Source organism: Pseudomonas sp. S2_A05 (genome assembly GCF_054668485.1).
Genome location: NZ_CP162775.1, coordinates 5,221,029 through 5,451,714, shown reverse-complemented (window position 1 = coordinate 5,451,714; position 230,686 = coordinate 5,221,029). Strand labels below are relative to the sequence as shown.

The following is a 230,686-nucleotide window of genomic DNA, read 5'->3' as shown; positions in this document are numbered from 1 at the left end:
AGCTCACTGCAATCATGAGCATCGCCCTGGCCAGTTTTACTGTCGGAGTGGTGCTGTATCTGTCCAATCGCATCGAGCGGATTCTCGGCGATCAGGGCTTGCAGATTGTCAGCCGCTTGATGGGATTGTTTGTTTGCGCACTGGCCGCGCAGATCATTTTTACCGGCGTGAAAGGTTATCTGGTGCCTTGAGTGTTGTTGCAGCGCAACCGCCACAACGAAACGCCGCGTACGGTCACCGTTCGCGGCGTTTTGCTATGCGGAGCGACCTCAGCGCAGCGCTGCGATCACCGCTGTCAGGCTGACCGTGGCCTCTGCGCCGCGCACAGTGGCAAACGCTTCCAGCCCTTGAGCCAGCGTGAACGTGTGTGGCCGCCCGGCAATGGGCAGCATCAGTAGCAGTGGGCGTTGTCGGTCGAAATTACGCAAGATCAGACTGTGCCCGGAGTCCGGATCGGTCAGTACCACACCGTCATCGACCCGTGACATCCACCAATGCCCGCACTCGTCCAGATCCAGATCCAGCAGGCAAGGTTCTGCCGTTTCAGCATCCGAAGCGTGTCGTCCATCGACCACGATGCAGTCCAACCGCTGGAAGGACGCTTGCGCCAGCCGATAACCCGAGGTCTGCGCACCGAAAGTCAGCAGCAGCCCGGTGACGCCATCGGGCAACAATGTTTCGATCTCTGTGATGTCATCACCTACCTCAAGCACCATGACCTCGGCGTCGCGATGGGCATAACTGTCGGGCAGCCAGACGCCGTCGTTCGGGCCGGCGCTGAAAATCAGTTGGTCGAGCGGGTCGAACAGCATCGGCTGCTTCGACCCGCGCGTACCGAGGAATGCCGACCACTGTCCGTCACTGCGCCCGGCCAGATCAAACAGCCGGTCAAGTTGCGGCAGGTAATACAGATAGCGTCCGGTTGCACTTGCCACTTGTATGACAGGCGCGTGGGCATGCCCTTGCAACAATGCTCGCAGGCGTGCACGTAACTGTTCATCGCTCTGCCCCGGCACATGAGACCAGCGATTTTCCACGCCAACGATCATTGCCGGCTGGTTATCCAGCAATTGCAGATGCACCCCGTCGAGGGTCTGCGCCTCCAGCCCTTCACCCTGGCGCCGCACCTCAGCAAAGTCCATGACGTCCAGACCTTTTCAGGCCGGTCGAGCACCTCCGGTTTCAGCAAACGATGGTCAGCGGCAAACACTCCCCGCAGTGCTTCGATCGCCATCAGCGGCTGGCGATAAAGTTGTCCGGCGCTGACCTCAAGCAACCAGACAGCGCTTTGATCCGGGGTCAGACCGAGCAGCGCCAGCTCCTTGCCCTGACCGATATCGGCCACAGCGACTTTGCCATCGACACACCACACAGTCAGGAACGCCTGACCTGCCCCATCTCGTAAACCGAAGACCGGGAACGGCAGCAACGCTGCGACCGTGGCCAGCGAGGGCAATGCGCTCAACCAATCGGGATTTCGCTGCAGCCAGCGCTGCCCAACGCCGGCGAACCGGAGAATCGAGGGTTTATCGGCCTGATCGAGCCATGCCTCATCGCTTCTGTGCGCAAGGGAAGGTACCCCGTACTGAAACACAATCACGTCGTCGATCGCTGCCGCTGCCGGCGCGTCGACGATATCGACCTCGAACAGACGGCCGTCATCCTTGGTCGCAAGGTAGCGCTGGTCCGCCAGGTTGATTTCGACCACATCGTGTTCGATCACCACATTCTGCCAATGACCGACACGGGGTTCGATGCCGCGGCTGATCGTCCGCTCCTGCTGGCTATAGAACAGCACCGCGTTGTTTTCAGGGCTGGACGGCATCAGCATCAACAAGTCTTCGGGCCAGGACAGGTCTTGCCTGGCCTGAATGCACTTGCCCGTCGTCTTGTTCAGCCAAGCCCTGTCGCGCAACTGCGACCCGGCATAGCCCTCGACAACAATGAACGGAGCACAAGACCAATCACTGCTGCTGGCGGCCATGTCTGACGAGACGCTCATGTCCGGGGCATCGGTTTGTCGAAGCGCTTCACGCGGCTCGAACCGATAGTCCTCGGCGGCAAAAGCGATCTGGCAAGCGGTCAGTTCTACATGCTGCCCGCTAATCCGGTACTCGACCGTGGTGGTGCCATGCAACGCTTCTGCCGTCAGCTTCTGCGCAATCCGCAGCGCTCCATCGGCTTGTTGTCGGCAGCCGATGATGGTCGAACCTGTACGTGGATTTTTCAGACGGTAGCGATGCTGGACAGTGCCGGTCAGCACATCGACCCGCCATACCGATGGATGATCGGGATGGTAGAACCACGCATGGCCGGCGTTGACGCCTGCCAGAACCACACCCTCGTTCACCTCCAGCGGCAGGTTACGCGCGAACAGCACCCGATCCCGCGCAGTGTCGTAATAGCCGGTAGTCACCACTGGCCGGTTCGGCGAATCGAACGGCACTCTGAAGTTACGCAACGGCAAATAGGCTGCGGTCAGTTGCCCGCTTGCGACCTGAGCGCGCAAATAACGCTGCACCGGCGCCGGGATGCCGCTGGCGGTCATGGTTGCGCTACGCAGTTGAGTCGCAGCGTTGTTTTCGTAGTCGAGGACAACGGCGATCAGATGCAGGCTGCGGCCCGTCCAGTCGATCCGGAACAGCCCCTCGGCCAGCTCGATGACGCCGTCAAAACGATTCAACACGAGGCCATCGACCAGCATGTCAGGTGCGCTGTCGATGCTGTCCCGTGGTTTTGCACGAAAGCTGACCTGTTCGACCCGGGCCCAGGACGCTTGCACCGTCCAGGTCACCCGTTCCCAGCCCTGTGCTTGTTCGAAATTCACCGCCAGCAGGCCTGGCACCAACCGAATCCGGAATTGCCCCTGCGGTGCGGTGATCCGGTAGGCAATCTTCTCGCGCCACTCTGGCGGCAGGTCCGGAACCAACAGCTGACTGACCTCTGCGCTCAACTGCAGCTTGATCGTCGTGGCCATGAATACCGGATGCAGCTTGTAGAGTATGTGCGGCGCTAATGGCGTACTGAACAGGTAAAACACCCGGTTACCGAGCGCGTCATATTCCAGCTGATGTGCCAGGCGGTCGTGCAACCGCGGGTAGCGGGTTGTTGAAAAGGGCACGGTCCCGGCGCTGCCGAGTTGATATTCATAGCCGTAGTAACAGATTGGCGAACAAGGCAGCACCACCATCGTGGGCAAAGTACCCCAGACGCTGCCGACAGCAGGACGTTGAAAGGCTATGGGGATGTTGATCGCAGCATGCCGCGTGGCAGGATCATCGTCGTATTGCGGCAATTCCAGTGCACTGCCCTTCCAGGGGTAAAACTTCTGCCCTTCGAACGCCACCCTTCTGCTGTGCAGATCCACCTCAGTAATCACTGCCAGTGCGGGGAACTGCAAGACCGCACCAACGCTTTCGTAAGACTGCTGATAAGCGTCGTGAATCTGCGAGAGGTGCTCGCCGATGGCCGCAGCCTTGTCCATGATCTGCCCGAGATTGCTGGCAATCGCGGTCACCCCGATACCGACGCCCAGTAGCGGCACGGACAGCGCTGCGGCGAACGCGCCCACCGTTCCGCCCGCCGCCAGGGCGACAATATCCAGACCCAGGGCCGCCGTATTGAACGCCAGGGACGTGGAGAATCGCGCTCGCTGCTCATGATTCTCTGCCTGCGTCAGGTTGTAGATGTCGAAGCCGATATTGGCCACGGAAAATGCCACCCCGACGCCCGTGGCGGCCTGCCCGGCCAGACGTGCGGAGAACGAGGCCTGCTGCAACGCCCGCTCGGCCACCGCTAAATGGCGCACCAACTGGATGACCTGCACTGCATCGCTGGCCACACCAAAGCCCAGCTGTGCATAACTGACGTACACCTGAAGTTGCAGGGCGACGGTCAGTGTCGGCGCTGTATCGCCAGCGCGGTACTCGCGCTGGCGCATTTCACTGATCAGCGTCTGGATCGCAAAGGCGAAACTGAGTCGGCTGCCACCGTCGTGATCAGCCGTCTGCCCGGGCCTGGCCGCACCGCCCTGCACGAGTCGTTCGACGTATTGCCTGATTTTCTGAAAGCGCGAATCCCGGGTGCTGACCGTCCGGGCATTTTGCGCATTGCGCAGATCCATCAGCGTAATGCTGTGGCCGCCGTCGGCGTTTTTGCTGTGGGTATCGAGCAACGGCACGTAATCACGCGCCAGGTTGTGCTCACGGCGCAAACGCTCGGTCGCCTGCTCGAGCTCGCTGGCCCAGTAGCGTGCGTCCAGTTGCGCGAGACCGACGCCCAGTCGAGCGTTTTCCCCAAGAGATCGGGTACGGGCCAGCGCTTGCTTGTGCCAGATCGAGGCTCCCTGCGGATCGGCCAGCGCAACGTTGTGCAAAAAACTGTCCACGCGCAGATCCGATGACAGCCTGCGTTCGGCGATCGCCGCAGTGTCCAGCTCAGTGACGGTGAACTGCGCCGTGGCCATCTCACCCAGACCATAAAGCTTCGCCAGCGCGTTATCGTCCGCGCTCAGATAACGCTCTACGCCACGTTGCAACTGCGCGCCATCGGCAAATCCGTAGAGGGCGAAGTTGGGATCGTAGAAGCGATAGGCCGCGTGCTCACCGGTTCGCACTTTGGCCAGCAGCAGGGCGTGGTCGCCAGTGTCGAGCAGCAGCACCGCAGGCGCCGCACTGGCGTCCAGCGCGGCGATGATGCTGTCCAGGCGTTGCACGCCGCGAACGCTGCCGACCTCGCCGGTGGGCAAGGCGCGCAGTTCGTCCAGCGCACTGCGCAACGCCCGCGATCCAAGTTCGTCGGGACTCGCGCTGGCGCTGGCGACATGCCCGACCAACGCCCGTTCCGCCGGCTCGCCGGCTGCCACTGCGGCGCCCATCAGCAGCGCCAGCGGATAACAGCGGCGCCCCGGGTCGCCCGCGTTGTGCTGCAACAGATCCTGCGGCAACTGCTTGACCGACACCGCGCCGGCCTTGAAAAAGATGTCACGCACTTGTCCGCTGCGCTGCAGGATCTGCGTGCGAAACTCCCGCTGCGCGCTGTGCTTGATCTGGCCGATACGTTCGCCCCACTGGCGCAGCGTCAGCGGCTCGGACATGGCTTGAACCTTGAGCTCGCGGGTCGTCGATGTGGCCGTCGGCAGGTCGCGTCCCAGCCCGTTCTCGAACGCCGCCGAGCGGCGCTGGCGCACGGCTTTTTCAATCGCATCGTAGCGCGCGAAAGTGCCGTCACGGTCGGTGGCGATGGCCAGGTCGCGCACCTGTTGCCAGGTATCGGCGAACCCGACATCGTCCACGCTCGTTGCGCCGAAAATCCCCCCGAGCACGACTCGCATCGCGGGGCTCAGTTGTTCCAGCGGCAGCGTACCGTGGGCGATCCGGCTGAACAGTTCGTTGAGATGGCTGACCGATTCCGCACCATGGGAGGTCGGCACAACCACAGGTCCTTGCGCCAGCACTTGCTGACGGGCGTCGAAGTCGATGACCACGGCTTGAGCGAAATTGACCTCCCCGCTCAACTTGTCTCGCATCGCTCGAATGAACGGCTCGCCCAGATCATCCATCAAGCGTTGCAGCACTGAGGTCAACAGCACCGGTTTGCCCTCGACAACGGGCCAGCCGCGCTCGAAGGTCAGGCTTCGATCGCTGAGCAGGTTGGACAAGCGTCCGGCATAACGAGACTTGAGCTTTCCCTCGGCCCACCGGGCGTGTTCCTTCTCCAGCCAGTCTTTTTCCGTGCCCCTGACGATCCAGCCGGAAATGGTTTCCTCTTCGGTATTGACGTTGTAGCCCTCGCGCAGACGCTGTTGCGCCAGCACCTGACGAGTGAAAAACGGATCGCAATTGGCTTCGATATATTCATGTAATCCGGCGAGTGCCGCGCCCGGGCCGGTGAGCGTTACCGTACCCGCCGCGTCATTGCGGATACCGTCCCGATAATAGGTGACAACCGCTTTAAGCAATTGGTAGGCATAAGCTTCATTCCAGCTGGTGAAGTTCGACCTGACCAACATCTCTTCAATGACTGTCGCCGCGACCGTGGTCAGGGTCTCACCGTCGGCCCATCCAGTTGCCGAGTTGGCCATGCGCTTTTCAACTTCAGCGAGCACGTCGTAATTAAGCCGAATGACTTGCATGATCGACATCGTCATGCCGCTGCCCGGCTGGGCGATGAAATGAGCGTTCATTTCTTCATTGATTTGCAGCCCCATGCGAAAGCCGTTCTCCGCAGCCTCCACGACTTTTGGCGCTATGAACAGTTCAAGGACGTCGGGTTTGCTGCGAGCAAAATCCTCGAGAAGTTGTTTATGTTGCTCTGGAAGACTGTCGGTCCTGTCAGGGTAATGCTGCGGATCGCGCCCCGGCATCAACTGCGGATTGTTGTTCAACAGAAGTTGCAGGACTGCGATTTTCTGCGTCTGACTGTAATCAGTGATATCGACACCGCCCAACTTGTCGAGCAGTGGCGGCAGATAATCCATGTCGGTATAACGCCCGCCTTCACGAAATTCCGCCTGCAAGCGCACCACATCGCTCGCTGCGGCGAAGTTGCCGCGCATCGACACTTCGCGCTGGTAAACGTCCGCCAACAAGTCATCGGCAAAGGCGTGAGTGACATCGCGTAATTGCAGATCCGGACCCACCATCGCCAGATGGCTGTCGAGGCAGCGCTGACGAAAAGCCTGCAGCGACGCGCGGTCCTTGCCATAAGCACGCACCATCAGATCGATGCGTGCTTCATCGGTCCGCCCCTTCCACCTCGGCTGGCTGAGGTAGTCGAACATCTGCTGTTTCAACACCCGTGCACGCTCTTCAATCATCGTCGCCAATTGCGCGGCATGGTTGAGCTGGTCGCCACCGGTCGTCATGACATCAGCCCCGGCACTGTCGAGGATGACCCGGTTCATCTCGAAAGCCAGCAACGCATCGCTGTCGTACCAGAGATTGAAGCGGTAACCCTCCGCCGCCATCACCTGGCGCCAGATATTCATGTAATCGCGCTGATTGACCCCGACTTCGCTTCCGCCAACCCAGACGAAATGGATGACTTTCGGCACCGGCCGGGTCGGCCCCGACAACATTTCCACGGTCGTCGAAAGCCGTGACAGATAACGTTGCAGCCCTCGCGCAATGTCATCGACAACCACCGGAACAGGGTTTTTTTTGCGTTTCAACAGCACTGCAAGTTGCTCTTGAAACAGGCTCGCCAGGGTCAACAACGACACCGGGTCGGTCGTTTGACCGGCTTGCTGGTAATAGTCGTTCAGCGCTTGATATTGGGGGGTGGCAGAAAGCTCCCGCAATGCTTTTGAGAGTACGGAATACTCTTGCGCAGAAATGAATGCTCGCCCGAACGAGTAATCGTTTTTTAAAGCCATCACACACTCCTTGTTTACTTAATGGCCCATTGACGCGCGCACTTTCGCGCCGCTGCAGAGCGGTAAATTGATTTGAACGACACTCGACAAGTGCTATGAACACAGCACCCTAGTGGGCGAATACGCGCCACACAAACAACAAGGAATACAAAGCTTGTCCCCGGCAATATCTGATAACACCGAAGCACTATGCTGTAACGGCTGCGAAATAATTAGCGGACCGGCGCGACCGTCGGGCAAAAAAAATGGCCCTGCCCTGTGGGGCATGACCATTGTTTATTGCTGGTGGAAAACAATTGAAACTTCAATCGGACTTACAACCGCTCAAACTTTCCCAAAGCTGAATATTGAATGAGCGGAGGGCTTTTCAGGAAAGCGGTTTTTCACCATACCAACGCGGCGTATAAACCCATTCACCGCCCCCGGCACGGGCGAAGGTGCAGGTGGTCGAAGAGCCGATCAGCACCATGGTGCGCATGTCCACCTGTTCCGGTGTCAATGCGCCCAGGGTCGTGGTGCGCAGCGTCTGCCCCGGCCGGCCGATGTCCCGACCGAGCACCACCGGTGTTTCAGGCGAGCGGTGCTGCGCAACGATCTCCAGTGCGCGGCCCAGTTGCCACGGGCGCGCCCGGGAAATCGGGTTGTAGAACGCCAGGGCCAGATCCGCTTCGGCGGCCAGATCCAGACGTTTCTCGATGATCGCCCAGGGCTTGAGGTTGTCCGACAGCGACATCACACAGAAGTCGTGGCCCAGCGGCGCACCGGCCTGAGCCGCAGTGGCCAGCGAGGCGGAGACGCCGGGGAGGATTTCCAGATCAACGCTGTGCCACGCCAGATCGTCCGATTCGTGCAGGGCTTCGAGCACCGCAGCGGCCATGGCGAATACGCCCGGGTCGCCCGAGGAAACCACGATCACCGAGCGGCCTTCGGCGGCGAGCCTGAAGGCATGGCGGGCACGCTGCATTTCTTCACGATTGTCGGTGCAGTGCTGCACCTGATCGTCGCGGAACGGGCCGGCCATGCGCACGTAGGTTTCATAGCCCAGCACATCGGTGGCGCGGGCCAGTTCGGCTTTCACCGCTGGCACCATCAGTTCGGCGGCGCCGGGGCCAAGACCAATGACCGCGAGGCGACCGCGCGGGCGGCCGATCTGCGCGACGTCCAGCGGTTGCTCGGCAATCGCGATCGCCAGATGTTCTGCGCTGATCACGGTCGCCGCTGGCACTGCCACGCGGGCCAACGTCTGAAGATCGCTTTGCGCCGCGACGAAGCGCAGTGGCACGCCCAACTCGAGCGCAGCTTCGCGCAAAGTCGATGCGGCCATTTCAGCGTCTGCTGCCACCAGACACGCCAGTGCCGGCACGGCGACACTGGCCTGTTGCAACGCAGCGCGAACGGCGTTCGGCAGATCCGCCACGTCAGCGCTCACTGCCACCGCCACACTGCGCGGGTAAATCAGCAATTCATCGGCGCTGGCCACCCGCTGCACACTGCTCACATGAATCGACCGCTGCGCCTGCGGATCCTGCGGCAACTGCGCCTGATCGAGCCATGGCGCCGCGCCTTCGATGCGCACGCTGTGCCCGGCGAGCAGGTCGGAAACGAAGCGTTTGCCCGATTCCAGATCCGCCAGTGCGTAGCCGCTTGGCGGATTGAGCAGGCAGGTACCAAAGCGCAATTCGCCGCTGGTGGTGATCGCCGGCGCCACTTGCAACGCCGCCGCGATGTCCCGGGCCATGACGTTGACCCCACCGAGTCCACCCAGCAATGGCACCACCGCGCTGCCGTCTTCGGCCACCGCCAGCACCGCTGGTTCGGCGCCTTTCTCCAGCAACAGCGGCGCCAAGGTGCGAATGACAATGCCGGCCGCGCACAGGGCAATGATCGGCGTGTCCTGTTGATACAACGCGCGCAGGGTCGCGCCGAATTCCTGATAGCTGCTGTCGGCGCCTTCAACCCGTCCGGCAAGGCCATGGATTTGCGCCGCCGGGTAGACCTGCTGAATGCGCCGCGCCGTCGCGAGGCTGCCCTGGCCGAGAATGACGATGGCGGGAGTCGCTTGGCTCATCAACCTTGCCACCGTTCGCCCGGGACGATGATCAGCGAGAAGTACGGCGAGGACATCGGCTCGACCTGATCCATCGGCACGATCTTCTGGTTGGCCATGGTCGCGCGCTCGACATACAACGCACGCTCGGCGAGGCCGAGTTCTTCCAGCACCTGACGGACCTTGGGAAAGTTGCGCCCCAGTTTCATGATCACCGCCGCATCGGCATCGGCCAGACGCCGTTTCAGTTCTTCGTGGGGCAGCACGCCGGAAAGCACCGACAGGCTCTGATTGCGATACACCAGCGGCGCGCCGAGCACCGAAGCGCCGCCGAGCATCGAGCACACGCCGGGCACCACTTCGGCCTCGTAACGGCTGGCGAGACGATCATGCAAATACATGTAGGAGCCGTAGAAGAACGGGTCGCCTTCGCAGATCACCGCTACGTCGCGGCCGGCGTCCAGATGCTCGGCGACCGCCACAGCGGCTTCGTCGTAGAAATCACTGATCACCTGCTCATACGACAGCGGCGCCGGCAACGCCTCGGTGGTCACCGGATAGACCAGCGGCAGCAGGTTCTGCGCCTCGACCAGATGCGCCTCGATGATCCCGAACGCATTGCCCTTCTTGCCCTTGGCCACGAAATACGCGACCACCGGCGATTCGCGCAGCAGGCGCAAGGCTTTGACAGTGATCAGTTCCGGATCACCGGGGCCGACACCGAGGCCGATCAGACGTCCTTTGGCCTGCATCATTCGATCTCCGTGGCGAGGGCATTGACGGCGGCCGCGGCCATGGCGCTGCCGCCCAGCCGACCCTGCATGATCACGAACGGCACGCCGCGACTGTCGGCGGCCAGCGCCGCTTTCGATTCGGCAGCGCCGACGAAGCCGACCGGGAAGCCAAGGATCAGTGCCGGTTTCGGCGCGCCGGCGTCGAGCATTTCCAGCAAGTAGAACAGCGCGGTCGGTGCGTTGCCGATCACCACCACACTGCCTTCGAGGTGCGGGCGCCACAGTTCCAGCGCGGCAGCCGAGCGGGTGTTGCCCAACTCGCGGGCGAGCTCCGGCACGCTGTCGTCGCGCAAAGTGCAGATCACTTGGTTATTGGCCGGCAGGCGCGTGCGGGTCACGCCTTCGGAGACCATCCGCGCGTCGCAGAGAATCGGCGCACCGGCCGCCAGTGCATCGCGCCCGGCCTTGCCCGCGCCCTCGGAGAATTGCAGACCGTCGATGGCCTCGACCATGCCGCAGGCGTGGATCACTCGCACCGCAAGTTTTTCCAGATCGGCGGGAATGCGCGCCAGATTGGCCTCGCGGCGAATGATCGCGAAGGAGTTGCGATAGATCTCCTGACCGTCGCGGATGTAATCAAGCATCAAGGGGGCTCCGGGAGCGGGCGTCGAGCAGGGTCGCGGCCGCTTCAATAGTAAGATTGCAGGCGTGCAGCGTGCCGAATCCGGGCTGTGCTGCATCGCGAAAATAGAGGTCGTAATGACCGGGGGCAACGGCCAGCAGCGTCGCTGGCGCGCAGTGGGCGGCGGCGCAGGAGCGCGAGCAACCCGACAGGTGCACGCTGAGGCCTGCGGGCAGCAGAGGTGCAAGTTGCCGGGCATCCTGTTTGGTGTCGGCAAGGCCTTTGCCGCAGCCATCGGCGCCGGTGCAGGCGATCAGGCGAGCCAGTGGCTCGGCCTCGGTCGTCAACAGGCCCAACGCCCGCAACTGCTCAAGCACGTTGTCGGTATCAGTGGCTTTCACGTTCGGCAGCAGCAGGCTCTGCCACGGCGTGAAGCGCAGACTGCCATCGCCAAATTGACGGGCCAGTTGTGCCGCGCCCCGCAGCATCGCCGGATCAAGTCGGCCCAGTGGCGGCACCGCGCCGACGTAGCAGCGACCTTGCGTGTTTTGCTGATGAGCGCCGATGTGCAGCGCGTCTGCCGACGTCGGGCGCTGCCAATTGCTGATCGCCTTGAGCGATACGCGCTCGCGCAACGACTCAAGGAACGCGAGCCCGGGCAACTCGTCGAGCAGATGGCGCATCCGTGTTTGCTCTGGCCGGGCCAGGTCGAGGAACAACTCCAGCGCGGCGACCACCAGTGCGTGAGCATTGTCCAGGCTCACAGCGCCGAGAGGGCGATCGGTCGGGCAACCGGCCAGACCGAATGCCCAGAGGATTTCCCCGTCACGTTCGAACGCTGACAGCCACAGATCATGCGGATGTTCGAGCATCGCCAGCGCTTCGCCGCCATCGAGTTGCACGGCGAACTTGGCGCTCAACTTATGGAAACGTGGATGGCATTGCAGCGTGTCGAGGATTTGCCCGGCGAGCGGGCGTGTATCGATACGCATCTGCCGATCGACTCCGGCGGCCGGGCTGAGCATCAGATTGCGCACATCGTCGCCGGCAGCGTTCTTTGGCCCGAGGCCAGCGGCCAGCAAGCGCTCGATCAGCGCCGCCGATTGCGCACCGATACCACGAATCTGCAGGTTGCCGCGATTGGTCGCTTCGATCGCACCGCTCGCAAACGCTTCGGCGGCAGCGGCCACCGCATCGGCCTGATCGGCACTGATCGAACCGCCATCAAGCTTGATCCGGCAGATACCGCCGTCCAGTGCCTGGACGATACGCAGCAACCCCGGGCAGGCCGAGGGGCGTAAGGCAGTGGACATCGGGCGTTCGTTCAAGGGGCTGACCGGTTGTGTGGCAGAAGCGCTTCGCGGGCGAAGGCGCAGTATTATGCCTGCTTTGCCCACCGGTATGAAAAGTCTGCCCTCTGTCTCGACCGGTGGGGCAGGCAGGCGTCAGTTGTTGCCTCTGCCGCGCTCAGGTCAGGGCGATAATCTGCTTTTCGCGCCGCTCACCCAATAACGCAATAATCCTGGCTCTCGAGAAACAGTAATCATCGGCATCTATAAGAGCCTTGTAGCAATCAACAGCAACGTTGCCCACTATCTGCTCGGCATTGAAGCGTCGCTCAAGCACATTGCCCGGAACAGGCTCTTTGACGGCAAACGAAATGACGACCATCGTAATTGTTGATCCCTTGGATACGCTGCCAAGCATGAAGCGAATCGACTTGCCCTCTTGCAGAGTATTTCGCTGAAGCAACTCAAGGGCCGCACCGTTGCTCTCCAGTTGCGAGGTCAGATTGGCAATTACCTGTTGGTTCAAAACTGCCGGCGCCCAACCTTGCAAGAGTTCTTGAGCCAACTCCAGCAGAGTAAAAGTATCGGGCGTAGTGACCGGCGCGCTGATAACCGGATCGTCGAAAAACAAAGCACCGGTGACTTTCAAAGCCGTTTTATTGGCGTCATTCCATGCCTCGTATTCAACAGCACCGGGAACTTTATGCGAGGCGACCGTTTGTGAATAAAGCAGCGCATCGAGACTGTCGTTAATGTCAGATGCCGACAGCTCTTTACTCACCAGCACTAATGCCCCTGCGCATACGAAAACCTTCGAAATCGCGAACATTTGCATCTCCCACAAAAAAACCAGAGGCTTGCGCCTCTGGCATTAATCACTTTCAGACCGATTGGCCAAATTCGTAGCTGAGCGCTTTCTCACGCTGCTCAGTCAGAGCCTTGACAATCAACGGTTCAACCATTGCATAGTCTTCCTCATCCATATACATAGTGGCGCCAGCGTTATAAATCTCCACAGCAGATGTTGCCCATTCTACAAACAGTACTTTGGTAGGTTGAGCCGAAGCCAGATATTGCACAGCGGCGATTGCCAGGGTGATACCACCCTCATCATCCTGCGAAGCCGCACTCATGCAAAAGTTGCCACCTTCGGCTTTCTTCGAGTTGTTCTCGAACAGCGTCAGGGCCTGTGGTTCATTTTTCAGTGCATCCATGGTCGCATCTGCCACAGAGGACAATACTTTAAGGGCTGCCTGGCCCTGTCCTACTGCTGCACCAACAGCGGTATGCAGAACAGAAAGGACAACATTATCCATGGTCAATTTTTGCGAAGTAGCGGTATATCGATTATAAGGCTGGCTGAAAGCAAACCAGCCAGCCAGTTTCATCAATCGCATAAACTCGTTATAGCGCTGTTCCTTTTGGTTGGACGCCGGATATTTGAGCAAGGCAACCAGATCGGCATACATGTAGGTGTTTTTAACGATTCGCTTGCTGCGTTTGGACATGCTTGCATCAAAGCCTGCAATACCCGAGCCCATGATTGCAGCATTCAGTTCATCTTTATCAATCGGCAAGCTACTGCCAACACTTGCCGAACGCGAGCGCAGCACTGGCTGCGCAGCGATAAACTCATTGGTTTGTGCAATCAAACTAAACCGCTCAACAGCGGAGATTACATCTTTATTCAGCTCAGTCATAAATGAATTCCTTTCATGATTAAAACACCGACTTGGTGTGGAAAACAAACTAACCACAGCACCGGAGTTAATCAAATCGAAAATCCATGCATTTAATTTCAGACCGTCATACAAACCATCAAACAAAGCTGTACAACTAATATCAAGCGCCCCGAGCCAACTCAATTTCACGCGTGCGCATATCAAGCACTGCAGCAGCCAACTGAAGCCGATTTTCATTTATCGCGGCAGACCTGATCAAAAAGCGCCTGGAGCGGATATCAAGCTCCGAACCCGTATGCTGAATAGTCCAGAACAAATAGGTAGAGGACCACTTCGCATCAAGCAAGCGAACATTACTGACGACAATCTCCAACTCCCTATTGAAATTGTACTGAGCAGGAGAAAAACGAAAATCGCTCCATTCCCGAGCGCTGCCTCTAAATACGTCTATGGCGTCCGAATGTGTCTCAAGCATATGGAACGCTTCCTTCATTAGCGCGACTTTCTCCCGACTTAGTTGTTGCGACAAGGATCGCGCCCAGACGTCCAGCGCATTGCCGGTAAAGTTCTTGTCAACATGGATTACCGGAGCTTGCTCCAGGCTCCAGCCGACAGACCAAAGCACCCCGGAATAATATTCGAACCAAGCAGCTGGCTCACTGTTTCTGTTATGACGCAAATCGGCTCTGTATTCTGCCCAGCGCATACTGTCTTTGACGAATCGTTTGTCTTCCGCAGTCAACCCGGAAAAGTAGGACAACAGATTATTCCCCATCACCGTCGCACTGCCTTGGTCGGGCAGTGCTGAGATACTGTTCAAAACATCGCTCATTTCAATTATCCATTCGATTATTCAATTTACTAAAAAAGTACCTTCCGGATAGCCACAAGCACTTCCAGCGGAACGCCAATTCAATACTTGCGAAGAACTCGAAAAATCACAAAAGACAATGTAAACATTCAATGTCGGCGCTCCTCAAAAAAGGACAGCAGCCAGTTATCGATTGTCGCGTTATCATGTCGCCCGCTTCGCTGGACGCAGGATCTGGAGTATGAAATGGGCGATTGGCTGACCGTTGTGGGTATTGGTGAAGACGGCTTCAAAGGCCTGGGCAAGAACGCCCGGCGTGCTCTGATGGGCGCCTCGCGGATCGTCGGCGGCCAGCGTCAGCTGGATCTGCTGCCGCCGTGCATCGGCGGCGAGCGGCAATTGTGGCCGAGTCCGTTTTCCCTCGCGCCGGTGCTCGAGTCGCGTGGCGAGCCGGTCTGCGTGCTGGCCAGCGGTGATCCGATGTTCTACGGCGTCGGTGCCAGCCTGGCGCGTCAGGTGCCGAGCGCCGAGATGGCGATCATTCCCGCTCCTTCGTCCTGCGCACTGGCGGCGGCGCGCCTGGGCTGGCCGTTGCAGGAGGTGACGATTGTGTCGCTGGTGGCGCGTCCGCTGGCGGCGCTCAATGCGCATCTGTTCAGCGGCGTGCGTCTGTTGTTGCTGAGCAATGACGGCAGCAGCCCGGCCGCCGTTGCGCAATTGCTCTGCGAACGTGGTTTCGGCCCAAGTCGCATGACTGTTCTGGAGCATTTGGGCGGCGACGCCGAGCGACGTATCGAACGCAGCGCCAGCAAATGGAGCGATGCGGCGGTCGCCGACCTCAACGTCGTCGCTGTCGAGTGCCTGGCCGACCCCGGTGTTACCGGCCTGTCACGCCTCGCCGGTCTGCCCGATTCGGCGTTCCGTCACGACGGCCAGCTGACCAAGCGCGACGTGCGCGCCATCACCCTCGCCCGCCTGGCGCCGAAGCCCGGCGAACTGCTCTGGGATGTCGGCGCCGGCAGCGGTTCGATCGGCATCGAGTGGATGCGTGCGCACCCGAGCTGTCGCGCCATCGCGGTCGAGGCCGACGAGGGCCGTCAGCAATTGATCGAACACAACCGCGATGCGCTGGGCGTACCCGGCTTGCACCTGATTCGCGGCAAGGCGCCGCAAGCGCTCAATGGCCTTGAACGTCCAGACGCTGTTTTCATCGGCGGCGGCGTCACCCGTGAGGGTGTATTCGAGACCTGCTGGGACCAGCTCAAGCCCGGCGCCCGTCTGGTGGCCAACGCCGTGACCCTGCAAAGCGAAGTCACCCTGATGCACTGGCGCGAACAATACGGCGGTGAGCTGACGCGCATTCATGTCGCCCAGGCGCAACCGCTCGGCGAGTTCGACACCTGGCGTCAGGCATTGCCGATCACCCTGCTGGAACTGGTCAAACCCCTCGATGCGTGACGAAACCGCCGAACAACCCGCGCCCCTGCGCAGCGGCCTCACCACCGGCAGCTGCGCCACCGCCACCAGCCTCGCCGCCGCGCGCCTGTTGCTCACCGGCATCAGCGCCGACGCGGTGCACATCACGCTGCCCAAGGGCAAACAGGTGCAGATGCGCCTGGAGTTCTGCCGCTTGAGCGAGGGCGGCGCCGAGGCCGGTACGATCAAGGATGCTGGCGATGACCCTGACGTCACTCACGGCGCCCTGCTCTATTCACAGGTGCGCCTGTCCGCCGAACCGGGAATCCACTTCAACGCCGGTGTCGGCGTCGGCACGGTGACCCGACCCGGCCTGGTATTGGCCGTCGGCGAGCCGGCGATCAATCCGGTGCCGCGCAAAATGATCAGCGATCACCTCGCCTTGCTCGCCGCCGAAACCGGTTATGGCGGCGGCTTCGAAGTCACAGTCAATGTCGAGGGCGGCGCAGAACTGGCGCTGAAAACCATGAATCCACGGCTGGGCATTCTTGGCGGCCTGTCGATCCTCGGCACCAGCGGCATCGTCCGGCCATTTTCCTGCGCCGCTTACATCGCCTCGATTCATCAGGGCATCGACGTAGCGAAAACCAATGGTTATCTGCACATCGCCGCGTGCACCGGCAACGCCAGCGAAGACACCATGCGCCGGGTCTATGACCTGCCGGAAATCGCCCTGATCGAGATGGGTGATTTCGTCGGTGCGGTGCTCAAGCATCTGCGCAAAGTACCTGTGGATAAACTCAGCCTGTGCGGCGGCTTCGGCAAGATCAGCAAACTCGCCGCCGGGCATATGGATCTGCACTCACGGCATTCGAGCATCGATTTGCCGCAACTGGCCGAGTGGGCGGCGGCGATTGGCGCGGATGCGGCATTGCAACAAGGCATTCGCGAAGCCAATACCAGCCAACAAGCCTTGGCCATGGCCAGCGCGGCGGGCATCGCTTTAGGGGATGAGGTGTGTCGCCACGCATTGAATTTCGCCCGCAGCGTGGTACCGGCACAGGTCCAGGTCGAGGTGTTTGCCATTGATCGTCAGGGCGGGATTGTCGGGCATGCCGGAGGTTTTGTATGAAGCGGATCTTGTTGCTCGGCGGCGTGACTGAAGCGCTGGCGATTGCCCGCACGCTCGGCCCGCAACATATCTACAGCCTCGCCGGCGTTGGCCGGGTGCCGAGCGATTTGCGCTGCCAGGTTCGGGTCGGCGGCTATGGTGGCGCTGAGGGTCTGGCGCAGTTCATCGCCGATGAACGCGTCGATCTGCTGCTCGACGCTACACACCCGTACGCCGCACAAATCAGCGCCAACGCCGCCCGGGCGGCACAGCTTGCCGGCATTCCCTGCTGGGCCTTGCGCCGCCCCGCCTGGCAGCCGCAAGCAGGCGATGACTGGCGCGAGGTCAGTGACTGGGCCGAACTGATCACAGCGCTGCAACCGTTCCACCGCCCGCTGTTCACCCTCGGCCGCGAACCGCTGCAACACCTCGACGAAATCCCCGCCCACCAGTTCTGGACTCTGCGCGCTCTCGACGTTTATCCCGGCAACACGCGCTGCGAAGTGATCGGCGCCCGTGGGCCGTTTCTGCTGGAAGACGAGCGAGCGCTGTTCGAGCGCCGGCAGATCGATGTATTGATCAGCAAGAACAGCGGCAGCAGCGCCACCGAGCCGAAGCTTGAAGTGGCGCGCGAGCGTGGCGTTCCGGTGCTGGTGTTGAAGCGCCCGGGGTTGCCGGGGGTTGATCGGGAGTTTGAATCAGTCGCTGAAGTCCTCGCTGCCCTTTCCCACTGAATCGGCACGGCCCTTTGTGGGAGCGAGCCTGCTCGCGAAGACGTCCGCACCGGCAGCCCATCAGTGCCTGACAAATCGCTTTCGCGAGCAGGCTCGCTCCCACAGGAACCGTGGATGTTGCTGATATCTGTGCACACTCACAAAATTTGTGGGAGCGGGCTTGCCCGCGAAGGCGTCAGGTCTGGCACTGCAAATTCAAGTAGCTACACTCCTTTAACAGCTCAATGCGACACCAAACCGCACGACGCTTTTTTACTTATCGGCCCTGATCAGGCTAAATGGGCCGCGCCTGATCGCCCACCCAACGGACCTGTCCCATGAACCGACGCCGGTTAGCATTTGCCTGGATCGCCTGCTTTGCAGTGCTGTTCAACATGCTCGCCATGCCGCTGAGCGGGGCGATGGCGCAGGCGGCCAGTTCACCGGCCGAGCAGATACTCTGGAGCAGTTTCTGCACCGGCAGCGGCATGAAGATGGTGGCGATCGACATCGGTGCCACGGATCAGAAGGCCCCGCAAAACGACAACCATTCGAACATGCAGCACTGCTGGTGTTGCTCAGGCGGGGCGCCATTGCTGGCGCTGCCGGGGCATTCGCCGCAGCTGTATTTCGCGCAATTTGAAAGCAACCGCAGCGTTGCGCCCGTCTCCCTGAAAGCTCCGACGCCGCGCCAGCAATGGCCGAGTCTCAATCCCCGTGCCTCCCCTCTGGTCTGATTGGTTCGCGCCCTGAATCCGCGTTTCAAATCGTTCTGGAGAACTGCCATGTTGAAGAAACTCTTCGTCCTCGCTGCGCTGTTGTTGCCGGCGTGCTTTGCCCATGCCCACGAATACAAGGTGGGTGCGCTGGAAATCGCCCATCCGTGGTCGCAGGAACTGCCGCCGAATGCGCCGACCGTCGCCGCCTATTTCATCATTCACAACACCGGCAAAAGCGCCGATCGCCTGCTCAGCGTCGACTCGCCCATCGCTGCACAAGCGCAGTTGCACGAGCACGTGATGCAGGGCGATCTGATGAAGATGCAGCAAGTGCCAAGCGTGGAAATCCCCGCCGGCGGCACCGTGACCTTCGCGCCGATGGCTTACCACGTGATGCTGCTCAACCCGAGCGATCGCAGCCTGCTCAGCGACGGCAAGCGTTTCCCGATGACCCTGCATTTCGAAAAGGCAGGTGACGTCAGCGTTGAAGTAGCCGTGCAGAAGAAACCGCCGGAATCGGCCCAGGGCCACGTGCACGCTCAGTAACTGTTTCGGCTGACTTCGCCCATGCGTCCGTTGCGCGCCAGGCCCGTCCCGCATCACCGTCAGACTCAAGCGCTGACGCGTGGCAGCTGGATCGCCCTGTTCGCCATGTTGATGATCTTCATCGGTCCACTGATTTCTCAGTCGATGCCGATGGATCAGCACGCGTCGACATCGATGCCAATGAGCATGGACATGTCGATGGACATGTCCGGCATGGATCACAGCGGCCATGACGCCCAGCCTGCGGCCGAGCATTGCCCGCCGCAATCTTCGCATCACGTGCTGTGGGAAAAATGCGGCTATTGCAGCCTGCTGTTCAATTGCCCGGCACTGACCGGCGGCGGCGATTTCGTCGCTTTCAACATCCCGCCACCCAACACCTTCACCCCACCCTCGCCGCGTCTGGGCCATGCCCGCCAACCCTTCTTCCCCGGCGCCCGCACCCGCGCCCCCCCATCGCCGCGTAAACACGCACCTCTGATTGCACACGGTTGAGAAGACAGCTTCACGCTGCCGGCCGTGGTGTTTACGACTGTTCGATGGAAATTGTCATGTCCAGGTTTACTGCTGTCCCCTGCGCGGAATCTGCCCGCGCGCACTTTGCCCTGAATGAATCGCGGATTCGTTGCAGGCACGCTATTGCCGTCCTTTGCGGCGTACTGCTGACTCCGCTGGCGCTGGCCGACGATCACGCTGGCCAAGAAAATGAATTGAGCCCGACGGTGATCACTGCCATCGCTCCAAGCTCACCACTGACGATCGTCACCAACCCCAAGGATCCGCGCCAACCGGTGCCGGCCAGTGACGGCGGCGATTACCTGAAGACCATTCCCGGCTTCGCTCTGGTGCGCAATGGCGGCACCAACGGCGATCCGGTGCTGCGCGGCATGTTCGGTTCGCGGCTGAACATCCTCACCAACGGCAGCATGATGCTCGGCGCTTGCCCTGGCCGGATGGACGCGCCGACTTCGTACATATCGCCGGAAACCTACGACAAGCTCACGGTGATCAAAGGTCCGCAGACTGTCCTGTGGGGGCCGGGCGCATCGGCCGGTACGGTGCTGTTCGACCGAGAGCCGGAGAACTTCGGCGAACTCGGCACGCGCGTCAACGCCAGCCTCCTGGCGGGCTCGCATGGGCGTTTCGACAAGGTTGTCGACGCCGCTGCCGGCGGTCCTCTGGGTTACGTGCGAGTCATCGGCAACACCGCGCATTCGGATGATTACCGCGATGGCAACAACGACATCGTCGCCTCGCGCTACGACAAGTGGAACGGCGATGTCGCACTGGGCTGGACGCCGGATGCTGACACCCTGATCGAGCTCACCGCCGGCAAGGGCGATGGCGAGGCACGGTATGCCGGGCGCGGCATGGACGGTTCGCAATTCCTGCGTGAAAGCCTCGGCCTGCGTTTCGAGAAATCCAACATCAGCGAGGTGCTGGAAAAACTCGAGGCACAGGTCTACTACAACTACGCCGACCATGTGATGGACAACTACACCCTGCGCACGCCCTCCGGCACCGGCATGATGGCGGGACCCATGGCGTCAAACGTCGACCGTCGGACCCTCGGCGCGCGGCTCAAGGCGACCTGGCGCTGGGCTGATGTTCAGCTGATCACCGGCCTCGACGCACAGACCAACGAGCACCGTCAGCGCAGCTCAATGGGCATCGATACCTACAAGGACCTGCCGTACAGCAAGGACGCCGATTTCCACAATTACGGCGTGTTCAGCGAAATGACCTGGTACGCCGCCGAGCGTGATCGCTTGATCACTGGCGCACGGGTGGATCGCGCCTCGGCCAAGGATTACCGGCAGACCACCGGGTCGGGGATGATGTCCCGCCCCAACCCGACCGCCGACGACACCCGCGCCGACACCCTGCCCAGCGGCTTCATCCGTTACGAGCATGACCTCGCCGACAGCCCGACCACGCTCTACGCCGGCCTCGGCCATGCGCAACGCTTCCCGGATTACTGGGAGTTGTTTTCGCCCAAGTCCGGCCCGGCAGGATCGGTCAACGCGTTCGACTCGATCAAACCGGAAAAGACCACGCAGTTCGACTTCGGCGTGAACTACAAGAGCGCCGACCTCGAAGCCTGGGCCTCGGGTTACATCGGTGTGGTACGCGATTACATCCTGTTCGACTACACGCCGGGAATGATGGGCATGAGCACCTCGCGCGCCGAAAACATCGACGCGCGGATCATGGGTGGCGAACTCGGTGCTGCCTACAACCTGACCGACAACTGGAAAGCCGATGCGACCCTGGCCTACGCCTGGGGCAAGAACAGCAGTGACGGCTCGGCATTACCGCAGATGCCGCCGCTGGATGCGCGCTTCGGCCTGACCTACAGCGAGGCCAAGTGGAGCGCCGGCGCACTCTGGCGAGTGGTCGCCGCGCAGCACCGCATCGACGCGAACAAGGGCAACGTGGTCGGCAAGGATTACGCCCAGAGCTCCGGCTTCGGCGTGTTCTCGCTCAACGGCGCGTACCGCATCAACCAGCACTGGAAGGTCAGCAGCGGCGTCGACAACCTGTTCGGCAAAGCCTACGCCGAGCACCTGAATCTGGCCGGCAATGCCGGGTTCGGCTATCCGGCCAACGACCCGCAAGCAATCAATGAACCGGGGCGCACGCTCTGGACCAAAGTGGATATGAGTTTCTGACACCAACACCTACCCATGCGGGAGCGAGCCTGCTCGCGAAGACGGCGCCACGGTCGGCATTGATATCGACTGAACAACCGCTTCGCGAGCAGGCTCGCTCCCACAGGTAAACAGACAACGAAAAGAACCAAGCCAAGCGGAGCACACGTGATGCAAAAGCCTCAACCCAATTTCTACAACCTGGCCTGGCGCTGGCATTTCTATGCCGGGCTGTTCGTCGCGCCGTTCATGGTGATGCTGGCCCTGACCGGGATCATTTATCTGTTCAAACCGCAGCTCGATTTGCTGATGTACAGCAGCCTGCTCCAAGTACCGGCCGGGCACCACACAGTGCCGGCCGATGACTTGCTGCAACGGGTGAAAGCTGCCTATCCGCAAGGCCAGGTCACTCAGTACCTGCCGCCGGTGAATGCCGAGCGCAGCGCGCAATTCGTGGTGAAAAATGCAGGTCACGAACTCAACGTGTTCGTCGATCCGTATCACGGCGACATCCTCGGCGAGCAGGATGCCAAGCAGAATCTGCAAGCCATCGCCCGTGCGATCCACGGCGAATTGATGATTGGTACGGTCGGCGATCGGCTGATCGAAATGGCCGCTGGCTGGGGCGTGGTGCTGGTGGTCTCGGGGCTGTTTCTGTGGTGGCCGCGCGGTCAGGCGGCGGGGATTCTATGGCCGCGCCTGAGCAGTCGCGGTCGGGTGTTGTGGCGCGACCTGCATGCGGTCACCGGGTTCTGGGGCGCAACATTGCTGCTGGTGATGTTGCTCAGCGGCATGACCTGGACCGGTTTCTGGGGCAAGCAATACGCGCAGGTGTGGAACGTGTTTCCAGCCGCCATGTGGGACAACGTGCCGACCTCCGACATCGAGGCACGCAGCCTCAACAGCGCGACTCGCCAGACCGTGCCGTGGGCGATGGAAAACACACCGATGCCGATGTCCGGCGACCACGCCGAACACATGAATCACGGCAATGCCCATGCCGGTCCCGCAGCACCCGAAGTCAGCCTGCAGGATGTGCAGAACATCGCCAGCGAACGCAAGGTCGAGCCCGGCTACAGCATCACCCTGCCGACCACCGCCACCGGCGTGTTCACCATTGCCGTGTTCGCCGATGACCCGCGCAACGACGCCACCCTGCACGTCGATCAGTACACCGGCAAGGTCCTCGCCGATGTGCGTTTCGAGCACTACGGCACCGTTGCTCGCGCCACCGAAATCGGCGTGATGCTGCACGAAGGCAAGATGTTCGGCACCTTCAACCAGATCGTCGTGCTGCTGATCTGCCTGATGATTCTGCTCAGCGCCGTCAGCGGTGTGGTGATCTGGTGGAAGCGTCGGCCTGAAGGCAAATTCGGTGTGCCGCCGCTGCGCCATGACCTGCCGAAGTGGAAAACCGGCGTGGCGATCATGCTGGTGCTGGCGGTGGTGTTTCCACTGGTGGGGGCGTCGCTGGTGGTGGTCTGGTTGCTCGACCGGTTTCTCGTGCCCCGACTTGGCCAGCACGCCGCGCAGGTGCAGCGTTGATGTGACGGGCGCGGGCCGTTTCGGCGGCCCGCGCCTGTTCATTCATTTCATTTACAACTCGTCGCGCAAGCGCACGGTTCCGGGTGTCGGGGACTGCTGACGACGGCTTCGCCAGGTAGTGTTCATGCGGCCGGTCTGGCGCCAGTAATAACCGCCGATCAGCACCCGAAACTCACCCAGCGCCATAAGCCGCGAAAGAAACTCTCCAGGGCTCAGCCGGCTGACCCAGCGTCCACCCTCGAAAGTGGCTGAGCGGGTCAGCAACAGATCTCTTTCCGCCCTTGAATACACAGGTGTGTACTTGAGCAGCACATCGTGCGGTGTTGAATAGTAGTAATGCAGGATATGCAGGCCTTTTTCCGTGGGTGCATGGGTGTGCGCATGCACCAGCGAAGGCGCAGCGTAATTGGCATAGACCTGATCCACGTCCGCCGCCAGCGTGGTGTTGCCCGAGACATGCAATTGATGGGTGGCCATCACCGAGTAACCCTCGGGGTAACGCGGCGCCGGATCGCGCCAACTGACAGCCGGATCCGCAGCGGTACGCAGTATGCGCAACAGCGGATTGTCCTCGTTGGCCAGATACACGATCGGCTCAAGCGGAACGAATCGAAGGCTGGACGGGTTCGCCAGAATCGCACTCTCATAACCGGTGCCTATTACCGCCTGGCTGGCTACCCGCCCATGAACATGGCAGGCGGCATCATCGGGATGATGAAAGACCGGTCCCAGCGCTGGCGCCGGATGCTCGCGCCAGCGTTGCTCACTGGACACCTCGGTCAGCCGTGGCTGCCAGCGTTCATCCACCAGACCATGCCGCGACCAGTATTCACTGGTTTCAATCACCTCAAGTCGGCCGGCATGAGCCATCCGTTGGACATAGTCGACAAATCTGAACTTACCGCTGGCAATGCCCCGCTCATCGACCGCCGCTTCCACCTTCGACACAAAGGCATTGGGGCGCAGTTGCACTTGCCCGAACTCATCGTAGAAAGTGCCGGGCTCGAATGCATGCAGTTGCAATTTCAACAACGCGCCATCGGCGCAGGAGAAGTAGATCGGCCGGTAACCCTGGGGCGTGTTGGCCCAGGCGCAGGCTGCCTGGACATCGTTGGGCAGCAGAAACCAGTGCCGTACGTCGTCCGGCCGCGCGCCCAGCGGTGGCAGCGCTGCTCGCAAGTAAATGGCGTTCAGACTGAAACCTGACGGCAGCTTGCCCTGCTCGAAAACCCGATCCAGCGCCAACCCCGAACGCTGCACCGCAACTGGCAAAGTGGACACGAACAGGCCCTCGGGGCCGTTCAAGAGGTAACCGAAGGTCTGCGTCCCCCTGCTCAAGGAGAGTTGATGAGCGTAACGCGCGGCAGCGTCTGCCTGGATGAACAGCGGGCTGCAGACCGGGCTGCTCAACGCCTTGTCATAATCTGCGGCCGGCAACAGATCCCCGGTGTACGGTGCCCACTGGATTATCTGGCGCGGTTGCCCCCAGATCTCGCTGGCGGCGACCACCCACAGACGTCCGGCCCTGGCCAGATCGTTCACCCATTCGACGGGTTTCAATTGCCGATCGCGCAGGCGCTGTCTTATCGCTTTTGCATCGACGACGGACAGCCGCTCGCCCTGATCAAGCAGCTGCGAAAGCAGTTCGGCTTGCGGCCGATAGCCAATCACCGCGCCATCCGGACAGAACAGGTATTCATCCCGTGGGGCGGGTGTATAGCGAACCAGCGAACCGTCCGCCGCCACCCGGTATTCCTCTTTGATGCCGCGTTTGTTGAACGCCGACTCCAGCACCTCGACCGAAAACACGTTCTGGTACACCTGCTTTTGCACAGGCGCCAAGACCAACGACACCTCTTGGGCGACGCGCGAGCGGTACCGCGCCACGATGCGACAACCCGCAGGAAACAATCCGGCGGCGCGACTTTCCTCAGGGCAGATATCGGTGAAATCGAAATCCTCATGGCTGACTTCAACGGGCACTGTGGCGACGTAGCGCTTATCGACCGTCTCCAGAATCAGCCCGCCATGCACCCTGTCGGTCACCAGAGGCACGAGTGTCCCGGCGTGGACGGCCGCGTCGTCAGCCGTCAGAAAAACCGGACCGAGCCGGCGCCGTTCGAGATTTGCGTACGGTTGCCAGGTGGCTGGCACCAGCCCCGCTCGGTCCCAGCACAGACCGGTGCGCATGACGGACAGCTCGCCGCTGCTGGCGACCTCATGGATAAAGTCGGTCGGTAGACGGTTGCCAGCGGCCAGATCGCTTTTGATCTGTTCAAGCGTGCGCTGGGACGAGGCGTCATGAAACAGCTTGCTGGACTTGCTCCACGCATATTTGAGCAACGCACCATCGCGCACGGCGATATAAAGCGCTGCGGGAACGTCCGGCACCATGACCGGGCGCCGGCCACCGTAATACATCGAGGCTGTCAGGTGGTCCGGCGAGATGAAGTAATGCGCCAGCCATTCATCCGGGCTTTTCGTCGGATCACCGGCTCGTTGCGACGCATAAAAATTGCCGTGCAGTTCGAAGCCCTCGGGCAACGCATGCCAGGGCTCTGAGGGCAGGTCGGCGAAAACCGAATCGAGCCTGAACAGATTTTTGCCTTGATCACTGACGGGCACCAACTCGGTAGCCACATACTCTGGCCGGCTCTTGTGCCTGAGAATGAAGCCGAAGTATGCGCGCGTTTCGCCCTGTAGACGAAAGTCCCCCATGCATCGATCCCGTGCAGCCTCATCCGCCGAGGGAAAAATCGCGCCGAATGCCACACCTTCCAGGCGTTTCCAGGGCAACGGCAACGTCAGCGGCGGCAACGGTATTTGCGGCTGCGGGAGTGGCGTGGGTTTGGGCAGGATCGGCTTGTCTCTGTCCGGCTGGGGATACAGAAGCGGCGGCAGTTGCACCACCGGCAACTGCGGCACGGGCAAAGGCGCGGGCGTGGTGCGCAGCGACCAGGTAGCCGGCACCCGCCCGCGATAGCCCCACAGTTCATTATCGATCAGAACCGTTAAACGTCCGGCCGCTGCCTGTTCACGTATGAAGTCCTGCGGGCGTTTACGGCCGCTGTCCAGTTCCAGCGCCAGGGCGCCCGGATGCTGGCGCGTGCCCAGGCGCCGAGCCAATTCCGTGGAGCCCGCAGATCCGATGACCTCATACCTGACGAGACTGTCCGGCGCCGCGCTGACATACAAGGCAATCTCGTCGAGCAGGACTTGCCTGACCTCCGCCACACTCAACATCTGCAAGCTCACAGCCGCTTCCTGATACGCCCAGCCAAAAAGCTCTGCATCCACCGGCAAAAGTTGCGACATGGCAATGTGAGAGACGTAACGGGCGTGCAGCGCATGGTCTTGGGGAAAGACCGGACGCCCATGATTGTCCATCGGATAAAGCCTGCCCTGACTGAGCGTGTCGATATCTCCCGGCAACGGTTCGGTCACCACGAAACGCTTGTCGCTGCGCTGAAAAACATACCCGGCGTACGGTTTGTCACGGCGCAGGCCGGCGAGTTCATGGGCATGGCGCACGGCATCATCGGCGCACAGAAAAGCGCCGCTCAATCGCGGCCAGGGAAATTGGCGAAGGGTTGCCATTGCAGATCCACCGGCCCCAGATGCGCCCACAGCGCACTGCCGCGCACGACCTCCAGGGTGCCAGCCAGTACCAGCATCGAGACAAATGCGCGGGTATCCAGTGTGCCGGCCAACAGCCTTGCCTGCAGACCATTGTCACCGACCGTGCCGTCCGACTGCGTAACGCTCAGTGCCGCTTCGATCGAATCGCCGCTGAAGCGGTACTTCAACATCGCATGATCCTGCGCCCGCATGTATAGCGACAACGCATGCCCTGCTTTCGCCAGATGTTTGCTGCGGGCATTCGCTTCGATAGCGACGGCGATCTCCCGGGGCGTGAAGAAGTTCTCGTAGAGCCACGGCTGAGCGGGTGGAAACTGCGCAGGGTCGGGCCGCGAGGCGAAGTAGAAACCCTCCAGCAAATAACCCCTCGGCAGCTGCAATTGCCCTTGGGCATCAACCGGAAATATTCGCTCAGGATCCCATGCAGCCAGTCCGGCCGGGCGCGCATGGGTGGCGACATACTCCTCGCCAATCAATTTTTTCAATATCAGGCCCGTCGTCTGTGCGCCTCTGGATTTCAAGGCGGCAAGCACGGCGCGTTCGGCATTGACGCATACCCGGGTCATCAGCGGCAGTTCGGTGACCGCACCCTTTGAAAACGACGCCCCGGCCTTCCAGTCCGCAGGTACGCGCCCCACCGAGTAGCTCCAATCGGCATTCGAAACAATGACTTTGAGTTCACCCACGGTCGCCAGCTTGTTGATCACCGCCATCACGTCATAGGCCCCCGCCGGATGGCCCGACGGCCCGCCGGACTGCTGCCAGAGGAAGTAGTCGCGTTCCTCGGGCGAGCCGCTCGAGACGTATTTGAGCAAGCTGCCATCCGGGCCTGAAAGGTAAGCGCTGCGGAAAAAATCCCGCGCCGACACATCGCCAATGAAATCGCCGCCTGAATAGAAGCTCATGAACAGCCTGAGCAGGGTTTCATCCTGACGCCGATTGCCATTGCGGAACTGGTCATGTATCGGCGGATGGCTGTGTACGCTGGCGATACATCGGTAGCCCAGCGGATGGAGCATGCCGCCAAGGGCATCGGTCTGCACGATCGTGCCGAAGTCGAAGTGGGTGGCTTCACCTGCGATGGGAGAGGTGGCGAGGAATTTCCCGTCTGGACGCAGCAGGACCACGCTGCCGTATTCTTTTTCCGGGTTGAGTGGAATTCGTGTGTGCACCCAATAGGCGGCGTCTTCTTCAGTCAGAAAAGCCGGGCTCAGTGGGGGCAGCTTGAACGTTGCTGAAGAACTTGCGGTACGACCGGATCGGCCTGAGACATGACTCATAAAAACCTGCGCTGAGAATCGGATGAGCAACTGAGTGTGGCCCGTCGGTTTTCTCGAGCTGTGGTACAGGGTTATCGCTTTTGTATCCGCATCTAAGCGCCAGCGGGCGCCCCAATCTGGCGCAACTCGACGCACCATCGCCCGCCTGCCGTCCCCTCCTGGTGCACGGTTTCAGCGCGCAAGCGCTCTGGCACGACATTTTCTTGCCTGAACGCGACCGGGCACAGCCTTTGCAAAACACACCTTCAGTCGTCCGCATCTGCCAACCAGAAAAAATCGAATGTTCATGGAGATCGCACAATGAAGCGTCGCAGTTTGATCAAGGCTTTCACACTCACGGCATCCATTGCCGCGATGGGCATGACCTGGACTGTCCAGGCCGCCGAGACCATCAAGGTCGGGATTCTGCATTCGTTGTCCGGGACCATGGCGATCTCCGAAACGTCGCTCAAGGACATGGCGCTGATGACCATCGACGAGATCAACGCCAAGGGCGGTGTGAACGGCAAGATGCTCGAGCCGGTGGTGGTCGACCCCGCTTCCAACTGGCCGCTGTTCGCCGAAAAGGGCCGACAGCTGCTGACCCAGGACAAGGTCGCGGTGGTGTTCGGCTGCTGGACCTCGGTATCGCGTAAATCGGTATTGCCGGTGTTCGAAGAGCTCAACGGTCTGCTGTTCTACCCGGTGCAGTACGAAGGCGAAGAGATGTCGCCGAACGTCTTCTACACCGGCGCCGCGCCGAACCAGCAAGCGATCCCCGCCGTTGAATACCTGATGAGCGAAGAAGGCGGCAGCGCCAAGCGCTACTTCCTGCTCGGCACCGACTACGTCTACCCGCGCACCACCAACAAGATCCTGCGCGCGTTCCTGCATTCCAAAGGCGTGGCCGACAAAGACATCGAAGAGGTCTACACGCCGTTCGGTCACAGCGATTACCAGACCATCGTTGCCAACATCAAAAAATTCTCCGCCGGCGGCAAGACTGCCGTCATTTCCACCGTCAACGGCGACTCCAACGTGCCGTTCTATAAAGAGCTGGCCAACCAGGGCCTGAAAGCCACCGACGTACCGGTGGTGGCGTTCTCGGTCGGCGAAGAAGAACTGCGCGGCATCGACACCAAACCGCTGGTGGGCAACCTCGCGGCGTGGAACTACTTCGAGTCGGTGGAGAATCCTGCGAACAAGAAATTCGTCGCGGACTGGAAAGCCTATGCGAAGAAACACAACCTGCCGGGTGCCGATAAAGCCGTGACCAACGACCCGATGGAAGCCACCTACGTCGGCATCCACATGTGGGCGCAGGCGGTCGAGAAAGCCAAATCCACTGACGTCGACAAGGTTCGTGAAGCACTGGCCGGGCAGACCTTTGCTGCGCCGTCCGGTTACACGTTGACCATGGACAAGACCAATCACCACCTGCACAAGCCCGTGATGATCGGCGAAATCCAGAGCGACGGGCAGTTCAACGTCGTGTGGCAGACCGAAGGCCCGATCCGCGCGCGACCATGGAGCCCGTTCATTCAGGGCAACGACAAGAAGCCGGATTATGCGGTGAAGAGCAACTGAGGCGAATTCAGTTTTTGAGGCGAGCATGAGACTTCCCCCTCACCCCAGCCCTCTCCCTCAGGGAGAGGGGGAAGGGAGCCGATCTTCATGCTCTTCAGACCCTGAGTTCGACTCGAGTTCGCAGGTCGCAGCACATCGTCCAGACACCTCGGTCAGTCCCCTCTCCCTCCGGGAGAGGGTCAGGGTGAGGGGGCGGTTGAACAGGACACCACTAATGCCCACTGCCATACACCGCGTACTTCTCGCCATAGCACTGTTGCTGCCACTCCTGGCCCACGCCGGCGACGCCGAAGACTTCGTCGCGGCCAACCCGATGCAACAGGCCAAACTGCTGGAAGCCTGGGCCGCGCAGCCCGATCCGGCGCGTATCGAGTTGCTCAACGCCCTGCAACAAGGCGAACTGACGATCGACGGCCAAGCGAAAACCCTGCGCCTGAACAATCGCCTGCGGGGTCTGATCGACACCGCAATGGCCAGCCATCAATTGCTCGCCGCTGACAGCAAGATCCGTCTGGGCGCCGCGCAGCAATTGCAGAAAAGCGCGAAACCCGCGCAGCTGAAATTTCTCGACCGGCAACTCGCTGGGGAAAAAGATCAAAGCGTGCATGCCGCCTTGAGCCTGGCGCTGGCCAATCTGCAACTGGTCGACAGCGACCCGGCGGTGCGCCTCGCGGCGGTACGTCTGCTCGGTGAAACCGGCGACCCGCTGGCACGCACGCGTCTTGAAGGCCTGCTGGAACCTGGAGTGGAAAGCGATGCCGGCGTGCGTACCGCCGCTGAAACCAGCCTCGCTCAGGTCAAGCGCAAGCTGCTGATCGGCGAAGTGCTCGGCCAGGCCTTCAGCGGCATGTCGCTGGGCTCGATTCTGCTGCTCGCGGCCCTCGGCCTGGCGATCACCTTCGGCCTGCTCGGGGTGATCAACATGGCCCACGGCGAGATGCTGATGCTCGGCGCCTACTCGACCTACGTCGTGCAGTTGATGTTCCAGCGTTACGCGCCGCAAGCCATCGAGTTCTATCCGCTGATCGCGCTGCCGGTGGCGTTTTTCGTCACCGCCGCCATCGGCATTGCGCTGGAGCGCACGGTCATCCGCCACCTTTACGGTCGGCCACTGGAAACCCTGCTCGCGACCTGGGGCATCAGCCTGATGCTGATCCAGCTTGTGCGTTTGTTGTTCGGCGCGCAGAACGTTGAAGTCGCCAACCCGGCGTGGCTGTCCGGCGGTATACAAGTGCTGCCCAATCTGGTGCTGCCGTACAACCGCATCGTCATCATCGCTTTCGCCCTGTTTGTGGTGGTACTGACTTGGCTGCTGCTGAACAAAACGCGTCTGGGCCTCAACGTCCGCGCCGTCACCCAGAACCGCAACATGGCCGCCTGCTGCGGCGTGCCGACCGGGCGCGTGGACATGCTCGCCTTTGGTCTCGGCTCGGGCATCGCCGGACTGGGAGGCGTGGCGCTGAGCCAGATCGGCAACGTCGGTCCCGACCTTGGCCAGAGCTACATCATCGACTCGTTCCTGGTGGTGGTGCTCGGCGGCGTCGGCCAACTGGCCGGTAGCGTGCTCGCCGCATTTGGCTTAGGCATCGCCAACAAGATTCTCGAACCGCAGATCGGTGCGGTGCTCGGCAAGATCCTGATCCTCGCGCTGATCATTCTGTTCATTCAGAAACGTCCGCAAGGCCTCTTCGCACTGAAAGGACGGGTGATCGACTGATGAACCAGCCTCTGTTAGTCACGGCCACACAAAAGGCCGGGCCGAAAGTCACGCTCGCGGTCGGCGGGGTGATCCTCGCGCTGCTGATCGTTCTGCCGCTGCTGTCACTGCTCGCGCCAGACAATGCCCTGCACGTCTCGGCCTACACGCTGACCTTGGTCGGCAAAATCCTCTGCTACGCCATCGTCGCTCTGGCGCTGGATCTGGTCTGGGGCTATGCCGGCCTGCTGTCGCTGGGCCACGGCCTGTTCTTCGCCCTCGGCGGTTATGCGATGGGCATGTACCTGATGCGTCAGGCCGCCGGCGATGGCTTGCCAGCGTTCATGACTTTCCTGTCGTGGAGCGAATTGCCGTGGTACTGGACCGGCACCAGCAGCTTCCTCTGGGCCATGTGTCTGGTGGTGCTGGCGCCGGGGTTGCTGGCGCTGGTGTTCGGCTTCTTCGCCTTCCGTTCGCGGATCAAAGGCGTGTATTTCTCGATCATGACCCAGGCCCTGACCTTCGCCGGCATGCTCCTGTTTTTCCGCAACGAGACCGGTTTCGGAGGCAATAACGGCTTCACCAATTTCCGCACGATCCTCGGCTTCGGCATCACCGAACCGGGCACCCGCGCGGTGCTGTTTCTGGCCACGGTGTTGCTGCTGGTGGCGAGCCTGTTCATCGGCTGGCGCCTGGCGCAAAGCAAGTTCGGTCGGGTGCTGACGGCGTTGCGTGATGCGGAAAACCGTTTGATGTTCTGCGGCTACGACCCGCGCGGTTTCAAGCTGTTCGTCTGGGTGCTGAGTGCGGTGCTGTGCGGTCTGGCCGGAGCGCTGTACGTGCCACAAGTCGGCATCATCAACCCCAGCGAAATGTCGCCGACCAACTCGATCGAAGCGGCGGTGTGGGTCGCCCTTGGCGGGCGCGGCACGCTGATCGGGCCGCTGCTCGGCGCCGGCGTGGTCAACGGCATGAAGAGCTGGTTCACCGTGGCCTTCCCGGAATACTGGCTGTTCTTCCTCGGTGCGCTGTTCATCGTCGTGACGTTGTACCTGCCCAAGGGCGTGATCGGTCTGCTGAAGAAACGAGGTGAACAATGAGAGTCACAGCGAGTGCTGAATTCATGCTGGAGCCGGCGTTTTTCCCCGTGGAACCGAACAAGGACGAAGGCACCAGCCGCGACTCGATCGGCCTCGGCCAGCGCGTCGGCCCGGGCCTCGATACGCGTCACGGCACGATCCTCACCCTGGAGGACATCAGCGTCAGCTTCGACGGCTTCCGTGCGTTGAACAATCTCAACCTGTACATCGGCGTCGGCGAACTGCGCTGCATCATCGGCCCCAACGGCGCGGGCAAAACCACGCTGATGGACGTGATCACCGGCAAGACCCGGCCCAGCCATGGCAAGGCCTGGTTCGGCGAAACCCTGGACCTGACGCAGATGAGCGAAGTGCAGATTGCCCAGTCCGGCATCGGCCGCAAGTTTCAGAAGCCAACGGTGTTCGAAGCCTTGAGCGTGTTCGAAAACCTTGAGCTGGCGCAGAAGACCGACAAGTCGGTGTGGGCCAGTTTGCGTGCACGCCTGAGCGGCGAACAGAAGGACCGCATCAGCGAAGTGCTCGAGACGATTCGCCTGACCACCTCGGTCAATCGCCAGGCCGGCCTACTGTCCCACGGCCAGAAGCAGTTTCTCGAGATCGGCATGTTGCTGATGCAGGACCCACAACTGCTCCTGCTCGACGAACCGGTGGCGGGCATGACCGACGCCGAAACCGAGTTCACCGCCGAGCTGTTCAAATCGCTGGCGGGCAAGCATTCGTTGATGGTGGTCGAGCACGACATGGGTTTCGTCGGCTCGATTGCCGACCACGTCACGGTGCTGCATCAGGGCAGCGTTCTGGCGGAAGGCTCGCTTGAGCAAGTGCAGGAAAACGAGCGCGTGATCGAGGTCTACCTCGGCCGCTGAACATTGCGAATACAAAACCTGTGGGAGCGAGCCTGCTCGCGAAAGCGGTGCATCAGGCGATGAACATGCTGAATGTCACACCGCATTCGCGAGCAGGCTCGCTCCCACAGGGTTCTGTGTGCAACAGAAGGAATTCGAACATGCTGCAAGTCGACAAGCTGCATCAGTACTACGGCGGTAGCCACATCCTGCGTGGCCTGAGCTTTGACGTGAAGGTCGGCGAAGTGACCTGCCTGCTCGGCCGTAACGGCGTGGGCAAGACCACCCTGCTCAAATGCCTGATGGGCCTGCTGCCGGCCAAGGAAGGTGCGGTGAACTGGGAAGGCAAACCGATCACCACGTTCAAACCGCATCAGCGTGTGCATGCCGGTATCGCCTACGTGCCGCAGGGCCGTGAGATCTTCGGGCGCCTGACGGTAGAAGAAAATCTGCTGATGGGCCTGTCACGGTTTCCAGGCTCAGAAGCCAAAGAAGTTCCAGGTTTCATCTACGAACTGTTCCCGGTGCTGCTACAAATGAAGCAGCGCCGTGGCGGCGATCTGTCCGGTGGTCAGCAACAGCAACTGGCGATCGGCCGCGCATTGGCCAGCCGCCCGCGCCTGCTGATTCTTGATGAGCCGACCGAAGGCATTCAACCGTCGGTGATCAAGGAAATCGGCGCGGTGATCAAGCAGCTCGCGGCGCGCGGTGACATGGCGATTCTGCTGGTCGAGCAGTTCTACGATTTCGCCGCCGAACTGGCCGATCAATACCTGGTGATGTCGCGGGGCGAGATCGTCCAGCAGGGTCGCGGTGAAAATATGGAGGCCGAGGGTGTACGCGGGCTGGTCACGATCTAACGCGCCGGTCTAATCTGTAGCTTCCTAACGATAATCACAAAACCATGAATTCGATTGTTGCACCTGCCCTGTTTACCCCGAGCTGGCACGCCGAGCTGGAACTGGCCTACGCGCGTTTCGGCGACTGCACGCGCCCGGTCATGCGCCGCCACCTCGGCCCGCTGCGCGTGCAAAAGCATCTGTACGCCGAAGGCCCCGAGGTCTGCCAGCACATCATCGTCCACCCACCGGGCGGAATTGCCGGTGGTGATCGGCTCGATATCAGCGCGCGCGTCGAGCACAACGCCTGGGCACAGATCACCAGCCCCGGCGCCGCCAAGTGGTATCGCGCGGGCGGGCCGGCGTATCAGCAGCTCGACTTGCAAGTCGCTGCCGGCGCGACCCTGGAATGGCTGCCGCAGGAAACCATCGTCTACAGCGCCGCGCAGGCCGAGTTGGCCACAACGATCGAGCTTGAAGGCGATGCGCGGCTGTTCTACTGGGACGTGGTGGCGCTCGGTCGTCCGGCCAGCGGCGAGCGTTTTGACCTCGGGCATTTTCAGGCGCACCTGGATATCCGCCGCGATGGTCAGTTGCTCTGGCACGAACGGCAGCGCATTGTCGGTGCGGACGGTTTACTCGACTCGCCCATCGGTCTGGATGGCAATCCGGTGTTCGCAACGATGCTGGTCACCGGTGAGATAGACGGCGGGTTGCTGGAGCGCTGCCGCTCGCTGGGGCACGAAGTGCGTGGAGACTTGACGCAGTTGCCGGGGTTGCTGGTGGCGCGGTGTCTGGCCGGTGAGGCGTTGCTCGCCCGCGCCTGGCTGATTGATTTATGGCGACTGCTAAGGCCTGCGCTGCTGGGCCGCGAAGCTATCGCGCCAAGAATATGGAGCACCTGAAACCCCGACCCTCACCCCCCGCCCTCTCCCGGAGGGAGAGGGAGCCTGACCGAGTCGTCTGAAATGAATTTATCTGCCTGAACGAATATTGCTGACTGAATTGGCCATTGAAAACAACCAAGATCAGTCCCCTCTCCCTCGGGAGAGGGCTAGGGTGAGGGGCTGCTCCAACTGGCACCCCACACTTCTCGAGAGCCACCCGAATCTGCCCTGATGGAACCCGAACCATGGACCTGACCCCACGCGAAAAAGACAAGCTGCTGATCTTCACCGCCGGCCTCGTCGCCGAGCGGCGGCTGGCCCGTGGCGTGAAACTCAATTACCCGGAAGCCATGGCCTACATCTCCGCCGCGCTGCTCGAAGGCGCCCGCGACGGCCAGACCGTGGCCGAGCTGATGCATTACGGCACCACCCTGCTCAGCCGCGAACAAGTGATGGAAGGCATCCCGGAAATGATCCCGGAAATCCAGGTCGAGGCGACGTTCCCCGACGGCACCAAACTGGTCACCGTTCACCAGCCGATCGTCTGAGGCCGCGCCATGACTTACAGCATTCGCGATGCGAGACGGGCCGACCTGCCGGCGATCCGCGACATCTACAACGACGCCGTGCTCAACACCACGGCGATCTGGAACGAACAAGCGGTCGACCTCGGCAATCGCCGGGCATGGTTCGACGCGCGGCAGTTGCAGGCGTATCCGATTCTGGTGATCGTCGACAGCCACAACGCGGTGCTGGGTTACGCCTCGTTCGGCGACTGGCGGCCGTTCGACGGTTTCCGCCACACCGTCGAGCACTCGGTGTACGTGCGCAGCGATCAACGCGGCAACGGCCTCGGCCCGCAACTGATGACCGCGTTGATCGAACGCGCCCGCGCCTGCGGTAAACACGTCATGGTCGCTGCCATCGAGAGTGGCAACGCCGCGTCGATTCGCCTGCACGAGCGCGCCGGTTTCAGCATCACCGGGCAGATGCCGCAAGTGGGCACCAAGTTCGGCCGCTGGCTCGATCTGACCTTCATGCAGTTGACCCTCAATCCCGGCGCACAGCCGCCGGATACTCACAAGGAGTGATGTCGATGAACGCCGCCCAGTTGCGCCGCGTCAACGCTGAAAGCTTTGCCCACTATCGCCAGGGCCTGATCGATCTGCTGCTCGACGCCGTCGGTTACGGCGCCAGCGTCGGTTTTATGGCCGACCTCGATGAGGTGCAGGCGCGCGCATATTTCGATGAGGTGCAGGACAACATCAACAAGGGCAGCACGCTGCTTTGGGTGGTGGTCAAGGACGAGCAGGTGCTGGCCAGCGTGCAACTGGGCCTGTGCCAGAAGGCCAATGGTCTGAACCGCGCCGAAGTGCAGAAACTGCTGGTGCGCGAACACGCGCGGCGCCGTGGCCTCGGCCAGCAACTGATGCAGGCGCTGGAACTCGAAGCGCCCAAGCACAAGCGCGGCATGCTCTATCTCGACACCGAGGCCGGCTCGCCGGCGGAAGATTTCTACAAGGCGCTGGGCTACGTGCGCGCCGGCGAAATCCCTGATTACGCCTGCGACCCCAACGGCACCTATCGCCCGACCGCGCTCTATTACAAAGTCCTGCAAGGAGCCCAGCGATGATTCCTGGCCAATACCAGATCAAGCCCGGCGACATCGAACTCAACGTCGGCCGTCGCACCCTCAGCCTGAAAGTCGCCAACAGCGGCGACCGGCCGATTCAGGTCGGCTCGCATTTCCACTTTTTTGAAACCAACGACGCGCTGACCTTCGATCGCGCCGCCAGTCGCGGCATGCGCCTGAATATTCCGGCGGGCACGGCGGTGCGCTTCGAGCCAGGGCAAAGCCGTGAAGTCGAGCTGGTCGATTACGCCGGGCATCGCCGGGTGTTCGGCTTTGCCGGCCGCATCATGGGTGATCTCTAAACAACACGGTGCCCGCTCTGGCCCCTTCGCGAGCAGGCTCGCTCCCACATGAGAACGCGATCAAATGTGGGAGCGAGCCTGCTCGCGAAAGCGAGTAATGCGAGCGATTTCAGACCCAATTGAATCTCAAGGCATGCCCATGAAAATCTCCAGACAAGCCTACGCCGACATGTTCGGCCCCACCGTCGGCGACAAGGTGCGCCTGGCCGACACCGAGCTGTGGATCGAAGTCGAAAAAGACTTCACCACCTACGGCGAAGAAGTGAAATTCGGTGGCGGCAAAGTCATCCGCGACGGCCAGGGCCAGAGCCAATTGCTCGCCGCCGAAGTGGTCGACACGCTGATCACCAACGCGCTGATCATCGACCACTGGGGCATCGTCAAGGCCGACGTCGGCCTCAAGGACGGGCGCATCGCCGCGATCGGCAAGGCCGGCAACCCTGACGTGCAGCCCAATGTGACCATCGCCATCGGCGCCGGCACCGAAGTGATTGCCGGCGAAGGCATGATCCTCACCGCTGGCGGCATCGACACGCATATCCACTTCATCTGCCCGCAGCAGATCGAAGAAGCGCTGATGAGCGGCGTCACCACCATGATCGGCGGCGGCACCGGGCCTGCCACCGGCACCAACGCCACCACCTGCACCTCCGGCCCGTGGCATCTGGCGCGCATGCTCCAGGCCGCCGATGCTTTCCCGATGAACATCGGCCTGACCGGCAAGGGCAACGCCAGCCTGCCGGAGCCGTTGATCGAACAGGTCAAGGCCGGTGCCATCGGTCTCAAGCTGCACGAGGACTGGGGCACCACTCCGGCGAGCATCGACAACTGCCTCAACGTCGCCGACCAGTACGATGTGCAGGTGGCGATCCACACCGATACCCTCAACGAATCCGGCTTCGTCGAAACCACCCTTGGCGCGTTCAAGGGCCGCACCATCCACACCTATCACACCGAAGGTGCCGGTGGCGGCCACGCGCCAGACATCATCAAGGCCTGCGGCTTTGCCAACGTGCTGCCAAGCTCGACCAACCCGACCCGGCCGTTCACCCGCAACACCATCGACGAACACCTCGACATGCTGATGGTCTGCCATCACCTCGACCCGAGCATTGCCGAAGACGTCGCCTTCGCCGAAAGCCGGATCCGCCGCGAAACCATTGCCGCCGAAGACATCCTCCACGACCTCGGCGCGTTCTCGATGATCAGCTCCGACAGTCAGGCCATGGGCCGTGTCGGCGAAGTCATCACGCGCACCTGGCAGACCGCCGACAAGATGAAAAAACAGCGCGGCCCGCTGCCACAGGACGGCGCAAACAACGACAACTTCCGCGCCAAACGCTACATCGCCAAGTACACGATCAACCCGGCAATCACCCATGGCATCAGCCATGAAGTCGGCTCGATCGAAGTCGGCAAGTGGGCCGATCTGGTGCTCTGGCGCCCGGCGTTCTTTGGTGTGAAGCCGACGCTGATTCTCAAGGGCGGCGCGATTGCCGCCAGCCTGATGGGCGACGCCAACGCTTCGATTCCAACACCGCAACCGGTGCATTACCGCCCGATGTTCGCCAGCTACGGCGGCTCGCTGCACGCCACCAGCCTGACCTTTATCAGCCAGGCGGCGCAGGAGGCCGGATTGCCGGAAGCCTTGGGATTGAAGAAGCAGATCGCTGTGGTGAAGGGCTGCCGAGACGTGCAGAAAACCGACCTGATCCACAACGACTATCTGCCGAACATCGATGTCGATCCACAGACCTATCAGGTCAAGGCCGATGGCGTGTTGCTGTGGTGCGAACCGGCGGAAACGCTGCCGATGGCGCAGCGCTATTTTCTGTTCTGATGAAGGCGTGCGCTGAATACGGACGCGCAGGTCCGTATTCAGTCGCGATCGCTCAGGCAATCACGGGAACAGTTTCGCGATGTCCGCATCGCTGTAGTTGTAATCGATGCGTAACTCGGTTCCCGCCGGAATGTCTTCGGTAGCGAAGATGGCGTTGAGAATGAAGTCTCGGGTGACCAGTTCCTTGCCTATCCACTGTTGCGCTTCGACATCGAACGGGACGAACTCGACGTTGTAACCCTCCGTAGCCTGACGAACTGGTTTGCCCGTGGCGTCATACCAAAAGCGCGTGTTGATCCGGGAAATAATCGTGTCACCGACCAGCGCGAATTCGTCGGGGATCAAATATCCAGGCCCTGGTTGATAACGGACGCCGACCTTCATGGTGTATGACTGCTGGGGCAGCGGCACAAGACGTCCCGGCATGATCGCGCCAGCATAGACACCGACCACCTCGCCTCGGGTGATGCGCCGGTTGGCGACCACCATTGACTGGCCGACCAGGGCCCGCTCTCCGGGCACCGTCATGTCGGCCTCGGTGAACAATCGCCATTGCAGCTTTTCTTCATACAACCGCGCGACATGCTCGTAGGCGCCAAACTTGATGTAAGGCTTGATCTGCTCGGAGGTATAACGGCTGCCGTCTTCGAAACGCGCAAGGGTCTGGAGCTTCTTTATCCTGACAGGCCGGCCGGCCATGTCCCGGAAAGGGTATTTGCCGTTATTGGCACGGTCGTAGACCCCGGGCCGATTGGTGAGGAACGAAAACCGTGTTTCGCTGCGCATTGCACGCAATTCCTCAGCGGTGAAGGGTTTGACGGGCATCGACTCGGACGCCAGATAAAAATGTTCCTGCGTTACACCGCCATCGTCGGGCAGCTCCTCAACGGCAGACTCATAGTCTTCATCGCTCTGGCGCGCCACCCTGCGGCTTTTACCCGGGACAGCGGCAGCGTCCGGCGACGCGCCGGACTCTTCAAGCGCGTACCAGTGCTTGGTCAACGGATCGTAGGCAAGCACAGGGCCGGACGGCTGCAGCTCGCTGGACAATCTGGCCCGATGCAGACCGGTCTCGGCATCGACGCCGATCAGCACCGTACCACCGCCCTGCAGGTCCGCGTATTGGCGTCCTTTGAATACGCGAAACCCGTCAACGTCCGCTTGCGGTAGAGGGGCTGTCGAGGCAATCAGGTAACGCTCCAGAGCCGAGGTTTTAAGCTTCGGGACGGGACCAGATGTAGACGGCGTCGGGTCGACGTACACGCTGTGCGGGGCAACTGCAGTTTCCATTTGCTGCGTGTTGCTGCCGGGCTCACTGGCATCGGGCGGGGTCTTGCGAATGAACGGACCGGGGGTCAGGTGCGACGACTCGATCCCGTGCGCGGCGGGATCCCGGGATGTGCGCCCGAGGGTGGTGATATCGACTGCGCCCGGCTTGGGCGGCTTGGGTCTGACTGGCATTGACAGGCTTCCTTGCAAAGATTGCGCAGCGCTGGCCAGTCTGGCTGGCGCTACGACCGTCGGCATCCATTGCCAACATGTGCCCGGAAAACTATCAGACCATCCTGCCGGTTCATACCGGACGAAACACCCGCAAACATTAATCAGGCGGGAGCGGGCCGGCACGCGATGAGGCCAGCTAGGACCTCACGGCCTCAAACAATTCATTCGACCACCAACCGCCCCAAACGCTGGCGCAACATGCGGTTCTCGGCACGCAACTGCTTCACCTCGTCCAGCAGATCCAGCGCCAGCGCCACGCCTTCCCACTCCAGTTCCAGATCACGGCGCAGCTTCGCCGCACGCTTGGCCAAGGCCAATTCGTAATCGGTGAAGCGCCATTCCCGGGGCTGTGCGCCCTGAGGTTCGAGGATGCCGTGCTCGACGATTTCGATCACGTAGACGTCCGACAAATCGGCCGCCTCACAGAATTCTGCCAGGTCCAGTTGAACGATCAGGGGGCTGCTCATGATGGGCTACTCCGTCGTCGGGTTCAGAAGTTCTCTCGCGGATTGAAGGCGGCTTTCTTCGCCAGTTCCTGCCACAGCGCCTTGACCTCATCGTCGGAGGCTTTGGGCATCACGGCCTTGAGCTGCACGAACAGATAACCGCGTTCGCCGGCCTTGTTCAGCAGGCCATGGCCCTTGGCGCGCATGCGCTGGCCATTCTGGCTGCCGGCCGGGACCTTGAGGTTGATCTTGCCGGTCAGGGTCGGCACGGCGACTTCGGTGCCCAATGCCAATTCCCACGGAGCCAGGGGCAAGGTGATGATCAGGTTTTCGCCTTCGACATCGAATTTCGGGTGCGGCGCAAAACGAATGGTCAGGTACAGGTCGCCATTCGCCCCGCCACCGATGCCCGGTGCGCCCTGGCCCTTCAGGCGAATTCGCTCGCCATCGGTCACGCCGGCCGGAATCTTCACGTTCAGGCTCTTGCTGGTGTTGCTGACATGCTGGCCGTGCGCGTTGTATTGCGGCACCTGAAAGGTGACTTTCTTCGATTCGTTCGACAGGGTTTCTTCGAGGAAGATCGGCAGTTCCATTTCCACGTCTTGCCCTCGACGTCCGCGTGATTGGCGGCTCTCGGCGCCACCGAAACCGGGGCCGCGATTGCCGAAGATCGAACTGAAGAAGTCCGAGAAGTCGCCCGTGTCGCCACCGCCGCCACCGAAGCCGCCACGGCTCTGCCAGCCCGGTGGGCCCTGAAACGGCTGACCGTGCTGGCCATAACGGCGCAGTTCGTCGTATTCGGCGCGCTTGTCGGCGCTTTTCAGCGCTTCATAGGCTTCCGAGGCATCCTTGAACTTGGCCTCGGCGTCTTTTTCCTTGCTGACGTCGGGGTGGTATTTGCGCGCCAGCTTGCGATAGGCCGCCTTGATGGCCTTGTCGTCGGCTGTCGGCTCCACGCCGAGTATCTTGTAATAGTCTTTGAAGTCCATGGAAGGATCACCATCCGTTATCGATTTCGCGCCGAGACCAGCATGCGCCGATTGGCACGTGCCGGGTTGACCGATCTCAAGTTTGTGACCGGGTGGCGCCGCAGAAGTTTATCGGCAGTGGACGACGGTTCTTGCGACCGCCGGTGTGTCTGCCGGCCCATGCCAGCAAGTTTGGGGCGATGCGGTGGTTTTCAACTGTCTGGGGGCGAAATAGCGGATGACCGGCCTTCGAATCTGCCGCGCACTGACATACACTGCGCGGCCGTTTTTTTGACCGGAAACCGAAAGACATGAAAGACGCCTCTCCAGCCCGTGCCTGCGGCATCGACTTCGGCACGTCCAACTCCACCGTCGGCTGGCTGCGCCCCGGCATGGACACCATGATTGCGCTGGAAGACGACAAGATCACCCTGCCGTCGGTGGTCTTCTTCAACATCGAGGAACGTCGCCCGGTCTACGGTCGCCTGGCCCTGCACGAGTATCTGGAAGGCTACGAAGGCCGGCTGATGCGCTCGTTGAAAAGCCTGCTCGGCTCCAAGCTGATCAAGCACGACACCAGCGTCCTCGGCACGGCGATGCCGTTCAAGGACCTGCTCGGGCTGTTCATCGGCCAGCTCAAGAGCCGCGCCGAAACCGCCGCCGGTCGGGAGTTCGAGCAAGTGGTGCTGGGCCGTCCGGTGTTCTTCGTCGATGACGATCCGCTGGCTGACCAGGAAGCCGAAGACACCCTGGTCGAGGTGGCGCGCAAAATCGGTTTCAAGGACGTGTCGTTCCAGTACGAGCCGATTGCGGCAGCGTTCGACTACGAGTCGACCATCGAGAAAGAAGAGCTGGTACTGATCGTCGACATCGGCGGTGGTACCTCCGACTTCTCGCTGGTGCGCCTGTCGCCCGAGCGTCGCGGTGTCGACAACCGTCACGATGACATCCTGGCCACCGGCGGTGTGCACATCGGTGGTACCGACTTCGACAAACAGCTGAGTCTGCAAGGCCTGATGCCGCTGTTCGGCTACGGCAGCCGCATGAAGAGCGGCGCCTACATGCCAACCAGCCACCACATGAACCTGGCGACCTGGCACACGATCAACTCGGTGTACTCGCAGAAATCCACGCTGGCGCTGGGCAGCATGCGTTACGACATCGAAGACACCGGCGGCATCGATCGCCTGTTCAAGCTGATCGAACAGCGCGCCGGGCACTGGCTGGCGATGGAAGTGGAAGAAACCAAGATCCAGCTGACCCACGCCGACAGCCGTCACGTGCCGCTGGACCGCATCGAAGCCGGGCTGAGCGTCGAGCTGAGCCGCGCGCTGTTCGAATCGGCGATCGAAGCCTTGCTCGAGCGCGTGCGCGGCAGCGTTACGCAATTGCTCAATGATGCCGGCGTGGCGGTCGATCAGGTCGACACGGTGTTCTTCACTGGTGGTTCGAGCGGCATCCCGGCCCTGCGCAACAGCGTCTCGGCAATGCTGCCGAACGCCCGGCATGTCGAAGGCAACATCTTTGGCAGCATTGGTAGCGGTTTGGCGATTGAAGCGATGAAGCGTTACGGTTCGATGGCCTGATCACAATCTGTGGCGAAGAGCCTTTGTGGCGAGGGGATTTATCCCCGTTGGGCCGCGAAGCGGCCCCGCTCCTGAGCTTGAAAGCAGGGGCCTGCTGCGCAGGCCAACGGGGATAAATCCCCTCGCCACAGATGCATTCAATTCAGTTGCCTGGCCTTAGACCATCCCGCCCAGCTTCAACTCACTCTTCAGATACGCGTAATAAATCGGCCCCGCCACCACTCCCGGCAAACCGAACGCGGCTTCGAACACCAGCATCGCCAGGAGCAACTCCCACGACTTGGCACTGATCTGCCCGCCGACGATGCGCGCGTTGAGGAAGTATTCGAGCTTGTGGATAACGATCAGATAGCCCAGCGCGGCGATCGCCACCCAGATCGACAGCGACAGACCGACGATGGTGATCAGCGTGTTCGACATCAGGTTGCCGATCACCGGCAGCAGGCCGAGCAGGAAGGTCAGCACGATCAGGGTTTTGGTCAGCGGCAGCTTGATGCCGAACATCGGCAGGATCACCGCGAGGAAGATCCCGGTGAACACGGTGTTGAGCAGGGAAATCTTGATCTGCGCGAAGACGATATTGCGGAACGCCTGCACCAGCAGATGCAAACGGTCGAACAAAGCGGCGGCCAGCGGCTTGCGCTTGGTCACGTCGGGGATGCGCTGCAGGGCGATGATCGCGCCGAGCACCATGCCGATCAGCAGGGTGACGAACATGTGCGCGGCGTCCTTGCCGACCAGTTGCAGGTCGGCCAGATGCTTGCTCGCCCACTCGCCGATCGCCACGCGAAATTCCGCTGCACTCGCCGGCAGGTAGGCATCGATGAACGGCGGCAACTGCCCGCGCGCGCGATCGACTACGCCCATGAATTTGTCGAGAGAAGCGCCGGGGTTTTCCGCTTCATGCAGGAGGAAACTGATAGCCCCGGCGAAAATCAGCGCCAGCGCACTTACTACCAGCGTGCCGAGCAGCGCCACCGCCAACCAGCGCGCACGCCGCCCTTCGATCAGCCGTTGCAGTTGCGGGGTGAGCATGTTGACCAGCTCGAACACCAGCAACCCGGCCAGCAGGCTCGGCAACAGGCGCAGCGGCAGCACCAGCAGCAAACCGCCAAAAATGATGATGCAGCTGACCCAGAACACAACATGACGCTGAGAAAACGTTGGCATACAGCCTCAAAACGAACGGCGTGAAAGGATGGGCAGTCTGCCAGCGATCCGGGGTTAGCACTAGGGATATGCGGGGTTTCGGATTTTCGTGCAAGGCTTGCGAATTTCCCCCTCACCCTAGCCCTCTCCCAGAGGGAGAGGGGACCGATTGGGGGTTGCTCGAAAAATTTTCCGACCTGAACGTGCAGTGCCGAATCCGCAATCGACCCGGTATTTCAGACCCCAGTTCCTGTCGGCATCAATGCGGTCGGTCCCCTCTCCCTCCGGGAGAGGGTTAGGGTGAGGGCAAATCTCAAGCCGACCGAATCAATCGGACACCCATGGCGCCCCCTTATTTTTTCTTCAGACACTCACTCATGAACGCCTTGCGCGCATCGCCGGTCAGCGCCTTGGTTTTCGCATCGGCATTGCAGGTGGTCATCTTCTGCTGCTGCGGGGTCAGCTCCTTGCCATCGTTGGCCGCTGGCGCCGCTTTCAGGCAGGTGCTCATGAACGCCTTGCGCTCATCGCCCTTCAAACTCTTGGCGGTCGCATCGGCATTGCAGGTGGTCATCTTGTTCTGTTGCGCCGTGGCGGCGAAACCTTGGGAACACACAAGCAGCCCGATCATCAACAACGGCACACGCAACATCTTCATGGAGTTTTCTCCTTGTTGCCGCACCGATGGATGCGGCCTCTATCGCAGTGTAGTCAAAGCTTGTTACACCTTCCTGCCCTCGAGGTGGCTGCGCCGATACTGCTCCGGCGTGCACCCGGCCTGGCGGGCGAACATGGCGATGAATGCCGAGCCGCTGCTGTAGCCGAGGTCGAAAGCGATTTCCTGCACCGAACGCGAGGTCTCAAGCGCCTCGATCGCCGCCAGATAACGCAAGCGCTGACGCCACTCGCCAAAACTCATGCCCAGCTCACGAACAAACTGCCGCGCCAGAGTGCGCTCGCTGACATGCACTTGCGCGGCCCAATGCGCCAACGGTTGGTTGTCGCCCGGCGCGGCCTGCAAGGCGTCAAGAATCGTCAGCAAGCCCGGGCTGCTCGCGTACGGCAGATAACATTCCTGCACCGGTGCCTGTTGCAGTTGATCGACCAATACCTGGGCCAGACGCTGATCGGCTTCATGCTCGGGGATCTTCACATCGCGGGCGGCGAAGTCTTTGAGGATGGCCTTGAGAATGTCGCTGATTGCCAGCGTGCAGGCCCGCGCCGGCAATCGCGCGCAGACGTCGGGATCAAGACACACCGCGCGGTAGTTGACCGGCTGGTGGCTGTAGAAACTGTGCTCGACCTCGGGCGGCACCCACACCGCGTATTGCGGCGGCGACATGAAGCGACTGCCGTCGACATCCATGTGCAGCACGCCATGGGCCGCGTATTCCAGCGTGCCCCAAGGATGCCGGTGTGGCGCGGCATATTCGTGGGCATTGAAATCGGCGTAGCGGAAATACACCGCTGACGGCAGTTCGCTGAAATCGAGCAGATCGATGTGTTTGCTGTTCATGCTGTCCGGATGCAGAGGCAGGTTGTCTGGATCGCAGTATAGGCCTGCATCCAGACAGGCGATAATCGCCCTTCATCAACGTTCTGGTTTTGTCCCATGCAATACGCATTTCCCCTGCTGGCGATTTTCATCTGGGCCGGCAACACCGTGATCAACAAACTGGCGGTCGGCGCGATCTTCCCGGCCGAGATCGGTTTCTATCGCTGGCTGCTGGCTGGCGTGCTGTTCACGCCATTCATGCTCTCGAAAGTGATCGCACACTGGCCGCAGATTCGGCCGAATCTGGGGCGGATTTTCGTCCTCGGCGTGCTCGGCATGGCGGTGTATCAGAGCCTCGCCTATTTCGCTGCAACACTGACCACCGCGACCAACATGGGCATCATCCTGTCGCTGATGCCATTGATGTCGCTGGCCATGGCGATCATCAGCCTCGGCCAGCGCCTGACCGCTGGTGCGCTGGTCGGTGCGGTGCTGTCGTTCGCTGGCGTGCTGGTGGTGGTGTCATCCGGCAGCCTCGGAGCGCTGCTGCAACACGGGGTCAATCTGGGCGATGCGATGATGCTGATCGCCACGCTGGCCTACGCGGTTTACAGCACGCTGCTGAAAAAGTGGCAACTGCGCCTGCCGCCGCTGGTCCTGCTGTACTTGCAGGTGCTGGTGGCGATTGTGGTGTTGTTTCCGTTGTTCGCGATGTCGCCGAAGACCGGTTTGAATCTGCAGAACGTGCCGCTGGTGCTCTATGCATGCCTGCTGGCTTCGATGGTCGCGCCGCTGGCGTGGATGCAGGCGGTGCAGCGACTGGGGCCGAGCCGGACGACGTTGTTCTTCAATCTGCTGCCGCTGATTACCGCGTTGATCGCAGCGCTGGTGCTGAAGGAACAGTTAGCGATGTATCACCTGGTGGGCGGTTTGCTGACCTTGGGTGGGGTGGTTTTGTCGGAGCGCTGGACCACCGTGTTGGGCCGCCGGGTCAGCGTTGCCTGATAAGGCCCCTTCGCGAGCAGGCTCACTCCCACATTGAAATGCAGACACCTGTGGGAGCGAGCCTGCTCGCGAAGAACGATGACGCGGTCTGTTTGGCTATAACCCTGCAGCCTCCAGCCGCGCCGCATGCTCGACAAACAGCCTTACCGGATCCGCGCCCTTGCCCACCAGTCCCAGCGACTGATTGACGATGTCGAAATGATCCAGCGGATAGTCATCACCGATCACCGTGCCCAGATGCGAGCTGTAACGGCCGACCATGCCATCGCACTGCCCCGGCTCGCGGACGAAGGTCTTGGCAAACAAGCGACAACTGCGGTTGGTGCCGTCAAAAAGATTGCCGCCACGATCGGTCTTGCCCGGTTGCAGCGTCCCTGACCAGGAGTAATAACGAACACCGTTGACCTCTTCCGGCCCCTGGCCGCCCCAGACTTCCGGCAGCCCTTGTGGATAACGCTGATTGAATAATGCGACGCCCGCCGTCGTCAGCGATTGGTGAGAAGCGTGGATATCCACCGGCAGTTTCGGCCCGTGGTAACCCGTGTCGAGCAATGCCATGACCCAGCCGATCAAGCGCAGCAACGCTTCGAGCAAGCGGCCCTTGGCACTGCTACCGGGGTAGTGCTTTTCCAGATAATCGGCCAGTTCGGAGCCGTGATTCGGCCCGGCCACCGAAGTCACCGAGGCGACCAGATCCGGACGCTTCGCCGCCGCATACCGTGCGGTCAACGCGCCTTGGCTGTGGCCGAACAGATTGACCTTTTGCGCCCCGCTCTCGCGCAGGATTTCCTCGATCCGCGCCAGCAACTGCTCGCCGCGCACTTCAGTAGAGTTGAGCGGCGAGACCTGCACCGCGACCACCGTCGCACCACCACGGCGCAAGGCCTTGATGATGCCGAACCAATACGGGTAAAGCACCAGCCGGATAAAGCCGAGCATGCCCGGCACCAGCACCAATGGATAACGTGTCGACATGGGTTACATCCTTGTGCGCGGTGAGTGGATGCCAGACCTGCAAGACGCCCGCCAAGCATCCACCTCGGCGATGACAACTCAACGATAAGCCTATTCCAGTCCGCCAGCACCCGCTCCACCGAAACCGGTCTGACTCTCCCGACATAGCAGTCTTCAGCAGTTCCTGCAGCGCGTCCGGCGTAAATCGCATAAAACTTTTCGCTTCGCTCAAGACTCACAACCTGGGTAGCGACCGCGTCTTCAGAACGTGGCGCCTATCGGATTAGCCTCCAGGAGAATGAAATGAGTGACGTGCATTTGTCTGATGTTCAAACCCTGCGCGAGCGCGCGCGGCAACACGTGGAAAACGGCGCGGTCACCGAGGGTTACAACGCCAACCGTGAAGAAATACTGCGTTTGCTCAACGAGTCGCTGGCCACCGAACTGGTGTGCACCTTGCGCTACAAGCGCCACTACTTCATGGCCAGCGGCCTGAAAGCCAACGTCGCCGCCGACGAATTCCTCGAACACGCCAACCAGGAAGCCGAGCACGCCGATCGCCTCGCCGAGCGGATCGTGCAACTGGGCGGTGAGCCTGAGTTCAACCCTGACCTGCTGAGCAAGATGTCCCACGCGCAATATGTGGCTGGCAACACGCTCAAGGAAATGGTTTACGAAGATCTGGTGGCCGAGCGCATTGCTATCGACAGCTATCGCGAAATCATCCAGTACATCGGTGACAAAGACCCGACCACCCGCCGCATCTTCGAAGACATCCTCGCCCAGGAAGAAGAACACGCCGACGACATGGCGGATATCCTCAACGATCTGTAATCCCGTCACACCGCTTTCGCGAGCAGGCTCGCTCCCACACTGGAACGTATTTCGATTGAAGAAACGCGTTCGAATGTGGGAGCGAGCCTGCTCGCGAAGGCGCCCTCAGAGACGCCGCATTACTTGCTGGGTTTAACGGTCACCGGTGCCTTGCCCTGCTTCATCTGCTCGAGCAACGGTGCACATTGATTCGGCTCGCCCCCGCTCGGCGCCACCAGCGCCAGCAATCCCGCCGCCGGTGCGGCAATCACGCCCAGCGCAACCATCCCCGCCCCGCGCAGCATCAACGGTACGGCTTTGACGCCGGCATCCGGTTTGATGAACTTGCCGCGCACATACAGCGGCGAGCGCAGCGAGATCAGACGCCAGCCCTTGGATTCCGGGGTCACGGTCAGATCGAGTTGTTCGGTGGCCATGTTCGCCGTGCCATCGATGTAGATGATTGCGTTCTCGGTATCGAAGACAAACAGCCGTGTCGTGGCCAGGCCGGTCTTGATGTCGAAGTCCGCCGCCGCGCAATTGATCTTCACTTCCTTGTCGCCAAAGATCTTGCCGACCACGTAGTTACCGACGTTGAGCCCGGCCAGCTCCATCAACTCACGGCTGATTGCACCGTCGTTGATCAGCATCTTCAGATTGCCGTTGGCGCCGCCGAGCAGCTTGGCCACGGAGTTGCCCCGGCCACTGATGTCGGCATCGCCATTGAGCTCACCGAAACTGGTCTTCATCGGCTCGAAGGTCGGGAACAACTCTTTGAGTTTGAATTTGCGTGCGGTCAAACGCGCGCGGCCTTCCAGCGGCTCGGTGCGGCCATTGAGGCGAATCAGCGCATCCAGCGTGCCGCCGGCGACACCAAAGCGCAGCGGTTCCAGGCTGAGCTCGCCGTCGTTGAGTTTCAGATGGGTATAGAGGTCGTTGAACGGCAGCTTCTCGCTGTGGACGATGCGTTTGCCGGTGAACTCGACATCGGCGTCCATGGCCCGCCAGCGATCGGTTTTGAATTCTTCGACCGGCAGGACTTTGTCCGCCGGTTGCTTGCTCGCGCCGCCACGGGCCTTTTGCTCGGTGTTGGAGTCGGCGCCGATCAGTGGCGCGAGGTCGGCAAACAGCAGTTGATTGGAGAGCAGCGCACCGCTGAGTTTCGGCCGTGGCTGGCTGGCCACGTAGGTGAGGTCGCCGTGGATGTCGCTGTCGCCGATCTTGCCGTTGAATTTCTCGTAAGTGAATCTCGCCCCGGCCTCGTCATGCAGCTTGGCGATAAGGTGACCGTCGGTGGAATACGGTGGCGTGTCCGGCAGGGTCACGCCGGTCAGCGGGTAAAGATTGCCGAGGCTGTCGCCAGCGAGCTTCAGGCGCAGATCAAGGGCGCCGAGATTCAGCGGGTCAGTCAAGGTGCCGGCCAGTTCGATACGGGTGTCGCCGATCTTCGCCTGGGCCTGCAACGGGAACGGCTTGCTCGCGTCCTGCAACGCCAGCAACCCGCCGATCTTGCCCTGCCCGGTGAGGTTCTGCGCGTGGTACTGGCCTTTGACCTTGAGCGCAAAGGCGTAATCCTGCGGTGCGCCGCCCTTGTCCTGAGCAGTTTTCGCCGCTTTGTCGCCGACGATCTCGCTGAATGGAATCGGCTTGCCGAGCGGGTCGATCAACACATCGAGATTGGTTTTCAGGGTCTGATCGTCGAGGGTCACGTGGCCCTTGTCGAAACCGATCGCGCCGATGTCGACCACCCAGCTCGAAGGCTCGGCGTTCGGGTCCTTGGGATCGAATTTGAACGTCCAGTTGGCGCGGCCATCGGCCAGACGATGCAGCTCGGCATTCGGCTCGGTCAGGTCGATGCGCGGAATCACCACGCGCTGGGCCAGCAGGGCCAGCGGCGAAATGCGCAGTTCAACGCGTTTGAGCGTGACCATCTGCGGCTGCTTCGACCAGTCAGGATTACCCAGGCTCAGATCCTCGGCGACCACGTGCGGCCAAGGCACCCAAGAGCGCCAGCCGCCCTCTTCCGGCTCGCGCTGCCAGATCACCGCGAGGTTGCCATTGATGGCAAACGCCCGGTGCAGTTCTTCCGAGACTTTGGCATTGATGGTCGGTTTGATCCGGTTCCAGTCGAAGAACACGATGATCAGAATCAAGGCTGCCAGCAGCAGCACGAGGATGGCGAAGATCCAGCTGAAGATTTTTCCAGTGCGCGTCATGCACAAAGCTCCTGATCACGACCGCACGCCGATTACCCGACGCACAGCTGAAACGGCAGACCTAAGCGGCCCCTATGCAGTCTGTGACTGGCGAAAGGCCCGCAGGTTTAATCGAAAGGCAGTTTAAGCCATAAAAAGCGCAGCAAAACTGACCGATCGGTCGAGCAGTGTTACCGCGACCCGCACTTTTGCGAGGCACGAGTGAGTCGAAAATACCCACGACGGTGCAAAACCGTCGCCCGCAAAGGCCCGATCTAGAGCCTTCGCGCCGAACAATCAATTCTGTTGATTATTACCATTGCGTTTATGAACTTTTATATCGACATATCGAGAGTAGCATTGCCCTCGTACCCACTTTATCGCCCTCCCAAGGAGCCACTATCATGAAACGCCAATTACTGCTCAGCCTTACCCTGTCGATGCTAGCCAGCACTGCTTTTGCCCTGCCCGCTGCCGATCAGGCCACTCCGCAAGTCAAAGACAGCCACTCGGTGTTCAGCCAGACGCTCGCTGAAGACGGCTACGACAAAACCCCACAAGGCCAGACTCTGGCTGAAGACGGCTATGACAAGACCCCTCAAGGCCAGACTCTGGCTGAAGACGGCTATGACAAGACCCCTCAAGGTCAGACTCTGGCTGAAGACGGCTATGACAAAACCCCACAGGGCCAGACCCTGGCTGAAAACGGCCGCAATCGTCTCGAAGAAAAAGGTCTGGTGGAAGACGGCTACGACAAGACTCCCCAAGGTCAAGCCCTCGCCGAAGGTGGTGGTGATCGTGTAATCGAACGCAACAGCGCCGTGAGCTGAGCCTATGACGGCCCAGCGAAAAAGCCCAATCAGCGGATTGGGCTTTTGACTTTTCAGCTTCTGTGAATCCCTCGCTGCATGACTCCCCGTTCGACGCCGACAAAGCCGATTTGCTAGAGTGCGGCGCTTGTCCTGCCGAAGAATACACCCTGCGATGCTGCCCCGCGCCGAACAGAAACAACAGACCCGCAACGCCCTGATGGACGCTGCCCGCCACCTGATGGAAAGCGGCCGAGGATTCGGCAGCCTGAGCCTGCGCGAAGTGAGCAAGACCGCCGGCATCGTGCCCACCGGTTTCTACCGGCACTTTGCCGATATGGACGAGTTGGGTCTGGTACTGGTCAGCGAAGTCGGCCAGACCTTCCGCGAAACCATCCGCCTGGTGCGGCACAACGAATTCGTCATGGGCGGCATCATCGACGCTTCGGTGCGCATCTTCCTTGATGTGGTCAACGCCAACCGCTCGCAATTCCTGTTTCTCGCCCGCGAACAATACGGCGGCTCGCTGCCGGTACGCCAGGCGATCGGACGCCTGCGGGAGAACATCAGCGCCGACCTCGCGGCGGACCTGGCGCTGATGCCCAAGCTGCAACATCTGGACATCGCCGGTCTGAGCGTGATCGCCGACCTGATCGTCAAATCGGTGTTCGCCACCCTCCCCGACATCATCGACCCGCCCGCCGAGGCCTTGCCGGAGCATCTGACGCCGCAGGCGAAGATCACCCAGCAACTGCGCTTCATCTTTATCGGCCTCAAGCACTGGCAAGGGCTGGGCAGTACCGAGTAATCCCCTTCTCTATCTGACACAGCGCAAAGCCTCTGTGGGAGCGAGCCTGCTCGCGAAAGCGCTGGGTCAGCTGAATACATCTGTCTGACACGGCGCATTCGCAAGCAGGCTCGCTCCCACATTGAACATCCGTCACGGCATCGAATTGGTGCATGACAAATCCTTCATGCACCAAAACCTTCCAGAATCGCCGCGCCTGTTGAAAGATCAGGCAAGCGCCGACAGCTATTTCCTACAGATCACCCGATTGGCGCGGCGCTTGCTCTAGCCCATTCAACGTTCATTGCTGGAAGCTTTCCGATGCTGGTGATTCATCGCAGAATCGACCCTCAACCCGTCTGGGCCGCCGAGCTGCACCTGACCTTCGAAGCGCGCAGCAAAAGCCGTTTGCGCTGTTTCAGTGCCGAAGGCGAAGACGTCGGGTTGTTTTTGGAGCGCGGCCAGCCACCGCTGTATGACGGCGAATGCCTGCAGGCTGAAGACGGCCGTGTCGTGCGCGTCTGCGCCCGCCCTGAACAACTGCTCCATGTCACTTGCGCCAATGCGTTCGAACTGACCCGCGCGGCCTATCACCTCGGCAACCGCCATGTCGCCCTGCAAGTCGGCGATGGCTGGCTGCGCCTGCTCGACGATTACGTGCTCAAGGCGATGCTCGAACAGCTCGGCGCGCAGGTCGAGGCTATCGAAGCGCCGTTCCAGCCGGAACACGGCGCTTACGGCGGCGGCCATCATCATTCCCGCCACGGCGACGAAGACTTCAACTACGCGCCGAAACTCCACCAGTTCGGCGTGCGCCTGTGAATCCGGCCTGGGCGCTGCTGCGTCTGGCCAGTCCGCAATTGCCGATTGGCGGCTACAGCTATTCCCAGGGTCTGGAAATGGCGGTGGATAATGGCCGGGTCCACAACCCGGACGGCGCCCGCCGCTGGATCAGCGATCAACTGCTGCTCAACCTCGCGCGCTTCGAAGCGCCGCTGCTGTTGGCGCATTGCCAGGCCGCAGCAGATGAAAACTGGGCCGAATTACGACAACTCTGCGAGAGCCACCGCGCCAGTCGCGAAACCCGCGAGTTGCATCTGGAGAGCCGGCAGATGGGCTACTCCCTGCAGCAGTTGTTGAACGGTTTGCCGGAACTCGATGCGCCCGCCCGCGACTTTCTTGAACAGACCACAGAACCGCATCTGGCCCTGTGCTGGGCACTGGCGGCACGCGCCTGGGGCATCACCCCGCAGGACGCTCTTGCCGCGTGGCTGTGGAGCTGGCTGGAAAACCAGCTCGCCGTGTTGATGAAAACCCTGCCGCTGGGCCAGCAAGCCGCCCAGCGCCTGACCAGCGAACTGCTGCCGCTGCTGCAACAGGCGCAGCACGACGCGACCCACCTCAACCCCGAACACATCGGCAGCGCCGCGTTTGGCCTGTCTCTGGCGTGCATGGCCCACGAGCGCCAGTACAGCCGTCTCTTCCGCTCTTAGGGCTGTTTATTTTGGAGAATGAAATGGATACACAACCTCTGCGCGTCGGCATCGGCGGCCCGGTCGGTTCCGGCAAAACCGCACTGACCCTGGCCCTGTGCCTGGCCCTGCGCGAGCGCTACAACCTCGCCGTGGTCACCAACGATATCTACACCCGCGAAGACGCCGATTTCCTGGTGCGCAACGAAGCCCTCGCGCCGGAGCGGATCATCGGCGTGGAAACCGGCGGCTGCCCGCACACGGCGATCCGCGAAGACGCCTCGATCAACCTCGAGGCGGTCGATCAACTGAACCGGCGTTTTCCCGGGCTGGATCTGATTCTGGTGGAATCCGGCGGCGACAACCTCTCGGCGACCTTCAGCCCGGAGCTGTCGGACCTGACCATCTACGTGATCGACGTCTCCGCCGGCGACAAGCTGCCGCGCAAGGGCGGCCCGGGGATCTGCAAGTCCGACCTGCTGGTGATCAACAAGATCGACCTCGCGCCACTGGTGGGCGCCTCGCTGGAAATGATGGACAGCGACACCAAACGCATGCGCAACGGCAAGCCGTTCGTGTTCAGCAACCAGAAAACCGGTCAGGGCCTTGAAGAAATCATCGCCTTCATCGAACGCCAGGGCCTGCTGACCGCCGCCTGATCCACTTATCAACAAGGAAGCTTATCCATGACACTCAAACGCATTCTTGGCGCCGTGGCGCTGCTGCTGACACCGGCACTGGCCTTCGCGCACCCTGGGCATGGCGACAGCGGCCTCGTCGCGGGCATCAGCCACCCGATCGGCGGGCTCGACCACTTGCTGGCAATGCTCGCCGTCGGTTTGTGGGCGGCGCAGCAACAAGGCGCGGCGCGCTGGGCGCTGCCGTGCACCTTTGTCGGCACCATGCTGCTGGGCGGCCTGCTCGGTTTTGAAGGGCTGGAGTTGCCGGCGCTGGAAAGCGGGATTGCCGCCTCGGTATTGGCGCTGGGCCTGGCCGTGGCACTGGCGGTGCGCCCGCCGCTGGTGATGGCGGTGGCAGCGACGGCGCTGTTTGCGCTGTTCCATGGCGTGGCGCATGGGCTGGAGCTGCCGGAAATGAGCAGCCCGTGGGCGTATGCGGCCGGGTTTGTCGCGGCGACAGCGGTTTTGCATGCGCTCGGTTATGGCGTGGTGCGAGTTCTTCCGCAGGCAGCGGCGCCGCTGGTGCGGTTGGCGGGTGCGGCTTCGGCGGCGACTGGGGTCTGGTTGCTCGCAGGCTAATCTCTATCGCCTGAGCCGGCCTCATCGCTGGCAAGCCAGCTCCCACAGGTTATTGGGTAAGTCCACAATTGTGTGAACACTCAATTTCCTTGTGGGAGCTGGCTTGCCAGCGATGACGGCCGATCAGACACCAAACCTTTAAAGGCTGCCTCTCTGCTACCATGTCGCGCAATCGCCCCAGCCCGTGACGCCCGCCCATGCCCCACGCTTCCCGCTCCACCGCCCTGTCCGAATTGACCGCCCTGTTTGGCCAAGTGCAGCAGCACTTCCTCGACGTGATCGTGCCGCTGTGGCAAGGCCCGGGCTGGAATGCCGACATGGCGTTGCCGTACGAGGCGCTGGACGCCGCGCATCAACCGCTTCCAGTGCAGCGCTATCGGGCGATGGCCTGCGCACGGCAGCTGTATCTGTTCTCCAGCCTGATCGGGATTGTGGCTAACGCCGAAGTCCGCGCCGCCGCGCTGTTCCGTTCCCTGCAACGGCATTTCCATGATGCCGAGCACGGCGGCTGGTTCTACAGCATCGATGCGCAAGGCAAGCCGCTGGACCAGCGCAAGGATCTCTACACCCACGCCTTCATCCTGTTCGCCTGCGCGCATTACTGGGACAAGTCCCGGGATTCGCTGGCCGAGTCGACATTGAACGCCGCGCTGGAAATCATCGGCCGCCGATTCGCCACCGGCGACGGTTTGTACGAAGCCTGCCTTGAGCGTGACTGGCTCACCCTGCAAACCGGGCCACTGCAAAATCCACTGATGCATCTGGCCGAAGCTTTTCTGGCCACCCTCGCCGTGCGTGAAGACCTGCAGACGCACAACGCCCTGCTTGAGTTATGCACAGCCATGCACAAGCAGTTCGTCGATCCGCAATATGGCGTGTTGATGGAGAAGCCGCTGGGCGCTGTGGATAACTGGTACGAGCCGGGGCACCAGTTCGAATGGTATTTCCTGCTCGAATCGTCGGCGCTGTTGCGCGATTCGAAACTGCACCGGGCGCTGGATCGGGCGTTTGCCTTTACCGAGCAGTATGGCGTGCTGGAGTCCTGCGGCGCGGTGCGGGCGATGCTTGATCTGGAAAGCAATGGACGGCCAAGGGATTCGACCCAACGGATCTGGGCTCAAGCCGAATACCTGCGCGCGCTGACCTTGCGGGCGGACAGCGAAGCGGTGGTACTGCGCCAGTTGCAGGCGTTGCAGCAGCGGTTTCTGCATGCCGGCGGCTGGCATGAGTGTCGCGATGAGAATGGAGAGGTCAGTCGCAAGGACATGCCTTCGACCACGCCTTATCATTTGGCGACTTGCTATCACGGTTTGGCTGCGTATCTTCGCTGACCGACCAATTGCTATCGCGAGCAGGCTCGCTCCCACATCTTGGAATGCATTCCCCTGTGGGAGCGAGCCTGCTCGCGAATGGCCTCAGCGCGGTATCAAGCCTTGTTACGCTCGATGGCAAACCCGGCCCAGGTCTGGCTCACCGGCATCAGTTCGAGGCTATTGATGTTGATGTGCGCGGGGGTGTTCATCACCCAGAAAATCGTCTCGGCGATGTCCTGCGGCTGGATCGGCTCGGCGCCGGCGTAAGTGGCGTTGTAGCGTTCCTGATCACCGGCAAAACGTACCAGCGAGAACTCGCTTTCGCACAGGCCGGGTTCGATGTTGCTGACCCGCACGCCAGTGCCCTGCAGGTCGCAACGCAGGTTCAGCGAGAACTGTTTGACGAAGGCTTTGCTCGCGCCGTACACGTGGCTGCCCGGGTACGGGTAGTTACCGGCTATGGAGCCGAGGTTGACGATACCGGCGCCACGGCCGTGGGCAATCAGCCGTGGCAGCAGCAGGCGAGTGGCGTACATCAGGCCTTTGACGTTGGTGTCGACCATGGTGTCCCAGTCATCCAGATCGCACTTGGGCGCCGGATCGACGCCGAGCGCCAGGCCGGCGTTGTTGATCAGGCCACGGAGTTTGGCGAAGGACGGCGGCAGGTTGGCGATCGCCTCCTCCATCGCCTTGCGATCACGCACATCGAGGACCAGACCATGCACTTCGGTCTGCTTCGACAGTTCGGCGCACAGGGCATTGAGGCGTTCTTCACGACGGCCGGTCAGTACCAGCTTCCAGCCAGCCTCGGCAAAACGCCGGGCACAGGCTTCACCAAAACCGGACGTCGCGCCGGTGATAAACAGGGTGTCGGACATCGTGTTCTCCTTGCTTCGGCCGCCACGGCAGCCCTTGGAATAGAAAATCAGCAGGCAGCATGCCCGCCCTCGCGAATACGGGCAACACTTGCCAGCTGTACAAAAATCAACCAAGTGCGCCAAGACCTTAGCCTGCGTGGCCTGCAGCCATGTGCACGCATGTTATCCACAATCTGCTCCACAGTTTCCGGGGGCAAGTGCCAACGTGCAAAGCCGCGCCACACAAGGCTTTGCGGGCGAAATGGAAAGTTTTTTGCTTGACCGTGAGGCGGGGGATGTGCGGGACAGGGCATTTTGCACGACGGACGGTGTCACCGGGTGATTGCGCGAGGCCAGCAATTACGGCGCTCCGCGAGGTCTTTCCAGAGTTTAGTCACAGACTTATCCACAGGCTTGCGCACAGGGAATTGCCATGTCTCTGCCCCCCAGAAAAAGGTTGACAACGACGCCGCGCGCTCCAGCAAAAATGCCTGATCAAAAAACAATCACAAGCCTGGAGGCCCCGGATTACAAGGCATGCAACCATATACACCCACGTTATTCACAGCCAGTTCCACAGTAACCGGGGACAAGTCAAAACTGTGGAAAAACAGCCATTTGCAGCGTCTATATGTCGCGCTTTGGCAGCTTGGGGAATTTGTTTTCCACAATTTCGGGAATTAGCCAATTTACCTGTGGTGGATTCCAAAAAATAAAAAAGCCCCGGGACTCTCGTCGCCGGGGCTGTGTGCAACCGCGAGAAGAATCAGTGCCCGCCCAGATAGGCGTTACGCACCTCCTCATTCACCAAAAGCTCTTTGCCGGTGCCGGTCAGACGGATTTCGCCGTTGACCATCACATATGCCCGGTCCGACAGCTTCAGCGCATGGTTGGCGTTCTGCTCGACGAGGAAAATCGTCATCCCGGTTTTTGCCAACTCACGCAGCGTGGCGAAGATCTGCTTCACCACGATCGGCGCCAGACCCAGGCTCGGTTCATCGAGCAGCAACAGCTTCGGCCGGCTCATCAGCGCACGGGCGATGGCGAGCATCTGCTGTTCACCGCCAGACATGGTCATCGCCCGCTGATTGCGTCGCTCTTCAAGCCGTGGAAACAGCTCGAACATGCGCTGCATGTCCTCTTTGGCGTACTTGTCGCCAATCGGGATGGTGCCCATCAGCAGGTTTTCCTCGACGGTCATGTCGGGGAAAACCCGCCGCCCTTCCGGCGACTGCGCGATACCGTTGGAGGCGATGTAGTGCGAGGACTTCTGCGTGATGTCGACGCCCTGATAGAGAATCTGCCCGCCCGCCGCTCTCGGCTGGCCGAAGATCGACATCAGCAAGGTCGACTTGCCGGCGCCGTTTGAGCCGATCAGGCTGACGGTCTCGCCTTCGTTGATTTGCAGAGAAACGCCTTTGAGCGCCTGAATCGGGCCGTAGAACACGTCCAGATTGCGCAGTTCGAGGATCGGTTGGCTCATACCAGCTCCTCTTCATCGGCGCCCAGGTAGGCCGCGATCACTTTTGGATCGTTACGGATCGCTTCAGGCCCGCCCTCAGCGATGACGATGCCGTGGTCCAGCACCACGATGTGGTCGGAAATGCTCATAACCATGCCCATGTCGTGTTCGATCAGCACCACGGTCAGATCGTGCTCGTCGCGCAGCAGCCGGATCATCGCGCTGAGCGCTTCGGTTTCCTGAGGATTGAGGCCGGCGGCCGGTTCGTCGAGGCAGATGATCTGCGGCCGCGTGCACATGGCCCGGGCAATTTCCAGACGCCGTTGTTGGCCGTAGGACAGCTCACCGGCCAGACGGTTGGCGCAGTCCACCAGATCGACCACTTCGAGCCAGTAGAACGCGACATCCAGCGCATCGCTCTCGGCCTTGCGATAGCCCTTGGTGTTGAGGATGCCGGCGAGCATGTTGCGGTTGACCCACATGTGCTGCGCCACCAGCAGGTTTTCCAGCACCGACATTTCCTTGAACAGGCGAATGTTCTGGAACGTACGGGCGAGACCGGCACGGTTCACCAGGTGAGTACCGCCGAACATTTTGTAGTACATGCGGCTGAGGAAGGATTTCGGCGAGACGAAATCGGTCGGTTTGAACGACTCGCCCAGCAACTGGATGACGTTGGTCTGCTGGCCGCGCACATTGAGTTCGATCTTGCCGCCCGTGGCCTTGTAGAAACCGGTCAGGCAGTTGAACACCGTGGTCTTGCCGGCGCCATTGGGGCCGATCAGGGCGAAGATCGAATTGCGTTTGACCTTCAGGCTGACATCGCTCAAAGCCTTGATGCCACCGAAATGCATCATCAGTTTTTCAACAGAGAGTACGACTTCACTCATGGCGCAGTCCTCTCGTAGTGAATGGCACCTTTGCGTGGTTTGACCCCGGTGCGGCTGATGCGGATCAACCCGCGTGGTCGCCAGATCATCATCAACACCATCAGGATGCCGAACAGCAGCACGCGGTATTCAGCGAAGCCACGCAGCAGTTCCGGGGCGACGGTGAGCACGAATGCGGCGATGACCACGCCGATGGTCGAACCCATGCCGCCAAGCACGACGATGGCGAGGATCAGCGCCGACTCGAAGAAGGTGAACGAGGTCGGGTTGACGAAGCCTTGATAGGTGGCGAAGAACACCCCGGCCAGACCCGCCGTCGACGCACCGATGGTGAACGCCGAGAGCTTGACCAGTACGTGGTTGAGGCCCATCGAACGGCAGGCGATTTCATCTTCACGCAGGGCTTCCCAGGCGCGACCGACCGGCATCTTCACCAGCCGATGCTTGACGTACAACACCGCCAGCACCACCAGGAACAGCACCGCGTAGATGAAGTAATACTTCACGTCCGGGTTGTAGGTCAGGCCGAAGAACTCATGAAACGGCACCCCGCCATCCTTCGCCCGCTTGCCGAACTCCAGACCGAAGAACGTCGGCAATGGCGCCGGCATGCCGTTCGGGCCGCCGGTCAGGGACAGCCAGTTGTTCAGCACCAGACGAATGATTTCACCAAAACCCAGGGTCACGATCGCCAGATAGTCGCCGTGCAGACGCAACACCGGGAAACCGAGAATGCAGCCAGCCAGGCCTGCGGTGATTGCCGCCAGCGGCAGCACCGTCCAGAAACCCAGACCCAGATATTGATAACCCAATGCCAGACCGTAGGCGCCGATGGCGTAGAACGCCACGTAACCGAGATCCAGCAGCCCGGCCAGACCGACCACAATGTTCAGCCCCAGCCCCAGCAGCACGTAGATCAAACCAAGGATGACCACCCCCAGCAGATAGGAGTTGGAGACAAACGGCACGATGATCGCCAGCACGATAATCAGCGGGATGATCCAGCGCAGCCGTGATTTGTAATCCGCCGGCAGCACGTGCACACCGGAACCGCTGCTCTCGAACCCGTCGAGGATCTTCAGGCCCTTGGGGGTTTGCAGGAACAGGCTCAGGGCAAAGCGACCGGCCATGACGATGGCAATGATCCACGCCACGCGGGTTGCTTCGAGGTTGAAGCTGTAGCCGTCGAGGACCACGCCGACAATCGGCCCGAACACGATCAGCGCAATCAGGCCGGCAAGAATCGCCTCGACCAGACTTTTTTTGATATCGATGGATTTTTCAGTGGTTGCAGACATCGCTTACACCTTCGACACAAGAGGACGGCCCAACAGGCCCTGCGGCCGGAAGACCAGTACGAGGACGAGCAGCGAGAAACTGAACACGTCTTTGTAGTCGGAGTTGACCAGACCGGAGAACAGCGACTCGGAGATGCCGAGGATGATCCCGCCGAGCATCGCGCCGGGCAGTGAACCGATGCCGCCCAGAACCGCTGCGGTGAACGCCTTGATGCCGATGATGAAGCCGGCATAGAAGTCGAACGTGCCGTAGTTCATTGTGATCAGCACACCGGCCAGTGCCGCCATGGCTGCACCGATGATGAACACGTAGGAAATCACCCGGTCGGTGTTGATCCCCAGGATCGAGGCCATCTTGCGGTCTTGCTGGGTCGCACGGCACATGCGGCCGAGCTTGGTGTATTTGATGATGTAGGTCAGCAGCCCCATGCCGACAAACGCGGCGATCAGGATGAAGACTTTGGTGTAGGTCAGTTGCACGAAGCCGGTGCCGACTTCAACACGCCAGGCACCGGTCAGCAGCGTAGGCACGCCCTGTTGTTTGGCGCCCTGAGCGATCTGTGCGTAGTTCTGCAAAATCAGCGAAATACCGATAGCGCTGATCAGCGGCGCCAGGCGGGTCGAGTTACGCAGGGGTTTGTAGGCAACACGCTCGATGACCCAGCCATATACCGCCGTGACGACGATGGTGAAGATCAGCGTGCCGAGCATCAGCAGCGGGAAGGATTCGATACCGAAGTAAGCCAGCAGAGCCAGACTGATTGCCGCCAGGTAAGCGGAAATCATGTAAACCTCGCCGTGGGCGAAGTTGATCATGCCGATGATGCCGTAGACCATTGTGTAGCCGATGGCGATCAGGCCATAGACCGACCCGAGGGTCAGGCCATTGACCAGTTGCTGCAGGAAAATACCATCCATAACGCAATCTCACGCAGTGAGAACCTGCGCGCCCATGACGCGCGGTTCTTCTAGGAAAAATACAGATGTACGTCGGAGCAATGTCGGAGCGTGATCAGCCCGATCGCCACTGATCCCTCTGTGGGAGCGAGCCTGCTCGCGAAAGCGGTTGAACACTCAACGCAGAGGTTGTTTGTCAGTGCGTCTTCGCGAGCAGGCTCGCTCCCACAGGGGATCGGTGGTGATCAGATGATCGCTTCAGCCCTTACTTCTGCTTTTCCAGCTGGTGGTATTTGCCGTCCTTGTCCCACTGGTAAACCACGTAGTCGGAGACTTTCAGGTCGCCTTTGGCGTCCCAGGTCTTCTCGCCCATCACGGTTTTCACCGGGTTGGCCTTCAGCCACTTGGCAGCGGCTTCGCCGTCGTTTTTCTTCGCGCCATTGAACGCTGCCGCCAGGGTCTGAACCGAGGCGTAGGCGTACAGGGTGTAGCCTTCAGGCTCGGTGCCGGCCTTGCGGAACGCGTCCACTACGGTCTTGCTTTCCGGCAACAGGCGCGGGTCGGCGCCGAAAGTCATCAGTACGCCATCGGTGAATTGCGGGCCGCCAGCGGTGGTCACCAGTTCGTCGGTCACGATACCGTCGTCGGACATGAACTTGACGTCTTTCAGACCTTGTTCACGCAGCTGACGAACCAGCGGACCGGCTTCCGGGTGCAGGCCGCCGAAATAGACGACATCGGCGCCGGCGCCACGGATCTTGGTGACGATGGTGCTGAAGTCTTTCTCGCCACGGGTCAGGCCTTCGTACAGCACAGGCTTGACGCCGCGTTTTTCCAGCTGAGCCTTGGTGGCGTCAGCCAGGCCTTGGCCGTAGGTGTCCTTGTCGTGCAGCACAACGACTTTCTTGCCCTTGAGCATGTCGACGATGTAGTCGCCGGCAACGATGCCTTGCTGGTCGTCACGTCCGCACATACGGAACATGGCGCTGAGGCCGCGTTCGGTCACTTGCGGGTTGGTCGAGCCCGGAGTGATCGCGATGATCCCGGCTTCGTCGTAGATTTCCGACGCTGGAATGGTCGAAGAGGAGCAGAAGTGACCGACCACGCCGGCGACTTTCTGGTTGGTGAGGTCCTTGGCGACCGTCACTGCCTGCTTCGGTTCGCAGGCGTCGTCGCCTTTGACCAGGACGATTTTTTCCCCGTTGACGCCACCCGCCGCGTTGACCGCATCGGCCGCCGCCTGTGCACCCTTCATGTACTGCTCGCCGAATGCCGCGTTGGCACCGGTCATAGGACCCGCTACACCGATCTTGATATCAGCTTGAGCAAACGCAGAAACACCCAGCGCAGTAGCGACTGCGAGGGCCAGAAAGCCTTTCTTGTAAAACGTCTGGGACATGAGGTGGTGCTCCAAGGTTTTTTTAGTTGGCACTGCGACTTCACTTCACTCAAAGCTCAGAGCAAGGCCCGTGCCATCGGTTTTTTATTCTTCAAAAAGTCGCTGCGTTGTTGTTATTTCGACTGTTTCGGTCCCATTTTCATTGGGCGTGCAACCGTCTAAACCGCGGAAGGTGAAACCATTTGTTTTTTCAGGCGCAACCCGCACGCGCCATCATTGCAACCGCAGCGGCAAACGACGTGCAACCAGCCTGTAACAGCCCGCGTCACCGAACTGCACACTGCTGGTGCGGTACTGCTACAACCCGCACCATTACAGGCTAGTCGCTGGATGCTAAAGCGCCGCTTGCGGCAACAAATTTCAACACTCAAATGACGATGCGCAGGCACTGGCCCGCGTGATACAGGGAAAACCCGGCCTCGTACAGGCAACTGCGCAAGCCCACACCGGCCAGGGGCTGCATCGGTGCGAAGGGAATCGGCAGTGCCTGCGGATCGCCGTTGCACAGGTAATCGGCGAAGGCTTTGCCGACGACCGTGCCGGTGGTGACGCCGCGACCGTTATAACCGGTGACGGCCACCAGTCCCGGCGCCGGCTCGAACAGACGCATCAGGTGATCAGGAGTAAACGCAATGCGCCCGGTCCAGGTGCATTGCCACTCGACCGGCTTCAGATTGGGGAAGTAATGCTGCTGCACCCGATCGGCCCAGGCTTTGAGAAACCAGGTCGGTTTCTGGTTGCCATTGCCGAGGCTGCCGAGCAACAGGCGCCCGTCCTTGTCGCGACGGATGCTGCTCAATACCTGACGGGTGTCCCACGAGCCCTGCCCGCCCGGGAGAATTTCTTGCGCAGCGTCTTCGGTAAGTGGCACCGAGGCGACCTGGTAGTAATAACCGGGAAAGAAATTGCGCTTGAGTTCGGTCCAGTCGCCTTCGGTGTAGGCGTTGGAGGCGATGACCACTTGTTCGGCGAGTACCGAACCCTGGGCGGTTTGCACCGACCAGTTCTGCCCGATGCGCTCGAGGCGAGCCACTGGCGAATGATCGAACATCTGCCCGCCGAGCCCGCGCACGGCATTGGCCAGCCCGGTGACATAGGCCATCGGATTGAGCGTGCCGGCGCGGCGGTCAAGCAACGCGGCGGCGATTTTCTGCGTGCCGGTGGCTTGCTCGCAGGCCTTGCCGGTCAGCAGTTCGACCGGCGCGCCACGACGTTTCCATTGCTGCTCGCGACTGCGCAGATCCGCCTCGCCCTTGGCGTTATGTGCCATGTGCAAAGTGCCTTCGCGGCGCAACTGGCAATCGATGTTGTATTTATCCACAAGGCTGAACACCAGCGCCGGCGCTGCACCAAGCATGCGGTTGAGCTGACTGCCGACCGCCTCGCCGAACCCCGCTTCGATCTCGTCCGGAGGAATCCACATGCCGGCGTTGACCAGCCCGACGTTGCGCCCGGAGCCACCGTGCCCTGCGCGATGCGCTTCCAGCACGCAGACGCTTTTGCCTTTTTCCAACAGATGCAGCGCCGCTGACAACCCGGTGAACCCGGCGCCGATCACACAGACATCGACCTTGACCTCGCCACTGAGCGCGGCGTTATCCGGGCGTTGTGGCGTGAGCGTTTCCCACAGACATTCTTCGCGTAACGGCATTGCCAGACTCCAACAGAAACCCAACAAACACACAAACCTGAGTGCCCCCCCTGTGGCGAGGGGATTTAGCGAAACGTCGCACCGCCCCGCTGGGTCGCGGAGCGGCCCCAAAATTTCAAAAGCGACGACTGCTTCGCAGCCGAACGGGGATAAATCCCCTCGCCACAGTGCTCACTCCTACAGAGGATCTCCACCTGTCAGTCGAATGTAATGCCCTGCGCCAACGGCAATTCCAGCGAATAGTTGACGGTGTTGGTCTGCCGGCGCATGTACGCGCGCCAGGCATCGGAGCCGGACTCACGGCCGCCGCCGGTTTCTTTCTCGCCACCAAAGGCGCCGCCGATTTCCGCGCCGCTCGGGCCGATGTTGACGTTGGCGATGCCGCAGTCACTGCCGACCGCCGACATGAACCGCTCGGCCTCACGCACATCGGTGGTGAAAATGCACGATGACAGGCCTTGCGGCACGGCATTGTTCAGGCGCAGCGCTTCCTCGAAATCGCTGTAGCCGACCACGTAGAGAATCGGCGCGAAGGTTTCGCTGCAGACCACATCGCTCTGCTCGGGCATTTCCACGATGGCCGGCGACACGTAATAAGCATTGGGGAATTGCTCTTCCAGTTGGCGCTTGCCACCGAACACCCGGCCGCCTTCGCTCAGTGCCTGTTCCAGCGCATCCTGCATGTTTTCGAAGCTGTGCTTGTCGATCAGCGGGCCGACCAGATTGCCTTCCAGCGGATGGCCGATGCGTACTTTCGAATAGGCCGCCTTGAGGCGGGTGACGATTTCTTCCTTGACCGATTCATGGGCGATCAGACGGCGCAAAGTCGTGCAGCGTTGCCCGGCGGTGCCGACGGCGCTGAACAGAATCGCGCGCACTGCCATGTCCAGATCGGCGCTCGGGCCGAGGATCATCGCGTTGTTGCCACCCAGTTCAAGAATGCTGCGGGCGAAACGCGCGGCGACTTTCGGCGCCACTTCGCGGCCCATGCGCGTGCTGCCGGTGGCGCTGATCAGCGCAACACGCGGATCATCGACCAGCGCTTCGCCGGCATCGCGACCGCCGATCACCACCTGGCACAGGCTCGCCGGGGCATCGCTGAAATTCTTCACTACGCGATCAAACAGCGCCTGACAGGCCAGCGCGGTCAGCGGGGTTTTCTCTGATGGCTTCCACACCACCGGGTTGCCGCAGACCAGCGCCAGGGTGGTGTTCCACGCCCACACTGCGACCGGGAAGTTGAACGCGCTGATGACGCCGACCACGCCGAGCGGATGCCGGGTTTCACGCATATGGTGGCCCGGGCGCTCGGAGGCGATGGTCAGACCGTACAACTGGCGCGACAGGCCGACGGCGAAGTCGCAGATGTCGATCATCTCCTGTACTTCACCCAGGCCTTCCTGAGTGATCTTGCCAGCCTCCCACGACACCAGCTCGCCGAGATCGGCCTTGTACTCGCGCAACACTTCGCCGAACTGACGCACCAGCTCGCCGCGACGCGGTGCCGGCACCTTGCGCCAGTGCTCGAATGCATGATCTGCGCGACTGATGTGCTGCTCGACTTCGGCAGCGCCCTCCCAGTTCACCGAGGCAATTTCACTGCCATCGATGGGCGAATGCACCGGCACCTTGCCGTTCTGGTACAGGGCCGGGTTGACTCCCAGACGATCAAGCAATGCGGCTACCATCGGTCTCTCCTCAAGCAAAAACAGAATGTGTGCGGCCATCCTTTGCATGGCCGGGCAGGCCTTTAGTTGTAGCCTCACTGCGGCGATGCAACAAACGACCTTTACGCCAGATATCATTCCGTTTATTCATGCTGCCTAGCGAAAGACAAGAAAAAGGACTGGCCATGCTGAACAAACGCCACTTGCCCTCGATCACCGCGCTGCAATGCTTCGAGGCCGTGACCCGGCACCTGAGTTTTACCCGCGCCGCCGAAGAGCTGAACCTGACCCAGAGTGCGGTGAGCAAACAGGTCGCACAGCTTGAAGAACTGTTGCAGCATTTGTTGTTCCGCCGCGTGCGTCGGCGCTTGCAGATGACACCGGCCGGGGATTTGTATCTGGTCGAGGTCAGAAAAATCCTCAGCCAAGTGGAGATGTCGACGCATTACCTGCGCTCCTACGGCGGCGAAACCGAAGTCTTGCGTGTCTCCACCCCGTCGACCTTCGGCGCCCGTTGGCTGGTGCCGCGCCTGAAAGGCTGGCGCCTGCGCCATCCGTCGATTCATCTGGATCTGTGCAACGAGCAGGAGGCCGACGATCTATTGCAGGGGCGCAGCGATCTGGCCTTCTATTTCGGCCAGGCTTCGCGACCGGGCACCGAATGCCTGAAATTGTTCGGCGAACAACTGGTGCCGGTCTGCGCCCCGGGCAGCCTGCCGGACAAGCCATTCACTGACCCGACGCAACTCACTGATCTGGTGCTGCTGCAAAATGCCTCGCGACCGCAGGCCTGGCACGACTGGTTCGACAGTCAGGGCTACCACACCGAACACAGCTACCACGGGCCGCGTTTCGAAACCTTTTACATGTGCATCCGCGCCGCCCAGGTCGGCTGTGGCGTGGCGCTGCTGCCACGGTTTCTGGTGGAAGAGGAATTGGCCGAAGGCAAACTGGTCATACCCTGGCAGCATGCGATGCCCAGCAGTGATGCCTATTACCTGGCCTACCCGGAGCACGCGGCGGAAGTGCCGAAGGTGCGGGATTTTGTGAAATGGATGCTTGAACAAATCGATAGCCCGGTGTGAGGTCAACCGGGATCCCTGTGGGAGCGAGCCTGCTCGCGAAAGCGTCGGGTCAGCCACATCATCTTTAACTGACACACCGCATTCGCGAACAGGCTCGCTCCCACAGTGGATCTGCGGCGCTCTGAAAAAATGCTGGCAATCCCCACCGCCGATATGCGCCACTAGCGCCATCGATATAGACCGCGCCAGGCGCGGCGCAACTGGAGACCCGTTTATGAGCGAGAGTGTGTTTGCCGATCGCATCGTGCAGAACCTGCTCGACACCGACTTCTACAAGCTGACGATGATGCAGGCGGTGCTGCACAACTACCCCAACGTCGAAGTCGAATGGGAGTTCCGCTGCCGCAACGCCGAGGATCTGCGTCCGTATCTGGCCGAGATCCGCCACCAGATCGAGCGTCTGGCCGAGCTGAGCCTGAGTGCCGATCAGTTGAGTTTCCTTGAGCGCATCAGTTTTCTGAAACCAGATTTTCTGCGCTTCCTCGGCCTGTTCCGCTTCAACCTGCGCTACCTGCACACCGGCATCGAAAACGGCGAGTTGTTTATCCGCCTGCGCGGACCCTGGCTGCACGTAATCCTCTACGAAGTGCCGCTGCTGGCGATCGTCAGTGAAGTGCGCAATCGCTATCGCTACCGGGAGACTTCGCTGGAGCAGGCACGCGAACAGCTGTATCGCAAGTTCGACTGGCTGACCGCCAATGCTTCGGCCGATGAGCTGTCGCAATTGCAGGTTGCCGATTTCGGCACGCGTCGACGCTTTTCCTTTGGCGTGCAGGCCGAAGTGGTCAACGTGCTCAAGCACGACTTCCCGGGGCGTTTCGTCGGTACCAGCAATGTGCACCTGTCCCGCGAGCTGGACATGAAACCGCTGGGCACCATGGCTCACGAGTGGATCATGGCCCATCAGCAACTCGGCCCGCGCCTGATCGACAGCCAGATCGCCGCGCTCGACTGCTGGGTGCGCGAATACCGTGGCCTGCTCGGTATCGCCCTCACCGACTGCATTACCACCGATGCGTTTCTTGGCGATTTCGATCTGTTCTTTGCCAAGCTCTTCGACGGTCTGCGCCACGATTCCGGGGACCCGGTGGCGTGGGGTGAAAAGTGCATCGCGCACTATCACAAGCTCGGCATCGATCCGATGAGCAAGACCCTGGTGTTTTCCGACAGTCTGACCCTGCCCAAATCGCTGGAGATTTTCCGCGCGCTCCACGGTCGCATCAATGTGAGCTTCGGCATCGGTACCAACCTCACTTGTGATATCCCGGGTGTCGAACCGATGAGCATCGTGCTTAAAATGACCGCCTGCAACGGCCAGCCGGTGGCGAAGATCTCCGACGAGCCTGGCAAGACCCACTGCAAAGATCCGAATTTCGTCGCCTATTTGCGACATGTGTTCAAGGTTCCTGCCGAATCCAGTCTATCTAGCAAGGAGTGAATTCATGCAAGCCGTACAGCGTGAGATTGCTGAGCAGCTCAAGGTGCAACAACCGTTCGCCGACGATCAGGCCCTGCAGGCGGAAATCGCCCGGCGCCTGACGTTCATCCAGGAATGTCTGGTCAATTCCGGGCTCAAGACCCTGGTGCTGGGCATCAGCGGCGGCGTCGACTCACTGACCGCCGGCCTCCTGGCCCAGCGCGCGGTACGTGAACTGCGCGAAAAAACCGGCGACGACCGCTACAAATTCATCGCCGTGCGCCTGCCGTATGAAACCCAGTTCGACGAGCACGACGCCAAGGCTTCGCTCGACTGCATCGCCCCTGACGAAATCCACACCGTGAACATCGGCCCGGCGGTCAAGGCACTGGCGGCTCAGGTGTCAGCGTTCGAAGGCAAACCGGCGGCGTCGGTGGACTTCGTGCTGGGTAATACCAAGGCGCGGATGCGCATGGTGGCGCAGTACACGATTGCCGGGGTGGCGGGCGGTCTGGTGATTGGCACCGACCATGCGGCGGAAGCGGTGATGGGTTTCTTCACCAAATTCGGCGATGGCGCCTGCGACCTCGCCCCGCTCAGTGGCTTGGTGAAAAATCAGGTGCGCGCCATTGCCCGCAGCTTTGGCGCGCCGGAATCGCTGGTCGAAAAAGTCCCGACAGCCGACCTCGAAGATCTTTCGCCAGGCAAGCCGGACGAAGCAGCGCATGGCGTGACCTATGCCGAGATCGATGCATTCCTGCACGGTGAAGCGGTGCGGGAAGAGGCGGCGAAGATCATTGTCGACACGTACAACAAGACCCATCACAAACGCGTGATGCCGTTTGCGCCTTGAGGTATGGAAATGCCTGCACGAGCCTGTAGGAGCCTGTAGGAGCTGACGAGTGCAACGAGGCTGCGATCTTTTGATCTTGCTTTGAAGATCAAGATCAAGAGATCGCAGCCTTCGGCAGCTCCTACACAAAAAAAAGCGTCCCGGGGGGACGCTTTTTTTGTGCCTGGTTTATTTGACGACGATAGTGCCTTTCATCATCGAGATATGGCCAGGGAACGAGCAGAAGAAGCCGTATTTTTCAGCGGCATCCAGCTTCGATACATCAAAGGTCACCGAATCGGTTTCCTTGGCGCCGATGATCTTGGTGTGGGCGATGATGCGGGCGTCGCCATCTTTCAGGTAGTTCTTGTCGATGCCAGCGGCGAGCCCGTCGGTGGCGATTGGCTGCATGTCAGCTTCTTTGCTGATCACCAGGTTATGGCCCATGACGTTCTTCGGCAGGCTGCCGGAGTGGGTCAGTTCGACGGTGAAGGTCTTGCAGCTCTTGTCGATCACGATTTCCTTGGTGTTGAAGGTCATCTGATCGGTGGAATCAACGGTGGTTTTGCACTCGGCAGCCATCAATTGGCTGCTGGCCAGCGCCAGCAGGGATACCGCAACAACTTTGGAAAACATGGTGAATCTCCAAGGCAGGGTTAACAAAAACACTAGTGGTGGAAAGACTGCCTGAAATCATCGCAAGTTCATATGACTTGAGTCAAAAATTGTATACAACTTTCAGGCTATGACACTCATCGACACAATCTAACGGCCATTTTGTACGGCCAACCCTATGATCGGCCCACCTACTGAAACGGAGTGCAAGTCATGTTCTTTAACGGTCTGTTGTGCAGCTTGCTCGCCGCCTACGCCTGTGGCGCCAGCGGTACTTTTGAATCACCTGAACGCGAAGTCTAGTCCTTGGAGCGCAGCGTGCCAGCCGTTACCCTGTGCGCCTGATCGACTCAGGAGTAACGCATGTCGCTGAAATCCGTTTGTGTGTTTTGCGGTGCCAACGCCGGTACCGTACCGGCCTACACTGAAGCTGCCGTGGCCCTTGGCCGGGCATTGGCCGAGCGAAATCTGACGCTGGTCTACGGCGGTGGTGCCGTCGGTTTGATGGGCATTGTGGCTGATGCCGCGCTGGCCGCTGGCGGCGAAGTGATCGGCATCATTCCGCAAAGCCTGATGGACAAGGAGATCGGCCACAAAAGCCTGACGCGCCTGGAAGTGGTAGACGGCATGCATGCGCGCAAGGCGCGGATGGCCGAGCTCAGCGATGCATTCATCGCCCTGCCCGGCGGCCTCGGCACGCTGGAAGAGCTGTTCGAAGTCTGGACCTGGGGCCAGCTCGGCTACCACGGCAAGCCTTTGGGGCTGCTGGAAGTGAACGGTTTCTACAGCAAACTCACGGCTTTTCTCGATCATATCGTCGGCGAAGGCTTCGTTCGCGCGCCACACCGTGACATGCTGCAAGTGAGCGAATCGCCAGATTCCCTGCTCGACGCCCTCGATCAGTGGCAGCCGACCGTCACGCCCAAGTGGGTCGACCAAAAACCCGGTTAACCCCCGGACACCGATACAGGGCAGAATACGCGCCGCTCAACCTCACCTTCGACCCCAGAGGATCGCCCATGGCCAAACCCAATTACTCCTTCGCCAAACGTCAACGAGACCTGGCAAAGGAACAGAAGAAAGAGGAAAAGCTTCAGCGCAAGAAGCAAACCGCTGAAGAAGCGGCACTGAACCCTGACGGTGAAGTGGCGACCGATGATGATGTTGATGCATCCGATGCACCGAAAGATCAGACGCCCGACGCCTGAGCCCCACCGGGTTTGATGATCGAATCAGACCCTGCGGATTTGTGACGGGGCTGGCAGTTCTGCTGCCGGCCCTCACAGCCCTGCTTTCCCTGAAACACCAAAATCCCCTGTGGGAGCGAGCCTGCTCGCGAATGCGATATATCTGTTACAAATCTATTGGCTGACCTGACGCTTTCGCGAGCAGGCTCGCTCCCACATTTGAAGACTCATCAATTCTGAGGCATCACCGTAACCCGCACTTCCGGGTCGTGATTACCGCCACCGAGAATCACCCCCCGCAACGGCGACACATCGGAAAAATCCCTCCCCCACGCCAACGTGATGTGTTCCAGCGCCGGCCGCACATTGTTGGTCGGATCGAAATCCACCCAGCCCGATACCGGACAGAACACCGATACCCACGCATGCGAGGCGTCGGCGCCGATCAGGCGTGGCTGTCCCGGCGGCGGCTGGGTCAGCAGGTAGCCGCTGACATAACGCGCCGCCAGACCGCGCGAGCGCACACAGGCCAGCATCAGATGAGCGAAGTCCTGACACACGCCGCGTCGACGCTCCAGCACTTCCACCAGCGGCGTCGCCACCTGGGTGGCTTCGGCATCGAAGGTGAATTCGCTGAAGATCTTCTGCATCAGCGCCTGCACGCCGAGCAGCAACGGTCGCCCTGGCGGAAAACAGCTTTGCGAGAACTCGACGAAGCTGCGCTTCAAATGCACATAAGGTGACTGGAACCGGTAGCGACAGGCTTCGAGCAAGTCGGCGGACAACGGCTGACTGCTGTAGGTCAGCGCATCGCGGGTCTGCTCCCACGCCGGCGAGTGATTGAAATCCAGCGCCGGGCGCGCCAGCACTTCGACCGCCAGCCGGGCGTTGACCTGCAATTGGTCATGGGGCCGCTCAAAGGCCAACCGCGTCAGCGGATTGCCGAAAACATCCAGCTCATCCCGGCGCATGGTCGGTTCGGGGCTGATCAGCAACTGCTGCTCGGTGCAGCGCTGCCAGCTGCATTCGCGCGGCCACAGGTGCGCCAGTTGCTGCGCGAGGGAAACCGGGCTGTCGTAGTGATAACAGGTGTCGTGGAAGATCTGATATTGAGCGCTCATCACACGGACACCGTTCGCTGGCTGACATCATCGACATGGGCGAAATGGCGCAGGGCCAGACGATCCGATACCTGGCCGCTGGCTTCGGCGATTTCCTGCAACAGATCGGCCAGACCATCCAGCGCGGCACGTACGCTGGATTTGCCGAACAGCGGGTTCTCCAGACAACCGAGATCAAACCGCGACAGACGTTCGACCAACTGTGGCAGCGCAGTTTCGCGAGGTGCGCCGAAGTCGTCGTTCAAGCGTTTCAGCGTGCGGGTAACCAGTTTCAGCTGAAACAGCACCGCGTGGGGGTTCTGCTCATCCAGCAACAGCAGATCGAGCACCGGAATCAGTTGCGCCACCGCCAGATAGCGCGAGCGATAGGTGATGCTGCTGTTACCCAACTCCAGCAACCACTCAAGCCCCGCCTGATCGAACCCACCCGCACCGCGCAGAAACGCCGCCAGACTGCTGCTGAGAAATTGCAGGCGTTCGATGCGCCGGCCAATCATCAGAAAGCGCCAGCCTTCGTCACGGGTCATGTCATCCAGCGCAAACCCCGACAGCGCCGCCAGCGACATCACCAGACGGTTGAGGAAATCCAGCAGTTCGCCGAAGTCCGGTTCATCGACTTCCAGCTCCAGCGCCTCGCGCTGCAATTCGACCAGCGCCTGCCAGTTCTCCCGGGACAGCTTGCCGCGCACTTGCGACGCAGCCCACTGCAAGCGCTGCAAGTTGGAACGCAGGCTGAACGACCAGTCCTCGCCCAGCAGCGCAGCGAGCAGGCGCTCCGGCAGTTCGCCCTCATCCGGCAACAGCGCCAGCCGCTCGCCGAGATCGACCGCTGCTTGCAGCGCCTGCGGATCATCGCCATCGACGTAACGCGTGAGCATGATGCGCAGCAGCCGCGCGCTGTCGTCACAGCGCTCGCAGTAGCGGCCGAACCAGAACAGATTTTCCACCACCCGCGACGGCAGGTACGGATCGCGCCGTACCAGATCGTGCACGCCGACATTGCGCTGCGCCTTCCACTGCTCGCCACTCGGCGCACGGTCGCTGAGCACCCAGGTGTCCTTGCTCGCCCCGCCGCGCTGCATCGACACCACTTCGGCATCAGCCTCGGCCGCCACTCGGGTCAGACCGCCCGGCAACACGCGGTAGCCATCGTGGCTGGCCACCGCATACATGCGCATGCCGATCGCGCGGGGTTGCAGATGACCGTCCTCGGCTTGCCAGACCGGCGCCTGCGACAGTTGCGCAAGCTCTTGCGCGACGTAGGCATAAGGCCGTGCCTGCATACGCTGCGCCAGCTCGAGGCGCTGGCTTTCATTCAAGTCACGGCCGAAAACAGGCGCGAAGCTCTGCGACGGGAACGCCGGTTTGATCAGCAGCTCCGGGAGTTTTTCCAGCGCTTGCGCCAGCACCGGCGCTTCACCGCACCACCAAGTGGCGATCGACGGCAGGATCAGTTCTTCGCCGAACAGGTACTGATTGATCTTCGGCAGAAACCCCAACAGCCCCGGCGATTCCAGCACGCCGCTGCCCAGCGCATTGGCCACCAGCACCCGCCCCTGACGCACCGCCTCAAGCAGACCGGGGACGCCAAGCGCCGAGTCGGTACGCAATTCCAGCGGGTCGCAGAAATCATCGTCGAGGCGGCGCATGATCGCGTGCACCCGGCGCAGGCCACTGAGGGTTTTCAGGTAAACGGTGGCATTGCGCACCGTCAGATCGCCGCCCTCGACCAGCGGATAGCCGAGCTGGCGCGCCAGATACAGATGTTCGAAATAACTTTCATTGAACCGCCCCGGTGTCAGCAGCACCACCAGCGGTGCGTCATCGCCCTCCGGTGCCTGACGGGCCAAAGTTTCCTGCAAGGTGCGGAAGAAACCGGCCAGATGCTGGACCTTAAGATCCCGGTACAAATCGGGAAAGGCGCGGGAGACGATGGTGCGGTTTTCCAGCGCATAGCCGGCCCCGGACGGCGCCTGGGTGCGATCGGCAGTGACCCACCAGCGACCATCCGGTGTGCGCGCCAGATCCACGGCATACAAATGCAAAAAGGCTGATTCGGGCGGGGCAATGCCCTGACAGGGCCAGAGAAAATTGTTGTGTCCGAATACCAGCTCGGCGGGCAGCAGGCCTTCGCTGATCAACCGCTGCGGACCGTACAGATCCGCCAGCACTGCATTGAGCAAGCGCGCACGCTGAGCGATGCCGGCGGACAATTGCTGCCATTCATCTGCCGCGATCACATGGGGCAGCAGATCCAGCTCCCACGGCCGGTCAGCGCCCTTGGGATCGGCATAGACGTTGTAGGTAACGCCGTTTTCCTGAATCTGCCGCGCCAGCAAGGCTTGGCGCTGCACCAGTTGCGCTGGACTGCTGCGCTGCAACTGATCGAACAGGCGCTGCCAATGCGAGCGCACCGCGCCGCTGCCGTCGAGCAGTTCGTGATAGGTGCCCGCGGTCAGCGGGTAGCGGTCTAGCAGGTCAGGCATGGAAAGCTCGGCAGACAGCAGGGAACGGTCAGACTAACGCAGGCACATGACACGCGGATATACGAAAAATCCGCGTGTTGCGTAGGCTCTAGCAACGGCGCAGATCGATGGTCATCGGTAGCTCGTCATTGATTTCTACTTTGGGTACGGGAAGCTTCCCCGGCGTGTGTCCGAGGCGGAAAAACCGCGCCATGCGCCGGCTCTCCGCTTCATTGGCATTGACCGGCAAGGTTTCGTAATTGCGCCCGCCGGGATGGGCCACGTGATACTGGCAACCGCCCAGCGAACGCCCCATCCAGGTATCGAGCAGGTCGAATACCAATGGTGCGTGCACCGCTATGGTCGGATGCAGACAGTTGGCTGGTTGCCAGGCCCGAAAGCGCACCCCGGCGACAAACTCGCCTACTCGTCCGGTCGGGTGCAACGGCACCGCGACGCCATTACAGGTCAGCAGATAGCGCTGTGGCGGCAGGCCGTTGAGCTTGACCTGCAAGCGCTCCAGCGATGAATCGACGTAGCGCACCGTGCCGCCCGCCGAGCCCTCCTCGCCCAGCACATGCCAGGGTTCAAGCGCCTGACGCAGCTCCAGCTCGATGCCATTGACGGCGTAGTCGCCGACCTTGGGAAAACGAAATTCCAGATGCGCCGCGAACCACTCGGCGCGCAACGGGTAGCCAGCGTTGTTGAGTTCGACGATAACGTCGGCGAAATCCTCTTCGATAAAGTGCGGCAGCAGAAAGCGGTCGTGCAGCTCGGTGCCCCAGCGCGCCAGTTTCGCCGGCGCGTAAGGCTCGCGCCAGAACCGCGCGACCAGCGCCCGCAGCAACAACTGCTGAGCCAGACTCATGCGCGCATGGGGCGGCATTTCAAAAGCGCGCAGTTCCAGCAAGCCAAGACGCCCGGTGGCGCCGTCCGGTGAATACAGTTTGTCGATGCAGAATTCGGCGCGATGGGTATTGCCGGTGACGTCGATCAGCAAATTGCGCAGCAGTCGATCGACCAGCCACGGTGCACATTCCTCGCCCGGTTCCGGCATTTGCGCAAAGGCGATTTCCAGTTCGTACAAGGCGTCATTGCGCGCCTCATCAACCCGTGGAGCCTGGGACGTCGGACCAATGAACAGCCCGGAAAACAGGTACGACAGCGAAGGATGGTTGTGCCAGTAACTGATCAGGCTGCGCAGCAGATCCGGCCGCCGCAGAAACGGTGAGTCCGCTGGTGTCGCGCCGCCGAGGACGAAATGATTGCCGCCGCCGGTACCGGTGTGGCGCCCGTCGATCATGAACTTTTCGGTGGTCAGGCGGGTTTGCCGTGCCTGTTCATAGAGAAACTCGGTGCGCTCGACCAACTCGTCCCAGCTTGCCGATGGCTGCACGTTGACCTCGATCACGCCCGGGTCCGGAGTGACACGGAAGTTGCTCAGGCGCGGATCACTTGGTGGTTCATAGCCTTCCAGCAGCACCGGGCAATGCAATTCTTCGGCAGTGGCCTCAATGGCCGAGACCAGTTCCAGATAATCCTCGACCCGCTCCAGCGGCGGCATGAACAGATACAGCCGGCCTTCGCGGGCCTCGGCGCAGAATGCGGTACGGGTCAGCCAGTCGGCGGACTCATCGATTTTCGGCACCCGCTCATCCAGCGCAGCAGGTTCGCCGTGCACACCGAGCTGCGCCGGATCCGGCAGTTCAGCGAAGTCCTGATTCGGATCGTTGGGATGGATGAACGGATATTCCGCCGCTTTCACCCACGGCTGCGAGGCCAGCGGCAAGCGGTAACCCAGCGGCGAATCCCCCGGCACCAAGCGACAGTGCTCATCGCGCAGATACCAGCGCCCGCTCTGCCATTGATCGCCCTTGGCCGTGCGCGCCAGTGGCAGCACCTGGCCGATCACCTTGTTCAGGCCCTGACTGAAGACCTTGCGCAACCGCGCGCGCTCCAATGGCTCTTCCAGACGCGAATCTTCGGCGCTGACGTTGCCGGGCAACGCACCCTCGCGCCACAGGTAGTAGAGATGATCCTCGTAGGCCGGGAACACAAAGCGCGCAGGCAACTTCAGCCGCTCGGCGACGCTGGCGAGAAAGCGTCCGGCCAGTGCGCCGTCGGCGCCATAGCCCTGCTGTTCGTCGGCGATCAATGCGTCGTTGTGCCAGATCGGCTGACCGTCGCGGCGCCAGTAACAATTGAGCGACCAGCGCGGCAACTGCTCGCCGGGATACCACTTGCCCTGGCCGAAATGCACCAGCCCCTGTGGTGCGTATTGCTTGCGCAGGCGCTGAAACAGTTCGGCGGACAGCCGGCGCTTGTCCGGCCCCAGCGCGGCGGTGTTCCATTCGGCGCCGTCCGGATCGTCGATGGAGACGAAGGTCGGCTCGCCGCCCATGGTCAGGCGCACATCGCCTTCGAGCAGGTCGGCATCGATCTGCCGGCCCAGTGCCTGGATCGCCCGCCACTGTTCATCGGTGTAAGGCTTGGTGACGCGCGGCGCTTCCCAGATTCGCTCGACCGACATTTCATGGCTGAACTGTGTCTCGCAAGGTTCGACCAGACCACTGATCGGCGCCGCCGAGGACGGATCGGGACTGCAGGCCAACGGAATATGCCCTTCCCCGGCGAACAGCCCGGACGTCGCATCAAGGCCAATCCAGCCGGCACCCGGCAAATACACCTCGCACCAGGCATGCAGGTCGGTGAAGTCGACTTCAGTGCCGGACGGGCCGTCGAGGCTTTTCACGTCGGCGGTCAGTTGAATCAGGTAACCGGAAACAAACCGTGCCGCCAGACCGAGATTGCGCAACAGCTGCACCAGCAACCATGCCGAATCACGGCAGGAACCGGAGGCGTGTTGCAGTGTGTGCTCAGGAGTCTGCACGCCGGGCTCCATGCGGATCAGGTAGCCGATGTCTTCACTGAGGCGCTGATTGAGCGCCACCAGAAAATCCACCGCAGGCAGCGGCGTGCGGTCGATGCTGTCCAGGTAAGCCTTGAACGTTGGCGTCAGCGGCAGGGTTTCGAGGTACGGCGCCAGCTCCTTGCGTTCATCGGCGGCGTAGCTGAACGGAATTCTCTCGGCGTACGGTTCGAGGAAGAAGTCGAACGGATTGAACACCGCCATTTCCGCGACCAGATCGACTTCGATGCGCAGCTCTGCGGTTTTTTCGGGGAACACCAGACGTGCCAGGTAATTGCCCTGGGGGTCCTGCTGCCAATTGATGAAATGCTGCTCGGGCGAGACTTTCAGCGCATAGGAAAGAATTCGCGTGCGGCTGTGGGGCGCCGGGCGCAGGCGGACGATCTGCGGGCCGAGTTCGACAGCGCGGTCGTAGCGATAATGCGTGACGTGATGCAATGCGACATGAATCGACACGGCGTGCCTCCTGCGAGCCTTGGGCGTATGGGAAAGCGCGCAAGACTTATGCCATGCACAGGCTTGCGCGCTTTCGCGAAATGCTCAAGGCAGTACAGCACCAAAACCGGGCGATGCGAGGAAATGCTTGGACTCAGTTGCACGCAAATGTTGCGGACGCTGATTCTTGCGGTGTTTGATCGGACGCTTTCGCGAGCAGGCTCGCTCCCACATTTGGAATGCGTTCCCCGGTGGGAGCGAGCCTGCTCGCGAAGAGGCCAGAGGCATTCCCACGCGGAGCGTGGGAACGATCAGCAAAACGCCAACCCGAAGGTTGGCGTTCTGTTCAGCTCAAGCAGTGTTTAGCGCGGCACGACCGGCTTGCGTGTCGGCTTCGGTCCTTTGCCTTTGGCCGCATCCTTGCGCTCCTTGGCCGCCTGCTGGTTGCGGGCGAATGCCGCAGCCTTGGCCTGTTCACGCTTGTCCCACGGATTACCGCCATCACTGGCACGCGGCGGCAGACCGGTGTGCTGAGTGAGAATCTTGGTGGTCTTCTCTTTGGCGACCTTGTGGCTGCCGGCCGGCGTCGAGTTCTTGCGACGGGCGCTCTGGTAGCTGTCGGTGGCCGGCTGATGCGCCGGGATCAGTTGATCCTTGCCCGGCCCGATCAGATCGGCGCGGCCCATGCGGATCAGCGCTTCACGCAGCATCGGCCAGCCTTTCGGGTCGTGATAACGCAAGAACGCCTTGTGCAGACGACGCTGATCTTCGCTCTTGACGATGGTCACGCCGTCGCTCTTGTACGTCACCTTGCGCAGCGGGTTCTTGCCCGAGTGGTACATCGCCGTGGCGGTCGCCATCGGCGACGGGTAGAACGCCTGCACCTGGTCGGCGCGGAAGCCGTTGCCCTTGAGCCACAGAGCAAGGTTCATCATGTCTTCGTCGGTGGTGCCCGGGTGGGCAGCGATGAAGTACGGAATCAGGTACTGCTCCTTGCCTGCTTCCTTGGTGTACTTCTCGAACATGCGCTTGAACTTGTCATAGCTGCCGATGCCCGGCTTCATCATCTGGTTGAGCGGACCTTCCTCGGTGTGCTCCGGGGCGATCTTCAGATAACCGCCGACGTGGTGAGTCACCAGCTCCTTGACGTATTCCGGCGACTCGACGGCGAGGTCGTAACGCAAACCGGAGGCGATCAGGATCTTCTTCACACCCGGCAGGGCACGGGCGCTGCGATACAGCTGGATCAGCGACGAGTGGTCGGTGTTCAGGTTCGGGCAGATACCGGGGAACACGCACGACGGCTTGCGGCAGGCGGATTCGATTTCCGGGCTCTTGCAGGCGATGCGGTACATGTTCGCAGTCGGGCCGCCGAGGTCGGAAATCACGCCGGTGAAACCCGGCACCTTGTCGCGGATCTCTTCGATTTCACGAATGATCGACTCTTCGGAACGGTTCTGGATGATGCGGCCTTCGTGCTCGGTGATCGAGCAGAAGGTGCAGCCACCAAAGCAGCCACGCATGATGTTCACCGAGAAACGGATCATGTCGTAGGCCGGGATCTTCTCCTTGCCATACGCCGGGTGCGGCACACGGGCATAAGGCATGCCGAACACGTAGTCCATTTCTTCGGTGGTCATCGGAATCGGCGGCGGGTTGAACCAGACATCGAGCTCGCCATGCTTCTGCACCAGCGCACGGGCGTTGCCCGGGTTGGTTTCCAGGTGCAACACGCGGTTAGCGTGGGCGTACAAAACCGGGTCGTTACGCACCTTCTCCATCGACGGCAGACGAATCACGGTCTTGTCACGGGTCATGCGCGGGCTGGCCAGGATCTGCACGACCTTGGCTTCCTGCGGATCTTCGACCGGGCCTTTTTCCTGCTCGATGGCGCAGGCCTGGGTGTCCTGGGTATTCACGTACGGGTTGATGATCTTGTCGACCTTGCCCGGACGGTCGATGCGCGTGGAGTCGACTTCGTACCAGCCCTGTGGCGTGTCGCGACGGATGAACGCGGTGCCGCGCACATCGGTGATGTCTTCGATCTTGTGGCCCCACGACAGGCGCTGGGCAACTTCGACAATGGCCCGCTCGGCGTTGCCGTACAGCAGAATGTCGGCGCTGGCGTCGATCAGGATCGAGTTGCGCACGCGATCCTGCCAATAGTCGTAGTGGGCGATGCGGCGCAGCGAGGCTTCAATGCCGCCGAGCACGATCGGCACATGCTTGTAGGCTTCCTTGCAGCGCTGGCTGTAGACCAGACTGGCGCGATCCGGACGCTTGCCGGCCATGCCGCCGGGCGTGTACGCGTCATCGGAACGGATTTTCTTGTCCGCGGTGTAACGATTGATCATCGAGTCCATGTTGCCCGCCGCGACGCCGAAGAACAGGTTCGGCTCGCCGAGCTTCATGAAGTCGTCTTTGGACTGCCAGTTCGGCTGCGCGATGATCCCGACGCGGAAGCCTTGCGACTCCAGCAGCCGGCCGATGATCGCCATGCCGAACGACGGATGATCGACGTAGGCATCACCGGTAACAATGATGATGTCGCACGAATCCCAGCCGAGCTGATCCATCTCCTCCCTGCTCATCGGCAGGAATGGCGCTGGCCCGAAACATTCGGCCCAATATTTTGGATAGTCAAATAACGGCTTGGCTGCTTGCATGTCGACGACCGGTGTTGAAGTGAAAAATCGCGGGCGCGGAATATAGCACAAATTTTGACCAATTCCGACGACGGTGGTCGGTTTCTCTGCGAGCTGGTCTCGCGCAGCCAGCCCGCGACACATCACGAGTTTTCGCTGAGCGTACGACGCACCAAAACGGCAAGGAAGCCGCCCGCCCGCAGCACTCCCCCGGGAGTAACGGGGCATTCAACGTAAAGGAAGACAGGCAATGTCACCCAAACCGCCAATCAGAGGTATTACAACCGTCTCGGTCCATAATCCGCGACCCGATTATTCGCTAACCCGGCCTGGTTTCCCCCTGTCCTTCGATGGCACGTCGGGGCTCAGGATTCCCACGCGCCCGACGACAACGATCGCAACAGCGATCGATCACGTGCTCAACCACATTATCCCCATGCCTGCGCGGGCGGCGGTCAGAACGGCAGCGGTAGCGCAATCTGTTGCCTTTGTGCACGACCGCCCTTTGAAGGATTACTGGATCACTTCGCTGATTGTGCTGCCGGCGGCCGATGCCGAAGGCATGTCGACGCTCAATGGACGCCAGTATGTCCAGGTACCGGAGGGTGGCACCGTACAGGTGAGTCTGGACTCGGCCAGCGGTTTCTACCGGGCAAAATTGCCCAGCGAATTGCACGCGTCGGGACCGCTATTGCGCTTCGATACCGACAGCCGTCTCTGGCAGCCCATCGACACCTCGGCGCCCTCCACCTACCCCTTGTCCACGACCCGGCTGGAGGCGTTTCGCACCGATCTGGATTTCAGCACGGTCGAGCCGGACGGCGATGGCCTGTTGCGCTTCAACGGCAAACTCTATGTGCAGATCGAGAGCTACGCCTATCAGGTTCTGCATGATCTCGACGCCTCGACACCGCACAGAGCGGTGATGCGCATCGTTCGCCCTGAAGATCCGATCGCCGCCGATGCGACAAACGTTTACGTCGCATCACGTTTCGGCAGGTCGGAAGCGATTACTTTCAATGCTCAATCCGGCTGGCGCGGAACCTCCTTGACAGGTGTAGCCGGAATGCCGAGAGGCGCAGCGGCGCGACCCTCAGACTTATGGCTGCATCTGGAGGTGACAGTCGCACTCGAGGGTATCAACAAGCGGATCAAGCAGGATCAGGATAAACGTGAACAGCTGATAAACGCCTGGCTGGAGGCGAGTAACGCGCAGGGAGAGCATGCGCAAACCGTTCGACGCGAAACAATGGCGCTGCTTGATCGCGAGGTTCACTGCCACAAAGAACTGAAACACCTTGGAAAGGCGCTGAAATACTACGAGGAGCAAAAATCCTCGATCAAGCGCTTCATGAAGCAGGACGCTTACCTGAACAACATAATCAGGCTGCAAAAAAAACAGATGCTCGCCTATCAGCAACTGATCGAATGCGGCTTGACGCGCCACGCCCTGGAGGGTCCGATGATCGACCTCGACCCGGAGCGGCTTCCGCGAACAGTCAACGTTCTGGGCAGGATGCTGAGTCATCTGAAAGAGCGCCAGCAAATCGCCGACAATCTGGTGAACAAATGGCGGGTCTCTCCAGACGAGTTCAGCGCGGATGTTCTTTCACCAATGGACACCCATAACGTTGTTGCCTCCTGGGTGCTGACCAAAAGTCTGATGCTGGATACCCCACAATCGGCCGGCAACGCCCCTCTGGCATCGGAACTGGCCACCCGCTTTGGTCAGGTGACCTTTGTTTATGGAGCGCTTGGCGCAGTTCCCGAAGTTTCCCACCCTGCCGTATTGAATAACCTGTTCCAGGAATGCACAGCCATCCGCCACTGGTTCGAACGCCTTGATCTGGCACCGGGGGAGCAGCACGCCACTTCACGCAGGGAGATCACTGCGGAAATCGAAATATTCGAGCAGACGCTGGTAGGCCGCTTGAACCAGTTTCTCCATCAGGCTGACCGTCCGGTGCTGACGTTCGACCAGCAGAACATTGATTTCGAGTTCATTCCGGCCCAGGACAGAAGCGGTCTCCAACCGCCGCCCAAGCTCATCTTTCGGGCAAAGAAAAACGGCGTCTACAAGCTCAATGTCGGCGAGTCTCGACGCACCGCGCAAAACGAAGAGGTGATTGAGGTCCGCAACCTCCACAATCCCAGGCAGCCGTCACAGACCTATGACCGAGGACGCGGTGAATGGCGTTCGCCGCGGACAACGCCGCAGAGGAGCTTGCCGTCATTGGTTGCCGAAGCCACTCGGCACCTTGACCGTGTCGACGCGCATGTTCGCGCTGCCCTGCACGAAGAACGGCAAAGAAACCATCCGGACAACATTGTCGAGATGCTCGAAAGCAGCGCCGGGGCAATGGATGACACCGTATTGCAGTTGCAGCGGGCGGAACTGGCCGATGATGAGAGCGCCGCGCTGATTCGGCGCCTGCAGGACGCCAGTGAACGTCTGCGCAATGAGGGCGAAAACATCCGCCTGCGAATCTATAAGGACAAGCATGTTCTGAACGTCGACCGACTGCTGTACCTGATCGACAAGGGCCACGTGAACGCCCGGAAAATCGAGAGCCGATTGAAACGTGGCAAGGGTTCGGACCGGCAATATCTCGACATCTATCTAGTCACCGATGCACATACCCACGATCCCCTCTGGCACGCACATTTTCATTATGCGAGACAGGATTCCCCGGACTTGAATTTCAACGTGCGCGGCGCGCATTTGAAAACCCTTGAACAAAGCAGCAGGGGTATTCAATCGCAGCGCAGGGAAGAACTGGCGCAGCGGCCGCATCAACCTGTCTGGCGCGAATATCTCGATGGACGCACAGCGCAGAAAATCTTCGACCTGGCCGCCGCCTCCGCTCACCCGATGACACAGCCTCAGGCAATGACGCCGAACAGGCCGGCAGCTTCCGCTGAAGAAGCTACCGTGCAACGACTACAAGGAATGTAAGACATGCCAAGCAAACCGCCGTCGAAAGTGACGCTTCCCGGTCATTCACATATTCGACCGGACACATCCATGGATACGCCCCCGCCACGCCTCAACCTGACCCCGCGCCCCGGCCTGGATCCGACCACGTTGAGCGGCCCGTCAATCCGCGCGAACAGGCCCACAGACGGTATCGATCCTGATGCAATCGTTCCTGCTCCCAACGTCACAGTGCAGGCGATTGCTTCAATGCATGACGCCTTCGCTCATGTGGGCCACCCGCCTGAGCATTACCGGCTCAGTGCAACGATCGGCTTGCCCGATGCCGACGCTGAAGGCCTGAGAACATTCAAGGGCCGCCATTACGTGGAAATGATCGATGGTGGCTTCGTGCAGGTGGGCAAGGATGCGCAGAGCGGCCTCTGGCGCGCCAGGCTGGCCAGTGAATCGATCCCCTCCGGACCGCTGATGCTGCACGACCCCGAGAGTGGTCGATGGCATGCGCTGGAATTTTCGCAACCAAGCACCTTCGCTTTATCGGGGGCGCGTCTGCAGGCGTTTCGCACGCCGCTCGACTTCAGCACCAGCTCACCCGACAGCGACGGGCTGCACCGCCATGACGGCAAGCTCTATGCAGTGATCGATAATCACGGCTATCAGGTCCTGTACGATTCCGATGCATCGACGCCTCTGGCCGAAGTGATGCGCATCGTTCGCCCGCAAGATCCTGTCGCCGCCGACATCGACAACATCTACAGCGCTACGCGCCCTGGCAGATCCGAGCCTGTGGTGTTCGATGCCCGTCAGGGCTGGCAAGGCATCTTAGTCGGCGGAGCCGGCGGAATGCAGCGTGGCAGTCCCGACCAACCGGCTTCACCGGGGCTGCGGGAACGGCTCAACACCGCGTTCAACCGACTGCGCACGCCACAATCGCGACTGCGAAAACTTTATCCCTCTCTGGACAGCGAGCAGATCCGCACGCTGCTGAGCCCCCACAGCGACGATGTACAAGGCTTCTTGACCCGCGTCGAGACTGAATACAAGACCTTGAAGCTGGAACTCGCGACGTGGCTGAAGACCAGTACGCTGGCCGGCGGGGCGGCCCATCCTTCGGTGGAGCGCGCCGCGCAAGAGATCAAGCGTTGCTGGAAACGGCAGACGGGAACAACGCTGCAGCTGGATCTTGGCGGCGCTGGCATCGCTGCGCTCTCGGCAGATTTCAGCCATGTACGCACGCTGCACTTGCAGGCGGTGGCATGGTCGGCGGGCTCCGAAACTATTCTCAAGCGGTTCACAGCCCTTGAGCGCTTGAAAATCAACGCTTCGGCGCTCGATACACCGCCGGCGAACCTCACGCAGATGCCCGGCCTGAAGGAACTGGACCTGCGAGCGAACCGCATTGAACTGAGCGAGCAAACCGCCGGCGAGCTGGCTTCGCTCAGCCAACTGGAAAGCCTTGATCTGTCGGACAACCCGCTGGGCAAGACCCTGGACTTCAGCGGCATGCTCCAGCTCAAGACCGTGAGTCTGCGCAACACCGGGCTGGATGAATGGCCAACGGGGCTGCGAGATCAGCTAGCGATAGAGTCAATCGATCTGCGCGACAACCGATTGCGCGAAATTCCACAGACAATCATCAACCCGGCGAGTGATCAGTTGCTCGCCATCGCCAATATCAACCGCGTCACCCTGATCGAAGGCAATCCCTTCGCCAGCGGTTATTGGCGGCGGCTGGAAGTCTATTGGCAGCGGGTTACGGCGCAATACCCGGCACTGATCACCAGCGCACGCACGGCTGCATTCCGGATTGATGGCGACATTCCAGAAGTCGCCATGCTGCTGCAGATGCATCCAGAGAGAACCCCGCAAACTGCCCGGGAATACCTGATCGGTCTGGGGGATGATGCAGAAGCCACGATCAGCCGGCGTTTCGAGGAGTTCAAGGTGCTCGACGCACAGCTGCAGGCTTACGTCGCCGACAGCACGTCGGCAGCATCCAGCGCCGCCGGCCAGGAAAAGCTTCGGGCAGAATACATTGCCCGGACTATCAAGGACTGCTGGCTCCAGGAATCGACGTCGCTCATGCTGCCAGCAGTGAACGGACCGCTACCGTCACTGACGGCCGACTTCAGTCGGTTGAAAATGCTCATCCTCAATAACTTCGTCTGGTCCGACACTGCCGACACGTTCCTGTCGCGGTTGCCTGATCTGGACATTCTGACGATCACCCGCTCCGGCCTGAAAAAATTGCCCGCAGCCATCAGCGGGATGAGCCGGCTCGCCCACCTCAATCTGACTGAAAACCAGATAAAACTCGATGAGCACAGCGCTGGTGCATTGAGTGCATTGCATCAGCTGGTTACCGTCAAGCTCTCTGACAACCCACTGCAGATACCGCCCGATTTCAGCGCGATGTCCGGACTGCAGACACTGGAGCTGAGGAACACCGGAATCAGCGAGTGGCCCCTCGGGCTGGCTGACAAGACCACCTTGACCGGCGTCGACCTCAGCAACAATAAACTGCGCATCGTCCCCGACGCGCATATCAACCCGCCTGCCGATCAATTGGCCGTGGTCGCGCGGATCAACAACCGCACGCTGATTGAGGGCAACGACTTCCCTTCGCCTTACTGGAGAAAGTTCGATGGCTACTGGCGAAGACTCAATGAACTGCATCCCGAGTTGATGACTCCAGCCCACCCCGCCGTATTCGATACTGAGAACTCGCGAGCGCAACGCTACCGAAGACTGTTTCCGGGCAAAAGCATCAAGGCCTGCCGGGATTTTATCTGGAGCCATGACAAGGGCACTGTCGCGACCAGGCTGTTGGCGCTCGAGCAGGATTTCGCCGTGCTGAAAAACCAGTTGGATGACTGGGTTTTTTCCGGAGGCAGCAATCGTCTGCGCTATATCCGCGTCAATCAATTGCACGCCAACACTCAAACCCGCAATGAGCGCATCGAGGCACGGGACCGGATCATCAGTTGCTGGCGACGTGAAACGCCCGAGCAACACGCCTTCGACGGCACGCCGATAGGTCTTGAACTGGATTTGAGCGGTTTGACACTGCCAACCCTGCCGGATCTGAGCAGCGACTTCAGCCATGTCGGCTCACTCAAACTCAACAACATGAATCTCACCGAATCCCCGGAAGGTTTCCTGACCCGCTTCCGGCATTTGCGCTGGCTGAACATGGCGAACAATCGACTCAGGGATCTCCCTCCGGCCATCGGCGAGATGCACGGGATGACGCGGTTGTTCCTGCAGGGCAATCAACTGGAACTCACCGCCGAGACCGCGCAGATACTGGCCGGCAGAACCACTCTGAGGGCCTTGTGGATTCACGACAACCCGCACTTGAGCGTGAGCCCGGATTTCAGTGCGATCACTGACATGCGCGAGGTCGACATGTCCAATACGGGCATCGAAAGCTGGCCAACCGGACTGTTCGATCAGCCCCTGCTGGGCAAGGTCCATCTGAACGACAACCGGATCACCAGCCTGCCCGACTTTGTCGTCGCACCGGCAGCGGATCGCCTGACGCATTCGATTCAGGTCAACAGTGGCACTCAGATAAGCGGTAATCCCCTGAGCGCATACACACGAGAACGCCTGGCCGGCTACGGTGAATGGCTGAACCGCTCCGCAGCATCGCTCTACAATCCATTGAACCTGCTGACGACTTCTGTTTCGGCAGCCCGCCCGCAAGCAGTGGCAACGAACTCTGTTTCGGTCTATCCGCAGTTGACCGTCGGCATGACGGCAGACGAGGCGATGATTCGCGCCGAGCAATTGAACAGGCTCAAAGCACAGGTGGGCTCAGATGGCTTTTTCAACATCATTTCCAAGCTCGCCCACCATGCCGATTTCCGCCGACAGATCTGGGACGTGGTCGATGCGATCAGCGAGAACAGCGTGCAGACACGTGCGCTGCGCAGAGACGTTTTTGATCGCGCCTGCGAGGCTGGCTGCACTGACCTTGCCGCTGCCACGTTTACAGACATGCAAGTACTGACCATGACGCACAAGGCGCGAATGCAGGCGAGGCAAGACGGCGATGGTGCTCGATTGGTGGACCTGTCCAGAAGCCTGTTCAGACTCAGACAGGTCGATGATCTGGCCGCAGCCGAAATCGCTGCGAGCAGGGCAATCGTCGACGATCCGCAAACTTCAGCGAGGGAGCGCAATATCCATCAGCTGCGCTTGCGCGACCCGCACGAGATGACGATGGCCTACCGCTTTGGGCTCAAGGATCGGCTGCAGTTACCGTTTCAGCCGCAGACACTGTCCTTTATCGGCATGGCCGGCGTCACATCGCCGATGCTGGAAGTGGCCTACCGAAAGGTCATCGCCTTGAACGACTCCCCTGAAGAGTTTCAGGCTCTGGTATCGATGGACTTCTGGCAGGACTTCATCACGCACAAATACTCGTCCCGGTTCGACGTCGCACGTCAGCCCTATCAACAGCAACAGGCCGCACTGGACGCGCAGTCTGCGACAAAAGCCCTGACCCAAATCGAATATGAGGCGCAAACCAATGACGTCACAGCACAGCTGGCCATCAGCGAAGCGACGCTGATCCAGGCACTGACCCGCGAGGAAATTCGCCCCGGTGACGGAGTCGAAACAACCGCAAGCAGCGAGACGGCAGTTTTGGCCGATTGAAGCCGACCACGACAGCAGGCCGGATGATCCGGTCTGCTGTTACTCGTCGTCGTCGAAGTTGTAACTGCCCGGCGCGAGGTTTTCGAAGCGCGTGTACTTGCCGATGAACGCCAGCCGAATAAACCCGATCGGGCCGTTACGCTGTTTGCCGATGATGATTTCGGCAATGCCCTTGTGCTCGGTTTCCGGGTGATACACCTCGTCGCGATAAACGAACATGATCACGTCGGCGTCCTGCTCGATCGCTCCGGATTCGCGCAAGTCGGAGTTGACCGGGCGTTTGTTGGGGCGTTGTTCGAGGGAGCGGTTGAGCTGCGACAGCGCGACTACCGGGCAGTTGAATTCCTTGGCCAGCGCTTTCAGCGATCGCGAGATCTCGGAAATCTCGTTGGTGCGGTTGTCACCGCTGGAACCGGGGATCTGCATCAGTTGCAGGTAGTCGATCATGATCAAGCCGACATCGCCGTGCTCACGCACCAGACGCCGGGTCCGCGCGCGCATTTCCGAAGGGCTGATACCGGCGGTGTCATCGATGAACAGTTTGCGATCGTTGAGCAGGTTGACCGCTGACGTCAGGCGCGGCCAGTCGTCATCTTCGAGCTGGCCGGAACGCACCTTGGTCTGGTCGATTCGGCCGAGCGAAGACAGCATACGCATGATCAGCGATTCGCCTGGCATCTCGAGGGAGTAAACCAGGACAGCCTTCTCGCTGCGCAACACGGCGTTTTCCACGAGGTTCATCGCGAAGGTGGTTTTACCCATCGACGGACGGCCGGCGACGATAATCAGGTCGGACGGCTGCAAGCCGCTGGTCTTTTCATCGAGGTCGGTGTAACCCGTAGACAGACCGGTGATGGCGTCGGCGGTGTTGAACAGGGTATCGATCCGGTCGATAGCCTTGGTCAGCAACTCATTGACGCCGACCGGGCCGCCGGTCTTCGGCCGCGCTTCGGCGATCTGGAAGATCTGCCGTTCGGCTTCATCGAGGATCTCTTCGGCGGTGCGGCCTTCGGGGTTGAAGGCGCTGTCGGCGATCTCGGTACTGATGCCGATCAGTTGGCGCAACGTCGCACGCTGGCGGACGATCTGCGCATAGGCCTTGATGTTGGCGACGGACGGGGTGTTTTTCGCCAGTTCGCCAAGATAGCCGAGGCCGCCGACTTGCGACGTCTGACCTTCCTTGTCCAGCTGTTCGGCAAGGGTCACGACGTCGATCGGCGAGTTCTGATCAGCCAGTTTGGCGATCGCTCGGAAGATCAGACGGTGGTCATGTCGATAGAAATCGCCATCGGAGACTTGATCGAGCACGCGTTCCCAAGCGTTGTTGTCCAGCATCAGACCACCGAGTACGGCCTGTTCGGCCTCGATGGAATGCGGCGGCACCTTCAGGGCAGCGGTTTGCAGATCGTATTGCTCGGGAGCGGAGATATCGTTCATGGCCACTTGAGTATTAGTGAAAAGCAGGGAATTCAGAAAGACAAAGGGCACGACCTGTAAACAGGATCGTGCCCGATGTTAACCGTCTGACGGACAAGCCGCCAGCCGATCCGTGTTGCTTAAGCTGCTACCACGACAACGCGTACGGTGGCTTCAACTTCGGCGTGCAGGTGCACGGCCACGTCGAATTCACCCACGTTGCGGATGGTGCCGTTCGGCAGACGAACTTCGCTCTTCTGCACTTCAACGCCGGAGGCGGTCAGTGCGTCAGCGATGTCGTGAGTACCGATCGAACCGAACAGCTTGCCTTCGTCGCCAGCGGTGGCAGTGATGGTCACTTCCAGCTCGGCCAGTTGGGCAGCACGGCTTTCAGCCGATGCCTTACGGTCTGCGGCGGCTTTTTCCAGCTCGGCGCGACGCTCTTCGAACGCAGCCAGGTTGGCAGCGGTCGCAGCGGTAGCCTTGCCGAAAGGCAGCAGGTAGTTACGGCCGTAACCGGCCTTAACGTTTACTTTGTCGCCCAGGTTGCCCAGGTTGGCGATTTTTTCCAGAAGGATCAGTTGCATGTGAAAATCCTCTAACTTTTAACCTTCACCGTTCGCGCTGTCGGTGTCTTTCGACACGTGACGACCGCGAAAATCAATCAGGCTGTCGACAATGGCCAGAACCACGAGCAACGGATAGATCAGCTGCATGAACAACAGCAGCGTGACGTACAACCCCACCAGCCAGAAACCGGCCAGTCGCTTCTGCCCGACCAGCCCGTGAATCAGGGCCAGCCCGGCGAACACCAGCGGTACACTGCACAACGGCGTCAACATGGCCATCTGTGCACCGAGATTCGGGCCCAGAAGCATCAACGCCAGCAGTAACATCGCCGGCCCCAGCGGGATGCGGATGGCGCGAAACTCGCGACCGAAACCACCCGGGTTGTACAACAACGCCTGCCAATGCCGCCCGACAATCAGGCTCAGCACGCTGACGATCTGCAACAAGGCCGCAATCAGTCCGGTCAGGACCGGTGCAATCAGGGACGCGAAACGCGCTTGCTCATCGACCGACAATTGCTTGTAGGTCTCACCGAGAAGTGCCGGCATGACCTTTATGAGGGCCTGCGCGAGCATCTCGATCTGGGCCGCAAACGCGACCCCGAGCACCACTGAAAACACCACTCCGATCACTACGCTGACCAGCAGCGTGCGGACCCAGGATTCGCTTGCGCGCAAAACCAACGCAAGCCCCGAAGACCCCAGCAGCACCAGAAGTGCCCGTGGGTCATCGGCATACAGCCACCAGATCAATGCCGGCAGCAGTCCCAGTGACAGAACGCCAAGGGCGTCCGTCAATCCGCGCCGCAGCAGCACAAGGCTCCCGGCGGCAGCACCCAACCAATACAACAACGGCAATGTTGCACATCCGGCCACCACGAGAGTGGCCTGCATTCGGCCTCGCATGATGAACTCAGCTAAGGCGCGCATGCATTCAATCCTTTGCTACTTGTCGACTGCCCGGTCTCAGCGGCCGTGGCTGTCGGTGTAGGCCAGCAGGGCCAGGAAGCGGGCGCGCTTGATAGCGGTGGCCAGCTGACGCTGATAACGAGCTTTGGTACCGGTGATGCGGCTTGGAACGATTTTGCCGGTCTCGGATACGTAGGCTTTCAGAGTGTTGAGATCTTTGTAGTCGATCTCTTTCACGTCTTCAGCGGTGAAGCGGCAGAATTTACGACGACGGAAGAAACGTGCCATTTGATAGGCTCCTTAATAAGGTCCGTGGATTACTCGTCAGCGTTATCGCTGTTGTCGCTGTCATCACTGTCGGTGCCTTCGGCGCCTTCGTGCTCAGGACGGTCGCGACGCTCACGGCGCTCACTGCGGTTTTCTTCAGCCTTGAGCATCTCGGACTGGCCGGTAACGGCTTCGTCGCGACGGATGACCAGGTTACGGATCACTGCATCGTTGTAGCGGAAGTTGTCTTCCAGCTCGGCCAGGGCCTTGCCAGTGCACTCAACGTTCAGCATCACGTAGTGAGCCTTGTGAACATTGTTGATTGCGTAGGCCAGTTGACGACGGCCCCAGTCTTCCAGACGGTGGATTTTGCCGCCGTCTTCTTCGATCAGCTTGGTGTAACGCTCAACCATGCCGCCGACTTGCTCGCTCTGATCCGGGTGGACCAGAAAGATGATTTCGTAATGACGCATGAATGCTCCTTACGGGTTGTAGCCTGCCGCTCAAAAACGGTCAGACAAGGAGTGAATGACACTTATGGACTTGCTGGCGCGGGGCACATGCGTGCCTGCCGTCACAGCAAGGGGCGCAATTGTAGAGAAGGGACTGCGGGCGCGCAAGGCAATTGGTGATTATTTGAACAATCACCGATCTTCCAGACACCGTAAACGAATGTGGGAGCGAGCCTGCTCGCGAATGCGGCCTGCCAGGCAACAATGACGTCGACTGACACTCCCTCTTCGCGAGCAGGCTCGCTCCCACAGTTGATTGCGTTAAGCTTATTTCTTCGCGGCAGCCTTGGCCTTCGCACCGCGCTGGCGCTGGGCTTCGAACAGGCACACGCCGGTGGCGACCGAGACGTTGAGGCTGCTGACGCTGCCGGCCATCGGCAGGTTCACCAGATAGTCGCAATGCTCGCGGGTCAGGCGACGCATGCCTTTGCCTTCGGCGCCCATGATCAGAATGGTCGGGCCGGTCAGGTCCTGGTCATAAATGCTGACCTCGGCTTCACCAGCGGTGCCGACTACCCACAAACCGCGCTGCTGAAGTTTTTCCAACGTGCGCGCCAGGTTGGTCACGGCTACCAGCGGAATCACTTCCGCCGCGCCACAGGCAACTTTACGCACGACCGGCGTCAGCGTGGCCGACTTGTCTTTCGGCACGATCACCGCCAGCGCACCGGCCGCATCGGCCGAACGCAGGCAGGCGCCGAGGTTGTGCGGATCGGTCACGCCGTCGAGCACCAGCAACAGCGGCGCGCCTTCGGTGCGATCGAGCAACTCGTCGAGCATCGCCTCGCCCCAGACCTGACTCGGGCTGACTTCAGCCACAACGCCCTGATGCACGCCTTCAACCCAGGCGTCCATTTCGCGACGCTCGGCCTGGCCGACCTGAACACGGTTTTCGTTGGCCAGCTCGACCAGCGTCTGCACGCGCGGATCGTTGCGGCTTTCCGCCAGCCAGATCTGCTTGACGCGCTTGGGGTGGTGACGCAGCAACGCTTCTACCGCGTGAACGCCGTAGATTTTTTCCAACTGACTCATGACTTCGCCTTCGGTTTACGCGCCCCGCCACTTTTGGCTGGAGCGGAACCCGCTTTTGGCGGGCCCTTACGGTGTTTGCTCGGTTTGGCTGGCTTGCCGTCGGTCGCCCTGTCAGGCGCCGACCGTCCGGTCTTTCCCCCGGACGCCGCTTTACCACCGTTTTTCGCATCGGCCAGCAAGGCCTTCTTCAATTCACGGCTTTTGCGCAGCTCGGCGTTTTTCGCCACGGCGTCGCTCGGGCGATAGGCTTCGGCAACCTTTTCCTTGGCCGGACGACGGCTGGCGGTTTTCGCTGGAGCCTTTTCTTCCGCAGCCTTGGCAGCAGGCGCAGCGGTTTCGGCGCCACGTTTCTTGCGACCGATCGGCGCGCTGATGGTTTTCTCGGCCATCTCGAAGTCGATCTTGCGCTCATCGAGGTCGACGCGCATGACGCGTACTTCAACGGTGTCGCCAAGACGGAAACTGCGACCGGTGCGCTCGCCCGCCAAGCGGTGATGCACAGGATCGAAGTGGTAGTAATCGCCCGGCAGCGCGGTGACATGCACCAGGCCTTCGACGTAGATATCGGTCAGCTCGACGAACAGACCAAAACCGGTAACAGCGGTGATTACGCCCGGGAACGATTCGCCCACGCGATCCTTCATGAACTCGCACTTGAGCCAGTTCACCACGTCACGGGTCGCCTCGTCGGCACGGCGCTCGCTCATCGAGCACTGCTCGCCAAGCTGCTCCAGCGCCGCTTCGTCGTACGGATAGATGCGCGCTTTCGGAATGGTCATCGCACCGGCACGACGAACGTGCGGGGTGTCCTGTTTCGAATGGATCACGCTGCGAATCGCGCGGTGCGTGAGCAGGTCCGGGTAACGACGGATCGGCGAAGTGAAGTGGGTATAGGCTTCGTAATTCAGGCCGAAGTGGCCGTCGTTTTCAGCGCTGTACACCGCCTGACTCAACGAACGCAGCATCACAGTCTGGATCAGGTGGAAATCCGGACGATCCTTGATGCTCGCGAGCAAAGCCTGATAATCCTTCGGCGACGGACCGTCCTTGCCCTTGTGCAGGGACAGGCCGAGCTCACCAAGGAACGCGCGCAGCTTTTCCAGACGCTCTGGCGGCGGACCGGCGTGAACGCGATACAGCGCAGGGATTTCGTGCTTCTTGAGGAATTCGGCAGTGGCCACGTTGGCGGCCAGCATGCACTCCTCGATCAGCTTGTGCGCATCGTTGCGCACGGTCGGACGGATTTCCGCGATCTTGCGCTCGGAGCCGAAGATGATCCGGGTTTCCCGGGTTTCGAAATCGATCGCGCCACGCACGTGACGGGCGGCCAGCAATACCTTGTACAACGCGTAGAGCTGCTTGAGGTGCGGGACGACGTCGGTGTACTCGCCACGCAATTTGCGCGCTTCGGTAGCCTTCGGCGTTTCCAGCATCGCGCTGACCTTGTTGTAGGTCAGACGGGCGTGGGAATGGATCACCGCTTCATAGAAGCAGTAGTCGGTCATTTCGCCGGACTTGGAGATGGTCATCTCGCAAACCATGGCCAGACGATCGACTTGCGGGTTCAGCGAGCACAGGCCGTTGGACAGTTGCTCCGGCAGCATCGGAATCACGCGCTCGGGGAAGTACACCGAGTTGCCGCGAACCTGAGCTTCGTTGTCCAGCGCCGAGCCAATCTTCACGTAACTGGAAACGTCGGCAATTGCCACGTACAACTTCCAGCCACCGGAGAACAGACGCAGCTTGCCCGGTTTGGCTTCGCAGTAGACCGCATCGTCGAAGTCGCGGGCGTCTTCGCCGTCGATGGTGACGAACGGCAGATGACGCAGGTCGATGCGCTTTTCTTTGTCTTTTTCTTCGACTTCCGGCTTGAGCTTGGCGGCTTCTTTCACAACCGCCTCAGGCCAGACGTGCGGAATATCGTACGTGCGCAGAGCAACGTCGATTTCCATGCCCGGCGCCATGTAGTTGCCGACCACTTCGACCACATCGCCTTGCGGCTGGAAGCGCGGCGTTGGCCAGTGGGTGATTTTCACTTCGACGAACTGACCGATCTGCGCGTTGGCGTTGCGGCCCGGCGTCACCAGCACTTCCTGCTGGATCTTCGGATTGTCGGCAACGACGAAGCCGATACCGCCTTCTTCGAAGTAGCGGCCGACGATGGTTTCGTGAGCGCGGGAAACTACTTCGACGATCACACCTTCACGGCGACCACGACGGTCGAGACCGGAAACCCGGGCCAGCGCACGGTCACCGTCGAACACCAGACGCATTTGCGCCGGGCTCATGAACAGGTCGTCGCTGCCGTCGTCCGGCACCAGGAAGCCGAAACCGTCACGGTGACCGCTGATGCGGCCGAGGATCAGGTCGAGCTTGTCCACCGGCGCGTAAGTGCCACGGCGGGTGTAGATCAGTTGAGCGTCGCGCTCCATGGCGCGCAAGCGGCGGCGCAGGGCCTCGATCTGGTCTTCGGTGGTCAGACCAAACTCTTCGACCAGTTGCTCGCGGGCAGCAGGCGAACCCCGATCGGCGAGGTGCGCCAGGATCAGTTCGCGGCTGGGAATAGGGTTTTCGTATTTTTCCGCTTCACGAGCGGCCTCGGGATCGAGGGACTGCCAATCGGCCATTAGAGAGTTTTCACCTTGTCTATATGCGGGTTAGTTTGGCATAGGCGCCGGGAAACGGGAAATTTCCGCTTCTATAAGGCTTTGCATGGCCCTGTATCGACGCTCTGATAGGGTTTTGAACGCCGCTGGTAAAAAAATTCAGTTTTTTCTGCAGTAGGGGTTTACAGTTAAAAAGGCGCTCCGTATAGTGCGCGCCATCGACGACGCACAAGCGCTTTCGATGATGCCCAGGTGGTGAAATTGGTAGACACGCCAGCTTCAGGTGCTGGTGACCTTACGGTCGTGGAAGTTCGAGTCTTCTCCTGGGCACCAATTTCGAGTTTGAGACTAGATCAGTTTCAAGACTCACACAAAACCCGCGAAAGCGGGTTTTTTGCATTTGCGGGAAAGCTTTTGTTCACACTGATTTATTAAAACCAAATCAGGGGTTTACAGATCAAAAAGGCCTCCGTATAGTGCGCCACATCAACAGCGGCAACGCTTGCGATGATTGCCCAGATGGTGAAATTGGTAGACACGCCAGCTTCAGGTGCTGGTGACCTTACGGTCGTGGAAGTTCGAGTCTTCTTCTGGGCACCAATTCAAATTCAAGGTTCAGGCCTTGGATTTCACAAAAACCCGCGAAAGCGGGTTTTTGCGTTTCTGGCTTCCTGAATTTCGCCATCCCTACAAGACTGCCAGTCGCCCCACAAGGCGCACTTGAGAAACAATATCGTTTATCATTGTTGCAAGTTTTTGCAATGCGACAGTGAGGAACCCTGCGAATGACGTTTCGAAATACCCTGCGCCGAGGCCTGACCTTCACCCTCCTCGGCCTGGCACTCGCCACTCCCCTCACCCAGGCTGCCGATGCGGTTTCCCTGACTCTCTACAACGGCCAGCACAAGGAAGTCGGCGACGCGATTGCCAAGGCTTTCGAAGCCAAGACCGGCATCCACGTCAACGTGCGCAAAGGCAGCAGCAACCAGCTCGCCAGCCAGATCATCGAAGAAGGCGACCGCTCCCCCGCCGATGTGATCTACACCGAAGAGTCGCCGCCGCTGAATAACCTCGGCGAACAGGGTCTGCTGGCCAAGGCCGATGACGCCACGCTGGCAGTTCTGCCGGAAAAATACGTCGCCGCCAATGGCACCTGGATCGGCGTTACCGCCCGCGTACGCGTGGTCGCGTTCAATCCGAAACTGATCGATGAAAAAGACCTGCCGAAATCGGTGATGGAATTTTCCGAGCCGCAGTGGCAGGGCAAGGTCGGCTTCGTTCCGACCAGTGGCGCCTTCCAGGAGCAGGCCGTAGCGATCATCAAGCTGCACGGTCGTGACGCCGCCGAAGAATGGCTGACCGGCCTGCGCGCATTCGGCAAGACCTACAGTAACAACATGGTCGCGCTCAAAGCGGTGGAAAACGGTGAAGTCGCCACCGTACTGGTGAACAACTACTACTGGTTCGCCCTGCAACGCGAGAAAGGCAAGCTCGATTCCAAATTGCATTACTTCACCGGCGGCGACGCTGGCGGCTTGATCACCGTGTCCAGCGCTGCCGTGCTGAAATCCAGCAAACATCCAAAAGAAGCCCAGCAATTCCTCGCCTTCATGGCCAGCGAAGAAGGTCAGCGCGTGATCACTCAGACCACCGCTGAATACCCGCTGCACAAAGGCATGGAATCGGATCGCGGCCTCAAGCCGTTCAGCGAACTGGAAGCGCCGAACGTTACCCCGGCGGACCTGGGCAACGCTGAAGAAGCGCTGGAACTGGAACGCGAAGTTGGCCTGAACTGATGGCAGCATCGTTATCGGCCCCCGCCGCGCGCGGGGATTACGTACCAAGACGCAAACGGCCGTCGATCTGGCTGGTGCTGCCGGTATTGCTACTGGTGGTACTAAGCCTGCTGCCACTGGCCTACGTCGGGGTGAAAGCCTGGCAAGCCGGCTGGGCCGAGGCGCTGCATTTGCTGTGGCGCCCGTACGTGTTTGGCCTGTTGCGCAACACCTTGGCACTGATGGTCGGCGTGACGATCACCTGCGCCGTGATCGGTCTGTCGCTGGCATGGCTGCTGGAGCGCAGCAATCTGCCGGGGCGACGCCTGTGGGGCGTGATCCTGTGCCTGCCGTTTGCGGTGCCGGCGTTTGTCAGCAGCTTCACCTGGGTGTCGCTGAGTGCGCAGTTCGAAGGCCTCGGCGGAGCGATTCTGGTGATGAGCCTGTCGAAGTATCCGCTGATCTTCCTGCCAGTCGCGGCGACCCTGCGCAATCTCGATCCCTCTCTCGAAGAATCCGCCCGCACGCTGGGACAGAATCGCTGGGGCGTGTTTTTCCGCGTCACCCTGCCGCTGTTGTGGCCATCGCTGCTGGCCGGTTCGCTGCTGATTGCCCTGCACATGCTGGTGGAATTCGGCGCGCTGTCGATCATCGGTTTGCAGACCTTTACCACGGCGATCTACCAGCAATTCGAACTGGAATTCAGTAACGCCAACGCAGCGATGCTTTCGGCGGTGTTGCTGGCGCTGTGCCTGTTGCTGTTGTGGCTGGAACTGCGGGTGCGCGGCAAGGGCCGGCATGTGCGCACCGGCCAAGGTGCAGCGCGACAGGCTGAGCAAGTAAAGCTTGGGCCATGGGCTGCGGCAGGTCAGTTGTATTGCCTGTTGCTGGCGATTATCGGCAGCGGCGTTCCGCTGGGCATGTTGGCCTACTGGCTGGCGGTCGGCTCATCGGCGGCGTTCCCGGTAGCGGCGATCACCGAAGCGCTGTTGTCGTCACTGGCACTGTCGCTGGGCGGCGCGGCGCTGTGCCTGGTACTGGCGGTTCCAGTCGGCTTGCTGGTGGTGCGCTATAAAGGCCAATTGGCAATCTGGGCCGAACGCCTGCCTTATCTGCTGCACGCGCTGCCGGGCCTGGTGATTGCGTTGACGCTGGTGTATTTCGCCCTGCATTACGTGCCGGTGCTGTATCAGACGTCGGGCTTGCTGCTGATCGCCTATGCGCTGCTGTTTCTGCCACTGGCGCAGGCGCCGATTCGTACGGCACTGAACAAGGCTGCGCCACAGCTTGAAGAAGCGGCGCGGACCTTGGGCGCATCGTCGTTCACGGCGTTTTGCCGGGTGACATTACCGATCATTTTCCCGGCACTGGGCGCGGCGTTTGCGCTGGTGTTTCTTGATGCGATGAAGGAACTGACAGCAACGTTGCTGCTCAGCCCAACCGGACTCAATACATTGGCGACCGAGGTCTGGGCGCATACGGCGAATGTCGAGTTTGCGGCGGCGGCGCCTTATGCGGCGTTGTTGATTGTGGTCTCGGGGCTGCCGGTTTATCTGCTGACGACACGTATGTATCTGAGCCGCTGATACCGTTTTCGCGAGCAGGCTCGCTCCCACAATGGATTGAGTTTCCCTGTGGGAGCGAGCCTGCTCGCGAAGAGGCCAGCCCGGATAACATCAAGCGCGAAACTGCCCCAGGCTAGCCTTCAACTGCGCCGCCAGACCATCCAGCACCTTGCCACTGGCCGTGGTTTCCACCACTGCCTGCGCCGCTTTCTCGGCCTGTGCATGAATCGTTTCGACGCGCCCACGCACTGCCTGTGCACCCTGCGCCTGATGTGCTGCTGCTTGCGTCGCCAGACCGATCGCCGCATGCACCTGCTCGACCGAAGCCTGCACCGATTGCTGCAAGCGCGCACTGTCGCGCAAGACCAGCAAACCTTCGCTGGCCTGTCGTCCGGCCTGGCCAATCGCCTCGACTGCCTCACGTGCGCCCTGCTGCAGAGCGACGATGTGCGCTTGAATATCGCCCGTCGAGCTCTGCGTTTTGCTCGCCAGTGCCCGCACTTCATCCGCCACCACGGCAAACCCACGCCCGGTTTCACCGGCCCGCGCCGCCTCGATCGCAGCGTTCAACGCCAGCAGGTTGGTCTGTTCGGCGATGCCGTGAATCACCGTCAGCACCACCTCAATCTGCTCGCTCTGCTGCGCCAGTCGCTCGATAACCTTCGCCCCGGTATCGACCTGCCCGGCCAGCGCTTCGATCAGGCTGCCAACCTTCGCCGAAGTCCGGGTGTTCTCATCGGTGGCCTGACGAATATCGACAACCTGCTTGAGCGCCGCCTGCATTGCCTGACTTTCCGACTGCGCCTCGTCTGCCATTTGCGACAGCGCGCGCAGGCTTTCTGCAACTTCATCGCGCTGCATTCCGGCAGCCGCATCGGCGCCAGCGTTGCGCAAAGTCATCGCGCCAATTTCCACGCCAGTGCGCTGCGCGACATCGCCCGCCTCGCGCACGATCGGCTGCAGCTTGTCGACGAAGCGATTGACCGCCGACGCCATGTCGCCGATTTCATCCTTGCTGTTGATCTGCACACGCTTGGTCAGGTCGCCCTCGCCCGCCGCCAGATCGTCCATCGCCGCATTGAGCATTTTCAGGCGATTGACCACGCGATGACCGAGCACCACGGCCAGCAACAGCAGCACGCCGCAACCGACCAGTGCCAGGCCAAGGCCGATACGCCAGCGCAGTGTCGCGGCAGCGTCTTGAACGGTTTGTGCGGTGTTGGCTTTCATTTCGCCAGCGGTGCCCTGCGCCGATTGCAGACGCGCCTGCATCGCTTTGGCGCTGTCCGCCGCCGCGCCTTTGAGGCTGTCGCCGACCAATTGATCGCTGCTGGCAATCAGCGCCAGGAAGCGCTTGTCGAGCTCGGCCAGATCGGTTTCCACCGAGGCTGTGGAAACGCCCATCAGCACTTTGCCGATCTCCACGCCATTGGGATTGATCGAGGCCTCGAGGTAGTAGACCGAAGGATCATTCTTCGCCGCATCCAGCACTTTATCCAACGCACGCTCACCCTGACCTTTTTCCAGCAAGGCCTTGTTGATCGGGTTTTCACGGTTGAGATAACGGGTCAGATGCTGGCCGGTGGCGTCGTCATACACCACGAACAGCACGTTGGGATTGCGCTGGGCGCGGCGGGCGAACTCCGAGAGCGTCGGCACGTCGCTGTCCCACATGGCACGCGGCGCTACGGATGCAAGCAACTGCGCCATGTCGTTGGCCGAATCCTTCAGGTCCTTTTCCAGCGTCGCTCGCAGCTGCGCCTGCTCTTCTTTCAGACGCGCGGACAGGCCGACCGTCAGGCGCTGACGAGTGCTGGCCGATAACGCATCAAGACTTGAAGTGACTTCACGCCCGGCCTGCTCCAGTTCACCGGAGAGTTTCTGGCTGTCGGCACCCAGGCGCACAGCCAGATCGGCTTCCAGCGCGGTCACCGTGCTCCGCGTCAGGGCAACCGCCACCAACACCTGCACCAAAAGGGCGATACCAAGGGTAACGAACACTGGCCGCAACAAACGGCTTTGTAACAGTGAGAGAACGGCTGACACTTTAAATCCCTCTACTTCTGACGCCATTAATTTGATGGCACTCTTGTAGACAGATTCACAGCAAAGGTCATGCCGTCCAACAGGCATAAACGACAAAGGCCCCGATTAAGGGGCCTTTGTTTTTTACATCAACGACTTATCAAGCAAACGGATGACGCAGAACGATGGTTTCGTTGCGGTCCGGGCCCGTCGAAATAATGTCGATCGGCGCGCCGATCAACTCTTCAACGCGTTTGATGTAGGCACGAGCATTGGCCGGCAGCTCTTCCAGGGTTTTTGCACCCACGGTCGATTCGCTCCAGCCTGGCACTTCTTCGTACACAGGCTGCAGGCCTACGTAGCTGTCAGCATCGGTCGGGGCAACAGCATTGCCTTGCGCGTCTTTGTAGCCGACGCAGATGTTGATGGTTTCCAGACCGTCGAGTACGTCCAGCTTGGTCAGGCAGATGCCCGAGATGCTGTTCACATCGATAGCGCGACGCAGGATGACGGCGTCAAACCAGCCGCAGCGACGGGCACGGCCGGTGGTAGCGCCGAACTCGTGACCCTGCTTGGCCAGGTGCGCACCGACTTCGTCAAACAGCTCGGTCGGGAACGGACCGGAACCGACGCGAGTGGTGTAAGCCTTGGTGATGCCCAGGATGTAGTCGAGGAACATCGGACCAACGCCCGAACCGGTCGCCACGCCACCCGCAGTGGTGTTGGAGCTGGTCACGTACGGGTAGGTGCCGTGGTCGATGTCGAGCAACGAACCTTGCGCGCCTTCGAACATGATGTCCTTGCCAGCACGACGCAGGTCGTGCAGCTCGGCGGTCACGTCGAGCATCAGCGGCTTGAGCAGCTCAGCGTATTCCTTGCACTCGGCCAGGGTCTTTTCGAATTCGATGGCTGGTTCTTTGTAGTAACCGACCAGCATGAAGTTGTGGTAATCCACCAGTTCACGCAGCTTGTCTTCGAAGCGTGGCATGTTCAGCAGGTCGCCGACACGCAGGCCACGACGGGCAACTTTATCTTCGTACGCCGGGCCGATGCCGCGACCGGTAGTACCGATCTTCAGCTCGCCACGGGCCTTTTCACGGGCCTGGTCCAGCGCGACGTGGAAGGACAGGATCAGCGGGCAGGACGGGCTGATACGCAGGCGCTCGCGCACCGGCACGCCTTTCTCTTCCAGCTTGGTGATCTCGCGCAGCAGGGCGTCAGGTGCAACCACCACGCCGTTGCCGATCAGGCATTGCACGCCTTCGCGCAGCACGCCCGACGGAATCAGGTGCAAGACGGTTTTCTCGCCGTCGATCACCAGCGTGTGACCCGCGTTGTGGCCACCCTGGTAGCGCACTACGGCGGCAGCATGTTCGGTCAGCAGATCAACGATCTTGCCTTTGCCCTCATCACCCCACTGGGTGCCCAGGACTACGACATTCTTACCCATAACACTTGTCCTCATTCGCGCAAACTTGGTGCCGGCGATGGCCGGCAGGAAAACTCAAGAAGCCAGTGGCGATACTTGCCAAAGCCCGTTCTGCTGAATCAATTGCCGGTCGCAGTCCGCATCACGGGCGGCGGCCAAAGGTTGTCCAGGCAAGGCCTGAACGACACGCTGACCCTCACTGCGCAACTGGCAAACCTGCTGCCAGAGTGCCGCATCCGTACTGTCAGGCATCCAGATACCGCCAGACGGTAGCTCGATCTCAGCACGCCCCAGGGTCACCAGGGTTTTCAAATCGGTAGAGAAACCGGTCGCCGGACGGGCGCGACCGAAGTCGGCACCGATGTCATCGTAACGACCGCCCTGAGCGATGGACTGGCCAACGCCCGGCACGAACACCGCGAACACCACACCGGTGTGGTAGTGGTAGCCGCGCAACTCGCCGAGGTCGAAATACAGCGGCAGCTGCGGGAAGCGCACGGAAAGACGCTCGGCGATCGCCAGCAGGTCTTCCAGCGCCGCCAGCACCGGCGCCGGCGCATTGGCCAGACGCTCGCGGGCAGCGCTCAACACTTCACGGCCGCCGCACAGATCAACCAAGGCACGCAGCATCCCCGACAGATCGGCCGGGAGACCTTCGGTCAGGGTAATCACTTCATCGATGGCCTTGCGCTGCAGGGCATCGAACAACTGCTGCTCGACTTCACCGGATAGACCGGCGGCGCGAGCCAGACCACGGTAGATGCCGACATGGCCGAGGTCCATGTGCACGTCCGGCACATCGGCCAGTTGCAGCATGGCCAGCATCAGGCTGATCACTTCGACGTCGCTGCTCGGGCTGGCGTCGCCGTACAGCTCGGCGCCCAGCTGGATCGGGCTGCGCGAGGACGACAATGCACGCGGCTGGGCATGCAGGACACTGCCTGCGTAGCACAGACGGCTCGGGCCTTCGCGGCGCAGGGTGTGCGCATCGATGCGCGCCACTTGCGGCGTGATGTCGGCGCGGAAACCCATCTGCCGGCCCGATTGCGGGTCGATGACCTTGAAGGTACGCAGATCCAGGTCCTGGCCCGCGCCGGTCAGCAGGGATTCCAGGTACTCGATATGGGGAGTCACGACGAACTCGTAACCCCAGCTCTGGAACAGATCCAACACCTGACGACGCGCGACTTCAATGCGCGCCGCCTCCGGTGGCAGTACTTCTTCGATGCCATCTGGCAGCAGCCAGCGGTCTACCGTTGCCATTACGCCATTCCCCTTTGATCCGGGCGGCCAGCACTAGGCGAGCCTTGAGTGAAGCAGAAAATGACCGGAGCGTTCAAAACGCACGCGCATGAACGACGCAGCGAAAGGCCGGCTGGCGGCTTCGCCCATCACTTTCCTCGAAAAACGCTCGGGCTATTCAAACCCGATGCCTGCAACAAAAACAGCAATCAAACGTGCAGACGCAAAAAAGCCGGGAATTTCCCGGCTGCCGCATCATACACACGTTTTCCGAAAGGATCACCCCGCCCGAGGTTTTAGCCGCCGGGCGGAATGATTCAGGTCAACGTCGTATCAAGGTTTGGCTTTTTCCAGGTAACGGAAGAAGTCGCTGCTTGGGTCGAGGACCAGGACGTCGGATTTGTTCGCGAAGCTTTCACGGTAGGCACGCAGGCTACGGTAGAAACCGTAGAACTCCTGATCCTGACCGTAGGCCTTGGAGTAGATCGCAGCTGCCTGGGCGTCACCGTCACCGCGAACCTCTTCGGATTCACGATAGGCTTCGGCCAGCAGCACGCGGCGTTGACGATCGGCGTCGGCACGGATGCCTTCGGCCAGCTCGTTACCCTTGGCGCGGTGCTCGCGAGCTTCACGCTCACGCTCGGTGCTCATACGCTCGAACACACTGCGGTTCACTTCCTTCGGCAGATCAATGGCCTTGACCCGGACATCAACCACTTCGATACCCAGCTCTTTTTCCGCCATCTTGTTCAGCGATGCAGTGATGTCAGCCATCAGCGCATCACGCTCACCCGACACCACTTCGTGCAGGGTGCGCTTGCCGAACTGGTCACGCAGACCGGACTCCAGACGACGGGACAGACGTTCGTCGGCGATCTGCTTCAGACCCGAAGTCGCGGTGTAGAAGCGCTCGGCATCTTTCACCCGCCACTTGGCGTAGGCATCGACCATCACGGCTTTCTTTTCCAGGGTCAGGAAGCGCTGCGTCGGCGCATCCAGCGTCAGCAGACGCGCATCGAATTTGCGCACCTGGTTGACGTAAGGCACTTTCACATGCAGACCTGGCTGGACATCCGCCTGAACCACACGACCGAATTGCAGCAGCACCGCGCGCTCGGTCTGAGCGACGATGTAGAAGCAATTCCAGCCCACCAGTACCACAACGACGCCAACGATCAGGGCGATCAGCGATTTATTGCTCATCAGCGGGTCTCCCTTGTACGCGTCTGCGGCACGTCAGTGACATGCGGCGTGACGTCCGTGTTGTTGCTGGCGGCCGAACCGGTCACCGGTGCGTTGCCCGAGCTGTTCTGGATCATTTTGTCCAACGGCAGGTAAAGCAGATTGCTCTGGCCGTTCTTGTTGCCGGTCACGAGTACCTTGCTGGTGTTGCTGAAGACTTCCTGCATGGTGTCCAGGTACAGACGTTCGCGGGTGACTTCAGGTGCCTTGCGATACTCGGCGACCAGCTTGGTGAAGCGATCGGCCTCACCCTTGGCGCGCGAGATGGTCTCGTCGCGATAACCGTTGGCATCTTCGATGATGCGCTGGGCCTGACCACGGGCTTCCGGCACCACACCGTTGGCATAGGTTTCAGCCTGGTTGCGCGAACGCTGCTCGTCTTCACGGGCGCGGATCACGTCATCGAAGGCTTCCTGTACTTCACGCGGTGCCGCTGCGCTCTGTACGTTGACCTGGGTGACGGTGATACCGGTGCGATAGGTATCGAGGAAACGTTGCAGACGCTCCTTGATTTCGCTGGCCATCAATTCACGACCTTCGGTCAGCACCTGGTCCATGGCGGTGGAACCGACCACGTGACGCAGCGCACTTTCAGTCGCGTGCTGCAGGCTGATTTCCGGCTGATCGACGTTCAGCACGAAGTCCTGCAGGTTGCTGATCTTGTACTGCACGGTCAGCGGCACTTCGACGATGTTCTCGTCTTCAGTCAGCATCTGGCCCTGCTTGGTGTACGCACGCTCACGCGTCACGTTCTCCATGTACTTCTTGTCGATCGGCGGGAAGTAGATGTTCAGGCCCGGGCCGACAGTCTCGTAGTACTTGCCGAAGCGCAGCACCACGGCTTGCTCCTGCTCGTCCACCACGTAGACCGCGCTGTACAGCCAGACAGCCGCCAGCACGACCAGGCCGATGCCGAGCAGACCGCCGAAGCCGCCACTGCTGCGCCCCGACCCGCCGCCGTCATCACCGCGTTTCTTACCACCACCGAACAACCCGTTCAGGCTTTCCTGCAGCTTTCGGAAGGCCTCGTCGAGATCCGGTGGTCCCTTGCGGTCGCCGTTATTGCGGCGCTTGCCACCCCAGGGATCCTGATTATTCGAGTTGCCACCCGGCTCATTCCAAGCCATAGCGCTCTCCATCTGATAAAGCAAAGACGCACCCACGGCGCGCCGACCAATGCTACAGAATGCCTGCCGTTGCGGCACAACCGCTTTGTCAGGCTTTTATTGCAAAGTGTGTTGCTCGATGAATTCCATCGGCTGCAATCCTTCGCGGCTTACCAATCGATTCAGCTCGATCCGGGGCAAACGAACGGCCAGCAGGCTGACACCTTCATCATCGTATTCTTCTTTCTGCACCGCCCCGAGTTCGAAGAACTGCGCACGCAGCCGAGCGAATCGTTGCGGCAAGCGCAAGGTACCGACGAACAGATCACTGCCGAGCAACTCGGCGATGGCCTGTTCAAGCAATTCCAGACCGCTGCCATCACGCGCCGAGAGCCAGACCCGTTGCGGCTTGCCATCGGCATCGCGCTGGATCTGCGGCTCGACGCCTTCAAGCAAATCGAGTTTGTTATAGACCTCGAGGATCGGCAAGTCCTGGGCACCAATCTCGCCCAGCACCACCATCACCTGCTCGATCTGCAACATGCGATCCGGTTCAGCCGCATCGATCACGTGCAACAGCAGGTCGGAATTGCTCGACTCTTCGAGCGTAGACCGAAATGCCTCGACCAGCTTGTGTGGCAGGTGACGAATGAACCCCACGGTGTCGGCGAGGACGATCGGACCGAGGTCGTCAAGCTCCAGCCGGCGCAGGGTCGGGTCGAGCGTGGCGAACAACTGATCGGCCGCGTACACCTCGGACTTCGTCACGTTGTTGAAGAGTGTCGATTTTCCGGCGTTGGTGTATCCCACCAGCGAAACGGTAGGGATGTCCGCACGGGATCGGCCACGGCGCGACTGCTCGCGCTGACTGCGCACCTTCTCCAGCCGCCCCTTGATCTGGCGCAGGCGAACCCGCAGCAGACGGCGGTCGGTTTCCAGCTGGGTTTCACCCGGACCGCGCATACCGATACCGCCACCCTGACGCTCAAGGTGAGTCCAGCCGCGAACCAGCCGCGTGCTCATGTGGTCAAGCTGGGCCAGTTCGACCTGCAGCTTGCCCTCATGGGTGCGTGCGCGTTGGGCGAAAATATCGAGAATCAGCCCGGTGCGGTCGATCACGCGACACTCGAAGACACGTTCAAGGTTGCGTTCCTGACTGGGCGTGAGGATGTGATTGAAAATCACCAGATCGGCTTCTTCAGCCTTGACCAGGTCGCGCAGTTCCTCGACCTTGCCGCTGCCGATCAGATATTTGGCGGTTGGCCGATGACGCGGCACGTTAAAAAACGCGACGGTCTCGGCGCCAGCCGAATTTGCCAACTCCTGAAACTCCTGCGGATCTTCGCGCGCCTCAGGGTCCTGTCCATCCAAGTGAACGAGGATGACTCGTTCACCACCACCGTGGCGCTCAAAGAACAAAGGAGACTCCTATCAGGCGTTACCCGGCGCTGCATCGGCATCGCCCTGTTCGTTTTCGGTTGCGCTAGGCAGACGAATTGGACGAACCGGCACGACGGTCGAGATAGCGTGTTTGTAGACCATCTGGCTTACGGTGTTTTTCAGCAGGATCACGAACTGGTCGAACGACTCGATCGTCCCTTGCAGCTTGATACCGTTGACCAGATAGATGGAAACCCCGACTTTCTCTTTACGTAAAGTGTTCAGGTAAGGGTCTTGTAGCGAATGCCCTTTTGACATGTGCCGCACTCCTTTAAGGATTCAATAATAAAAACAGGTAAATTCAGATGGCTTCGGCCGTCACACCCCCAAGGATAGACGGCAATTGCAAGGACTCAGCTCAATATGGAGATGGTCCCGAGGTATTTCAAGGCGCGTGGCAGATTGTCGCAATCAAGACTGTCCAGCCAATGCAAATCGTCCCAGCTGCGCAGCCAGGTAAACTGGCGTTTGGCCAATTGGCGCGTGGCGATGATGCCCCGCTCCTGCATCTGGGCCAATGTCAGCTTGCCGTCCAGGTAATCCCAGACTTGGCGGTAGCCTACCGCACGTATAGACGGCAACCCCGAATGCAGGTCACTTCTTTTACGCAGGGCTACGACCTCGTCGATGAATCCCTGTTCCAACATATTTGTGAATCTTTGTTCAATTCGCTGGTGCAGAACCTGACGATTCGCCGGAGCAATGGCCAGGTTCGCGACAGTATAGGGCAATTGTTGCCGTCCCGAAGCGGCTGCTTCAGTACTTTGCACAGATTGTTGCTCGCGCAGAGCGGTCATGCTCTGCCCGCTGACTCGATACACTTCCAGTGCCCGACTCAAGCGTTGCGGATCATTGGGATGGATGCGCGCCGCCGACACCGGATCGATCTGCGCCAACTGTTCGTGCAGGGCTTGCCAGCCGAGGCGTGCAGCTTCTTCCTCGATCTGCGCGCGGACCTCGGGATCGGCTGCCGGCATGTCCGCCAGACCTTCGACCAGAGCCTTGTAATAGAGCATGGTGCCGCCGACCAGCAGCGGGATCTTTCCTCGCCCAGTGATTTCGGCCATGGCCTGCAACGCGTCGCGACGGAAATCGGCAGCGGAATACGCTTCAGCGGGGTCGAGAATGTCGATCAGCCGGTGTGGGTATTCGGCGAGCAGTTCTTGCGAAGGCTTGGCCGTGCCGATGTCCATGCCGCGGTAGACAAGCGCCGAATCGACACTGATCAACTCGCACGGCAACACCTTGGTCAGCTCGATGGCCAGATCGGTCTTGCCCGCAGCGGTCGGGCCCATCAGGAAAATCGCTGGAGGCAGCTGGCTCATCAGCGACCGCGCAGGAACAGTTTGTCCAGATCGTCCAGGCCCAATTGGGTCCAGGTCGGTCGGCCATGGTTGCATTGACCACTGCGCTCGGTGTTTTCCATATCGCGCAGCAGACCGTTCATTTCCGGCAGGGCCAGACGCCGGTTGGCGCGGATCGCGCCGTGGCAGGCCATGGTGCCGAGCAGTTCGTTGAGGTGCGCCTGGATACGGTCACTGGTGCCGTATTCCATCAGGTCAGAGAGCACGTCGCCGACCAGTCGATTGGCTTCGGCCTGCTTGAGCAAAGCGGGAATCTGCCGGATCGCCAGGGTTTCCGGCCCCAGTCGCTGCAATTCAAAACCAAGACGCTGAAACCAAGCGGCGTGTTCTTCAGCGCAATCGGCCTCGCGCTGACTGACCGCCAGCGATTCCGGCACCAGCAACGGCTGGCCACTGAGACCTTCGCTGGCCATGGCGATTTTCAGGCGCTCGTACATGATTCGCTCGTGGGCGGCATGCATGTCCACCAGCACCAGGCCATGGGCGTTTTCGGACAAAATATATATGCCCTTGAGCTGCGCCAGTGCATAGCCGAGCGGCGGGATATCTTCCTGACCGGTTGGCAGCGCGCTGGCATTGGCTTCAGGCAGCGGCGCGAAAAACTCTTTGTAAGCGGCTTGCGCCTCGGCAGCGGGCAGCGCCGATTGCGGACGCGGCGTGTATTGATACTGATAAGCGCCGCCAGCGCTAGCCCCGGACGGAGTATTGAACACCGGCTGCGCCTGAGGCTGCTCCAGCAGCGCATTGGCGGCCAGACGCATCTCGCCTTGCGGGCCGAACTCGCCAGCCTCGATCCCGCTCGGCCGAACGATCGCCGTGGTGACCGAGCCGGCAAGTTGATCTTCCGGACGCACATCGCCCAGCGCACGGTGCAGCGTGCCATACAGGAAATCGTGGACCATGCGCCCGTCACGGAAACGCACTTCGTGTTTGGTCGGGTGCACGTTGACGTCTACCGCTGCGGGATCGACCTCGAAAAACAGCGCGAAGGTCGGGTGCCGACCGTTGAACAGTACGTCGCGATAAGCCTGGCGTACCGCGTGGGCCACCAGCTTGTCGCGCACCGCCCGCCCGTTCACAAAGAAATACTGCAAGTCAGCCTGGCTACGGTTGAAGGTTGGCAAACCGACCCAGCCCCACAGGTGCAAGCCATTGCGTTCGATCTCGATCGGCAACGCCTGCTCAAGGAAACCCGAACCGCAGATCGCCGCCACACGCCGTGCGCGGGCTGCATCATCGTGGGCCTCGTGCAGGCTGAGGATGGTCTTGCCGTTGTGGCGCAGATGGAAAGCCACATCGAAGCGCGCCAGCGCCAGACGCTTGATCACTTCCTGCAGGTGATCGAATTCGGTTTTTTCGGTCTTGAGAAATTTGCGCCGGGCCGGGGTGTTGAAGAACAGGTCGCGAACTTCCACCGAGGTGCCCACCGGATGCGCCGCCGGCTGCACGCGCGGCGCCATATCCCGGCCTTCGGTCTCGACCTGCCAGGCCTGATCGGCATCGCGGGTGCGCGAGGTCAGGGTCAGACGCGCCACGGAGCTGATCGACGCCAGCGCCTCGCCACGGAACCCCAGGCTCATCACCTGTTCGAGGTCTTCGAGGTTGCGAATCTTGCTGGTGGCGTGACGGGCCAGGGCGAGCGGCAGGTCATCGGCGGAAATACCGCTGCCGTCATCGCGCACGCGCAGCAACTTGACGCCGCCCTGCTCGACATCGACGTCAATACGCTTGGCGCCGGAGTCGAGGCTGTTTTCCAGCAACTCCTTGATCACCGAAGCCGGGCGCTCAACCACCTCACCAGCGGCGATCTGGTTCGCCAGTCGTGGGCTGAGCAGCTCGATGCGCGCAGTGTTCAATACCTGGTTCATTCTTTCGACGCCAGTTCGGTGCCAGGAATCGTCAGGTGCTGACCGACTTTCAGCTCATCGCTTTTCAGATTGTTGGCGGCGCGCAAGGTGGCCGGCGAAACCTGATAGCGCACGCCGATCATCGCCAGGGTTTCCCCCGGGCCGACACGGTGGTCGCGCGGGCCTTGGGCAATCTTGCCGGAATCACGCAGCCAGGCGATGTAGGTGCCCGGCGGCGGATTCTGCTGGAAGAACTGGCGCACGCCGCTGCTGATCGAACGGGCCAGCGCTTGCTGATGGCTCGATGCGGACAGCTTGTTCGCTTCGTTGGCGTTGGAGATAAAGCCGGTTTCGACCAGGATCGACGGGATGTCCGGCGACTTCAGCACCATGAACCCGGCTTGTTCCACACGCTGTTTGTGCAGCGGCGTAACGCGACCGATATTGGTCAGCACCTTCTGGCCGACGTTGAGGCTGGAAGTCAGCGACGCAGTCATCGACAGGTCGAGCAACACGCCGGCGAGCATGCGGTCCTTGTCGTCGAGGCTGACGTTGCCGGCACCACCGATCAGGTCGGATCGGTTTTCACTGTCGGCCAGCCAGCGGGCGGTCTCGGAGGTAGCGCCACGATCGGACAGGGCGAACACTGAAGCACCGAAAGCGGCCGCGGACGGCGCAGCGTCGGCGTGGATCGAGACGAACAGGTCGGCGCCCTTCTTGCGGGCGATTTCGGTACGCCCGCGCAATGGAATGAAGTAGTCGCCGGTACGGGTCAGCTCGGCGCGGAAGCCTTTCATGCCGTTGACCTGACGCTGCAATTCGCGGGCGATCTGCAGCACCACGTCTTTCTCACGCTGGCCGCGCGAGCCGGACGCGCCCGGGTCTTCCCCTCCGTGGCCGGCATCGATCACGACGATAATGTCGCGCTTGCCGGCCGGGGCTGGCGGCAGCTTGATCGCCGGTTCGGTCGGAGTCACCGGCACCGCCGGCACGGTCGCCACCGATGGCGTCGGGGCTGGCGGCGGCGCGGCATCGGCCGGGTTGTCGAACAGATCGACCACCAGACGGTTGCCGTATTGCGCGTTCGGCGCCAGCGAGAAGCTTTTCGGGGTGACGGCTTTTTTCAGGTCGATGACCACCCGCAGGTCGGTCGGCGTGCGCTGGGCTGAGCGCATCGCGGTGATAGGCGTGTTCGCGGTCTGCACGTTCAACGGCGCGCCGAGGGTGGCGCCGTTGATGTCGATCACCAGCCGATCAGGGGCTGTCAGGGTGAAAACGCTGTGCTGCACCGGGCCGCTGAGGTCAAAGACCAGTCGCGTGTTGTCCGGCGCCCGCCACAGGCGCACGCTGTTGACCTTTGAATCGGCCACAGCGTTGACGGTTACTGCCATCAACATCAGTCCAGCGGCAGCCACCAACGCGCGAAAGCGCATACCAAACCCCATCATTTAATTGGATTCCAATGCCAAAGCGGCACACCAGGCCTCGCCACGCGAGCCCTGGGCTAAAATTTTCAGCGAACGCCCGCTGTCTTGCGGGCTAATGGTAATGGTCAGGTCAGGCTTTGGCAAAAAGCCTGCACCTTTATCGGGCCATTCGATCAGGCACAGGGCATCGTCTTCGAAGTAGTCGCGGATGCCGAGAAACTCCAGCTCCTCGGGATCGACCAGGCGATAGAGATCGAAGTGGAAGGCACGAACGTCACCGATCTCGTAGGGCTCGACCAATGTGAAGGTCGGACTTTTTACCGCGCCGACATGCCCCAGCCCACGAATGATGCCCCGTGACAGGGTGGTTTTGCCCATACCCAGATTGCCTTCAAGAAAAATCAGGCCATGGCCCTGGGTGACGCGGGCGATCCGTGCGCCAAAGTCGCTCATTGCCTGTTCATCGGCCAGGTACAGGGTTACTTCAGACACGGTGCTTGCTCCTCCAACAACTGACGAATGGCTGGAATCAGATCACTGGCCGCCAGCCCGCGGCCGAATTTGCCTTGTTGCATGCCGGCGTTGGCGTGCAGCCAGACGGCCAGGCATGCCGCATCGAACGCGCCCATGCCCTGGGCCAGCATTGCGCCGGTCAGACCGGCCAGCACATCGCCGAGCCCGCCCGTGGCCATCGCCGGATGACCCTGATGACACAAGGCCAGACGCCCGTCGGGATGGGCGATCAGACTGCCGGCCCCTTTCAGAACCACTACCGCTGAATACTTTTTGCTCAACGCCAGAGCAGCGGCTGGGCGATCGGCCTGCGCTTCGGCGGTACTGATGCCAAGCAAGCGCGCCGCTTCACCCGGATGCGGGGTGATCACGCTATCCTTGGGCAACTGGACAAAATCGCTGGCCAGCAGGTTCAACGCGTCAGCGTCCCACACTTGCGGCAACGCAGCATTGGCGGCCGCCGACAACAGCGCACGGCCCCAACTGCCCTGACCGAGACCCGGTCCGACCACCAGCACCGAAACCTTTTCCAGCAGCCCCATCAGTTGATTGGCTGACGAAGTGCCGAGCGCCATCGCCTCCGGGACCCGGGTCAGCGCCGCCGGCACATGCTCTGGGCGAGTCGCCAGCGAGACCATGCCCGCGCCGCCGCGCAAGGCCATTTCCGTGCTGAGCAGAATCGCTCCGCCGAAACCGTGATCGCCGCCGATCAGCAACACATGGCCAAAGCGGCCCTTATGCGAGGTCGGCGCGCGCGGCGCAAGTGCTGGAAGATTAGCGGCGCTCAGGCGCTGAGCGCAGACAGGAATGTCACTGAAAATTTCGTCGGGGGCTTGCAGGTCGCTGAAGACCAGCTCACCGATATGATCCGCAGCATCACCGGTCAACAGCCCGACCTTCATAGCAATGAAGGTCACCGTTAGATCGGCGCATACCGCGACACCCAGTTCACACCCGGTATCGGCACACAGCCCGGAAGGAATATCGACCGCCGCTACCGGCAAGCCGCAGGCGTTGATCGCCTTGATCGCCGAGGCATAGGGCTCACGCACTTCGCCGCTCAGGCCAGTGCCGAGCAAGGCATCGAGGACGACACCGCACAGCTCGCTTTGAGCCTGCCAGCCTTGCACCACAACACCAGCAGCCACGGATTCGGCATGGGCCAGTGCGGCATCGCCCTGCAAACGTTGCGGATCGCCGACGGCGAGAACGCGCACGGTCCAGCCGGCCCGCAGCGCCAACCCGGCCACCAGATAACCGTCACCGGCATTGTTGCCATGGCCGGCGAGCACGGTCAGCTCGTTCGCGCCCGGCCATTTGCGCACCAGTGCGCGCCACGTCGCGCGGGCGGCGCGTTGCATCAATTCGAAGCCCGGCGTGCCGGCGGCGATCAGCCGCGCGTCGAATTCGCGCACCTGCGCGGCGCGGTACAGCGCGTCGGGTAATTCATCTTTCGTCTGCGGCATGCGTCTTCGGGCTCCGATGTCTGGCAGAATTATACGCACCTCAGCTCCGGTTTCTCTCGCCTCATGTCCGCCATCACCACAGACCTGCCCGCCCTCGCCCAATCGATCAAGGATTGGGGCCGCGAGCTGGGCTTCCAGCAAGTCGGCATCAGCGGTCTGGACCTGGCCGAACACGAGCAGCATCTGCAGCGCTGGCTCGAGGCCGGCTACCACGGCGACATGGACTACATGGGCGCCCATGGCAGCAAACGTTCGCACCCGGAAGAGCTGGTGCCGGGCACGTTGCGCGTGGTTTCCCTGCGCATGGACTACTTGCCAGGCGATACGGAAATGGCCAAACGCCTGGCTGAGCCGGAGAAGGCTTACGTGTCGCGTTATGCCTTGGGCCGCGATTACCACAAATTGATCCGTAAACGTGTTCAACAATTGGCCGACAAGATCCAGGCGGAGATCGGCCCGTTCGGCTTTCGTGCGTTTGTCGACAGCGCACCGGTGCTGGAAAAAGCCATCGCCGAACAAGCTGGACTGGGCTGGATCGGTAAAAATACCTTGGTGTTGAACCGCAAGGCCGGCAGTTATTTTTTCTTGAGCGAACTGTTCGTCGACCTGCCGCTACCGGTGGACGAACCGCACAGCACTGAACATTGCGGGCGTTGCACCGCATGCCTGGATATCTGCCCGACCAACGCCTTTGTCGGCCCGTACGTGCTGGACGCCCGGCGCTGCATTTCCTATCTGACTATCGAACTGAAGACCGCCATCCCCGAAGACCTGCGTCCGCTGATCGGCAATCGGGTATTTGGCTGCGATGACTGCCAGATCGTCTGCCCATGGAACCGCTTCGCTCGGCCGACTGGAGAAAGCGATTTCAAGCCACGGCACAATCTCGATAATGCCGAGCTGGCTGAACTGTTCATGTGGGATGAAGAAAAGTTCTTGAACAGCACCGAAGGTTCACCGTTGCGGCGTGCCGGGTACGAGCGCTGGTTACGCAATCTGGCGGTGGGACTGGGGAATGCGCCTTCATCGATTCCTGTGCTGGAAGCGTTGAAGGCGCGACGTGATTATCCGTCAGAGTTGGTCAGGGAACATGTCGGGTGGGCACTGGAACAGCACGCCCACCGCGCGCTCGCAAAACCGGCAAGCGCACTGTTCAAATCGTAGCCGGGCCTTGAGTGTTCCTGCTTTCGCTTTGTATCGTTTCGTTGCGTGCTCCGACTTACTTTTTTTCCTTTAAATGACCACCCAGCTGGTTGATGACCGCGATCCGCTCCTTGGCGTTTTCGGTCATATATATTCGGTCTCCTTGCGACAGATAGAGATGCATCGGCTTTGATGCTGAGCCGGATGGACCATGCATGGGCGTGTATTTGGCATGAATCAGCGCTGCAGAAGACGTCGGGGAGTTACCCGCCTCAATGTGCTGCATGAAGGTTTCGGCCTTTTCAAGCAAGCCGGTAAGGCCCTCTTTCTCAAGGATGTTCTTTTTGGGGTCGACCCTGACGAGTGACCATGGTTTCTCGGCCTCTTCCTGAACGGCCGCGCTGGCCTTCGCCTTCGCCTTGGCCGCCGCCTTGTTTCCCTTACCCTTGATCATGCCTCGGGCCATCTCTTGACCCGCTGCTTTGGAGCCTTTACTACTCAGGCCCTGCTTGAAGGCGCCAGCCAGTTTCCTGCCAGCATTGATGCCCGCTTTGGCACCAGCTGCCAGCCCCGCCCCCACCGAAGCCAGCCCAAGACCAAAACTGATCCAGCCCAATATCTCGCCCGCTTGAGAACCCGGTGCGAGTTCATTGACCACCTCGCTGGCAATACCCGCCAGGCCTGAAGCAACCGCCAGCCCCAATGCCGCCACTGCCCATGGCGTCGCCGCGCCCATCGTCACCACGCTGGCAACAATTCCGAGAACACTGAGGCCGATGCCCAGGATCGATTGCCAGGAGATATGCCCGGTAGGGTCGACACGATTGACAGGGTCGCCCAGGCAATAACTGTAGGCATTCAATCCGCCCGCGCCAAATGGACTCATGCTGTCGGGGGCGAGAAAGCGCATCAGTGTCGGACTATAAGCCCTGTAACCGTTGCCCAGCAGATACAGCCCGGTAACCGGATCCAGCTGTTCGCCGTTGAACCCTGCAACGCTGAACAATCCACCTTCGGCGGGACGATGCCCATAAGGGCTGTAGGCGCAATCGGTGAGCTGCTCCTTGCCCAGCGTTGCCAGCACACTTTGCTGCTGATCGGTGGCGTATAGCTGCGTGTCGGGGTTCAACCCCGATTGCTGTTGCCCCACGAGCGCTCCACCGTGACGCACAACACTCGTTGAACTTTCACCACGCACCTCGTTGGCAACCCGGCCTGCGTAGTAGTAACGCTGCACAATTGCTTTTTCGGCTTGCGACAGCTCCACCAGATCGTCGAAACCGTCGTAATGGTAGCCACGAATCACTGATCCCCCTGCGCTGGACAGCTGCTCGAGACGTCCGAACGCGTCATAGGCCAGCGTTCGCGCCTGGTCGTCCTTGATCATCCTGCCGTTGGCGTCGTATTCCAGCGTCACTGCCGAGGGATAGTCGACGTGGGAATGTTTGACGGCGCTGAGCTGTGCAGGATCAGGGTTGTCGTAACTGAAGGTGGTCAGATTCATCCCCAGCGGGAACTTCGTCTGCACGGTGAGGATGTTATCCAATGCATCGAAGGTGAATGTCTGGCGGACAATTTCCTTGCCATACGGATCGCGCGGCTTTTGCGTGCCGGCACAGTCGTACTGGATCAAGCGCCCGCGCACATCGTAGGTGAACTGTTCATCACGTAACACTTGAGTGCCACGTCTGGACACTTTCTGCGCCAGTTTGCCAGCCAGCGTGTAAGTCGATTCCAGGGTCTGGTCTGGCTGTCCTTGAGTCTCGAATGTGCGGCGGGTTTCACGCCCGATATCGTCATAGGCAAACCGGGTGATCATTTGACGCTTGATGGACGTTTCTTCGGTTTGCGTCCAGTCCAGCATCCCCGTCTGCGCGTTGTAGTGGAATTCGGTTTTAAGCGAGCCCTGGGAGGTGGATAGCAGGCGGCCGTGCTTATCGTATTCGGATGTGCTTTCGACTCCGAGCACATTGACATGGTTGATCGGTCGCCCCTGCAGGGACCAGCTACTGGAGGTTGCTTTGGTGATAGCGCCGAGGGTCGTCGTTTCGGTTTTCACACGCCCGGAGGGGTGATAGGCGAAATTGCGCTGTCTGCCGTTTTCGGTACAGGTCAAGGGATTGCCACTGAGGGGGTCATACGTCATGGTCGTGACCAGATCCCCTGCCTTGCGCTCAGTCAGCAGGCCGCCCAGTTCCCGCAAATAAGTGAATTCGGTCTTTTTGCCATCAGCACTCCTGTACCACTGCGGCTGGGTGAAGCCCGCTTCATAACCAGCCTCGGACTTACGTCCGCCAACGGTACTTCGGATCAAGCGACCCAGACCGTCATAAGTTTGCTGCCCCAACACTTTGTCAGCGACCTTGATGTTGATCGGCAGACCTTCATCACTGTGCCCGGCGTAGTCGGTCACGACCGCAGTGGCGTCGGGCAGGACACTGCGGGTTATCCGGTCAAAAACGTCGTACTCATATCGGCTGGTATTGCCGACAGGGTCTGTCTGACTGGTTGTGCGCCCGTAGCCGTCATAGGTGTACACGGTTTTGCCGAGACTTTTGTTCTTCAGATTGAAGCTCTCGACACTCAGCGGTTTACCGAAATCATTGACGAGGGTGATCGTCTTGCCCATCCCCTGGAGCCAATGGGTCTGCCGGCGAAGAACCGGGTCCACCTCGCTGTGTTCGATACGTCCATCATCGTGCAGCGTCTTGCTGACCTGGCCCCAGGAATCGAATTCGTAGCCGGTGCTGACCGGATAAGGCTTGCCATCACGCCAATCAGTCAGCGTCACTTTGACCTTGTGGCCGACCGAATCATGCAGCGCAGAATAAAGCGTGCGTGTCTGAATCAGACCGTCCTTGTCGGGATGGTCGCAGTCCTTTTCCTGAACGGTGATCACCCGTTCCATCCCGTCATAAGTCACTTTTTGCTCGCCGCCAGCAGGATCCGTGGTCACCATTGTCGCCGGATGCTGTTTGCTGGCAGCCAGATAGGTCCACCGGGTAACGGCCGCATATGGGGTGCCGCCAGCAACCGTTTTGCCCACTGCCCGACCGATTGCGTCGTACTCATGCTCGATGTGCTCGCCATCGACACCGACTTCAGAGACCTGTAATCCGGTCAGCGTCGACAGCACTTTCTCACTGGTCTGCAGCGTGCCGTCAAATCCGCGCGTGCTGGACCTGACTCGCAACCTGTCACCCTCAAGTTCATAGGAAAACTCGATAGCGGTTTTTTTATCATTCAGGATGACACTCTGCTCTTTCGTGGCTCCATGCTTGAGTGGATCCCCGGGCGTATTCAAATAACTGCGTGCGGTTTTCGAACGCAATACCTCAACGCCTTCCAACACTTCACAAAAACGCTCCTCGACCGGTAACACGGATGCCAGTTCCGCACCGTCCAGCGCCGGATGCAGCGCGTAGTCGTAGTAGGTGACTGTCGAAGCACCATCGGATGCGGCAGCAGTCACCGTCCTTTTTTTCGGGAATCTGGAAAAGCCCAGCGGATCCTCTGGGCAGTTATCTCCACCACTGGCCGGATAAAATTCCGTGGTCGTCGTCACCCCAGTGGGCTCGACCTGCTTGAGCAAGTTACCTTCGTCATCGAACTCGGTGACGGTGGTTTCCACACGCTGCTGTTGGGTGCGCCGATCGAGGTACGTCACCGTGTGGACTTTAGGCATGCGGAACTGAGCCACCTGCTCACTGAATGGCTTGGTAATGGAACAGTGATACTCCGTGGTGGTGGCGATCTGAGCGTCACCACAGGTTGTAACCTCAGCCACCAACAGATGGAATTTGTTGTAGGTGCGTTTGATGCGGGTATGTACTTTGCCGCTGACCAGCAAGTGCTCGTCCGAGGTGTAGACGTAGTGGCCGGGCGCCAGATAGAGAGGATCCAGGTCACTATCCTTGGCAGGAAGGAGGCCCTGCCCAAGGAAGTTATGGTCGGAGTACGTGTAGGTCTTGCAAAGTCGGGGCTGGCCGCGCCCTGGGTAGACATCGTGAGCAATCACAAACGGCAGTGTCCGTTCCACACCGCTGATGAAGCGGTGGCCGTGCCGCTTGTAGCGAATGATTTCGACCCCGCGCAGCGGATTGACGATGCGATGAACATAGCTGGCTCCAGCGATGAGTTCATACTCAAGGTCCCAACCCTTACCAACCGGCAGCTCGATGGCCGTCACTCGAGAGTTTTTCAAGATCAGCTTGTAGTTGGAACTGGAAGTAGTGTCGGGATGCCGGGACAGCGTCACCTGACCTGCCGCGCGGGTGATTTTCAACAGGCAGCGCTTGCCATCACGGACTTCGGCCAATCGGGGAAACTGGTTGAACAACTCATGCTTCAGCGTAATGCTCACACCGTTCGCCGCGATTATTTTTTCCGCGACGGCGACCTGAGTGCCGGCCAGGACTTTGAGCAGTTCACGCCGCCCATCCTTGTATCGAACTTCATAGCGCCCTGCTCCAGCGACTGACACTTTCGCCGTTTGCAGTTTCATTTCCTTGAACTTCAGACCGGTAGACGTCTCGACAGCCTTGTAGCGCTCACCGTTGGACAAGGTCATCACTTTGCTGCGCAAGTCATAATTGGTCAGTGTCAAAGACCAGCCAACGCCGAAACCACTATCCGCCTGATTGAGCGGATTAAAGCCCACTGAAAGTGCAAGCTCCGGACCATTGAGATCCGCCGAGTGCAACTTGCCAAGCGAAAATGCGCAGGTGTACATGCCCGTGCGGGGATCAACGCCTCCTGAAACAAATTCACCAAAGTTGAAAGCGTTTGAATGAACAGAGGGAGAGAAATTACTTTCCATTGGTAAACCGTCCTTTTATTTCCAGACTTAGGTTGAGCAGTTAAAACTGGCCAGCAAAAAGCGCCGACCACACAACGAAGTCAGCTAAGCTGCTTCATTGACCGCCTGGATTGATCCAGAATAAAAGTGAGCCGCTCTTTATCACCATCGATACAAAGGCGGTGCTCCGTACCGAACTCATCGAACACGGCAAACTCGAATGCGCTTTCATTTTCCCGTGCTGCTTGCGGGTCAGCGGAAAGATACTGAACAAGGGTTAATTGCCCAGGCACCTTATTGATAGGGACGGTAACGTAGCTTAGGGGACTGCGGAATGTTGCTTGCACGCCATATATCGGTGCCATATAGCCATAAAAAACTTTGCGACTACCTTGTATTCCGGGGATATTACCGGACACATAGACTTGCACCGCCTCTTCGGAATCATAAGGATCAAGTTTCACCTCACTGCTGTACCAGTCAAGGAGGTGAATCTGCCTGCCTTCAGCGCGCAGGGCAATATGATAATGCTGAATCGAATCGTATCGACCCCTCTGCCGTTTCTCATCATACTTGCTCAATGAAAAGCTGCTCAGCGAGTACTCTTTCGGAGGAATCGCCTCCAGCGTGACACTGCTGTCGAAACCAACCCCATTACTTCGCAATACCACGCCATTCAAAGAGATCTCGGCAGCCACTTCCATAATTCCAGGTCGGGAAGCCGAGACCCAGAACTGGAAAATCTGTACCGGATCTGCGGCGTTGCTTATCTGGTTGTCACTGACCCGCGGGACTTCTGTCAGGCGCGTTGCACCACCCGACATTTCGTGAGCGTAACGATTTTCCTGAATCGAAACACTCCAGTCTCCCTCCAGAGGCCGAGCACCGTTGTAGGCAATCAGCCGCAATGACGGCAATGCAGGATGTCCATGCAGCGATACGCCGTCGCCATTGTTATCGATACCGTGCAGAAGCACCAATACACGCACCTGCATGCGACCGTTGGCATAAAGCACTTTGTGCTGGCCATGATTTGTGGCGTCGAGCTTTACCTCGATACGGGAAATACCAACTTGCTCATCAAACATCTGATAACACCTCAGCCGATTAATATATTTCGCCCTTCAAGGGCTGGGCAAAGTATTAACGTCGAATTTAAATATAAACAGCCGCGACATTTGACATTTTGTGAAAAAGCAAACTTTCAACATCATCTTTAATAATTCACACAGATGCTAATAACTTCAAAAAATGCGATCTGCATGTTACGAGATTCAACACTAAGCCTTTCGCCCCTTTGATTCTGGCCCACGAAGGCCTGTTACCCCTTCCGAATTCAATCAACCCGAACCGGAAGGGGAGTCAGCGAGTAGCTTATGTTTGCCAAATCATGTTGGCAGCGTGATCGATCCGTTACTTTCGACAACACTCAGTCGCTATCTGGACCTGTCGAAAATCCGCTCTCCGATGACTCACTATCGGAATCAACGTCTGAAACTGTTTCTTCCGTTTGGATTTCCACTTTCCGGTCCATACTGGAATTTTCAAGATATTGATTAATCCGCCGCATCGACTCGTCACTCAGCGGATTGTTCAATAAACCAACATATAGATCTTGAGTATCCGGAATATCGAACAGATCGCCCCCTACGTCTGAGATATTATTATCCTGTAACGCCATGACCCGAAGATCTCCAAGCCTGTCTATACCGGAAGGCAGGCTGGAGAGATTGGCGTTATATAGCATCAACTCGGTCAAACCTGTCATGAAGCCTACATGCGGAGCAACTGTCAGAGGGTTGTTGGCCAGATTCAACAAAGTGAGCGTCTCGATCCTGGACACACCTTCAGCCGTCGCTTCAGATAATTCAAGCGAGCAATCGTCCAGCACAAGTTGACGCAACTGGCGCATTTGGAATATCCCTGACGGGAAGTCCTCCATTTTTATGCCAGTGACCATCAAATATTGAACATTGGGAAAACTGTCAAAAAAAGCGCCGATGCGTGCGCCTGGCGTTTCCACAGTCAATATCAACTCTGTTACATAGTCGAACCTGGCGGATAATCTTGGTAACTCACCAGTAAAATCGACATGATGGGAAAAATGATAGTCACCGTAACCCCACCTGGAAACCGACTTGCGTCGCCAGATATCTTGCAGTTTTGCGCTAAATTGCTCGCGAGCCTGGCGCTGTTCTGCGATCTGCATTGCGTCCTGCGAAGAGTCCGCTTGGGTCGATAATCCTTCCGCACTCCAGATCGCCAATTCATTGCGCAATATTGCGAGGTCTGTCTCCAGGCGCGCTAAAACTGTGGTCGGCTCAGATCCCAGGCGCTCGGAAACGAACGCGGCCAACTCCTTGTCAGCAAGCTGCGGATAGAGGCTACGGACACGTTCCACAACGGATCCTGTCAACATCGGGTTGACATCGCCGCCGCCTCGCAGCCCCGCTTGCGCGTATTGGGCGCTGGCCGGAACAGCCGTTACCTGCACCGGTGCCAGTCCCAACAATTCGCTCACGCGTTGGCGCGACGGCAATGGCTGTGCGCGTACCAGTTGCCGCAGCGCCGCACCACCGCCCTGCGCTACACCGAGCAACTGGCGCTGCCCGGGCAGTAAAAGGCGCCAGACGGCGGCATACAGATCCATCCGATCCTGAGGGGACGCGATGCCGCTGCGTTGGATAACGTAGCCTTCATGCTGACGAATCAATATGTGCCGCACTGGCGATCGAGCATCGCCAATAGCACTCAATGACTCACCCTCTGACGCTTGCAGACGAATCTCGATACGAATCTGTCGCGGCCACTGATCAAGCTGCCCGAGCATCTGCAAAGCCAGTTGGTCACTGTCCAGGCTGGCTACCGCATCCAGATAGATTCCTTCGCACGCCCTGGCGAGACGCACCTCGCGTAGCGCCACCAGCGTTTTTTCTGCCATGTGCCGCGGCATTCCCGGCCGCAGGCGCAAATGCCTGTGGTCGGCGGCACTGGCCTCTCGCCACAACGCCTGAGCAATCGTCTTGGGCAGATGAGGAAAAATCCGTCGCATCTGCAACGTATTGTCATCGCAATCGAGTTCGAACGCCCGCTCGCTCTGCTCAAAGAGCAAAGCGCGGGACTGTTCGATAACGCGCTCGCTCAGATCAGTTGCCTGTAGCGTTAACAAAGCCTGCAGTTGTGAATCGGCTTGCGCACGCACGGTCGGATCGGAATGTTGCACTTGGGTGATGAACTGGCGGATCTTTTGATCGAGGGCGAAGCGCCTCGCAGTGTCCTGCAGCAATGCCAGCGAAGCGGGATGAATGTCGGACCTGTGCGCCATCATCGCGTCGACGCCGCTCACGGCAAATATGCGTTGGGTCATCAGTGGAGGGAAATCCTTTATTGAATACTCCGTGCCGGGAAGCTCTGTCGTGCGATTTTGTCCGGTAAAGACAGTTGCAACTGGATTGGCCGACTCAGGATCATCCAGCGGATGCCACAAACGGCCCTCGCTGTCAGGCCTCAACAGCGGACCGGAAGGATGCAGTTCTCTGGCATGTGTGGCGCGAAACAGGCCGCTCTCCGGGTCTCGGACCACTTGTACGATGTGATTGTCAGCGACGGCAACATACTGACGCTGCTTCATGATTGCGATGCCCCATGCATCGGTCTTGTCGAGACGCTCTTGCGTGGGTATCCAGTAGTTCTCCAGCGAATTCCTTGCGGACACACTTGCGAACTCGTCGATCGTGGAATATTTCGGCCTCGTGCTCACACTGATGACAGGCATCACTGCAAGCGAATCTGAAGAAGATGGCGAAGGCAAGGGTCCCTGATGATGTGCAACAGTCGAATGCGGCATTGTCGAAGACGGGTTCAGAGCCCGGGGCAGGCCATCCCCGCTGGACTCGATGGGTCTGGTGGGGGCAGATACAGGTTTGATTTTCGGCGGTTTGCCAGTCATGAATGCTCATCCTTGAGGAGTGGTGACGCTGGCCACACATCGCTGCGGGGCCAGCGCAAGACATCAGATAAAGCACTTTCGTGCATATGCCTGATCATCGAACATGGCAGCTTATCTGCAGCCGCGATGCCAAACGCATATACAGCTACTACATCCCAAGACATTGCATCAATGGATGATGAAACTCAGCCTCGCTGAAGAGACAAATTGCGCTCATAAAAACTCACGCGAATCGCCAACTTATGCCCGGTACCATATTCATCGATAGCGATAAAGTAGAGGACACTTCCATATTTTTGCGCACCGGTATTTTCCGAGTATTCGGATAACGCCTGCACAATAGTGAGTTCTCCGTCGCTTTGCGTATTTACTTTGTAATGCTTGTGATTCCATGTTTGCGCATCGCCGGTGAAAGCATATACAAACGGATCACCCCTATCAGGCAAGGTGACGGTCACACTGGTTTTTTCGGGACGGACGAAAATGCACTTCATATAATTGGTTTTGATTTCGTTAAGCCTGTTCCCGCCCGCAAAATCGAGGTTTTCGCCCTCTTCAGCCCCCTCGACCATCCAATCGACCAGGCGGATTTGCTTCCCGTCCGGGTACAGCCCCAGATGGTACTTCCAGATACGATTACCAGGCGACTCATTACCAATCCTGTTCTGATACAACTGAAAGACTCCATATGTCGCGGGCTTTTCAGCCTCCAGAGTCACGCTGCTGTAATGAACACTGGCAGGGGTGGTTCCGTTGCTCAAAATCCTCTCCCCGTTGAGAGACAGGCGCGCACCGACCTCAGTCGTTCCGGCGCTCGACGAGGAAACCCAGAACGTACGCACCTGTGGATGAACGCTGTCATTCTCAAGATCATCATCGTGCCTGTCCAAGGCATCCGGTGCAGGCCGTGCCTCACGCGTAAACCGCCCTTGGACTGCGCTCGCGACCCAACCATCGCGCAAGGTCTTGCCGGTCGCGTAATGAATAAGCTGGATGCTTTCCAGTACATCTTCCGGTACATGCACAGCGTTGCCGTCGGCGTCTACTCCGGCAACGAGCACCTGAACTTTGACTTGCATCCGGCCATTAGCAAAAAGTGCCCTGCTTTGAGTGTTATCACTGGCGTCAAACTTGACCTTCAGACTGGACAACCCCACAAGAACGGGCGAAGTGTTTTGTTGATTACCTGTAGCATCCATGCTTTCACTCATAATACAGCTCCTCTGTGAGAATATAACTTGATAGTGACATCGAAAACATGTCAGCAAAAAAAGTTACATACCCACCAAGAAAATATCAAAGTGAAAAGTGTAAGAAATATGCGTGCACCAGCCGCCGGCAACTCATATGCCTTTAAACCAGCCTCCAATACACCAACGCAAGAATGATCAATGTTCGTCGTTATAGACGAACTTCGGCATTTCCCAATGGAAACGGATGGCCAGCAGACGTAACAGGAACCCGCCAAACAAAGTGATCAGGATGGCTTGTTCGCCCGGCACATTTATATAAAGACAAAACATGTAGCACCATGCCGCAGCGAATGAAACACTGGCATAAAGTTCGCGGCGAAATATCAGCGGAATGTCATTGCAGAAAATGTCGCGCAGGATGCCGCCGAACACACCGGTGATGACGCCGCTGACCGAGGCCACCAGCATGCCGTGACCCATTTCCAGCGCGGTCATGCAGCCGATCAAGGTGAACGCCACCAGCCCCACCGCGTCGAGCACCAGAAACAGCGAGCGCAGGTGACGCATCCAGCGTGCGGCAAACACCGTAAACATCGCCGCCACCGAGGTCAGCACCAGATATTCCGGATGTTTGACCCAGGTCAGCGGGTAGTGCCCGAGCAACACATCGCGCACCGAACCGCCACCGAGCGCGGTGATGCAGGCGATCAGCACCACGCCGAACCAGTCCATGCCTCGTCGTCCGGCGGACAGCGCGCCAGTCATGGCTTCGGCGGTAATGGCGATCAGATATAGCATCAGCAACATGATGGCAGTCCAGGCAGGAAGGCGCGCAGTCTAGCCATTTCGGCGCCGCACCAGAAGAGGGCGCGCCTCTCGCGAGCCGGCTCGCGTCCACATAAGCCGCATTCCATGTGGGAGCTAGCCTGCTCGCGAAAGCGTCAGGGCTGATGCCGCCGCATCAGAACTTGATGAAGTGCTTGCGGTAGTGCTGCAGCTCGGCGATCGATTCGCGGATGTCATCCAAAGCCAGGTGGGTGCTGCCCTTCTTGAAGCTGTCGCGCACATCCGGCGCCCAGCGCGCGGCCAGTTCCTTGAGCGTGGAGACGTCGAGGTTGCGATAGTGGAAGTAGCTTTCCAGCGCCTTCATATGGGTATAAAGGAAGCGACGATCCTGGCAAATGCTGTTGCCGCAGATCGGCGACTTGCCCTTCGGCACCCACTTTTCCAGGAAGGCGATGGTCTCAGCTTCTGCCTCAGCCATGCTGATGCGGCTGTCGCGCACACGCTGGGTCAGACCGGAGTTGCCGTGGGTGCGGGTGTTCCACTCGTCCATGCGCGCGAGCACTTCATCGCTGTGATGGATGGCAATCACCGGGCCTTCGGCCAATGTATTCAGCTCACTGTCGGTGACGATGGTGGCCATTTCGATGATGACGTCGTTGTCCGGGTCCAGACCGGTCATTTCCAGGTCGATCCAGATCAGGTTCTGCGGATTTTGCATATTCGGGCTCCTAGGCAATGCTGCGCAGTTTAGCCTAGGCCGGTGGCCGGGCGTGCTAAACTCGCGGCCGTTTTACCTAATCGCTGCATTCTTCAGACGGAACACCCATGGCCAAACGCCAACTCAATCGTCGTCAAAACTGGCGCATCGAAAAGATCCAGGGCGAGCGCGCCGCACGCGCCGCCAAACGCGAGTCCTCGGCGGTCGAAGCCCTCGAGGGCGGCGACCTTGGCCCAGAGCAACACGGCCTGGTGATCGCCCACTTCGGCGTGCAGGTCGAAGTCGAAGCCGTCGACGGCGAACTCGCCGGTCAAGTGTTCCGTTGCCACTTGCGCGCCAACCTGCCAGCGCTGGTCACTGGCGACAAAGTGGTCTGGCGCGCCGGCAACCAAGGCATTGGCGTGATCGTCGCGCAACTGCCGCGCAGCACCGAACTGTGCCGCCCCGACAGTCGTGGCCAGCTCAAGCCGGTTGCCGCCAACGTCGACATGATCGTCATCGTTTTCGCGCCGCTGCCCGAGCCTCACGCCAACCTGATCGACCGCTATCTGGTCGCCGCCGAACATGCCGGTATCCGCCCGCTTCTGCTGCTGAACAAATTCGACCTGATCGACGAGCAGAACGCCCCGGCGCTGAACGCGTTGCTGGCGGTGTACCGCACGCTGGGTTATCCGGTGCTGGAAGTCTCGGCCCACCACGGCGACGGCATGGAGCAACTGCAAAAGCAGCTCGACGGGCGCATCAGCGTGTTCGTAGGCCAGTCCGGCGTCGGCAAGTCGTCGCTGGTCAACAGCCTGCTGCCGGAAGTCGAAACCCGCGTCGGGCCGTTGTCGGAATTGTCCGGTCAGGGCACGCACACCACCACCACCGCGCGCCTGTTCCACTTCCTCGGCGGCGGCGAACTGATCGACTCCCCGGGCATCCGTGAATTCGGTCTGGGCCACGTCAGCCGCGCCGATGTCGAAGCCGGTTTCATCGAGTTCGATGACCTGCTCGGCACTTGCCGTTTCCGCGACTGCAAGCACGACCGCGAACCGGGTTGCGCGCTGCTCAAGGCGCTGGAAGATGGGCGCATCCAGCAGCAACGGATGAACAGCTATCGCTCGATCATCGCCAGCCTGCCCGAAAACGGTTATTAAACAGTCGCGCCGGCAGCCCCGCACCACGGGCTGCCGGTTGTCGGACCGCATCTGAATCAGTTCTCCCCCACTTAAACATAAGCCTCTGCCGTAGGCTTTTGCGCGGCTGCTTGCAGGACTTTTCTGTTTTGCCGCGCAGCCCTTGTAGGTCTCTGCCAGCGGCCTACATTCCTTTCCTCCTTCGCTCACAGCGACCTTCGAGGAAAGCCATGCCAACCTGTGTTTTATTCATCCGCCATTCGTCTCGCTACATCCACGCGTGCAGTGCCCACAGCATCGTCGGCGCGATCCGCCTGCACACGGTGGTATAAGCATGCGCAAGGCACTGTTCATCGGCATCAACGATTACACGCATATCGGCGGCCTGAGCGGCTGTTGCAACGACGCCATGGCCATGGCTTCGGTGCTGAAAACCAATGCCAACGGCGACCCCAACTTCAAGAATGTCGTGTTGACGTCCGCCGAGGATTATTTGAGCCGGCAAAAACTCGAAGACCAGATCCGCGAGTTGTTTTCCGGTGACTGCAACGTCGCTCTGCTGTATTTCGCCGGCCATGGCGGTTTCGACGCCGACACTGACGAAGGCATGTTGATCGCGCAGGATTACCGCAACGCCAAGGACGGCATCCGCATCAGCGACATCCTGAACTGGGCGGACAAGGCCACGCGGATCAAAAACAAAGTGATTATCCTCGACTGCTGCGAAAGCGGTTCGGCCGGCGAAGTGCGCGCCTTGCGCAGCGAGAGCAGCATGGTCAGCGAGGGTATGACGATCCTCACCGCCTGCAAAAAAGCCGAGCCGGCAATGGAGGGCGCGCAGCACGGCGTGTTCACCGGCCTGCTCCTGCAAGCGCTGCACGGCGGCGCGGCGAATATCCTCGGCAAAATCACCCCCGGCAGTCTGTATTCCTTTGTCGACAACGCCCTCGGCGCCTGGGAACAGCGTCCGGTGTTCAAGACCAATGTGTCGCAGTTCATTTCCCTGCGCGAAGTCTCGCCGCTGATCCCCAAGGAGATCCTGCGCAAATTGCCCGACTGGTTTGCCGAAGCCGAATCGGTCTACCCGCTCGACCCCAGCCATGAGCCCACCGAAAAGGCGTTCGTGCCTGAGCACGGCGAGGTCTTCGCCCAGTTGCAGAAGTGCAACCGCCACAGCCTGATCGAGCCGGTCGACGCCGAGCACATGTACTACGCCGCCCTCAACTCCACCGGCTGCCGCCTGACGGCACTCGGCGCCTATTACCGCGAACTCGCCCTCAAAGGACATTTCTGATGCCAGTCTTTATCAGCTATCGCCACATGGATCGCGCCCATGCGATCGCCATCAACACCCGCCTGACCCAAGCGAAGATCAGGACATATCTCGATGTCCTCGATCCGGAATCGCAGACCACGGACGACATCACCGGGGTCATTACCCGCAACATCACCGAGTGCACGCATCTGCTGGCGGTGGTGTCGGAGACAACTGCACTGTCGTGGTGGGTGCCGTTCGAAATTGGCGAGGCGACGATCAGCAATCGGCGGATCTGTACGTTCAAGACCGGACCTGCGCAACTGCCGATCTATCTGGACAAATGGCCGAAGCTGAGCACGGCCAGCGATCTGGATTTCTTTATCGATGCGTATCGTGATGAGGTGTCGAACAAGCGGTCGATGGCGCTGGATTCGATCAGCGAATCGGTCAAAGGGGCTTACAAGCGCGATGCAGAGATGTTTCATGAACAGCTGAAGAACCGGATTCGTCGGGGATTCTGAGACAGTGCCGGCCTGTGATAGCCACAAAAAAGCCGACATCACTGTCGGCTTTTTTTCACTTACTGCTTCGGCGCAGGCGCAGGCGCAGGCGCCGCCCCACCCGGCTCAGCCGGTTTCGGCGCCGCATCGTCAAACAGATTCAACCGCTCGCGCAACTCGTGAGCGGGCACTGGCTGTTTGTCCGCCGGCAACGCATTCGGATCAACCGGGGCTGCCGGTGCAGCACCGTTCTGCCCCTGATCCGCCGGTTTCGCCGCCTCGGGACCCTGCGCACCTTCAATGGCGGCCTGGGCCTTTTTGGTCAGCACGACAATGTCGATCCGGCGATTGACCGGGTTGAACGGGTTTTCCCGGTCGAACAACGCCGACGAGGCATAACCGACCACCCGCGCCACCTGCGCATCCGGATAGCTGCCCGCGACCAGGGCACGGCGAGCCGCGTTGGCGCGGTTGGCCGAGAGCTCCCAGTTGCCGTAGTCGCCAGTGCCAATGTACGGCTTGGCGTCGGTGTGGCCGCTGATGCTGATCTTGTTCGGCACCGCTTTGATGGTGTCGGCCATGGCCAGCAGGATGTCCTCGAAGTACGGTTTCAGGCGTGCGGAACCTGAGTCGAACATCGGCCGGTTCTCGGCGTCCATGATCTGGATGCGCAAGCCGTTCGGGGTGATTTCGAAGAGGATCTGATCCTTGAACTTCTGCAGTTGCGGGTTCTCGTCGACCTTGTTCTGCAGTTCTTGCAGGAGCAGTTCGAGACGCTCCTTCTCGACCTGCTCGGCCATGCCTTCAACCTGATCGGTGTCGACCGTAACCTTGTCCGGTTGCGGCTGCGACTTCACTTCCGGGTTGAGGGTGTTTTCCGGCGCCAGGGTCGGTGTACCGCCGAGGTCGATGATGTACGGCGTGCCGCTTTCGGAGAAGCCGACCGGGTCCTTGAAATAACCGGCGATGGCGATCTTCTGTTCCGGCGTAGCGGTGGACAGCAGCCACAGCACGAGGAAGAACGCCATCATTGCCGTGGCGAAGTCGGCAAAGGCGATTTTCCACGCCCCGCCGTGGTGCCCGGCGGCAATGCGCTTGACGCGCTTGACGATGATCGGCTGATTATTTTCCATGACTTAGCGACCGCGAACCGCTTGTTCCAGCTCGGCGAAGCTTGGACGGTGCGCCGGGTACAGAACCTTGCGCCCGAACTCGACCGCCAGGGACGGCGGCATGCCGGACGCCGAAGCCACCAGCGAGGCCTTGATGGCTTCGTAGACGTTCAGTTCTTCCTTGGCATCGTGGGCCAGGGAATGCGCCAGCGGACCGAAGAAACCGTACGCCGCGAGAATACCGAAGAAGGTACCGACCAGTGCCGCACCCACGTGCAGACCGATCGACGCCTGGTCACCCTCACCCAGCGAGGCCATGGTCACCACGATACCGAGTACCGCCGCAACGATACCGAAACCGGGCATGCCGTCGGCGATGCCGTTGACTGCGTGCGATGGGTGCTCGAGGTCTTCCTTGAGGCTGTACAGCTCCATGTCGAACAGGCCTTCCAGTTCGTGCGGAGCCATGTTGCCGGAGGACATGATGCGCAGGTAATCGCAGACGAACGCGGTCATGCGTTCATCCTTGAGCACCGCCGGGTACTTGGCGAAGATCGGGCTCGCGGCGGCATCTTCGATGTCGCCTTCGATCGCCATCATGCCTTCACGGCGGCTCTTGTTGAGGATTTCGTAGATCAGCCCGAGCACTTCCAGGTAGAAGGTGTGGGTGAAGCGCGAACCGAACATGCTCAGGGATTTCTTGAGCACGTGCATCGTCATGTAACCGGGGTTGGCCTGGAGAAATGCGCCGAGGGCCGCACCGCCGATGATCATCACCTCGAAGGGCTGGATCAGAGCGGCAATCTTGCCGTGGGAGAGCACGTATCCGCCGAGCACGCTCGCGAATACGACGATGATGCCGATAATTTTAGCCATAGGTAGAAGGTACTTGTTTAAGTCGGGTTCAAGGTCATATTCGGAAGTTAAAAAATCTCTTCTTCTACTTATCGGCAAAACTGCGCCAGACTATAGCCAGTTCAGGCGAAAAGCCAATTTAGCCCATGCCGGGCGCGTCTACAGTCAGTGAAGATCTCGTCCAGACATGGCTAATGAAACGAACATTCCATCGGTAATACCGACCACGCTCCAGGCTTGGGTCAAGCTGCTCGACAGCGTCCGCCTGCCCGTACCACAAGAGGCTCACGACAAAGTCTGCCGGGCGATCCGCGACAATCGCAGCTCGCTGCGCGACATCGCCGATCTGATGCAGGACAGCCCGGCGCTGGCCTTGAGCGTCATCCGTGAGGCGAATCGTCACACCCACGGCACCATGGCCGCGCCGGCGGAAAATCTTGAGGTGGCAATCAATCGCCTGGGCCTTGCCCGCACCGAAGAATTGCTCGCGCGCCTGCCCGCCGAACCGCACCGGCAAATCCCCAAGGCTTTGCGCCAATTGCAACTGATCAGCCAACACGCGACACAACAGGCCAACGGTTTTTTTGCCAGTCGCCTCGCGCGGCTGTGGCAGGACATTCATTGGGGCAGCTTGCTGTTTTTGTCGCCGCTGTGGCCCTTGGCACTGACGTATCCGCAGTTGCTCGAGGAGTGGGAACTGCGCGTGATCCACAAGGGCGAGTCGGCACGTGTGGTCGAAAAGCAATTGTTCGGCGTGCGCCTGTTGAAGATCGCCGAGGCACTGGTCCACGCCTGGCATCTGCCGATCTGGGTCGAGCAAGGCTACAAATTGCTGCTCAGCGAACAACGCGAACTGGTCAAAGTGCTGCGCATCGCCCGCGACAGTGAACACCCGCTGCGCCAGCAGAATCGCCTCGACGATGACCCGACATTGCGCCGCTGGCTCAACCAGCCGGCGAATACCGTGCTGCTGGCCAATGGGCTGGCGCTGTCGGCGCAACAGGCCTGGGACAGTCCGCACAGCAAGCGCTGGCAGTACCTGACCAGTCTCTATCTGCAGATTTCCATGGACGAAGTGCAGCAACAGTTGCACCAGCAAGCGGCGAACAGCGCGCGTCAGCATGCGATGCCTGATCTGTGGCACCCGGCGGTTTCGCTGATCTGGCCGTGGGGCACTCGTCGCTTGCCGGCCGGCATGCTCCCGGCCGCAGCGCCGAATGCGGATGATCTGGGCCAATGGCGTCGGCAATGCGCCGAACTGCTCGCCGAGCCCAGCCGCTTCACCAATGCCATGAGCCTGACCGTCGCCGCCCGCGAGGCACTGGTGGCCAGCGGCATGCGCCGGGTGATGATTCTGATGGCCGACCGCACGCACTCGACCCTGCGCGTGCACCAGACCGCCGGTTTACCAAAGGATGCGGCGGCGCTGAGTTTTGTCGTCAGCCAGAGCAAAGTCCTGCAACGCCTGCTCGCTCAGCAGGCGCAGGTGCGGATTACGCCGGAGAACAACGCACAATTCTCGGCCTTATTGCCAGCGAGCCTGCGCACGCTGTTTCGCGGCGAGCACTTATTCTTGCGCTCACTGGTGAATAACGGCCGGGTGATCATGATCGTCGTTGCCGATCAGGGCGGCGGCCCCTTCGCCGACATCACTGTGCAAGCCTTCGGCAAAACCGCGCAGTGCATCGAAAAAGCCCTGCACAGCTTTAGCAGCCGTGGCCAATGAGCCTGCGCTACAATCCTCCCCTTTGTGCTCTGGAGACCTCACATGTCTGACTTCTCTGGCTTGCCGCTTGTCATCGAGCCGAGCGACCTGCTGCCGCGTCTGGAGTCCCCGGAACTGATTCTGGTGGACCTGACCAGCCCTGCCCGGTATGCCGAAGGTCACTTGCCCGGCGCACGTTTTGTCGACCCGAAACGCACCCAGCTCGGCCAGCCACCGGCGCCGGGGCTGATGCCGGCGAAAGCCGATCTGGAGGCGTTGTTTGGTGAGCTCGGTCATCGCAAAGACGCGGTCTATGTGGTGTATGACGACGAGGGCGGTGGCTGGGCCGGGCGTTTCATCTGGCTGCTCGACGTCATTGGCCACGACAAGTACCACTATATAGACGGTGGTTTGCCGGCCTGGCTGGCGGACGGTATGCCGATGTCGATCCAGGTACCACCCGTTGTCGGTGGCCCGCTGTCGCTGACCCTGCACGACGAACCGACCGCCACCCGCGAATACCTGCAAAGCCGCCTCGGTGCGGCGGATCTGGCGATCTGGGATGCGCGCGGGCCGCTGGAATATTCCGGCGAAAAAGTCCTCGCTGCCAAGGGTGGACACATCCCCGGCGCGGTCAATTTCGAATGGACCGCCGGCATGGACCAGACGCGTCAGTTGCGCATCCGCAGCGACATGCCGCAGATCCTCGAAAACCTCGGGATCACCAAGGACAAGGAAATCATTACCCACTGCCAGACCCATCACCGGTCGGGCTTCACTTATCTGGTGGCCAAAGCCCTCGGTTATCCGCGGGTCAAGGGCTACGCCGGTTCCTGGGGCGAATGGGGCAACCACCCTGACACGCCAGTCGAGATTTAAGGTTTTTAAGGACAACTAATGAAAGAGCGTCTGTTTATCCTCAGCCAGTACCTGCTGCCGCATCACCTGCTGTCGCGCCTGGCCGGCTGCATCGCCGAATGCCGCGTGCGCTGGTTCAAGAATGCCTTCACCCAATGGTTTGCCAAGCGTTATCAAGTGGACATGTCGCAAGCGCTGGTCGAAGACCTGACCGCTTACGAGCACTTCAACGCCTTCTTCACGCGTGCCCTGAAAGACGGCGCGCGTCCACTGGACGAGACCCCGGGCGCAATCCTCAGCCCGGCCGACGGTGCGGTCAGCCAGCTCGGCCCGATCGAGCACGGTCGTGTGTTCCAGGCCAAGGGCCACAGCTTCAGCGTGCTGGAGTTGCTCGGCGGGGATGCGGCCAACGCAGCGCCGTTCATGGGCGGCGACTTCGCTACCATTTACCTGTCGCCTAAGGACTACCACCGCGTGCACATGCCGCTGGCCGGCACCCTGCGCGAAATGGTCTACATCCCGGGCCGCATTTTTTCGGTGAACCAGACCACTGCCGAAAACGTCCCGGAGCTGTTCGCCCGCAACGAGCGCGTGGCGTGCATTTTCGATACAGAACGCGGGCCGATGGCCGTGGTGCTGGTCGGTGCGATGATTGTCGCTTCGATCGAAACCGTGTGGGCCGGTCTGGTCACGCCACCGAAGCGCGAGCTGAAAACCTTCCGCTACGACGAAGCCGCACGCGCACCGATTCATCTGGAAAAAGGCGCGGAACTTGGGCGCTTCAAGCTCGGTTCGACGGCGATCGTGCTGTTTGGCCCGGATCAGGTGAAGTGGGCCGAAGAGCTGGTGGCCGGTTCACCCGTGCAGATGGGCCAAGGCCTGGCACTGCCAAAAGCGTGACCCTGTTCGCGGAAGCAGCCGAGGCTGCTTCCGCAAACCGCGGCATTTGCTGCTATGGTTTTGCTCATGAGCCAGACCAACTTTTCTCCCAAGCTGCGCGCTCCGACTCCCACGCAAACGCGCCTGTCGTTCTGCGAGGCCAGCCCGCGCGACCTCAAGCGCTGGATCGCCGGCCTGCCCAAGGCCAACATCGGCGAAACCGCCCGCTTGCTGTATCAAGGCCTCGGCGAACTGAACCTGTTGCTCACCCCCAGCGACAATCGCCTGCAATTGCTTGAGCTGCTGCGGCCCGAGGTGTATTTCGTCTGCCAGCATCTGGAACGGCATTTTCTGCATCAGGCGATCATGCTCGACGAGCGTTCGCGAAAAGTCAGCAACCTGTGTCAGGCGCTGCAAGCTCAGTTGGCCATCGGCTATAAACAGATTGTTCTGCGCATCCTGCCCAAATACAGCAAGGATCGCGCGACATTGGTCGGCACCGCCTTGCAACGCGCCGCGCATGCCCTCAAGGCGCAACTGGTGCGCGCCACGCAGCTGTACAGTTCACCGCCGGAACACGTGTGGTTGGAATTGCATCAGCTGTATCGCAGCGCTGCGCAATTACAGCTGCAACAACGGCGGCTGCGCGATGATCTGGCGTTTTTGACCAGCGAACTGAGCGTCGAACAGACCTACATCGCCGCGCTGCTATTGGGCAGTGCCCGTTGCAATCAATTACGCCAGAGTCAGATTGCTCGGCTGGCCGAGGTGATCGAGCCGTGGAGCGCCCTGCTCAAGCTGCACCCCGGCCGCGCCGACGACGGTTTGTTCGCCATCAGCCCGGAACTGGATGTTGGTCCACGCTACCGCAAGATGTTTCGCAGTGAACAACAGAGCGGGCTGCTGGGCTTCGACCCGCAGCCCTTGGTCAAGCAGCTCGAAACGCACCTGCTGCAGCAGCCGACTTCAACCCCCCTGCCTGTTTCCGCCGGTCTCAGCATCGATACCCTGCAACATCTGCACGCCACTTGGGGCCAGGCTGCCGAACGCAGTTTTCAGCGCAGCGCCGGCCAGGGCACATTGACCGTGTGCGTCGGCATGAGCGCCCTGCACTTCTACCTCGGCGGCGAGCGCACCTTCAGCGAGTTGCTCAAACATCCCGGTGCCCGCACGGCAAATTTCAGCAGCGTCGTGGCCAACGGCGAAAAGGACAGCTGGAGTCAGGCGTTCGACGCTGCCCCGCAAAGTAACGATGAGCTGTTGCCGTACGAGGAAATCCAGTACGACCAGCTGAGCGAGGATGAAGGCCCCGGCAACGCGCCGAATTATCCGACTTACGCCTTGCCGGTGATCAACCACAGCCCCGGCGGCTATTGCCTGGCCTGGCCGAGCGAGGTGCCGGCCGAATTGCAGGCCGGGGAAATGCTCGGCATTCAGGACAGCGAGAGCAAAGGCTGGAGCATTGCGGTGATTCGCTGGATTCGCCAGGTGCGCGGCAGCGGCACGCAGATGGGCATTGAACTGGTCGCGCCACACGCGCAGCCGTGCGGGCTGCAACTGGTTCGTTCCAAGGACGATCACAGCCATTATCTGCGCGGTTTGCTGTTGCCGGAGATCAGTGCGATCGATGTGCCGGCCACCGTGCTTGCGCCGCGCCTGCCGTTCCAGGAAGGCAACAAGGTGTTGATCAACACCCAGGGCGAAGAACACCGCGCCGGGCTGGATCGGCGGGTGGCGAGTACGCACAGCTTCAACCAGTTCGCCTATCGCTCGCTGGATCCTGCGCAGAATGGCGGGGGTGAGGAGGATTTTGATTCGTTGTGGAATTCGCTTTAGACCGAGGCGCGGCCTTCGCGAGCAGGCTCGCTCCCACATTCAAATGCAGTTCAAATGTGGGAGCGAGCCTGCTCGCGAAGAGGCCAGATCAGCTTATGGAGATCTCAGAGCTGCCCGTCACGATCCCGGAAACCCAGCAGATACAACACACCATCCAGCCCCAGCGTTGAAATCGCCTGCTTCGCCGACTGCTTGACCAACGGTTTGGCGCGGAACGCCACGCCCAGCCCGGCAATCGCCAGCATCGGCAAGTCGTTGGCGCCGTCGCCGACAGCAATGGTCTGCTCCAGACGCAGCCCTTCCTTGTGCGCCAGCTCCTTGAGCAGATCAGCCTTGCGCTGCGCATCGACAATCGGCTCGATCGCCACGCCGGTGCACTTGCCGTCGACCACTTCCAGCTCGTTGGCGAACACGTAGTCGATGCCCAGCCCGGCTTGCAGCTGCTTGGCGAAATAAGTGAAGCCGCCGGACAGGATGGCGGTTTTGTAGCCGAGGCGTTTGAGTTCGGCGAACAGGGTTTCGGCGCCTTCGGTCAGGCGCAGCGAGGCGCCGATCGAGTCGAGCACGCTGACGTCGAGGCCCTTGAGCAGCGCCAGACGCTCCTTGAAGCTGGCGCGGAAATCCAGTTCACCGGCCATGGCGCGCTCGGTGATTTCCGAAACCCGGTCACCCACGCCGGCCGCTTTGGCCAGCTCATCGATGACCTCCGCTTCGATCAGCGTCGAGTCCATGTCGAACACCGCCAGACGCCGGTTGCGACGGAACAGCGAGTCTTCCTGGAAGGCGATGTCGACGTTCAATTCCTGGGCAACGCTGAGGAATTCGGCGCGCAAAGCCTGCGGATCGGCGGCTTCGCCGCGCACGGAAAACTCGATGCAACCCTTGCCCTTGTCGGCCGGCGTGTCCAGCGGCATGCGCCCCGACAGACGGTCGATATGGTCGATGTTCAAGCCATATTTGGCGGTGATCGCGCTGACCGCCTGCAACTGGCCGGCTGTGACTTTGCGCGTCAGCAGGGTAACGATATGGCGTTTCTTGCCCTGATTGCCCACCCACTGCTGGTAATCCTCTTCGGACACCGGGGTGAAACGCACTTGCTGATCCAGTTCGTAGCCCTTGAACAGGATGTCCTTGAGCACTGACTTGCCCTGTTCGGAATCGGGAATTTCAACCAGGATGCCGAACGACAGGGTGTCGTGGATCACCGCCTGACCGATGTCGAGAATGTTCACACCACCTTGTGCCAGAACACCGGTGATGGCCGCTGTCAGACCGGGACGGTCGACTCCCGTGATGTTAATCAGGACGATTTCGCGCAACGCGCACCCCCGCAACTGGAAAAAAACCGCATTCTACCCACTTTCAGTGACCATCGGGCACCGCGAGCGCTTTGCCGGTCTGGGGCCTGTCGCTATACTGCGCGTCAACTTCACGGACAAAGAGCCGAGCTCAAGTGAACCGGCCCACGCCAGTCAAAACCGATAACTTCTTCCTGCTGATCTTCCGTGCACTGCGCCATCGCCGTGTACCGATTGCATTGCGCATTGCCAGCCACAACGTGATCCTGGTCGCTCTGGCCCTGGTGATCTATGCCGGGGTGATGGGTCTGCAATTCAAGCAGGCCATGCACGAGCAGGCCGATGCGCTGGGCGAAAGCCTGACCACGCAGACCGCCACCTCCGCCACCGAGCTGCTGGTGTCCAACGACATCCTCAGCCTCAACGTGCTGCTCAACAACCTGACCAAGAACAAACTGGTCGCCCACGCGGCGATCTACAGTGTGGACAACCGCATCCTCGCCGAGTCCGGTCAGCGTCCCAAGCACAGCCTGCTGGGCGAAGCCGAGGGCATGTACGAGAGCAAGATCACTTTCCAGGACGTGACTGCCGGGCAACTGCGCATCAGCCTGGACATGGATCAGTTCCAGCAGCCGATGACCATCAGCCTGCAAAGCATGGGCATTCTGAGCGCAATTCTGCTGGCGCTGTCATTGGCTCTGAGTCTGCGCATGGGCCGCTATCTGTCGACGCCGTTGCTGCAATTGCGCGTGTGGCTGCGCCGGATCGACGCGCACACCCCGGGCATCGACCGCCAGGATGAAATCGGCGATCTGGCGCGCCAGCTGCATGCCAGCTACGCCCCGGAACCGGAGCCTGAGCCCGAACCCGAGCCGGAATTCGCCGAGGAAGAAGACGAGCCTGAATTCGAGGTGCGTAACCTGCGCGATCCGAGCTTCGACGAAAGCCGCCCGCTGGCCGCGAAGAAACCGGCACCGCGTCACCTGGTCAGCACCGTCGAAGACGATGATGACGATGACGCTTTCGCCGACCTGCGCGACGAATCGCTCAACGGCGCCGCCCAACCGCTGACGCGCAAACCGAGCCCTGACGTGCCACAGCACACCGCCGTACTGGCCGTGCAATTGGGCTCGCAGGAACAATTGCGTCGTTTGCCTCGCGCACGTCTGGAAGAATTGCAGGAACGCTATCGCGACTGCCTCGAGCAGGCCGCGTCGCTGTATCAGGGCGAAATCGAAACCCTCAACGATGGCAGCACGCTGTTGCTGTTCCACACCGAAGACTGCGGCGACGATTACCTGACCAATGCCATCTGCTGCGGCGAACTGCTGCGTGCACTCGGCCACCAATTGCAGATCGAGGTCGCGGACAGCGGCATCACCCTGCAATTGCAGCTGGGCCTGACCTTGGGCGATGAGTTGTTCGGTCTGAGCCAGATTGATCTGCTGCTGACCGATTCGGCTCAGGATGCACTGGCCTTGTCGCAACACAGCCGCAATCTGCTGCTGGTCGAGCGCAAGATCAGCGATGACACCTTGATCCGCCAGCGTGCGCGGATCCGGCCGATCGCCAGCCCTGAAGGCGCTTGCTGTGTGGAGCGGTTGATGGAGCCATATCCGTCGATGCTCGAACGGCAACTGGCGCGGATGCATGAGCGCCGGGCGTAAGGCTTAGGCCCGATACGCAAAAGCCCGCAGACAATTAATTGTCTGCGGGCTTTTTTGTGCGCGGTGTTATTGGAATCGTGCGCATCCCTGAAAAGCCCCTCACCCTAGCCCTCTCCCAGAGGGAGAGGGAACCGGTTGGGGGAAATTCCAGAATTACACCGACTTGAACGCCCTGCTTTGAATCCACAATCGCCAACATCTTTCAGGTCGACGTAAGACGCCCGACACCTCACCCTAGCCCTCTCCCTCCGGGAGAGGGCTAGGGTGAGGGGCTTTTGATCTTCCACCTCACCTCCAGACATAACAAAGCCCGCACAAGGCGGGCTCTGTTCTGACGCGTTCCAGCCTCAGAAGCGAAACACTTCCATATCGGTACGAATCGGCGAGGCCATCGGAATCTTTGGCTGCTTCTCGGCATCCGCCGCCGGCGCTGCGGGTTTCGGCGCGGCTTTACGCGGTGCCTCGGCCACGGGCGGCTGGTTGGCCAGTGGCTTGAGCGCCACCGACAACTGCTCGGCCAGACGCTGCAACAGAACCCCTTGTGCCTGCACCTGGGAAGCGGTGCTGCCGGCGTGCGTTTCCTGCAGGTGAATGATGCGGTTATCGCGCACCTTGCCGCGACGATCGATCAAACGCCATTGCGCATCGAGAATCGCCGGTTGTTTCGCCCCGGAATCCAGACGGGTGATGGTCAGCAGAACCTGCACATCCGGCGTGAATCCGGCAGTAGCAGGCGCCAGCACCACACGCTGACTGTCCAGGTGACCGGCGACCTGACGCATCAGCAGTTGATCGATATCCGACGAAAGGCTGCCAGCCCAACGACCGTCGGTCGCCGCTTGCAGGCTGCCGTCGGGTTGACGTTGCAGCAGGGTTTCGCGTTGCAGGTAATCGGCAACAACTACCGGCCCCAGCAAAACCGCCATGCCTGCGCTTTGCGCAGGCTGAACCGGACTTCCGCTGTCCAGTTGGTACAGCGACACCGGCTGGTGAACGCTGCAACCCGCCAGGCCAAGAACGCCGGCGAGCAACAAAATAAGGGGGCGTAGAGCAGTCATCATCCCGTCCAGGTGGCCGCCACAAGGCTGACCACAGTGAAAATACTCAATAAATATGAAGAACGCTCGGCCACGCCGGCGCTTGAAAGGCCATATCATCCGTGAATATGCGTTCCGACTCCAGCGCCAAAGCGTCGATCTACGCGTTTAATCGCAGATCGAACGCTCTAGTAAGGCGTTCTCGCCTAATTGAGGTTTTCGACGAGCAGCGCATCCACTCTCTGGAAGCCCCGCGGAAGTTTGTTTCCGCGCCGTCCACGCTCACCTTTATAGTGCTCGAGGTCGTCGGCTTTCAGCGACAGGGTCCGTTTGCCAGCCTGCAATACCAGGGTGGCGCCTTCCGGCAGGACGGCGATGTCCGTGACATATTCTTCGCGACTGGCCACGCGTTCACCGGATATACCGATGATCTTGTTGCCTTTGCCCTTACCTAATTGTGGCAGATCGCTGATTTTGAAGATCAGCAGGCGACCTTCGGTCGTGACCGAGGCCAGCCAGTTCTGCTCACGATCGGCCACAGGGCGCGGCGCGATGACCTTGGCGTTGTTCGGCAGGCTCAACAGGGCCTTGCCGGCCTTGTTCTTCGCTTGCAGGTCTTCGCCTTTGACCACGAAGCCGTAACCGGCATCGGACGCAATCACGTACAGCGCATCGTCTTCGGGCATCAGCACGCATTCGAACGAAGCGCCCGGTGGCGGCGTCAGACGGCCGGTCAAGGGTTCGCCCCGGCCACGGGCCGACGGCAAGGTATGCGCGGCAACCGAGTAGCTGCGACCGGTGGAATCGATGAACACGGCAAACTGGTTGGAGCGCCCCGCCGCCGAGGTCTTGAAGCCATCGCCGGCCTTGTACGACAAACCGGTAGCGTCGATGTCGTGGCCCTTGGCCGAACGCACCCAGCCTTTTTCCGACAGCACGACGGTGACTTTCTCGTTCGGCAGCAGATCGTGCTCGCTCAGCGCCTTGGCTTCGGCGCGCTCGACGATTGGCGAGCGGCGGTCGTCGCCGTAGGTTTCGGCGTCTTTGAGCAGCTCGGTACGCACCAGTTTCTTCAGCTTGGCTTCGCTGCCCAGCAGGGCTTGCAGCTTGGCTTGCTCCTTGAGCAGTTCGTCCTGCTCGTCGCGCAGCTTCATTTCTTCCAGCCGCGCCAACTGACGCAGACGGGTGTCGAGAATGTAGTCGGCCTGGATCTCGCTGAGGGCGAAACGCTCGATGAGCTTGGCTTTCGGGTGTTCCTCGGTGCGGATGATGTGGATCACTTCATCCAGGTTGAGGTAGGCGATCAGCAAACCGTCCAACAGGTGCAGGCGACGCTCGACCTTGTCGAGGCGGAATTGCAGGCGGCGACGCACGGTCAGCACGCGGAATTCCAGCCATTCGACCAGCAGCGCACGGAGGTTTTTCAGCTGCGGCTTGCCGTCCAGACCGATGATGTTGACGTTGACCCGGTAGGTCGACTCCAGCTCGGTGCTGGCGAACAGGTGCTGCATCAGCGCTTCGTGATCGACGCGGCTGTTGACCGGGATGATCACGATGCGGCACGGGTTTTCATGGTCGGATTCGTCACGTAGATCGGCGATCTGCGGCGCTTTCGACGGTTTGGCCTGCATCAGCGCGGCGATCTGCTCCAGCACCTTGGCGCCGGAGACCTGATGCGGCAGCGCGGTGACGATGATGTCGCCGTCCTCGACGTGGTACACGGCGCGCATACGCACCGAGCCCTTGCCAGTTTCGTACATCTTCAGCAGGTCGGCGCGCGGCGTGATGATTTCCGCTTCGGTCGGATAATCCGGACCCTGAATGTGTTCGCAGAGCTGTTCGACCGTGGCTTTCGGCTCATCCAGCAAGCGCACGCAGGCGGTGGCGACTTCACGCAGGTTGTGCGGCGGCACATCGGTGGCCATGCCCACGGCGATACCGGTGGTGCCGTTGAGCAGAATGTTCGGCAGGCGCGCCGGCAACACCAGCGGCTCCTGCAGGGTGCCGTCGAAGTTCGGCCCCCAGTCCGCGGTGCCCTGGCCCAGTTCGCTGAGCAGCACTTCGGAATAGCGCGACAGCCGCGCTTCGGTGTAACGCATGGCCGCGAAGGACTTCGGATCGTCCGGCGCACCCCAGTTGCCCTGGCCGTCGACCAGCGTGTAGCGATAGCTGAACGGCTGCGCCATCAGCACCATCGCTTCGTAGCACGCCGAATCGCCGTGGGGGTGGAACTTGCCGAGCACGTCACCGACGGTACGCGCCGATTTCTTGTGCTTGGAATCAGCGTCCAGCCCCAGTTCGCTCATGGCGTAGACGATACGCCGCTGTACCGGCTTCAGGCCGTCGCCGATATGCGGCAAGGCGCGGTCCATGATCACGTACATGGAGTAGTTGAGGTAGGCATTTTCGGTGAAGTCAGCCAGCGAGCGGCGTTCTACACCGTCCAGGCTGAGATCAAGGGAGTCGCTCATGCGGGCCTCATCGGTTCGTTGTCTGGCGCAGCAGCATGGTGCCACCGCGCTGGGTAAATTCAAGTTTGTTCAGGGCGCTCATGCCGAGCAGCACCTGGTCGCCATGCAGCCCCGGCGCCACCAGTGCACGGACATCCCGCAGCACGATGTCGCCCAGTTGCAGGCGGGCAATCTTCGTTCGATAGCCCTGGCTCAGGCCATTGGCCGTGCTCAGGGTCACGCCGAAACCTTCTTGCAGCTTCAAACGCTTGGCCAGATCCGCCGGGATCGCCACATCGGTCGCGCCGGTGTCGAGCATGAACTCCACCGGCTCGCCGTTGATCTGGCCGCTGGCGACAAAATGCCCTTGGGCATTGCTCGCCAGTTTCACTTCGATAAAACCTTCGCCCTGCTCCGACGTAACCACGATGTTCGGATTCTGCTGGCGCTGCTCCCACTGACCGAAAAACCGCGTCGCGAGAAACAGCGCCGCGCACCAGGCGAGGATCATCAACACCCGACCGGCACGCTTGCCCGGCGGTTGCTGGCTCATGGCCTGGCACTCCAGCCACCGTCCGGCGCGGCGAAGCGCCAGACCACCGGGCGGACTTCGCCGTCGGCACGCGGGCCAAAATTGTTGTCGACGCCGATCCACGCACCTTCGGCATCAATGATCAGCGCTTCTTCCAGTCCGTAGTTCTGCGAGTAGCGGCGATTTTCCCGCAACAGTTCGCCGGCGTACGACCAGCATTGTTCGACCTTGGCCGTCTGTGCATCGCGACGGCAGATCTCGAAAGCGTTGCGCTCAAGGGTAAACAGCTTGCCGTTGAACAAGGAAATGTCGGAAAAGTCGCGATGAACCGCTTTCGCCTTGGGAAACTGTGGCGGCTGCATCTCCTTGCCGCCCTCACTGAGCAGCACGCAGCGACCGTCACAATCCCACACCGTCTGCTGGCGCTTGATCAGCAGCAGGCCGCGCTTTTGCCGTTCGGCGGCCAGCCATATCTGATCACCGGCCGGGTTGATCGCCAGGCCTTCGAAGATCGAATTGAACTTGAGCAGCAGGCCGCTCGCCCGCGCTTCGCGAACCAGCAGCGGCGAGATTTTCAGCCAGTTCGCCGGGCCACTGACCGGCACCTGCAACACCGCCGCATGGGCTTCGCTGACGATGTAGCGATTGCCAGCGCTGTCGCAACTGATGCCTTCGAAATCCAGTTCGCCCCCGCGAATGAACGACGCCGCCCAGGTACGCGAGCTCAAGCCCCACGGCAAGCCGCTCTCCGGCACAGGCGGCACGTCGATGTGCACGGTTTGCGCCTGCCAGACCGGATCGCGGGTATCGAGCCGATAGATCTGCTCGTCATCGCGATCGGAAACGGTCCACAGCTCGTTGCCGCACATGGCCAGACCTGACAGGTTACCGCCGCGCATGCCTTCGACCGGGTGTTCGGAAAGCAGCCGCAATTCTTGCAGCGGCTCGGCCGACACGCTCAGCGCACTCAGCAGCAACGCACCCGCCAAGGCCCAGCCAAACTGCATCAGGCCAGCACCTCGGCGAGGTTGCCTTTGGATTCCAGCCAGGTCTTGCGGTCGCCGGCGCGTTTCTTCGCCAGCAGCATATCCATCATTTCCGAGGTTTCGGCGAAGTCTTCGCCCAGCGTCAACTGCACCAGACGCCGGGTGTTCGGGTCCATGGTGGTTTCACGCAGTTGCGGCGGGTTCATTTCGCCCAGGCCTTTGAATCGGGTGACCTGCGGCTTGCCGCGTTTCTTTTCGGCCACCAGGCGATCGAGAATACCGTCGCGCTCGGCCTCGTCGAGGGCGTAGTAGATCTCTTTGCCGAGGTCGATGCGGTACAGCGGCGGCATCGCCACATAGACGTGGCCGGCATCCACCAACGGGCGGAAGTGCTGGACGAACAGCGCGCACAGCAAGGTCGCAATGTGCAGACCGTCGGAGTCGGCGTCGGCGAGGATGCAGATCTTGCCGTAGCGCAGCTGGCTCATGTCCGCGGCGCCCGGATCGACGCCGATGGCCACGGCGATGTTGTGCACTTCCTGGCTGGCGAGCACTTCGCTGCCGTCGACTTCCCAGGTGTTGAGGATCTTGCCGCGCAACGGCAGGATCGCCTGGAACTCCTTGTCCCGCGCCTGTTTGGCCGAACCGCCGGCGGAGTCACCCTCGACCAGGAACAGCTCGGAACGCATCGGGTCCTGCCCGGCGCAGTCAGCCAGTTTGCCCGGCAGCGCCGGACCTTGGGTGACGCGTTTGCGCTCGACTTTCTTGCTCGCCTTGAGACGGCGGCCGGCGTTGTTGATCGCCAATTCGGCCAGGGCCAGACCGGTTTCCGGGTTGGCGTTGAGCCACAGGCTGAAAGCGTCTTTAACCACACCGGAGACGAACGCCGCCGCTTCACGGGAAGACAGACGCTCTTTGGTCTGGCCGGAGAATTGCGGTTCCTGCATCTTCATCGACAAGACAAAAGCGATGCGCTCCCAGACGTCTTCCGGCGCCAGCTTCACGCCGCGCGGCAGCAGGCTGCGGAACTCGCAGAACTCGCGCATCGCATCGAGCAGGCCCTGACGCAGACCGTTAACGTGCGTACCGCCCTGGGCGGTCGGGATCAGGTTGACGTAGCTTTCCTGCACCGCGTCGCCACCTTCCGGCAGCCACAACAGTGCCCAGTCGACCGCTTCTTTATTACCGGCGAAAGCGCCGCAGAACGGCTCGTTGGGCAGACGTTCGAATTCGCTGACCGCATCGACCAGGTAGGAGCGCAGGCCATCTTCGTAATGCCACTCGACTTTCTCGCCGGTGCCTTTGTCTTCGAAGCTGACCAGCAAGCCCGGGCACAGCACAGCCTTGGCCTTGAGCACGTGCTTGAGGCGGCTGATGGAGAATTTGGGAGAATCGAAGTATTTCGGGTCCGGCGCGAAGTACACGCTGGTGCCGGTGTTGCGCTTGCCGACGGTGCCGACGATTTCCAGCTCGGAGGCCTTGAAGCCGTCCTTGAAGGTCATCTGGTATTCGTTGCCGTCACGTTTGACCCGTACGCGCACTTCGGTCGACAGCGCGTTGACCACGGAAATACCCACACCGTGCAAGCCGCCGGAGAACTGGTAGTTCTTGTTGGAGAACTTGCCGCCCGCATGCAGCTTGGTGAGGATCAGCTCGACGCCGGACACACCCTCTTCCGGGTGAATGTCGACCGGCATGCCACGGCCGTCGTCGCTGACTTCCAGCGAATGGTCGGCGTGCAGGATGACCTGCACCGATTTGGCGTGACCGGCCAGGGCTTCGTCGACGCTGTTGTCGATGACTTCCTGGGCGAGGTGGTTCGGCCGACTGGTGTCGGTGTACATGCCGGGGCGTTTGCGCACCGGGTCGAGGCCCGAGAGGACTTCGATGGCGTCGGCGTTATAAGAACTAGCGCTGGGAGTGGCCATAAGGTCTCGTCGTCAGTCATTCATGAAAGAGGGGCAAGACTTCACAGCGTGGTGAAATCGATTGCCTGATACATATCGGCAGCCATGCCGGCAAAACTCAGCAACGCCGGCAATTGCCCGGCAAAGCCCTGGAAACTGTGGTCGCCGCCCGCCTGGATGCGCAGGGCACAGGCGCGGTAATACTGTTGGGCGAGGCGATAATCCAGTGTTTCGTCGCCGGTTTGCAACCAGACCTGATAACGCTGCGGATCCTGCGGTGGTGGCACTTCCAGTTCGGCCAGCGCCGTGACGTGGTCGTGGGTCAGTTCCCAGGTTTCATCGGTGTAGAGGTTCTGCTGCGTGCCCAGATAACCATCGAACATCCGGTGCGGGCTGACCGCCGGGTTGACCAGCAGGGCTTTCAGGCCATGGCGCTCGGCCAGGTGAGTCGCATAGTAGCCGCCGAGCGAACTTCCCACCAGCAACGGCCGGCCCAGCTCGGCGATTGCCTGCTCGAGCTGACCGATGGCTTCACGCGGATGGTGATGCAGCGCCGGCACGCGCAATTGCCCGCTCAAACCCAGCTGCTCCATGACCGCGACCAGCTGACAGGCCTTCTTCGAGGCCGGCGCGCTGTTGAAACCGTGGATATAGAGGATCGAACCGGACATTTGAGCTCCCTGGCTGTCGGCGAAAGATAGCGGAGTTTACAGGGAGAAGGACCGGGATTGGGGGTGGGTTCAATAAATTGGTGTGACAGCACAAGCTGCCCTCACCCTAACCCTCTCCCGGAGGGGAGAGGGGAACCGACTGGGGGATATTCGAGAGCTACACCGACCTGAGCGTTTTGCTGCGAATCCATAATCGATATCGCTGTTTCAGGTCGATGCACAGCCAAAGACACCGCGGTCGGCCCCCTCTCCCCTCTGGGAGAGGGCTGGGGTGAGGGTCTTTGATTGTCAGTTCAGTAACCGTTGGAGCCGTAATCGACTGTGAACTCGAAGTCGGTGACTCTTTCGACGCCCGTTTCCAATTTCCCGTCCGGCAACAATCGCAGCCAGCGATACCCCGGCGCCTGCTCACCGACCTTGAAATCCGCACTCCCCGGCTCGAACTGGATGCACGTCGAAGGCGAAGCCATCAAACGCACGCCATTGCGTTCGCGATCGATTTGCTGATGCACATGCCCCCACAACACCGCGCGAACCTGCGGGAAGCGATCCAGCACTTCAAAGAACGCTTCCGGGTTGCGCAAGCCGATCGGCTCCATCCACGCGCAGCCGATCGACACCGGGTGATGATGCAGGCACACCAGATGATGGCGCTCAGGCGCCTCGCTCAGCGCGCGGGCGAGCAGTTGCAATTGATCATCCTGCAGATAGCCCGGCACCGAACCCGGCACCGCAGAATCCAGCATCGTCACCCGCCAATTGCCAATATCGACCACCGGCTCCAGGAGCGTGCTTTGCACCGCCGCCTCGGCCATGACCATCGGCTCGTCGTGATTGCCGGGAATCCAGCGCGCGGGTGCACTGATCTGCGCGCTCAGTTGGCGGAATGCCTGATACGACTGCAGCGTGCCGTCCTGGGAAATATCGCCGGTCGCCAGCACCAGGTCGATCTGCGCCTGTTGCGCCAACACCAGGTCGATGACCTGTTGCAGGCTCTCGCGGGTCTTCATGCCCAGCAGCGTGCCGTCCGCCTCGGCGAACAGGTGGCTGTCGGACAACTGCACCAGCAGCGCCGGGTCGGCGCTGGTCAATGTCGATACGCTGGGCAAGGCGCTCTCCCGGGGCTAAGCACGCAATGGATGGGTGCGGCAATTATGCTGGGGGATGACACAAAGGGGAAACCGCCGAAGCGGACGCAGTTCACAACTAGCGAACGACTTCGTACTCGTGCCCCAACGCCAGGCAATGACTCAGCCATTCGCCCAGAAACACATTGAGCTGGGCCTTTTCATCGGGCTGGTGCATGGCGGCGTTCGGATAAGGATAGATGCCGCGAAAGCGTCGTGCATGCTCGGCGCTGACCACTTCGGCCATGCGCGCGTCGTGGTAGACCTGCACTTCCAGTTGCGGCACCGGCAACCACGGCAGACTGTGCTCCTGGCGCACCTGCAAGGTCGTGGTGTACGGGCAGGTCTGCAACACCTCGAGAGCGAGCACTCCAAGCATCTGCTCGCCCTGGGTCACAGCGATACGCCGCGCCTCGGGTTCGTTGCGCATGTCCGGCAGCAGTCGCATCAGGCGCGCGTAGTTGGCCTCGCAGGCGGCTTGCAGCCCTACGAGGTCAACCCGATAACGATCGCGCAGCTTGTTTACGACCATAGCCCCCTCACTTCGGCGCGGTTGAGCGCCAGCCACTGCAAGGCGATGATGCTCGCCGCGTTGGCAATCCGTCCGTCACGCACGGCCTGCCAGGCATCTTCAAATGCCCAGACCGTTACGCGAATGTCTTCGGCCTCTTCTTCCAGCCCGTGCAGACCGCCGACACCGTCGGTGCTGCAACGCCCCAGATACAAATGCACGAATTCGTTGCTGCCACCCGGCGAGGGGAAGTACTTGGTCATCGGCCACAACGCCTTGATGTCCAGCCCAGCTTCCTCCTGCGCCTCGCGGTGAGCAACTTCTTCCGGTTGCTCATCCTTGTCGATCAGACCGGCGACCAGTTCGACCAGCCACGGGTTGTCGGCCTTGCCCATGGCGCCGACACGAAACTGCTCGATCAACACCACTTCATCGCGCTGCGGATCGTAAGGCAGGACGCACACGGCATCGTGGCGCACGAAGATTTCACGATTGATCTCGCGGCTCATGCCACCGGCGAACAGCTCATGGCGCAGGTGCACACGGTCAAGCTTGTAAAAGCCCTCGTAGCATTTTTCGCGCCGCACGATATCCACGGCGGTCGGAATGGCGTTGGCAAAGTCAGTCATAATCTTCCTCTTTACTGCACATCCATTACGAGGTTGCTGTGTACAACCGGCAACCTCGACTTCGCGCCATCCTAACGCGCCCGCACCGTTTGATGCAGCCCCTTTACCGTCAGCGGGATGGACGGTGACGGTGAAACACACTCTAATCAGCTTAGTGGCGAACTGACTGCTCCGTTGAGAGTCGAAGCGGTATCTTTTTGCCTTCCCCTGCTTTCGAAAGGACGCCCATGTCGCTTTTCAAAATTGCCTCTGTGGCCGCTATTGCCCTGACTCTGGGCGCTTGTGCCAGCCTGTTCCAGCCCAACTATCGCACGCCGCTGGAAACCACCCGCGACGCCTCGGAACAACTCAAACCCGGCTGTTCCAACCCCGATTGCCCGCTGGTGAACATCGACACCCTGCGCTTCCCGGACGAGCCGGCGCTGGATGGCATCATCGAAAAACGTCTGCTGCAAATGACCCGCACCGAGAAGAACGCGCCGGTAGCGCCAACCCTGGCCGCCTACCGCGAGCAGTTCCTCGCCAGCGCCGGCCCGCGCAACAGCAGCTATCTGCAAGCGAAAGTACGCGAGCAGCATGACGGACTGGTGATCATCGAGCTGTCGAGCTACCTCGACACCGGCGGCGCCCACGGCACGCCGGGTCGCGGTTTCATCAACTATTCGCGCCAGCAGCACAAGGTGCTGAACCTGTCCGACATGTTGCTGCCGGGGCAGGAAGAGGCGTTCTGGAAAGCCGCGCAAGTGGCGCACAACAGTTGGCTGATCAGTACCAAACTCGATCAGGAGGCGGAATTCGTCGCGAACTGGCCGTTCGTGAAAACCCCGCACGTGGCGCTGACCTACGGCGGCGTGATCCTCAAGTACGACGTGACCACTATCGCGCCATATGCGCTGGGCCACGTCGAACTGAAGATCCCTTACCCGCGCCTGAACGGCATTCTCAAGCCTGAGCTGTTTCCCGGCCGTAACTGAAGGCCCGGCCCAGCACTAACTGCAACAGCCCTGCCAGCACCAGCGCCGGCAGGGTTGCGCCGACATCCGGATACAGATTCGCCAGCAAGTGGTAGGTGCTCACCCCACCCAGCCACGCCAGCAACGCCGGCCAGCGCAATGCGGCTGACGCGACCTGAGCACTGCGTTTGCGCAGAATGAAGTGATCCACCAGCACCACGCCGAACAGCGGCGCGAACACCGAGCCGATCAACAGCAGGAAATTCTGGTACTGCGCCAATGGCGCCAGCAGTGCGATCAGCGTGCAGATCACGCCGATGGCCAAGGCCAGATGCTCGACTTTCAGACGCAACAGAATCCCGCTCGATACCGCCGCCGAATGAATATCGGCAAAAGCGTTTTCCGACTCGTCGAGCAGAATCAGCAACAGCGGAATGCCCAGACCGGCGCCAGCCAAGGCCAGCAGCAACGCATTGACTTCACCGCTCGGCGCGAACGCCAGGGTGTAGGCCACGCCAAGGCTCATCAGCCAGAAGTTACCGATGAAAAAACCCACAGCCGTGCCACCGAAAACATTCTTCGCACGCTTGCCGAAACGCGAGTAGTCGGCAATCAACGGCAGCCACGACAGCGGCATGGCGATGGCAATGTCGAAGCCCACGGCAAACGGCATCGAACCGTCACCGGCGCGCGCCCACAGCGCCGCGAGGTCGGCTTTGGCGAACAGGTTCCAGGTCAGCCACAGGCACGCGGCGAGCAACAGCCAGATGCCCCACTTGCGCAGAATCTGCCGCACGAACGTCAACGGCCCGCTCACCGCGAGCAAGGTCGCCAGCGCACCGAAGAACAGCGTCCACAGCATCGGATTGGCCCACAGCGAACCTTCGCTGAAGGCGCGGCTGCCGAGCAGACTGGCGGCGTCGCGCATGACGATGATTTCGAACGAGCCCCAGCCGATCAGTTGCAGCAGATTGAGCAGCGCCGGCAGGCTCGCGCCTTTGCTGCCGAGGCTGAGCTTCAGCGCCGCCATCGATGACAGGCCGGTGTCGCTGCCGATCACGCCGACAGCAGCCAGCAACAGCACGCCGACCAGCGTGCCGAGGAAGATGGCCAGCAAAGAACCGGACAGACCCAGACCCGGCGCGAGCAATGCGCCGGTCTGCAAAACCATCAGGCCGATGCCGAGGGAGAACCACAGGGAAAACAGATCGCGCCCGCCGAACACACGCTTTGCAGCGGGGACGGCGAGATCGGGAGAATAGGTGCCGGGTTGAATGCTCAAGGGTGTTATCTCAAAGGGACATTTGTTGTGATCGTTCCCACGCTCTGCGTGGGAATGCCTCTCGGGACGCTCCGCGTCCAGTGACGCGGAGCGTCACGGGCTGCATTCCCACGCGGAGCGCGGGAACAATCAGTACGGGGTCAAACTTTCTTGTACAGCTGACTGCCTTCCTTCTTGAACCGCTCGGCCTGTTCCGCGAGGCCTTTGGCGACGTCCACATCGACCGCGTCGATGCGCTGGTTGGCTGCGTATTCACGGACTTCCTGGGTGATCTTCATCGAGCAGAATTTCGGCCCGCACATCGAGCAGAAGTGCGCGACCTTGGCCGAGTCCTTCGGCAGGGTTTCGTCGTGATAGGAGCGCGCGGTGTCCGGATCCAGGCCGAGGTTGAACTGGTCTTCCCAGCGGAATTCGAAACGCGCCTTGCTCAGTGCGTTATCACGAATCTGCGCGCCCGGGTGTCCCTTGGCCAGGTCCGCTGCGTGGGCGGCGATCTTGTAAGTGATGATCCCGGTCTTCACGTCATCCTTGTTCGGCAGGCCCAAGTGCTCCTTCGGCGTCACGTAGCAGAGCATCGCGCAACCGAACCAGCCGATCATCGCCGCGCCGATACCCGAGGTGATGTGGTCATAGCCCGGAGCAATGTCGGTAGTCAGCGGGCCGAGGGTGTAGAACGGCGCCTCATCGCAGCATTCGAGCTGCTTGTCCATGTTCTCTTTGATCAATTGCATCGGCACGTGGCCCGGGCCTTCGATCATGCATTGCACGTCATGTTTCCAGGCGATTTTGGTCAGCTCGCCGAGGGTTTCCAGTTCGCCGAATTGCGCTTCGTCGTTGGCGTCGGCAATCGAGCCCGGACGCAGGCCATCGCCCAGCGAGAAGCTGACGTCGTAGGCCTTCATGATTTCGCAGATTTCGTCGAAGTGGGTGTAGAGGAAGTTCTCTTTGTGGTGCGCCAGGCACCACTTGGCCATGATCGAACCACCACGGGAGACGATGCCGGTGACGCGTTTGGCAGTCAGCGGTACGTAGCGCAGGAGCACGCCGGCGTGAATGGTGAAGTAGTCGACGCCCTGCTCGGCCTGTTCGATCAGGGTGTCGCGGAACAACTCCCAGGTCAGGTCTTCAGCGACGCCGTTGACCTTCTCCAGCGCCTGATAGATCGGCACGGTACCGATCGGCACCGGCGAGTTGCGGATGATCCACTCGCGGGTTTCGTGAATGTGTTTGCCGGTGGACAGGTCCATCACCGTGTCCGAGCCCCAGCGAATGCCCCAGGTCAGTTTCGCCACTTCTTCTTCGATCGAAGAACCCAGGGCGCTGTTGCCGATGTTGCCGTTGATCTTCACCAGGAAGTTACGGCCGATGATCATCGGTTCCAGTTCGACGTGGTTGATGTTGGCGGGAATGATCGCGCGGCCGCGAGCGATTTCTTCGCGGACGAATTCAGGGGTGATTTCTTGCGGAATGCTTGCGCCGAAGCTGTGGCCGGCATGTTGCTGCTTGAGCAAACCGGCCGCACGGGCCTCTTGCAGCTTCATGTTTTCGCGGATGGCGACGTATTCCATCTCGGCGGTGATGATGCCTTTGCGCGCGTAGTGCATCTGGCTGACGTTGGCCCCGGCCTTGGCGCGGCGCGGGTTGTTGACGTGAGCGAAGCGCAGTTTGGTCAGTTCGGCATCGGCCAGACGCTGCTGGCCGAAGTTCGAGCTCAGGCCCGGCAGGCGCTCGGTATCGCCACGGTCATCGATCCACGCTGAACGCACATCGCCAAGGCCTTTGCGCACATCGATGACCACGTTCGGATCGGTGTACGGGCCGGAAGTGTCGTAGACCGTGACCGGCGCATTGATCTCGCCGCCGAAATCGGTCGGGGTTACATCGAGGCTGATTTCGCGCATCGGCACGCGGATGTCCGGGCGCGAGCCCTGAACGTAGATTTTTTGCGAACGGGTGAACGGCTTGACCGATTGCTCGTCGACCTTGGCCGAGTCACTCAGGTTGATCGCGTTTTTTTCTTTTGTTGTCATCACGGGCTCTCCAGACAGCATCCAGCAGTGGATTGTCGGAGCAGAACCTGAAAGGCACGGACGCACCAGGACCGGTGCTGTGCATTCGTCATGAGCGTTCGATTGTCGAACAATATCCCGGACGAAGCACAAGAGGACTCGCCGGGTGACGAGAAATCTTGTTCCCTACGCAGGCGCTAACCTGATCAGGTTCAACGGGATCCGAAATTATTCGATCTCAGCCTCATAGCAAGGCACCCCGACAAGAACCCGGCCAGTCTAGACACAACCATCAAGGAACGCCAACACCGCAGCGAACGCCATGATGAATGGCGTAAATACCCAGGCTGGCCGATTGTTGCCGGAGCAATGCGCAACTACACTCGCTTGGCCTGCCCAGCCTTGACGCTGTGTGGGCTGCGCCTTACCTTTGGCGCCCGGATTACTTCCATAATATTCATGCTAGGGATCGCCTCATGCTGCGCAAACTTTCATTGGCTGTTGCCGTGTCCTGTGCGTCCAACACAATGGCCTGGGCAGCGGAAGCACCCTTGTCGACCAAAACCGATCTGGTCAGCGTCTATCAGGAAGCGGTCGACAACAACGCCGACCTCGCCGCGGCCCGCGCCCAGTATGGCGCGCAGAAAGAAGTGGTGCCGCAGGCCCGCGCCGGTCTGCTGCCGAACCTGTCCGGTGGCGCCGAAGTTGCTGACGTGCGCACCTCGATCGACCAGCCTTCGGCCATCGCCAACCGCAGCGCGCATTCCTACCAGGCGACCCTCGCGCAGCCGCTGTTCCGCGCCGATCGCTGGTTCCAGTATCAAGCAGCCAAAGACGTCAACGAACAGGCCGCGCTGCAGCTCTCGGCCACCGAGCAGAACCTGATCCTGCAGAGCGCCGAAAGCTACTTCAACGTGCTGCGCAGCCAGGACAATCTGGCCTCGACCAAGGCTGAAGAAGCGGCGTTCAAACGTCAGCTCGATCAGTCCAACGAGCGCTTCGATGTCGGCCTTTCGGACAAGACCGACGTGCTGCAATCGCAAGCCAGTTACGACACCGCGCGAGCCAACCGCATCGTCGCCCAGCGTCAGGTCGATGATGCGTTCCAGGCGTTGATCACCCTGACCAACCGTCAGTACAACTCGATTCAGGGCATCGTCCACACGCTGCCGATTCTGCCGCCCTCGCCCAACGATGCGAAATCCTGGGTCGACACGGCGGCGCGGCAGAACCTCAATCTGCTCGCCAGCAACTACGCGGTCAGCTCCGCCGAGCAGACGCTCAGGCAGCGCAAGGCCGGCCATTTGCCGACCCTCGATGCCGTGGCGAAATACGAGAAAGGCGACAACGACGCCCTCGGCTTCGCCAACCCCAACTCGTTCGGCGCGCCCTACGGCGGCAACGTCGAGCAGAGCACGCTGGGCCTGCAACTGAACATCCCGATCTACAGCGGCGGGCTGACCAGTTCGCAAGTGCGTCAGTCCTATGCGCAACTGGATCAGAGCGAACAGCAGCGCGAATCCCTGCGCCGGCAAGTAGTTGAAAACACCCGCAATCTGCACCGCGCGGTGAACACCGACGTCGAGCAGGTGCAGGCGCGCCGCCAGTCGATCATCTCCAACCAGAGTGCGGTGGAAGCCACGGAAATCGGTTATCAGGTCGGCACGCGCAACATCGTCGACGTGCTCGACGCGCAACGCCAGCTGTACACCTCGGTGCGCAACTACAACAACACCCGCTACGACTACATCCTCGACAACCTGCGCCTGAAGCAGGCAGCGGGGACGCTGAACCCGGGTGATCTGGAAGATCTGCGGCGCTATCTGAAAGCCGATTACAACCCGGACAAGGATTTCCTGCCGCCGGATCTGGCGTCGGCGGCTGAGGCGCAGCTCAAGGCCCGGCCTTAAGCGTTAAAAACAAAAGATCGCAGCCTTCGGCAGCTCCTACAGGGAAATGCATTCCAACTGTAGGAGCTGCCGAAGGCTGCGATCTTTTTGCTTACTTGATCAATCTGCCCAAGCTATCCAGCAGCCGCTGCAACGCGCCCTGATTGCGCCGCATCACCGCCAGCCCGGCCTCCGCCATGCGCTGCGCATCACGCGGCAGTTCGAACAAGCGCTGCACCTCGACTGCGAGGCCTTCGGCATCATCCACTTCGGCCAATGCCCCGGCTTCGCGCAATTGCGCGGCGATGTCGAGGAAGTTGAACAGGTGCGGGCCGCTGAGTACCGGTTTCGCCAGCGCGGCGGGTTCGAGCAGGTTGTGCCCGCCGTTCGGCACCAGACTGCCGCCGACAAATGCGCTGTCGGCCAGGGCATAGAGAAACAGCAACTCGCCCATGGTGTCGCCAAGCAGCACGCTCGTCTGCGCATCGACATTGGCCCCGGTCGAGCGACGTACCGTGGCGAAACCTTCGCGCTGGCACAGGTCGAACACCGAATTGAAACGCTCGGGATGACGCGGCACCAGAATCAGCAACGCATCGGGATGACTGCCCAGCAAACGACGATGGGCGTCGAGCACCACTTCGTCTTCGCCTTCGTGGGTGCTGGCGGCGATCCACACGGGACGATCCTGTGCCTGCCACTGGCTACGCAGTTCGGCTGCACGCTGCAACAGTTGCGGGTCGATGGTCAGGTCGAACTTGATCGAACCAGTGACTTCAACGGTTTCCGAACGCGCGCCAAGATCGCGGAAGCGCTGGGCCTCGGCTTCGGTCTGCACCGCCAACAGGCTCATCTCGGCAAGCATCGGCGCAGTGAGTTTGCTGAAGCGGCCATAGCCTTTGGCGGAGCGCTGCGACAACCGCCCATTGGCCAACGCCACCGGAATCCCGCGCTTGGCACATTGATGAATATGATTAGGCCACAACTCGGTCTCCATGATCACTGCAAGCCTGGGCTGCACGCGATCAAGAAAACGCGCCGCCGCACAAGGCAAGTCATACGGCAGATAGCAGTGTTGAATGCGCGGCTCGTTGGCGAACAGTGCCTGAATCCGCTCCGAACCGGTCGGGGTCATGCAGGTCACGGTGATCGGCAGCGTCGGATAGCGTTCCAGCAGCGCGCGGATCATCGGCGCGGCGGCAATGCTTTCGCCGACCGACACCGCGTGCACCCAGATGCCACCGGGCTGCAACGTCGGCATGCCATAAGTAAAGCGCTCGCCAATGCGTTTGGCATACGCCGGCGCCTTGCGCGCACGCAGCCATAGTCGAATCGCCACCAATGGCAGCCCCAGGTAAAACAGCGCGGTGTAGAGAGTTCTATTCATGGCGGCGGAGTTTATCGGCTTTTGTCGCCGATCGCCCGCAAGTGCACAGCAAAACGTTCCGCCAGCCAGCGCGCGGCCGGGCCGAGCGGTTCGTCGCGGCGCCAGACCAGTTCCACCACCAGCGCTGGCGGCGTCCATTCGCTGTCGAGCTCAATCATCTGGCCTTGATACGCCGAGTACTGCACAACGTGGCGCGGCAACCAAGCCCAGCCGAGATCGCGCACCAGCCATTCGGACATTACGTAAAAGCTGTCGGCGCGCCACACCTGTGGGCTGGCCGGCTCGTTGCCGGGATAGACGCTGGTCTGCGTCGACATCAGCAATTGCCGGTGCTGCGCCAGTTGCTGGCAGGTCACATAGGAATGCTGCGCCAGCGGATGATTGACGCCACAGACCGTGACCATTTCCACTCGACCCAGCACGCGGCGCTCAAGGGCTTCGGGGATTTCATCGTGATAGAACAACAAGCCAAGATCGGCCCGGCGTTCGACCAGTTTGCGCGCGACTTCGCCTTGGGCGGCGCTGGTCAGTTGCACTTCCAGGCTGGGAAACTGCTCGGCCAGTTCGCCGAAACTTTCCACCAGCGCCTGATAGGGCATCGCCTCGTCCTGGGCCACGCGCAACTGCGCCTCCTGGCCGCGCAGCATGGCCATCGCGCGGCCGTTGAGGCGCTCGCACTGGCGCAACACTTCCCGCGCCTCTTCCAGCAATGCCTCGCCCGCCTCGGTGAGACTGGGCTGACGGCCACTGCTGCGCTCGAACAGGCTCACGCGCAAATCCTCTTCGAGCATCGCGACAGCACTGCTGATCGCCGATTGCGCCTTGCGTTGTCGACGTGCCACGGCGGAGAACGATCGCTGTTCGGCGACGTCGACAAATACCCGCAGGTGCTCAAGATTCCATTGCATACGATTTTTCAACCTATCTACTGAACAGATAGGTAATGACTTTACCCCATCTGAGCAATCCCTAGAATGTCACTCCAGCAAGCAATGATTTATTTGAGGATCAAACCATGAACGCCTACGTCTATCTGGCCATCGCCATCTGCGCCGAAGTGATCGCCACCGTTTCGATGAAAGCGGTCAAGGGCTTCAGCACTCCTCTACCGCTGATTCTGGTCATTGTCGGCTACGGGATTGCATTCTGGATGCTGACGCTGGTGGTACGCACCGTACCGGTGGGCGTTGCCTACGCCGTCTGGGCGGGGATGGGCATTGTCATGGTCAGCGTCGCGGCGCTGTTCATCTACGGGCAGAAACTCGACGTACCGGCGATGCTGGGGATGGCGTTGATCGTGCTGGGCGTGGTGGTGATTCAATTGTTCTCGAAAACCGCCGGCCATTAACTGCCAGACACAATCCCCTGTGGGAGCGAGCCTGCTCGCGAATGCGGTACATCAGTCAACACATATGTCGACTGGCATTCCCTCTTCGCGAGCAGGCTCGCTCCCACATTGGCCCATATGTTCGGCATGTTGATCATCGACAAATCCGCCCCTTTCCCGAGTCTGTATACTGCGCCCTCGTCTTGAGCACTGAGGTCGTTGCATGCCATCCGTTATTTCCACCGACGTTCTGATTGTCGGCGCTGGTGTCGCCGGCCTCTGGCTGAATGCGCGCCTGCGCGGTCAGGGTTTCTCGACCGTGCTGGTGGAAAGCGCCAGCCTCGGTGGCGGGCAGAGCGTGAAGTCCCAGGGCATCATCCACGGCGGTGCCAAGTACGCGCTGCACGGCGCGCTGACCGGGGCCTCGGAAGCCATCGCCGACATGCCGCGCCGCTGGCGCGAGGCGCTGGCCGGTAATGGTGAGCTGGATCTGTCCGGCGTACGTCTGCTGTCCGAAGCCCATTACCTGTGGTCGCCGGGCACTTTGGCCGGCAACCTGACCAGTTTCTTCGCCAGCAAAGCCGTGCGTGGCCGGGTCGATCAGGTCAAGGGCGATGAACTGCCGCCAGCCCTGCAAGACAAGCGTTTCAAGGGCAAAGTCTATCGCCTCGCCGAATTGGTAGTGGATGTCCCGAGCCTGATCCAGCGTCTCGCCGATCTGGCCGGTGACGGGCTGCTCGCCGGGCAGGTCATCGAGCCGCTGCTGGAAGCCGGCGTGCTGGTCGGCCTGAAAGTCGACGGCCGTGAGATCCGCGCCCAGCGCATCGTCCTCAGCGCCGGCGCCGGCACGGCCGAACTGCTTGACGCCCTGGGCCTGAGCCGTCCGGCCATGCAGCGCCGCCCCCTGCACATGATCCTCGCCAAGGGCCCCGGTTTGAAACCGCTGTACGCGCACTGCCCGGGCGGCGGCACCAAGCCGCGCATCACCGTGACCACGCATCCGGCGGCTGATGGCCAGTGGGTCTGGTACATGGGCGGCGACATCGCCGAAAGCGAAGGCGTGGCCCGCGAACCAGCCGAACAGATCGCCACCGCGCAAAAGGAAATCGGCCAATTGCTGCCGTGGATCGACCTCAGCACCACGCAATGGGCCACCCTGCGCGTCGACCGCGCGGAGCCGCTGCAAACCGGCCTGACCCGTCCGGACAACGCATTCCTCGCCGAGGAAGGTCGCTTGCTCGTCGGCTGGCCGACCAAACTGGCACTGGCGCCGGACTTCGCCGACCGCGTTATCGCCTCGCTGCAACGCGACGGCATCCAGCCGCAGGCGACTGATCCGCTGCCGCCGCTGCCGAAACCACCGCTCGGTGTACCCGCGTGGGAGCAACTGCTGCCATGAGCATCGCCACTCTGCACGAACTGCATCGCCCACTGGGCAGCACCGGCCTGACGGTTTCGCCGCTGGGCCTGGGCACGGTCAAACTCGGCCGCGATCAAGGGGTGAAATACCCCAACGGCTTTCAGATTCCCGGCGATGATGAAGCGCGCATGCTGCTGCGCCAGGCGCGCGATCTGGGCATCAACCTGATCGACACCGCACCGGCCTATGGGCGCAGCGAAGAACGCCTCGGCCCGCTGCTGCGCGGTCAGCGTCAGGACTGGGTGATCGTCAGCAAGGTCGGTGAAGAGTTTGCCGATGGCCTGTCGCGTCACGATTTCAGCGCCGCGCACACGCGAATGTCGGTCGAGCGCAGCCTGCAACGTCTGGAAACGGATTTTATCGATCTGGTCCTCGTGCACTCGGACGGCAACGACATGGCCATCCTCGAGCACGAAGAGGTCTACGCCACCCTCGCGGCGCTGAAGGCCGAGGGCAAGATTCGCGGCTTCGGGTTTTCCGGCAAAACCGTCGAAGGCGGCTTGAAAGCGCTGGAGCAAGGCGACTGCGCGATGGTCACCTACAATCTGAACGAACAAAACGAAAAGGCGGTCATTGACTATGCTGCTGCCCACGGCAAAGCCATTCTGGTGAAAAAAGCCCTGGCCAGCGGTCATGTCTGTCTGAGTCCGGGAGTCGATCCGGTGCGCGCCAGCTTCGAGTTGCTGTTCACTCATCCCGGCGTTGCCAGTGCTATTGTCGGCACGATCAATCCGCTGCACCTCGCCCATAACGTAGCGACCGTTGCCCAGGTCCTGCGTAGTCACTGACGCCGCCCCGCGGCCTTAAGCCAGGAGCCGATATGCCGCGCACGCTCATCCGCAAGAACCCGAGCAACTTCAAGACACTGCCGCTGTTCGTCGAAGCCACGCCCGAAGGCCTGAGCTATCAGAGCGTCGGCATGCCGCTGAACTTCGCCCAGACCCTGCAACGGCGTAAACCGGTCAGCGTCGCCGACAGCGAGCGCTTCGCCCTGGAACTGGCCAACCTCGGAGTGTCCGTGCGCCTGACCCTGCATTGGCAGAATCGCGATTACTGGGTGCTGGTGCGCCAGCGTCGGCAGGATCGCGGCGACGTGGTGCTGAAACTGATTTCCGGCTATGTGCCTGCTCATGAGCTGAACATTCCGCTGCACACGGCGATTCAGGAGATTGCCGAAGAGTGTCTGCTGGAAACCCCGGAAGGCTGGCTCGGCGGGCGCTTCAACGAGACTTGGTTGCCGGCGCCCTACTCCGCTGCGCTGCATTACCGTGAGGCGTTGCCGTTTCGCCTGACGCCGTTGTCCGGTTCGGCGCGTCCGGTGCGCTGCGCCAACCTGCAATTGCTGGAGCGACCAAGGGCGTACGTGCATCTGCCGACGGCGTCCCTGCAATTGATCTATGACTTGCGCCTGGACGTGCCCAAGGAGGCGAAGTCCTTGAGCCTGTTTCATGTCGACGAGCGTCTGGAAGGCGATCAACTGGTGGCGCGGCTCGATCGCAAACGGCCAGACCTGTACTTGATGCCATTGCACGACGGCCAGCCGCTGCCTGAGTTGTACACCCTGAAAAAGGATCAACTGTATCCGGCGAGTACCCGCGGTCTGTATCTGGCCGAAAGCTTCGCGCGACAGGATGGCTGGCTGGTGCGTGATGAGCGGATTCGCTGGAAAGACTGGTTGCGCCAACAGGGCCTGACGCCAGCGGAGAAAGCCACTGGACTGGCACGCCTGCGCGGCAAGGCCAGGCAGCTGCTGAAGAAAATCGTACCGCGCAAGAAAGTGAATTCCTGAAAGCAAAAGATCGCAGCCTTCGACGGCTCCTGCATTGGAATGTATTCCCCTGTAGGAGCTGCCGCAGGCTGCGATCTTTTGATCTTATTGGCCGCGGATCTTTTCCACGATCGCTGTCGTCGAGCTGTTTTCCACCAGCCCCAGGACTTTCACGGTGCCGCCGTAGGCGGTGACGATATCCGCGCCGACCACCTGATCGATACCGTAATCGCCGCCCTTGACCAGCACGTCCGGCTTGACCTCGCGCAGCAGGTTTTCCGGTGTGCCTTCAGAGAAACTGATCACCCAGTCCACCGCGCCGAGACCGGCGAGTACCGCCATGCGGCGATCCACGCTGTTGATCGGCCGGCCCGGGCCTTTCAGGCGGCTGACCGAGGCGTCATCGTTGACCGCCACGATCAGACGGTCGCCCTGAGCGCGGGCCTGTTCCAGATAGGTCACGTGGCCGGCATGCAGGATATCGAAGCAGCCATTGGTGAAGACAATCCGCTCGTTGTGCGCACGGGCATCGTCAACCGCCAGCAGCAGCTGCTCAAGTCCCAGCACGCCTCGCTCCGAACCTTCTTCGCGCTGAATGGCGCGGCGCAGTTCCGGGGCGCTGATCGCGGCGGTACCCAACTTGCCGACGACGATGCCTGCTGCCAGATTGGCCAGCGCCACGGCGTGCGGCAGTTCTTCGCCAGCGGCAATGGCCGCGGCCAGGGTCGAAATCACCGTATCGCCGGCACCGGTCACGTCGAACACTTCGCGGGCGCGGGCCGGCAGATGCAACGCCGGATGATCCGGACGCAGCAAGGTCATGCCGTGTTCACCACGGGTCACCAGCAGCGCGCCGAGGTCGAGCTCCTGCATCAGGACGGCGCCCTTGCTCACCAGTTCGTGCTCATCGGCGCAACCACCGACGATGGTTTCGAACTCGCTGAGATTCGGTGTGATCAGGCTGGCACCGCGGTAGATCGAAAAGTCCTTGCCCTTCGGATCAGCCAATACCGGTATACCTTTGGCACGGGCGGCCTGGATCAGGGCCTGGTGATTTTTCAGTGCGCCTTTACCGTAATCCGACAACACCAGCACCTTGATGCCTTCAAGCAACCCGTCAACCTGCGCGGCCAGTGCCAGAGCATCGGTGGCGAACACTTCTTCGAAATCGATACGCAGCAACTGCTGGTGCCGGCTCATGACCCGCAGCTTGACGATGGTCGGCTGGTGCGCGATGCGCTGAAACAAGGCGCGCACGCCCGCGCCCTTGAGACTGTTGCTCAGGCTGTCGGCGGCTTCGTCATCGCCGGTCACGCCCACCAGCGATGCCGGTGCACCCAGCGCGGCAATGTTCAGCGCCACGTTGGCGGCACCGCCCGGGCGATCTTCGATCTGCTCGACCTTGACCACCGGCACCGGTGCCTCAGGGGAAATCCGTGAGGTTCCGCCATGCCAGTAACGGTCGAGCATGACATCGCCGACCACCAAGACAGGGGCTTGATCGAATCGCGGCATCGACAATTTCATGGAGCAACCCACATACAAAATGAACAGGGGCGCGATATTAACAGGATCGCGCGCGCCGGGAATACACGAGGGTGAGGCTGGCCCACCCTCATCTGCAGATCAGGCAATGTCTTCAGCCGGGGCATCCAGCCCCATCGCATGCAGACGCGCGTAGTAGCCATTATGAGCAAGCAGTTGGGCATGAGTGCCGCGTTCGACGATCTCGCCCTGATCCATGACGAGGATCAGATCGGCCTTCTCGATGGTCGACAAACGGTGGGCAATCACCAGCGTGGTGCGGCCTTTCATGACATGGTCGAGTGCCGCCTGAATGTGCCGCTCGGACTCGGTATCAAGGGCCGACGTCGCTTCGTCGAGGATCAGCAGCGGGGCGTTTTTCAGCAAGGCCCGGGCAATCGCCAGGCGCTGACGCTGTCCGCCAGACAACAGCACACCGTTCTCGCCGACCTGGGTATCCAGGCCTTGAGGCATCTGCGCGATGAAGTCCATGGCAAATGCATCCCTGGCGGCTTTCTCGATATCTTCGCGAGGCGCGCCTGCCAGATCGCCGTAAGCGATGTTGTTGGCGATGGTGTCGTTGAACAGCGTCACGTGCTGGGTCACTTGCGCTACATGGCGACGCAGATTGCGCAGACGATAGTCCTCGATTTCGACATCATCGAGCAGGATTTCGCCGGTCTCGTGGTGATAGAAGCGCGGAATGAGACTGGCCAGCGTCGATTTGCCGCTGCCGGAACGCCCGACCAGGGCGATCATCTGACCTGGCGACGCGGTGAAGCTGATGTTTTTCAGCACTTCCCGTTCAGTGCCCGGGTAAGTGAAGCTGAGGTTGTTCACCGCCAGATGGCCACTGACCCGATCACGCTCGATCGTACCGGTGTCGATTTCCGGCTCGACATCGAGCTGCTCGAAAATGCTTTCGGCGCCGGCCACACCTTTCTGAATGGTCGAGCTGACTTCAGACAATTGCCGGATCGGTTTGGGCAGCAAACCGGCAGCCGTGATGTAGGCGACCAGATCACCGGCCGTTGCATCACCCCTCAGGAACAACACCAGGAACATCAACACCGCCATGGCGGTGTAGATCACCAGCTGCAGCATCGGCGTATACACCGCGCCGGTCTTGGTCATGCGCAACTGTTTGTCGGTGTTGCTCTGGCTGGCCGCCGCAAAACGCTGCTGCTCATAAGCTTCGCCACCAAAACTGCGCACGACGCGATAGCCTTGAATGGTTTCGGAAGCCACATGGGTGACGTCGCCCATGGCCACTTGAATCTTCTTGCTCTGCTTGCGGAATTTCTTGCTGGTGTTGCCGACCATGAACGCGATCACCGGCAGAATGGCCAGCATCACCAGAGTCAGTTTCCAGTTCATCCACAGCAGATAGGCGAACAGGAAAACCACGGTCAGGCCTTCGCGGATCACCACTTTGATGGCATCCGTGGCGGCGCCGGTGACCATGGTCACGTTGAAAGTGATGCGCGAGATCAGATGACCCGAGTTATGGGTATCGAAATAGCGATTGGGCAGTACCAACAGCTTGTTGAACAGTTCGATACGCAGGTCATGCACCAGCCCCAACGAAACCCTCGCCAGGTAATAGTTGCCGAGAAACGAGCCGAGGCCTTGCCACGCTGCGATCAGGATGATCAGCAACGGCACAGCCATCAGCAATTGCACGTCTCGCAGATAGGGAACGTTGGGGAAGAGCACCGCTTCCGGGTTGCTCAGGCCATCGACAAAATACTTGAGAATCCCGGCCAGCATTGGTTGCGTGGAAGCAAAGATCACGAAGCCCACGATACTCAGCAGGAAAAGACCGATATAGGGTTTTACGTACCCCAACAGCCGAAAGTAGATTTTCAGGCTGGATTCCTGTTCCGCTTTGGGCGGTGCGTCAGTCATCGTAGAGCTCACTGGTTAAGAAGAACGCGAAATTTTATCACAAGCGCTGCCATTGGCCCGCGCCCATACCAAAACGCTGGCAAGCCCCAACGGCAGCCAGCTGATGAACCACTCGGCGCGCGGGGTGCCGGTGAGGCTGGCAGCGTCGAATTGCATCGCCAGTGTCGAGAACAGCCAGATACCGATGATCCCCCGGGCATACAGCGTTTCCCGAACTTTCCACGCCTGGAAAATAACGGCGAACCAGACGGCAGACCACAACAGCAGTCCCGGCAGACCCAGCACGATCGCGACATGGGTGAACAGATTGTGGGCGTGATCGAAGGTCATGCCCGACCAGAAAACCCGGTAGTCCCCACCCAGGCCCAACCCACCCCAGGGATGTTGGGCAATCATATCCAGAGAGGCCATCAGAATCTGCGGACGAAAGGAAACTCCGCGCGCCAGCACCAACGGTTCGAACAGCCACAGCGCCACAATCGCCACCACCAGGGCCACGGCTGCGACGATTCGGCTGTGGCGGTCACGGCACCAGATCGGCATGGCCAGGATGGTCAGAAACAACGCCAGCGCCGCGCCTCGACTCTGACTCATCAGTACAAAGATACCCAGCACCGCCAACGCCAGTGTCCAGACCCCTTGCCACATCACGCCACGCGGCGCCCACAGGGCCAGCCACACCGCCGCCAGGCCGATGACATAGCCGCCGAGGATCGGATGCGCCAGCTCACCCAGCCCTTCCACCCGCGCAGACCAGGCGTTGCCGTCAATGACGTAGAACCTGACAATCGCCACCAGCGCCGTCACCGCCAATCCCAGCCCGCCCCACTGCATCAGGCGAATCAATCGCTCGGGGCGTCCGCTGGCGAACACCGGAAAAAACAGCAGGAACACCACGATATACAACAGACGCTTGGCCTCGCGCCCCGTTTCCGGTGCGTTTGTCCATGCCAGACTGATCAGCGACCAGACCAGCAATCCGAGCAATGGCAGGTAGATCCAGCGTTGTTCATGGAGCACTTCTCTGACGCGGTGCCGCGCAGCCCAGCCCAGCACTAGCGCCGGCAACCAGACGAGAGCCACCAGCCCCTGCTGGTAGACCTTGTTGGTGGGCGCTACGGCAATAGCCAGTAAAAACCACAAGAGCCCCATCGCCATCCATAGTTGCGCCCAGCGTGTTTCCTGCATCAATCTGCTCCTGACAAGGGTTCGCCCATGCGACGCGGCATGGTTAAAATCGAAACTTTTCGGCATCATTGCCCGCTACTACACCCCGCACTTTCGACAAGGCTTCCTACGATGCGATGCTCCCGGCTCTCACAAGCCGCTCTAGACCAAATGATCGACGCCGCCAAAGTTCTGGAAGCGGACAGCTATGGGCCGAAAGTCTACCTGCTGCAGGATGGGAAAATTCTCAAACTGTTTCGTCGCAAAAGGTTTTTTTCATCCGCCTTGTTTCGCCCCTACTCGAAGCGATTCATCGACAACGCCGTCGAGCTGCACAAACTCGGCGTACCGACGCTGCAGATCCTCCAGTTCTTTCGCCTTGAGAAACCAGGCATGACCGCCGTGCTGTATGAGCCTCTGCCCGGGCAAACGCTGCGCCAGATCGCCGCAAAACAAGGTTTCAACTGGACTCAGGCATTGCCGGATCTGGCCGAGCTGATACGCAGCCTGCACCGCTCGGGCATCTATTTCCGCTCCCTGCATCTTGGCAACATCGTGGTCACACCAGACAACCGCATGGGCCTGATCGATGTCGCCGACATGCGCTTCACCCGCGGACCGTTGCCAAAGCGCTTGATCAAACGCAACCTGCAACACTTCGCACGCTATATTGCGCGCGAAAAGCTGAACGACAGCTTTCCGATGCAGGCACTTGAGCGCGCGGTCTTGTCGTCATGAAAACAATGCGCGGGCAGCCTGGCTGAAGTTCGCCCAGGCCTCGTCCGGTGAAAGCATCCGGTACTGCTCGGCATTGATCGCTTGAGATGAGGCACCGAAGGCGCGGTCGATGGTCTCGGACCAGGCCTTTGTGTCATTGACCGGGGCATACCAGCCAGCGCTGCCCAGTTGTTCGCTGAACACCTCCAGATCGCTGCACAACACCGGTACGCCGGCCATCACCGCTTCCTGCATGACCAGACCGAGGCCCTCTTCCAGCGAAGGGATCGCAACCCAGTCGAACGCACGATAAAGCTGCGCTGCTTCGTTCAGATGCCCGGTCAGCAAGACCTTGTCGTGCAAGCCAAGCGCGTCGATGCGCTGCTCCAGCGCCGCGCGTTTGGAGCCTTCGCCGATAATGACCAGGCGCAAGTCCGGGCGGCTGTCGAGTGCTGCGGCAAAGGCATCCAGCAAATAACCGAACCCCTTCTCGGAGACCAGCCGCCCTACCGCGCCCAATACCGGCGTATCGCCTTGCGGCAACCCCAACCGTGTCCGGGCTTGCTCGCGGGTGAACAGGTCAGCACGAAACGCTTCCGGATCGAACGCACTTCGCAACGGGGTGACAGGCATCTGCAGATCGCGGGCCAGTGAATCGGCGAGAGTGCTGGAAACGGCAACCAGTTTCAGCTGGGACGCAGGGATTGCCTGGAATAGAGCCTGGTCGCCGGCATTCAATCGCGCCGAACCGTGGAAAATCACTACCGCGCGGATATACGGCAGCTTCTTGAGGACCGGCAATAACGTGCGGGCAACGCCCATGCCGTCCAGCAGCAGCAATCGAGCGTCACTGTCCACGAGCGCCTGGCGAAACCTCGCCCGCATCACGGGTTTGGCAAAACGCCAGAAATGCCGGCCCTTCAGGCGCGCTGACGATAACTGCCACTCCCGGACCTCACCGACATCCACGCCGCACTCGGCTCCCTGCCCCTGGAGGAGCCAGGTTTTGACCACCGCCGACGGCGCAGCCTGAGAGAGTATTTGCTGGTGCACTTTGTGAATTGATGCGAACGGAGCGCCACCGGCCCACATGATATTGAGAATATTCATAGGGCAGAAAGCCGTTGCACGGATTTGCGGGGACAAGCTGCGCGGTACTCGAACTCAGTTGATGAACCAGCCAATGCAGACTCCCAGCAACAGAAACAAGGCAAATTTGATCTGTTCGCGGCGATTGCGGCGCGCTTTGCGTTCACGCTCGACATCCGTTTGCACGTGCAGACCGAAACCGGTGTGCATGACCGCGTCTGCCTCGAGTATCAAGGCGTCCCTGTTCAGTTGTGAGTAGCGCTGTGACAAGGCCTTCTCGCCACCATGGCCGGCGAAAGGCGCACACAACCGATAGTCCTCAAGTCGACGCAACCCAGGGTTCAGCGAGAACCCCTGCCACTCCGGCTTGTCGGAAATCAGCGGATAACACGCAACGCCATCGACAATCTCGCGCGCGCCCAAATGGATGTAAGGACTGTGAACCCGCAGATCGTGATTATAGCTGCGCAACCAGATCTGCAGAATTTCCGGCCGCGCTTGCAGAATGGTCATCGAGTCTTCGACGAACCCCGGACGATAGAACTCCCAGTCATCTTCGCAATGAAAAATGTAGGGGGTGCTGACGTGTCCGTAGGCCAGGTCGATCGATGCCAACTGGCCCAGCTTCGGACGATTGACGAAGACCGTGCAATGTTCTTTCCAGTGGGCAGGCAGAATCCCGGCAACGCCTTCGTCGCCGGCATCTTCGGTGATGAACACTTCACGAATGGGTGCCGTGTTGTACCGGTCGAAGCTATCGAGAGTGGCCTTGAGCAGATCGAGTCGACCGCAGCTGGTAACCACCAATGTAATCTGGCTTTCTTTGGAAAATTGCACCGATATCTCGTTAATCAGAAGTCGCCAGCAATATCACTGGCTATATGACACTTGTCAAATGCCCACTTTCAGGCGGATTTTTTCCAGCAGGCTCAGCGGCGCCCGATCACGCAACGGCGGCTCAAGTTCTTCAACGATGCGCTGACCGATCCGCGCGAAGCTGAACTGCTCCACCGCCAGTTCGCGACCGTTGTCAGCGATGCGTTGCGCCAGTTGCGGATCCTCGCGCAGCGTGGCCAGCTTTTCCTGCAACTGCGCGATCGTCTGATAGAACACCACGTTGTGCATGTCCTGCAAACCCAGCGCCGCAGCTTCGGCGGCGCCTTGATCATAGGCCAGCAGGACGCAGCCGCAAGCCATGGCTTCGAAGTTCTTGATCATGAACTCGCCCATGCCCACGTCCGCGCTGACAAAAAAGCGGATACGGTTGAGCGTGTCAACGTACTCGCCGCCGGACTTGGTCCGCGTCACCAGCAGCGGCTCGACCTGGCCCAGTTCATCCAGCAGCGCCTTGCGGCCACTGTAGGCCACACTGTTGGTACTGCCGACGAAGGCAAGTTCGATATCCCGCTCGCGCCTATGGTCCTGCAATTGCGTCTGATCGTAGCCCTTGGGCACGAACACGGCGTCGAAGCCCTCCGAGCGCAGGCGCTCGGCCACCACGAAACCGGAACTGATCACCCGTGCCCACGGCAAACGCCGATAGTGCGCACTGAACTTGCCGGTGTACTTGCAGGGGATGTAATTCTGATAGGCATCGTGCTCCAGAATCACCAGATTGGGGATAGTGCGGATAAACCCGACCTGCCGGATCTCCTGCTTGAAGCGCAGGAAAAACACGATGCGGTCATAGCGGGTAACATCGACTTCGCGGCGGAAATATCGCCGCAGATTGCGCTGCTCGTCACCGCTCAACCAGCGCAGATCGCACTCACAATGGGCGGCGACACCCTCATACAAACGATCGAGAATGGCCCGTTGATCTTTCTGCACCAGAAATAGAACTTTCATTGTCTTCCTTGCCGCAACAGCAACCCGAGCAAACCTGAACATGCCCGCCCGCAAGAAAGTCTTGCGCGGGCGCCTGTGTCGCTACAAACGCCAGAACAGTTCATGTCGCCGAACCGCCTTGCGGAAAAATTCGTTTTCGCCATAAGGCGAACCGGCGCGCCCAGCCAGCAATCGCTGCAAGCTTCGACGCAAGCGACGCTTGAACGGCGCGGGCGGCTGCAGGTCATGCATCATGCCCAGGGCCATGGCCTTGTCACGCTGCTGCTCCACGGACAACGTCATGCATACAGGCTGCACCGGCACGCCAGCATCAAAGGCTGGCGGCAGCGCCACGCCATCGCCACTATTGCCCATCGGCCACCGGTCGTTATCGTGCAGATGGTTGGCATAACCGAGCAGCGTCGGCTGCCAGTCCAGCCCCCCCAACACTTCAAGCACAGCCTGCTGCGCACAGATGTGGTCGGGGTGCGGGTCCAGCGTCGGATGCGGCAGCACGATAACGTCCGGACGCGCGCGCAGCATTGTTTCGCGCAGATCGGCCAGCAGATTGTTCCAGGTCGGCGCGCCATCGGCGTCACTTGGCAGAACAAACCGATTGAATTGACGGAACAGACGGGTATCGCTCAAATCCGCTTCGCGCGAACCCACCGGTTGCTCCGGCTTGTCCCGCATCGCGGCCAGTTGCAGGCAGAAATAGCCCAACTGCACGCAGCGTTCCTGGGGGACACCGGCCCATTGCGGTACGGTGAGGCTGTCCCAGGCGCGCAAGCGTCCCTTCAGCCGCGCGGCGTCGACCTTGCTCATGCCCATCTGCTGATAATGTTCGGCCTCGATTTCGCCAGCGGTCAGGGTGACGATCCAGGCTTCATCGGCCTGACTGTACAACCCGAACGCCGCCAGCTCCGCATCGTCGGCGTGAGGGGCAATGACCATGACCCGCTGGCGACGATAATCAGCGTGTTCCAGCGCCCACAGTACCGGCTCGCCCGACACTCGACAGAAACGGCCGCGCAGACGCAATACTCCTTCGGACAACGCTTGCGCCTGACCGCTCAGGTTCAGATAGCGCAGGCCGCCGACACCGCGTTCAAAGGTTTGCACGTCAGGATTGGCGCCGCCCGACAACTCGACCCGAGGATCGAAGAAACGTCCCAGCCAAGTGCTTTTGACCTGTACAGCCAGAATCAGCACGGCTTCGTCAGCCAGCATCACCCCTTCATCCAGACGCAGTTGCTCGCCGTGCAGATGAATCTTCGGCTGCGGCGTATACGCCGGGAAGCTGTATTGGTAATCGTCGCCGGGCGCGTAGAACAGATGATCGGCAAACCACGCCTCATGGGCGATCCAGCCGCCAATCAGCAACACCGGGGCCAGCCACCAGGCAACCAGTACGCTCAGCGCGATAATGGCGGCCAGCGCGACCAACACAGCCACGCGCTTGTTGCGTCGATGGCGTCTGAGCAATTGCTGTTTGCGGCTCATGGTCTGACTCATACGGTGAACACCGGCACAGGGTTGCACCAGCGGTCCTTGTATTCACGGTCAGCGCGACCGAACGAAAAACGCAACGGCTTGCCGAGTGCCCGTGCGTGTTCCCAGGCGCTTTGCGTATTGAGAAAACTCAGCACGCTGCCGGGGCTGAACTCGCGGGTTTCGGGATCCACGCCGCCATTCACGTATTCGACACTGATCCATTCTGCCGCCTCAACGCGGTAGACCAATTGAATCGCAATCGGCGCATCGTTGAGGAAAATGACCGAGCCGATCAGCAACTCGCGCAGCAACTCGATGACCTCGGCCATGCGCGCCGCGCCCGTCGCCGGAAAGCCCCAGCGGCGCTGAAACAGATCGCAGTACATCGCGGCCAGCTCAACGCTGGAAAACTCGCTGACCGCTCGCACCACACCGCCCGCTTCTTCCAGCAGACGCAATTCGCGACGCTGGTTATAGCGGAATTTTTTCGACAATTCTTCCGGGGTGCGGGCCATGGCCAGTTGTTCAGCTTGCAACTTCAGACCACTGAAACGGCCTTCGTTGAGTGCCGACAGATAGCGCGCCCGATGCCGCAGCGGTGCCTGAGCATCGACGGCGGCCGGCAAGATCAGTTCGGCATTGCCGAGGTCGAACAGGCCTTTCTTGCCGTTGCGTTTGAGTACGTCCTTGGACAGAGCCAGGTCGCGCCCCCAGGTAGCGATGGCGGCTTTAACCTCGCCCTGCTGCTGCCAGGCCAGATAACGCACCGGGATCCCGGCCAGGTCCGCCAGGCGCTCGATGACCAGCGGATGTGTCGCGACACTGCCGCCATAACGTTGCCAGGCAGTGGCGTAGGTCGAGGCGTCAACGGGCGACCAGCCACGTTCGCGCCAGCCTTGAAATCGGTTGAGCATCAGCCCCTCGTTGCCAGATCGGTAACTGGCGGCAGGCGCCAGAAGGTCTCGCGCACCGCACGGTCGGAGAAACGCTCATGTAGTCGCTCGAGCATCATCTGCGCACATTGACGACGCTGCGGCTCATCCATCGCGGCCAGATGTTGCAGCCCCTGAGCCAGATGTTCGGCATCGCCCAATGGAAACAGGATGCCCACACCCTCCACCACTTCCTTCGCCCCGCCGCACGCGGTGGCCAGCAACGGTAAGCCGGCGGCCATGGCCTCCAGCAAGACCATGCCGAACGGTTCATGATCGGAGCTCAAGGCGAACACATCGAAGGCGCGGAAATAATTGCGCGCATCAGGCACCTGACCGAGAAACAGCACTCGGTCGGCAATGCCCAGCTCACGGGCCAGCACCTTGAGATCCTGCTCCAGGCGACCGCTGCCGAGAATGACCAACTGACTGTGGTCCGGCAGGCCTGGCAGCGCCTGGGCAAACCCGCGCAGCAACGTGGCCTGATCCTTGTCCGGGTGCAGGCGGCCGACGTTACCGACAATCCAGGCATCCGGCGACAGCCCGAGGATCTGCCGCGCTTCTTCGGAAGGTACCTGACGGGCTTGCAGTGCAGGCACATCGATGCGGTTGTACAACGTCTGGATTCGGCTTGCCGGCCATTTCGGCAGGCAGCGCCGCATGTCGTCACGCACTGCATCCGACACGCCGAGAAGGCTCAGGCGCTGGCGGAAAATATGCGCGAACAACTTGCGCGTCCCACGCTGGTAATCGCCGAACGCGTGGTGCACACCAATGACCGGCAGCGATGTGCCGAGCAAGGCGATATAGATCGGCTTGAAGCGATGGGCGATGCAAAGACTGAAATTGCGTGAGGCGACGATCTTGCGCAGATCGCCGATAGCCCCCAGTTTCAGGCCACGAATGGCCTTGGAGCTGTACTCCATGAACAACACTTCATCGGAAGCACACGCTGCGGCCACCTCGCTATCGGCGGCCCCGGTCAGAAACACCGTGGTCACCCGATAGCCGGTGCCGGCAAACAGGCTGGCGTACTGCCGCGCGCAGTCCAGGAACGGCCCGTCATAGCCGTGACAGAACTGCAGCACATGGCGTTCAGCCGAGCGAGTCATAAGCGTTGGCGCCCTCTTTGACCACCAGAATGTCTTCCATGATCAGGTACTGCAGATCCGAGCCGAAAAACATGTTCAGCGCGTCGGTCGGCGAGCAGATCATCGGTTCGCCACGACGGTTGAGCGAAGTGTTCAGCGACACGCCGTTACCGGTGAGGTTTTCCAGCGCCTTCATCATGTCGTAGTAGCGCGGGTTGTATTCGCGCTTGAGCACTTGGGCACGGGAAGTACCGTCCTCATGGACGACTTCCGGCACGCGGGTTTTCCATTCTTCGGCGACTTCGAAGGTGAAGGTCATGAACGGCGCCGGGTGATCGATCTTGATCATCTGTGGAGCGACGGTGTCGAGCATCGACGGGCAGAAAGGCCTCCAGCGCTCGCGGAACTTGATCTGATGGTTGATGCGGTCGGCGACACCGGCCACGCTCGGGCAACCGATGATCGAACGACCACCCAACGCGCGCGGACCGAATTCCATACGGCCCTGGAACCAGGCGACCGGGTTGCCATCGACCATGATCTGGGCGATCTGCTCCGGCATGTTGTCGAGCTTGCGCCAGGTCGGCTTGTTCTCGTGCCGGGCACACGCGGCAATCACGTCCTCGTTGCTGTACGACGGGCCGAGATAGACGTGTTCCATCTTCTCGACCGGTACGCCACGGGCGTGCGACACGTAAGCGGCAGCGCCGACTGCGGTGCCGGCATCGCCGGACGCAGGCTGTACGAACAGCTCTTTGATGTCGTCGCGAGCGATGATTTTCTGGTTCAGCTTGACGTTCAACGCACAGCCACCAGCGAAAGCCAGTTTGCCGGTTTCCTTGAGCACGTCGCCCAGATAGTGGTCGATCATCTGCAGCGCGAGCTTCTCGAACAGTGCTTGCATGCTCGCGGCGTAGTGGATGTACGGCTCGTCGGCAATGTCGCCTTCGCGCTTCGGACCCAGCCACTCGATCAGCTTCGGCGAGAAGTAGAAACCCTTGCCCTTCTCTTTATAGCGACGCAGGCCGATCACGTTGGCGTAGTCGGTGTTGATCACCAGCTCGCCATTTTCGAACGAGGCCAGACGCGAGAAATCGTACTTGCTGGCATCGCCGTATGGCGCCATGCCCATGACCTTGAACTCGCCGTCGAGCATCTCGAAACCGAGGAATTCGGTGATCGCACCGTACAGACCACCGAGGGAATCCGGGTCGAAGAATTCCTTGATCTTGTGGATCTTGCCGTTTTCGCCGTAACCGAAGAAGGTCGTGGCGTATTCGCCTTTACCGTCGATGCCGAGGATTGCGGTTTTTTCCTTGAAACCGGAGCAGTGATAAGCACTGGAGGCATGTGCCAGGTGATGCTCGACCGGCTCGATCTTGATTTTCTTCGGATCGAAGCCCAGTTGCTCGAGGCACCAGACGATCTTGTTGCGATAGCGCTTGTAGCGACGGTTGCCCATCAGGATCGCATCGAGAGCACGATCCGGGGCGTACCAGTAGCGCTTGGCGTAGTGCCAGCGGGCCTTGCCGAACAGGCTGATCGGGGCGAATGGAATCGCCACCACGTCAACGTCGGAAGGTTTGATGCCGGCTTGCTCGAGGCAGAATTTCGCCGATTCGTAGGGCATGCGGTTCTTTGCATGTTTATCGCGTACGAAGCGCTCTTCCTCAGCCGCCGCGACCAGCTTGCCGTCGATGTACAAGGCTGCGGAAGGATCATGGCTAAGGGCGCCGGACAGGCCAAGAATCGTCAATGCCACAGGGGTCTAGCCTCTTTAGTCTGCATGCAGGCGCGATGCGCCTTGAAAATTGATGTGCCCTCGCACAGGGCGAGTGGCAGCTAAAGGGCGGGATTATAGCGTAAAAGCGCCCGCAAGCCTCTAGCAGGAACAGGCAGTCGCCACGTTGACAGGCTTTGGACGTCGCAATAGACTCCAACTCAAATGGACTGGGGGATCCCGGTCGGCGCTAATGCCTCGGTGAGATCACCGGGGCTTTTCGCTTTTTGGAGGCGGGAAAATCTTCAAGCCCCAATTTTCGAAACCTTCTCCAGCGTTTATGCGCCCACCGCTGCAATAAAACTTGCGTTTGAGCACCTCGAAAGCGCGATTTTCCTGACCCGCTCTCAAAACACTCATACCAATGGGTCTCGCAACAAGATCAGCCAGCTGTAAGCCGGTGGAATTGACCTGCTTTGTGGCGAAGACTATTTCGAACGGCAGTTGCACGCCCATTCGATTGGCACCACCGCACATTCTGCGAAATTCCAGCTCCAACTCGTTATCTTCCCGCTTTCCTCGGCGTTCAAAAATCACATGTGTTGATGCGCGGTGCTGACCCTTCTCAGATAAAAAATCGTACAAAGTTTCAAGACAGAAGCCGAGCGCCAGATGATACGGATTCTCTAGAGAACCCTGCTTCTCGCAGAGTGGAGCCTTATCGATGACACAGCTGATCAAAACGAAATTGCTGGCCTCAATGATGCCGGTCAATTCGGCAAGAAACGCATGCTTGTGCGCCTTTGAGGTAAACAAACTAGAGAAAGCGCCTTTTTCTTTTCTAATCTCAAGCTCATGCAGCCCGATCAGATCATGTCCCATGTGATTGAACTTGAACTTCTGAACCGCTGGGATGACCTTTTCGCAATAGTGGCGCTTATGAAACACACAAAAGGCGAGTACGAAAATCGGATAGTAAGGGTCCAACCGCTGCATTCCGTGATCACCGCTTTCATCAACATAAATGACGAAATCACTGTATCTCGCGTCGGCGTGCTGAGGCTCTACGCCTTCAAGAACCTCGCGCACCTCGCCCCGATTTTCAAAACGAGAAAACTGCACAACGTCACCCGCGATTCGGGCGCCAATAGATACTGAGATTGCCATCCTCGATTTGCCGGTAAATCGTATAGGGCAAGGAAACGGTATCGAACACGGCGGACAGCGGAAGATCGAGCAACACAAAGGGCGCCAGCATACCCGTAGGATCAGGCGGCGCATTCAGCGTGCAAAAATCGAAGGCCAGACCACTGTAGATGCGCGGAATCGATTGGCAGTAGGTCTTCTTTTTGCGCAGGTCACGGGCAGCATCGGCGTCGCCCTGCAAAACGGTCGAGACACTGCCACAGCCTGAGAGAACTGCAGACATTACGCCCAGCGTCAGAATTTTTTTCATGCTCAAGATTCGCCCTCCGAGATCGTCAGGCAAATTAGCATCGAGCCCGAGCAGGGCACAGTTCATGGCTTCTGGAGAAGTTGTAGGACAGATCGCTGTATTTTGTCCGCTACTGCCCACAGACTCCGTTTCGCAGTGGACCAGGTCCATTGCAAGAACGAGTCTGCTCGTGAGAAGGAATCACCCTGCGCTGGAGACTTCTTTCGGCAACCGCTGATCAATGACCTGGTACAACGCGCTGCTTTCAGGCCAGTTGCGCATGAACCGCGCGCGATCGCGGGCGTAAGCTGGGGCAAAACTGCCGACCGATGAGTGCTGACACATGGAGTCGAGGTCGATCAGCGCCCAGCGATCCGCCTGCCAGAATAGGTTGTGGCCTTTGAAGTCGCCATGACTGATGCGCTCGGCGATCAATCGGGCAAACAATTGATCAAGCGCCAGCAACTCGGCTTCCGGTGCCTGGCCATTTTCCACGTACGGCGCAAAGCGCTTGATGATGTCCGGCCCGGGCAGGAACTCGGTGACCAGATAGGCACTGCGGCGCAGCCACAAAAAACGCTTTTCCAGTACCGCCAGCGGTTTCGGCGTGGCGATGCCCAGGAACGCCAGGCGATTGCCTTCACGCCACGAATGCCAGGCCCGGCTCGGGCGCCAGAAGCGCTTGAGCCAATGGGCGAAATTCTTGATGTTGTAGCGTTTGATAACCAGAGCTCGCCCGGCCACCTCGACTCTGCCGACGCTGGCCGCGCCGCCGGTCTTGTACAGATGCCCCCGATCAAGCAAGGCGTCGGCCTGATCAAGCACCGGCAGCATGGCCGCTGCTTCTTCACGGCGAACGGCGCGCAGGACAAATGCACCGCGCTGCACGGCGAACAGCGTGCATTCACGGCCGACCTTGTTCAGATAATCCCTGAGCCGCCAACTGCGCACCTTGTCGATCTGTTTCTGCAACGCCTCCAGCGGCAAAGCATGTTCGCTGTTGCTCAACAGGTAATAGACCAGCAACTCTTCGGTGAACGGCTCGAGTGACTTCGGAAGCTGAGCGAAAAACACCCCGAGGTTTTCCAGCACTTTTTGTCGGGACAGTGGCTGGCCCGCCGCTTCCGCACGAACTCCGGCGCCATCGATCAGGTACAACTGACCGCCGTGACGCAGCAGATTGTCCAGGTGCAGATCCTCCTGCCAGAGTCCTTTGCCATGCATCCGACCGATAGCGTCAAGCGCTTCGGCCAGAACGGCGGTCTGCTCATCGGCCAGTGCCGGCAGAGACTCGACCTCGGCCCAGGCATCACCGAGGCTCTCGGCACCCTCGAGGAATTCGAACAGCAGCCAGCCACCCTCACCGTCTTTCAGTCCATCGGCCAACAGCAGCGGCGTGGTCAGGCCTTGCGCCGCGAGCAGGCGCACACCGTCCAGCTCACGCTGAAAATGCCGGGCGGCCTTGCTGCCGACCAGCAACTTGGCCAATACCGGCCGACCGCGCCAGACGCCGGCGCCAACATAGCGCTGCCCGGGCAACACCCGCAGCAGGCTCAGCAACTGCAAATCCGCAACACCGGCGGCGTCCGCCAGGGTCACGGTCAGCGGCAGTGAGGGGGTACGCCCGGAGCGGGCCAGCTCGGACAATTGCATCAGCGGGTCTCCTTATGGCTGCGCCGCGCTGTCAGTCGGGTCAGCCAGCTGTCGAGCAGCGAGCTGTCAGTCGGCTGATCGAGATAAGCCGCGAGCAACTGGCGCAAGTCTGCCTCGCTCCATTGCGGCGCTCGCCGTTGCAACGGTTCCAGATCCTTGACCCGATCACGCATGCCGAACAGCAACGGCCGGGTTTTCTCCAGATCGATCAGCTGCGCCTCATAGCCGTCGCCGGTGGCGCGCAGGAAAATATGTTTGGGATAGAAACAGCCATGCACCTGACGCGCGCCGTGCAGCCGCCGCGCCAGCAGCCCGCAAGCCTTGAGAATCGCCGAATGCTGAGCGGCACTGAGCTGCGCCCAGCACGCCAGCAACGAATCCAGGTCGCTCCAGCCGTCCAGTGCACGGGTGAGCAGAATGGCGCGTACTTCCCCGGCGACCTTGCGCTCACCGAAAAACGCCGCCTGCAACGCCGGAATGCCCAACTTGCGGTAACGGCTGATGTTGCGAAATTCGCGGGCAAAGCTTGGCTCGCCAAACGGCGCCTGCAAAGTTCGGGTCAGATAATTGCTCTGGCGCTTGAGGTAATAGCCCTGGCCCTCAAGATCGAGACGGAACACGCTGCTCCAGCCGCCACCGGCAGTGTTGGGCTCATCCACAGCTTCAAGCTGTTTGGCCCACAGTGCATCGAAATTGCCGAGACCGTGGCGCTCCAGCAGTGCGCGGTCCTGTTCGGCAAGAAAATCAGTCATTCGCGCCCCTCAAAAAATCTCACCACGTGGCGAATCCGCTTCTTGTCGGCGACATCGAGCCGATCACACTGGCGATACTGCTTGTAGAAGCGCAGGCGCTGGGTGTTGGACAGGTGATACTTGGCCAGTTTGTCGAGACAGGCGAGGTCCTTGGTGATCCGGTACTTGAGCCAGAAGCCGCGCCAGAATTCGCCGTTGGGGCAGTCGATGAGGAAGATGCGCGCCTGATCGTCGATCAGCAGATTGCGCCATTTCAAATCGTTATGCGTAAACCGATGGTCGTGCATGGTCCGGGTGTAACCGGCCAATTGCTGGCTGACACCGTCGACCCAGGCGCGATCCTTGAGCCTGGGATCCTTGCGCTCGGCCAGTGCCGAAAGGTCTTCGGTATTGGGCAGCTCACGGGTGATCATCGCACCCCGATCGTAGGCCGCGCCCCGCCGCTCCAGCCCCCAGGCCACCACCTCGGCCGTGGGGATACCCCACTTGGCGAAGCGCTTGAGGTTCTGCCATTCCATTTTTACACGCGGCTTGCCGAGGTAACGGCGCAGGCCCTTACCGGCGCCGACGTAGCGTTTGACGTAATAATTGACGCCGTCGCGCTGCACCCGAACCACCTCCGACAGCGGATCGCGGGTCAGGCGTTCGCCCTGCAAGGCAAATACGGCTTCGAGGCTGCCGAAATCTTCGGCGAGTTCGCCGTACTGCGGCTCAAGTGTCCAACCCGCCATCAGAGCGCATCCCCGTAACGCTGTTTACGCTCGTAGAGCTTGTCGGCCTTGCCTTGCAGCCAGCTCAGCAATGGCGCTTCTTCTGCCAGAATCTGCCGCAGCGGTTGCTGGAAATAGCCTTTGAGGAAACGCAGTTTGTCGCGGCGGGTCAGGCCGATGTCCAGCGCCGAGAAGTACAGCGCCGCCAGATCCTTGTTGCGCCAGCGCTGAGTGATCTTTGCGCGGGTCTGGGCTCGATGCAGGTCAATCACCGAGAGTTTGAAATCCTGCGGTGTGACCGGTTTGTCGGTGTGCAGCAGAAAATGGCAAATGTAGCAGTCACGGTGATTGACCCCGGCGCGGTGCATCATCCCGGTCATCCGCGCGACTTCGGCAATCAGCGCGCGCTTGAGTGTTGGCTCCGGCGGCTGCTTGACCCAGTCAATGCTGAAGTCTTCGAGGCTGATGGTCGGCGCGAGTTCTTCGGTGACGATGAACGAATGCTGATCCGCCGGGTTGCTGCCCTTCTCGCCGTAGGCGACGGCAGTCATGGTCGGCACGCCGGCTTCCTGCAGACGCTGAATGGCTTTCCACTCCTGACCCGCGCCGAGCACCGGCAGCTTGGCGGTCAGCAGGTTCTTGAAGATCTCGCCCCAGCCGATGCCACGGTGGATTTTCACAAAAAACCCGTTGCCGTCGACTTCCGTGCGCAATGTCCGGCGCGCTTCCAGCTCGCGGTACACCTCGCCCTGCAAGCCTTCGACTTCGGCGAACGGGTCGCGTCCGGCCCAAAGGCTTTTGAACGGTTCAGCCAGCATCAACTTCATTAAGCGTGCTCCGCCAGAATCACATCCGCCGCGTGCTGCGGCATGCTGTAGAGGTCGGCCGTCTCGGCGAAGGCCAGACCGTTGCGGCTCCAGGCCGCCCGTGCAGCGTCGTCGCTCAACATCTCGGTCAGGTATCGGGTCAGTTGCGCCTGCTCGAACGGCTCGTCCAGCACTCGCCCGGCATCGGCTTCGGCGATGTAATGGGCGTAACCGCAGACCGCACTGACCAGTACAGGCAACCCGGCCACCAGCGCTTCAAGCAGCACGGTGCCGGTGTTTTCGTTGTAGGCCGGGTGAATCAACAGGTCGGCACCGAGCAGGAAACGCGGGATATCGCTGCGGCCTTTGAGGAAGGTCACATTGTCGCCCAGGCCCAGCGTCGCACTCTGCATCTGGAACAATTTGGGGTCATCCTGGCCGATTACAAACAGCCGGGTGCGTTTGCGCAATTCGGCCGGCAGGGCGGCCAGCGCCTTGAGGCTGCGATCGACCCCCTTGGTCTTGAAGCCGGAGCCGATCTGCACCAGCAGCAACTCGTCGTCCTTGAGATTGAATTCAGCGCGGAAACCGGCGCGAATCTCATCGGCATCCGCCGGCCGCCGACGGTCCTGGGCAATGCCCGGCGGCAGCAGGTGGAAGCGCTCGAGCGGCGTGTCGTAATACTTGATGAACAGCGGCTGCTGCACTTCGGAAATCATCAACACCTCGGTCTTCGCGTCCTTGGCGAACACCGCGCGCTCATACTCGGCGAAGTGGCGATAGCGGCCCCAACGGCGGTACAGCGAGTTGCGCAGATTTTGCGCCTTGTCTTCGAAGCAGCCGTCGGCGGCGTAGTAGACGTCCAGGCCCGGCATCTTGTTGAAGCCGATCAAGCGATCGACCGGACGCTTGGCCAGATCCGCTGCCATCCACGCGCTGAGCTTTTCGTTGCGACGGTGGTTGAAGAACGCTTTGACCGGCGCCACCAGCACCTCGAAACCCGGGGGCACGTCGCCTTCCCAGATCAGCGTGTAGACGCGAATCTGATGGCCGCGCTTCTGGCATTCGAGAGCGATGCGCATGAAGTCGCGCTGCAAGCCACCGAACGGGAAATATTTGTACAGGACAAATGCCAATTGCATCAGCGCAGCTCCTCAGCCATTAACAACGTGCTCAGTCGGCTGGCGACACGCTCGGGGTTCACACGCGTGAAGCACAAAGGCTGCTCGCGTTTCAGGTCAAACTGACGGGCATCCTGCGCGGTCGGTTGATAGGTACATTTTTTCTGCATGCAGGGCGCGCACGGGAAGTCGCTGGCCAGATGAATCTGCAGCTTGCCGTAAGCGCCGGTCAGGCCCGGGTTGGTCGGGCCGAACAACGAGATGGTCGGCACATCCAGCGCAGCGGCCAGATGGCCGAGCCCGGTGTCCACCGCCACGCAGGCTTGCGCGCCGGCGAGGACTTTGCCGACGCCGGCCAGATTGAGCTTCGGCAGCACTTCGGCGTGTTTGAAGCCGGCGGCGATGCGTTCGGCGCGGGCCTTTTCCTGCGGGTTGCCCCACGGCAGCTTCACGCCAACGCCGAGGTAGCCGACCCGCTCGGTCAGCTCGCGCCAGTAGATTTCCGGCCAGTGCTTGGTGTCCCAAGTGGTGCCGTGGAGGAACACCACGTAGGCGTTCTTGCGCGGCAACTCGACCAGTCGTTCAACGTTGAGGCCGTAATCGCCGAGGCCTTTGGGCAGGTCGTAACCCAAGGCAATGGCGAACAACTGGCGCACGCGTTCGACGGCGTGCTGACCACGGGCGACGGCGAGCTTGCGATCGTAGAAGCGCGCAGCCATCGGCTCGCGGGCCGAGGTTTTATCGAGGCCGGCCACCGGGGCTTTGACGTAGCGGGTCAGCCAGGCACTTTTCAGCAGGCCTTGGGCATCGATCACCAGATCGTATTTATTGGCGCGCACGCTTTGCTTGAAGCGTTTCCACTCGCCGCTGGTGATGGTTTTCCAAAGATTCTTGCGCCAGCGGCGGATCGCCACCGGAATCACTTTATCGACCGCCGGGTGCCAGCTCGGAATCTCGGCGAAGCCCTCTTCCACCACCCAGTCGAACTTGATCCCCGGGATCGCGCGTGCAGCATCGGTCAGCGCCGGCAACGCGTGAATCACGTCGCCCAGCGATGAGGTCTTGATCAACAATACCCGCAAGTTAATGAACCTCGACCACGGAGCCCTGCAACTTCTGCAAGGCATCGTTGACCGCTTCCGGCATCAACTGACGCAGGCAGTTGTAATGGCCGAACCGGCAAGTGCGTTCAAAGCACGGGCTGCATTCGATGCCCAGGCGCACGATCTCGACCTGCTCGGCCAGCGGCGGGGTGAAGCCCGGCGAGGTCGAGCCGTATACCGCGACCAGCGGACGATTCAATGCCGCAGCGACGTGCATCAGGCCGGAGTCATTGGACACAACGGAATCGGCGCAGGACAGCAGGTCAATGGCCTCGGCCAGCGAGGTGCCGCCGCTGAGGTTGACCGATTCTTCGCGCAGGCCCGGGATCAAACGTGCGCGGATATCTTCACCGACCGCGTGATCGTTTTTCGAGCCGAACAGCCACACCTGCCAGCCTTCGCGGATGCGCGCTTCGGCGACCTTGGCGTAATGCTCGGACGGCCAGCGCTTGGATTCGCCAAACTCGGCGCCGGGGCACAGGGCCAGGACCGGGCGATCAAGGCTCAGGCCGAACTTGACCAGTGCCGCCTCGCGGGTCACCGGGTCGATTTGCAGACTCGGGCGCGGGTACGGCTTCGGCAGTTCGGCGTTCGCTTCATAGGCCAAGGCCATGAAGCGCTCGATCATCAGCGGGTAGCGTTCTTTGTCGAGGGTACGCACGTCGTTGAGCAGGCCATAGCGGAATTCACCGCGCCAACCGGTGCGTTTCGGGATGCCGGCAAAAAACGGCACCAGCGCCGACTTCAGCGAGTTGGGCAGCAGGATCGCCTGATCGTACTGACCGCGCAGGGATTTGCCGATGCGCCGACGCGTCGCCAGTTCCAGCGCGCCATGGCCGAGCGGGAAGCTCAAGGCCTTGCGCACCTCGGGCATGCGCTCAAGGATCGGCCGGCTCCATTCGGGCGCCAGCACGTCGATTGCGCATTGCGGGTGGCGCTGCTTGAGACACTGAAACAGTGTCTGCGCCATCACCATGTCACCGACCCAACTGGGCCCAACGATCAGAATATTCATGTGGTTTCCAAAAACGAACCGGGGAGGCATTTACGCCTCCCCGCCTCGATAATCATTGTGGAAGCGGCGCTGCTGGCGATGGGTCATTTCCTTCAACATGACTGTCGACTGTCACTCCACTATCGCGAGCAGGCTCACTCCTACATTGTTTTGCATCTGTTCACATTACTGCGCTCAGCGCAGATCACTGTGGGAGCGAGCCTGCTCGCGAAGGGGCCATCACATCCGACATCGGTGTCGTCTGACACTCCGCCTTCGCGAGCAAGCTCGCTCCCACAGGGTATTGGGTGCTGCATAAACCGCTTTCAGCTTAGCCCCATCTCTTTCCATATCCGCAAAACCTGCCGGCGTTCGTCGGCAAACTGGTCGCCCGGTATTACCCCGGCGTCCTTCTGCAAGGCCTGCCGGTGGGCGGCGGAGCGGTAGGCCTTGTAGGCCTCGCGCAACAGACTGGCATCTTCGGCAGGCATCAGCCCTTCGTGTTCCAGCTCTTCCAGAATGCGGATGTTATCGGTCCAGCGCAGCAGCGGCGGATGGCTGTGCGACCACGCCAGGGCCGCGTATTGCACCATAAATTCAATATCGACGATACCTCCGGCGTCCTGCTTGAGGTCGAACGGCACGCCCGCGTCGAACGCATTCGCCGCCGTGCCGGCTGCGGTGCTGCGGGTGCCGAGGTTATCGCGCATCTTGGCGCGCATCTCGCTGACTTCCTGTTGCAGTTTGGCCAGATCCCGTGGTTTGCCCAACACCTGCGCGCGGACTTTTTCAAAAGCCTGGCCAACATCCTGACTGCCCACCAGCACGCGCGCGCGCACCAAGGCCTGATGCTCCCACGTCCAGGCTTCGTTTTCCTGATAGCGCGCGAATGCGCCGAGGGAGCTCACCAACAGCCCAGAAGCGCCGGACGGCCGCAGGCGCATATCCACTTCATACAGCTGGCCGGAATTGGTCTGCGCTGTGAGCAGATGAATGATCCGCTGCCCCAGGCGCGTGAAGAACTGCGCGCCGTCGATGGATTTCGGCCCGTCGGTTTCCGCCTGCGGATCGCCGTCATGGATGAACACCAGATCCAGATCGGAACCATGCCCCAATTCGATACCGCCGACTTTGCCATAACCGACAATGATGAAGCCGGGATCGCACAGCGTGCCGTCGGTGCGCAGCGGCGTGCCGTACTTGGCCACGGTCTGCCGCCAGGCCAGGGCCAGCACTTGTTCGAGAATCGCCTCGGCCAGCCAGGTCAGGTAATCGCTGACTTTCATCAACGGCAGACTGCCGGCGATTTCCGAGGCGGCGACGCGCAAGCGGTGCGCCAGTTTGAAATGGCGCAGGGCTTCCATTTGCTGCTCGAGGTCGTCTTCGGGAATTCGCGTCAGGCGTTCGCGCAACTCGGCCGCCAGTTCCGGCGCCAGCGGCGGCTTGAACAGCCGGCCCTCGTTAAGCAATTCGTCGAGCAGCAGCGGGAAGCGCGTGATCTGCTCGGCAATCCACGGGCTCGCCGCACACAAAGTCAGCAGGCGGCGCAGCGCGCCGGGGTTTTCCGTGAGCAAAACCAGATACGCCGAACGCCGCGCCACCGCTTCCACCAGTGGCAGCACGCGCTCGAGCACCAGATCGGGATTGTCGTGCTCCACCGCTTGCGCGAGCAGTCGCGGAATAAAAGCATCGAGACGCTCGCGCCCCAGCCGCTGCATCGCGCGCAATTGCGGACTGCCACGCAAACCGGCCAGCGCTTTCAGCGCTTTGCCGGCATCGGCGAAACCGCCCTCCTGCAACTGGCGGCACGCGGCCTCTTCGTCCTGCTCTTCCTCCCACAGCGGCAGCCATTCACCACCGACCACCACTTCGCTTTCGCCGCCCTCTTCTTCGTCGGGATCAGCGATCACCTGGGCGAAATGCCAGGCCACGCGCCCGCGCCAGTACATCAGCTGTTCGTGGAATGCCGGCCAATCGGCGAAACCCAGCATGAAGGCGATCCGCGCCTGATCCTGCGCGCTGTCCGGCAGCATCTGCGTCTGACGGTCGGCAATCGCTTGAATGGCATGTTCGGTGTAACGCAGAAACTCGTAACCCTCGCGCAGTTCACTGACCACCGCCGGCGGCAGATAGCCCTGCCCTTCCAGCGTGCTCAACACCTTTAATAGAGGACGCTGTTGCAGGCTCAGATCGCGGCCACCGTGGATCAGTTGAAAGGCCTGAGCGATGAACTCGACTTCACGAATGCCGCCGGAGCCGAGCTTGATGTTGTCGGCCATGCCTTTGCGGCGCACTTCCTGCTGGATCAGCTGCTTCATGGTGCGCAGCGCTTCGATCGCCGAGAAGTCCAGATAACGCCGATAAACGAACGGCCGTAGCATGTCGAGCAACTGCGCGCCGGCAACCTGATCGCCAGCCACCACCCGCGCCTTGATCATCGCGTAGCGTTCCCAGTCGCGGCCCTGATCCTGGTAATACTGCTCCAGCGCATTGAAGCTGAGCACCAGCGCGCCGGACGATCCGTAGGGGCGCAGGCGCATGTCGACGCGAAACACGAAGCCGTCGACGGTCATCGGATCGAGGGCCTTGATCAGACGCTGGCCGAGGCGGATGAAGAATTCCTGATTATCCAGCGAGCGTTTCACGCCGACGGTTTCGCCGCCTTCGGGGTAGGCGAAGATCAGGTCGATATCGGAAGACAGATTCAGCTCGACCGCGCCGAGCTTGCCCATGCCAAGGATGACCATCTGCTGCGGCTCACCGCTGCGCCGGCCGGTGGGTGTGCCGAATTGCTCGCAATGGCGGCTGTACAACCATTGATAGGCTTGATCGATGGTGGCGTCGGCCATGTCCGATAGATCACGGCAGGTCTGCACCAGATCGGCCTGACGGGTCAGGTCGCGCCAGATGATCCGCACCTGATGCCGTGCACGCTGGCGGCGCAAGGCGCGGCCGAGTTCGTCTTCGCTCTGCGCGCAGTTCACGGCGGCGGCGATCTGTGCGCACAGTTCGCCGGGCGCGAACGCCCGATCAAGTTCGCCGGACGCCACCAGCGACAGCAACATCAAAGGGTCACGAATGCTCTGTTCAATGACAAATTCGCTGGCGGCGCTGACGCGGGCGAATTGCGCCCAGCGCTCCGACGTCCAGTTCGACAGGCCGTGATCGTCTTCAAGGGCGGCGACGGACGTACGGAACGACTGCTCGAATCGGCTGACCAACGGCAGGAGAATGGCGGGCAGTTCGGCAAGCACGGGCAGGGTCATGGTCTATCCTTGATCGGCGTAATAAGGGCCGCTTGTAGTGAATGATGAAAACCCGCTACGTGAAGGACTGTCGAACAAAAGTTAGAAATAGCTGAAATTTCTTCTTCTTTGGCATCCAGCATCAAACCTTCACCTTATTCGGATGGAAATCGACCCGCCTTAACGATTATTCTCACAACGCAGTCGGAGGCCACAAGCCTTTCATCTGTAGTTTTACTACTCGTCTATACATTCGAAAGGCTGAAATGCCGGAAGATTTGTAGTAAAACTACACGCCGCCGGAACAACCTGTCGGCAATCCAAGAATTTTAAATCGTCTGCCCACAAGGCCAGTCGCAAACTCAGGCAACCGATTCTGGAAGCCTTTCCGCCCTGGAGCAAGCCATGCAAGACCTCGATCCCGTCGAAACCCAGGAATGGCTGGACGCCCTGGAATCGGTTCTCGACAAAGAAGGCGAAGACCGTGCTCACTATCTGATGACCCGTATGGGCGAACTCGCGACCCGCAGCGGCTCGCAGCTCCCTTACGCGATCACCACGCCTTACCGCAACACGATCCCCGTTACCCACGAAGCACGCATGCCTGGCGACCTGTTCATGGAACGCCGCATTCGCTCGCTGGTACGCTGGAACGCGATGGCCATGGTAATGCGCACGAACCTGCGAGATTCGGACCTGGGTGGTCACATCTCCAGCTTCGCTTCCAGTGCGACCCTGTATGACATCGGCTTCAACTATTTCTTCCAGGCCCCGACCGACGAACATGGCGGCGACCTGATCTACTTCCAGGGCCACACCTCGCCAGGCGTTTACGCCCGCGCATTCATGGAAGGCCGCATCACCGAAGACCAGATGAACAACTTCCGTCAGGAAGTCGACGGTCAAGGCCTGTCGTCCTATCCGCACCCTTGGCTGATGCCTGACTTCTGGCAGTTCCCGACCGTATCGATGGGTCTGGGTCCGATCCAGGCGATCTACCAGGCGCGCTTCATGAAGTACCTGGAGCATCGCGGTTTCATCCAGCCGGGCAAACAGAAAGTCTGGTGCTTCCTGGGCGACGGCGAGTGCGACGAGCCGGAATCCCTGGGCGCGATCTCCCTGGCCGGCCGCGAGAAGCTGGACAACCTGATCTTCGTCATCAACTGCAACCTGCAGCGCCTCGACGGCCCGGTTCGCGGCAACGGCAAGATCATCCAGGAACTCGAAGGCGTGTTCCGCGGTGCGCAGTGGAACGTGACCAAAGTCATCTGGGGCCGTTTCTGGGACCCGCTGCTGGCCAAAGACGTCGACGGTATCCTGCAACGCCGCATGGACGAAGTCATCGACGGCGAATACCAGAACTACAAAGCCAAAGACGGCGCGTTCGTTCGCGAGCACTTCTTCAACACGCCTGAACTCAAGGCGATGGTTGCCGATCTGTCCGACGACGAGATCTGGAAACTCAACCGTGGCGGCCACGACCCGTACAAGGTCTACGCGGCGTACCACGAAGCGGTCAACCACAAGGAACAACCGACCGTCATCCTCGCCAAGACCATCAAGGGTTATGGCACCGGTGCCGGCGAAGCGAAAAACACTGCGCACAACACCAAGAAAGTCGACGTCGACAGCCTGAAGCTGTTCCGCGACCGCTTCGACATCCCGGTCAAGGACGAGGAGCTGGAGAACCTGCCGTTCTTCAAACCAGAGCCAAACAGCGCCGAAGCCCGCTACCTCGCCGAGCGCCGTGCCGCACTGGGCGGTTTCGTGCCACAGCGCCGCGCGCAGAGCTTCAGCGTACCGACTCCGGATCTGGACACTCTGAAAGCCATCCTCGATGGCTCGGGCGACCGTGAAATTTCCACCACCATGGCTTTCGTGCGGATCCTCGCGCAACTGGTCAAGGACAAGGAAATCGGCCCGCGCATCGTCCCGATCATCCCGGACGAAGCCCGTACCTTCGGTATGGAAGGCATGTTCCGTCAGCTGGGTATCTACTCCTCCGTCGGCCAGCTCTACGAGCCAGTCGATAAGGACCAGGTGATGTTCTACAAGGAAGACCAGAAAGGTCAGATCCTTGAAGAAGGCATCAACGAAGCAGGCGCCATGAGCTCGTTCATCGCTGCCGGTACTTCGTACTCCAGCCACAACCAGCCGATGCTGCCGTTCTACATCTTCTACTCGATGTTCGGTTTCCAGCGTATCGGCGACCTGGCCTGGGCCGCTGGCGACAGCCGTACCCGTGGCTTCCTGATCGGCGGCACCGCTGGCCGCACCACCCTGAACGGTGAAGGTCTGCAGCACGAAGACGGTCACAGCCACCTGCTGGCCGCGACCATCCCGAACTGCCGCACCTACGATCCGACCTACGGCTACGAGCTGGCGGTGATCATTCAGGACGGCATGAAGAAGATGACCGAAGAGCAACAGGACATCTTCTACTACATCACCGTGATGAACGAGTCGTACCAGCAGCCAGCCATGCCGGCCGGTGCCGAAGAAGGCATCAAGAAAGGCATGTACCTGCTCGAGGAAGACACTCGCGATGCGGCGCACCACGTTCAGCTGATGGGCTCCGGCACCATCCTGCGTGAAGTGCGTGAAGCGGCGAAGATCCTGCGTGAAGAGTTCAACATCGGCGCTGACGTCTGGAGCGTTACCAGCTTCAACGAACTGCGTCGCGACGGCCTGGCCGTAGAGCGCAGCAACCGCCTCAAGCCTGGCCAGAAGCCTAAGCTGAGCTACGTCGAAGAGTGCCTGAACGGCCGTAAAGGTCCGGTCATTGCTTCTACCGACTACATGAAGCTGTTCGCCGAGCAGATCCGTCAGTGGGTACCGTCCAAGGAATTCAAAGTCCTGGGCACCGACGGTTTCGGCCGCAGCGACAGCCGCAAGAAACTGCGTCATTTCTTCGAAGTCGACCGTCATTTCGTGGTGTTGGCAGCCCTGGAAGCACTGGCTGACCGTGGTGATATCGAACCTAAAGTCGTGGCCGAGGCCATCGTCAAGTTCGGCATCGACCCGGAAAAACGCAACCCACTGGACTGCTGAGGAGACATTTTGTGAGCGAACTCATTCGCGTACCTGACATCGGCAGCGGTGAAGGTGAAGTAATTGAACTGTTTGTGAAGGTCGGCGACCGCATCGAAGCCGACCAGAGCATCCTGACCCTGGAATCGGACAAGGCCAGCATGGAAGTGCCGGCCCCGAAAGCCGGCGTCATCAAGAGCCTGAAAGTGAAGCTGGGCGACCGTCTGAAAGAAGGCGACGAACTGCTTGAGCTGGAAGTCGAGGGCGCCGCTGAAGCGGCACCTGCGCCTGCCGCTGCTCCTGCCAAAGCCGAAGAGAAACCGGCTGCGACACCTGCTGCTGCCGCGCCTGCCGCTGCTCCTGCTGCCGCTTCGGTACAGCAAGTGCACGTGCCGGACATCGGTTCGTCGGGCAAGGCACAGATCATCGAGATCCAGGTCAAGGTCGGCGACAGCGTCGAAGCTGATCAGTCGTTGATCACCTTGGAATCCGACAAGGCCAGCATGGAAATCCCGTCGCCTGCCGCTGGCGTGGTCAAGGCCATCAGCGTCAAGCTCAACGACGAAGTCGGCACTGGCGACCTGATTCTGGATCTGGAAGTGGCGGGTGCTGCGGCCCCTGCGGCTGCCGCTCCGGCCCGAGCTGCTGCACCGGCCGCTGCCGCTGCGCCTGCTCCGGCAGCCGCGCCAGCAGCACCGGTTGCCGACAGCGTTCAGGACATCCACGTTCCGGACATCGGCTCGGCTGGCAAAGCCAAGATCATCGAAGTGTTGGTCAAGGCGGGGGATACCGTTGAAGCCGACCAGTCGCTGATCACCCTGGAATCCGACAAGGCAAGCATGGAAATCCCATCGCCTGCCGCTGGCGTGGTGGAAAGCGTTTCCATCAAGCTGGATGACGAAGTCGGTACCGGCGACCTGATCCTCAAGCTGAAAGTCAAAGGCGCGGCCCCTGCTGCTGCCCCGGCTCCAGCTGCCGCAGCTCCGAGCGCTCCGGCACCTGCCGCTGCTGCTCCGGCTGCCGCTGCACCTGCTGCCGCCGCTCCAGCCGCCGCACCGGCCAAGCCGGGCGCGAAAGTTCACGCCGGCCCTGCCGTGCGTCAACTGGCCCGTGAGTTCGGCGTCGAGCTGAGCGCTGTTGGCGCCAGCGGTCCGCACGGTCGCATCCTCAAGGAAGACGTGCAGGTTTACGTCAAGGCGATGATGCAGAAGGCCAAGGAAGCACCGGCCGCTGCTGGCGGCGCTACCGGTGGCGCGGGCATCCCGCCGATCCCGGTGGTCGATTTCAGCCGTTTCGGCGAAATCGAAGAAGTGCCGATGACCCGCCTGATGCAGGTCGGCGCCGCCAACCTGCACCGCAGCTGGCTGAACGTGCCACACGTAACGCAATTCGACTCGGCGGACATCACCGAGCTGGAAGCTTTCCGTGTTGCGCAGAAAGCCGTGGCCGAGAAGGCTGGCGTCAAGCTGACCATCCTGCCGCTGCTGCTCAAGACCTGCGCGCACTTGCTCAAGGAGCTGCCGGACTTCAACAGTTCGCTGGCGCCAAGCGGCAAGGCGATCATCCGCAAGAAATACGTGAACATCGGCTTCGCCGTCGACACTCCGGATGGCCTGTTGGTGCCGGTCATCAAGAACGTCGACCAGAAGAGCCTGCTGCAATTGGCAGCCGAAGCGGCTTCGCTGGCTGAAAAAGCGCGCACCAAGAAGCTGTCCTCGGACGAGATGCAGGGTGCCTGCTTCACCATTTCCAGCCTCGGTCATATTGGCGGCACCGGCTTCACGCCGATCGTCAACGCGCCGGAAGTGGCGATCCTCGGTGTTTCCAAGGCAACCATCCAGCCAGTCTGGGACGGCAAAGCCTTCCAGCCGAAGCTGATGCTGCCACTGTCGCTGTCCTACGATCACCGCGTGATCAACGGCGCTGCAGCGGCACGCTTTACTCAGCGTCTGGGCAGTCTGTTGGGCGACATCCGCACCATCCTGCTGTAACCCAAACGGCCCTCCGGCGACGGAGGGCCGCTTGCTGCACCCTTTCGAGCGCCACACGCTCGTACCTCAACCCCGTCAATTGACGGGGCTTTTTTTTGCCTGAAATAAACCGGATCGCGCCTCTTTCCTACAACCTGCGCTGACATCGGCCACAGGTCTGGTCCACTTAACGCCAATATTTTCCGCCGCTGGCCAACTAACCTCTGCTCAGGAAAGTTGCTTCAACACGCTCCGCTTATTTAATTCTTGTTTATTAAAATCTCGAACGGAATCGATCATGTTCAAACCGACTATCGGCCCCATCGTGGGCCACACCACAACTAACCAAGTGCGCATTTTCATGCGCGGCGAACAACAGGACAAAAAACGTGTATTTGCCGGAGTTCGCGCTCGCAAGGCCGGCACGGAAAAATGGTCGAACAGCGTATTTGCACTTTTGAACCCGGCCAATGACATGTCGGGTGTACTGGTATTGCAGGATCTCGAAGCTGATTGTGAATACGAATATCAAGCCGGCTGGTTAAGCCCGATGAATCCGGTGCATACCATCGACACGGTCATTGAGTTTCCATTGCAATGGCCGCGACAGCTCTACCGCTTTCGCACCCGCACCGCGAAAGCCAGCCAGCCTCGGGGGTTTGTCGTCGGTTCGTGCCGTTATCTGCGGATTACCGCTGGCGTCGCTTCCTTGCCGCAACTGGGCGACCGCATCTTTGGCTCGATCAATCGACTGGTCGAGAACAGTCATCTACCCGTCAGCGCGGTGATCATGACCGGAGATCAAGTGTATGTAGATGATTTGAATGTCATTGCTCCGGATCGCGAAGCCAAAGACATCCTGAAGAAATATCGAACGGCATTTTCGCAACCGAATATTCAGCGACTGATGTCCAATACATCGACTTACATGATGCTCGACGATCATGAAATAGAAGATAACTGGCCTGCCAATGCCACCGCAGCGGACGAGGACTTATATCGCAACGCCATGGCCGCTTATGAACTTTATCAAGCCAGCCACAGCCCGGTTTATGCATGTAATGAGAAGGGTCAGATAGACCGGGATACGTTGAAGCATTACTGGTATCAGTTTGGCGACAGCGATATCGCCTGGTTCGTCACCGACAGCCGCACCCGACGCAACTTGTCGAAGGATGACCGGCGCATTCTCGACATCGAGCAGGAACACGCCCTGCTGCAATGGCTGATCCATAGCCCGGCACGGGTGAAATTCGTGATGACCAGCGTGATGTTCTATCCCGATCGCAAGTTCAACGGTGACGATGCCTGGAAAGCTTTTCCCGAGCAGCGTCTGCGCCTGCTGGAAACCATCCGCACTCACCGGATCAAGAACGTGGTGTTCGTCTCCGGCGACGTCCATGGCTCGCTGACCAGTCGCTTGAGTCACAGCGAGGACACCGATTTCGAGGTGCACACCATCGTGTCCTCGCCGTTGCACAACAGCAAATTGCTGCCGTATGCCAAGGCTTCAACGTTTATCCTCGATCAACCGCTGGTGCGCACGGCAGCCGGGGATTATCGGCACGAGCTCACCAGTGCGGTGGTGAGTCAGGACAATTTTGCGCATGTGGTCGTTGAGGCTGATCAGATATTGGTCAATTACCATGACCGCGATGGCAAGAAGTTGCAGTCGATCAGTATGAAATTGCGTTGAAACACCAAAAGATCGCAGCCTTCGGCAGCTCCTATATGGCTACGTGGCGCCTGCAAGAGTTGTTCAAGGCTGCGATCTTCTGCTCATTTCAGTTGTGCACTGGAGAAATGTTCACTGCAGCCGACATATTCTTATAGCACTTGGCCTTCATCTCTCTTGTCAGTCGGTGCCGCAATGATGCAACCTTGCCGCAGCCAACAGACAAGAGGGCGAGAGCCCGGCGCATTCAGCATATTTCCAAGCGAGTTTCCTTCATGAAGAGCCAGCCCGATGCCGCCAGCCGTATGGCGGCCGAGGTAGTGACGCAGTTGCCTGTGCCCTCGCGGCTCGGCATGCTGCGTTTCGAGCGCTTGAATGAAGCCAGTTGGGCGATGCTGTTCCTTGATCCCAACTGCGAACGCCAGTTTGGCCAGCCGGCCGTCGAGCTCTGCGCGCTGGTCGGCTCGCCTTACGCCAGCCTGATGGAGCCCGAGGCGCGCTATCAACTGCACGATGCGATTCAGCAGCAGTTGAGCAAAAGCGCACATTACGTGGTGCGCTACACCCTGCACACCGCCGCCGGCGCGTTGAACATCCTCGAGCTGGGCGAAGCCTACAAACAGCACAACCGGCATTTGCTGCGCGGCTACCTGCTGGCGGTCGACGAGGTGTTCGACGAAGCCCGGGCGCTGCCTTCGGTGGATCTGGAAACCCAGAACTCGCGCCTGCAAATCGCCCTTGAGCTGAACCAGCGTGCCCAGCAGGAACAACTGCAGCATCTGGAGCGCGTGCGTGCCCAGCAGGATCTGATTCTGCTGCTCGCACGCCAGCGCTACAGCACGCACAACTCGCTGCAGGAAGCCGCTGAACTGATCACCCGCTGCGCCTGCGATATCTACGAGATCGACTGCGCCAGCCTGTGGAACCTCGAAGGCCAGCGCTTGCTGCCGATCTCCGCTTACCATCGCGCAACTCAGGAATACATCCTGCCGGAGCCGATCGATATCAGCGGCTTCCCCGACTACATGGAAGCCCTGCACAGCAGCCGCGCCATCGATGCCCACAACGCCATGCACGACCCGCGCACCCGCGAGATGGCCGAGGCGATGCGTCCGCGTGACGTCAACGCCATGCTCGATGCCAGCATTCGCGTCGACGGCCAGGTTGTCGGCGTGTTGTGCCTGGAACAGACCGGCGTCACCCGTGCCTGGCAGTCCGACGAAATCGCCTTCGCCGGTGAGCTGGCCGACCAGTTCGCACAAGTGATCAACAATCACAACCGGCGCACCGCCACCAGCGCCCTGCACCTGTTTCAGCGCGCGGTCGAGCAAAGCGCCAACGCCTTTTTGCTGGTCAACTGCGACGGCGTAGTCGAGTACGTCAACCCGAGCTTCACCGCGATCACCCAGTACACCACCGAGGAAGTCCACGGTCAGCGCCTGTCGGAACTGCCCGCCCTGGAAAATCTCAGTGAGCTGCTGTTCGATGCGCCCTCGGCGCTGGCCCAGAGCAACAGCTGGCAGGGCGAATTCAAGAGCCGACGCAAGAACCTCGAACCGTACTGGGGCCAGCTGTCGATCTCCAAGGTCTATGGCGATAACCGTGAGCTGACGCATTACATCGGCATCTACGAAGACATCACTCAGACCAAATTGGCCCAGCAACGCATCGAGCGCCTGGCCTACACCGACAACCTGACCAACCTCGGTAACCGTCCGGCATTCATCCGCAATCTCGATGAGCGCTTCGCCCGCGACAGCGACACGCCGATCAGCCTGTTGCTGGTGGACATCGACAACTTCAAGCGGATCAACGACAGCCTCGGTCACCAGACCGGCGACAAACTGTTGATCAGCCTCGCCCGGCGCCTGCGCAACAGCCTTAGCCCGAGTGGCAGCCTGGCGCGTTTTGCCAGTAACGAGTTCGCCGTGTTGCTCGACGACACCGATCTTGAAGCCGGGCAGCAGATTGCCAGTCAGTTGCTGATGACCCTCGACAAGCCGATGTTCGTCGACAACCAGCTTATCAGCGTCACCGGCTCCGTCGGTCTGGCCTGCGCGCCGCTGCACGGGCGCGATCCGCAAACCCTGATGCGCAACGCCGGTCTGGCACTGCACAAGGCCAAGGCCAACGGCAAACACCAGTTGCAGGTGTTCACTGAGGCGCTGAACGCCGAGGCCAGTTACAAACTGTTCGTCGAGAACAACCTGCGCCGCGCCCTGACGCAGAACGAGCTGGACGTGTTCTACCAGCCGAAACTGTGCCTGCGCAGCGGTCGTCTGCTGGGGATGGAAGCGCTGTTGCGCTGGAACCACCCGGAGCGCGGCATGATTCGCCCGGATCAGTTCATCAGCGTCGCCGAGGAAACCGGCCTGATCATTCCGATCGGCAAGTGGATCGCGCGTCAGGCGTGCCGCATGAGCAAATCCTTGACCGCTGCCGGCCTGGGCAATCTGCAGGTGGCAATCAATCTGTCACCGAAACAGTTCTCTGATCCGGATCTGGTCGCCTCGATCGCCAACATCCTCAGGGAAGAAGCGCTGCCGGCCAATCTGCTCGAACTCGAGCTGACCGAAGGCCTGCTGCTGGAAGCCACCGAAGACACGCATTTGCAACTCGACCAGCTCAAGCGCCTGGGCCTGACCCTGGCCATGGATGACTTCGGCACCGGGTACTCGTCGCTGAGCTATCTGAAGAAATTCCCGATCGACATCATCAAGATCGATCGCAGCTTCATCCACGAAATCCCCGACAACCAGGACGATATGGAAATCACCTCGGCGGTGATCGCCATGGCCCACAACCTGAAACTCAAGGTTGTGGCTGAAGGCATCGAAACCGCCGAGCAACTGGCCTTCCTGCGGCGGCATCGTTGCGACGTCGGCCAGGGTTATCTGTTCGACCGGCCGATTCCCGGTGACGAGTTGATCAAAGCCCTCAAGCGCTACCCGCGTGGGCCGCTGTGCCTCTAAAGCCTGCCTCTATGAAGATCCCTTGTGGGAGCGAGCCTGCTCGCGAAGGCGATAAAACCGTCGACATCTTCGTCGCCTGACACCCCGCTTTCGCGAGCAGGCTCGCTCCCACAGTTTTGATAGTGCGAATTCCGGCATCATTCGGCACACTGGCGGTCTGACTTTTTACCTCCAACCTGACTGAGAGGAACGCTCATGGTTCTGCGCTCGGAAATTCTGGTGAACAAAAACGTGCTTCCAACCAAAGAACAAGCCCTGCCCGGCCGCGAAACCGCGATGACCCTGCCGGAAAAACACTTCGTCTTCGAAGACACCCCGCTGCTCGGTCCATTCTTTCAGGACGTCGACTTTGCGATTTTCGGTCTGGGTTGCTTCTGGGGCGCGGAACGACGTTTCTGGCAGCGCGAAGGTGTGGTCAGCACCGTGGTCGGTTACGCCGGCGGCTTCACGCCGAACCCGACGTACGAAGAAGTCTGCTCGGGCCTAACCGGCCACGCCGAAGTGGTCTTGGTGGTGTATGACAAGGCCCAAGTCAGTTACGAGGAACTGCTGGCGATGTTCTGGGAACTGCACAACCCGACTCAGGGCATGCGTCAGGGCAACGACATCGGCACCCAGTACCGCTCGGTGATCTACGCGACCTCGCCTGAGCATCTGGACGCGGCGCTGAAGAGCAAGGCTGTGTATCAGGCGGAACTGTCGAAGGCGGGTCTGGGCGAAATCAGCACCGAGATCGAACAGGCGCCGACCGTGTACTTCGCCGAGACGTATCACCAGCAATATCTGGCGAAGAACCCTGAGGGTTATTGCGGGATTGGCGGCACCGGCGTTTGCATGCCTGCGAGCCTGGCGGGCAACTAACCCCGCCTGATCGTTCCCACGCTCTGCGTGGGAATGCAGCCCGGGACGCTCCGCGTCCTGACAGCGGACGCAGAGCGTCCATTGAGGCATTCCCACGCGGAGCGTGGGAACGATCGCTCGGCGATCAGCTCTCGGCAATTAACCAATCCATCTGCCAGCCACCTTGGGTCTGCCCCAGCTTCTTCGACAACCACGGCAGCAGCTCACGCAATTCTTCTTCCAGCCCCCACGGCGGATTGGCGATCGCCAGCCCGGAACCGTTCAGGCTGTTCGGCGTGTCCAGTGGATGCACCAGCAGCTCCACACGCAGCAACTTCGGCGCACCCGTGCCCGCCAGGTCTTGATAGAAACGCCGCAATGCACGCTGATCCTTCACCGGATACCAGATCGCTGCCACGGTCTGGCGCATGCGGCCGATGGCTTCTTTCATCGACGCCGCGCAACGCTGCATCTCGTCCAGTTGCTCGAACGGCGGATCGATCAGCATCACCGCGCGCTTCTCCTGCACCGGCAACATCGCCCGCGCCACATGCCAGCCCTCGCCCAGATGCACTTTCACTCGACGATCGCCGGCCATGTTGTCCTTGAGCAACACGCCATCTTCGGGATGCTTCTCGTTGAGCATCACCCGATCCTGCGGCCGCGTCAGACGCCGTGCCAGCTCCGGCGAACCCGGGTAATAGCGCAACTGGCCATCCGGGTTCATCTCGTGCAGCACCTTCATATAGTCGGCAGTCAGCGCCGGCAGGTCCGGCTGATCCCACAACCGCGCAATGCCTTCCAGGTACTCGCCGGTGCGATTGGCCTGATCGCCCTGCAAGTCATACAGACCGATGCCGGCGTGCGTGTCGAGATAGGCAAACGGCTGCTCCTTGCGCGACATCAGAGCGATGAGGCGGGTCAAGGTCAGGTGTTTGAAAACATCGGCGTGATTGCCGGCATGGAAGGCGTGACGATAATTCATGGCTGCTCCTGCGAGGGCCGCAAAGTTTACCTTTTACCGGTCGGCAAGTCAGGGGTTCGCAGCCGAGTGGACAAACGCCTTTCCCTCACCCTAACCCTCTCCCGAAGGGAGAGGGGACTTACGGTGGCGATCTTGCGAGTTACATCGACCTGAATGATCGACGTGATCTCAGGCTTGGCCAAACGAAGTTCACCGCTGAAGTCGCAGGTCGGCGTACAACACCAAGACAACTCGGTCAGTCCCCTCTCCCCTCTGGGAGAGGGCTAGGGTGAGGGGCTTTGCTTTTATGGCGTTAAACTGGCTAACCATCAACGACAGGAAGTCAAAAATTCATGCGATATCTGATCATCTGTTTACTCGGCCTTCTTAGTCCATACCTCGCCCTTGCCGACGAAACCCACATTGAACAGGCACGCCAGACACTAAAGAACTACGGGCTGAGCCACTGCATCCTGAAGCCATTCAACGAACGCTCAGCGCTGGAAAAAGACATTGCACTGTCCGCCAATGCCTATTCGTTCATGGGCAAAGGCATGCATACCATCCTGCAAAATGAAGACACGCTGCAGGTGCTGCACGATCCCTATAAAGAAACCCAAAACTACGTGTTGGCGGCTTACGAGCAGACACCTTCAAACAGCAAATACTCGAATGAAAAAGTAGTGTTTCTTGGGTGCCTGCATGTCTACAACTCCGAGGCGTTCAACATTTTTATCAAAACTCAGGATGCGTACATTTCCGACCGACGCGTTGATATCTATTAACGATCTTTTGATCTTTTTCAGGCGGGCATGCTGCGCAAGCGTCTGCCGATGACATCGAGCACATCACAGCCATCGCGCAATGGGATGGCGCACAGCAGGGCGAAGTCGCTGAGGATCACGGAGTCGCATTCGATCGAGCCGCGCATGCACATGTTTTCCAGGACCTGGACCACGGCGCGGATGCGATGGTTGGCGGCGTCCATGAGGATGTCGAGGGGCACGTGGGTGTCGACGAACAGGCTGGGCATGTCGCTGCAATTGCCGGTGAGGGCCATGAAGCGGTTGTCGGGGTGAGGAGTGATTTTTTCGTAGGGTGAATCAGTATGCATATTGGTCATTTTCCGGGTCCCATGATTGATAAACGTGAGCCGCCATCACACCTTCCTACGGGTTAGGGTGGCAGCTGTGCGCGGGAGTAGGAACCGAGCAATCATGGACCTCGGCCACGCCGAAGCGTGCCCCACGCACAGCCGCCGCGAACGATCTTACGGACTTGAACCAAGTGCCGCAAAAAGCCAACGAACTGTAACGTCATGAATGCGGGAATCCTTCATCCTGCCAACGCTCTCGCGGCGACAACGAAAAGACTATCCCTGCAACCCACCGCGCACCAGTTCATGAAAGCCGCCGCGATTCGAAGGAAACGTCCGAAGCGTTTGCCCCGAAATTTCACTCTGCCTCTGCCAGCAAAAACTCCAGAAGGGACGATCGTGACGAATCTTCCGACATCGATAATTTGAAAAACTGCCCGACCTTGCAGCGCAAAACAGCCTCGGGAAACGCCTCGAACACGGCCGGTTGCTCCTCGCTCAGCCATTGCAAAGCATTGGCGATGCGTACGCTTGCATCTGTCTGCGCCAAGAGCGATTGCGGCACGCTCCACCACGGAAAGACCCGCCCCGAAACCAGCGCACGGCCCCCGATTTCAATGGCTTGGCCATTGATCAAGGCTCGTGAAACGACTGGCAGCCATTGCGCGGGAATGACCTCGTCAGAGTGCAAAAGAGGCAGTAAAAAACGACCATCCCAAAAGCGGAAAAACACGGCTTTACCGTCCGGCATCAGCACCTGAGTGAGGCTGCGGAAATGTTCGACCAGCACGTCAAGATCCGCCGAAGACACCGCCAACCATCCCCAATCCCGGGATTCTGTTTCCGCCACCCAACGTAAAAACTCACTGTCTGCAGCGACAATTCCCACGTAGGGCATCACCGCGTCCCACTCGGCATAAATGGTCTCGGCCCAGACCGGATTCGCCGTGCCCTGCCAGGCTTTGAAGGCATCGGCGTCGCTGGCGCGGCTGAAAATGGCGAACAGTTGTTCCGACGCATGCAGCGGCTGCCGCGCCAGCCATTGTTCGGGCGTCAATTCCTCACGCTGCACAAACACCATCCTTACAACGCTCACACTCCTCGCAGAATGGCGCATCACCTTTGAGACTCATGATCTGTGCGGCGGTGAGAATCGCCGCCGGCGCAGCGGCCAGTTTCTCCGGCAATCCCGGCACCACCGGCGCAGCGCTGGTCGCCGCCATCGGCGCGCCGCCCACAACAATTGGCACGCTGCTGAAAATTCCGCCGGGACCAATGTTGATCCACTGTCCCCCGGCCTGAATCGTCGCGCTCGCGCCGCCATCAATGACCACTTGCTGGCCTGCGCTGATATGGATCTGCGCCGAGGCGCTGGTGGCCTGGCTGTTCACCCGCACCTGCCGGTCGCCGAGCACGGACAAATGATCATCCTGCCTGACTTCGGTCTGGCGCTGGCCGTGGGTGATGCGTTGCTCGTCGGCCTTGAGTTCATGGCGGGCGGTGCCGGTGACCACCACACTGCGCTGATTATCGACCTGCAGCTGCTGGTCGTTGAGCACATGCTGGGTCCAGTTGCGCTGGGCACGCAGGTAGATTTCCTCGGCGCCTTTTTTGTCTTCGATGCGCAGTTCGTTATAACCGCCACCGCCAGGGCTGCTCTGGCTGCGGAAGATACTGCGGGTCTTGTCTGCCGGCAGATCCAGCGGCACCGGGGTCGCCGCATTCGGCAGGCAACCCATGACCAGCGGCTTGTCGGCATCGCAATCAATGAAGCCGACCAAAACTTCCATGCCGACGCGCGGAATCAACACGCTGCCGTAGTGATCGTGAGCCCAACCGGTCGCAACGCGCAGCCAGCAACTGGAGTGCTCATTGAGTTCGCCATCGCGGTCCCAGGCCAGTTGCACTTTGACCCGGCCGTATTCATCGCAATGGATCTCAAGGTCTTTCGGGCCGGTGACCACGGCAGGTTGGTAGCCCGACATGCGCGGTTTTTCCGGGCACAGCGCCGGACGAAAGACCACGTCCCACGGCGTGGCGACGAAAGTATTGCGGTAGCCCTGGAAGGATTCGCCATCGCTGGTCACCGATTCCTCAAGCACCTGCGGCTGACGGCCGCGATGCTCGACACAGGTGAGCAACCACAGATCATTCCAGTCGCTGCGCGGATGCCCGGTGAGTTGCAGGAAATGGCCGCAGACCAGCGAGGATTCGTCGCTGGTGCCTTCGGCTTGACGGTAATCGGCGACATGACGTTCAAGCGCGCGGCGCGTCAGGCCTTTGCCGGTTTCGCGATCATTGAATTGACCGGGAAAGTGATAGTCCTCCAGCACTGGACGCTGCTCGCCGTCACTGCGACTTTCCAGCGACAGGCGTGGTTTTTCGAAGTTGTAGTCGCGCCGGGTGACGACGCTGGTGCGGGTTTCCACGCGCACATTGAAACGCTGAATCGCCGGCGCGCCCGCCGACATGCCGCTGCCCGGCAGATACAGCGTCGGCTCGGGCAGCTTGGGGAACACGGTCTGGTCGTCGCCGAATACCAGCAAATGGCCTTCGGGGCTGTGTTGAAAGTGGTAATGAATGCCGACTTCGGCACACAGACGCTGGATGAAGGCCAGATCGCTTTCGGCGTATTGCACGCAGTATTCGCGCTCCGGGTATTCGCTGCCCAGGCGAAATTCAAAGGCATCGCGCAGGATCGAATGATCCTTGAGGATCTGTGTGATGATCTGCGGCACGCTCTGATGCTGAAAAATACGCTGGTTGATGCGATGCCCCAGATACGTCAGACGCGGGACAAGGCTGAGGTGATAGCGTGTCAGACGTTTCCCGGAATCGCCCTGCCCGACCTGATAAATCTGACCATGAATACCGCAACCCTGAGCATCGAAACTCAGAAACGCCTGACCATGCAGCAGGCTTTCCAGATCCAGGTCCGGCCGCTCGCTGACCAGTTCCAGCTCGAAGCGAAAGGGTTGGCTGATGGCTTCCCTGCCCGTGAACTCAAGGACCTTGAGGTCATGCTGGGCGCCTTCGAGGGTCAACGTGAAACGCGGTTGATTGGCAGGCGCGAACATCCGATGTCTCTCTGCAGTGTGAGGGCGGGCGATTCTGCATGAGGGGCAAGGGGTGCTGAGCAGGTGACGGGAAATTCAGATTTGCCCTACGTGGTTTGCTGAAAGGACCTTTAGAAATTAGCACTTTGACTACAGACATTCCTTCAAGCCGGTCAGTGTCCCTGTGGGAGCTGGCTTGCCAGCGATGAGGTCGGCACATTCAACTTATCGCTGACTGACACACCGTCATCGCTGGCAAGCCAGCTCCCACAGGGTTCTCCAGTGTTGTTGAAGAATCACAGGCAACAAAAAACGGCCCGCCTCCGGTAGGAAACGAGCCGTTTTCATGTGAGCCGAAGCTCAGTCCATCACTTGTTCAAATGGAAATCTTTTTCCGCTGCCTCGAAGCGCTCAACCATGCCGCGAGTCGGTTCACCCGCCTTGCTGACAAAGTAGATGGCCAGGCTGGCGAAGATGAAGCCAGGAATGATTTCGTACAGACCCAGCAGTTCGAAGTGCTTCCAGACCACCACGGTGATCGCGCCGACCAGAATGCCGGCCAGTGCGCCGTTGCGGGTCATGTCTTTCCAGACGACCGAGATCAGCACCACCGGTCCGAACGCAGCACCGAAACCGGCCCAGGCGTAGGACACCAGACCCAGTACACGGTTTTCCGGGTTGGCAGCCATCGCGATGGCAATCAAGGCTACCAGCAGCACCATGGCACGACCGACCCAGACCAGCTCAAGCTGGGAGGCGGACTTGCGCAGGAAGGTCTTGTAGAAGTCTTCGGTCAGGGCGCTCGAGCACACCAGCAACTGGCAGCTCAGGGTGCTCATTACCGCAGCCAGAATGGCCGACAGCAGTACACCGGCAACCCATGGGTTGAAGAGGATTTTCGCCAGTTCAATGAACACGCGCTCCGGGTTCTCGGTGACCGGACCGGCCACTTCCGGGTGCGCCGAGAAGTAAGCGATACCGAAGAAGCCCACCGCCACGGTGCCGCCCAGGCACAGGATCATCCAGGCCATGGAAATGCGACGCGCCTTGGCGATCGACTTCACCGAATCCGCCGCCATGAAACGCGCGAGGATGTGCGGCTGGCCGAAGTAGCCCAGACCCCAACCCATCAGCGAGATGATGCCAATGAAGGTGGTGCCTTTGAGCATGTCGAAGTTGCTCGGATCCTGCGCTTCGATGGCCAGGAACGTGGTGTCGACGCCGCCGGTGGCCAGCAGGACGATGATCGGCGTAAGGATCAGCGCGAAGATCATCAGGGTCGCTTGTACGGTGTCGGTCCAGCTCACCGCGAGAAAACCGCCGACGAAGGTGTAAGCAATGGTCGCCGCAGCACCGGCCCACAGCGCCGTCTCGTAGGACATGCCAAAGGTGCTTTCGAACAGACGCGCACCGGCGACGATGCCGGAGGCGCAGTAGATGGTGAAGAACACCAGAATCACCACCGCCGAGATAATCCGCAGCAAGCCGCTTTTATCTTCGAAACGGCTGGAGAAGTAGTCCGGCAGAGTCAGTGCATCGCCGTTGTGCTCGGTCTGCACCCGCAGACGGCCGGCGACGAACAGCCAGTTCAGGTAGGCACCGACGATCAGGCCGATGGCGATCCAGCTTTCGGACAGACCGGACATGTAGATGGCGCCCGGCAGGCCCATCAGCAACCAGCCGCTCATGTCGGAGGCACCGGCAGACAGCGCGGTGACGACGCTGCCGAGGCTGCGACCGCCGAGAATATAGTCGGAAAGGTTATTCGTGGAGCGATAGGCCATGAAGCCGATCAGCACCATTGCTGCGATGTAGATCACGAACGTGATCAGGGTTGGATTGCTTACGCTCATTGAGTTACGCCCTGGCTTTGTTTTTATGTAGCGGCGGTAGTGAACCGCTCGCAAACGACGACGTTTGGCAGACGATCCGGGATCCCGCGCATTTAAGACTGATGTTTCCCCAGGAAAGCCATCAGCCGGTACACCGGGTTATTCCCGGTTGCACCTTGGCGGCGAATGCTATGCAACAAAGCAAATAAGGTGCAACCAGTTTCGCGAGAATTAGTTGCACCCAGTCGCATTAATCGACGATCACCCCGTTTTTGCTCCCATTTGTGGCAGTCACGCCTCTTTGCTAGAAGTAAAAGCACCAAGCAGGAGCAGCACTTTCGTACCAGAAATTATTTCCTGACGAGCTGCGTATTATTCCGGCAAAAAAAGGGTTGCACCCGGTTGCACCTCATTCAGCGCACGGCTAATCTTGCGGCCAGCTGATGCCACGCAACTGTGGCAACCATGAGGATAAAAATATGGCTACCACCACCCTTGGGGTCAAACTCGATGACCCGACCCGCGAGCGCCTGAAGGCTGCCGCAACCTCGATTGATCGCACGCCGCACTGGCTGATCAAGCAGGCAATTTTCAATTACCTGGAAAAACTCGAGGGTGGTGCAACCCTGACCGAGTTGAACGGTTTGACCGCCAAAGACGCCGATGACGCAGGCGAAGTGCAGACCGATCACGCTCACCAATGCTTCCTCGAATTCGCTGAAAGCATCCTCCCGCAATCGGTGCTGCGCGCTTCGATCACCGCTGCTTACCGCCGTCCTGAGCCGGAAGTGGTGCCAATGCTGATCGAGCAGGCACGCCTGCCGGCCCCGATGGCCGAAGCCACCAACAAGCTCGCGGCGACCATCGCCGAAAAACTGCGTAACCAGAAAAGTGCCGGCGGTCGTGCGGGCATTGTTCAGGGTCTGTTGCAGGAATTCTCCCTGTCGTCCCAGGAAGGCGTGGCGCTGATGTGCCTGGCCGAAGCGCTGCTGCGCATCCCGGACAAAGGCACCCGCGATGCGCTGATCCGCGACAAGATCAGCACCGGCAACTGGCATCCGCACCTGGGCAACAGCCCTTCGCTGTTCGTCAATGCCGCCACCTGGGGCTTGCTGCTGACTGGCAAACTGGTCTCCACCCATAACGAAGCCGGCCTGACTTCGTCGCTGAGCCGCATCATCGGCAAGAGCGGCGAGCCGATGATCCGCAAGGGCGTCGACATGGCCATGCGCCTGATGGGCGAGCAGTTCGTTACCGGCGAAACCATCGCCGAAGCGCTGGCCAATGCGAGCAAGTTCGAAGCCAAAGGCTTCCGCTATTCCTACGACATGCTCGGTGAAGCGGCACTCACCGAAGTCGACGCACAGAAATACCTGGCCTCGTACGAACAGGCGATCCACTCGATCGGCAAAGCGTCCCACGGTCGTGGAATTTATGAAGGCCCGGGCATCTCCATCAAGCTCTCGGCGCTGCACCCGCGCTACAGCCGTGCGCAGTACGAGCGGGTGATGGACGAGCTGTACCCGCGCCTGCTGTCGCTGACCCTGCTGGCCAAGCAATACGACATCGGCCTGAACATCGACGCCGAAGAAGCCGACCGCCTCGAGCTGTCGCTGGATCTGCTTGAGCGTCTGTGCTTTGAGCCGCAGCTGACTGGCTGGAACGGCATCGGTTTCGTTATCCAGGCTTACCAGAAGCGTTGCCCGTACGTGATCGACTACGTGATCGATCTGGCTCGCCGCAGCCGCCATCGCCTGATGATCCGCCTGGTGAAAGGCGCGTACTGGGACAGCGAAATCAAGCGCGCCCAGGTTGAAGGCCTGGAAGGCTATCCGGTCTACACCCGCAAGGTGTACACCGACGTTTCCTACATTGCTTGCGCACGCAAACTGCTGTCGGTGCCGGAAGTCATCTACCCGCAATTCGCCACGCACAACGCCCACACCCTGTCGGCGATCTACCACATCGCCGGTCAGAACTATTACCCGGGCCAGTACGAATTCCAGTGCCTGCACGGCATGGGCGAACCGCTCTACGAGCAGGTTGTCGGCAAGGTTGCCGAAGGCAAGCTGAACCGTCCGTGCCGCGTGTACGCACCGGTCGGCACCCACGAAACCCTGCTGGCGTACCTCGTGCGTCGTCTGCTGGAAAACGGCGCCAACACCTCGTTCGTCAACCGTATCGCCGACCAGTCGATTTCGATTCAGGAACTGGTGGCCGATCCGGTTGCGCAGATCGAGCAGATGGCTACCGTGGAAGGTGGTTTCGGCCTGCCGCACCCGCGCATTCCGCTGCCGCGTGACCTGTACGGTGCCGAGCGCGCCAACTCGAGCGGCATCGACATGGCCAACGAACATCGTCTGGCCTCGCTGTCCTGCGCCCTGCTCGCCACCGCGCACAACGACTGGAAAGCCGCGCCGATGCTCGGTTGCGCGTCCAGCAACGAAACGCCGGTCGCCGTGCTGAACCCGTCCGATCACCGCGATGTGGTCGGTCATGTTCAAGAAGCTACCGTTGAAGATGTCGACAGCGCCATTCAATGCGCGCTGAACGCCGCGCCGATCTGGCAGGCCACCCCGCCGGCCGAACGTGCTGCGATCCTGGAACGTGCCGCTGACTTGATGGAAGGCGAGATCCAGCCGCTGATGGGCCTGTTGGCTCGCGAAGCCGGCAAGACCTACGCCAACGCCATCGCCGAAGTCCGCGAAGCCGTCGACTTCCTGCGTTATTACGCAGTGCAGGCGCGCAACGATTTCAGCAACGACGCCCACCGCCCACTGGGCCCGGTGGTGTGCATCAGCCCGTGGAACTTCCCGCTGGCAATCTTCAGCGGCCAGGTCGCTGCGGCATTGGCTGCCGGTAATCCGGTACTGGCCAAACCGGCCGAGCAGACTCCGCTGGTAGCGGCTCAGGCTGTGCGCCTGATGCTCGAAGCCGGCATCCCGGAAGGCGTGCTGCAACTGCTGCCGGGGCGCGGTGAAACCGTCGGCGCCGGTCTGGTCGGTGACGAGCGCGTCAAAGGCGTGATGTTCACCGGTTCCACCGAAGTCGCGCGCTTGCTGCAACGCAACATCGCTGGCCGTCTCGACAGCCAGGGCCGTCCGATTCCGCTGATCGCCGAAACCGGTGGCCAGAACGCGATGATCGTCGATTCCTCGGCTTTGACTGAACAAGTCGTGATCGACGTAGTGTCGTCGGCCTTCGACAGCGCCGGTCAGCGCTGCTCGGCGTTGCGCGTGCTGTGCCTGCAGGAAGATTCCGCCGATCGCGTCATCGAAATGCTCAAGGGTGCCATGGCCGAAAGCCGTCTCGGCAACCCCGAGCGTCTGTCCGTGGACATCGGCCCGGTGATCGACGCCGAAGCCAAGGCGGGCATCGACAAGCACATCCAGGGCATGCGCGACAAAGGTCGCAATGTTTACCAGGTTGCGATTGCCGACAGCGAAGAGGTCAAGCGCGGCACCTTCGTCATGCCGACCCTGATCGAGCTGGAAAGCTTCGACGAACTGCAACGCGAAATCTTCGGCCCGGTACTGCACGTGGTGCGCTACAAGCGCAAAGAGCTGGATCAACTGATCGGCCAGATCAACGCCTCCGGTTACGGCCTGACGCTGGGCGTGCACACGCGCATCGACGAGACCATCGCCAAGGTGATCGACAACGTCAACGCCGGTAACGTCTACGTCAACCGCAACATCGTCGGTGCCGTGGTCGGCGTGCAGCCATTCGGCGGCGAAGGCCTGTCGGGTACTGGCCCGAAAGCCGGCGGCCCGCTGTATCTGTACCGTTTGCTGTCGACGCGTCCTAGCGACGCCATCGAGCAATCCTTCGCTCGCGGTGACGCCATCGTCGCCCCGGACGTGCGTTTGCGCGATGCCATGAGCCAATCGTTGAACGCTCTGAAAGCCTGGGCCGACAACAACAAGTTCGCCGATCTGAGCACCCTGTGCGTGCAATACGCAGCGCAATCGCAGAGCGGCATTACCCGCGTGCTGGCTGGCCCGACCGGCGAGAAAAACAGCTACGCGATCCTGCCGCGCGAACACGTGCTGTGCCTGGCAGAAGTTGAAGGTGATCTGCTGACGCAACTGGCGGCGGTGCTGGCGGTTGGCGGTTCGGCAGTGTGGCCGGAAACCGAGCTGACCAAGACGCTATTCGCCCGTCTGCCGAAGGAAGTCCAGGCGCGGATCAAACGCGTTGCCGACTGGAACAAGGACGAAGTGGTGTTCGATGCCGTGCTGCATCACGGCCACTCCGACCAGTTGCGCGGCGTCTGCCAGCAGATCGCCCAGCGTGGCGGCGCGATCGTTGGCGTTCAGGGACTGTCCCAGGGCGAGACCAACATTGCCCTGGAGCGCCTGGTGATCGAGCGTGCATTGAGCGTGAACACCGCTGCGGCGGGGGGTAACGCCAGCTTGATGACGATCGGTTAACCGCTGTAAATCCAGGCGACCGCAATGGTCGCCTGGTACGCAATACTCTGTGGGAGCGAGCCTGCTCGCGAAGACGGCGTTTCAGTCGACATCAATGTTGCCCGACCCACCGCTTTCGCGAGCAGGCTCGCTTCCACAGAAGATCAAAAGATCGCAGCCTTCGGCAGCTCCTACAGGGAAACGCATTCCAAATATAGGAGCTGCCGAAGGCTGCGATCTTTTGCTTCTGCATCACTCTCATCAATCATCCTATCCAGCCTCTATTCCACCGACTTAGACTCGGCCCAACCCCAATTTCCAGGTAGGCCGCCATGTCCGAGACGCTGCTCAGTTCCCGCAATCTGGCTTTCGAGCTGTACGAAGTCCTTGATGCCGAGGGCCTGACCCGGCGTGAGCGCTTTGCCGAGCACAACCGCGAAACCTTCGACGCCGCCATCGGCACCGCGCGCAACATCGCCGAGAAGTATTTCGCACCGCACAACCGCAAAAGCGATGAAAACGAGCCGCGCTATGAAGACGGCCAGGCCATTCTGATTCCCGAAGTGAAACCGGCGGTGGATGCCTTTCTCGAGGCCGGCTTTCTCAACGCCGCACGCAGTTTCGACGCCGGCGGCATGCAATTGCCGACCCTGCTGTCGCAAGCCTGCTTCGCGCACTTTCAGTCCGCCAACGCAGCTTCGACGTCCTACCCGTTCCTGACCATGGGCGCGGCCAATCTGATCGAGAGCTTTGGCAGCGAAGAGCAGAAACAGCGCTTCCTGCAACCGATGATCGACGGACGTTTTTTCGGCACCATGGCCCTGACCGAGCCCCATGCCGGTTCATCGCTGTCGGACATTCGTACCCGCGCCGAGCCTGCATCCGACGGCACCTTTCGCCTGAAGGGCAATAAGATCTTCATTTCCGGCGGCGATCACCCGCTGTCGGAAAACATCGTGCACATGGTTCTGGCCAAACTGCCGGACGCACCGCCGGGGGTGAAAGGTATTTCGCTGTTTATCGTGCCGAAGTTTCTGGTCAACGACGACGGCGGCCTCGGCCAGCGCAACGACGTGCTGCTCGCCGGCTTGTTCCACAAGATGGGCTGGCGCGGCACCACATCGACGGCGCTGAACTTCGGCGATAACGGTGAGTGCGTCGGCTATCTGGTGGGCAAACCGCACCATGGTTTGAGCTACATGTTCCAGATGATGAACGAAGCGCGAATCGGCGTCGGCATGGGCGCGGTGATGCTCGGCTATGCCGGTTACTTGTATTCACTGGAATATGCGCGCGAGCGGCCGCAGGGTCGGGTGCCGGACAGCAAGGATCCGACCACCGCGCCGGTGGCGATCATTCAGCACGCCGATGTCAGACGCATGTTGCTGACGCAGAAATCCTACGTCGAAGGGGCATTTGACCTCGGTCTGTACGCCGCGCGGTTGTTCGATGACACCACCACGCTGGAAACCGAAGCCGAACGCAAACAGGCTCATGAACTGTTGGACCTGCTGACGCCGATCGTCAAATCCTGGCCTTCGGAGTTTTGCCTCAAAGCCAACGAACTGGCGATCCAGATTCTTGGCGGCCACGGCTACACCCGTGAGTACCCGGTGGAGCAGTACTACCGCGACAACCGCTTGAATCCGATCCACGAAGGCACCCACGGCATCCAGTCACTGGATTTGCTCGGGCGCAAACTGGCGCAGAACGGTGGCGCCGGTCTCAAGCAGCTGATTCGATTGATCGCCAACACGGCCGAACGTTCCACTGCATACGACTCGCTGGATGCAGTGCGCGAACCGCTGGAAAAACTCGTTGCCCGCTTGCAAACCGTGACCATCGGCCTGCTCACCGATCTGGCCCAAGGCAAGGTCAACAGCAGCCTGGCGAACTCAGCGCTGTACCTGAAAGTGTTCGGCCACGCAGTGATTGGCTGGCGCTGGCTGGAGCAGGCGATCCGCGCCGAGGAAGGCCTGGCCAAAGGGAATGCGGCGGATGTCGACTTCTATAAGGGCAAGTTGCAGGCGGCGCGGTATTTCCTGACATGGGAAGTGCCGGGTTGCCAGCATGAGCTGGACTTGCTGGAGGCGCGGGATGATACGTGTCTGGGGATGCGGGATGCGTGGTTCTGAAACGCTACCCTCACCCCAGCCCTCTCCCGGAGGGAGAGGGGGCCGAATGGGGGATATTCAAGAAGTACGCCGACCTGAAAGGGCCTTGCCGGATCCATAATCGACTGGTGTTTTCAGGTCGACGTATAGCGATAGACGCCTCGGTCAGTCCCCTCTCCCCTCCGGGAGAGGGCTAGGGTGAGGGGCTTTTCAGGTCTGATACTCAACTCAGTTTGAACCCACCCATCTGCCGCGCCAGATCATCCGCCAGCCGCTGCAACATCTGACAATCCTCACGACACGCACGAACCTCCCCCGCCGTCGCCCGTGCCAGATCGGAAATCCCCTGCACGTTGCGGTTGATCTCTTCAGTCACCGCGGACTGCTCTTCGGTTGCCGTCGCTACCTGATGGTTCATATCGCTGATGCGCTCGACCTGACCGGTGATCGCCGTCAGTGACGCGCCGGTACGCTGGCTCGATTCAACCCCGGTCCCGGTTGCAGCCTGACCGGTGCGCATCGACGACACGGCGTTTTCCGCGCCTTGCTTGAGGCTGCCGATCATCAGTTGAATTTCGTCGGTCGAGGCCTGGGTTCGGCGCGCGAGGGTGCGCACTTCATCGGCGACCACCGCGAAGCCACGGCCCATGTCGCCAGCGCGGGCGGCTTCGATGGCGGCGTTGAGTGCGAGCAGATTGGTCTGTTCGGAAACGCCACGAATCACCGCCAGCACCGAATCGATCGACGCCACTTGCTGCGCCAGCTCACCCACTGCGCCCGCCGCTAAGCCGATCTCATCGGACATGCTTTCGATATGACGGATCGAGCCACCGACCACTTCCCGTGCCTGTAACGCCTCATCGCGCGCGGTTTGCGAGGCAAGCGCGGCGTTGCCAGCGTTCTGCGCGATTTCCTGCACGGTCAGGCCCATTTCGTGGACGGCGGTGGCAACCATGTCGGTCATTTCCTGCTGCCGGCCCGAACGCTCGGCGGTGTTGTCCACCACCTTCGCCACTTGCCCCACGGCCGTGCGCAGGCGTTCGCTGGTGGTCAGCACCTCGCCGATCATCGCGCGCTGGCTGTCGAGGAAACGGTTGAAGCCGCGCGCCAGGTCGCCCAGCTCATCGGCACGGCTGGAATCTAACCGGTGGGTCAAATCTCCACCACCGCTACCGATGGCCACCAGCGCACGTGTTACTTGTCGAATCGGTCGCACCAGCCCCTGCGCCAGCCACACCACCAACGCCAGGCAGACCAGCGCCACCACCAGACCGATGCCGCCGCTCATCCACATCGCTTTCCGTGCTTCGGCGTAGATCTGCGACTGCGGCACTTCGGCCACCAGCGTCCAGCCGAGATCGCGCAGGGGCAGGCTGAAGGCGAGGAAGTCTTCACCGTCGCGCTGGAAGCTGCTGTTCACTGCGGATTTGTGCCCCATCAGCGCTTGCGCCGCGTTGGCGCCGATCTGCTCGGTCAAGGTGCGTTTGCCGCTGAACTGCGCTTCAGGATGGACCTGAATCAAACCATCGGAACGCACGAGATAGACCTTGCCGCGCTCGCCGAAACTGAAGTTGTGGATCAGCTCAGACAGCTCTTTCATGCTCAGCCCCAACCCGGCGACACCGACGACTTTGCCGGCCTGCTCGACCTTCAGATCGATGAACAGGGCCAGCTCGCCAGTGGCGCCGTCGTTGTCGATATTGAGGGTGCGCGGCTGATTGCTGTCGAGAAAGGAATAGAACCAGGCGTCGGCCGGTTTCGCGCGACTGAGGGTGCGATCGAGGCCTTTTTCGGTGATGTAGTGGTTGGATTCGGTGCCGATGATCAGCGCGGTGAAAGCTTTGTGTTCAGCGCGGATGCCTTCCAGATACTGCGCGAAGAGAGCAGTTTTGCTGCTGTCCTCGCCTGTCGCCAGCCAGTCACGCACCATGCTGTTGCTGGCGATGTCCTTGGCGGCGGTGAGCGGTTGTACGAGGATGCGTTCGATATCGTTGCGCGTCGCTTCAATGCTCGACGGCAGCGCCTGTTCGACCAGATAGCTCTGGGCGAGGCGGTTGACCACCAGGGTATAAATGCCAACCACGATCACGATGCTGATCAGCAGGGCCGTGCCCATGCCGAGAATCAACTGCCACTGAATACTGCGTCGCCACCACTGCATGGAGCACCCCCAAGGAATAAGTGGCCGAAACACTGCAACGGCCGTGCCGATTGTATACAAACCAACCGACAATCTATTCCCTGGTTGTGCGCAACCCCATCAGCCCTGACTGATGGTCTTGGCAATCGTCTCGACCGTGGCGCTGACTTGCTCTTGATAACGCTCGAGTTCTTCTTTGTGCTGCTTCTTCATTTCGATCTGCTGCGAGCACAGATTCATCGCCGCCAGCACCAGCAAACGGTCACCGATCAGCGTCGGGTATTTGCGCTTGGTGTCTTCCAGCGCGGCCTTGAGCATCATCGCCGCGTCCAACAGGGTCTGTTCTTCCCCGGCCGGTGCCTTGATCGAATAGTCCTCGCCAAGAATGGAGATGACTTTTACCCCTGCTGTGCCGTGGTTCATGCGCTGACAGGACCGGCATTGACGCGATCAACCAGCGCCTGGATGCGCGCGGCGGTGGCGCCGTGTTTTTCTTCCTGCTCCATCAGGTTCAGTTGCAGGTTTTCGTTTTCATCCTTGGCCTGGGCCAGTTCCGTGGACAGGGTCTGGTTGGTCTGCAGCAAGGTCTGGTTCTGTTGCACCAGGTCGCTGACGAGCTGTTCCAATTGGCTGAGGGATGCTTCCAACATTTTGATCTTCCAAGCGTTTTTCAAAGGGCGCGTACGATAAAGAAAAGTCACCACGGATGCCAGGGTTAAACCGGCGCAAGGCCTTGATTTTCCTGGGTGGCGAAGCTTCTCGCGAGTTTAAAAGACTGTGATTGGTCGATCTGGTTCCTGCACTTCGTCGCTCAAGCCTGTCTGCGACAAATACGCACACCACCTCAAGACTTTAGTCGTATGACCGATAAGTCACCCATACAGCAGTCTCAGCCCGCATGGATGCGGCCCTTTTCGGTATCCGCCCATGTCCCTTCGCAATATGAATATCGCCCCACGGGCGTTCACCGGTTTCGCCCTGATCGGCGGCCTGATGTTGATCCTCGGCGTGTTTGCGCTGAACCAGATGAGCAAGATCCGCGCGGCCGGCGAAGACATCGCCACCGCCAGCGTGCCGTCGATCAAGGCTCTGGACGAATTCACCCAACTGACCCTGCGCCTGCGCGTGCTCTCCTATCGTTTGCTGATCAACCGCGAACCCGACGTGCAGCAGAAAACCATCGAACTGTTCGACCTGCGCAATCGCCAGATCGCCGATGCGCAACGCGCATACGAGCCACTGATCGAAGGCCCGCAGGAACGTGCGGCGTACGATCAGTACGTGCAATTGCTGGCGCAGTACCGTCAGCTCGAAGAGCGGATGAAAACCCTGTCGCGCAACAATCAGATCGACGAGTTGCGGCAGATGCTCAACAGCGATTTGCTGAGCAATTCGGAAGCGGTGAATACCGCGCTGGCGCGCTTGCTGGAGATCAACACCCAGCAGATCGCCGAAACCGACCAGGGCGCGAAGGATCAGTATTCGATGTCGTTCAATCTGGTGGTGACCTTGCTGGTGATCGCCAGCGGCCTGACCCTGCTGTTCGCCTGGTTGCTGACCGTGAGCATTACCAAGCCGATTTCCAAGGCACTGGAGGCGGCGGAAACCATCGCCGAAGGCAACCTGACCCAGCCGATCCATGTCGATGGCGAAGATGAAGCCGGGCGCTTGCTGGCGGCCATGGCGAAGATGCAATCGAAGCTGCGCGATACCCTGCAGCGCATCTCCGGTTCGGCCACACAGCTTGCGTCTGCTGCGGAAGAGCTGAACAGCGTCACCGATGAAAGTGCTCGCGGCCTGACCCAGCAGAACAACGAAATCGAGCAGGCCGCCACTGCGGTCAATGAGATGACCAGCGCTGTCGAAGAAGTCGCGCGCAACGCGGTCAGCACTTCGGAAGCCTCGAAAAACGCCACCACTTCGGCGGGCGACGGTCGTGATCTGGTGCAGGAAACCGTCAGCGCCATCGAACGCATGAGCGCCGATGTGCAGAGCACCGCTTCGCTGATCGGCGACCTGGCCAATGAATCCCGCGACATCGGCAAGGTGCTCGACGTGATCCGTGGCCTCGCCGACCAGACCAACCTGCTGGCATTGAACGCAGCGATCGAAGCGGCCCGTGCCGGTGAGGCCGGTCGTGGTTTTGCCGTGGTGGCGGACGAAGTGCGCGCCCTGGCCCATCGCACCCAGCAGTCGACCAGCGAAATCGAGCGCATGATCGGCAGCATCCAGAGCGGCACCGAGCATGCCGTGGATTCGATGCGCAACAGCACCGAGCGCGCCGAGTCGACGCTCAACATCGCCCGTGGCGCCGGGATGTCGCTGGACACGATCAACAGCGCCATCGTCGAAATCAACGAGCGCAACCTGGTCATCGCCAGCGCTGCCGAAGAGCAGGCGCAGGTGGCGCGGGAAGTCGATCGCAACCTGGTCAATATCCGCGATCTGTCGGTGCAGTCGGCGACCGGCGCCAATCAGACCAGCGCGGCGAGCAATGAGCTGTCGCGCCTGGCGCTGGATCTGAACAACATGGTTGGGCGGTTCAGCCTCTAAGATCAAAGGCTACCCCCCTCACCCCAGCCCTCTCCCCCAAGGGGGCGAGGGGGAAAGGGAGCAGATTGAGGGCCTTTCAGATTTTGAGTTCGGCTCGATATTGCAAGTCGGTGTAACCTGCACAAACACCTCGGTCAGTCCCCTCTCCCCTCCGGGAGAGGGCTAGGGTGAGGGCCGCAATCCTCCGCCTGCCGCAAAACCTGATGCACCCTGAAAACCTTTTTGACAGCATCACATTTCAACAGGTTAGAATCGCTGGCACGCAGACTGCATGGTCAGTTTGTGCCCCCGTCTTTACGCTTCTGGAGTACTGCCTTTGAATGCGACGACCATCAACAGCCTGTTCTTGATCGGCGCGTTGCTGGTAGGCGCAAGCATTCTTGTCAGTTCTCTTTCTTCACGTCTCGGCATTCCGATTCTGGTCATCATTCTCGCGGTCGGCATGGCGGCCGGGGTCGATGGTGGCGGGATCATTTTCGATAACTACCCGACGGCCTATCTGGTCGGCAACCTCGCCCTGGCAGTGATCCTGCTCGACGGCGGCTTGCGTACGCGGGTGTCGAGTTTCCGCGTGGCGTTATGGCCGGCGCTGTCGCTGGCCACGGTCGGGGTGTTGATCACCACCGGGCTGACCGGCATGGCCGCTGCGTGGCTGTTCGACCTCAATCTGATTCAGGGCCTGCTGATCGGCGCCATCGTCGGTTCGACCGACGCCGCTGCGGTGTTCTCGCTGCTCGGCGGTAAAGGCCTCAACGAACGGGTCAGCGCCAGTCTGGAAATCGAATCCGGCAGCAACGACCCGATGGCGGTGTTTCTCACCGTCACCCTGATCGACATGCTCGCCAGCGGCGAAACCGGCCTGCACTGGAGCCTGCTGACCCACCTGATCCGCGAGTTCGGCATCGGTGGTGTGATCGGTCTGGGCGGCGGCTGGGTGATGCTGCAACTGGTCAACCGCATCAATCTCGCCGCCGGGCTCTATCCGATTCTGATCATCGCTGGCGGTCTGGTGGTGTTCGCGCTGACCAACGCCTTGCACGGCAGTGGTTTTCTCGCCGTGTACCTGTGCGGTCTGGTGATCGGCAACCGCCCGGTGCGTAGCCGCCACGGCATTCTGCACATGCTCGACGGCATGGCCTGGCTGGCGCAGATCGGCATGTTCCTCGTGCTGGGCCTGCTGGTCACGCCCCACGATCTGCTGCCGATCGCCCTGCCCGCCCTCGGTCTGGCGCTGTGGATGATCCTGTTCGCGCGGCCGCTGTCGGTGATGGTCGGCCTGCTGCCGTTCAAGGCCTTCCACGGTCGCGAAAAAGCCTTTATTTCCTGGGTCGGCCTGCGCGGCGCGGTGCCGATCATTCTCGCGGTGTTCCCGCTGATGGCCGGCCTGCCGCAAGCGCAGCTCTACTTTAATCTGGCGTTCTTCATCGTGTTGGTTTCTCTGCTGGTACAGGGCACAAGCCTGCCGTGGGTGGCCAAGCTGCTCAAGGTGACGGTGCCGCCGGAACCCGCGCCGATTTCCCGGGCGGCACTGGAAGTGCACGTCACCAGCGAGTGGGAACTGTTCGTTTACAAGCTCGGCGCGGAGAAATGGTGCATCGGTTCGCCCCTGCGTGAGCTGAAAATGCCCGAGGGCACACGCATCGCGGCGCTGTTTCGTGGTCAGCAACTGCTCCATCCGTCGGGTAGTACGGTGCTGGAAGTCGATGATTTGCTGTGTGTTATTGGCCATGAACACAACTTGTCGGCCCTCGGCAAACTGTTCAGCCAGGCGCCGCAACGTGGCCTTGATTTGCGCTTCTTCGGCGACTTCGTACTCGAAGGAGACGCCCAGCTTAAAGCGGTTGCAGCGCTGTATGGCTTGCCGGCCGAAGGCATCGATCCGGACATGACCCTGGGCGCGTTCATCGCGCAAAAAGTCGGGGGTGCCCCCATCGTCGGCGACCAGGTGGAGTGGAACAACACCCACTGGACGGTTGCGGTCATGGACGGGAACAAGATCGGCAAAGTGGGCGTCAGATTCCCCGAAGGAAGTCGCCCGGGCCCCGGACTCTTCCTCTAAACTGCTTCCACTCTCACTTGCTTGACCGGTCTCTATGCCTACCCTGCGCTCCTTTTTCGCCGCGGCCCTGCTGGGCCTCAGTCTTGTCGTCGGCCCGCTGCATGCTGCCGAACCACCGTCCAGCGATGCCGTGCAGGCCAGCCTCGACAAGCTGGCTGACAGCAAACTGCCGGACGCCGACAAGAAGACCCTGCAGACCGTCCTGCAGAACACCCTCAATCAACTGAACAACCAGCGTGATTACGAGCAGAAGCTGATCGATCTCAAGCGTCAGCTGGCCAACGCGCCGAAGCAGACGATTGAAAATACCCGCGAACTGAGCCGCCTCAAGGCCACCGCACCGGTGCCGGTAGCGCAACGTTTTCCGAAAGAGTCGATCCAGCAACTGGAGCAGATCCTCACCGATCGCTCGACCCAGCAAAGCGATCTGCAAAAAGCCCTGGCCGAAGCCAACAGTCTGATCATCACCGCGCAGACTCGCCCCGAGCGTGCGCAGGCGGAGATTTCCGCCAGCCAGACGCGCATCCAGCAGATCAACACCATCCTCAAATCCGGCAAGGACACGGGCAAAACGGTCACCGCCGAACAGCGCGACCAGTTGAACGCCGAACTGGCCGCACTCAATGCGCTGATTCCGCTGCGCCGCCAGGAACTGGCTGGCAACACCCAGTTGCAGGATCTGGGCAACGCTCAGCATGACTTGCTCTCGGAGAAATCCGATCGCCTGGACCGCGAGATCCAGGAACTGCAAACCCTGATCAACCAGAAGCGTCTGGCGCAGTCGCAGGAAACCGTCACCCAGCAATCGATCGAAGCGCAGAAGGCCGGCGGCAGCAGCCTGCTGGCGAGCGAGAGCGCGACCAACCTCAAGCTTTCCGACTATTTGCTCAAGAGCACCGACCGTCTCAACGAAGTCACGCAGCAGAACCTGCAGACCAAACAGCAACTCGACACCCTGACCCAGAGCGATTCGGCACTGGACGAACAGATCAGCGTGCTCAAGGGCAGCCTGTTGCTGTCGAAAATTCTCTACAAACAGAAGCAGGCGCTGCCGCACTTGAAGGTCGACCGCGACCTCGCCGACCAGATTGCCGATATTCGCCTGTATCAGTTCGATGTCAGCCAGCAGCGGGAGCTGTTGAGCAATCCGGCGACCTACGTCGACAATTTGCTGGCCACGCAGCCGCCAGAGCAGGTCACCCCGCAACTGCGCAAAAGCCTGCTCGATCTGGCCAACACCCGTGCTGATCTGCTCGAGCGGCTGAACCGCGAATTGAGCGCGATGCTCAATGAATCGATCACCCTGCAGCTCAACCAGAAACAATTGCTGAGCACCGCGCAAAGCCTGCGCGCGACCCTCGACGAACAGATGTTCTGGATCCCCAGCAACAAGCCGCTGGACGTGGAATGGATGCGCGGCGTGCCCGAGCGTCTCGAGCGACAGGTCAACACCCTGCCCTGGGCGTCGAGCCTGAGCGAACTGACTGACGGCCTGACCCAGCGGCCATTGTTGTTTCTGCCATTGGCGCTGCTGATCGGCGCCCTGTTGTGGCGCCGCAAAGCGCTGTACGGAAGACTCAACAAGGTTCACCAGGACATCGGCCACTTCAAGCGCGACAGCCAGTGGCACACGCCGCAGGCGATTCTGATCAACATCCTGTTGGCGATGCCGGTGGCGCTGGGTCTGGCGCTGTGCGGTCTGGCCCTGCAGATCGACGCGCGCGGGCAGAACGCCAATATGGGCGCGGCGCTGTTGCAGATGGGTCAGGCCTGGCTGGTGTTCTACACCGCGTACCGGATTCTCGCGCCGGGTGGCGTGGCGGAATTGCACTTCCGCTGGGAGAAGCCGCAGGTCGAGTTCCTTCAGGGCTGGGTGCGTCGATTGGGCCTCGTGGTCATGGCGCTGGTGGCGGTGGTGGCCGTCGCCGAGTTGCAACCAGCGGCGCTGGCCGATGACGTGCTCGGCATGCCGGTGGTGCTGACCTGCTATGCGTTGATGGCATGGCTACTCAGTCGCCTGCTGATCAGCAGCCCGACGCACCAGAATGCCTCGCTGTTCCGCAAAGCCGTCGGTGTGATGTTCACGCTGCTGCCGATCGCCCTGTTTGTTGCGGTGTGCTTCGGCTACTACTACACCGCACTGAAACTCAGCGACCGCTTGATCAATACCCTGTACCTGCTGATGTTCTGGCTGGTGATCGAGGCCACCTTCGTGCGTGGCCTGAGCGTTGCCGCGCGGCGCCTGGCTTACCAGCGCGCGCTGGCCAAACGGCAGGCGGCGAAAGAGGCCGGCGACGGCGAAGCGGTGATCGAAGAGCCGACGCTGGATATCGAAAAGGTCAACGAACAGTCCCTGCGCCTGATCCGTCTGGCCCTGCTGGGCGGTTTCATCGCGGCGCTGTACTGGGTCTGGTCGGACCTGATTTCGGTGTTCTCGTATCTGGACAACATCACCCTTTACGAATACACCAGCGGCACCGGCGCCAACATGAGCATGGTGCCGATCAGCATCGGCGACATGCTCGGCGCGCTGATCATCATCGGTATCACCTTCGCTCTGGCGCGCAACTTGCCCGGCCTGCTCGAAGTGTTCGTGCTGTCCAAACTCAATCTGGCCCAGGGCAGCGCTTATGCGACAACCACGCTGCTGTCCTACGTAATTGCCGGCGTCGGTTTCGTCACCACCCTGTCGACCCTCGGCGTCAGTTGGGACAAGTTGCAGTGGCTGGTGGCGGCGCTGTCGGTGGGCCTCGGTTTCGGTATGCAGGAGATCTTCGCCAACTTCATCTCCGGCATCATGATCCTCTTCGAACGCCCGGTGCGGATCGGCGACACCATCACCATCGGCAACCTGTCGGGCACGGTGAGCAAGATCCGCATCCGCGCCACAACCATCACCGACTTCGACCGCAAGGACATCATTGTCCCGAACAAAACGTTCATCACCGGGCAACTGATCAACTGGTCGCTGACCGACACCATCACCCGCGTAACGCTGAAACTCGGCGTCGACTACGGCTCGGATCTGGATCTGGTCAAGGAGTTGCTGCTCAAAGCGGCTCGGGAGAACCCGCGCGTGCTCAAAGAACCTGAGCCACACGTGTACTTCCTCAACTTCGGCGAAAGCACCCTCGACCACGAACTGCGCATGCATGTGCGCGATCTCGGTGACCGCAACCCGGTGCTGGATGAGGTCAACCGCTTCATCAATCGCGAGTTCAAGAAGCAGCACATCAACATCTCGTTCCGGCAGATGGAGGTTTATCTGAAGAACCTCCACGGTCAGGAATACAAGATGGTGCCTGTGGAGCCCGAGAACAAAACCATCGTGCCGATCGTCGACGGACAGAAACCGTTGCCGGAACCGCCACCGAGCAAACTCGACTAACCGACATGGTCCCAGCAGAATGCTCGGACATTCTGCTGGAGCCGGCCCGTGAAAGCCCTCGACGAACTGACTTTCGACAACCGCTTTGCCCGGCTGGGCGACGCGTTCTCCGCGCACGTGCTGCCCGAACCGATCGACAATCCGCGTCTGGTGGTCGCCAGCCCGGCCGCTCTGGCCTTGCTTGATCTCGATGCGGCCAGCGCCGACACCGAAGAATTCGCGCAACTGTTTGGCGGCCACAAGCTGTGGGCCGATGCCGAGCCACGGGCGATGGTGTATTCCGGGCATCAGTTCGGCGGTTATACCCCGCAACTGGGTGACGGGCGCGGCCTGCTGCTGGGTGAGGTGTACAACAACGCTGGCGAGCATTGGGACTTGCACCTCAAAGGCGCCGGGCAGACGCCGTTTTCACGCATGGGCGATGGCCGCGCGGTGCTGCGCTCATCGATTCGCGAGTTTCTCGCCTCCGAGGCGCTGTTTGCGCTGAACATTCCATCTTCGCGGGCAGCCTGCGTGATCGGCTCCGACACGCCGGTCTGGCGGGAAAAGCAGGAACGCGCGGCGATGGTGCTGCGTCTGGCGCCGAGCCATATCCGCTTCGGCCACTTCGAATATTTCTACTACACCAAGCGCCCCGAGCAGCAGAAACAGCTTGGCGAGCATGTGCTGGCGATGCACTTTCCCGAGTGTCTGGAACAACCGGAACCGTATCTGGCGATGTTTCGCGAGATCGTCGAGCGCAACGCCGAGCTGATCGCCAAGTGGCAGGCCTACGGCTTCTGTCACGGCGTGATGAACACCGACAACATGTCGATCCTCGGCATCACCTTCGACTTCGGCCCGTTCGCCTTCCTCGATGACTTCGACGCGCATTTCATCTGCAATCACTCCGATGATCAGGGTCGCTACTCGTTCAGCAATCAGGTGCCGGTGGGCCAGTGGAACCTCAGCGCGCTCGCCCAGGCACTGACGCCGTTCATCAGCGTCGAGGCCCTGCGTGAAACCCTCGGCTTGTACCTGCCGCTGTTCCAGGCGCACTACCTCGACCTGATGCGCCGTCGCTTCGGCTTCACCACCGCCGAGGAGCAGGACCAGCAACTGCTGGAAAACCTGCTGCAACTGATGCAGAACAGCGGCGTCGACTACACGCTGTTTTTCCGCCGCCTCGGTGAAGAGTCAGCCGAACAGGCCATCGCCCGCCTGCGCGACGATTTTGTCGATATCAAAGGTTTCGATGCCTGGGGCGAACGCTACGTCGCCCGGGTTACCCGCGACGGCAATGCCGATCAGGCACAACGCCGCGCACGGATGCATGCAGTCAATCCGCTGTACATCCTGCGCAATTACCTTGCGCAAAAAGCCATCGATGCGGCCGAGCAAGGCGACTATTCCGAGGTGCGCCGATTGCATGCGGTGCTGAGCAAACCGTTTGAGGAGCAGCCGGGGGTGGAGGGTTACGCCGAGCGGCCACCGGAGTGGGGCAAGCATTTGGAGATCAGTTGTTCTTCGTAGGCGCTTCAGCTTAGCGGGTCGATTGCACTGATTACACGGTCGACGATGTCAGACATTGTCACGTCATCCAGTCGCTCGATGAATTTGGCCGTGCCGTCTCGTACCCGTTGTTCTATGTCAAAACTGCGAACCTGATTACACACCGCTACACCATTGGTTTCGTGGCCAGTAATGGCGACCGCCAAACCCATATACCGGCTGAAATTCCCACCGCTAGTAACAGGCACCGTCATGCTCACGCCCAATGCGTTGATCTCTCTGGGCGTGATCACCACAAAGCGATGTCTGTTCATCATCTCCCGCCCCGCCACTGGGTTTGGATCAATCCAGTAAACGTCACCCCGCTGAGGGGGCTGTCGGCGCACCATCAACCCAGCTCCCGGCCGACAGAATCACCTTCAAGGGTCTCGCTAGTCTGGGCGTTAAGTTTCTGCAATTCTTCTGCGCCTTCGAGTAGCTCTGACAAACTATAACGCTTACGCGTAACGGCTACGGCTGGACGAGCAATCAGTTCGCCATCGACCACATTCAGCTCTAGCTGTGCGCCAACCTCCAGATGCAACAACTTTAAAAGCGTGGGCGGAATCGTAATGACGGCAGCGCCGCCTTGGCGGCGTATCTTGGAAGTTACGGACATTATGTCGCTCCGATTTGATGCATAGGAATCATCGATTCCTGGATTAGTGCAACAAAAGTAGCACGCGGATAAAGACAAAGCGATCTCCTCACGACAAGCGTAAAACGCCGAATTGGTCTTCAGACTAGCCATCGATCCCGGAACTGTTTTGAGAAAAATGTGAGCAGTGGCGACATTGATAAGTTGGCAGATCGACTCCAAATCAGTTCTATAGACTGTCTATCAGAGAACCAATCATGACCACCCCACTCCTCATCCCCTGCCCCTCCTGCAATGGCGTCAACCGCATTCCAGCCGAGCGTCTCGCCGATCAACCCAAGTGCGGACGCTGCAAATCTGCGGTACTGCTGAGCAAGCCTTTCGAACTCAAGCAAGGCGATTACGCCAGTCAGATCAAGGGCGATCTGCCGTTACTGGTGGATGTCTGGGCGGACTGGTGCGGGCCGTGCAAATCGTTTGCGCCGGTGTTCGAACAGGCTGCGGCGCAGTTGGCGGGCAAGTGTCGGCTGGCCAAGCTCGACAGCGAAGCGAACCAGCAGTTGTCGGCGCAGTTGGGGATTCGCTCGATTCCGAGTCTGATTCTGTTTAAAAACGGCAGGGAAGTGGCGCGGCAGAGCGGTGCATTTCCATTGCCGCAGTTGATGGCATGGCTGCGCAGCCAAGGCATCTGACCCACCACAGATCCCCCTGTGGGAGCGAGCCTGCTCGCGAAGGCGGTCGATCATTCAGCGCCGATGTTGAATGTGCCGGCCTCTTCGCGAGCAGGCTCGCTCCCACAGGATTTGCGTGTGAGTCGGGGAATCAGTGGCCTTCCAGCAGATTGTGCAGTTCAACAAACTGCTGCGTCAGTTTGTGCCGTGGATCGAGGTGGATCAGCGGCATGCTGGCCTGGTGCGACTCGCGCATGCGTACCGAACTGCTCAGATACACCGGCAGCACCGGCAAGCCTTCGGCGATCAACTCGTCGAGCATCTGCTGTGGCAGGCTGGCCCGCGCCTGGAACTGATTGACCACGATACCTTCGACTTCCAACCCTTCGTTGTGGTCATCCTTCAACTCTTCGATCTCGGCGATCAGTCCGTACAGGGCCTGACGTGAAAAGCTGTCGCAGTCAAAGGGGATCAACACTCGATCCGCGGCAATCAGCGCCGATACCGCGTAGAAATTCAGTGCAGGCGGGGTGTCGAGATAGATCCGGTCGTAATCCTCGGACAATTCGTCCAGCAACTTGCGCAGCTTGTTGATCTTGTGTTTCGCCTCGAGCTTGGGCTGCAGGTCAGCCAGCTCGGCGGTGGCGGTAATGATGTGCAGGTTGTCGAACGGCGTTTCGTAGATGTCCGCCTGATTCTTTTTCGAGAACGGCCCGGAGGACAGGGTCTGTTTGAAGAAGTCAGCGATACCCATCGGGATATCGTCGCCGGTGAGCCCGGTCAGATACTGAGTGGAATTGGCCTGGGCATCGAGGTCGACCAACAACGTGCGATAACCCTCGCTGGCGCTGACCGCCGCCAGATTGCAGGCGATGCTGGATTTGCCCACGCCACCTTTCTGATTGAACACCACGCGCCGCATGACCAAACCTCCGTGTATCAAAGAATGACCGAGTGTAGTTGCCGGTGACCGCGCTTCGCTACCTTCACCGACATGGACTACGTCGTCAGGTGTAAAAATCGACGCCCAGGCATGGAAAAAACCGCCAGCCATTACGGAGACACCTGACAGACACGCCGCGTCAAATCTGGATAATGGCCAAGTGATAGCCATGCAGCGAACCGCTCGGTACATTTTGTTGGGCAAAATGTAACCAACATTTGCTACACACCCGTCGCACCGGGATAATGCGCGCCACCCGGCGCCCTGCGCCAAGCCAAGCCTGCTGCGGCGCTGGCGACTCAACGCGTCAACGAAAGCCCGCAGGGGCGGGATGAATGTCCGTGATCAACTTCAACATCGCCCAATGGCGCGCGTGGGCCCCGGGGCTCGACAGCGTGGACGCCTGGCAGGCCTGGAGCCGACAACCGGTCGTGCTGCAGAGCAGTGATGCCGCGCCCGATGTGTCGTTTCTGCCGGCCATGCAGCGCCGCCGCCTCAGCCGCCTGGCGCGGATGGCCTTCAGCGTTGGCTGGCCGCTGGCCGACGGGCGGGACAATCTGCCGCTGGTGTTCGTCTCGCGGCACGGCGAAACCCCCCGCACGTTTGAAATCCTCCGCGATCTGGCCACCGAGCAGCCCTTGTCGCCGACCCAATTCAGCCTGTCGGTGCATAACGCGATCATCGGTTTGTGGTCGATCATGCGCGGTGAAACCAGCGAAATGACCGCCCTCGCCGCTGCTGGCGACGGCCTCGAACACGGCATGCTCGAAGCGGCGGCACTGCTTGATGAAGGCGCCCCGGCGGTGCTGCTGGTGATCACCGAAGAGCAGCCGCCCGAGGCGTATTCGCAGTGGGTCGATGATGTGCCGTTCCCTTATGCGCTGGGCTTGTTGCTCACGCCCGGTACCGACTGGCGGCTGACCCTGAACAGCAGCACCGAAACCCGGTCAAAGGCGCACTGGCCGCACGCGCTCAACCTGCTGCGAACCCTGCTCGGCCAGCAACCTGACTGCCAACATGCGTGGAAAAATCGTGTATGGACCTGGCATCGCAACCCGTGACCGCCAAACACCGCGACGCCTACTACTGGCGCCTGCTGGCCACTGCTGCGAGCTTCGCCTTGTTCGGGCTCGGCGGGCTGTGTCTGCGCCTGCTGGTATTTCCGCTGCTCGGCTGCCTGCCCGGTGACGCGCTGGTCCATCGCCTGCGCGCGCGGCGTACGGTCAGTCGCTTGTTCTGGTTTTTCGTGCGTTTCATGGCCCGCACCGGCGTGCTCACCTACGACATCGAGGGTGCCGAGCGCCTTGGCCGACCGGGGCAGATGATCATTGCCAACCACCCGTCGCTGATTGATGTGGTGTTTCTCATCGGTCTGGTGCGCCACGCCAATTGCGTGGTGAAAAAAACCCTCTGGGAAAACCCGTTCACCCGTGGCCCGCTGCGCCGCACCGAGTACATCAGCAACGACGGCAGCATGGACATGCTCGACGCCGCCGCGCAGTCATTGCAGGACGGCCAGACCCTGATCATTTTCCCCGAAGGCACCCGCACCCAGCCGGGGCAGGCGCCGGCCTTTCATCGGGGGGCGGCGGCAATTGCCCTGCGCGGTGCGAAAATCGTTACCCCGGTGATCATCAAGGTCAGCCCGACCACCCTGACCAAAGCCGAGCCGTGGTATCGCATCCCCCATCGCCGCGTGCACTTCAGTTTTCGCGTGGGGGCCGATATAGACCCACAGACCTTCGCCGCGCAAGGCCCCGCACCGCAGGCTTCGCGCAAGCTCAACGATTATTTGCATGACTATTTCATTAAGGAGCTCGCCGCAGATGAGCGAACTGAACACCGCTAGCCTGGTGCGTGACATCAAACTGCTGATCATCGACGCCTTGGGCCTGGAAGACATCAGCCCCGAGGACATCGGCGACGAGCAGACATTGTTCGGCGAAGGCCTCGGCCTGGACTCCGTGGACGCGCTGGAAATGGGCCTGGCGATCCAGAAAAAATACGGCATCAAGATCGACGCCGATGCCAAGGACACCCGCAACCATTTCACCAACGTGGCCAGCCTTGCGGCATTCGTCACGGCAAAACAGGCAGCTTGAGACCGGACCATGCAAACTCGTGACGATATTTTCAACACCCTGCGCGATGCCCTGGTCGAGCTGTTCGAACTGGATCCCGCTTGTGTAAGCATGGAAGCCAATCTGTATCAGGATCTGGAAATCGACAGCATCGATGCGGTCGACCTGATCGATCACATCAAACGCCAGACCGGCAAGAAAATCGCCGCCGAAGAATTCAAATCGGTGCGCACCGTCGGTGACGTGGTCGAGGCGGTGTTCCGTCTGGTTCAACCGGCCGCATGAGCCGACTGATCGGCCTGGGCCTGCTGCTGGCCGGTCTGCTGTACCCCTTTGCGGTGTATTTCGGCATGGAGCATTTCGCCCCGTGGCAATTTGCACTGCTGCTGGGCAGCCTGTGGCTGGCGCGAGCCCTGACCGGCGAACGCAAGCCCGGCAGCCTGTGGATGGCGTGCGTGGCGATGGTGTTCTGCCTGCTGCTCGCGGTGTTCGACAGCCCGCAGCTGCTGCGCTGGTACCCGGTGCTGATCAGCGCATTCATGCTGGTGCTGTTCGGCGCAAGCTTGAAATTCGGCCCGCCGATGGTCGAGCGTCTGGCGCGCTTGCGTGAGCCGGAGCTGCCGGAGGTTGCCATTCGCTACACGCGCAAGGTGACGCTGGCCTGGAGCGTGTTTTTCTTCTGCAACGGTTTGTGCGCCGCCCTCCTCACCCTGTGGGCGCCGCTGGATTGGTGGATGTTGTACACCGGCCTGATCTCCTATGGATTGATCGGCCTGATGTTTGCCATTGAATGGCTGATACGACAACGGGTAAGAGGCCGTACATGAATTGGATAAAACTTGAGCAGCTGTTGCTCAAGGCACTGCCGGCACGGGCGATCTGCCAGGCGCCGGCACTCGATCACACGCAACTGCGAGCGCAGGCCCTGAGCGTCGCCGCGGGTCTGCAAAGCCAAGGCGTGAAAAGGCTGGCCGTGCATCTGGAAGATGCCGCCGACCTCGCCATCGCCCTGCTCGGCGCGTGGCGTGCCGGCGTCAGCGTGTTGCTGCCGGCGGATCTGCAAGCGCAGACGCGTCAGCGCTGGTCGCAGGAAGTCGATCTATGGCTGACCGATCAATCAGGCGATGCACAGCTGGACGACTTCACTCAGCCCGAACTGCCCGGTGCACAACTGGATCTCGATCAATGCCGCCTGAGCCTGTGCACTTCCGGCTCTAGCGGCGAGCCCAAGCGCATCGACAAGACCCTGCGCCAATTGGCCAACGAGGTCGAAGCGCTGGAACAGTTGTGGGGCGCAGACCTCGGTGAAGCCTGCATCATCGGCAGTGTCGCCACGCAACACATCTATGGCCTGCTGTTTCGCGTGTTGTGGCCATTGTGCGCCGGGCGCCCGTTCGTGCGCCGGCAACTGGCGTTCTCCGAAGACTTGCAGCGCGCCAGCCGCGAATACCCGGCCTTCGCCTGGGTCGCCAGCCCGGCGCTGCTCAAGCGCATGGGCGACAACCTCGACTGGCCGGCCCTGAGCGCGGTGCGCCGGGTGTTTTCCTCCGGGGGCGCGTTGCCGTCGGAAGCGGCGCAAAGTCTGCAACAGCGCTTGCAGCAATGGCCGACGGAAATCCTCGGCAGCTCGGAAACTGGCGGCATCGCCTGGCGTCAGGGCGAGTCGTTGTGGCGGCCGTTTGCTGGCGTCGAACTGAGCCAGGACAGCGACGGCGCCCTGCTTATTTCTTCGCCTTATCTGCCTGCCGGCCACGTCGAACACAGCGCCGACGCCGCACGCATTGCCACCGATGGTCGCTTCGAACTGCTGGGGCGACTGGACCGCATCGTCAAACTGGAAGAAAAACGCATCTCGCTGCCGATGCTCGAGCAGGCCTTGGCAGCCCATGACTGGGTCGCCGAAGCGCGGCTCGGTGTGGTCCAGGAAAACCGCGCTTCGCTCGGTGCGCTGCTGGTGCTCAGCGAATCGGGCCTGTTCGCCCTGCGCGAGCACGGCCGCCGTGGCCTGACCGAGACCCTGCGCAAACATTTGAGCCAGCATTGCGAAGCCCTCGCCCTGCCCCGACGCTGGCGCCTGCTGCGGCAGATGCCATTGAACAGCCAGGGCAAACTGGCGCAAGCCGACGTCGAAGCATTGCTGCTGGCCGCGCGACCCAAAGCCCCCGAAGTGCTGGAGCAAAGCGCAAGCGACGGCGAGTGGAGCCTGCAACTCAGCGTGCCGCCGGACCTGGCCTACTTCAGCGGGCACTTTCCCAAGGCGCCGGTGTTGCCCGGGGTGGTGCAGGTGGAGTGGGCGCTGAATCTGGGTCGGCAGTTGCTGAAGCTGGACGGCGCGTTTGCCGGAATGGAAGTGCTGAAATTCCAGCAACTGGTGCGCCCGGGTGACGAAATCCAGCTGCATCTGCGTTTCGATGCCGAGCGCGGCAAGTTGTATTTCGCTTATCGCAATGACACGGCGACCTGTTCCAGCGGACGCATTCTCCTGGGGCCTGCCCATGCATAACCCCTGCGCCGTAATCCCGGTGTACAACCACGAAACCGCGATCACCACCGTGGTCGATGCCCTGCTCGCACAAGGTCTGCCGTGCATTCTGGTGGACGATGCCAGCGAGCCGTCCTGCGCGCGGGTGCTCGACGCCCTGGCCGCGCGCGACAGGGTTTTCCTGGTGCGCCTGACGGCCAATCAGGGCAAGGGCGGCGCGGTGATGACCGGTCTGCGTGAAGCCTCGCGTCTGGGTTACAGCCATGCCTTGCAGGTCGATGCCGACGGCCAGCACGATTTGCACGACGTCGCGCGCTTCGTCGGCGAATCCCGCGCCCATCCCGAGGCGATGATCTGTGGCTATCCGCTGTTCGACGAGAGCGTGCCGAAAGGGCGTTTGTACGCACGCTACCTGACCCACGTGATGGTCTGGATCAACACCCTGTCGTTGCAGATTCGCGATTCGATGTGCGGCTTCCGTGTTTATCCGCTGGCGCCGACTCTGGCCGTGATCGACTCGGCGAAGGTCGGCAAGCGCATGGATTTCGACTCGGACATTCTTGTGCGGCTGGCCTGGCGCAATCAGCC

Annotated in this window: 181 protein-coding genes, 2 tRNA genes, 2 pseudogenes and 1 riboswitch (2 of these 186 only partly in view); of the genes and pseudogenes, 79 read left to right on the top strand and 106 right to left on the bottom strand. The window is 60.6% G+C overall.

Going from position 1 to position 230,686, the window contains the following annotated elements; all coding sequences use genetic code 11:
• Window positions 1-191: the 3' portion of a MarC family protein gene (locus tag AB4O12_RS24645; RefSeq protein ID WP_016771870.1), read on the top strand. The gene continues 406 nt to the left of window position 1, outside the view; only the last 191 of its 597 coding nucleotides appear in the window; its start codon lies beyond the left edge, outside the window; it ends in the stop codon at window positions 189-191.
• Window positions 192-269: 78 nt separating this feature from the next.
• On the opposite strand, the gene AB4O12_RS24640 is transcribed toward AB4O12_RS24645, so the two are convergent.
• From AB4O12_RS24640 to AB4O12_RS24600, 9 genes are all read right to left on the bottom strand, one after another.
• The gene (locus AB4O12_RS24640) at window positions 270-1,142 is read right to left on the bottom strand and encodes a hypothetical protein (RefSeq protein WP_460059862.1); all 873 of its coding nucleotides are present in this window, start codon (window positions 1,140-1,142) and stop codon (window positions 270-272) included.
• Window positions 1,046-7,375, bottom strand: a complete 6,330-nt coding sequence (locus AB4O12_RS24635) for a TcdA/TcdB pore-forming domain-containing protein (RefSeq protein WP_460059861.1) — start codon at window positions 7,373-7,375, stop codon at window positions 1,046-1,048. Before AB4O12_RS24635 ends, AB4O12_RS24640 begins: the two co-directional genes overlap by 97 nt.
• Before the next feature lie 367 nt (window positions 7,376-7,742).
• Window positions 7,743-9,443, bottom strand: coding sequence for a precorrin-3B C(17)-methyltransferase (gene cobJ, locus AB4O12_RS24630; protein WP_457264495.1), 1,701 nt, complete (start codon window positions 9,441-9,443; stop codon window positions 7,743-7,745).
• The gene (locus AB4O12_RS24625; protein WP_370695113.1) at window positions 9,443-10,177 is read right to left on the bottom strand and encodes a precorrin-2 C(20)-methyltransferase; all 735 of its coding nucleotides are present in this window, start codon (window positions 10,175-10,177) and stop codon (window positions 9,443-9,445) included. Before AB4O12_RS24625 ends, cobJ begins: the two co-directional genes overlap by 1 nt.
• On the bottom strand, window positions 10,174-10,800 hold the full coding sequence (locus AB4O12_RS24620; RefSeq protein WP_056787678.1) for a precorrin-8X methylmutase: 627 nt from the start codon (window positions 10,798-10,800) through the stop codon (window positions 10,174-10,176). Before AB4O12_RS24620 ends, AB4O12_RS24625 begins: the two co-directional genes overlap by 4 nt.
• Complete coding sequence (gene cobG / locus AB4O12_RS24615) at window positions 10,793-12,091, bottom strand: precorrin-3B synthase (RefSeq protein ID WP_460059860.1); 1,299 nt, start codon at window positions 12,089-12,091, stop codon at window positions 10,793-10,795. Before cobG ends, AB4O12_RS24620 begins: the two co-directional genes overlap by 8 nt.
• Window positions 12,092-12,245: 154 nt before the next feature.
• Complete coding sequence (locus AB4O12_RS24610; protein WP_460059859.1) at window positions 12,246-12,896, bottom strand: hypothetical protein; 651 nt, start codon at window positions 12,894-12,896, stop codon at window positions 12,246-12,248.
• Between the two features lie 52 nt (window positions 12,897-12,948).
• Entirely contained in the window at window positions 12,949-13,986 is a 1,038-nt protein-coding gene (locus AB4O12_RS24605; RefSeq protein ID WP_460059858.1) for a hypothetical protein, read from the bottom strand.
• On the bottom strand, window positions 13,910-14,581 hold the full coding sequence (locus tag AB4O12_RS24600) for a hypothetical protein (protein WP_150638214.1): 672 nt from the start codon (window positions 14,579-14,581) through the stop codon (window positions 13,910-13,912). Before AB4O12_RS24600 ends, AB4O12_RS24605 begins: the two co-directional genes overlap by 77 nt.
• Window positions 14,582-14,806: 225 nt before the next feature.
• On the opposite strand from AB4O12_RS24600, the gene cbiE reads away from it, so the two are divergent.
• From cbiE to AB4O12_RS24560, 8 genes are all read left to right on the top strand, one after another.
• On the top strand, window positions 14,807-16,018 hold the full coding sequence (gene cbiE, locus AB4O12_RS24595; protein ID WP_460059857.1) for a precorrin-6y C5,15-methyltransferase (decarboxylating) subunit CbiE: 1,212 nt from the start codon (window positions 14,807-14,809) through the stop codon (window positions 16,016-16,018).
• Window positions 16,011-17,108 (top strand): cobalt-precorrin-5B (C(1))-methyltransferase, encoded by a 1,098-nt coding sequence (locus AB4O12_RS24590; RefSeq protein WP_406228158.1) that lies wholly within the window; start codon window positions 16,011-16,013, stop codon window positions 17,106-17,108. Before cbiE ends, AB4O12_RS24590 begins: the two co-directional genes overlap by 8 nt.
• Entirely contained in the window at window positions 17,105-17,821 is a 717-nt protein-coding gene (locus AB4O12_RS24585; protein ID WP_406228157.1) for a cobalt-precorrin-6A reductase, read from the top strand. Before AB4O12_RS24590 ends, AB4O12_RS24585 begins: the two co-directional genes overlap by 4 nt.
• Before the next feature lie 317 nt (window positions 17,822-18,138).
• Window positions 18,139-18,537: a DUF2946 domain-containing protein gene (locus AB4O12_RS24580; RefSeq protein WP_460059856.1), complete on the top strand. Its 399-nt coding sequence runs from the start codon at window positions 18,139-18,141 to the stop codon at window positions 18,535-18,537.
• A gap of 48 nt (window positions 18,538-18,585) precedes the next feature.
• The gene (locus tag AB4O12_RS24575) at window positions 18,586-19,065 is read left to right on the top strand and encodes a copper chaperone PCu(A)C (RefSeq protein WP_041480685.1); all 480 of its coding nucleotides are present in this window, start codon (window positions 18,586-18,588) and stop codon (window positions 19,063-19,065) included.
• Window positions 19,066-19,086: 21 nt separating this feature from the next.
• Window positions 19,087-19,560, top strand: coding sequence for a DUF2946 domain-containing protein (locus AB4O12_RS24570; RefSeq protein WP_460059855.1), 474 nt, complete (start codon window positions 19,087-19,089; stop codon window positions 19,558-19,560).
• A 56-nt stretch (window positions 19,561-19,616) separates the two neighbouring features.
• Window positions 19,617-21,737: a TonB-dependent copper receptor gene (locus tag AB4O12_RS24565; protein ID WP_460059854.1), complete on the top strand. Its 2,121-nt coding sequence runs from the start codon at window positions 19,617-19,619 to the stop codon at window positions 21,735-21,737.
• A gap of 150 nt (window positions 21,738-21,887) precedes the next feature.
• Window positions 21,888-23,261 carry a PepSY-associated TM helix domain-containing protein gene (locus tag AB4O12_RS24560; RefSeq protein ID WP_460059853.1) on the top strand — a complete coding sequence of 458 codons (1,374 nt, stop codon included), beginning with the start codon at window positions 21,888-21,890 and terminating at the stop codon, window positions 23,259-23,261.
• 51 nt (window positions 23,262-23,312) lie between these two features.
• Here the strand turns inward: AB4O12_RS24560 and AB4O12_RS24555 are convergent, their stop codons facing one another.
• A complete protein-coding gene (locus AB4O12_RS24555) occupies window positions 23,313-26,858 on the bottom strand; it encodes a hypothetical protein (RefSeq protein ID WP_460059852.1) in 3,546 nt (1,181 codons plus the stop codon).
• Window positions 26,822-28,318 (bottom strand): DUF4329 domain-containing protein, encoded by a 1,497-nt coding sequence (locus AB4O12_RS24550; protein ID WP_460059851.1) that lies wholly within the window; start codon window positions 28,316-28,318, stop codon window positions 26,822-26,824. The genes AB4O12_RS24555 and AB4O12_RS24550 overlap by 37 nt, the downstream gene beginning before the upstream one ends.
• Window positions 28,319-28,480: 162 nt before the next feature.
• On the opposite strand from AB4O12_RS24550, the gene urtA reads away from it, so the two are divergent.
• The 11 genes from urtA (at window position 28,481) to ureC (ending at window position 38,888) form a co-directional block, all read left to right on the top strand.
• Window positions 28,481-29,746, top strand: coding sequence for an urea ABC transporter substrate-binding protein (gene urtA, locus AB4O12_RS24545; protein WP_460059850.1), 1,266 nt, complete (start codon window positions 28,481-28,483; stop codon window positions 29,744-29,746).
• A 214-nt stretch (window positions 29,747-29,960) separates the two neighbouring features.
• Window positions 29,961-31,463 carry an urea ABC transporter permease subunit UrtB gene (urtB, locus tag AB4O12_RS24540; RefSeq protein ID WP_460059849.1) on the top strand — a complete coding sequence of 501 codons (1,503 nt, stop codon included), beginning with the start codon at window positions 29,961-29,963 and terminating at the stop codon, window positions 31,461-31,463.
• A complete protein-coding gene (urtC, locus tag AB4O12_RS24535; RefSeq protein WP_041480690.1) occupies window positions 31,463-32,542 on the top strand; it encodes an urea ABC transporter permease subunit UrtC in 1,080 nt (359 codons plus the stop codon). The genes urtB and urtC overlap by 1 nt, the downstream gene beginning before the upstream one ends.
• Complete coding sequence (gene urtD / locus AB4O12_RS24530) at window positions 32,539-33,408, top strand: urea ABC transporter ATP-binding protein UrtD (RefSeq protein WP_016771888.1); 870 nt, start codon at window positions 32,539-32,541, stop codon at window positions 33,406-33,408. The genes urtC and urtD overlap by 4 nt, the downstream gene beginning before the upstream one ends.
• 140 nt (window positions 33,409-33,548) lie before the next feature.
• Entirely contained in the window at window positions 33,549-34,247 is a 699-nt protein-coding gene (gene urtE, locus AB4O12_RS24525) for an urea ABC transporter ATP-binding subunit UrtE (protein WP_016771889.1), read from the top strand.
• 44 nt (window positions 34,248-34,291) lie between these two features.
• Window positions 34,292-35,131: an urease accessory protein UreD gene (locus AB4O12_RS24520; protein WP_460059848.1), complete on the top strand. Its 840-nt coding sequence runs from the start codon at window positions 34,292-34,294 to the stop codon at window positions 35,129-35,131.
• Between the two features lie 227 nt (window positions 35,132-35,358).
• Window positions 35,359-35,661: an urease subunit gamma gene (gene ureA, locus AB4O12_RS24515; RefSeq protein WP_003221215.1), complete on the top strand. Its 303-nt coding sequence runs from the start codon at window positions 35,359-35,361 to the stop codon at window positions 35,659-35,661.
• Window positions 35,662-35,670: 9 nt separating this feature from the next.
• Window positions 35,671-36,204 carry an N-acetyltransferase family protein gene (locus AB4O12_RS24510; RefSeq protein WP_460059847.1) on the top strand — a complete coding sequence of 178 codons (534 nt, stop codon included), beginning with the start codon at window positions 35,671-35,673 and terminating at the stop codon, window positions 36,202-36,204.
• Window positions 36,205-36,209: 5 nt separating this feature from the next.
• Entirely contained in the window at window positions 36,210-36,746 is a 537-nt protein-coding gene (locus AB4O12_RS24505; RefSeq protein WP_095180935.1) for a GNAT family N-acetyltransferase, read from the top strand.
• On the top strand, window positions 36,743-37,048 hold the full coding sequence (locus AB4O12_RS24500; RefSeq protein WP_150638239.1) for an urease subunit beta: 306 nt from the start codon (window positions 36,743-36,745) through the stop codon (window positions 37,046-37,048). Before AB4O12_RS24505 ends, AB4O12_RS24500 begins: the two co-directional genes overlap by 4 nt.
• Before the next feature lie 139 nt (window positions 37,049-37,187).
• A complete protein-coding gene (gene ureC / locus AB4O12_RS24495; RefSeq protein WP_095180937.1) occupies window positions 37,188-38,888 on the top strand; it encodes an urease subunit alpha in 1,701 nt (566 codons plus the stop codon).
• A gap of 60 nt (window positions 38,889-38,948) precedes the next feature.
• Here the strand turns inward: ureC and AB4O12_RS24490 are convergent, their stop codons facing one another.
• The 3 genes from AB4O12_RS24490 to AB4O12_RS24480 all read right to left on the bottom strand — a co-directional run bounded on the left by AB4O12_RS24490 (window position 38,949) and on the right by AB4O12_RS24480 (window position 41,826).
• Window positions 38,949-40,349 carry a hypothetical protein gene (locus AB4O12_RS24490; protein WP_460059845.1) on the bottom strand — a complete coding sequence of 467 codons (1,401 nt, stop codon included), beginning with the start codon at window positions 40,347-40,349 and terminating at the stop codon, window positions 38,949-38,951.
• Between the two features lie 203 nt (window positions 40,350-40,552).
• On the bottom strand, window positions 40,553-40,858 hold the full coding sequence (locus tag AB4O12_RS24485; protein WP_016771896.1) for a chaperone modulator CbpM: 306 nt from the start codon (window positions 40,856-40,858) through the stop codon (window positions 40,553-40,555).
• Window positions 40,859-40,881: 23 nt separating this feature from the next.
• Window positions 40,882-41,826, bottom strand: a complete 945-nt coding sequence (locus tag AB4O12_RS24480; RefSeq protein WP_236169793.1) for a DnaJ C-terminal domain-containing protein — start codon at window positions 41,824-41,826, stop codon at window positions 40,882-40,884.
• Between the two features lie 290 nt (window positions 41,827-42,116).
• Here AB4O12_RS24480 and AB4O12_RS24475 point away from each other — a divergent pair, with 290 nt between their 5' ends.
• Window positions 42,117-43,391, top strand: a complete 1,275-nt coding sequence (locus AB4O12_RS24475) for an Hsp70 family protein (RefSeq protein ID WP_130929365.1) — start codon at window positions 42,117-42,119, stop codon at window positions 43,389-43,391.
• A gap of 156 nt (window positions 43,392-43,547) precedes the next feature.
• Here AB4O12_RS24475 and AB4O12_RS24470 read toward each other — a convergent pair whose 3' ends face one another.
• From AB4O12_RS24470 to AB4O12_RS24460, 3 genes are all read right to left on the bottom strand, one after another.
• The gene (locus tag AB4O12_RS24470; RefSeq protein ID WP_016771899.1) at window positions 43,548-44,561 is read right to left on the bottom strand and encodes an AI-2E family transporter; all 1,014 of its coding nucleotides are present in this window, start codon (window positions 44,559-44,561) and stop codon (window positions 43,548-43,550) included.
• Between the two features lie 331 nt (window positions 44,562-44,892).
• Window positions 44,893-45,198, bottom strand: a complete 306-nt coding sequence (locus tag AB4O12_RS24465) for a PsiF family protein (protein WP_016771900.1) — start codon at window positions 45,196-45,198, stop codon at window positions 44,893-44,895.
• A 63-nt stretch (window positions 45,199-45,261) separates the two neighbouring features.
• Complete coding sequence (locus AB4O12_RS24460) at window positions 45,262-46,056, bottom strand: AraC family transcriptional regulator (protein ID WP_252877347.1); 795 nt, start codon at window positions 46,054-46,056, stop codon at window positions 45,262-45,264.
• A gap of 96 nt (window positions 46,057-46,152) precedes the next feature.
• Between AB4O12_RS24460 and AB4O12_RS24455 the strand changes: the two genes are divergently transcribed.
• Entirely contained in the window at window positions 46,153-47,040 is an 888-nt protein-coding gene (locus AB4O12_RS24455; protein ID WP_460059844.1) for a DMT family transporter, read from the top strand.
• Between the two features lie 96 nt (window positions 47,041-47,136).
• Here AB4O12_RS24455 and AB4O12_RS24450 read toward each other — a convergent pair whose 3' ends face one another.
• Window positions 47,137-48,015: an esterase/lipase family protein gene (locus AB4O12_RS24450; RefSeq protein WP_460059843.1), complete on the bottom strand. Its 879-nt coding sequence runs from the start codon at window positions 48,013-48,015 to the stop codon at window positions 47,137-47,139.
• A gap of 282 nt (window positions 48,016-48,297) precedes the next feature.
• Between AB4O12_RS24450 and AB4O12_RS24445 the strand changes: the two genes are divergently transcribed.
• Window positions 48,298-48,828, top strand: a complete 531-nt coding sequence (locus AB4O12_RS24445) for a ferritin-like domain-containing protein (RefSeq protein WP_041480703.1) — start codon at window positions 48,298-48,300, stop codon at window positions 48,826-48,828.
• Between the two features lie 119 nt (window positions 48,829-48,947).
• On the opposite strand, the gene AB4O12_RS24440 is transcribed toward AB4O12_RS24445, so the two are convergent.
• Entirely contained in the window at window positions 48,948-51,023 is a 2,076-nt protein-coding gene (locus tag AB4O12_RS24440) for an AsmA family protein (protein ID WP_460059842.1), read from the bottom strand.
• Between the two features lie 383 nt (window positions 51,024-51,406).
• On the opposite strand from AB4O12_RS24440, the gene AB4O12_RS24435 reads away from it, so the two are divergent.
• From AB4O12_RS24435 to AB4O12_RS24405, 7 genes are all read left to right on the top strand, one after another.
• Window positions 51,407-51,832 carry a hypothetical protein gene (locus tag AB4O12_RS24435; protein ID WP_353188278.1) on the top strand — a complete coding sequence of 142 codons (426 nt, stop codon included), beginning with the start codon at window positions 51,407-51,409 and terminating at the stop codon, window positions 51,830-51,832.
• Between the two features lie 154 nt (window positions 51,833-51,986).
• Window positions 51,987-52,619 (top strand): TetR family transcriptional regulator, encoded by a 633-nt coding sequence (locus tag AB4O12_RS24430; protein ID WP_056787610.1) that lies wholly within the window; start codon window positions 51,987-51,989, stop codon window positions 52,617-52,619.
• A gap of 300 nt (window positions 52,620-52,919) precedes the next feature.
• On the top strand, window positions 52,920-53,420 hold the full coding sequence (gene ureE, locus AB4O12_RS24425; protein WP_039756959.1) for an urease accessory protein UreE: 501 nt from the start codon (window positions 52,920-52,922) through the stop codon (window positions 53,418-53,420).
• A complete protein-coding gene (locus AB4O12_RS24420) occupies window positions 53,417-54,091 on the top strand; it encodes an urease accessory protein UreF (protein ID WP_150638248.1) in 675 nt (224 codons plus the stop codon). Before ureE ends, AB4O12_RS24420 begins: the two co-directional genes overlap by 4 nt.
• A gap of 23 nt (window positions 54,092-54,114) precedes the next feature.
• Complete coding sequence (ureG, locus tag AB4O12_RS24415; RefSeq protein ID WP_016771910.1) at window positions 54,115-54,729, top strand: urease accessory protein UreG; 615 nt, start codon at window positions 54,115-54,117, stop codon at window positions 54,727-54,729.
• A gap of 27 nt (window positions 54,730-54,756) precedes the next feature.
• On the top strand, window positions 54,757-55,329 hold the full coding sequence (locus tag AB4O12_RS24410; protein WP_041480708.1) for a HupE/UreJ family protein: 573 nt from the start codon (window positions 54,757-54,759) through the stop codon (window positions 55,327-55,329).
• Window positions 55,330-55,526: 197 nt separating this feature from the next.
• The gene (locus AB4O12_RS24405) at window positions 55,527-56,660 is read left to right on the top strand and encodes an AGE family epimerase/isomerase (RefSeq protein WP_460059841.1); all 1,134 of its coding nucleotides are present in this window, start codon (window positions 55,527-55,529) and stop codon (window positions 56,658-56,660) included.
• A gap of 95 nt (window positions 56,661-56,755) precedes the next feature.
• Here the strand turns inward: AB4O12_RS24405 and AB4O12_RS24400 are convergent, their stop codons facing one another.
• From AB4O12_RS24400 to amaB, 8 genes are all read right to left on the bottom strand, one after another.
• Complete coding sequence (locus AB4O12_RS24400; RefSeq protein WP_016771914.1) at window positions 56,756-57,520, bottom strand: SDR family oxidoreductase; 765 nt, start codon at window positions 57,518-57,520, stop codon at window positions 56,756-56,758.
• A gap of 745 nt (window positions 57,521-58,265) precedes the next feature.
• Complete coding sequence (locus tag AB4O12_RS24395; protein WP_016771915.1) at window positions 58,266-58,982, bottom strand: ABC transporter ATP-binding protein; 717 nt, start codon at window positions 58,980-58,982, stop codon at window positions 58,266-58,268.
• Complete coding sequence (locus AB4O12_RS24390) at window positions 58,979-59,851, bottom strand: ABC transporter ATP-binding protein (protein WP_016771916.1); 873 nt, start codon at window positions 59,849-59,851, stop codon at window positions 58,979-58,981. Before AB4O12_RS24390 ends, AB4O12_RS24395 begins: the two co-directional genes overlap by 4 nt.
• Window positions 59,848-61,149, bottom strand: coding sequence for a high-affinity branched-chain amino acid ABC transporter permease LivM (gene livM / locus AB4O12_RS24385; protein WP_016771917.1), 1,302 nt, complete (start codon window positions 61,147-61,149; stop codon window positions 59,848-59,850). Before livM ends, AB4O12_RS24390 begins: the two co-directional genes overlap by 4 nt.
• A 3-nt stretch (window positions 61,150-61,152) precedes the next feature.
• Window positions 61,153-62,067 carry an ABC transporter permease subunit gene (locus AB4O12_RS24380; protein WP_041480712.1) on the bottom strand — a complete coding sequence of 305 codons (915 nt, stop codon included), beginning with the start codon at window positions 62,065-62,067 and terminating at the stop codon, window positions 61,153-61,155.
• Between the two features lie 244 nt (window positions 62,068-62,311).
• Complete coding sequence (locus AB4O12_RS24375; RefSeq protein WP_041480713.1) at window positions 62,312-63,445, bottom strand: ABC transporter substrate-binding protein; 1,134 nt, start codon at window positions 63,443-63,445, stop codon at window positions 62,312-62,314.
• Between the two features lie 367 nt (window positions 63,446-63,812).
• Window positions 63,813-65,096: an L-pipecolate oxidase gene (gene amaA, locus AB4O12_RS24370; RefSeq protein WP_315435386.1), complete on the bottom strand. Its 1,284-nt coding sequence runs from the start codon at window positions 65,094-65,096 to the stop codon at window positions 63,813-63,815.
• A 197-nt stretch (window positions 65,097-65,293) separates the two neighbouring features.
• A complete protein-coding gene (gene amaB, locus AB4O12_RS24365) occupies window positions 65,294-66,784 on the bottom strand; it encodes an L-piperidine-6-carboxylate dehydrogenase (protein ID WP_460059840.1) in 1,491 nt (496 codons plus the stop codon).
• 164 nt (window positions 66,785-66,948) lie between these two features.
• On the opposite strand from amaB, the gene AB4O12_RS24360 reads away from it, so the two are divergent.
• The 3 genes from AB4O12_RS24360 to nadE all read left to right on the top strand — a co-directional run bounded on the left by AB4O12_RS24360 (window position 66,949) and on the right by nadE (window position 70,118).
• Entirely contained in the window at window positions 66,949-67,848 is a 900-nt protein-coding gene (locus tag AB4O12_RS24360; protein ID WP_122508596.1) for a LysR family transcriptional regulator, read from the top strand.
• Window positions 67,849-68,062: 214 nt separating this feature from the next.
• Window positions 68,063-69,286 carry a nicotinate phosphoribosyltransferase gene (gene pncB, locus AB4O12_RS24355; RefSeq protein ID WP_041480717.1) on the top strand — a complete coding sequence of 408 codons (1,224 nt, stop codon included), beginning with the start codon at window positions 68,063-68,065 and terminating at the stop codon, window positions 69,284-69,286.
• Window positions 69,287-69,290: 4 nt separating this feature from the next.
• A complete protein-coding gene (nadE, locus tag AB4O12_RS24350; RefSeq protein ID WP_460059839.1) occupies window positions 69,291-70,118 on the top strand; it encodes an ammonia-dependent NAD(+) synthetase in 828 nt (275 codons plus the stop codon).
• A 168-nt stretch (window positions 70,119-70,286) separates the two neighbouring features.
• Here the strand turns inward: nadE and azu are convergent, their stop codons facing one another.
• Window positions 70,287-70,733 (bottom strand): azurin, encoded by a 447-nt coding sequence (gene azu / locus AB4O12_RS24345; RefSeq protein ID WP_252879339.1) that lies wholly within the window; start codon window positions 70,731-70,733, stop codon window positions 70,287-70,289.
• Between the two features lie 342 nt (window positions 70,734-71,075).
• On the opposite strand from azu, the gene AB4O12_RS24340 reads away from it, so the two are divergent.
• Together AB4O12_RS24340 and AB4O12_RS24335 are read left to right on the top strand one after the other, a co-directional pair.
• Entirely contained in the window at window positions 71,076-71,663 is a 588-nt protein-coding gene (locus AB4O12_RS24340) for an LOG family protein (protein WP_024011379.1), read from the top strand.
• Between the two features lie 68 nt (window positions 71,664-71,731).
• A complete protein-coding gene (locus tag AB4O12_RS24335; RefSeq protein ID WP_016771927.1) occupies window positions 71,732-71,920 on the top strand; it encodes a hypothetical protein in 189 nt (62 codons plus the stop codon).
• A gap of 209 nt (window positions 71,921-72,129) precedes the next feature.
• On the opposite strand, the gene AB4O12_RS24330 is transcribed toward AB4O12_RS24335, so the two are convergent.
• The 4 genes from AB4O12_RS24330 to AB4O12_RS24315 all read right to left on the bottom strand — a co-directional run bounded on the left by AB4O12_RS24330 (window position 72,130) and on the right by AB4O12_RS24315 (window position 81,515).
• A complete protein-coding gene (locus AB4O12_RS24330) occupies window positions 72,130-73,020 on the bottom strand; it encodes a transglutaminase family protein (protein WP_460059838.1) in 891 nt (296 codons plus the stop codon).
• A complete protein-coding gene (locus AB4O12_RS24325) occupies window positions 73,020-75,506 on the bottom strand; it encodes a circularly permuted type 2 ATP-grasp protein (protein WP_460059837.1) in 2,487 nt (828 codons plus the stop codon). Before AB4O12_RS24325 ends, AB4O12_RS24330 begins: the two co-directional genes overlap by 1 nt.
• 88 nt (window positions 75,507-75,594) lie before the next feature.
• A complete protein-coding gene (locus AB4O12_RS24320; RefSeq protein ID WP_460059836.1) occupies window positions 75,595-78,870 on the bottom strand; it encodes a transglutaminase family protein in 3,276 nt (1,091 codons plus the stop codon).
• 341 nt (window positions 78,871-79,211) lie between these two features.
• Window positions 79,212-81,515 (bottom strand): YgiQ family radical SAM protein, encoded by a 2,304-nt coding sequence (locus AB4O12_RS24315; protein WP_016771932.1) that lies wholly within the window; start codon window positions 81,513-81,515, stop codon window positions 79,212-79,214.
• Window positions 81,516-81,744: 229 nt separating this feature from the next.
• On the opposite strand from AB4O12_RS24315, the gene AB4O12_RS24310 reads away from it, so the two are divergent.
• Both AB4O12_RS24310 and AB4O12_RS24305 read left to right on the top strand, forming a co-directional pair.
• A complete protein-coding gene (locus AB4O12_RS24310) occupies window positions 81,745-84,450 on the top strand; it encodes a hypothetical protein (RefSeq protein ID WP_460059835.1) in 2,706 nt (901 codons plus the stop codon).
• Window positions 84,451-84,453: 3 nt separating this feature from the next.
• Complete coding sequence (locus AB4O12_RS24305; protein WP_460059834.1) at window positions 84,454-89,094, top strand: NEL-type E3 ubiquitin ligase domain-containing protein; 4,641 nt, start codon at window positions 84,454-84,456, stop codon at window positions 89,092-89,094.
• 39 nt (window positions 89,095-89,133) lie between these two features.
• On the opposite strand, the gene dnaB is transcribed toward AB4O12_RS24305, so the two are convergent.
• The 7 genes from dnaB to rnr form a co-directional block, all read right to left on the bottom strand.
• On the bottom strand, window positions 89,134-90,531 hold the full coding sequence (dnaB, locus tag AB4O12_RS24300) for a replicative DNA helicase (protein ID WP_016771936.1): 1,398 nt from the start codon (window positions 90,529-90,531) through the stop codon (window positions 89,134-89,136).
• A gap of 119 nt (window positions 90,532-90,650) precedes the next feature.
• The gene (rplI, locus tag AB4O12_RS24295; protein ID WP_003221136.1) at window positions 90,651-91,097 is read right to left on the bottom strand and encodes a 50S ribosomal protein L9; all 447 of its coding nucleotides are present in this window, start codon (window positions 91,095-91,097) and stop codon (window positions 90,651-90,653) included.
• 18 nt (window positions 91,098-91,115) lie between these two features.
• On the bottom strand, window positions 91,116-92,009 hold the full coding sequence (locus tag AB4O12_RS24290; protein ID WP_016771937.1) for a hypothetical protein: 894 nt from the start codon (window positions 92,007-92,009) through the stop codon (window positions 91,116-91,118).
• Between the two features lie 36 nt (window positions 92,010-92,045).
• Window positions 92,046-92,276, bottom strand: a complete 231-nt coding sequence (rpsR, locus tag AB4O12_RS24285; protein ID WP_002551829.1) for a 30S ribosomal protein S18 — start codon at window positions 92,274-92,276, stop codon at window positions 92,046-92,048.
• A 29-nt stretch (window positions 92,277-92,305) separates the two neighbouring features.
• Window positions 92,306-92,728: a 30S ribosomal protein S6 gene (gene rpsF, locus AB4O12_RS24280; protein WP_016771938.1), complete on the bottom strand. Its 423-nt coding sequence runs from the start codon at window positions 92,726-92,728 to the stop codon at window positions 92,306-92,308.
• 306 nt (window positions 92,729-93,034) lie between these two features.
• Window positions 93,035-93,799, bottom strand: a complete 765-nt coding sequence (rlmB, locus tag AB4O12_RS24275; protein WP_024011372.1) for a 23S rRNA (guanosine(2251)-2'-O)-methyltransferase RlmB — start codon at window positions 93,797-93,799, stop codon at window positions 93,035-93,037.
• Complete coding sequence (gene rnr, locus AB4O12_RS24270) at window positions 93,796-96,426, bottom strand: ribonuclease R (RefSeq protein WP_460059833.1); 2,631 nt, start codon at window positions 96,424-96,426, stop codon at window positions 93,796-93,798. The genes rlmB and rnr overlap by 4 nt, the downstream gene beginning before the upstream one ends.
• A 225-nt stretch (window positions 96,427-96,651) precedes the next feature.
• Here rnr and AB4O12_RS24265 point away from each other — a divergent pair.
• The 4 genes from AB4O12_RS24265 to AB4O12_RS24250 all read left to right on the top strand — a co-directional run bounded on the left by AB4O12_RS24265 (window position 96,652) and on the right by AB4O12_RS24250 (window position 99,766).
• Window positions 96,652-96,738: transfer RNA gene (locus AB4O12_RS24265), tRNA-Leu, on the top strand.
• A gap of 180 nt (window positions 96,739-96,918) precedes the next feature.
• Window positions 96,919-97,005: transfer RNA gene (locus AB4O12_RS24260), tRNA-Leu, on the top strand.
• 185 nt (window positions 97,006-97,190) lie between these two features.
• Complete coding sequence (locus tag AB4O12_RS24255; protein WP_016771941.1) at window positions 97,191-98,201, top strand: extracellular solute-binding protein; 1,011 nt, start codon at window positions 97,191-97,193, stop codon at window positions 98,199-98,201.
• The gene (locus AB4O12_RS24250; RefSeq protein WP_236168132.1) at window positions 98,201-99,766 is read left to right on the top strand and encodes an ABC transporter permease; all 1,566 of its coding nucleotides are present in this window, start codon (window positions 98,201-98,203) and stop codon (window positions 99,764-99,766) included. The genes AB4O12_RS24255 and AB4O12_RS24250 overlap by 1 nt, the downstream gene beginning before the upstream one ends.
• 90 nt (window positions 99,767-99,856) lie before the next feature.
• On the opposite strand, the gene AB4O12_RS24245 is transcribed toward AB4O12_RS24250, so the two are convergent.
• The 3 genes from AB4O12_RS24245 to AB4O12_RS24235 form a co-directional block, all read right to left on the bottom strand.
• A complete protein-coding gene (locus AB4O12_RS24245; protein ID WP_217851188.1) occupies window positions 99,857-101,791 on the bottom strand; it encodes a methyl-accepting chemotaxis protein in 1,935 nt (644 codons plus the stop codon).
• A 139-nt stretch (window positions 101,792-101,930) separates the two neighbouring features.
• On the bottom strand, window positions 101,931-103,220 hold the full coding sequence (locus tag AB4O12_RS24240; protein ID WP_016771943.1) for an adenylosuccinate synthase: 1,290 nt from the start codon (window positions 103,218-103,220) through the stop codon (window positions 101,931-101,933).
• Between the two features lie 54 nt (window positions 103,221-103,274).
• The gene (locus tag AB4O12_RS24235; protein WP_016771944.1) at window positions 103,275-104,462 is read right to left on the bottom strand and encodes an ATP phosphoribosyltransferase regulatory subunit; all 1,188 of its coding nucleotides are present in this window, start codon (window positions 104,460-104,462) and stop codon (window positions 103,275-103,277) included.
• 88 nt (window positions 104,463-104,550) lie between these two features.
• On the opposite strand from AB4O12_RS24235, the gene AB4O12_RS24230 reads away from it, so the two are divergent.
• The gene (locus AB4O12_RS24230) at window positions 104,551-104,757 is read left to right on the top strand and encodes a hypothetical protein (protein WP_143497950.1); all 207 of its coding nucleotides are present in this window, start codon (window positions 104,551-104,553) and stop codon (window positions 104,755-104,757) included.
• A gap of 17 nt (window positions 104,758-104,774) precedes the next feature.
• On the opposite strand, the gene hflC is transcribed toward AB4O12_RS24230, so the two are convergent.
• The 9 genes from hflC to AB4O12_RS24185 all read right to left on the bottom strand — a co-directional run bounded on the left by hflC (window position 104,775) and on the right by AB4O12_RS24185 (window position 114,846).
• On the bottom strand, window positions 104,775-105,644 hold the full coding sequence (hflC, locus tag AB4O12_RS24225) for a protease modulator HflC (protein ID WP_016771945.1): 870 nt from the start codon (window positions 105,642-105,644) through the stop codon (window positions 104,775-104,777).
• The gene (gene hflK / locus AB4O12_RS24220) at window positions 105,644-106,810 is read right to left on the bottom strand and encodes an FtsH protease activity modulator HflK (RefSeq protein ID WP_024011368.1); all 1,167 of its coding nucleotides are present in this window, start codon (window positions 106,808-106,810) and stop codon (window positions 105,644-105,646) included. The genes hflC and hflK overlap by 1 nt, the downstream gene beginning before the upstream one ends.
• Window positions 106,811-106,906: 96 nt before the next feature.
• Window positions 106,907-108,208 (bottom strand): ribosome rescue GTPase HflX, encoded by a 1,302-nt coding sequence (gene hflX, locus AB4O12_RS24215; protein ID WP_041480728.1) that lies wholly within the window; start codon window positions 108,206-108,208, stop codon window positions 106,907-106,909.
• A 12-nt stretch (window positions 108,209-108,220) separates the two neighbouring features.
• Window positions 108,221-108,487, bottom strand: a complete 267-nt coding sequence (hfq, locus tag AB4O12_RS24210; RefSeq protein WP_016771947.1) for an RNA chaperone Hfq — start codon at window positions 108,485-108,487, stop codon at window positions 108,221-108,223.
• A 95-nt stretch (window positions 108,488-108,582) separates the two neighbouring features.
• Window positions 108,583-109,554 (bottom strand): tRNA (adenosine(37)-N6)-dimethylallyltransferase MiaA, encoded by a 972-nt coding sequence (gene miaA, locus AB4O12_RS24205; RefSeq protein ID WP_353187896.1) that lies wholly within the window; start codon window positions 109,552-109,554, stop codon window positions 108,583-108,585.
• Window positions 109,554-111,461 carry a DNA mismatch repair endonuclease MutL gene (mutL, locus tag AB4O12_RS24200; RefSeq protein ID WP_305382088.1) on the bottom strand — a complete coding sequence of 636 codons (1,908 nt, stop codon included), beginning with the start codon at window positions 111,459-111,461 and terminating at the stop codon, window positions 109,554-109,556. The genes miaA and mutL overlap by 1 nt, the downstream gene beginning before the upstream one ends.
• A complete protein-coding gene (locus AB4O12_RS24195) occupies window positions 111,458-112,837 on the bottom strand; it encodes an N-acetylmuramoyl-L-alanine amidase (protein ID WP_370593506.1) in 1,380 nt (459 codons plus the stop codon). Before AB4O12_RS24195 ends, mutL begins: the two co-directional genes overlap by 4 nt.
• Before the next feature lie 51 nt (window positions 112,838-112,888).
• Complete coding sequence (tsaE, locus tag AB4O12_RS24190) at window positions 112,889-113,359, bottom strand: tRNA (adenosine(37)-N6)-threonylcarbamoyltransferase complex ATPase subunit type 1 TsaE (protein ID WP_041480731.1); 471 nt, start codon at window positions 113,357-113,359, stop codon at window positions 112,889-112,891.
• Window positions 113,347-114,846 carry an NAD(P)H-hydrate dehydratase gene (locus tag AB4O12_RS24185; protein ID WP_460059832.1) on the bottom strand — a complete coding sequence of 500 codons (1,500 nt, stop codon included), beginning with the start codon at window positions 114,844-114,846 and terminating at the stop codon, window positions 113,347-113,349. The genes tsaE and AB4O12_RS24185 overlap by 13 nt, the downstream gene beginning before the upstream one ends.
• A gap of 63 nt (window positions 114,847-114,909) precedes the next feature.
• Here AB4O12_RS24185 and queG point away from each other — a divergent pair, with 63 nt between their 5' ends.
• Window positions 114,910-116,010: a tRNA epoxyqueuosine(34) reductase QueG gene (queG, locus tag AB4O12_RS24180; protein WP_460059831.1), complete on the top strand. Its 1,101-nt coding sequence runs from the start codon at window positions 114,910-114,912 to the stop codon at window positions 116,008-116,010.
• Window positions 116,011-116,065: 55 nt separating this feature from the next.
• On the opposite strand, the gene AB4O12_RS24175 is transcribed toward queG, so the two are convergent.
• The 6 genes from AB4O12_RS24175 to orn form a co-directional block, all read right to left on the bottom strand.
• Complete coding sequence (locus AB4O12_RS24175) at window positions 116,066-120,808, bottom strand: RHS repeat domain-containing protein (protein ID WP_460059830.1); 4,743 nt, start codon at window positions 120,806-120,808, stop codon at window positions 116,066-116,068.
• A gap of 80 nt (window positions 120,809-120,888) precedes the next feature.
• Window positions 120,889-121,875 carry a hypothetical protein gene (locus tag AB4O12_RS24170; RefSeq protein WP_041480734.1) on the bottom strand — a complete coding sequence of 329 codons (987 nt, stop codon included), beginning with the start codon at window positions 121,873-121,875 and terminating at the stop codon, window positions 120,889-120,891.
• Window positions 121,876-122,216: 341 nt separating this feature from the next.
• The gene (locus AB4O12_RS24165; RefSeq protein ID WP_460059829.1) at window positions 122,217-124,736 is read right to left on the bottom strand and encodes a leucine-rich repeat domain-containing protein; all 2,520 of its coding nucleotides are present in this window, start codon (window positions 124,734-124,736) and stop codon (window positions 122,217-122,219) included.
• A gap of 185 nt (window positions 124,737-124,921) precedes the next feature.
• Complete coding sequence (locus tag AB4O12_RS24160) at window positions 124,922-125,947, bottom strand: hypothetical protein (RefSeq protein ID WP_095180966.1); 1,026 nt, start codon at window positions 125,945-125,947, stop codon at window positions 124,922-124,924.
• 177 nt (window positions 125,948-126,124) lie between these two features.
• The gene (locus AB4O12_RS24155) at window positions 126,125-126,739 is read right to left on the bottom strand and encodes a trimeric intracellular cation channel family protein (protein ID WP_177342722.1); all 615 of its coding nucleotides are present in this window, start codon (window positions 126,737-126,739) and stop codon (window positions 126,125-126,127) included.
• 151 nt (window positions 126,740-126,890) lie between these two features.
• Entirely contained in the window at window positions 126,891-127,433 is a 543-nt protein-coding gene (orn, locus tag AB4O12_RS24150) for an oligoribonuclease (protein ID WP_016771957.1), read from the bottom strand.
• A gap of 107 nt (window positions 127,434-127,540) precedes the next feature.
• On the opposite strand from orn, the gene rsgA reads away from it, so the two are divergent.
• The 3 genes from rsgA (at window position 127,541) to AB4O12_RS24135 (ending at window position 130,330) form a co-directional block, all read left to right on the top strand.
• Window positions 127,541-128,572, top strand: coding sequence for a small ribosomal subunit biogenesis GTPase RsgA (gene rsgA / locus AB4O12_RS24145; protein ID WP_460059828.1), 1,032 nt, complete (start codon window positions 127,541-127,543; stop codon window positions 128,570-128,572).
• Window positions 128,573-128,885: 313 nt separating this feature from the next.
• A complete protein-coding gene (locus AB4O12_RS24140) occupies window positions 128,886-129,845 on the top strand; it encodes a caspase family protein (protein WP_056787534.1) in 960 nt (319 codons plus the stop codon).
• Window positions 129,845-130,330, top strand: coding sequence for a toll/interleukin-1 receptor domain-containing protein (locus AB4O12_RS24135; protein ID WP_041480739.1), 486 nt, complete (start codon window positions 129,845-129,847; stop codon window positions 130,328-130,330). The genes AB4O12_RS24140 and AB4O12_RS24135 overlap by 1 nt, the downstream gene beginning before the upstream one ends.
• Before the next feature lie 59 nt (window positions 130,331-130,389).
• On the opposite strand, the gene motB is transcribed toward AB4O12_RS24135, so the two are convergent.
• Together motB and motA are read right to left on the bottom strand one after the other, a co-directional pair.
• Entirely contained in the window at window positions 130,390-131,442 is a 1,053-nt protein-coding gene (motB, locus tag AB4O12_RS24130) for a flagellar motor protein MotB (RefSeq protein WP_256808284.1), read from the bottom strand.
• Between the two features lie 3 nt (window positions 131,443-131,445).
• Window positions 131,446-132,297 (bottom strand): flagellar motor stator protein MotA, encoded by an 852-nt coding sequence (gene motA, locus AB4O12_RS24125; protein ID WP_024011357.1) that lies wholly within the window; start codon window positions 132,295-132,297, stop codon window positions 131,446-131,448.
• Window positions 132,298-132,463: 166 nt separating this feature from the next.
• On the opposite strand from motA, the gene AB4O12_RS24120 reads away from it, so the two are divergent.
• The 4 genes from AB4O12_RS24120 to AB4O12_RS24105 all read left to right on the top strand — a co-directional run bounded on the left by AB4O12_RS24120 (window position 132,464) and on the right by AB4O12_RS24105 (window position 137,554).
• A complete protein-coding gene (locus AB4O12_RS24120; protein ID WP_252887221.1) occupies window positions 132,464-134,002 on the top strand; it encodes an HDOD domain-containing protein in 1,539 nt (512 codons plus the stop codon).
• Between the two features lie 42 nt (window positions 134,003-134,044).
• Window positions 134,045-134,860 (top strand): thiosulfate sulfurtransferase, encoded by an 816-nt coding sequence (gene rhdA / locus AB4O12_RS24115; protein ID WP_460059827.1) that lies wholly within the window; start codon window positions 134,045-134,047, stop codon window positions 134,858-134,860.
• An 18-nt stretch (window positions 134,861-134,878) separates the two neighbouring features.
• Window positions 134,879-135,739, top strand: coding sequence for an archaetidylserine decarboxylase (asd, locus tag AB4O12_RS24110; RefSeq protein WP_024011354.1), 861 nt, complete (start codon window positions 134,879-134,881; stop codon window positions 135,737-135,739).
• Window positions 135,740-135,805: 66 nt separating this feature from the next.
• Window positions 135,806-137,554, top strand: a complete 1,749-nt coding sequence (locus tag AB4O12_RS24105) for a molecular chaperone (RefSeq protein ID WP_460059825.1) — start codon at window positions 135,806-135,808, stop codon at window positions 137,552-137,554.
• Window positions 137,555-137,658: 104 nt separating this feature from the next.
• Here the strand turns inward: AB4O12_RS24105 and serB are convergent, their stop codons facing one another.
• A complete protein-coding gene (gene serB / locus AB4O12_RS24100) occupies window positions 137,659-138,873 on the bottom strand; it encodes a phosphoserine phosphatase SerB (protein ID WP_460059823.1) in 1,215 nt (404 codons plus the stop codon).
• A 134-nt stretch (window positions 138,874-139,007) separates the two neighbouring features.
• Between serB and AB4O12_RS24095 the strand changes: the two genes are divergently transcribed.
• Window positions 139,008-140,519 carry an AhpA/YtjB family protein gene (locus AB4O12_RS24095; RefSeq protein ID WP_095180973.1) on the top strand — a complete coding sequence of 504 codons (1,512 nt, stop codon included), beginning with the start codon at window positions 139,008-139,010 and terminating at the stop codon, window positions 140,517-140,519.
• 347 nt (window positions 140,520-140,866) lie between these two features.
• Here the strand turns inward: AB4O12_RS24095 and AB4O12_RS24090 are convergent, their stop codons facing one another.
• The 9 genes from AB4O12_RS24090 to AB4O12_RS24050 all read right to left on the bottom strand — a co-directional run bounded on the left by AB4O12_RS24090 (window position 140,867) and on the right by AB4O12_RS24050 (window position 150,369).
• Window positions 140,867-141,577 (bottom strand): PqiC family protein, encoded by a 711-nt coding sequence (locus AB4O12_RS24090; RefSeq protein WP_024011350.1) that lies wholly within the window; start codon window positions 141,575-141,577, stop codon window positions 140,867-140,869.
• A gap of 185 nt (window positions 141,578-141,762) precedes the next feature.
• Entirely contained in the window at window positions 141,763-144,027 is a 2,265-nt protein-coding gene (gene parC / locus AB4O12_RS24085; RefSeq protein ID WP_460059822.1) for a DNA topoisomerase IV subunit A, read from the bottom strand.
• A 7-nt stretch (window positions 144,028-144,034) separates the two neighbouring features.
• The gene (locus AB4O12_RS24080; RefSeq protein ID WP_071174225.1) at window positions 144,035-144,559 is read right to left on the bottom strand and encodes a retropepsin-like aspartic protease family protein; all 525 of its coding nucleotides are present in this window, start codon (window positions 144,557-144,559) and stop codon (window positions 144,035-144,037) included.
• Window positions 144,556-145,545, bottom strand: coding sequence for an esterase-like activity of phytase family protein (locus tag AB4O12_RS24075; RefSeq protein ID WP_460059821.1), 990 nt, complete (start codon window positions 145,543-145,545; stop codon window positions 144,556-144,558). Before AB4O12_RS24075 ends, AB4O12_RS24080 begins: the two co-directional genes overlap by 4 nt.
• Complete coding sequence (gene parE / locus AB4O12_RS24070; RefSeq protein ID WP_095180975.1) at window positions 145,545-147,452, bottom strand: DNA topoisomerase IV subunit B; 1,908 nt, start codon at window positions 147,450-147,452, stop codon at window positions 145,545-145,547. The genes AB4O12_RS24075 and parE overlap by 1 nt, the downstream gene beginning before the upstream one ends.
• A gap of 41 nt (window positions 147,453-147,493) precedes the next feature.
• The gene (locus tag AB4O12_RS24065; RefSeq protein WP_095180976.1) at window positions 147,494-148,102 is read right to left on the bottom strand and encodes a YqiA/YcfP family alpha/beta fold hydrolase; all 609 of its coding nucleotides are present in this window, start codon (window positions 148,100-148,102) and stop codon (window positions 147,494-147,496) included.
• Between the two features lie 293 nt (window positions 148,103-148,395).
• Window positions 148,396-149,211, bottom strand: coding sequence for a 3',5'-cyclic-AMP phosphodiesterase (gene cpdA / locus AB4O12_RS24060; protein WP_457264559.1), 816 nt, complete (start codon window positions 149,209-149,211; stop codon window positions 148,396-148,398).
• Between the two features lie 97 nt (window positions 149,212-149,308).
• Entirely contained in the window at window positions 149,309-149,761 is a 453-nt protein-coding gene (locus AB4O12_RS24055; protein ID WP_016771972.1) for a DUF1249 domain-containing protein, read from the bottom strand.
• Entirely contained in the window at window positions 149,752-150,369 is a 618-nt protein-coding gene (locus AB4O12_RS24050; RefSeq protein ID WP_236168143.1) for an NUDIX domain-containing protein, read from the bottom strand. Before AB4O12_RS24050 ends, AB4O12_RS24055 begins: the two co-directional genes overlap by 10 nt.
• Window positions 150,370-150,596: 227 nt before the next feature.
• Between AB4O12_RS24050 and AB4O12_RS24045 the strand changes: the two genes are divergently transcribed.
• Window positions 150,597-151,343 carry an RsiV family protein gene (locus AB4O12_RS24045; protein WP_016771974.1) on the top strand — a complete coding sequence of 249 codons (747 nt, stop codon included), beginning with the start codon at window positions 150,597-150,599 and terminating at the stop codon, window positions 151,341-151,343.
• Here AB4O12_RS24045 and cytX read toward each other — a convergent pair.
• Window positions 151,312-152,604 carry a putative hydroxymethylpyrimidine transporter CytX gene (gene cytX, locus AB4O12_RS24040; RefSeq protein ID WP_460059820.1) on the bottom strand — a complete coding sequence of 431 codons (1,293 nt, stop codon included), beginning with the start codon at window positions 152,602-152,604 and terminating at the stop codon, window positions 151,312-151,314. The two genes, AB4O12_RS24045 and cytX, sit on opposite strands and share 32 nt — an antisense overlap.
• Window positions 152,605-152,744: 140 nt before the next feature.
• Window positions 152,745-154,634, bottom strand: a complete 1,890-nt coding sequence (gene thiC, locus AB4O12_RS24035) for a phosphomethylpyrimidine synthase ThiC (RefSeq protein ID WP_095180980.1) — start codon at window positions 154,632-154,634, stop codon at window positions 152,745-152,747.
• A gap of 145 nt (window positions 154,635-154,779) precedes the next feature.
• Window positions 154,780-154,885, bottom strand: a riboswitch (TPP riboswitch).
• Between the two features lie 204 nt (window positions 154,886-155,089).
• Between thiC and AB4O12_RS24030 the strand changes: the two genes are divergently transcribed.
• Complete coding sequence (locus tag AB4O12_RS24030) at window positions 155,090-156,523, top strand: TolC family outer membrane protein (RefSeq protein ID WP_041477642.1); 1,434 nt, start codon at window positions 155,090-155,092, stop codon at window positions 156,521-156,523.
• 91 nt (window positions 156,524-156,614) lie between these two features.
• Here the strand turns inward: AB4O12_RS24030 and waaA are convergent, their stop codons facing one another.
• Both waaA and AB4O12_RS24020 read right to left on the bottom strand, forming a co-directional pair.
• A complete protein-coding gene (gene waaA / locus AB4O12_RS24025) occupies window positions 156,615-157,889 on the bottom strand; it encodes a lipid IV(A) 3-deoxy-D-manno-octulosonic acid transferase (RefSeq protein ID WP_252883068.1) in 1,275 nt (424 codons plus the stop codon).
• Between the two features lie 11 nt (window positions 157,890-157,900).
• On the bottom strand, window positions 157,901-158,797 hold the full coding sequence (locus tag AB4O12_RS24020) for a LysR family transcriptional regulator (RefSeq protein ID WP_095180982.1): 897 nt from the start codon (window positions 158,795-158,797) through the stop codon (window positions 157,901-157,903).
• Between the two features lie 107 nt (window positions 158,798-158,904).
• Between AB4O12_RS24020 and AB4O12_RS24015 the strand changes: the two genes are divergently transcribed.
• The 4 genes from AB4O12_RS24015 to AB4O12_RS24000 all read left to right on the top strand — a co-directional run bounded on the left by AB4O12_RS24015 (window position 158,905) and on the right by AB4O12_RS24000 (window position 162,425).
• The gene (locus tag AB4O12_RS24015; RefSeq protein WP_016771980.1) at window positions 158,905-159,237 is read left to right on the top strand and encodes a DMT family transporter; all 333 of its coding nucleotides are present in this window, start codon (window positions 158,905-158,907) and stop codon (window positions 159,235-159,237) included.
• A 202-nt stretch (window positions 159,238-159,439) separates the two neighbouring features.
• Complete coding sequence (locus tag AB4O12_RS24010; RefSeq protein WP_460059819.1) at window positions 159,440-160,615, top strand: NAD(P)/FAD-dependent oxidoreductase; 1,176 nt, start codon at window positions 159,440-159,442, stop codon at window positions 160,613-160,615.
• Window positions 160,612-161,424, top strand: a complete 813-nt coding sequence (locus AB4O12_RS24005) for an aldo/keto reductase (protein WP_095180984.1) — start codon at window positions 160,612-160,614, stop codon at window positions 161,422-161,424. Before AB4O12_RS24010 ends, AB4O12_RS24005 begins: the two co-directional genes overlap by 4 nt.
• A 32-nt stretch (window positions 161,425-161,456) precedes the next feature.
• Entirely contained in the window at window positions 161,457-162,425 is a 969-nt protein-coding gene (locus AB4O12_RS24000) for a hypothetical protein (protein WP_056787497.1), read from the top strand.
• Window positions 162,426-162,509: 84 nt separating this feature from the next.
• Here the strand turns inward: AB4O12_RS24000 and hldE are convergent, their stop codons facing one another.
• From hldE to AB4O12_RS23985, 3 genes are all read right to left on the bottom strand, one after another.
• Window positions 162,510-163,931 (bottom strand): bifunctional D-glycero-beta-D-manno-heptose-7-phosphate kinase/D-glycero-beta-D-manno-heptose 1-phosphate adenylyltransferase HldE, encoded by a 1,422-nt coding sequence (gene hldE / locus AB4O12_RS23995; protein WP_041477636.1) that lies wholly within the window; start codon window positions 163,929-163,931, stop codon window positions 162,510-162,512.
• Window positions 163,932-164,030: 99 nt separating this feature from the next.
• On the bottom strand, window positions 164,031-165,836 hold the full coding sequence (gene msbA, locus AB4O12_RS23990) for a lipid A export permease/ATP-binding protein MsbA (protein ID WP_016771984.1): 1,806 nt from the start codon (window positions 165,834-165,836) through the stop codon (window positions 164,031-164,033).
• Window positions 165,837-165,851: 15 nt separating this feature from the next.
• The gene (locus AB4O12_RS23985; RefSeq protein ID WP_457264570.1) at window positions 165,852-167,024 is read right to left on the bottom strand and encodes an O-antigen ligase family protein; all 1,173 of its coding nucleotides are present in this window, start codon (window positions 167,022-167,024) and stop codon (window positions 165,852-165,854) included.
• Between the two features lie 150 nt (window positions 167,025-167,174).
• Here AB4O12_RS23985 and AB4O12_RS23980 point away from each other — a divergent pair, with 150 nt between their 5' ends.
• Window positions 167,175-167,741, top strand: coding sequence for a lipopolysaccharide kinase InaA family protein (locus AB4O12_RS23980; protein ID WP_224787295.1), 567 nt, complete (start codon window positions 167,175-167,177; stop codon window positions 167,739-167,741).
• Here the strand turns inward: AB4O12_RS23980 and AB4O12_RS23975 are convergent.
• From AB4O12_RS23975 to AB4O12_RS23890, 18 genes are all read right to left on the bottom strand, one after another.
• A complete protein-coding gene (locus AB4O12_RS23975) occupies window positions 167,736-168,830 on the bottom strand; it encodes a glycosyltransferase family 4 protein (protein ID WP_375123031.1) in 1,095 nt (364 codons plus the stop codon). The two genes, AB4O12_RS23980 and AB4O12_RS23975, sit on opposite strands and share 6 nt — an antisense overlap.
• Before the next feature lie 54 nt (window positions 168,831-168,884).
• Window positions 168,885-169,646 carry a glycosyltransferase family 2 protein gene (locus tag AB4O12_RS23970; protein ID WP_252887212.1) on the bottom strand — a complete coding sequence of 254 codons (762 nt, stop codon included), beginning with the start codon at window positions 169,644-169,646 and terminating at the stop codon, window positions 168,885-168,887.
• A gap of 54 nt (window positions 169,647-169,700) precedes the next feature.
• A complete protein-coding gene (locus AB4O12_RS23965; protein ID WP_460059818.1) occupies window positions 169,701-170,657 on the bottom strand; it encodes a glycosyltransferase in 957 nt (318 codons plus the stop codon).
• 81 nt (window positions 170,658-170,738) lie between these two features.
• Window positions 170,739-172,139 (bottom strand): PIG-L deacetylase family protein, encoded by a 1,401-nt coding sequence (locus AB4O12_RS23960; RefSeq protein WP_460062505.1) that lies wholly within the window; start codon window positions 172,137-172,139, stop codon window positions 170,739-170,741.
• 8 nt (window positions 172,140-172,147) lie between these two features.
• The gene (locus AB4O12_RS23955) at window positions 172,148-173,044 is read right to left on the bottom strand and encodes an antimicrobial resistance protein Mig-14 (protein WP_252879313.1); all 897 of its coding nucleotides are present in this window, start codon (window positions 173,042-173,044) and stop codon (window positions 172,148-172,150) included.
• Window positions 173,044-174,174, bottom strand: a complete 1,131-nt coding sequence (locus tag AB4O12_RS23950) for a glycosyltransferase (protein ID WP_460059817.1) — start codon at window positions 174,172-174,174, stop codon at window positions 173,044-173,046. Before AB4O12_RS23950 ends, AB4O12_RS23955 begins: the two co-directional genes overlap by 1 nt.
• Window positions 174,158-175,915 carry a carbamoyltransferase family protein gene (locus AB4O12_RS23945; RefSeq protein ID WP_024011327.1) on the bottom strand — a complete coding sequence of 586 codons (1,758 nt, stop codon included), beginning with the start codon at window positions 175,913-175,915 and terminating at the stop codon, window positions 174,158-174,160. The genes AB4O12_RS23950 and AB4O12_RS23945 overlap by 17 nt, the downstream gene beginning before the upstream one ends.
• A 225-nt stretch (window positions 175,916-176,140) precedes the next feature.
• Window positions 176,141-177,040 (bottom strand): DUF3800 domain-containing protein, encoded by a 900-nt coding sequence (locus AB4O12_RS23940; protein ID WP_256808331.1) that lies wholly within the window; start codon window positions 177,038-177,040, stop codon window positions 176,141-176,143.
• Window positions 177,000-177,329: a YceK/YidQ family lipoprotein gene (locus AB4O12_RS23935; RefSeq protein WP_370593503.1), complete on the bottom strand. Its 330-nt coding sequence runs from the start codon at window positions 177,327-177,329 to the stop codon at window positions 177,000-177,002. Before AB4O12_RS23935 ends, AB4O12_RS23940 begins: the two co-directional genes overlap by 41 nt.
• A gap of 180 nt (window positions 177,330-177,509) precedes the next feature.
• On the bottom strand, window positions 177,510-178,961 hold the full coding sequence (locus tag AB4O12_RS23930) for a lipopolysaccharide kinase InaA family protein (protein WP_095180990.1): 1,452 nt from the start codon (window positions 178,959-178,961) through the stop codon (window positions 177,510-177,512).
• Entirely contained in the window at window positions 178,961-179,713 is a 753-nt protein-coding gene (locus AB4O12_RS23925; RefSeq protein WP_236168152.1) for a lipopolysaccharide kinase InaA family protein, read from the bottom strand. The genes AB4O12_RS23930 and AB4O12_RS23925 overlap by 1 nt, the downstream gene beginning before the upstream one ends.
• Complete coding sequence (locus tag AB4O12_RS23920; RefSeq protein WP_041477623.1) at window positions 179,710-180,444, bottom strand: lipopolysaccharide kinase InaA family protein; 735 nt, start codon at window positions 180,442-180,444, stop codon at window positions 179,710-179,712. The genes AB4O12_RS23925 and AB4O12_RS23920 overlap by 4 nt, the downstream gene beginning before the upstream one ends.
• Window positions 180,444-181,250, bottom strand: coding sequence for a lipopolysaccharide core heptose(I) kinase RfaP (gene rfaP / locus AB4O12_RS23915; protein WP_056787471.1), 807 nt, complete (start codon window positions 181,248-181,250; stop codon window positions 180,444-180,446). Before rfaP ends, AB4O12_RS23920 begins: the two co-directional genes overlap by 1 nt.
• Complete coding sequence (locus tag AB4O12_RS23910; protein WP_041477621.1) at window positions 181,250-182,371, bottom strand: glycosyltransferase family 4 protein; 1,122 nt, start codon at window positions 182,369-182,371, stop codon at window positions 181,250-181,252. The genes rfaP and AB4O12_RS23910 overlap by 1 nt, the downstream gene beginning before the upstream one ends.
• Complete coding sequence (rfaC, locus tag AB4O12_RS23905) at window positions 182,371-183,432, bottom strand: lipopolysaccharide heptosyltransferase RfaC (protein WP_095180991.1); 1,062 nt, start codon at window positions 183,430-183,432, stop codon at window positions 182,371-182,373. The genes AB4O12_RS23910 and rfaC overlap by 1 nt, the downstream gene beginning before the upstream one ends.
• 1 nt (window position 183,433) lies before the next feature.
• A complete protein-coding gene (waaF, locus tag AB4O12_RS23900) occupies window positions 183,434-184,468 on the bottom strand; it encodes a lipopolysaccharide heptosyltransferase II (RefSeq protein ID WP_460059816.1) in 1,035 nt (344 codons plus the stop codon).
• A gap of 305 nt (window positions 184,469-184,773) precedes the next feature.
• Window positions 184,774-187,713 (bottom strand): bifunctional [glutamate--ammonia ligase]-adenylyl-L-tyrosine phosphorylase/[glutamate--ammonia-ligase] adenylyltransferase, encoded by a 2,940-nt coding sequence (gene glnE / locus AB4O12_RS23895; RefSeq protein ID WP_460059815.1) that lies wholly within the window; start codon window positions 187,711-187,713, stop codon window positions 184,774-184,776.
• The gene (locus tag AB4O12_RS23890) at window positions 187,710-187,835 is read right to left on the bottom strand and encodes a hypothetical protein (protein ID WP_256584330.1); all 126 of its coding nucleotides are present in this window, start codon (window positions 187,833-187,835) and stop codon (window positions 187,710-187,712) included. Before AB4O12_RS23890 ends, glnE begins: the two co-directional genes overlap by 4 nt.
• A gap of 262 nt (window positions 187,836-188,097) precedes the next feature.
• Here AB4O12_RS23890 and aceE point away from each other — a divergent pair, with 262 nt between their 5' ends.
• The 5 genes from aceE (at window position 188,098) to msrA (ending at window position 198,200) form a co-directional block, all read left to right on the top strand.
• Window positions 188,098-190,743, top strand: a complete 2,646-nt coding sequence (aceE, locus tag AB4O12_RS23885; RefSeq protein ID WP_041477616.1) for a pyruvate dehydrogenase (acetyl-transferring), homodimeric type — start codon at window positions 188,098-188,100, stop codon at window positions 190,741-190,743.
• Window positions 190,744-190,754: 11 nt separating this feature from the next.
• Complete coding sequence (gene aceF, locus AB4O12_RS23880; protein WP_460059814.1) at window positions 190,755-192,713, top strand: dihydrolipoyllysine-residue acetyltransferase; 1,959 nt, start codon at window positions 190,755-190,757, stop codon at window positions 192,711-192,713.
• 277 nt (window positions 192,714-192,990) lie between these two features.
• Window positions 192,991-194,388: an alkaline phosphatase D family protein gene (locus AB4O12_RS23875; RefSeq protein ID WP_460059813.1), complete on the top strand. Its 1,398-nt coding sequence runs from the start codon at window positions 192,991-192,993 to the stop codon at window positions 194,386-194,388.
• A 254-nt stretch (window positions 194,389-194,642) separates the two neighbouring features.
• Window positions 194,643-197,339 (top strand): putative bifunctional diguanylate cyclase/phosphodiesterase, encoded by a 2,697-nt coding sequence (locus tag AB4O12_RS23870; RefSeq protein ID WP_460059812.1) that lies wholly within the window; start codon window positions 194,643-194,645, stop codon window positions 197,337-197,339.
• Between the two features lie 195 nt (window positions 197,340-197,534).
• Complete coding sequence (gene msrA, locus AB4O12_RS23865) at window positions 197,535-198,200, top strand: peptide-methionine (S)-S-oxide reductase MsrA (RefSeq protein ID WP_056787451.1); 666 nt, start codon at window positions 197,535-197,537, stop codon at window positions 198,198-198,200.
• A 124-nt stretch (window positions 198,201-198,324) separates the two neighbouring features.
• Here the strand turns inward: msrA and AB4O12_RS23860 are convergent, their stop codons facing one another.
• The gene (locus AB4O12_RS23860) at window positions 198,325-199,164 is read right to left on the bottom strand and encodes a 23S rRNA (adenine(2030)-N(6))-methyltransferase RlmJ (RefSeq protein WP_016772007.1); all 840 of its coding nucleotides are present in this window, start codon (window positions 199,162-199,164) and stop codon (window positions 198,325-198,327) included.
• A 332-nt stretch (window positions 199,165-199,496) separates the two neighbouring features.
• Here AB4O12_RS23860 and AB4O12_RS23855 point away from each other — a divergent pair, with 332 nt between their 5' ends.
• Window positions 199,497-199,928 carry a hypothetical protein gene (locus AB4O12_RS23855; protein WP_460059811.1) on the top strand — a complete coding sequence of 144 codons (432 nt, stop codon included), beginning with the start codon at window positions 199,497-199,499 and terminating at the stop codon, window positions 199,926-199,928.
• Between the two features lie 17 nt (window positions 199,929-199,945).
• Here the strand turns inward: AB4O12_RS23855 and AB4O12_RS23850 are convergent, their stop codons facing one another.
• The 4 genes from AB4O12_RS23850 to putP all read right to left on the bottom strand — a co-directional run bounded on the left by AB4O12_RS23850 (window position 199,946) and on the right by putP (window position 205,148).
• A complete protein-coding gene (locus AB4O12_RS23850; RefSeq protein WP_056787448.1) occupies window positions 199,946-200,266 on the bottom strand; it encodes a hypothetical protein in 321 nt (106 codons plus the stop codon).
• Between the two features lie 331 nt (window positions 200,267-200,597).
• Window positions 200,598-201,320, bottom strand: coding sequence for a DUF4123 domain-containing protein (locus AB4O12_RS23845; protein ID WP_435405986.1), 723 nt, complete (start codon window positions 201,318-201,320; stop codon window positions 200,598-200,600).
• On the bottom strand, window positions 201,301-203,316 hold the full coding sequence (locus tag AB4O12_RS23840) for a type VI secretion system Vgr family protein (RefSeq protein WP_460059810.1): 2,016 nt from the start codon (window positions 203,314-203,316) through the stop codon (window positions 201,301-201,303). Before AB4O12_RS23840 ends, AB4O12_RS23845 begins: the two co-directional genes overlap by 20 nt.
• A 347-nt stretch (window positions 203,317-203,663) precedes the next feature.
• The gene (gene putP / locus AB4O12_RS23835) at window positions 203,664-205,148 is read right to left on the bottom strand and encodes a sodium/proline symporter PutP (protein ID WP_150638076.1); all 1,485 of its coding nucleotides are present in this window, start codon (window positions 205,146-205,148) and stop codon (window positions 203,664-203,666) included.
• Window positions 205,149-205,606: 458 nt separating this feature from the next.
• On the opposite strand from putP, the gene putA reads away from it, so the two are divergent.
• Window positions 205,607-209,560 (top strand): trifunctional transcriptional regulator/proline dehydrogenase/L-glutamate gamma-semialdehyde dehydrogenase, encoded by a 3,954-nt coding sequence (gene putA / locus AB4O12_RS23830; protein ID WP_460059809.1) that lies wholly within the window; start codon window positions 205,607-205,609, stop codon window positions 209,558-209,560.
• 311 nt (window positions 209,561-209,871) lie between these two features.
• A complete protein-coding gene (locus tag AB4O12_RS23825) occupies window positions 209,872-211,674 on the top strand; it encodes an acyl-CoA dehydrogenase (protein ID WP_252868673.1) in 1,803 nt (600 codons plus the stop codon).
• A gap of 202 nt (window positions 211,675-211,876) precedes the next feature.
• Here the strand turns inward: AB4O12_RS23825 and AB4O12_RS23820 are convergent, their stop codons facing one another.
• The 4 genes and pseudogenes from AB4O12_RS23820 to AB4O12_RS23805 form a co-directional block, all read right to left on the bottom strand.
• The gene (locus AB4O12_RS23820; protein ID WP_374046345.1) at window positions 211,877-212,584 is read right to left on the bottom strand and encodes a methyl-accepting chemotaxis protein; all 708 of its coding nucleotides are present in this window, start codon (window positions 212,582-212,584) and stop codon (window positions 211,877-211,879) included.
• A gap of 207 nt (window positions 212,585-212,791) precedes the next feature.
• Window positions 212,792-213,769, bottom strand: a pseudogene (locus tag AB4O12_RS23815) (cache domain-containing protein); the annotation flags it as partial.
• Window positions 213,770-213,913: 144 nt separating this feature from the next.
• Window positions 213,914-214,216 carry a cell division protein ZapA gene (locus AB4O12_RS23810; protein ID WP_039756738.1) on the bottom strand — a complete coding sequence of 101 codons (303 nt, stop codon included), beginning with the start codon at window positions 214,214-214,216 and terminating at the stop codon, window positions 213,914-213,916.
• Entirely contained in the window at window positions 214,213-214,443 is a 231-nt protein-coding gene (locus tag AB4O12_RS23805; protein ID WP_016772015.1) for a hypothetical protein, read from the bottom strand. The genes AB4O12_RS23810 and AB4O12_RS23805 overlap by 4 nt, the downstream gene beginning before the upstream one ends.
• Before the next feature lie 277 nt (window positions 214,444-214,720).
• Here AB4O12_RS23805 and AB4O12_RS23800 point away from each other — a divergent pair.
• The 5 genes and pseudogenes from AB4O12_RS23800 to selO all read left to right on the top strand — a co-directional run.
• Window positions 214,721-215,443 (top strand): annotated as a pseudogene (locus AB4O12_RS23800) (MCP four helix bundle domain-containing protein); the annotation flags it as partial.
• Window positions 215,444-215,473: 30 nt separating this feature from the next.
• Window positions 215,474-216,346, top strand: coding sequence for a methyl-accepting chemotaxis protein (locus tag AB4O12_RS23795; protein ID WP_370695130.1), 873 nt, complete (start codon window positions 215,474-215,476; stop codon window positions 216,344-216,346).
• 316 nt (window positions 216,347-216,662) lie between these two features.
• Window positions 216,663-218,405, top strand: a complete 1,743-nt coding sequence (locus AB4O12_RS23790; RefSeq protein ID WP_041477603.1) for a potassium/proton antiporter — start codon at window positions 216,663-216,665, stop codon at window positions 218,403-218,405.
• A gap of 34 nt (window positions 218,406-218,439) precedes the next feature.
• On the top strand, window positions 218,440-221,793 hold the full coding sequence (gene mscK / locus AB4O12_RS23785) for a mechanosensitive channel MscK (protein ID WP_095181005.1): 3,354 nt from the start codon (window positions 218,440-218,442) through the stop codon (window positions 221,791-221,793).
• Window positions 221,794-221,841: 48 nt separating this feature from the next.
• Entirely contained in the window at window positions 221,842-223,305 is a 1,464-nt protein-coding gene (gene selO / locus AB4O12_RS23780) for a protein adenylyltransferase SelO (RefSeq protein ID WP_460059808.1), read from the top strand.
• Window positions 223,306-223,310: 5 nt separating this feature from the next.
• Here the strand turns inward: selO and mazF are convergent, their stop codons facing one another.
• Both mazF and mazE read right to left on the bottom strand, forming a co-directional pair.
• Window positions 223,311-223,673, bottom strand: a complete 363-nt coding sequence (mazF, locus tag AB4O12_RS23775; protein WP_056787412.1) for a type II toxin-antitoxin system toxin MazF — start codon at window positions 223,671-223,673, stop codon at window positions 223,311-223,313.
• Window positions 223,673-223,942 carry a type II toxin-antitoxin system antitoxin MazE gene (gene mazE, locus AB4O12_RS23770; protein WP_315435182.1) on the bottom strand — a complete coding sequence of 90 codons (270 nt, stop codon included), beginning with the start codon at window positions 223,940-223,942 and terminating at the stop codon, window positions 223,673-223,675. The genes mazF and mazE overlap by 1 nt, the downstream gene beginning before the upstream one ends.
• A gap of 236 nt (window positions 223,943-224,178) precedes the next feature.
• Between mazE and trxC the strand changes: the two genes are divergently transcribed.
• The gene (gene trxC / locus AB4O12_RS23765) at window positions 224,179-224,613 is read left to right on the top strand and encodes a thioredoxin TrxC (protein ID WP_130911754.1); all 435 of its coding nucleotides are present in this window, start codon (window positions 224,179-224,181) and stop codon (window positions 224,611-224,613) included.
• Between the two features lie 130 nt (window positions 224,614-224,743).
• Here the strand turns inward: trxC and AB4O12_RS23760 are convergent, their stop codons facing one another.
• On the bottom strand, window positions 224,744-225,514 hold the full coding sequence (locus tag AB4O12_RS23760; protein ID WP_056787407.1) for a ParA family protein: 771 nt from the start codon (window positions 225,512-225,514) through the stop codon (window positions 224,744-224,746).
• Window positions 225,515-225,870: 356 nt separating this feature from the next.
• On the opposite strand from AB4O12_RS23760, the gene AB4O12_RS23755 reads away from it, so the two are divergent.
• The 7 genes in view from AB4O12_RS23755 to AB4O12_RS23725 are tightly spaced (at most 9 nt apart) and all read left to right on the top strand, a layout consistent with a single transcriptional unit that may run on beyond the window.
• Window positions 225,871-226,596: a beta-ketoacyl synthase chain length factor gene (locus AB4O12_RS23755; protein WP_041477598.1), complete on the top strand. Its 726-nt coding sequence runs from the start codon at window positions 225,871-225,873 to the stop codon at window positions 226,594-226,596.
• Window positions 226,572-227,384 (top strand): lysophospholipid acyltransferase family protein, encoded by an 813-nt coding sequence (locus tag AB4O12_RS23750; RefSeq protein ID WP_041477597.1) that lies wholly within the window; start codon window positions 226,572-226,574, stop codon window positions 227,382-227,384. The genes AB4O12_RS23755 and AB4O12_RS23750 overlap by 25 nt, the downstream gene beginning before the upstream one ends.
• Window positions 227,362-227,637 (top strand): phosphopantetheine-binding protein, encoded by a 276-nt coding sequence (locus tag AB4O12_RS23745; RefSeq protein WP_460059807.1) that lies wholly within the window; start codon window positions 227,362-227,364, stop codon window positions 227,635-227,637. The genes AB4O12_RS23750 and AB4O12_RS23745 overlap by 23 nt, the downstream gene beginning before the upstream one ends.
• A gap of 9 nt (window positions 227,638-227,646) precedes the next feature.
• On the top strand, window positions 227,647-227,901 hold the full coding sequence (locus AB4O12_RS23740; protein ID WP_150638062.1) for an acyl carrier protein: 255 nt from the start codon (window positions 227,647-227,649) through the stop codon (window positions 227,899-227,901).
• Window positions 227,898-228,443 carry a COG4648 family protein gene (locus AB4O12_RS23735; RefSeq protein ID WP_310219269.1) on the top strand — a complete coding sequence of 182 codons (546 nt, stop codon included), beginning with the start codon at window positions 227,898-227,900 and terminating at the stop codon, window positions 228,441-228,443. The genes AB4O12_RS23740 and AB4O12_RS23735 overlap by 4 nt, the downstream gene beginning before the upstream one ends.
• Window positions 228,440-230,119, top strand: coding sequence for an AMP-binding protein (locus AB4O12_RS23730; protein WP_460059806.1), 1,680 nt, complete (start codon window positions 228,440-228,442; stop codon window positions 230,117-230,119). The genes AB4O12_RS23735 and AB4O12_RS23730 overlap by 4 nt, the downstream gene beginning before the upstream one ends.
• Window positions 230,112-230,686 carry the 5' portion of a glycosyltransferase family 2 protein gene (locus tag AB4O12_RS23725; protein ID WP_252877295.1) on the top strand. It continues 160 nt past the right edge of the window, so 575 of the gene's 735 nt are visible here — the first part of the coding sequence; its start codon is at window positions 230,112-230,114; its stop codon lies beyond the right edge, outside the window. Before AB4O12_RS23730 ends, AB4O12_RS23725 begins: the two co-directional genes overlap by 8 nt.

Coding starts and splice junctions, on each gene's coding strand:
- amaB (WP_460059840.1), bottom strand. CDS start 66,784: ATGGTAGCCGCATTGCTTGATCGTCTGGGAGTCAACCCGGCCCTGTAC.
- AB4O12_RS24520 (WP_460059848.1), top strand. CDS start 34,292: ATGAATTCGATTGTTGCACCTGCCCTGTTTACCCCGAGCTGGCACGCC.
- AB4O12_RS24435 (WP_353188278.1), top strand. CDS start 51,407: ATGAAACGCCAATTACTGCTCAGCCTTACCCTGTCGATGCTAGCCAGC.
- AB4O12_RS24505 (WP_095180935.1), top strand. CDS start 36,210: ATGAACGCCGCCCAGTTGCGCCGCGTCAACGCTGAAAGCTTTGCCCAC.
- asd (WP_024011354.1), top strand. CDS start 134,879: ATGAAAGAGCGTCTGTTTATCCTCAGCCAGTACCTGCTGCCGCATCAC.
- AB4O12_RS24000 (WP_056787497.1), top strand. CDS start 161,457: ATGCCGCGCACGCTCATCCGCAAGAACCCGAGCAACTTCAAGACACTG.
- AB4O12_RS24380 (WP_041480712.1), bottom strand. CDS start 62,067: ATGGATGGTATTTTCCTGCAGCAACTGGTCAATGGCCTGACCCTCGGG.
- AB4O12_RS23810 (WP_039756738.1), bottom strand. CDS start 214,216: ATGAACCACGGCACAGCAGGGGTAAAAGTCATCTCCATTCTTGGCGAG.
- AB4O12_RS24120 (WP_252887221.1), top strand. CDS start 132,464: ATGGCTAATGAAACGAACATTCCATCGGTAATACCGACCACGCTCCAG.
- rpsR (WP_002551829.1), bottom strand. CDS start 92,276: ATGGCACGTTTCTTCCGTCGTCGTAAATTCTGCCGCTTCACCGCTGAA.
- AB4O12_RS23935 (WP_370593503.1), bottom strand. CDS start 177,329: ATGAAAAAAATTCTGACGCTGGGCGTAATGTCTGCAGTTCTCTCAGGC.
- AB4O12_RS23825 (WP_252868673.1), top strand. CDS start 209,872: ATGTCCGAGACGCTGCTCAGTTCCCGCAATCTGGCTTTCGAGCTGTAC.
- motA (WP_024011357.1), bottom strand. CDS start 132,297: ATGGCTAAAATTATCGGCATCATCGTCGTATTCGCGAGCGTGCTCGGC.
- azu (WP_252879339.1), bottom strand. CDS start 70,733: ATGTTTTCCAAAGTTGTTGCGGTATCCCTGCTGGCGCTGGCCAGCAGC.
- motB (WP_256808284.1), bottom strand. CDS start 131,442: ATGGAAAATAATCAGCCGATCATCGTCAAGCGCGTCAAGCGCATTGCC.
- parE (WP_095180975.1), bottom strand. CDS start 147,452: ATGGCCACTCCCAGCGCTAGTTCTTATAACGCCGACGCCATCGAAGTC.
- AB4O12_RS23850 (WP_056787448.1), bottom strand. CDS start 200,266: ATGACCAATATGCATACTGATTCACCCTACGAAAAAATCACTCCTCAC.
- AB4O12_RS23920 (WP_041477623.1), bottom strand. CDS start 180,444: ATGGCGGGTTGGACACTTGAGCCGCAGTACGGCGAACTCGCCGAAGAT.
- mutL (WP_305382088.1), bottom strand. CDS start 111,461: ATGAACCAGGTATTGAACACTGCGCGCATCGAGCTGCTCAGCCCACGA.
- trxC (WP_130911754.1), top strand. CDS start 224,179: ATGACCACCCCACTCCTCATCCCCTGCCCCTCCTGCAATGGCGTCAAC.
- AB4O12_RS23855 (WP_460059811.1), top strand. CDS start 199,497: ATGCGATATCTGATCATCTGTTTACTCGGCCTTCTTAGTCCATACCTC.
- AB4O12_RS24470 (WP_016771899.1), bottom strand. CDS start 44,561: ATGCCAACGTTTTCTCAGCGTCATGTTGTGTTCTGGGTCAGCTGCATC.
- orn (WP_016771957.1), bottom strand. CDS start 127,433: ATGCAAAATCCGCAGAACCTGATCTGGATCGACCTGGAAATGACCGGT.
- hflK (WP_024011368.1), bottom strand. CDS start 106,810: ATGGCTTGGAATGAGCCGGGTGGCAACTCGAATAATCAGGATCCCTGG.
- AB4O12_RS24555 (WP_460059852.1), bottom strand. CDS start 26,858: ATGGCAACCCTTCGCCAATTTCCCTGGCCGCGATTGAGCGGCGCTTTT.
- aceE (WP_041477616.1), top strand. CDS start 188,098: ATGCAAGACCTCGATCCCGTCGAAACCCAGGAATGGCTGGACGCCCTG.
- AB4O12_RS24585 (WP_406228157.1), top strand. CDS start 17,105: ATGAAGCGGATCTTGTTGCTCGGCGGCGTGACTGAAGCGCTGGCGATT.
- AB4O12_RS23910 (WP_041477621.1), bottom strand. CDS start 182,371: ATGCAATTGGCATTTGTCCTGTACAAATATTTCCCGTTCGGTGGCTTG.
- amaA (WP_315435386.1), bottom strand. CDS start 65,096: ATGCCGTTACGCGAAGAATGTCTGTGGGAAACGCTCACGCCACAACGC.
- AB4O12_RS24635 (WP_460059861.1), bottom strand. CDS start 7,375: ATGGCTTTAAAAAACGATTACTCGTTCGGGCGAGCATTCATTTCTGCG.
- AB4O12_RS24015 (WP_016771980.1), top strand. CDS start 158,905: ATGAACGCCTACGTCTATCTGGCCATCGCCATCTGCGCCGAAGTGATC.
- hldE (WP_041477636.1), bottom strand. CDS start 163,931: ATGAAATTGTCGATGCCGCGATTCGATCAAGCCCCTGTCTTGGTGGTC.
- AB4O12_RS24050 (WP_236168143.1), bottom strand. CDS start 150,369: ATGACTGACTTTGCCAACGCCATTCCGACCGCCGTGGATATCGTGCGG.
- rlmB (WP_024011372.1), bottom strand. CDS start 93,799: ATGAGTCAGTTGGAAAAAATCTACGGCGTTCACGCGGTAGAAGCGTTG.
- cobJ (WP_457264495.1), bottom strand. CDS start 9,443: ATGAGCCAAGCGACTCCCGCCATCGTCATTCTCGGCCAGGGCAGCCTC.
- queG (WP_460059831.1), top strand. CDS start 114,910: ATGTCCGCCATCACCACAGACCTGCCCGCCCTCGCCCAATCGATCAAG.
- AB4O12_RS24045 (WP_016771974.1), top strand. CDS start 150,597: ATGTCGCTTTTCAAAATTGCCTCTGTGGCCGCTATTGCCCTGACTCTG.
- AB4O12_RS23875 (WP_460059813.1), top strand. CDS start 192,991: ATGTTCAAACCGACTATCGGCCCCATCGTGGGCCACACCACAACTAAC.
- thiC (WP_095180980.1), bottom strand. CDS start 154,634: ATGACAACAAAAGAAAAAAACGCGATCAACCTGAGTGACTCGGCCAAG.
- AB4O12_RS23890 (WP_256584330.1), bottom strand. CDS start 187,835: ATGCTGGATGCCAAAGAAGAAGAAATTTCAGCTATTTCTAACTTTTGT.
- AB4O12_RS24055 (WP_016771972.1), bottom strand. CDS start 149,761: ATGGTCGTAAACAAGCTGCGCGATCGTTATCGGGTTGACCTCGTAGGG.
- cbiE (WP_460059857.1), top strand. CDS start 14,807: ATGGGCGATTGGCTGACCGTTGTGGGTATTGGTGAAGACGGCTTCAAA.
- AB4O12_RS23985 (WP_457264570.1), bottom strand. CDS start 167,024: ATGCAGGAAACACGCTGGGCGCAACTATGGATGGCGATGGGGCTCTTG.
- AB4O12_RS24475 (WP_130929365.1), top strand. CDS start 42,117: ATGAAAGACGCCTCTCCAGCCCGTGCCTGCGGCATCGACTTCGGCACG.
- AB4O12_RS24375 (WP_041480713.1), bottom strand. CDS start 63,445: ATGTCCCAGACGTTTTACAAGAAAGGCTTTCTGGCCCTCGCAGTCGCT.
- AB4O12_RS24430 (WP_056787610.1), top strand. CDS start 51,987: ATGCTGCCCCGCGCCGAACAGAAACAACAGACCCGCAACGCCCTGATG.
- AB4O12_RS24135 (WP_041480739.1), top strand. CDS start 129,845: ATGCCAGTCTTTATCAGCTATCGCCACATGGATCGCGCCCATGCGATC.
- AB4O12_RS24560 (WP_460059853.1), top strand. CDS start 21,888: ATGCAAAAGCCTCAACCCAATTTCTACAACCTGGCCTGGCGCTGGCAT.
- AB4O12_RS24230 (WP_143497950.1), top strand. CDS start 104,551: ATGAACGACGCAGCGAAAGGCCGGCTGGCGGCTTCGCCCATCACTTTC.
- AB4O12_RS24460 (WP_252877347.1), bottom strand. CDS start 46,056: ATGAACAGCAAACACATCGATCTGCTCGATTTCAGCGAACTGCCGTCA.
- rpsF (WP_016771938.1), bottom strand. CDS start 92,728: ATGCGTCATTACGAAATCATCTTTCTGGTCCACCCGGATCAGAGCGAG.
- ureE (WP_039756959.1), top strand. CDS start 52,920: ATGCTGGTGATTCATCGCAGAATCGACCCTCAACCCGTCTGGGCCGCC.
- AB4O12_RS24185 (WP_460059832.1), bottom strand. CDS start 114,846: ATGCCGCAGACGAAAGATGAATTACCCGACGCGCTGTACCGCGCCGCG.
- AB4O12_RS24325 (WP_460059837.1), bottom strand. CDS start 75,506: ATGCCTGACCTGCTAGACCGCTACCCGCTGACCGCGGGCACCTATCAC.
- hfq (WP_016771947.1), bottom strand. CDS start 108,487: ATGTCAAAAGGGCATTCGCTACAAGACCCTTACCTGAACACTTTACGT.
- AB4O12_RS24640 (WP_460059862.1), bottom strand. CDS start 1,142: ATGGACTTTGCTGAGGTGCGGCGCCAGGGTGAAGGGCTGGAGGCGCAG.
- AB4O12_RS24290 (WP_016771937.1), bottom strand. CDS start 92,009: ATGCGCGCCTTAGCTGAGTTCATCATGCGAGGCCGAATGCAGGCCACT.
- pncB (WP_041480717.1), top strand. CDS start 68,063: ATGAGCGAGAGTGTGTTTGCCGATCGCATCGTGCAGAACCTGCTCGAC.
- AB4O12_RS24565 (WP_460059854.1), top strand. CDS start 19,617: ATGTCCAGGTTTACTGCTGTCCCCTGCGCGGAATCTGCCCGCGCGCAC.
- AB4O12_RS24250 (WP_236168132.1), top strand. CDS start 98,201: ATGGCAGCATCGTTATCGGCCCCCGCCGCGCGCGGGGATTACGTACCA.
- AB4O12_RS24610 (WP_460059859.1), bottom strand. CDS start 12,896: ATGTTCGCGATTTCGAAGGTTTTCGTATGCGCAGGGGCATTAGTGCTG.
- AB4O12_RS24335 (WP_016771927.1), top strand. CDS start 71,732: ATGGCCAAACCCAATTACTCCTTCGCCAAACGTCAACGAGACCTGGCA.
- miaA (WP_353187896.1), bottom strand. CDS start 109,554: ATGAGCCAGCTGCCTCCAGCGATTTTCCTGATGGGCCCGACCGCTGCG.
- AB4O12_RS23805 (WP_016772015.1), bottom strand. CDS start 214,443: ATGTTGGAAGCATCCCTCAGCCAATTGGAACAGCTCGTCAGCGACCTG.
- urtB (WP_460059849.1), top strand. CDS start 29,961: ATGCCCACTGCCATACACCGCGTACTTCTCGCCATAGCACTGTTGCTG.
- mazF (WP_056787412.1), bottom strand. CDS start 223,673: ATGGTGCGCCGACAGCCCCCTCAGCGGGGTGACGTTTACTGGATTGAT.
- AB4O12_RS24410 (WP_041480708.1), top strand. CDS start 54,757: ATGACACTCAAACGCATTCTTGGCGCCGTGGCGCTGCTGCTGACACCG.
- AB4O12_RS24395 (WP_016771915.1), bottom strand. CDS start 58,982: ATGAGCCAACCGATCCTCGAACTGCGCAATCTGGACGTGTTCTACGGC.
- ureC (WP_095180937.1), top strand. CDS start 37,188: ATGAAAATCTCCAGACAAGCCTACGCCGACATGTTCGGCCCCACCGTC.
- AB4O12_RS23930 (WP_095180990.1), bottom strand. CDS start 178,961: ATGCAATTGTCCGAGCTGGCCCGCTCCGGGCGTACCCCCTCACTGCCG.
- waaA (WP_252883068.1), bottom strand. CDS start 157,889: ATGAATAGAACTCTCTACACCGCGCTGTTTTACCTGGGGCTGCCATTG.
- AB4O12_RS24140 (WP_056787534.1), top strand. CDS start 128,886: ATGCGCAAGGCACTGTTCATCGGCATCAACGATTACACGCATATCGGC.
- AB4O12_RS24075 (WP_460059821.1), bottom strand. CDS start 145,545: ATGCAGTTTGGCTGGGCCTTGGCGGGTGCGTTGCTGCTGAGTGCGCTG.
- AB4O12_RS24080 (WP_071174225.1), bottom strand. CDS start 144,559: ATGAGCCAGCAACCGCCGGGCAAGCGTGCCGGTCGGGTGTTGATGATC.
- parC (WP_460059822.1), bottom strand. CDS start 144,027: ATGAGCGACTCCCTTGATCTCAGCCTGGACGGTGTAGAACGCCGCTCG.
- putA (WP_460059809.1), top strand. CDS start 205,607: ATGGCTACCACCACCCTTGGGGTCAAACTCGATGACCCGACCCGCGAG.
- AB4O12_RS24005 (WP_095180984.1), top strand. CDS start 160,612: ATGAGCATCGCCACTCTGCACGAACTGCATCGCCCACTGGGCAGCACC.
- AB4O12_RS24450 (WP_460059843.1), bottom strand. CDS start 48,015: ATGTCGACACGTTATCCATTGGTGCTGGTGCCGGGCATGCTCGGCTTT.
- AB4O12_RS24010 (WP_460059819.1), top strand. CDS start 159,440: ATGCCATCCGTTATTTCCACCGACGTTCTGATTGTCGGCGCTGGTGTC.
- AB4O12_RS24400 (WP_016771914.1), bottom strand. CDS start 57,520: ATGTCCGACACCCTGTTTATCACCGGCGCGACGTCCGGTTTTGGTGAA.
- AB4O12_RS23980 (WP_224787295.1), top strand. CDS start 167,175: ATGATCGACGCCGCCAAAGTTCTGGAAGCGGACAGCTATGGGCCGAAA.
- AB4O12_RS24165 (WP_460059829.1), bottom strand. CDS start 124,736: ATGACTGGCAAACCGCCGAAAATCAAACCTGTATCTGCCCCCACCAGA.
- AB4O12_RS24160 (WP_095180966.1), bottom strand. CDS start 125,947: ATGAGTGAAAGCATGGATGCTACAGGTAATCAACAAAACACTTCGCCC.
- AB4O12_RS24360 (WP_122508596.1), top strand. CDS start 66,949: ATGCTGAACAAACGCCACTTGCCCTCGATCACCGCGCTGCAATGCTTC.
- AB4O12_RS24340 (WP_024011379.1), top strand. CDS start 71,076: ATGTCGCTGAAATCCGTTTGTGTGTTTTGCGGTGCCAACGCCGGTACC.
- msbA (WP_016771984.1), bottom strand. CDS start 165,836: ATGACTGACGCACCGCCCAAAGCGGAACAGGAATCCAGCCTGAAAATC.
- AB4O12_RS24480 (WP_236169793.1), bottom strand. CDS start 41,826: ATGGACTTCAAAGACTATTACAAGATACTCGGCGTGGAGCCGACAGCC.
- AB4O12_RS24305 (WP_460059834.1), top strand. CDS start 84,454: ATGCCAAGCAAACCGCCGTCGAAAGTGACGCTTCCCGGTCATTCACAT.
- rnr (WP_460059833.1), bottom strand. CDS start 96,426: ATGGCCGATTGGCAGTCCCTCGATCCCGAGGCCGCTCGTGAAGCGGAA.
- AB4O12_RS24500 (WP_150638239.1), top strand. CDS start 36,743: ATGATTCCTGGCCAATACCAGATCAAGCCCGGCGACATCGAACTCAAC.
- AB4O12_RS23745 (WP_460059807.1), top strand. CDS start 227,362: ATGAGCGAACTGAACACCGCTAGCCTGGTGCGTGACATCAAACTGCTG.
- AB4O12_RS23860 (WP_016772007.1), bottom strand. CDS start 199,164: ATGAATTATCGTCACGCCTTCCATGCCGGCAATCACGCCGATGTTTTC.
- AB4O12_RS24455 (WP_460059844.1), top strand. CDS start 46,153: ATGCAATACGCATTTCCCCTGCTGGCGATTTTCATCTGGGCCGGCAAC.
- AB4O12_RS23820 (WP_374046345.1), bottom strand. CDS start 212,584: ATGGGCCTGACCGTGCAGGAAATCGCGCAGAACGCTGGCAACGCCGCG.
- AB4O12_RS23740 (WP_150638062.1), top strand. CDS start 227,647: ATGCAAACTCGTGACGATATTTTCAACACCCTGCGCGATGCCCTGGTC.
- urtA (WP_460059850.1), top strand. CDS start 28,481: ATGAAGCGTCGCAGTTTGATCAAGGCTTTCACACTCACGGCATCCATT.
- AB4O12_RS23975 (WP_375123031.1), bottom strand. CDS start 168,830: ATGAATATTCTCAATATCATGTGGGCCGGTGGCGCTCCGTTCGCATCA.
- AB4O12_RS23955 (WP_252879313.1), bottom strand. CDS start 173,044: ATGCTCAACCGATTTCAAGGCTGGCGCGAACGTGGCTGGTCGCCCGTT.
- AB4O12_RS23760 (WP_056787407.1), bottom strand. CDS start 225,514: ATGCGGCGCGTGGTGTTCAATCAGAAAGGTGGCGTGGGCAAATCCAGC.
- ureG (WP_016771910.1), top strand. CDS start 54,115: ATGGATACACAACCTCTGCGCGTCGGCATCGGCGGCCCGGTCGGTTCC.
- ureA (WP_003221215.1), top strand. CDS start 35,359: ATGGACCTGACCCCACGCGAAAAAGACAAGCTGCTGATCTTCACCGCC.
- AB4O12_RS24600 (WP_150638214.1), bottom strand. CDS start 14,581: ATGAGCGATGTTTTGAACAGTATCTCAGCACTGCCCGACCAAGGCAGT.
- AB4O12_RS24235 (WP_016771944.1), bottom strand. CDS start 104,462: ATGGCAACGGTAGACCGCTGGCTGCTGCCAGATGGCATCGAAGAAGTA.
- AB4O12_RS23795 (WP_370695130.1), top strand. CDS start 215,474: ATGGCGAAGATGCAATCGAAGCTGCGCGATACCCTGCAGCGCATCTCC.
- AB4O12_RS24170 (WP_041480734.1), bottom strand. CDS start 121,875: ATGTTTGATGAGCAAGTTGGTATTTCCCGTATCGAGGTAAAGCTCGAC.
- AB4O12_RS24510 (WP_460059847.1), top strand. CDS start 35,671: ATGACTTACAGCATTCGCGATGCGAGACGGGCCGACCTGCCGGCGATC.
- AB4O12_RS24625 (WP_370695113.1), bottom strand. CDS start 10,177: ATGATGCAGGCCAAAGGACGTCTGATCGGCCTCGGTGTCGGCCCCGGT.
- rfaP (WP_056787471.1), bottom strand. CDS start 181,250: ATGAAGTTGATGCTGGCTGAACCGTTCAAAAGCCTTTGGGCCGGACGC.
- dnaB (WP_016771936.1), bottom strand. CDS start 90,531: ATGAACGATATCTCCGCTCCCGAGCAATACGATCTGCAAACCGCTGCC.
- AB4O12_RS24090 (WP_024011350.1), bottom strand. CDS start 141,577: ATGACTGCTCTACGCCCCCTTATTTTGTTGCTCGCCGGCGTTCTTGGC.
- glnE (WP_460059815.1), bottom strand. CDS start 187,713: ATGACCCTGCCCGTGCTTGCCGAACTGCCCGCCATTCTCCTGCCGTTG.
- AB4O12_RS24105 (WP_460059825.1), top strand. CDS start 135,806: ATGAGCCAGACCAACTTTTCTCCCAAGCTGCGCGCTCCGACTCCCACG.
- AB4O12_RS23960 (WP_460062505.1), bottom strand. CDS start 172,139: ATGAGCCGCAAACAGCAATTGCTCAGACGCCATCGACGCAACAAGCGC.
- rhdA (WP_460059827.1), top strand. CDS start 134,045: ATGTCTGACTTCTCTGGCTTGCCGCTTGTCATCGAGCCGAGCGACCTG.
- AB4O12_RS24445 (WP_041480703.1), top strand. CDS start 48,298: ATGAGTGACGTGCATTTGTCTGATGTTCAAACCCTGCGCGAGCGCGCG.
- urtD (WP_016771888.1), top strand. CDS start 32,539: ATGAGAGTCACAGCGAGTGCTGAATTCATGCTGGAGCCGGCGTTTTTC.
- AB4O12_RS24240 (WP_016771943.1), bottom strand. CDS start 103,220: ATGGGTAAGAATGTCGTAGTCCTGGGCACCCAGTGGGGTGATGAGGGC.
- nadE (WP_460059839.1), top strand. CDS start 69,291: ATGCAAGCCGTACAGCGTGAGATTGCTGAGCAGCTCAAGGTGCAACAA.
- AB4O12_RS23950 (WP_460059817.1), bottom strand. CDS start 174,174: ATGACTCGCTCGGCTGAACGCCATGTGCTGCAGTTCTGTCACGGCTAT.
- AB4O12_RS24405 (WP_460059841.1), top strand. CDS start 55,527: ATGCCCCACGCTTCCCGCTCCACCGCCCTGTCCGAATTGACCGCCCTG.
- AB4O12_RS24195 (WP_370593506.1), bottom strand. CDS start 112,837: ATGTTGATGGCAGTAACCGTCAACGCTGTGGCCGATTCAAAGGTCAAC.
- AB4O12_RS24620 (WP_056787678.1), bottom strand. CDS start 10,800: ATGCTTGATTACATCCGCGACGGTCAGGAGATCTATCGCAACTCCTTC.
- AB4O12_RS23925 (WP_236168152.1), bottom strand. CDS start 179,713: ATGACTGATTTTCTTGCCGAACAGGACCGCGCACTGCTGGAGCGCCAC.
- AB4O12_RS23755 (WP_041477598.1), top strand. CDS start 225,871: ATGTCCGTGATCAACTTCAACATCGCCCAATGGCGCGCGTGGGCCCCG.
- rsgA (WP_460059828.1), top strand. CDS start 127,541: ATGGCCAAACGCCAACTCAATCGTCGTCAAAACTGGCGCATCGAAAAG.
- cobG (WP_460059860.1), bottom strand. CDS start 12,091: ATGTCCACTGCCTTACGCCCCTCGGCCTGCCCGGGGTTGCTGCGTATC.
- AB4O12_RS23735 (WP_310219269.1), top strand. CDS start 227,898: ATGAGCCGACTGATCGGCCTGGGCCTGCTGCTGGCCGGTCTGCTGTAC.
- mazE (WP_315435182.1), bottom strand. CDS start 223,942: ATGTCCGTAACTTCCAAGATACGCCGCCAAGGCGGCGCTGCCGTCATT.
- urtE (WP_016771889.1), top strand. CDS start 33,549: ATGCTGCAAGTCGACAAGCTGCATCAGTACTACGGCGGTAGCCACATC.
- AB4O12_RS24175 (WP_460059830.1), bottom strand. CDS start 120,808: ATGGAAAGTAATTTCTCTCCCTCTGTTCATTCAAACGCTTTCAACTTT.
- AB4O12_RS24065 (WP_095180976.1), bottom strand. CDS start 148,102: ATGTCCGGTTCGATCCTCTATATCCACGGTTTCAACAGCGCGCCGGCC.
- AB4O12_RS24440 (WP_460059842.1), bottom strand. CDS start 51,023: ATGACGCGCACTGGAAAAATCTTCAGCTGGATCTTCGCCATCCTCGTG.
- AB4O12_RS24490 (WP_460059845.1), bottom strand. CDS start 40,349: ATGCCAGTCAGACCCAAGCCGCCCAAGCCGGGCGCAGTCGATATCACC.
- AB4O12_RS23845 (WP_435405986.1), bottom strand. CDS start 201,320: ATGGTGTTTGTGCAGCGTGAGGAATTGACGCCCGAACAATGGCTGGCG.
- livM (WP_016771917.1), bottom strand. CDS start 61,149: ATGTCTGCAACCACTGAAAAATCCATCGATATCAAAAAAAGTCTGGTC.
- waaF (WP_460059816.1), bottom strand. CDS start 184,468: ATGAATATTCTGATCGTTGGGCCCAGTTGGGTCGGTGACATGGTGATG.
- AB4O12_RS24030 (WP_041477642.1), top strand. CDS start 155,090: ATGCTGCGCAAACTTTCATTGGCTGTTGCCGTGTCCTGTGCGTCCAAC.
- AB4O12_RS24255 (WP_016771941.1), top strand. CDS start 97,191: ATGACGTTTCGAAATACCCTGCGCCGAGGCCTGACCTTCACCCTCCTC.
- AB4O12_RS24605 (WP_460059858.1), bottom strand. CDS start 13,986: ATGAAAATCGGCTTCAGTTGGCTGCTGCAGTGCTTGATATGCGCACGC.
- AB4O12_RS23940 (WP_256808331.1), bottom strand. CDS start 177,040: ATGGCAATCTCAGTATCTATTGGCGCCCGAATCGCGGGTGACGTTGTG.
- AB4O12_RS23730 (WP_460059806.1), top strand. CDS start 228,440: ATGAATTGGATAAAACTTGAGCAGCTGTTGCTCAAGGCACTGCCGGCA.
- AB4O12_RS24390 (WP_016771916.1), bottom strand. CDS start 59,851: ATGAGTGAAGTCGTACTCTCTGTTGAAAAACTGATGATGCATTTCGGT.
- AB4O12_RS24465 (WP_016771900.1), bottom strand. CDS start 45,198: ATGAAGATGTTGCGTGTGCCGTTGTTGATGATCGGGCTGCTTGTGTGT.
- AB4O12_RS24590 (WP_406228158.1), top strand. CDS start 16,011: ATGCGTGACGAAACCGCCGAACAACCCGCGCCCCTGCGCAGCGGCCTC.
- AB4O12_RS23965 (WP_460059818.1), bottom strand. CDS start 170,657: ATGAAAGTTCTATTTCTGGTGCAGAAAGATCAACGGGCCATTCTCGAT.
- putP (WP_150638076.1), bottom strand. CDS start 205,148: ATGAGCGTAAGCAATCCAACCCTGATCACGTTCGTGATCTACATCGCA.
- AB4O12_RS24570 (WP_460059855.1), top strand. CDS start 19,087: ATGCGTCCGTTGCGCGCCAGGCCCGTCCCGCATCACCGTCAGACTCAA.
- AB4O12_RS23750 (WP_041477597.1), top strand. CDS start 226,572: ATGGACCTGGCATCGCAACCCGTGACCGCCAAACACCGCGACGCCTAC.
- AB4O12_RS23870 (WP_460059812.1), top strand. CDS start 194,643: ATGAAGAGCCAGCCCGATGCCGCCAGCCGTATGGCGGCCGAGGTAGTG.
- AB4O12_RS24310 (WP_460059835.1), top strand. CDS start 81,745: ATGTCACCCAAACCGCCAATCAGAGGTATTACAACCGTCTCGGTCCAT.
- rplI (WP_003221136.1), bottom strand. CDS start 91,097: ATGCAACTGATCCTTCTGGAAAAAATCGCCAACCTGGGCAACCTGGGC.
- hflC (WP_016771945.1), bottom strand. CDS start 105,644: ATGAGCAATAAATCGCTGATCGCCCTGATCGTTGGCGTCGTTGTGGTA.
- AB4O12_RS24580 (WP_460059856.1), top strand. CDS start 18,139: ATGAACCGACGCCGGTTAGCATTTGCCTGGATCGCCTGCTTTGCAGTG.
- mscK (WP_095181005.1), top strand. CDS start 218,440: ATGCCTACCCTGCGCTCCTTTTTCGCCGCGGCCCTGCTGGGCCTCAGT.
- AB4O12_RS24020 (WP_095180982.1), bottom strand. CDS start 158,797: ATGCAATGGAATCTTGAGCACCTGCGGGTATTTGTCGACGTCGCCGAA.
- AB4O12_RS24485 (WP_016771896.1), bottom strand. CDS start 40,858: ATGAGCAGCCCCCTGATCGTTCAACTGGACCTGGCAGAATTCTGTGAG.
- AB4O12_RS24330 (WP_460059838.1), bottom strand. CDS start 73,020: ATGAGCGCTCAATATCAGATCTTCCACGACACCTGTTATCACTACGAC.
- AB4O12_RS23840 (WP_460059810.1), bottom strand. CDS start 203,316: ATGTTCGCGCCTGCCAATCAACCGCGTTTCACGTTGACCCTCGAAGGC.
- AB4O12_RS24315 (WP_016771932.1), bottom strand. CDS start 81,515: ATGCAAGCAGCCAAGCCGTTATTTGACTATCCAAAATATTGGGCCGAA.
- AB4O12_RS24550 (WP_460059851.1), bottom strand. CDS start 28,318: ATGGTGCGTCGAGTTGCGCCAGATTGGGGCGCCCGCTGGCGCTTAGAT.
- msrA (WP_056787451.1), top strand. CDS start 197,535: ATGGTTCTGCGCTCGGAAATTCTGGTGAACAAAAACGTGCTTCCAACC.
- urtC (WP_041480690.1), top strand. CDS start 31,463: ATGAACCAGCCTCTGTTAGTCACGGCCACACAAAAGGCCGGGCCGAAA.
- AB4O12_RS24575 (WP_041480685.1), top strand. CDS start 18,586: ATGTTGAAGAAACTCTTCGTCCTCGCTGCGCTGTTGTTGCCGGCGTGC.